Origin of the sequence: Pseudomonas sp. FeN3W (genome assembly GCA_030263805.2) — a bacterium.
Taxonomy (GTDB): Bacteria; Pseudomonadota; Gammaproteobacteria; order Pseudomonadales; family Pseudomonadaceae; genus Stutzerimonas; species Stutzerimonas stutzeri_G.
This window is the reverse complement of sequence record CP136010.1, coordinates 3,152,521-3,383,206: the sequence shown is the minus strand read 5'-3', so window position 1 is coordinate 3,383,206 and position 230,686 is coordinate 3,152,521. Positions and strand designations below refer to the sequence as shown.

Genomic DNA, 230,686 nt, shown 5'->3' with positions numbered 1-230,686 from the left:
CGCTGCACAAGGCCAAGGCGAACGGCAAGAACCAGGTGCAGATATTTACCGAAGCCCTGCATGCCGAAGCCAACTACAAGCTGTTCGTCGAGAACAACCTGCGCCGTGCGCTGCTGCAGAACGAGTTGGAGGTGTTCTACCAGCCCAAGCTATGCCTGCATACCGGCCGGCTGCAGGGGCTGGAAGCGCTGCTGCGCTGGAACCATCCGGAAAAGGGCATGATCCGCCCGGATCAGTTCATCAGCGTCGCGGAAGAAACCGGGCTGATCATCCCGATCGGCAAGTGGGTCGCGCGGGAAGCTTGCCGGATGGGCGTCACCCTTTCCGCGCTAGGCCTTGGCACGCCCCAGATCGCAATCAACCTTTCACCCAAGCAATTCTCGGATCCGGATCTGCTTGGCACGATCGCCGCAATTCTGCTCGAAGAGCAACTTCCCGCCGCGCAGCTGGAGCTGGAGCTGACAGAAAGCCTCCTGCTCGAAGCCACCGAGGAAACCCGACAGCAGCTGATCGGCCTCAAGGCGCTCGGCCTGACGCTGGCCATGGACGACTTCGGCACTGGGTATTCCTCACTGAGCTACCTGAAGAAATTCCCCATCGACGTGATCAAGATCGATCGCAGCTTTATCAAGGACATCCCGGGCAACCAGGACGACGTGGAGATCACCTCGGCAGTGATCGCCATGGCCCGCAAGCTGCACCTGAAGGTCGTCGCTGAAGGAATCGAAACACCGGAGCAGCTGAAATTCCTGCGTCGTCATCGCTGTGATATCGGTCAGGGCTACCTGTTCGACAAGCCGATCCCCGGCAACATCCTGACCGAGGCTCTGCGCCGCTATCCCCAATGGTGCTAAGCGCCAGTCGTTTGCGCAGGACTCTGCGACGCGTGGTAGCCGTGGCGCTTTCACTGACTCCCGGGCTTTTGTAGCCTAGCTCGTCAGCCACCTTCCCCGCTCGAGGCTCGCATGTCGCTACGCTCGCAGATTCTGATCAACAAACAGGCACTGCCCACCGCCGAGCAGGCCTTGCCCGGCCGCTCGACACCCATACCGGTCCCCCCCGCCCACTACGTCAATGGCAACCCGCTGCAGCCGCCCTTTCCAGCAGGGCTTTGCCAGGCGGTGTTTGGCATGGGCTGCTTCTGGGGAGCGGAACGCCGGTTTTGGGAGCAGCCGGGAGTCTGGACGACGGCTGTCGGCTATGCCGGAGGCCTGACCCCGAACCCGACGTACGATGAAGTCTGTTCCGGGCTTACCGGGCATACGGAGGCGGTACTGGTGGTCTTCGATCCTCAGCAGATCGACTACGGCACGCTGTTACGCGTTTTCTGGGAGGCTCACAACCCGACTCAGGGAATGCGGCAGGGTAACGATGTCGGCAGCCAGTATCGTTCGGCGATCTACTGCATGGATGCACAGCAGCGCAGCGAGGCGGAGACGAGTCGTGAACGTTTCCAGCAGCAACTGAGCGCAGCGGGCTTTCCGGCCATCACCACCGAGATCGACGACGCGCCGCCCTTCTTCTACGCAGAGGCCTACCACCAGCAGTATCTGGCAAAGAATCCTGGGGGATATTGCGGGTTGGGCGGCACTGGTGTGTGCCTGCCGAGTTGATGCCGGGACATCGGCCTAAGCCTAAGCGGTCGCAAGGCCGCTTGAATGGCTGACTACTGGCATAAGAACTAAGCAGAAAAGAAAAACCCCGCCGAAGCGGGGCTCTGCAGACTGAATCCTGACATCCATGATCGCGCGCCATCCTGGCGCCGCTCCCTGTGTGATCCGTTTTATTGATTTGCGCTTTCCATGCGCCACGTCCTTAAGCAGTAGATTACCGTCAGACCTTGTGAGCCTGTAGTAGCCATTGTGCATCACGCCTTGTAAGCCTTTTCCTACATCGCGTCATCCTTGATGCAATGCTGTAAGTCCAGGCTTACATGGTGCGGTTTTTATGACCTGAAGGGCGGCTTAATCGTTCCGCGTCATGGCCAAATAATTTCATATTGCCTTTAGATTAAGCCGCGGCTTCTCAGAATTGAGCAGCGTCGAGCAGGTACAGCGACTCGCTTCCGGCCTTGACCGAAGCGCTCAGCGAATGAATTCGCGGCAACAGGCGAGCAAAGTAGAAACGCGCGGTTCCCAGCTTGCTCTGGTAGAAGTCGCCTTCATCCTGTTTGGCGAATGCCGCTACCGCCATGCGTGCCCACATGTACGCATAAGCGGTGTAGCCGAACACGTGCAGGTACTCCACCGAGGCGGCGCCGATTTCGTTCGGATTCACCTTGGCCTGATCGATTACCCAGGCGGTCAGCTCATCCAGATTGTCCATGGCAGCCTTGAGGGGCTCGGCGAACTCCGCCAGCTCCGGACCGGCATCAGCGATGAATGTACGAATTTCATCGACGAAGGCCTGATACATGGTGCCACCACTGCCGACAATCTTGCGCCCAACCAGGTCCAGCGCTTGAATGCCGTTGGTGCCCTCGTAGATCTGAGTAATGCGGCAGTCACGCACCAGCTGCTCCTGGCCCCACTCGCGGATGAAGCCATGGCCGCCGAAAATCTGCTGCCCATGTACCGTGGTTTCCAGCCCCATGTCAGTGAGGAAGGCCTTGGCTACCGGTGTCAGCAGCGCCACCTGCGCCTCGGCTCGCAGCCGCGCCTCGTCGTCGTCGCTGAACTTGGCGATATCGAGCTGCAGCGCGACATAACTGGAGAACGCGCGACCACCCTCGTTCAGCGCCTTCATGGTCAGCAGCATGCGGCGTACATCCGGATGCACGATGATCGGATCGGCTGCCTTGTCCTGCGCAATCGGTCCGGTCGGTGCGCGGCTCTGGATACGCTCGCGGGCATACTCGATGGCGCTCTGATAGGAGCGCTCGCCAGTCGACAGGCCCTGAATACCGACGCCCAGACGCTCGTAGTTCATCATGGTGAACATCGCTGCGAGGCCCTTGTTCGGCTCGCCGACCATCCAGCCGGTGGCACCGTCGAAGTTCATCACGCAGGTCGCCGAGGCCTGGATACCCATCTTGTGCTCGATGGAACCGCAGGACAGCGAGTTGCGCTCACCCAGGGTGCCGTCCTCGTTGACCATCACCTTCGGCACCAGGAACAACGAGATGCCGCGGGAGCCAGCTGGCGCATCCGGCAGCTTGGCCAGCACCAGGTGGATGATGTTCTCGGTCAGGTCATGCTCGCCACCGGTGATGAATATCTTGGTGCCGCTGATCTTGTAGGAGCCGTCTGCCTGCGGCTCGGCCTTGGTGCGGATAATGCCGAGGTCGGTACCGGCATGAGGTTCGGTCAGACACATGGAGCCGGACCAGACACCGGCATACATGTTCGGCAGGTACTTCTGCTTGAGCTCCTCACTGGCGTGGGCGTAGATCGACAGGCAGGCGCCGGACGTCAGCATCGGATAGAGGCCGAAGGCCAGGCTGGCGGAGTTCATCATCTCTTCGACTTGGGCCGAGATGACCTTGGGCATACCCATCCCGCCGAACGCAGGATCGCCACCGACACCGACCCAGCCGCCTTCGGCATATAGCTGATAAGCCTCGCGGTAGCCGGCGGGCGTAGAAACAGCCCCGGCGTCCCAGCGGCAGCCTTCTTCGTCACCGCTGCGGTTGAGCGGCGCGATGCTGTTGGCGGTGATCTTGCCAGCTTCCTCGAGAATTGCATCGGCCGTCTCGGCATCGACCACTTCGGCCAGCGCTGGCAGCGACTGCCAGAGTTTCGGCGCGTCGAAGACTTCATTCAGGACAAAACGCATGTCGCGCAGCGGCGCTTGGTAGTCAGCCATGGCAAGGTTCCTCGCAAGACACTGGGTTGCGACCACTATGGGCCGTTTGCAGCGAGTCTAACCGAATAACCAGGACAGGATTAAGCGTCTTTTTATGACCAGATAGTTTTGACCAGTCACTATCAATACCGATGCAACCCTAACGCGAATGCTCGGCCATGCGCACCGCGCCGCGGCCACCGCCATGCACTCGCAAACAGTTTCTTCCTGCTTTTTTTGCACTGTACAGCGCTTGGTCGGCGGCCTTGATCACCTCTTCCGGACTGCGCTGCTCGCCTTGTCGCTCCGCCACTCCGATGCTGATGGTCACCGAGACCTGGTTCGCCGACGCCGCTCCCCGGGCCATACGGCCGCGACGATCATCCTTCGGCCGATTGTGTGCGTCACGCAGCTGCAGGGCATAAGCCTCCACCGACTGGCGTACCGCCTCGAGGTGCGGCAGGCACTCCTCGATACTGTGCCCGGGAAATACCAGAGTGAATTCCTCACCGCCATAACGATAGGCGCGCCCACCGCCGCCGATCTTGCGCAGCCGGCTGGCAACCATCTTCAGCACCTGATCACCGACGTCGTGACCATAGGTATCGTTGAAGCGCTTGAAGTGGTCCACATCAGCCATCGCCAGCACGTACTGCCGCCCCAGGCGCTGCAGTCGCTCATTCAGAGCGCGACGCCCAGGCAAGCCGGTCAGCTCGTCACGAAAGGCCATGAGATAAGCCTCATGAGCGATTGCCGTCACCAGCATCAGCAGCACATGGCTGCTCAGAATGTTGAGGGCGGCATAGCGGCTGAACGTCTGCGGCAGCATCAGCAGAATGCCGAGCAGCGCGATGATCTGCGCCGCATGGGAAGGTCGCGGCTGGCGAAGGTACTGGACGATCAGCAATACCAGCGCCACGAGGAACACCGGATACGCCAGCTGGATGAGCGGTAGCCAGTCGGCCTTGAGCGCGGGCCAGCGAATCACCACCAGCCAGGCATGTAACGCTTCCGGAAACCGCTTTGCCAGCGCCACGGCGACGACACCGACGGCAAACAGCACGGCGGCACGGGCCAGACCGTCCTGCGCCAGGTGACTGCGCTCTCGCCACACGCCATACAGGCCGTAAAGCAGCGGCAGCAGCAAGCTGCAGAGATGAAAGGTCAGTGCAGCATCGTCCAGCAGAGTGCCATGCGCCCGGTAGTGATCGGCGTGGATATCGAGGAGGAAATAGGCAAGATAGACGCAGAGCAGCAGAAACAGCTCGCGGATGCGGCCGTACATCATGCAAAGCGCACCGCCGAGCAACAGCAGTACGGTCGGCAGGACGTTATAGAGCGACGTGAAGAACTCGCTCAGCGAAACCTGACGCGCGATGACCTCTCCGCCGAGCAACAGGGCCAATGGCGCGAGAAAATGGCTGAGGCGAGGCGGGACGGCACGCGACACGGCAACTCCGGCATGCTGCCGAGAAAAGCTAGCATTTTGCCTTCTTGCTACCCGTTGTGCAGCCGAAATACCGGCGAAGATGCGGCAAAAGCAGTACAACGTCTGGATCGGGCACAAAAAAGCCGCTGCAAAGCAGCGGCTTTCCTTTACAACCTCAACCCGTCAGTAACCGAGAGCGAAGTCTTCCTCAGCCATCTGCATCAGGTTGTCGGCACCGGACAGCATGGCGTCAACATGCATGCGGGTACGCGGCAGGATGCGCTGGAAGTAGAATCGCGCGGTCTGCAGCTTGGCCTTGTAGAACGCCTCCTCGGAGGTGCCCTCAGCCAGCTTCTCGGCAGCAACCCGAGCCATGTCAGCCCAGAAATAGGCGAGACAGGCGTAGCCGGAATACATGCAGTAGTCGACCGACGCCGCACCGACCATTTCACGATCCTTCATGGCGGCCATGCCGATCTTCATGGTCAGCTCGCCCCACTCCTTGTTCAGCTGATTCAGGGGGGTAACGAACTCCTTGATGGCTTCGTTGCCTTCCTGGTTCTGGCAGAACTTGTGCACGATCTTGGTGAAGGACTTCAGCGCCTCGCCCTGGGTCATCAGCACCTTGCGGCCCAACAGATCCAGCGCCTGGATACCGGTGGTGCCCTCGTACAGCATGGAGATACGCGCGTCACGCACGTTCTGCTCCATGCCCCACTCGGCGATGAAGCCGTGACCACCGTAGATCTGCACGCCGTGGTTGGCAGCTTCGAAGCCTACTTCGGTCATGAACGCCTTGGCGATCGGCGTGAGGAAGGCCAGCAGCGTGTCGGCCTGCTTCTTCTGCTCTTCATCCTGGCTGTTCTTGACGATGTCGACCTGCTTGGCGGTGAAGTAGACCATCGCGCGGTTGCCCTCGGCGAAGGCCTTCATGGTCAACAGCATGCGACGCACGTCCGGATGCACGATGATCGGGTCGGCTGGCTTTTCCGGCGCCTTGGGGCCGCTCAGCGCACGCATCTGCAGGCGCTCACGAGCGTACTTGATGCCGCCCTGGAAACCGATCTCGGCATGTGCCAGCCCCTGCAGCGCGGTACCCAGACGTGCGGTGTTCATAAAGGTGAACATCGCGTTCAGGCCCTTGTTCGGCGGACCGATCAGAAAGCCGGTGGCGCCGTCGAAGTTCATGACGCAGGTCGCGTTGCCGTGGATGCCCATCTTGTGTTCAAGCGATCCGCAGTTCACACCGTTGCGCTCGCCCTTCTCGCCTTCGGCGTTGGGCAGGAACTTGGGCACGATGAACAGGGAGATGCCCTTGGTGCCAGCCGGAGCATCGGGCAGGCGAGCCAGAACGATATGGACGATGTTCTCGGCCATGTCGTGTTCACCGGAGGAGATGAAGATCTTGGTCCCGTTCAGCTTGTAGCTGCCGTCGGCCTGGGGCTCCGCCTTGGTGCGCAACATGCCCAGATCGGTACCGCAGTGCGGTTCGGTCAGGCACATGGTGCCGGTCCACTGGCCGGACACAAGCTTGCTCAGATAGGTGTGCTTCTGATCGTCGGTACCGTGGGTAGCGATGGTGTTCATGCAGCCATGAGACAGGCCGGGGTACATGCCCCAGGACCAGTTGGCCTGACCGATCATTTCGCTGATAGCCAGACCGAGGGACTCGGGCAGACCCTGACCGCCGTGGTCGACGTCATGGGCCAGGCTCGGCCAGCCGCCTGCCACATACTGCTCATAAGCTTCCTTGAAACCGGTCGGCGTCTTCACGCCCGACTCGCTCCAGGTGCAGCCTTCGATGTCACCGACGCGATTCAGCGGAGCAAGTACCTGCTCACAGAACTTCGCGCCCTCATCGAGAATCGCGTTGACCATGTCCGGGGTGGCGTCTTCACATCCCGGAAGGCTCTGATAGTGCGCTTCGTAGCCGAGCAGCTCGTCACGTACGAAACGGATATCGCGCAAGGGGGCCTTGTAGTCGGGCATAGCGTAAACCTCAGCGGTGAGTTCTTGTAACAAGCTGACCGGGCGACCCAGCCATCTGAATTCGATTTCGACCGTCGGACTACCAGCCCGAAGGGTCAAACAGGCGTTTGAAACATACGTTTCGACCTGAGCGATGTCAAGCGCGGAACAGGGCACCACTTATCGGCTGAATCAGCCAAATTCAGGTCGAGCGAAAGCCACGCCTGGCGAAATTCGGGAATAGGAAATCTGATGTTGCAAAGACGCAGCAAGCCCGGCGCCTGCCGAGCTGACTGGCGGGAACGAAGATGCAGGAAGGAGAAAAGCGAAGCTGGCCGAGCGCATGAATGACGACTCGAATCAGCAAGGAGAATCGATGAGCGCCGGAGTACGCGATCAGGCCTGGGTATCGATCAGCGTGCCGAGAACTTCGTCAGCGCTTTGGATCATACGGGCGCCTGCCTTGGCACTGTGTTCACCGACCTTCAACTGGATCAGTTGCTCGGTGATTTCGGTGACCGCCTGGGAGTTGCCCAGCACTGGCGCGTTGGCGGAGGCGATGGACGAAGCGGCCTGCTCGACGCGCTGCTGACCGCCCTGGTAGGCACTGAGACCCGCGCCCAGAAGGTTATTGGTGATTTGCATGGTGACTCCACGCGCTATCAGGTTGCCAGCATTCAAGCAGATGCCGACACGTACCGCAAGGCGCGAGTCGCCGCAATGCGCGTCCGCTCACACCGGCTGCAACGCGGGCAACGTCAGGTAGCGCGCGACCTGACGCGCCGTTGGCGCAGCGAGGCGAGGCACCTGGCCAAGGCAGGGTGCCGGTAGCAGCTCAGCGAGCGTGGCGAGGTTGTCATCCAGCCGCGACGTGGCAGGGTCGATGATATTCGCCACCCAGCCAGCCAGCGCCAGCCCGTCGCGGGCGATCGCTTCGGCACTGAGCAGCGCATGGTTGATACAACCCAAGCGCACCCCTACTACGAGAATGACCGGTAAACCCAGCGCCGCGGGCAATGCCGACAGATGCTCACGCGCATTCAGCGGGACTCGCCAGCCTCCCGCGCCCTCGACCAGAGTGACGCCGGCCTGCCGGGCCATTACCGGTTGCACGGCCTCGATCAGACGAGCGGCGGTCAGTTCGACACCCGCTTCGCGGGCAGCTATGTGCGGGGCAATGGCCGGCTCGAACGCGAACGGGTTGACCGTCGCATAGTCCAGCGCAAGGCTGCACTCGGCCAGCAGGGCCAGCGCGTCGCTGTTACGTAAACCCTGCTCGGTCCTTTCGCAGCCTGAGGCGACCGGCTTCACCGCCGCGGTGGACAACCCCGCCAGGCGCGCTGCATGCAGCAGGCCCGCGGCGATAGTGGTCTTGCCAACATCGGTATCGGTGCCGGCAATGAAGAAAGCGCGATGCATCATGGCTCCTTGTGCAGAATGCCGTAGATCACCTGGTAGGTCGCCGGAAGCCCCTCGGGACGGCGGAACCCTTCGTAGGCCTCGACCAGCGCGCGGATGCGTGCACGCCCGGTCAGTCCATCCGGGCGACCCGGGTTCAGGTTGTGCGCACCCAGCGCCTTGAGCTCATGGGTCAGCTGGCGCAGATCGGGGAAATGCAGCACTTCCGGGCGCACTTCGAGACTCGCCAATCCCAGACCGCAGCCCCTACACAGCGTCTGGTAGGCCTCCCGCGAGCGGAAGCGGTTGACGTGAGCGAAGCCGTCCACCGCCTGCCAGCTGTCCCGCAGCTCCTGCAGGGTACCGCTGCACAGACTGGTGAAGGCAAAGATGCCGCCCGGACGCAGCACCCGCCGCACTTCGCTCAGCACGCTGGCGAAATCCTCGCACCACTGCAGTGCCAGACTCGAATAGATCAGGTCGACAGTGCCATCACGCAGCGGCAGCCGCTCGGCGTCACCGGTGACGAAATGCCGTGCGCCGCCCTGCGGCCGTGCATGACGCAGCATGCCCTCGGCGATATCCAGTGCCAGGCCATCGGCCTCCGGAAAGGCCGCAGCCAGGACGCGGGAGAAGTAGCCGGTGCCGCTGCCAAGATCGAGCCAGCGGCCGGGTTGCCGAGTGGAGGGCAGTCGGGCCAGCAATTGATTGCCGACCTGTCGCTGCAGTGCGGCGACGCTGTCGTAACTGCCCGCAGCACGGGAAAACGATGCCGCGACCTGGCGCTTATCAGGCAACTGCGCCGGCGGACGCTCGCTGAGCGATGCTTCAGTCATCCTCGCCATCACCCATAAACGCCAGCATTGCCGTCGCCACGTCGTCGGCACGCTCCAGCGGCAGGCCGTGGCTGGCATTGGCCAGCACATCGACTTCCACATCCGGCAGACAGGCCAGCAGCGCATCTGCCGCTGACTCCGGCACCAGCGCATCACCATCGGCGAACAGATGCAGCTGTGGCCCCACATAACCTTGCAGCGCCTCGCGACCGTCCAGCTCGGCGAGCAGACGCAGCCCGGCGGCAGCCACTGACGAAGGCTGCTCGAGCAGGCTCACCTGCAGTTGCCGCGCCAGCGTGCGCGGATCGTAGGCACTGCGGCTACACAGCAGGCTGAAGCGCTTGAGCGTGTCATCCGGCCCGAGGCGGAAGGCCTCCTCGAAGGCATCGAACACTTCGGCAGGCATCGCCGTCGGCCAGTCGTCACGGCTGCGGAAGCAGGGGTTACTGCAGATAGTGATCAGTCCCGGACAGTTGTCGCCGCGCCGCGCGGCCAGTTGCGTCGCCAGCATGCCGCCAAGCGACCAACCGGCGAGCCAGCTGTCGACGGGCAGCCGCGCATCCAGCTCATCGAGCCAGGCCTCGGGGTGATCCAGCGTCGGCAGTGGGGCAATGTCGACCTGCAGCCGTGGCTCGCGGTCGCGCAATAGCTCGGTCAGGGGTTCAAGGGCGGCCGAGCTGAACGCCCAGCCCGGCAGAAGAATCAGTCGATCACGCATCCTCGTTCTCCTTGGGCAACAGGGCCCAGCACTCGACCAGCGCTTCCAGCAGGCGGTCCAGCTGTGCCTCACTGTGGCTCGCCGTGAAGGTGATCCGCAGCCGTGCGCTGCCAGCCGGAACGGTTGGCGGGCGAATCGAGCCGACCAGGATGCCGCGCTCGCGCAGCAATGCCGACAGCCTCAACGCCCGTTCGCTGCTGCCGACCAGCACCGGCTGGATCGGCGTCGGGCTGTCCATTAGGGTCAGGCCGATCTGTGCCGCACCTTCGCGGAAACGTGCAACCAGCCGGCACAGATGCTCGCGGCGCCAGCCCTCGCTACGTAAAAGCTCCAGGCTTTTCAGTGTGGCACAGGCCACCGCAGGCGGCTGGCTGGTGGTGTAGATGTACGGTCGCGCGAACTGGATCAGCGTTTCGATCAGCTCCTCGCTACCGGCTACAAAGGCGCCCGCGGTGCCAAACGCCTTGCCCAGCGTACCGACCAGCACCGGCACGTCATCGATGCCGAGGCCAAAGTGCTCGACGATGCCGCCGCCGGTTGCGCCCAGCGGACCGAAGCCATGGGCATCGTCGACCATCACCCAGGCGCCGTGCTGCTTCGCCGAGGCACAGATCGCGGGGAGGTCGGCAAGATCGCCGTCCATGCTGAACACACCATCGGTCACCACCAGGGTATTGCCGCTGGCCTTGTCCAGGCGTTTGCCGAGGCTTTCGGCGTCGTTGTGCAGGTAACGCGAGAAACGCGCGCCGGAGAGCAAACCGGCATCGAGCAGGGAGGCGTGATTGAGCCGATCCTCCAGCACCGTATCGCCCTGCCCGACCAGCGCGGTGACCGCGGCCAGATTCGCCATATAACCGGTGGAAAACAGCAGCGCCCGTGGTCGTCCGGTAAATGCCGCCAGCGCTTCTTCGAGCTGATGATGCGGCGTGCTGTGGCCGATCACCAGATGCGAGGCGCCGCCGCCCACACCCCACTTTGCGGCGCCCTGCTGCATGGCTGCGATCACCTCGGGATGGCTGGCCAGTCCCAGGTAGTCGTTGGAGCAGAACGCCAGCAGCCGCTGCCCATCGACCATCACTTCCGGCTGCTGCGGCGTTTCCAGCAACGGGCGTTGACGATAGAGATGGGCCGCGCGGCGCTCGGCAAGACGGGCGGAGAGATCGAAAGTCATGGACTCGGATACCGGCGAATGGTGGATAACCGCAAGCGGGTTTATCCACCTTACGAAGAGTCGCGTTAAGTGTCGGGGGAATCGGGGCGCAGTTGGCGTCTCCGTCCACCGAAACGAATCATCAGGCTGAAGCGGCGTTGTAGAACAACTTGCTGTCGCGCTGTTCGATCAGCGCCTGCTCGATGGCCGCCTGGTGTACTTCGTCGGCATGCTCGTGGCGCTCTTCCGGCTTGATGCCCAGACGCGCGAACAGCTGCATGTCCTTGTCCGCCTGCGGATTGGCGGTGGTCAGCAGCTTCTCGCCGTAGAAGATCGAGTTGGCACCAGCGAAGAAGGCCAAGGCCTGCATCTGCTCGTTCATCTGCTCGCGTCCGGCGGACAGCCGCACATGGGATTTCGGCATCATGATCCGCGCCACGGCTAGCATGCGGATGAAGTCGAACGGATCGACGTCCTGTTCCTCGGCCAGCGGCGTGCCCTTGACCTTGACCAGCATGTTGATCGGCACAGATTCCGGGTGCTCAGGCAGGTTGGCCAGCTGGATCAGCAGGCCGGCGCGATCGTCCAGCGACTCGCCCATGCCGAGGATGCCGCCGGAACAGATCTTCATCCCCGCCTCGCGCACGTAGCTCAGCGTTTCCAGACGCTCGCCATAGGTGCGGGTGGTAATGATGTTGCCGTAGTACTCCGGCGAGGTGTCGAGGTTGTGGTTGTAGTAGTCCAGCCCCGCCGCCGCCAGCGCCTTGGTCTGCTCCTGATCGAGCTTGCCGAGGGTCATGCAGGTTTCCAGGCCCAGCGCCTTCACACCCTCGACCATCTTCAGCACGTAGGGCATGTCCTTGGCCGACGGATGCTTCCAGGCGGCACCCATGCAGAAACGTGTCGAGCCGATGGCCTTGGCTTCGGCCGCCGCCTCCAGCACCTTCTGCACTTCCATCAGCTTCTCTTTATCGAGGCCGGTGTTGTAGTGCCCGGATTGCGGACAGTACTTGCAGTCTTCCGGGCAGGCGCCGGTCTTGATCGACAGCAGCGTGGAGACCTGCACGCGGTTGGCATCGAAGTGCTGGCGGTGCACGGTCTGCGCCTGGAACAGCAGATCATTGAAGGGTTGCTCGAAGAGCGCCTTGACCTCGGCGAGGGTCCAATCGTGGCGGGTAACGGAAGCGGAGGTGGCGCTCATGGGCATTCCTTGTAATTAATAGCGGCTCGGCGGCCTGGCACGGATGCGGAATGGTTAGCCAAGCTCGATACGCTGTCAACCAGGAAAGGAATCATGGTTTACAACTGGTCAATTAATATACAGCACTGCCTGCTGTGCGATGAACCTTGCGACGGTCACCCACTGTGCGGCCCTTGCGAAGCCGAACTGCCCTGGCTCGATGGCCGGTGTGCAACCTGTGCCGTGCCAATGCCGACACGCGGGCTGGTCTGCGGCGAATGCCAGAAAAGGCCGCCAAGCTATGACCACGTCGAGGTGCCCTGGCGCTTCGCCTTTCCCGTGGATGCACTGATCACCCGCTTCAAGCACCAGGCGCGCTGGCCATTCGGCCGCCTGCTTGGCGAGCGCCTGGCGCTGCATCTGCAGCACGCCTTCACCGAGGGACTGCCGCAGCCTGATCTTCTGGTCCCGGTACCGCTGGCACGTCGACGCCTGCGCCAGCGCGGCTTCAATCAGGCGCAGATGCTCGCGCGGTGGCTGGGCGGAGCGCTGAAACTGCCGGTCGACGAGCATCTGCTGGAACGCGTCGTCGATACGCCACCGCAGCAGCAACTGGACGCCGCCACGCGACGACGCAATCTGCGCCAGGCGTTTTGCCTGGCGCCGGGTACCGACATCAAGGGCCGCCATCTGGCGCTGATCGACGACGTGCTGACCACCGGTGCGACCGCCGAGGCGCTGGCGCGACTGCTCAAGCGTGCGGGTGCGGTGCGAGTGGACGTCTACTGCCTGGCACGCACGCCCAAGCCAGGCGACTGATAGCGGCGGACGCGCGGTTGTTTAAAAGCCCCGGTGCAATACACTGATCGGTCTATTCTGCGGAGCCGGTCATGTCTCATCCCTTCGATACACTCACGCCGGACCTGGTCCTCGACGCTGTGGAAAGCATCGGTTATCTCAGCGATGCCCGCGTGCTGGCGCTCAACAGCTACGAGAACCGCGTCTATCAGGTGGGCATCGAAGATGAAACACCACTGATCGCCAAGTTCTACCGTCCCGGTCGCTGGAGCAACGAGGCGATTCTCGAGGAGCACCAGTTCAGCCTGGAACTGGTCGAGCACGAGGTGCCGGTGGTGGCGCCGCTGGAACGCAACGGCACGACGCTATTCGAGCACGCCGGCTTCCGCTTTGCGCTATTTCCACGTAGAGGAGGCCGCGCGCCGGAGCCGGGCAATCTCGACCAGCTCTATCGTCTCGGCCAGCTGCTGGGGCGGATGCATGCGATAGGTGCAAACCGGCCGTTCGAGCATCGCGAAACGCTGGGCGTACAGAATTTCGGCCACGATTCGCTGAATAGCTTGCTGGAAGGCGGCTTCGTGCCCAAAAGCCTGCTGCCTGCCTACGAGTCGGTGGCACGCGATCTGCTCAAACGGGTCGAAGACGTCTTCGCCAGCACCAACTTCACCCCGATCCGCCTGCATGGCGATTGCCACCCGGGCAACATCCTCGCCCGCGACGATGCCTTTCATCTGGTCGATCTCGATGATTGCCGCATGGGCCCATCGGTGCAGGACCTGTGGATGATGCTCGCCGGCGAGCGCCATGAACGTCTTGGTCAGCTGGCCGAACTGGTGGACGGCTACAACGAATTCCATGATTTCGCCCCCCGCGAGCTGCCGCTGATCGAGGCGCTGCGCGCCCTGCGGCTGATGCACTACAGCGCCTGGCTGGCTCGCCGCTGGGATGACCCGGCCTTTCCGATGAGCTTTCCTTGGTTTGGCAGCGAACGGTACTGGGGCGACCAGGTGCTGATCCTGCGCGAACAGATATCGGCGCTGCAGGAAGAGCCGCTCAGGTTGTTCTGAGGCATGGTGTGGCTGCGGACCCGTGACGGTGGATGTGAAAAGCGAAATCCACCCTACGAATCCCGGCGTCTGCGTAGGGTGGATCGCGCTCTATCGATCCACCGGGTGGCGGTCCACCGGGTGGCGATCCCGCGGCTCAAGCCTCTTCGATCAACCAGTCCAGGCGCCAGCTGCCCTGGCTCTGCGCCAGCTGCTCGGACAGCCATGGCAACAGCTCGCGCAGCTCTTCCTCCAGCCCCCACGGCGGGTTCACGATGGCCAAGCCCGAACCGCTCAGGCGGCTGGCGTCGTCGGCGGGGTGGACGAACAGCTCGGCACGCAGCAACTTGGGCGCCCCGCTGCGCGCCAGGTCCTGATAGAAGCGCTTGAGCTGGCGCTCGTCCTTGATCGGATACCAGATCACACCGATGGTCTGGCGCATACGGCCGAGCGCTTCCTTCAGCGCCGTCACACAACGGCTCAGTTCGTCGGCCTGTTCGAACGGTGGATCGATCAACAACACCACACGCTTTTCCTGCGTCGGCATCAAGGCCCGCGGTACATGCCAGCCCTCTCCTCGGTGCACGGCCACGCGGCGGTCGCCGGCCATGTTGTCCTTGAGCAGCGCGCCGTCCTCGGGATGCTTTTCGTTGAGCTGCAGGCGATCCTGCTCGCGGGTCAGTTGCCGCGCCAGCTCCGGCGAACCGGGGTAATAGCGCAGCGTGCCGTCCGGGTTGAGCTGGCGGATCACGCCGAGGTAGTCATCGAGCAGCGCCGGGTGCGCCTCGGCCTGCCAGATGCGGGCGATGCCTTGCAGCCACTCGCCGGTGCGGCTGGCCTGGTCGCCGGCCAGGTCGTAGAGGCCGACGCCGGCATGGCTGTCGAGGTAGGCGAAGGGCGCCTCCTTGCGCGACAGCAGGGCGAAGATCCGGCTCAACACCAGGTGTTTGAGCACATCGGCGTGGTTGCCGGCATGGAAGGCGTGGCGGTAGTTCATCTGATCCTCCTCGAGAGCCGCGCAGTTTACCCGTCCGCCTTGCGCCGCGCAGGTCCGGCATGACCAGCGTCGTTTTCCCCGGCCACCGACTAGGGCTACAGTGCCCACCCACGACGACTGAACGGAGCTGACCTCATGGACCTACGCGATCTCTTCGGCATCGAGCACCCGATCATCCAGGCGCCCATGGCCGGTGCACAGAATCACCTGCTGGCCGCGGCGGTCTGCGAGGCCGGCGGGCTGGGTTCGATCCCGGCCGGCATGCTCAATGCCGAGGCGCTGGACGCCGAACTGACCGCCATCGAGGCGCTGACCGACCGGCCCTACAACGTTAACTTCTTCTGCCACCAGACGCCGGCTGCCGACCCGACGGCCTTCGACGCCTGGCACCGGATGCTCGCACCCATGTTCGCCGAATTCGCCATCAACCCGGCGAGCATTCCCACCGGCGCCACCCGCCAGCCGTTCGATGCGGCAATGGCCGCGGTGCTGGAGCGGCACAAGCCGGCGCTGATCAGCTTCCACTTCGGCCTGCCGGCGCCCGATCTGCTGCAACGCGCCCGCGCCACCGGGGCGAAGATCGCCTCCAGCGCGACTACGGTCGCCGAAGGCCTCTGGCTGCAGCAGCACGACGTCGACCTGGTGATTGCCCAGGGCCTGGAAGCCGGCGGCCACCGTGGCATCTTTCTCAGCGAGGACCTGACCACCCAACTCGGCACCTTTGCCCTGCTGCCGCAACTGGTCGCCGCGCTAAACGTGCCGGTGGTCGCCGCGGGCGGCATCGCCGATGCCGGGGGCGTGGCTGCAGCGCAGACGCTCGGTGCGGCTGGTGTGCAACTGGGCACGGCCTACCTGCTGTGCCCGGAGAGCCGCACCAATGCGCTGCATCGCGCCGCGCTGAAGAGCCCGTACGCAGCGCATACGGCGCTGACCACCCTGTTCAGCGGGCGCCCGGCGCGCGGCATCGTCAACCGCATCATGCGCGAGCTGGGTCCGCTGCCCGAAGGCGTGCCGCCCTTCCCGCTGGCCGGCAACGCCATCGGCGCGCTGCGCGCCCAGACCGAGAAGCAGGGCCTGGATCACTGTACGCCGCTGTGGGCCGGGCAAAATGTCAGCGGCTGCCGGGAGATCCCGGCCGGCCAGCTGACTCGTGAACTTGCCGGCGGCTGGCGGGCCTGAGTCATTACGCAGTCCGTCGCGGCGAGCCCTGAGCCGCCGTGACGGCGCGTAGAATCGACCGCACGTCACACGGAATCCCGCCATGAGTCCACTGACCAATACGCTCGTCTTCCTCGCCACCCTGGCCGGCATGGAAGTCTTCGCCTGGTGGGCACACAAGTACGTGATGCACGGCTGGGGCTGGGGCTGGCACAAGTCGCACCACGAGCCGCGCAACGGCTGGTTCGAGAAGAACGACCTCTATGCGGTGGTGTTCGCTGGCGTGGCGATCGGGCTGATCGCCCTCGGCACGGCCGGTTATCACCCGCTGGAATGGATCGGCGCCGGGATGACGGCCTACGGCTTTCTCTATTTCGTCGCTCATGACGGGCTGGTCCATCACCGCTGGCCGCTGCGCTATGTGCCGCGCAACGGCTATCTCAAGCGGCTGTATCAGGCGCACCGTCTGCACCATGCGGTCGAAGGCAAGGAGCGCTGCGTATCCTTCGGCTTTCTCTACGCGCCGCCGCTGGCGGTGCTCAAGCGCCAGCTGCGCGAGCTGCACGACGGGCCGTTGCGCAAGCACCAGGGTGCATCTAGCGAGGACGTCTCCAGAGACCGTCAGGACGCGGCCTGACCTGCATCCGCCGCGAGGCCAGCGCCAGCACACCACCCCCCAGTAGGAACTGCAGCTTCTGCCCTTTGCTGGTCGACACCCGCGCATCCCACGCCGCCGCGCCGCGCGCTTTCACCTCGACGCCGATCTGCCGGTAGACGCCATGAGCCGTGGCAATCGACCAGGCCGAGCGCAGCGGCAGATCGCGCAGGCCCTGCGACGCCGAGCGATAGTAGGGTTCGGCCAGATCCACCAGTCGCGCTGCCAGCGTGGCCAATGCCGCACGATGCTCAGGTAGCGCGATCTCATCTTCAGGGATGCCCACTTCGGCCAGCCACTCGGCCGGCAGGTAGACACGGCCGATCTGCGCATCCTCGACGATATCACGGGCAATGTTGGTGAGCTGAAAGGCCAAGCCCAGATCACAGGCGCGATCCAGCGTCGGCTCCGCTGCGGCGCCCATCACCCGCGCCATCATCAGGCCGACCACGCCGGCAACGCGATAGCAATACAGCAGGGTGTCGTCGAGGGTCTGGTAGCGGTAGCCCTGCACATCCATGCGAAAGCCGGCCAGATGTTCCAGCGGATGGGCCTTGGGAATCCGATGACGCTGGATCACCTGCTGGAAGGCGGCGAACGCCGGATAGGCCATCGGCTCGCCGGCATAGGCGCGTTCGGTCAGGTCAACCAGCTCGGCCAGCCGCGCCTCACCGCTGTTGCGATCGCCGGCGAGCTGACCATGCCCCAGCGTCTGCCCGTCGATCACGTCATCACAGTGACGGCACCAGGCGTAGAGCATCACGGCGCTCTGGCGGGTGCGCTCGTCGAACAGCTTTGCCGCCGCCGCGAAGCTCTTGGAGCCGACGTTGATCGCCTGGGTCGAGTGATCGACGACCTTGTCGTTCATCCGGCCTGCTCCTTCAATAGAAAGTCCTCCAGCATCAGCCCGGCAGTGGCCTTGGCCGAACCGACGACCCCCGGCACGCCGGCACCGGGGTGAGTGCCGGCGCCGACGATATAGAGGTTGGGAATCACATCGTCGCGGTTGTGCGGGCGGAACCAGGCGCTCTGGGTAAGGATCGGCTCCAGCGAAAACGCTGAGCCCAGATGAGCGTTGAGCTCGTCGCGGAAATCGTGCGGCGTGAAGATGCGGTGCGTGACCAGATCGCCGCGCAGACCGGGAATGTAGTGCCGCTCGAGGTACTCGAAAATGCGGTCGCGGTATTTCGGCCCCTCCACCGCCCAATCGATATCTGCCGTGCCCAGGTGTGGCACCGGCGCCAGCACGTAGTGGCTGGCACAGCCTTCCGGCGCCAGCGAGGGATCGGTTACGCAGGGCGCATGCAAGTAGAGGGAGAAATCATCGGCCAGGGTCTCACGCTTGAAAATCTCGTCGATCAGCTCGCGGTAGCGCGGCCCGAAGCACACCGTGTGATGCTGCAGGTGCTCGTGGCGGCGCTTGAGGCCGAAATGGATGACGAACAGCGACATCGAGAAACGCTTGCCGGATAGCCGTTTGGCCTCGTCGCGACCACGCTGTTCGTGGCCGAGCAGCTGCTTGTAGGTGTTGACCACATCGGCGTTGGAAGCCACTGCATCGGTATCGAAGCGCCGACCGTCACCCGTGATCACCGCCTTCGCCCGCCCTTCGGCCAACTCGATGCACGCGACCTCGGCGTTCAGCTCCAGTTTGCCGCCTAGATCCTCGAACAGCCGGACCATGCCCTGCACCAGCGCCCCGGTGCCGCCGCGCGGAAACCAGACGCCGCCCTGACGCTCCAGCGCGTGGATCAGCGCATAGATGGACGAGGTTTCGAAGGGGTTGCCGCCGACCAACAGGGAGTGAAAGGAAAGCGCCTGCCGCAGCCGGTCGTTCTCCACGAACTTGGCCACCATGCTGTACACGTTGCGCCAGGCCTGCAGCTTGGCGAGCTGCGGGGCGACACCGATCATGCTGCGAAACGACAGGAAGGGCACAGTGCCGAGCTTGACGTAGCCCTCCTCGTACACCGCCCGCGAATAGGCGAGAAAGCGCTGATAACCGGCGACGTCACGGGGGTTGAGCGCATGGATCTGCCGATCCAGCTGGGCCTGGTCGTTGACGTAGTCGAAGCTGTAGCCGTCCTCCCAGCACAGCCGGTAGAAGGGGCTGACCGGCAGCAGCTCGACGTAGTCGGCCATGCGCTTGCCGGCGCCGCTGAAGAGTTCTTCCAGCGCTGGCGGATCGGTGATCACCGTCGGGCCGGCATCAAAGGTGAAGCCCTGGTCGTGATAGACGTAGGCGCGGCCACCCGGCTTGTCGCGCTTCTCCAACAGGGTGGTCTGGATGCCGGCACGCTGCAGACGGATGGCCAGCGCCAGCCCGCCGAAGCCGGCGCCGATTACCACCGCTCGTTTAGCTTGGTTCATCGGTAATCCTTGCGATGCAGATCATGGGCGGCGAGCGCGCGCAGCGCTTCGCCGAGCGGAACAGGAGGCTTGCCCGAGACGATGCGCAAGCGGTCGCGGGTGGTCAGCTTGGCCGCATAGAAACGCTGGATCAGCAGTTCGCGCAGGCGATAGAAACGTTGCATCACCGCCCAGCGGCGATCGGCGGGACCAGCCATGAACAGCATGCGATTGAGCAGTCGGAAGAAGCCGCGCTGACGCCACTGCGCCAACGAGTAATCGCGGATCGCCTCGAACAGGCTGGCGGCATCCCAGCGATCAAGCGCGATCAGGTGATCGGCCAGACGCACCGCGTCGGGCAGCGAGTAGCCGGTGGTGGGATGGAACAACGCTGCGGACAGCCCGGTCTGCGGCACGCCCCGCGCCTCGTCCCAGAACGCCGGCAGATCACCGGAAAGCACGATGGGCAGCACGCCCTGCTCCTCGCGCAGCATTTCGACGATGGTCCAGCCGCGCGCACTGGCGTAGCTGCCGATGTTCTCACGCAGCGTATCCGGGGCCACGGTAGCGCCGTCGGCGTAGTAGGTGTCTTCGATCAGTAGGGTGTCCGCACTCAGCGGCAGCACGTAGACGAAGCGATAGCCGTCGTGCTGGGCAACACTGGCGTCCATGATGATCGGCTCCTGCAAGCCGTGCGGCTGTTGCAGGCGCAGTTCCTGGCCGAGAAACTTCTGAAATCCGAGGGCCAGCTGATCGGTCCGGCGCACGCCGCGTCCATCGATCACGGCGCCGGCCTGCAGGATGTCCCCCGAGCCCAGACGCACCCTTTGTGACTCCACGCTGGCGACGGTCGTGCGCAAACGCACGCCATCGCTCAGTTCTGGCATCAGGTACTGGTGAAAGCGCTCCGAGAAGATGCTCGCGTAACCGCTGCCCAGCCGGCGCTGCAGGTCGGGAAAGATCACTTCATAGCCGGGCCAGCGCTTGCCCACCATAGGCTCCAGCCAACGGTGCTGAGCCGGCGTCAGATCGTGCTGGTGAAAGGACCAGGTGTGATTGCCGCCCAGGGTGTCGCCCTGCTCGACGAGCAGCAGGCGCAGATCGGGCCGCTGCTGACGCAGGCGCAGGGCCAGGAGCCCGTTGGCCAGCCCGCCGCCAACCAGGATCAGGTCCGCATCAAGCGCCACTCGCCACCTCCGGTCGTAGTCCATCTGTCCCGAGCGCCGCCTCGATCAGCTCGGCGGCACGCACCGCACCGCCAGCCTCACGCACTTCCGCCCCGAGCCGCACCGCCCGCTGGCGAAACTCGCCTTCGTTCAACAGCCGCTGCAATGCGTGGCCGATCCGCGCCGGGCTCGCCAGTTGCGACTGCAAGCGCAGGCCGACGCCGGCATGTTCGATACGCGCTGCGACACCCGGCTGATCGAAGGCAATCGGCAGCGCCAGCATCGGCACACCGGCCTCCAGGGCATCGAGCACGGTATTCAGCCCGGCATGGGTGATGACCGCCGCAGCCCTGGCCAATGCTGCCCGCTGCGGTGCGAAGTCGGTGACCCAATGCGCGCCCTCATCCTGCAGCCGCGCCGCTTGCGCGGCATTCAACCCGCCGCAATGGGCGATCAACAGCTGTACGCCGAGCGGCTTGCAGGCGCGGGCGATATTGCGCAGCAAGGTATAGCGATGTCCCTGCAGGGTGCCCAGCGAGGCGAAGACGAACGGCCGCGTCGGATCGATTGGCAGGTTCAGCTCGGCTTCGTTTTCCAGCGGACGCCGCAACGGCCCGACAGCATGAAAATTCGCCGGGAGCTGGCGGCGCGGAAAGTCGAAGCCGGGCACCGTCTGGCTGATCTGCAGCAGCGGCGACAGGCATTCGCTCAGGGTTGAGCGCGGCGTCAGGCCGAACGCCTGGCAATAGTGCTGAATCACATTGGCATGGGGCCGCATCAGGCGGTCGTAGACACGGCTACTGTGCAGGTTGAGCTGCTCGCCCCAGTCGGTCGTCCGGTAGCGCCAGGGCATCACCGGCAAGGGCACCAGCGGCTCGCGGTTGAACGGCAAGGCACAGGCGATGGATACGAACGGCAGATCGAGATGTTCGGCCACCAGTGCCCCCGCCGGCTCCATCTGGTCGGCCAGCACGGCGTCGACCTTCAGCGAACGCAGCACGCCCGGCGCCTCGCGACAGAACAATGCGGTACTCGTCGCCATGTCGGCAATGACCCGGCGGATGCCGAACGGCCCCGGTTGCGCGGCGCGGCGGACCACCGCAGCCAGGCTGCCCGGCGGATGAGACTCGGCGCCGATGGTGGCAAATCCCGCCGAAGGCAACGTCAATAGCTCGCCGACATCGGCCTGCTGAACGAAAGTCACTCGGTGGCCTCGCTGCGTCAGCGCCCAGGCGACTGCTTCGAACGCGCGCAGGTGGCTGAGAAAGGGCGGCGCGATTGCCGCGAAATGAGTCATCTGGCGGCTCCGCCCGGCATCAGGCAGTGGGCACTTGCAGCAGCCGCGCCTGCCGCAGCTCGGCCAGGCCGGCCGAACCTGTACAGAAGCAGGCGATCCGCAGTTGCTCGATCAGCACGTCGAAGTGCTTGACCACCGCCTCACTGCTCAGCATCGCGGCTTGCAGCACGCCCGCTGCCTGCCCGACCAGATCGGCGCCCAGGCAGATCGCCTTGGCGGCCTCCACGCCGTCGCGAATGCCTCCGGAGGCGATCAGCGGCGTATCCGGGCAGGCCTTGCGCACGGCCTGCAGCGCCTGCGCCGTGGGGATGCCCCAATCGGCGAAGACCTGGGCGATCGCACGCTGGCTGACATCGCTGGCGCGCTCGGCTTCCACCGCGGCCCAGCTGGTCCCGCCGGAACCGGCGACATCGATGGCGGCAACACCGGCGTCGACCAGCTGCCGTGCCACCGTTGCGGATATGCCGGCACCGACTTCCTTGATTACCACAGGCGCGGCCAGGCGGCTGGCAAGCGCTTCGATCGCCCGCAGCACGCCTCGCCAATCACGGTCGCCACCCGGCTGCACCGCTTCCTGCAGCGGGTTCAGGTGCACGATCAGCGCATCGCCATCGATCATCTCGACCGCCCGCCGCGCCTCGTCCACACCGTAGCCGCGTACCAGCTGCGCGGCACCGAAATTGGCCAGCAGGAGGATGTCCGGCGCGAGCTGGCGCAGCTGCACGGTCAGGCCCTGATCTCCCGCGGTTTCAAGCGCAACCCGCTGCGAACCCACCGCCATGGCGATACCCAAATGTTGCGCAGCTTCCGCCAGGTGCGCATTGATCGCAGCAGAACGTGCGGCGCCGCCTGTCATCGAGCTGATCAGCAGCGGCGCCCGCAGCTGGCGCCCGAACAGCGCGCTATGCAGGTCGATCTCATCAAGGTGCAACTCGGGCAGGGCGCAGTGCTCAAAGCGAAATGCGCCGAAACCGGTACCCGTCGCACCGGCTGCCCGCGTCGGGTCCAGGACGATATCCAGATGATCGTTTTTGCGGCTGACCAACGATTGTTTGCTCATGGAAATCGGCTCCCGGGAAGACTTGTTTGGACGTGACGCCCTGAAAAAAGTGCTATGCGATGGCAACGAGTTGTACAGGTTTTTGTCATAACGTCCAATCGTTGTACAACATTGCACAACCCTGGTGCTCGAACTGGGGCGCCAGCGAGGGCACCGCCATGCAAACGCAGAATTCCACCCTCCCGCTTCCGCAATGCGACAGCCTGCTGCGCCTGCGGCGACAGGTCGACGAGCGCCTGGCCATGCGCCTGCCGCGACCCGAGTCGGAGCTGGACAAGGTCACGCTGGCGTTACGTGAAGGCACCCTCGCTCCCGGCAAACGAATCAGGCCCCTGTTGTTGCTGCTGGCGCTGGGAGATCTCGGCGTCGACCCCGATATCGGCCTGGACCCGGCCTGTGCGCTGGAGATGATCCACGCCGCCTCGCTGTTTCTCGACGACATGCCATGCATGGACAACGCCAGCCTGCGGCGCGGCCAGCCGACCATTCATCTGCGTTTCGGCGAGGATGTCGCCGTCCTCGCCTCAGTGGCCCTGCTCAGCCATGCCTATGGCATAACCGCCACCGCGCCCAGACTCACGCCCAGGCAGCGCAACGACGCGGTGGCCACACTGGCGCGAGCGGTCGGTGCGCAGGGCCTGGTGCGTGGGCAATTTCGCGACCTGCATGGCGCACAGGAAGCACAGCAGCTCGATGCGGTGATTGCCACCAATCAGCTGAAAACCGGCTCACTGTTCACCGCCGCATTGGAAGTTGCGGCCCTGCTCGCCGGGGGCTGAGCGGACGCGGACACGCTATCTGCAAGGCTTTGCCAACGAACTGGGCCTGGCGTTTCAGCTGCTCGACGATATCGCCGATGGCCTGACGCCCGAACAGACCGGCAAGGACTGCCAGCAGGACCGGGCCAAGGCGACCGTGGTCTCGCTGCTTGGCCAGCAGGCGGCAGAGCAGCAGCTGGCAACCCATCGAGATGCCGCCCTCACCCATCTTGATGCCGCCGGCCTGGGCGATGGCGAACTGGCCGCGCTCATGCGCCAGCTGTTCGGCTGAATGAAGCGACCCCGTGTTGACGCTTCATCAGTGCAATGGATGAAGCTAGGCAATGGAAAACCGCGGTCCTTAGACTCGGGCCGATAAAAATGGAGGTTGACCATGACCGAGACCCTGCTCTGCCCGCGTAACCTGGCATTCGAACTCTACGAAGTGCTGGACGCCGAGGCCCTGACCCGCCGCGAGCACTTTGCCGATCACAGCCGCGAGACCTTCGACGCCGCCATCGGAACCGCGCGCACCATCGCCGAAAAATACTTCGCACCACACAACCGCAAGTCCGACGAGCACGAGCCGCAGTACGTCAACGGCGAAGCGGTGCTGATTCCCGAGGTCAAGCCGGCGGTCGACGCCTTTATCGAGGCGGGCTTTCACAACGCGCAGCGCAGCTTCGACGACGGCGGCATGCAGCTGCCCAATCTGCTGTCGCGGGCCTGCTTCGCGCATTTCCAGTCGGCCAACATCGCCACCAGTTCCTACCCGATGCTGAGCATGGGCGCCTCGCACCTGATCGAGGCCTTCGGCTCCGACGAGCAGAAGCAGCGCTTCCTGCAGCCGATGCTCGAGGGCCGCTTCTTCGGCACCATGGCGCTCACCGAGCCGCATGCCGGCTCGTCGCTGTCGGACATCCGCACCCGCGCCGAACCGGCCGGTGACGGCAGCTATCGCCTCAAGGGCAACAAGATCTTCATTTCCGGCGGCGACCACCCGCTGTCGGAAAACATCGTGCACATGGTGCTGGCCAAGCTGCCGGACGCGCCGCCCGGGGTGAAGGGTATCAGCCTGTTCATCGTGCCGAAGTTCCTGGTCAACGACGACGGCTCGCTGGGCGAGCGCAACGACGTGCTGCTGGCCGGCTTGTTCCACAAGATGGGTTGGCGCGGCACCACCAGCACGGCGCTGAACTTTGGTGATAATGCGGGGGGCGACAACGGCGGGTGCGTCGGCTATCTGGTCGGCGAGCCGCACAAGGGCCTGGCCTACATGTTCCAGATGATGAACGAGGCGCGCATCGGCGTCGGCATGGGCGCGATCATGCTCGGCTACGCCGGCTACCTCTACTCGCTGAACTACGCCCGCGAGCGTCCGCAGGGCCGCCTGCCGGACGGCAAGGACCCGGCCTCGACCCAGGTGCCGATCATCGAGCACACCGACGTCAAGCGCATGCTGCTGATGCAGAAGGCCTATGTCGAAGGCGCCTTCGATCTCGGCCTGTACTCGGCACGTCTGGTGGACGACGAACACACTGCCGAGAGCGACGAGGAGCGGCGCAACGCCAGCGAGCTGCTCGACCTGCTGACGCCGATCGTCAAATCCTGGCCGTCGGAGTACTGCCTGAAGGCCAACGAACTGGCCATCCAGATTCTCGGCGGGCATGGCTACACCCGCGAATACCCGGTGGAACAGTACTACCGCGACAACCGCCTCAATCCGATCCACGAAGGCACCCACGGCATCCAGTCGCTGGACCTGCTCGGCCGCAAGCTGATGCAGAACAAGGGTGCCGGCCTGCGCCAGCTGCTCGGGTTGATCCAGGCCAGCTGCGCACGCGCAGCCGAGTACGACTCGCTGACCGCACTGCGCCAGCCGCTGGAGCAGCACATCGCCAGGCTGACTAGCGTGACCCAGGCGCTGCTCGGCGATCTGGCAGCCGGCAAGGTCAACCAGGCGTTGGCCAACTCGGCGCTGTACCTGAAGGTCTTCGGGCATGCGGTGGTCGGCTGGCGCTGGCTGGAACAGGCACTGCGCGCCGAACGCGGGCTGGCCGAAGGCAATCCGGCGGATGCGGACTTCTACCGTGGCAAGCTGCAGGCCGCGCGCTACTTTCTGACCTGGGAAGTGCCGGCTTGCGCGCACGAGCTGGCCATCCTCGACGCACGCGACGACACCTGCCTGACGATGCAGGACGCCTGGTTCTAGAGCGTGCCGCACATGCTGTAACAGCGCCCCGCTCCTGCGGGGCGTTTTTTTGACAGGCTGTCAAATCATCAGGTTAGAATCGCTGGCATATCCCGTGCATGGGCACGCGGCAGCTTTCTCTAGCGGAGACTTCATTTGGACGTCGGCAACATCAACCACCTGTTCTTTATCGGTGCCTTGTTGGTGGCGGCGAGCATCCTGATGAGTTCACTTTCGGCGCGTCTCGGCGTGCCGATCCTGGTGATTTTCCTCGGCGTCGGCATGCTTGCCGGGGTCGATGGCGTAGGCGGTATCGTCTTCGAGGACTATCAGCTGGCCTTCGTCATCAGCAACCTGGCGCTGGCGGTGATTCTCCTCGACGGAGGCATGCGTACCCGTACCGCAACCTTCCGCGTGGCCCTGAAACCGGCGTTCTCGCTGGCGACCCTGGGCGTGGCGATCACCTCCGGCTTTACCGGGCTGGCCGCTGCCTGGCTATTCGATTTGCCGCTGCTGCAGGGCCTGCTGATCGGCGCGATCGTCGGCTCCACCGATGCCGCCGTGGTGTTCAACCTGCTCAACGGCAAGGGCCTGAACGAGCGGGTCGGTTCGACGCTGGAAATCGAGTCGGGCAGCAACGACCCGATGGCGATGTTCCTTACCGTCGCGCTGATCGACATGCTGCTCGCCGGGCAGACCACCTTCGGCTGGGACTTCCTGCTGACCCTGCTGCAGCAGTTCGGTATAGGCACCGTGCTCGGTCTGGCTGGCGGCTGGCTGCTGCTGCAGCTGATCAACCGGCTGTCGGTGGCCGACGGGCTCTACCCGCTGCTGGCAGTGGCCGGCGGCCTGATGATCTTCGCCCTGTCCGGCGCCATCGGCGGCAGCGGCATCCTCGCCATCTACGTCTGCGGTCTGCTGCTGGGCAACCGGCCGATTCGCAACCGCCACGGCATCCTGCACATGTTCGACGGCCTGGCCTGGCTCAGCCAGATCGGCATGTTTCTCGTGCTCGGCCTGCTGCTCACCCCCAGCGAACTGCTGCCCATCGCCCTGCCGGCACTGGCGCTGTCGCTGTGGATGATCCTGTTCGCCCGCCCGCTGGCGGTGTTCGTCAGCCTGTTGCCGTTCCGCAGCTTCCACCTGCGCGAGCGCCTGTTCATCTCCTGGATCGGCCTGCGTGGCGCGGTGCCGGTGATCCTCGCGGTGTTCCCGCTGATGGCCGGGCTGGAAAACGCCCAGCTGTTCTTCAATGTGGCGTTCTTCATCGTCCTGGTGTCGCTGCTGCTGCAGGGTTCGACGCTGGCCTGGGCGGCGAAGAAGGCCAAGGTCGAGGTACCGCCGTCGCCCATGCCGGTCTCGCGTACCGGCCTGCAGGTGCACACCACCAGCCAGTGGGAAATGTTCGTCTACCGCCTGAGCGCCAGCAAATGGTGCGTCGGCGCCGCCCTGCGCGAACTGAAGATGCCACCCGGCACGCGCATCGCCGCGCTGTTCCGCGGCAAGAACCTGCTGCATCCATCCGGTAGCACGCGACTGCAGGTGGACGATATCCTCTGCGTGATCGGGCATGACGAAGACCTGCCAGCCCTCGGCAAGCTGTTCAGCCAGGCACCCAAGCGCGGCCAGGACCTGCGTTTCTTCGGCGACTTCATCCTCGAGGCCGACGCCCAGCTCAGCGCCATCACCGCGCTCTACGGCCTCAAGCTCGGCGATGTGGACGGCAACCAGACCATCGGCAACTTCATGGCCGAGCAGGTCAATGGCAATCCGGTGGTGGGCGACCAGATCGAATGGAACGGGCTGACCTGGACCGTGGCAGCAATGGAAGCCGGCGAAGTGCGCAAGGTCGGCCTGAAGTTTCCGGAAGGTGACAAGCCAGGCCCACAGCTGATGTTCTAAAGCCACCATGGCCGGCGGATGACGCGGCCTCACCGCTCATCACTCGACCGGTTGCGCGGTACTCGCGCTGGGCAGGCGCAGCCCGTAGACTTTCGCACTTTCTGGTCATCCGCTGCGTCACTGCCCCCATGTCCCTTCTGCGCGCCCTGTTGCTCTCGACGTTCTGCCTGTTTGTCGCCCCCCTGCATGCCCAATCGCTGGACAGTCTGACGGGCACCCCTCCCGCCAGCGAAGGCGAGACGAAATCCGCACAGCCCTCGCTGGATGAGCAGACCCAGCGCATGAGCGAGCAGACCGCGACCAGCGAAACCCGCCTGGCCGAGCTGAAGGCGCAGCTGGCGCAGGCGCCGAAGGAAATCACCGAGGCTCAGCGCGAGCTGGCGAAACTCAAGGCCAGCCCGGACGAAGACCCCGCCAAGCGCTATGCCAGCCAGTCGGTGGAGGCACTCGAGCAACGCCTGAGCGCGCGGGTCGAGGAGCTGTCCGAATGGCAGAAGCAGTTCAGTGCCGCCAACAGCATGATCATCAGCGCGCAGACCCGTCCCGAGCGCGCCCAGGCGCAGATCGGCACGGCACAGACGCGCATCCAGGAAATCAACAACCTGCTCAAGGGCGGACGCGAATCCGGCAAGCCGCTCAGCGAAGAACGTCGCGCGCTGCTGGAAGCGGAGATCGCCTCGCTCAGCGCGCAGATCGAACTGCGACGCCAGGAACTGGCCGGCAACAGCCTGCTGCAGGACCTGGGCAAGGCCCGCCGCGACCTGCTGGCCGAGCGCATCGCCCGTGCCGAGCAGGACACCCAGGCCCTGCAAGGGCTGATCAACGAGAAGCGCCGTGCCGAATCGGAGCAGACCGTCGCCGAGTTCTCCGCGCGGGTGCAGCAGGCCGGCTCGGACAAGCTGCTCGCCGCCGAAAGCGCCGAGAACCTCAAGCTGTCCGACTACCTGTTGCGGGCCACCGAGCGCCTCAACCGCCTCAACCAGCAGAACCTGCAGACCCGCCAGCAGCTCGATACCCTCAACCAAACCGACCAGGCGCTGGAAGAACAGATCGCCGTGCTCGAAGGCAGCCTGCTGCTGTCGCGCATCCTCTACCAGCAGAAACAGGCGCTGCCGAGCCTGCAGCTGGACAAGGACCTCGCCGACGAAATCGCCGATATCCGTCTCTATCAGTTCGAGCTCAACCAGCGCCGTGAAGCCGCGGGCAATGCCGCCGCCTATGTCGACCAGTTGCTGGCCGAGCAGAAAGAGGAGGAAGTGACCCCCGAACTGCGCCGCACCCTGCTCGACCTGGCCACCACCCGCAGCGAGCTGCTCGACCGACTCAACCGTGAGCTGGACTCACTGCTCAACGCCTCGATCACCCTGCAGCTCAACCAGAAGCAGCTGCAGGACACCGCCAGCGCGCTTAGCAATACCCTCGACGAGCAGATGTTCTGGATTCCCAGCAACAAGCCGCTGGACTTCGACTGGCTGCAGGGTTCGGTTCGCCGACTCAAGGCGCAGCTCGCGGCGATGCCCTGGCTATCCGCGGTGCAAGAGCTGGGTGCCGGGCTGAAGGAACGCCCGCTGTTCTTCCTGCCGCTGCTGCTGCTGATCGCCGCGCTGCTCTGGTGGCGCAAGAAGATCGACGCCAAGCTCAGCTCGCTGAGCGAGGAAATCGGCCATTTCCGCAACGACAGCCAGCTGCACACCCCGCTGGCGCTGCTGCTCAACCTGCTGCTGGCGCTGCCCGGCGCGCTATTCCTGACCCTTTGCGGCTACCTGCTGCAGATGGACGCGCGCGGGCAGAACTACGTCCTCGGCGCCGCCCTGTACGAAATGGCCCAGGCCTGGCTGGTGTTCTACAGCGCCTACCGCATGCTCTCGCCAGGGCGCGTGGCCGAGCTGCACTTCGGCTGGTCGCGGCCGCAGGTGGCCTTCCTGCGTGACGAGATTCGCCGGCTGGGGCTGATCGTCATGGCCCTGGTTGCCGTGGTCAGCGTCGCCGAACATCAGCCGGCGCGGCTGGCCGACGACGTGCTCGGCATTCTCGTCGTGCTGACCTGCTTTGCCCTGATGAGCTGGCGCCTCAACCGCCTGCTGCTCAAGGGCCCGTCGAGCCAGAACGCCCCGCCGCTGCGCCTGATGATCGGCCTGCTGTTCAGCGTGCTGCCGATCGCGCTGATCGTCGCGGTGGGCTTTGGCTACTACTACACGGCGCTGAAGCTGACCGACCGCCTGATCGACACGCTCTACCTGCTGATGATCTGGATCGTCGTCGAAGCGGCGCTGGTCCGCGGCCTCACCGTCGCGGCGCGGCGGCTGGCCTACAAGCGCGCCCTGGCCAAGCGCCAGGCGCAGGGCGACGATGGCAGCGACACGGTGGAAACCCAGGGCGAACCGGGGCTGGACATCGAACAGGTCAACCAGCAGTCGCTGCGCCTGACCCGCCTGACCATGTTCGGCGTGTTCCTCGTGGCGCTGTACTGGGTCTGGTCCGACCTGATCTCGGTGGTGTCCTACCTGGACAACATCACCCTGTACGAATACACCACCGGCAGCGGCGATGCCCTGACCACCGCGGCGATCAGCCTGAACAACCTGCTCGGCGCACTGCTGATCGTCGCCATCACGGTGGCCCTGGCGCGCAACCTGCCCGGCCTGCTGGAAGTCATGGTGCTGTCCAAGCTGCGTCTGGCGCAGGGCAGCGCCTACGCCACCACCACGCTGCTGTCCTATGCGCTGGCCGGCTTCGGCATCGTCACCACGCTGTCCACCCTCGGCGTCAGCTGGGACAAGCTGCAGTGGCTGGTAGCCGCGCTATCGGTGGGCCTGGGTTTCGGCTTGCAGGAGATCTTCGCCAACTTCATCTCCGGCCTGATCATCCTCTTCGAACGCCCGGTACGAATCGGCGACGTGGTGACCATCGGCAACCTGTCGGGCACGGTCAGCCGGATTCGCATCCGTGCCACCACCATCACCGACTTCGACCGCAAAGACATCATCGTCCCGAACAAGACCTTCATCACCGGTCAGCTGATCAACTGGTCGCTGAGCGACACCGTGACCCGCGTGACGGTCAAGGTCGGCGTGGCCTACGGCTCCGACCTGGATCAGGTGAAGGCGCTGCTCTACAAGGCCGCTCAAGCCAACCCGCGCGTACTCAAGGACCCGGAGCCGCAGGTGTTCTTCCTCAACTTCGGCGAGAGCACGCTGGACCACGAGCTGCGCATCCATGTACGCGATCTGGGCGACCGCAACCCGGCCACCGACGAGATCAACCGCTTCATCGACAGCGAGTTCACCAAGGCCGGCATCAACATCGCCTTCCGCCAGGTCGACGTGTTCCTGAAAAACTTCGCCGGTCAGCAGCTGCAGCTCAGTGCCACACCGAAGCCTGCCGGCGATGAGCAGAAGCCGACGACCGACGATCGCGGCTGAGGAACGTCCGGGCACCGCGCACTCTCCAACGTCCAGAACGCCCGGCTGCGGCCGGGCACTCCTCGTCCGCCTGCCGCCGCCGGAGACATCTTGAAAAGCCTGACCCAACTGACCTTCGACAATCGCTTCGCCCGTCTCGGCGATACCTTTTCCACCCAGGTATCGCCGCAGCCGCTGGAAGCGCCGCGCCTGGTGGTGGCAAGCGAGGCGGCGATGGCCCTGCTGGATCTCGACCCGACCGAAGCCGAGCAGCCGCTGTTCGCCGAACTGTTCTCCGGGCACAAGATCTGGTCCACCGCCGAGCCGCGCGCGATGGTCTATTCCGGCCACCAGTTCGGCAGTTATAACCCGCAGCTCGGCGACGGCCGAGGCCTGCTGCTCGGCGAGGTGGTGAACGAGGCCGGCGAGTACTGGGACCTGCACCTCAAGGGCGCCGGCAAGACGCCCTATTCGCGTATGGGCGATGGTCGCGCGGTGCTGCGCTCGTCGATCCGCGAATTCCTCGCCAGCGAGCACCTGCACGCCCTCGGCATCCCCAGTTCCCGCGCGCTGTGCGTCACCGGTTCGGACACCCTGGTCTACCGCGAACGCCCCGAGCGTGGCGCCATGCTGCTGCGCCTGGCGCCGAGCCACGTGCGTTTCGGCCACTTCGAGTTCTTCTACTACACCCGCCAGCACAGCGAACTGAAGCAGCTGTTCGAGCATGTCGCCGAGGCGCACTTCCCCGAACTGCTGGAACATCCCGAACCGTTCCACATGTTCTTCCGCACGGTGCTCGAACGCACCGCCGCGCTGATTGCCCGCTGGCAGGCCTACGGCTTCTGCCACGGGGTGATGAATACCGACAACATGTCGATCCTCGGCATCACCTTCGACTTCGGCCCCTACGCCTTCCTCGATGACTTCGATGCTCGCTTCATCTGCAACCACTCCGACGATACCGGCCGCTACTCCTTCGAGAATCAGGTGCCCATCGCCCACTGGAACCTGGCTGCGCTGGCCCAGGCGCTGACGCCCTTCGTCGAGGTCAAGGTGCTGCGCGAAACCATGGAGCTGTTCCTGCCGCTGTACGAGGCCGAATGGCTCGATCTGATGCGCCGCCGGCTGGGTTTCAGCCAGGCCGAGGATGGCGACGCCGAGCTGATCCGCCGCCTGCTGCAGTTGATGCAGGGCAGCGCGGTGGACTACACGCGCTTCTTCCGCGAACTCGGCGAGCGCCCGGCCGAACAGGCCGTGCAGCGGCTGCGCGAGGACTTCGTCGATCTGCAGGGCTTCGATGCCTGGGCGGCGGATTACTGTGCACGCACGGCCCTGGAGGGCGGCGATCCCGCCGCGCGGCAGGCGCGGATGCAGGCGGTCAATCCGAAGTACATCCTGCGCAACTACCTGGCACAGCAGGCCATCGAGGCGGCGGAAAAAGGCGATTACGCGCCGGTGCGCGAACTGCACGCCGTGCTCAGTCGACCGTTCGACGAGCAGCCCGGCATGCAGCGTTACGCCGAGCGCCCACCGGAATGGGGCAAGCATCTGGAAATTAGTTGTTCGTCCTGAGTGTGGTCCGCTGACCGGGCCAGCCGACAAGCTTCGGCTATTCGCCCAGAGGCAGCAGGACGCGGAACTGCGAGCCCTGCCCTTCCTCGCTCTGCACCTGGATGCGGCCGTTGTGGGCGCGGACGATCTGGTCGGCGATGAACAGGCCCAGACCCAGGCCAGCGCTGCCCTCGCTGCCCTCGGCGCGCTCGAACTGGCAGAAGATCCGCTCCAGGCTCTTTGGGCTGATGCCGATGCCGTGGTCGCGCACCTCGATGCAGGCGCCTTCTGTGCATGAGGTGACGCTGACCTGCACCGGCTTGCCGGCGCCGTAGCGCATGGCGTTGGTCAGCAGGTTGGCCAGCACCTGTTCGATGCGGAAGGCATCCCAGACGCCGGCGATCGGCTCGTTGCGCTCCAGCCGCAGCTCGCAACCGCAGGCTTCCATCTGCGCCGAGAAGTTCTCCACCACATTGCCGACCAGCTGGCTGAGGTCGGTGCGGCTCGGGCGAATCGATAGCTTGCCGGTACGAATGCGCGAAACGTCGAGCATGTCGTCGATCAGGCGGATCAGGCTCTGGATCTGCCGCTCGTCCTTGTCGACCATGTTGCGCAGCCGCTCTTCGCTAAAAGCAGTGAAGTTGTTGCGGCTGAGCTGCAGCTTGCGCAGCTGCACCTCGAGAATCAGGGTGTTGAGCGGCGTTTTCAGCTCGTGAGAGACGATCGACATGAAGTCATCGCGCATGCGCACGGCGCCCTCCAGCTCGGCCTGGGTGCTGCGCAGTTCGTCGAGCAGCACTTCCTGCTCACGACGGCTCCGTTCCAGGGCCTCCAGCTGGCGCGCCAGGCGCTTGCGCCCGCGATAAAGATCGACGAACACACTGACCTTGCTGCGCACCGCATGAGCATCGAGCGGCTTCTGCATGAAGTCCACCGCACCGCTCTCGTAACCCTTGAAGGCATAGTTGAGCTCACGGCCGGCGGCGCTGACGAAGACGATGGGGATCTGCTTGGTGCGTTCGGTGCCGCGCATCAGCTCGGCCAGCTGGAAGCCATCCATGCCCGGCATCTGCACGTCGAGGATTGCCAGCGCGAACTCGTGCCGCAGCAACAGCTCCAGCGCCTGCTCGGCCGATTCGGCCTGATGAACCCGTATGCCGGGCGCCTGCAACAGCGCATCCAGGGCCAGCAGGTTCTCCGGCAGGTCATCGACGATCAGTAGATTTACCTCGTCGGTACGGTCGGGCATGGTCACTCCAGTTCTCGCAACAATCGGTGAATGTCGCGTAGGGGCAAGATGTAATCCGGCGCGAAGCGCCGCAGGGCGGCGCGAGGCATGGTTGGTACGGCCGCTTCGACGGGGTCCTGAATCACGGTCAACCCGCCGCCGCGGTGGATCGCCTCAAGGCCGGCGGCGCCATCCTCGTTGGCGCCGGTCAGCAGAACACCAGCGACCTGCGCGCCCCATGTATCGGCTGCCGACTCGAATAGCACGTCGATCGATGGACGGGAAAAATGCACCGCATCGTCCTGGCTCAGCGACAGGCTGCCGTCATTCTCGACCAACAAGTGATAACCGGGTGCGGCAAAGTACAGCATTCCGGAGTGCAGCTGGTCCTTGTCGTCCGCTTCCTTGGCCCTCAGCCGGGTTCTGCGCCCGAATATCTCGGCCAGATGGGTGGGCCCGCTGGCCGGTATGTGCTGGACCACTAGAATCGGTGGACGGTAACCGCTCGGCAGGCCTTCGAGCACCGTGCCGAGGGCCTCCAGCCCACCGGCGGACGCACCGATCACCACCGCCTCGATGGGCGGCTGGCGTCTCGCCTGAAGAAGCGCCTGCTCGGAGCTGCTCATAGCTTGCGGAAGATCCTTTCCGATTTATCGAACGGCTCGTAGTAATTGGCGTAGCCGGAAAACTCGACGGTTTCCTTGCTGCCGAGGCCGAGAAAGCCCCGATGGCAAAGCGATTCATGAAACAACCCGAAGGCACGATCCTGCAGCGGCTTGTTGAAATAGATCAGCACGTTGCGGCAGGAGATCAAATGCGTTTCGGAAAATACGCTATCGGTTGCCAGGCTATGGTCGGCAAACGTAACCGTTTCTTTCAACGATTTGTCCATGATCGCCGAGTCGTACGCGGCAGTGTAATAGTCGGAAAAACTGCGCGTGCCGCCGGCCTGCTGGTAGTTCGCCGTGTACTGGCGCAGGTGGTCGATGGCGAAGATGCCCTGGCGCGCCTGCTCCAGCGAACGCGGGTTGATGTCGGTGGCGTAGATGATCGAGCGCTCGAGCAGCCCCTCTTCCTTGAGCAGGATGGCCATCGAGTAGACCTCTTCGCCGGTGCTGCAGCCGGCGATCCAGATCTTCAGCGACGGATAGGTGCGCAGCACCGGCACCACCTGTTCCCGCAGCGCGCGGAAATAGCCGGGATCGCGGAACATCTCGCTGACCGGGATGGTGAGGTACTGCAGCAGGTCCATGAAGGCCTGCGGGTCATAGAGGATCTTGCGCTGCAAGGCCGAGATGCTCTCGCACTGCAACTGCTTCAACGCCAGCAATACCCGGCGCTTGAGCGAAGCGCCGGAGTAGTCACGGAAGTCATAGCTGTACTTGAGGTAGATCGCCTCGATCAGCAGCTTGAGTTCGATCTCGACGTTACGGTCGCCCATTTCACAGCAGCTCCACTTTCGGCAGCCAGACGCGGATCAGCGAAAACAGCCGGTCGAGGTCGATGGGTTTGGCCAGGTAATCATTGGCGCCCGAACGCAGGCAGCGGTCCTGATCATCCTTCATCGCCTTGGCGGTCACCGCGATGATCGGCAGCTTGGCGAAGCGGGCATCCTTGCGGATTTCCTGCATGGCGGTGAAGCCATCCATCTCCGGCATCATGATGTCCATCAGCACCAGGTCGATGCCGGCATCGTGCTGCAGCTTGTCGATGGCCTCCAGGCCGTTGCGGGCGATCTCCACCAGCGCGCCCTTCTGCTCCAGCGCGCTGGTCAGGGCGAAGACGTTGCGCACGTCGTCGTCCACCACCAGGATCTTGCGGCCCTCGAAGGCCTTCTCGCGGCTGCGCGCGCTTTTCAGCATCTTCTGCCGCTCCGGCGGCATGTCCGACTCGACCTTGTGCAGGAACAGCGTTACCTCGTCGAGCAGACGCTCCGGCGAGCGCGCTCCCTTGATGATGATCGAACGCGAGTACTTGAGCAGCGCCGCCTCCTCGTCGCGGGTCAGGTTGCGCCCGGTGTAGACGATCACCGGCGGGAAGGAGCAGATGTCCTCCTTGGCCATGCGTTCGAGCAGTTCACTGCCGTCCATGTCCGGCAGCTTGAGGTCGATGATCATGCAGTCGAACACCGTGTCGCGCAGCAGCTCCAGGGCCTGAGCACCGAACTCAACGGCGGTGATCTCGATGTCCACGTCCTCGATCAGCCGCGACATGCTCTCGCGTTGCAGGGCGTCGTCCTCGACCAGCAGGATGCGTTTGACCTTCTGCGCCAGCTTGGCCTCCAGCCGGCTGAAGACGTCCTTGAGTTCTTCGCGGGTGGTCGGCTTCATCGCGTAGCCCACCGCGCCCATCTGCAGGGCCGCTTCCTTGCGATCCTCCACCGATACCACATGCACCGGGATATGCCGGGTCGCGGGGTTTTCCTTGAGCCGTTCGAGCACTGTCAGACCGGAGTGATCCGGCAGACGCATGTCGAGCAGGATCGCGTCCGGCTTATACTGCAGTGCGGTATCGAAACCATCGTCGGCGTTCTGCGCCAGCAGGCAGCTGTACTGCAGCTCATGCGCGAGATCGTGGAGGATGCGCGCGAACTGCGGCTCGTCCTCGATCACCAGCACGCAGCGCTCCTTGAACGGGAACCGGTCGCGGTCATCGGCCAGGCGCGCCTGCGGTACCGCGGCGGCACGATTGAGCAGCTCACGCTCGTCGGGACGCGCCGGTGCTGTGCTCGGTGCTGGCGCGAGTTTGCTGCTCGGCTCCGGCTGGCGGCTCGGTTGCGCCACTTCCGGCTCGGTGACGAGCGCTTCGCTGTAGTTCTGCGGCACGACCAGGGTAAAGGTGCTGCCGGCGCCCGGCTGGCTCTGCACTTCGATTTCTCCGCCGAGCAGATTGGCCAGCTCGCGGGAGATCGACAGCCCCAGGCCGGTGCCACCGTAACGGCGGTTGGTGGTGCCGTCGGCCTGGCGGAATGCCTCGAAGATTGCCGCCTGCTGCTCCTGGGCGATGCCGATGCCGGTGTCGCGCACGGCGAAGGCCAGCAGGTCGTCGTCGCGCGGTTCGACGCGCAGCGTCACCGAGCCTTTCTCGGTGAACTTGAAGGCATTGGCCAGCAGGTTCTTGATGATCTGCTCCAGGCGCTGGCGATCGCTGAACAGGCTGGCCGGCAGGTCATCGGCAAGCTCCACGCTGAACTGCAGGGATTTCTCCATGGCCAGCGGCAGGAACAGATTCTTCATGCCGTCGACCAGGCGGGTGAGGATGGTCAGCTCTGGATGCACCTCGAGCTTGCCGGCTTCCACCTTGGAGATGTCGAGGATGTCGTTGATCAGGGTGAGCAGATCGTTGCCAGCCGAATAGATGGAGCGGGCGAACTGCACCTGATCGTCGCTGAGGTTGCCCTCGGGGTTGTCGGCCAGCAGCTTGGCCAGGATCAGCGAGCTGTTCAGTGGCGTGCGCAGCTCGTGGGACATGTTGGCAAGGAATTCGGACTTGTAGCGACTGGCGCGCTGCAACTCGTCAGCGCGCTGTTCGAGCATCAGCTGTACCTCGTTCAGGCGCTGATTCTTCTCGTCCATCTGGTCGCGCTGGCGGGCCAGCTCTTCAGTCTGCTCGGCCAGCTGTTCATTGGTTTGTTCCAGTTCGGCCTGTTGTTCTTCCATGTGCGCTTGGGATTCACGCAGGGCGTTGGATTGTTCTTCCAGTTCCTCGTTGGCGGCACGTAGCTCTTCCTGCTGCACCTGCAGCTCCTCGTTGAGCTGCTGGGTTTCGGCGAGCACCTTCTGCAGGCGCTGACGATAGCGCGCTGCCTCGATGGCCGAACCGATGCTGGGAACGATGCGCCGCAGCAGCTCGCTGTCCTGCTCGCGCAGCGGCCGCAGGAAGCCCAGCTCGATCACGCCGTTGAGCATGCCGCTGTCTTCCACCGGCACGATAAGCACCGAGCGCGGCGCCGTGTTGCCCAGCCCGGAGGTCACCTTGAGGTAGTCCGCGGGCAGGTCTTCGAGCGCCATTACCCGCCGCTCCAGCGCGGCCTGGCCGACCAGACCGTTGCCGATGTCCAGCGTGCGCGCACTCTGCAGATGATCGGGGTCGTAGGCATATTCGGCGACGCGCTGCAGCTTGCCATCCTGCACCACGTAGAGCGCGCCGACCGCCGCATCGATGTAGCGCGAAAGAAAATTCAGCACACCCTGGCCGAGCGCCGGCAGGGCCAGCTCGCCGATGATGGAGTCGCTGAGCTGGGTCTGCCCGGTGCGGTACCAGGCCTGCTGCTCAAGCGCCTCGGCATGCGCCTGCTGGCGCTGCAGCGACTGCGAGTAGCTCTCCGACAGCGAGGTCAGGTCACGACGACCGAGATAAACGAGCATGCCGCTAAAGATCAGGCTGAACAGCAGGAAGCCGCCGATCAGCGCGGTGGTGATCACTTCCGAAACGTCGGTGCGCTCGCTGCGCAGCTGACGCTCGCGGGCAATGAAGTCGTTGAGCAGGCGGCGCTGATCCTCCTTCAGCTCGAGCCCACGCTTGCTCTGCACCTCCTCAATAATCGACAGCCCCTGGCCGCGCTGGCCGATCAGATCCTCGGCAAAGACCAGCCATTGGCTGTGCAGCATGGCGATACGCTCGATGCGTTCGAGCTGCTCGGCGTCCTCGGCAGAGTAGTCGCGCATCAGTTCCAGCTGCTCTTCGAACAGCGGCAACTCGCGCTTGTAGGGATCGAGAAAGCGCGTCTCGCCGGCGATCAGGTAGCCGCGCATCGAGGACTCGATGTCGTTGAGCATCTTCTGTGCCTCGTGGGCGTAGGCCACGCCCTGAACCGAACGCTCGACCCATTGGCTCACGCTCAGCAGGTAATACACGATGGCGCTGAAGAAGAAGGCGCTGAGAAAGCCGAACCCCAGTGGCACGGCCACGTTGCGGTTGAGTATTCGCCTGAAATTGCTCTGATCGATGAAGGACTCGCTCATTGGTTTCCTTTCCGTATACCTGGCGCGGGCGGCTGAGCGCTGGCGTCACCCACGGGTGATCGCGCTCGGTTAGCGGCGTTTTCTTGAGTGTTTCGCGCGTGATTGGTTCCGTAGTGCAGGAAGCGCGACTCTACACGGCCAGGGGAAGGAGTTCAAAAGCAGCCCGGTCGAGCCGGGCCGCTGACCATCAACGGCGAGCGATGATCCAGACCGCGTGGATGATGCCGGGGATATAGCCGAGCAAGGTGAGCAGGATGTTGAGCCAGAACGCGCCGGCGAACCCTACCTGGAGGAACACGCCAAGCGGTGGCAGCAGTATCGCGATAATGATGCGGATGAGGTCCATCATGGTCTCCGTCAGGTAAGTGTGGCCATATGCGGCTTACCTGAATCGACCGGAACAGCGCAGAGGGGTTCCTTCCACGCTGCTGGCGGAGCGCCGCTGCCGAAGGGCAGCGGGCTGAAGTCCGAGGGCGACCGGATAAGCCGCCGAGGGCATCGGTTAGATGCACGGAGGGGGAAGACGCAGCCCGTCTTTCACGTGGGCATCGTTGCGTCATGCCGCTTCGCCTTTTGAGCCAAGGGGCGGCGCCAAGCGTATCGCTTAGCCTGCTAACAATCTCAGACGAAAGGCGTAGACGCCATTGGCCATTGGTCGATAGCCGCGCATTTCGCTCGAGCTCATCCGAACTCCCCCATGCCCGCACGGGTCGTCTAAGCAGACCGCGGGCCGCCGAGCGCGACCGCCAACTGCAACGATCAGAGGACTTCTCATGCCAGAACCAATCGCGGTGATCTGCGGCGCAACCGCTGGCGTCGGCCGCGCGACCGCCGAGGCCTTTGCCACGGCCGGCTACCGGGTCGCGCTGATCGCCCGAGGCGAACAGGGCCTGCGCGACACCCGCGATCAACTCGAAGCACTGGGCGCGACGGTGCTGGCGATCTCCGCCGATGTCGCCGATGCCAAGGCGCTGGATGCCGCGGCCAGCCGCATCGAGTCGGAGCTGGGGCCGATCGATGTCTGGGTCAACGCGGCGATGGCGACAGTGTTCGGCCCCTTCGCGTCCCTGACCGCCGAGGAAATCCGCCGCGTCACCGAGGTGACCTACCTCGGCAGCGTGCACGGCACGCTGGCTGCGCTGCGCCACATGCGCCCACGCAACAGCGGCACCATCGTCCAGGTCGGCTCGGCACTGGCCTACCGCGCCATCCCCTTGCAGTCGGCCTATTGCGGCGCCAAGTTCGCCATTCGCGGCTTTATCGATTCGCTGCGTTGTGAGCTGATCCACGACAACAGCGCCATTCGCCTGAGCATGGTTCAGCTGCCGGCGCACAACACGCCGCAGTTCGATTGGGCACGCAACAAGATCGGCTGGCGCGCGCAGCCGGTGCCGCCGATCCACACACCGGAAGTCGCGGCGCGGGCCATCCTTCGTGCGGCCCGTGACGCACCCCGGGAGCTGTGGGTCGGCACGGCCAGCCTGAAGGCGATCATCGGCACGCTGTTCATGCCCGGTTTGCTCGATCGCATGCTCGCGCGGCAGGCCTGGGACGGACAGCTGGTGCCCGAACGCGTGGCGGAAAACCGCCCGGACAACCTCTTCGAGCCAGTCGAAGGCCTGCACTCGACCGACGGCCGCTTCGGCGATCAGGCGCAGTCACATGCGCTGACCATCAGCGCGGCGAATGTAGGCAAGCTGGCCCTGGGCGCCGGCGCCCTGCTGGCACTGGGTGCGGGTTGGGCATTGGGTCGAGGTCGAGGCCGACGCTAGCGCTCAGGCGGCCGCGGCGAACGCTTGCGACGAATGTTGAGCCAGGACAGCACGGCCAGCGCCAGCATCGCACCGGTCATGTTGTAGTTGCCGATGGCGGCATAGCCGACGGCCGCCAGCGAACAGGCGGCGAAGCCGATCCAGCGCACGGCGCCCATCATCTTCTCCACGGTCTTGCTGCGCGGTGCGGGCATCAGCGCAGCCCATCCTGCCGGCTTCTCGATACGGGCGCGGAGCGCTTGTCGGGGCAAGGAATCATTGGCATATCTCCTCTTTCTGCAGGCGACGGACAACCATCCCTCTGCACCTGTGAGGTGTTAACACCGAGCAGAGTTCAGCGATTGCGCCGCACCGCGACACACTCGCGCAGCAATCGGCGCGCGAGCAGCCGTCGTCTACGCTGAAATGACCGGCAGTATCCTGCACTGCCCGAGGAGAGCGCCATGCTCCGCTCCATGCGCCTGCTGCGCTGGTCGCTGGCCTTGCTGCTGTTGCTGGCTGGCCCCGCACTGGCTGCGGCGCCGGTCACGCTGCTGCGGGTCGACGGCGCAATCGGCCCGGCCAGCGCCGACTACCTGCTGCGCGGCCTCGAACATGCCCGCGACGAGGGGGCACAACTGGTAGTGCTGGAATTGGACACCCCCCGGCGGGCTGGACACGTCGATGCGCGCGATCATCAAGGCGATCCTCGCCAGCCCGATCCCAGTCGCCACCTACGTCACCCCCAGTGGCGCCCGGGCCGCCAGCGCCGGCACCTACATGCTCTACGCCAGCCATGTCGCGGCGATGGCGCCGGGCACCAACCTTGGCGCGGCGACGCCGGTGCAGATCGGTGGCATGCCCGGCGCACCGCCCGAGCAGCCGCAAGGCAAGCAGGACGAGCCATCCAAGCCCCCCGGCGACGCCATGAGCCGCAAACAGGTCAACGACGCCGCCGCCTATATCCGCGGCCTGGCCCAGTTGCGCGGACGCAATGCCGAGTGGGCCGAGCAGGCCGTGCGCGAGGCGGTCAGCCTGTCGGCGAGCGAAGCGCTGGAACAGAAGGTGATCGACTACCTGGCGCGCGATGTTGCCGACCTGCTGCGCCAGCTCGACGGCAAAACCCTCGCCACCGTCGAGGGTGACGCCACGCTGAGCACCGCCGACGCCCCGCTCATCGAGCACGCACCCGACTGGCGGGTGCGCCTGCTGGCGGTGATCACCAACCCGAGCGTCGCGTTGATCCTGATGATGATCGGCATCTACGGGCTGATCCTCGAATTCTCCAACCCCGGCGGCGTGCTCGGCGGCATCTGTCTGATCCTGGCGCTGTATTCGCTGCAGCTGCTGCCGGTGAACTACGCCGGCGTGGCGCTGATCCTGCTCGGCATCGCTTTCATGGTCGCCGAAGCGTTCCTGCCGAGCTTCGGCGTGCTCGGCATCGGCGGCGTGGCCGCGTTCGTCGCTGGCGCGGTGATCCTCATCGATACCGAGGTGCCGGGTTTCGGCATTCCGCTGAGCCTGATCGTGCCGCTGGGCATGGTCAGCGCACTGCTGGTGTTCGGCATCGTCGCCATGGCGCTGAAGGCGCGACGGCAGCGCCTGGTCGGCGGCGACAGCGAGCTGATCGGCAGCCTCGCGCAGATCACCTCGGTCTCGGTACAGGATTCCCACAGTGGCTGGCTGCACCTGCAGGGCGAGAACTGGCAGGTGCACAGCGCCTCGCCGCTGCAGGCCGGCCAGCAGGTACGGGTAATCGCCCGGCACGGGCTGCAACTGGAGGTCACCGCACAGCCATCCACCCATCGAGAGGAGCTGAACCATGGGCTATGAAATGAGTTTTCTGGTGTTGCTGGTGCTGCTGTTCGGTCTGCTGGCGTCGACCTTTCGCATCCTGCGCGAATACGAGCGCGGCGTGGTGTTCATGCTCGGCCGCTTCTGGAAGGTCAAGGGGCCGGGCTTGATCCTGGTGATTCCTGGCATTCAGCAGATGGTACGGGTCGATCTGCGCACGCTGGTGCTCGACGTGCCGACCCAGGACGTGATCTCCCGCGATAACGTCTCGGTGAAGGTCAACGCGGTGGTGTATTACCGCGTGCTGGATGCGCAAAAGGCGATCATCCAGGTCGAGGACTACCACTCGGCGACCAGCCAGCTGGCGCAAACCACCCTGCGTGCGGTGCTCGGCAAGCACGAACTGGACGACATGCTGGCCGAGCGCGAGCGGCTCAACAGCGATATCCAGCAGGTACTGGATGCGCAGACCGACGCCTGGGGGATCAAGGTGGCCAACGTCGAGATCAAGCACGTCGACCTTGATGAATCGATGATCCGCGCCATCGCCCGGCAGGCCGAGGCGGAACGCGAGCGGCGGGCGAAGGTCATTCATGCGGAGGGCGAACTGCAGGCGTCGGAGAAACTCATGCAGGCCGCCGAGATGCTTGGCCGGCAATCGGGCGCCATGCAGCTGCGCTACATGCAGACACTGAGCAACATCGCCGGTGACAAGAGCTCTACCATCGTCTTCCCGCTGCCCATCGAGCTGCAGCAGGGGATCAAGAACCTCGACAGGAAACCCTGAGTGCACATATTCCCCACGTTTCACCGACCACTGCGGTTGCTGTTGATCGCCCTGCTTGCCTCGGCGCTGGGCGCCTGCACGGCATTTTCACCGCGCGACCCGCTCAACGTTCAGGTCGCCGGCATCCAGCCGCTGCAAGGCGAAGGCCTGGAGGTGCGCTTCCTGGTCAAGCTGCGCCTGCAGAACCCCAACGATGGCGCCATCGACTACAACGGCGTCGCGCTGGACCTGGAGGTCAACGGTCGCCGGCTGGCCAGTGGCGTCAGCGACCAGCGCGGCACGGTGCCGCGTTTCGGCGAGAGCGTGCTCAGCGTGCCGGTGACCATTTCCGCCTTCTCGGCCGCGCGCCAGGCACTGGGACTGGCGGAACACATCGGGCTCGACGAAGTGCCCTACGTGTTGCGTGGCAAGCTTGCCGGCGGCCTGTTCGGCACCCAGCGCTTCGTCGAGAAGGGCACATTCGACTTGTCGCCGGTAACAGGTTCTCCCTACCAGCGCCGCTGAGTCATACGATCACCACCAAAAACCATAAGGATTCCCTAGGCGCTGCACGAGCGGCGCCTGTGCTTTCTCGACGCGCTGAAAATCTCCTCCTATCGCCTCTAATTCTGCTTATAGCCTGAAATAGCGGTGTGTGCATGCGGGACCCCTTCGACTTTCAGCGACATTGACAACGACGTGCTCATCGTCATAATCCCTGCAGTCATATGACAACTGACGTCATTAGACTTGCCGATCAGGCATAGACCACCGCCCCCACGGTGGCCACACCGGGGCGGCCCATCAAGCAAGGGAGCACAACAATAATGACCCCACGCACAACCTCGTCCGTCGCACTGTTCGCGGGCGGCTGCATGACCCTCGCATCGCTCGGCTTCACTGCCGGCGCCCAAGCCGAAGGCTTTGTCGAAGATGCGAACTTTTCGTTGAACCTGCGCAACTTCTACATCAACCGCAATTTCGTCGACTCCGACTACCCACAGAGCAAGGGCGAAGAGTGGACGCAGAGCTTCATCCTCAATTTCCAATCCGGCTACACGCCCGGCCCGGTGGGCTTCGGCGTCGACGCGCTGGGCCTGCTGGCGGTCAAGCTGGATGGCGGTGGCGGTACCTATGGCACTGGCCTGCTGCCGGTGCATGGCGCACCCGGCGATCGGCATCCGCCGGATGACTTCGCGCGCCTGGCAGTCGCGGCGAAGGCCAAGTTCTCCGAAACCGAGGTGCGCGTCGGTGAATGGATGGTGGTACTGCCGATCCTGCGTTCGGACGACGGTCGCTCGCTGCCGCAGACCTTCTAGGGCGGCATGATCACCTCCAAGGAAATCAAGGGTCTGTCGCTCTACGGCGGGCAGATGCGGCAGAACAGCCCGCGCGACGACGGCAGCATGGACGACATGTTCTACGGCGGCGCGAGTTCCGACCGCTTCAACTTCGTCGGTGGCGAATACGAGTTGGGCGCGAAGACCAAGGTCGGCGCCTGGCATGCGCGTCTGGAAGATATCTACCAGCAGAACTACTTCCAGCTGCTGCACACCCAGCCGCTCGGCGAAGGCGTGGCGCTGACCGCCAACCTCGGCTACTTCACCGGCAAGGAAGAAGGCAGCGCGCTGGCCGGCGATCTGGACAACAAGACCTACTCCGGCCTGTTCGGCCTGCAGGTCGGTGGCAACACCTTCTATGTCGGTCTACAGAAGGTCAGCGGCGACAACGGCTGGATGCGCGTCAACGGCACCAGCGGCGGTACTCTCGCCAACGACTCGTTCAACTCCGCCTACGACAACGCCAACGAGCGTTCCTGGCAGCTGCGCCACGACTACAACTTCGCCGGCATGGGCGTTCCGGGCCTGACCATCATGAACCGCTACATCAGCGGCGATCAGATCGAAGCCGGTGGCGTGGACGATGGCAAGGAATGGGGCCGCGAGTCCGAGCTGGCCTACACGGTGCAGAGCGGGCTGTTCAAGAGCCTCAACATCAAGTGGCGCAACTCCAGCATCCGTCGCGACTACAGCTCCACCGAGTTCGACGAGAACCGCCTGATCTTCAACTACCCGTTGTCTCTGCTGTAAGCGGTAGCGCTGTACGCAACCCTCCTCGCTCCGGTTGCGGTAACTCTTTGGCCCGTCAGTTGACGGGCCTTTTTTCGTCTGCCTTCAGCGGCGCGCGACACGCAGGCGGCAGCGGCGCTCCAGTCGCTCGCCCGGCTGCAGATACAAAACGCCATGCCTGGCCGGGTCCGGCGCATTCAGCGCGTTGTTGCGGTGGGACACCGGCTCCACGGCGAAGAAGCCCTGCACGGCCGGCGGCGTATAGACCACCAGATGCGTCATCGACGGGTCCGCCTCAAGCTCAAGCCGCACGCCTGCCGTCGGCCACTGCAAGGTTGCCGTGGTATCCCAACCGGCGAAGCAGTGATCCAGCTCGGGCTCGCCCAGCTCCCGCGGCTGGCGAAAGTCCCAGCGTGACGGTATGTCCACCGCCTCGCTCGGCAACTGCTGATCGTCACTCAGCCAGACCTGCTCGGCAGCGAAACGCAGCGTCACGCCTGCATGGCGCGGGAAGTACGGGTGCCAGCCGAGCCCGGCCGGCATCACCCGCTCGCTGCGGTTGATCAGCGCCAGCCGCAGCCAGGCGCCCTGCTCGTCGAGCCCGAGCTCATGCTCCAGCTCGAAGGAGAACGGCCAGTCCTGCCGGGCATCGCCTTCGGCCCGATGCAGCAGTGTCAGCAGTAGTCGGTCGACCTCCTGCGCAGCCAGTGTCCACGACCGCTTCCAGCCCACGCCGTGAATCGGCAAGGCATGTTCCGCGGAATTCAGCCGCAAGCGGTGCGACTCGCCGTCCGCCTGGAACATGCCGCCGCCAACCCGGTTGGAGTACGGCGCCAGCACGAAACAACTGGTACGACGCACCTGCTCGCTGCCATCCCAGGGACGTAGCAGGTCGAAATCATCCAGGGCGAAGCGGGTAATTGTGCCGCCCAGCGCCGGGCAGACCGAGAGCCGGAAACCGGCGTGGGCGAGGTGCACTTCATCGAGGGAAGCCATGCGCGCTCCTGATGGTGGCCGCTCGGCGATGGAGCGACGTTGCTTGCGAATGAGGCTGCGATTTCTCGCGTAGACAAAACGCCGCCACCCAGCGGTCGACTGCCGTAGTCAGACCGGCGTCAGCAGCCGTCCCTCGCGAAGAAAGCTGTCGAGATTGTCCAGCAGCAGATCCTCCATGGCGCCGCGGGTTTCATGGGTGGCGCTGCCAATGTGCGGCAGCAGCACGACATTGGGCAGCTCGCAGAGAGCCGCCGGCACCCTCGGTTCGTCGGCGAAGACGTCCAGTCCGGCACCGCCTAGCCGGCCCTCCCGCAGTGCCGCGACCAGTGCCGGCTCGTCCACCACCGAACCGCGCGCGACGTTGATCAGGATGCCTTTGCGACCCAGCGCGTCGAGCACTGCGCGGTCGATGAGGTTCTGCGTCTGCGGCCCGCCGGGACAGCTGAGCACGAGAAAGTCCGCCCAGCGCGCGAGTTCCAGCAGGTTTGCTTCGTACTCGTACGGGCTGCCGGCCACCGGCCGACGATTGTGATAACGCACCGCCATGTCGAAGCCCGTCGAGCGCTTGGCCACCACCTCGCCGATGCGGCCTAGCCCGACGATGCCCAGCCGCTTGCCGCTGACGCGACGGCCGAGTTGGAGGTTAGCCTCGGCCCAGCGCCCCTCGCGGACGAAGCGGTCGCCCAGGGCAAGCTGTCGCGCGCTGTCGATGATCAGGCCGAAGGCCAGATCCGCCACGCACTCGTTGAGCACATCCGGCGTATTGCTCACCGGAATGCCGCGCGCCCTGGCGGCTTCTACGGCGATGGCGTCATGGCCGACGCCAAAACTGCAGATTGCCTTCAACCGGGGCAGCCGTTCGATCAACGAGGCCGGGCAGCCGAAGCGCGCAGAGGTAAGCATGATCTCGATGCGCCCGGCATGCTCGGCGAGCAGCGCTTCGGCGTCGCCCTGCCAGTAGGCCAGCACCTCATGCCCGTTCAGGCGTTGCTGGACTCGCTCGGACAAGGGGCCCATCTGGAGAATGCAGCTCATCGATTTTCCTCTGCGTTGGCGGGCCGCGGCCCATGGGTTGTTTACAGCACGGTCTGCACCACCCCGCATGCCGCCAGCAGCGGTACCGCTGGCAGTACCCAGCGCGAACGCCAGGCCAGCAGCAGCACCAGCAGCAAGCCGGAGAGCATGACCAGGCACAGCCAGATGACCGTGCCAATCTCGCCGCCCTGGCTGTTGACGCCGAGCCACAGCGCGAAGCCAAAGCAGCCAACGGCCAGCGAACGGATGATCGCCGGGCCCGGCAGGCGCGTATCGGCGCGCAGCAGCGCACCACGGTGGCGGTTCATGGTCAGGCAGAGCAGCGTCATGCCCAGGTAGGCCAGCGCGAATGCCAATAGCAGCATGGTCAAGCCTCCTGCACACGGGTTGAGCGACCGCGCACCGCAGCGGCAGCCGGCGTTGCGTTCAGGCGCCAGGCGCAGGCCGCACAGACTAGCCCCGCGACGATCATGAACAGATCGACCGATGCCAGGGCCCAGTCGCCACGTCCGAGGCTGGCTATCAGGTGGCCATCGGTGGTCAGCGCGTTGATGATCGGCAAGCCGAGCGCGAGCACGGCGCCGAGCAGCAGCTGCTCGTGCAGCAGGCGGCGGCTCTGATGGCGGCGCAGAACGGCCCAGAGCACCGCTAGCAACCAGGCACCGACGAACACCCAGCCTTCGGCCACGGCGCGTTCGGCGAATGTTGCCGGAATCAGACGATTGCCCCACAGCAGCGCCAGGCTGGCCAGCGGCAGGCCGGCGAACACCGAGACGTTCAGCGCGCGCACCCAGATCACGCTGCGGTCGCCGCGCTGTTCGCGCTTGGCCAGCCAGACCTGCAGCCCGCCAACCAGCATGGCGCAACCGGCAAGGCCCATCAGCAAATAGAGCAGGCGCACCAGCGTGCCGCCGAACTGCGCCATGTGCAGCCCCGCCAGCCAGAGGTAGGCGCGGTAGCCGGTGGATGCGTCCTGGCGATTGAGCAGCTCGCCGGTGCCAGCGTCATAGCTGAGGGTGTCCTGCGGCGAGCCGATCCGCGAACGGTCCCGGCGACGAACATCCACCACCGCCGACGCATCATCGGGATGATGCACGCTGACCCAGCCCGCCTCGCCACCGCCCCACTGCCGCTGCGACTCGACAATCAGCGCATCGAGGGACACCGGAGCCGGTGGCGGCTGGCCCACTTCTTCGCGCTCGAAGCTGCCCATCACCTCGCCGAAGTACTGCATGACGTTGCCGGAATAGCTCACCTGCGCGGCGGCCGGCATGTAGGACGCGACGAAGATCGCCACGCCGGTGTAGGCCAGCACCAGATGAAACGGAAAGCCGACCACGCCGAACAGGTTGTGCGCATCGAGCCAGGCACGCTGGCCGTTGGCCTTGGGCCGCAGGGTGAAGAAATCCTTGAAGATGCGCCGGTGGATGATCACCCCCGACACCAGCGCGACGAGCATGAACATGCCGGCCAGGCCGACGATGTACATGCCGATGTCACCGGCGTGCAGGTTGTAGTGCAACTTGAAGAAGAACTCGCCACCCAGCGTTTCCGGCATTGGCTCGGCCTGCGCGCTACGCGGGTCGAAGGCGATGTTGTGGATCGTCTTGGTGGCGTCTACTTCCCAACCGAGTCGCCAGTAAGGCTCGCGCTCGGTCGGGCCGTGCATCCAGAAGGCATGCAACTCGTCGCTGACGTTCTGCTGCAACCAGCCACGCACATCGTCCGCACCGAGGCTGGATACCACGCCGTCATGCAGCGCCGGGCGCATCCAGCGGGTGAGTTCCTTGTCGAAGCAGGCGACGGTGCCGGCAAAGATGATCACGAACAGCAGCCAGCTCGGCAGCAGGCCGCCCCAGGTGTGCAAACCGGCCATGCTTTGGCGCAGTTTCATGGACGAACCCTCCAGTCGCCGGAAAAGAACGCGGCCAGACACAGCACCGCGGTCACACCGACGATCAACAGCCATACCCGCGTGGCACTGCGGGCGGCGAACACGTAGATCACCACGGCGGTCCACACGGCGAAGCTCGCCAGGCTGGAAAACACTACACGATCAGGCCGCGCCAGCGGCAGGTAGACCGCCAGAAAGGCGGTCACCGCGTAGGCGACCGCATAGCCGCCGACCAGCGCCGCAAGCACACGCGACGCGATGTTCCAGCGATTGATGGATGCGTTGCGACTCACCTCGAATCCTCCCTTGCAGGCCGGCAAGTGGCGCGTGGCCCAGCGACGTTCAAAAGCTGTAGCTCGCGGTTGCCACCACGGTGCGGCGGTTGCCGGTGAAGCAGTCGCCACGCGACAGGCAGGTGGTGTAGTAGGTCTCGTCTTCCAGGTTGGTGGCGTTAAGGGTGAACGCCCAGTCCTGATAGGCGTAGCCGAGCATGGCGTCGAACAGCGTCGTCGACGGCGTCTTCAGGCTGTCGGTGCCATCCCAGCTGGCACCGACGTAGCGCACACCGGCCCCGGCGCTGAAGCCGGAAATGCCGGCGATGCTGAAGCGGTGCTGCGACCACAGCGAGGCCATGTGCTCGGGCACGCTGGCGATGCGCTTGCCTTGTTCACCCTCCTCACCCTCGACTATTTCGCTGTCAAGGTAGGTATAGGTGGCGATCAGGTTCCATTCGGGCGTGACTTCCACCAGCCCTTCGAGCTCGACACCTCTCACCTGGGTTTCACCCGCCTGACGATCGCCGCGCGGCGTCACACCGAAAATCTGGCGATTCTGCTCACGCAAGTCGAACACCGCTGCAGTCAGCAGCGTATTGCTGCCGGGAGGCTGATACTTGACACCGAGCTCCCACTGCTCGCCTTCGAGAGGTTTGTATGATTGCTGGGTATCGGCATTCAAGCCGATGATCGGTGAGAACGACTCACTGTAGCTGATATAGGGTGCCACGCCATTATCGAACAAATAGGTCAGGCCTACCCGCCCGGTAACGGCATCATCCTTCTGCCTGTCTCCATCCTCGACGCGGGTATCGGCCCAGTCCTTGCGCAGGCCGAGTGTCATCAGCCATTTCTGGTAGCGAATCTGATCTTGGACATATAGTCCTTTTTGCGATGTACGCTGCTGCGGAACATCCGTGAGACTGACCACGGAGGGGTCGAAGCTACCATAGACTGGAGCATAGACATCCAATGGAGTGGCCACGTCGAATGCGCTTTTTTCGTCAGTCACGGAGTGTTGGTAGTCGACGCCCACGAGCATCGTATGCTGCAGTTCGCCAGTGTTGAAGCGCGACTCGGCCTGATGGTCGGCAGTCCAGATGGTGACTTCCGGCTTGCTGACCGAATACACACGGTTGATCGTACGGTCGTCTGGATTCAACCCGAACGGATAACCGTACATCGTCTGGTAACTCACCTTGCTTTTCTGCCAGCGCAGGTTCTGCCGCAGCGTCCAAGTATCGTCCAACTGCCACGACATCTGCGAGGTCAGCGCCTTCTGCTCGGTGTCGTACTCATCGAAACCGGGTTCGCTGACAAAGCGATCAGTGTCGATTTTCCCGTAAGGTGCGCTGAGCACAGTACCGCGATGTGGCAGGAAGGAGCTGGTAGTGCCGCTGTCGTCCTTCTGCACATTGGCCATCAGCGTCCATTCGAACTGTTCGTTGGGGCGCCAGGTCAGCGACGGCATGAAGACCAGTCGGTTGTCCTTGGTGTGGTCGACCTGGGTCTGGCTGTCACGCTGGATCGCCACCACGCGATAGAGCAGCGTGCCGTCGTCATCCAGCGGGCCGGTGCTGTCGAAGGCGATCTGCTTGCGGTCGAAGCTGCCGTATTGCAGCTGCAGTTCACTCCGCTGCTCGGCCTGCGGACGCTTGCTCACCAGATTGAGCAAACCACCTACCGGACTTTGCCCATAGAGCATCGAGGACGGCCCCTTCAGCACCTCGATACGTTCGAGGGTAAAGGGATCAGTACGGGTGTTGTTGTAATAGCCGACACCCTTCTGCAAGCCGTCGAGAAAGATTCCTGGCGAAGTGCCGCGCACCAAGGCCGAATCGCCCCGACTATCAATCCCGTACGCCTCGCCACGCATGCCGGCGACATAGCGCAGCGAGTCCTGGATGGTCAGCGAGCCCTGGTCCCGGATGCGATCTGCAGTGATCACGCTGATCGACTGTGGGGTCTCGATGATCGGTGTATCGGTCTTGGTGGCACCGACGCTGCGCTTGGCGACATAGCCTTCGACCGGGCCATTGCCCCGCTCGACTTCACGTGGCGCGGTGATCTGTTGTGCCTCAAGCTCGACCGCTTCCTCAGCGTCGACAGCAAAGCAGGCGACCAGCACTGGCAGGCCCAACACCAGCGGGCGCAGCGAAAACGGGGGCGAAGCGACAACGCGGCTCATGAGTTGTACCTTGTATTTTTATGAGAACGCGCATGATATTGATAAATGTTCAAATTTAGAAGAAGTGCATTGCGTATTTGCGGCGCTTGCCGGAAGAGGCGCTCTTCGCTGCGCGATCAGCGCAGCGGGAACGTTCCCCTCAGGTGATGGGCGCAGGATTGAACAAGACGATGTCGTTGTGCAGCCGGTGGCGCTCGGCCCAGGTCTGCTTCAGTCCGCTGGCGACATCCAGGTAGTAGTGGAACAGCTCCCAGCCGAGCTCCTCGATGCTCGCGCGGCCACTGGCGATGCGTCCGGCGTCGATGTCGATCAGGTCCGGCCAGCGCTCGGCCAGTTCGCTGCGCGTCGCCACCTTGACCACCGGCGCCATGGCCAGGCCGTACGGCGTGCCACGACCGGTGGTGAACACGTGCAGGTTCATCCCGGCGGCCAGCTGCAGCGTGCCGCAGACGAAGTCCGAGGCCGGCGTGGCGCAGAAGATCAGGCCCTTGCGTTCGACCCGCTCACCCGGCCCGACCACGCCGTTGATCGCGCCGCTGCCGGATTTGACGATGGAGCCGAGGGATTTCTCGACGATGTTCGACAACCCGCCCTTCTTGTTGCCCGGTGTGGTATTGGCGCTGCGGTCGGCGGCGCCACGTTCCAGGTAGCGGTCGTACCAGTCCATCTCGGCGATCAGCGCGTCGGCGACTTCCGGGGTTTCTGCCCGCGCGGTGAGCATGTACACCGCATCACGTACCTCGGTGTTCTCCGAGAACATCACCGTGGCACCGGCGCGCACCAGCAGGTCCGCGGCATAACCCAGCGCCGGGTTGGCGGTGATGCCGGAGAAGGCGTCGCTGCCGCCGCATTGCATGCCCAGCACCAGCTCGGAAGCCGGCACGGTTTCGCGACGGCGCTGGTCGAGCTTCTTCAGCCGCGTTTCGGCCAGCGCCATGATCTGCTCGATCATCTCGCCGAAGCCGCTGTTCGACTCCTGCAGGCGGTACAGCCAGGGGTCGCGCAGGTCCACCGAGGGATCGCCTTCGTGCATCACCTGCTCGGCCTGCAGCTTCTCGCAGCCGAGACTGATGACCAGCGCTTCGCCGCCCAGGTTGGGATTGCGCGCCAGGTTGCGCACGGTGCGGATGGGGATGTAGGCGTCGCGGGCGTTGATCGCCACGCCGCAGCCGTAGCTGTGGGTCAGCGCGACCACGTCGTCGACGTTGGGGTACTTGGGCAGCAGCTCGTCGCGGATGCGCGTGACCGCATGTTCCAGCACGCCGGTGACGCACTGCACCGTGGTGCTGATGCCGAGGATGTTGCGCGTGCCGACGGTGCCATCGGCATTGCGATAGCCCTCGAAGGTGTAGCCCTCCAGCGGCGCGAGCCGGTCCGGCACCGCCGTGGCACGCGGCAGGCTGTCCAGCGGCGGCGCACTGGGCATCCGCAACTGGGTTTCCTTGACCCAGCTGCCACGACGCAGGGGTTCGAGGGCATAACCGATGATCTGTCCGTAGCGGCGCACCGGCTCGCCTTCGGCAATGTCCACGAGCGCGACCTTGTGGCTCTGCGGCACGGCCTCGACGGTAACCAGCCCGTCCTCGAAGCGTGCGCCGACCGGCACACCGCCGTCATTGACCACCACGGCGACGTTGTCCGCCTCGTTCAGGCGGATGCAGCGCGGAGAATCCTGGTGGGGAATCAGTTGCACGGTTTCGCTCATGTCTGCTCCGGTTAGGGTCCGGTTGTTGTTCTGTTTCGTTTCTTTCCTGTCGCCCTGCCGCGCGCCCCGGCTTTCAGCGTGGGGCGCTGGTGGGCTGAAGCCCACCCTACAACCGTGCCCATCCTACGACGCGACAGACGGCTCAGCGCACCATGCAGGGCTTCTTGTTGTTGAAGGTCCAGTTGGGGATCAGGTACTGCATGGCGATGGCGTCGTCGCGGGCACCCAGGCCTTTTTCCTTGTACATCGCATGCGCCTTGCGCAAGGCATCCCAGTCCAGTTCGACGCCCAGCCCAGGCTTCTGCGGCACCGCCACCTTGCCGCCGACGATCTGCAGCGGCTCGCGGGTCAGGTGCTGGCCGTCCTGCCAGATCCAGTGGGTGTCGATGGCGGTGACGCGGCCCGGGGCGGCGGCGGCGACGTGGGTGAACATCGCCAGGGAGATGTCGAAGTGGTTGTTCGAGTGCGACCCCCAGGTCAGCCCGAAGTCGGCGCACATCTGCGCCACGCGCACGGAGCCGGCCATGGTCCAGAAATGCGGGTCGGCCAGCGGGATGTCCACCGAGTTCAGCTGCACCGCATGGCTCATCTGCCGCCAGTCGGTGGCGATCATGTTGGTCGCGGTGGGCAGGCCGGTGGCGCGGCGGAACTCAGCCATCACCTCGCGACCGGAGTAGCCGTTCTCGGCACCGCAGGGGTCTTCGGCATAGGCCAGCACGCCGTGCAGGTCGCGACACAGGCCGATGGCCTCATCCAGCGACCAGGCGCCGTTGGGGTCCAGCGTCACGCGGGCCTCGGGGAAGCGCTGCGCCAGGGTGCGGATCGCCTCGACTTCCTCTTCGCCGCGCAGCACGCCGCCCTTGAGCTTGAAGTCCTTGAAGCCGTAGCGCGCGTAGGCCGCCTCGGCCTGGCGGACGATGCTCTGAGGTGTCATCGCCTCCTCGTTGCGCAGGCGGAACCAGGCGTCGGCGGCGCTGGACTCGTCACGGTAGCCGAGGTCAGTCCTGTTGCGGTCGCCGATGAAGAACAGGTAGCCGAGCATCTCCACTTCGTCGCGCTGCTGACCATCGCCGAGCAGTGCGGCGACCGGCACATCCAGATACTGGCCGAGCAGATCGAGCAGCGCCGACTCCAGAGCGGTGACGGCGTGAATGGCGATGCGCAGGTCGAAGGTCTGCAGGCCGCGGCCGCCGGAGTCGCGGTCGGCGAAGGCGCGGCGCGCACGGTTGAGCAGGGCGTTGTACTGGCCGATCGGTTCGCCGACCAGCAGGGCGCGGGCGTCTTCCAGAGTCTGGCGGATGGCTTCGCCGCCCGGCACTTCGCCGACGCCGACGCGCCCGGCGCTGTCCTTGAGGATAAGGATGTTGCGGGTGAACCAGGGCCCATGGGCGCCGCTGAGGTTCATCAGCATGCTGTCCTGCCCGGCGACGGGCACGACGGTGAGTTCGGTGATGCGGGGCGTGCCCGGCATGGCGGTGGTCATGGGTGTCCCTCTGTTGTTCTTGTGGGGATACGGCGCCCACCGGGGCGCCGTTGCACAGTTTCGCAGCGCGGCCTTGCGACCGGCTTTCACCTCAGCCGATGTAAGTGGTCTTCACCGTGGTGTAGAACTCCTGGGCGTAGCGGCCCTGTTCGCGCGGGCCGTAGGACGAGCCTTTGCGGCCGCCGAACGGCACGTGGTAATCCACCCCGGCGGTGGGCAGGTTGATCATCACCATGCCGGCCTGGGCGTGGCGCTTGAAGTGGTTGGCGTACTTCAACGAGGTGGTGCAGATGCCGGCGGACAGGCCGAACTCGGTGTCATTGGCCATCGCCAGCGCCTCGTCGTAGTCCTTGACCTTCACCACATTGGCCACCGGGCCGAAGATTTCCTCGCGGCTGATGCGCATGCTCGGGTCGCTGTCGACGAACAGCGTCGGCGCCAGGAAATAGCCATCGGTGCCGCAGGTCACCTGCTCACCGCCACAGGCCAGGCGCGCGCCCTCCTGCTTGCCGATCTCGATGTAGCGCAGGTCCTGCTCCAGCTGGGCCTGGGACACCACCGGGCCGACATCCACGCCCTGCTCCAGCGCCGGGCCGACCTTGATCTTGCTGATGCGCTCGACCATCGCCTCGACGAAACGGTCGTAGATGCCTTCGGTGACGATGATGCGGCTCGAGGCCGTGCAACGCTGGCCGGTGGAGTAGAAGGCGCTCTGGGTGCACAGCTCGACGGCGACGTCGAGGTCGGCATCGTCCAGCACGATCTGCGGGTTCTTGCCGCCCATCTCCAGCTGCACCTTGGCGCCGCGTGCCACGCAGGCCTGGGCGATGCCACGACCGACGCCCACCGAGCCGGTGAAGCTCACGGCATCGACGTCCTTGGCATTGACGATGACCTCACCCACTTCACGGCCCTTGCCCATCACCAGGTTGAACACGCCCGCCGGGAAACCCGCGCGCGAGATGATCTCGGCGATGGCCCAGGCGCAGCCCGGCACCAGGTCGGCCGGTTTGATCACCACGCAGTTGCCGAAGGCCAGCGCCGGGGCGATCTTCCAGGCGGGAATGGCGATGGGGAAGTTCCAGGGGGTGATCAGGCCGATCACGCCGAGCGGTTCGCGGGTGACCTCGACGCCGACCCCGGGGCGCACCGACTGCAGCGTCTCGCCAGCCTGGCGCAGGCATTCGCCGGCGAAGAACTTGAAGATGTTGCCGGCACGGGCGACTTCGCCGATCGCTTCCGGCAGCGTCTTGCCCTCCTCACGGGCCAGCAGCCTGCCGAGCTTCTCGCGGCGGGCGAGGATTTCCAGGCCGACCTTTTCCAGCGCATCGGCGCGCGCCTGGATGCCGAAGCTGGCCCAGGCCGGGAAGGCGCGACGGGCGGCGGCGATGGCCTGCTCGACTTGGGCGGTGTCGGCCTGAGCGTATTCGCCGATCACGTCAGAGAGGTCGGACGGATTGGTGTTGGCCTGGTAACGATCCGAGCCGACCCACTGGCCGTCGATGTAGTTGTCGTAGCGTTGTACGTCAGCCATGCAAAGTGTCCTCTGATGATGCCCGGCGCGGCCCTTCGGCAGGACGGCGCCGGGGCGATTTCGGAAAGGCTTACTGGGCGCCCTGCTTCTCGATCAGCACCGCCAGGCGCTCGTACTCGTCGGGCTTCAGCTCGGTCAGCGGCGCGCGCACCGGGCCGGCGTCGTAGCCGGAAATACGCGCACCGGCCTTGACGATGCTGACCGCGTAGCCCTTGCAGCGATTGCGGATGTCCAGATACGGCAGGAAGAAATCATCGATCAGCCTGCCGACGGTTTCATGATCCTCGCGGGCAATGGCCTTGTAGAAATCCATCGCAGTCTTCGGAATGAAGTTGAACACCGCCGAGGAATACACCGGCACGCCCAGCGCCTTGTAGGCGGCGGCATAGACTTCCGCGGTCGGCAGACCACCGAGGTAGCTGAAGCGATCGCCGAGGCGGCGGCGGATCGACACCATCAGTTCGATGTCGCCCAGGCCATCCTTGTAGCCGATCAGGTTCGGGCAGCGCTCGGCCAGCTGCTCCAGGTGCGTCGCGGTCAGGCGGCAGACGTTACGGTTGTAGACCACCACGCCGATGTTCACCGACTTGCAGACCTGCTCGACATGCAGGGCGACGCCTTCCTGGCTGGCCTCGGTGAGGTAGTGCGGCAGCAGCAGCAGCCCCTTGGCCCCCAGGCGCTCGGCTTCCTGCGCCATCTGGATGGCCAGACGGGTCGGTCCCCCGACGCCGGCGAGGATCGGCACCGTACCGGCACAGGTATCGACGGCGGTCTTGATGATCTCGCTGTACTCGCGCGGCTCCAGCGAGAAGAACTCACCGGTGCCGCCGGCAGCGAACAGCGCCGAGGCTCCGTAGGGGCCGAGCCATTCCAGACGCTTGACGTAGCTGGCGCGATTGAAGTCGCCCTGCGCGTCGAAGTCGGTAACCGGGAATGACAGCAGGCCGGAAGAGAGGATGGCCTTCAATTCTTGTGGGTTCATTATTCGAGCATCCTGAATGCAGATTGAGGAGGTACAAGGGCATCAGCCTTGAGATACGTTATCGTACAACTAAAAATAGTCCAACCGTTTTTTCTGCGCATTTTCTTCAGCGCTGAAAGCTGAATGAAAGCTTTCTGCCTTTCACTCGCCCGCCCAGGTCAAACCCCAAGAGAGCATCAGCTTAAACAGCATAAGCAGCGGCAGACGACCCAGCTGAATGCACCGATGATTTCGTTTGACAGCTGACGTAGCGAACTGTAAAAAACCCTCCATAGTCATACGATGACCTATGACCACAATAACAATAGCGAGGCCCTGGACATGTTCCGCAATTGCCCGACCCCTGCGCAGCTGCAGGCTGCCGATAACGCCATCCGCCGCGCTGCCTCAGCAAACGTACGTACAGCGCCCGCCCCGGTCGCCTGCCTCACCTGCAGCGGAGACCGCACACAATGAATCGGCCCTCCAGTACGACACCCCGCGTACAGAGCATGCAGGTCATCCCGGTGGCCGGCTACGACAGCATGCTGCTCAACCTCTGCGGCGCTCACGCCCCCTATTTCACCCGCAACCTGATCCTGCTCACCGACAATGCCGGCCACACCGGCATCGGCGAAGTACCCGGTGGCGAGGGTATTCGTCAGGCATTGGAGCGTAGCTGCCCGCTGGTGATCGGTCAGCCGATCGGCGCCTACAACCGGGTGCTCAACCACCTGCGCGCGATGCTCGCCGGCAATGGCCGCGACACCCGCCACGAGGTGACCTCCGCAGCCGAGGCGGCGGTACTCAAGCAGCCCCACGAAATCAACCTGCGCCTGGACAACGTGATCACCGCGGTCGAGGCCGCGCTGCTCGACCTGCTCGGCCAGCACCTCGACGTGCCGCTCGCCGAACTGCTCGGCAGCGGCCAGCAGCGCGACGCAGTGCCGATGCTCGCTTACCTCTTCTATATAGGTGATCGCAGCCGCACCGACCTGCCCTACCTGGCCAGCACCGGCGAGGACTGGTACCAGCTGCGCCATCAGCCGGCGCTGACACCGGATGCCATCGCCCGCCTGGCCGAAAGTGCCGCCGCGCGTTACGGCTTCGCCGACTTCAAGCTCAAGGGCGGCGTGATGCGTGGCGAGGAGGAGATGCAGGCGATCGCCGCGATCAAGACGCGCTTCCCCGACGCCCGCGTGACGCTGGACCCCAACGGCGCCTGGTCGCTGGACGAGGCCATCGCCCTGTGCAAGGGCCAGGGCCACCTGCTGGCCTACGCCGAGGACCCCTGCGGCCCGGAAAACGGCTATTCCGGCCGCGAGATCATGGCCGAGTTCAAGCGCGCCACCGGCATTGCCACCGCCACCAACATGGTCGCCACCGACTGGCGGCAGATGGGCCACTCGCTGCGCCTGGAGGCGGTCGACATCCCGTTGGCCGACCCGCATTTCTGGACCATGCAGGGCTCGGTGCGCCTGGCGCAGATGTGCGAGCAGTTCGGCCTGACCTGGGGCTCGCACTCGAACAACCACTTCGACGTGTCGCTGGCCATGTTCACCCATGCCGCGGCCGCCGCGCCGGGGCGCATCACCGCCATCGACACCCACTGGATCTGGCAGGAGGGCCAGGAGCGCCTGACCCGCGAGCCGCTGCAGATCGTCGACGGCCAGGTCCGCGTGCCCGAGCGTCCGGGCCTTGGCATCGAGCCGGACATGGACCGGATCATGGCCGCCCATGAGTTGTACAGGAAGGTCGCCAGCGGCGCCCGCGACGACGCCATGGCCATGCAGTACCTGATTCCGGGCTGGCAATACCACCCCAAGCGGCCGAGCTTCGGCCGCGCACCCGCCTGACCCCATAGCCCCCATCCACTGGAGATCGAACAATGAAAAAAGCGATATGCGCCTCCCTGGTATCCGCCGTCATGGCTTTCAGCAGCAGCGCCTTCTCTGCCGATGAGGTGAAATGGCCGACCCGTCCGGTACAGGTGGTGGTGATCGCCAACCCCGGCGGCGACACCGATTTCAACGCCCGCACCATGGCCAAGTACTTCAACCAGATCACCGGCAAGAGCATGGTGGTGACCAACGTCGCCGGCGGCGGCGGCACCCTGGCCGCCGAGCAGGTCAAGGGCGCGGCGGCGGATGGCAACACCATCCTCTTCACCCACCCCGGCCAGCTGATCGTCAACGAGGTCGCCGGTCTCACCGAGGACAGCTACGAGACCTTCGACGTGTCCTGCATCGCTGGTGTCGACAAGAGCACCGTGTTCGTCGCCTCCAAGCAGTCCGGCGTGACCAGCATGCAGGACCTGATCGCCAAGTCGAAGGCCGAACCGGGCAGCATTACCTACGGCACCGAGATGGGCAGCTTCTCCCACGTGCAGGGGCTGATGCTGGAGAAGCTGACCGATACCAAGCTGAAGATGGTCGACGGCGGCACGGTGTCCGACCGCGTGGTGGGCATGCTCGGCGGTCGTCTCGATCTCGGCGCGATCACCTACGGCTCGGTGCAGGACTACGTCAACGGCGGGCAGATGGTCGCGCTTGGCCAGCCCAACGAGGAGCGCAACCCGCTGCTCGGCGAGGTGCCGACGCTCAAGGAGCAGGGTCTCGACATCACCATGGACAAGCCCTACGTGGTCGCCTTCCCGAAGGGCACCGACCCGGCCATCGTGAAGAAGATGGCCGACGTGATGAAGCAGATCACCGAGATTCCCGAGTACGCCGAGGAACTGAAGAAGTTCAAGCAGCCGGTGGCCTACCACGGCACCGAAGAGGCCAAGGCGATCCTGGCCAAGACCCGCGAGGACTTCATGCAGTTCAAGGACGAGCTGCGTCAGGCCAAGAACTGATCACTGACGTGTCGCCAGCCGGCCACGCCGGCTGGCTGTCTCTCCTCGCGCACGGAGGTTCGCCATGACCACTGCGAACAAGAAAGAACTGAGCATCGGCGTGGCCATGCTCGGCGCCAGCATCGCCTATCTGGTGATGGCCTACCGCGTACCCGGCCACGATGGCATCGATGCCGCCACCGTCCCCACCCTGCTGGCCATCCTGCTCTGCCTGCTCGGGGCGCTGCAGACGCTCAGCGCCTTCGGCAACCGCGCGCGACCCGCGGCCGAGAGCGACGCCGACGCCACGGAGCAGACCCGTACCAGCGTCGTCGAGCCGCTGACCGTGCTCAAGACCCTCGGCCTGATCCTGCTCTACGTGGTGCTGCTGGGGCCGGTGGGCTTTCCGATCATGACCACGCTGTACCTCTACCTGCAGTTCATCGTGCTGACGCCGGTGGACCACAAGGTCCGTCATCTGCCCTACGCGGCCATCGCGGTGATCACGTCCATCGTCATCTATCTGCTGTTCCGCGAGGCCTTCGACCTGTTGCTGCCCGCCGGCCTGCTGAATTTCCTCTGAGGAATCGACCATGCTCGAATTACTGCAGCAAGGCTTCGGTGCCGTCTTCTCGCTCAACATCCTACTGCTCATGCTCGGCGGCGTCGCGGTCGGCATCGTCTTCGGCGCCGTGCCCGGGCTGTCGGCGACCATGGCGGTCGCCCTGTGCCTGCCGCTGACCTTTACCATGGGTCCGCAGGCCGGCCTGTCGTTGCTCGTCGCCCTGTTCATCGGCGCCACCTCCGGTGGCCTGATCTCGGCGATCCTGCTGAAGATTCCCGGCACACCATCGTCCATCGCCACAGTGTTCGACGGCGGCCCGCTGATGGAGCAGGGCCTGGGCGTGAAGGCGCTCGGCGTCGGCATCGTGTTCTCCTTTCTCGGCACCATCTTCAGCATCATCGCGCTGATGTTCATCGCCCCGCAGCTGGCCAAGGTGGCGCTGAGCTTCGGCCCGCACGAATACTTCGCCATCGCGGTGTTCTCGCTGACGCTGATCGCCACCCTTTCCGCCGGCTCGATGGTCAAGGGGCTGTTCGCCGGCACGCTGGGCATCGCCGTATCCACCGTCGGTATCGCCCCGGTCGAGGCCGTGCGCCGCTTCACCTTCGGCGTCAGCGAGCTGAACGGCGGCTTCTCCATGCTCACGGTGATGATCGGCATGTTCGCCGTCGCCGAGGTCATCAAGCTCGCCGAAACCGGCCGGCATGCCGTGCGCAACAAGGCCGGTTCGGTGAGCATGAAGCAGATCAAGGGCTTCGGCTTCTCGCTCAGGGAGTTCCGCCAGGAGCTGCCCAACGCCAGCCGTTCCGGTCTGATCGGCCTGGCGGTGGGCATCCTCCCGGGGATCGGTGCCGGCACCTCCAACCTGCTCTCCTACATCGTCGCCAAGAAGCGCGCCAAGCAGCCGGAAACCTACGGCAAGGGCAACATCGGCGGCGTGGTCGCCAGCGAGACGGCGAACAACGCCGGCATCGGCGGCGCCATGATGCCGCTGATGACCCTGGGCATCCCCGGCGACACCACCACGGCGATCCTGCTTGGCGGCTTCCTGATCCACGGCATCCAGCCCGGGCCGCTGCTGTTCGTCAGCCAGGGGCCGCTGGTCTACACCATCTTCGCCGCGCTGCTGGTGGCCTCGGTGATGATGCTGTTCATGGAGTTCTACGGCCTGCGCCTGTTCATCAAGCTGCTCGACGTGCCCAAGCACATCCTCCTGCCGATCATCCTGGTGCTCTGTGTGGTCGGTGCGTTCGGCCTCTCCAGCCGGCTGTTCGATGTCTGGTCGATCCTGCTGTTCGGCCTGCTCGGCTATGGCTTCGTCAAGGCGGGCATGCCGGTCGCGCCCTTCATCATCGGCTTCATTCTCGGGCCGATGGCCGAGACCAACCTGCGCCGTGGCCTGATGCTCTCGGACGGCAACTTCGCCTCCTTCTTCACCAACCCCATCGCCGCGACCTTCCTCGGCCTGGCCCTGGCCTTCGTGCTCTGGCAGCTGTACAGCGCGCTGCGGCCACGGGGCGGCGTGCTCGGTCAGGCGCTACGTACCTGAACCAGCGCCCCTCTGCGCCAGCAGCGGGGCTGCCGTCACGGCTTGGTACCGAACGCATCGCTTGCCAGCGTCCAGCCCGCCACCTGCTCGCTGAGGCTCAGTCCCAGCCCGGGCCGGGTCGGCACCTGCATGCAGCCATCACGGATCTCGAGTCGCTCCTGGAACAGCGGCTCGAGCCATTCGAAATGCTCGACCCAGGTGGCATGTTCGTAGGCCGCAGCGAGGTGGATATGCAACTCCATGACGAAATGCGGCGCCATGACGATTCCGCGCCGCCGCGCCGCCTCGGCCACCTGCAGGAACGGCGTGAAACCACCGATGCGCGGCGCGTCATGCATGATCACATCCACCGCCCCGCGCTCGACGAAGGCGCAGGCTTCGGCCGCACTGCCGAGCATCTCGCCAGTGCCAACCGGGGTGATCAGCTGTGCCGCCAGGGCAGCGTGGCCTTCCAGGTCGTGGGCGTCCAGCGGCTCCTCGATCCAGGTCAGGTCGAACTCCTCCAGCGCCCTGCCCATGCGCGCCGCGGTGGTGCGGTCCCACTGCTGGTTGACGTCCACCATCAGCGCCACCTCGTCGCCGAAGTGCCTGCGCAGCGCCGCGACCCGCCGCAGGTCGGCGTGCCGGTCGGGCTGGCCAACCTTCAGCTTGATCCCGCCGATACCGCGCGCGCGGGACGCCTCGGCCTTTTCGATGACCTCCTCGATGGGCGCCTGCAGGTAGCCGCCGGATGTGTTGTAGCAAGGCACCGCATCGCGATGGGCACCAAGCAGCTTGGCCAGCGGCAGGCCGGCGCGGCGCGCCTTGAGGTCCCACTGCGCGGTGTCGAAGGCGGCGATGCTCTGCACCGCCAGGCCGCTGCGCCCGATCGAGGCGCTGGCCCAGCTCAGCCGGCTCCACAGGCGGGCGATGTCGTTGGGGTCTTCGCCCAGCAGCAGCGGCGCCAGCTCCCGCGCATGGGCATATTGCGCCGGTCCGCCGGTGCGCAGGCTGTAGCTGAAGCCGATGCCGTGATGCCCCTGCTGCGACTGCAGCTCGACGAACAGCAGGCTGACCGACGCCAGGAGCAGCTGTCGCCCGGTAAGAACCTTGGCGTCGCTGACCGGCCGCTGCAGCGGCAGCTCCACCGCACGCAGGCCGATCCAGGTGATGCGGTCCGCTTCGTACAGGTCGCTCATTCGTGCCGCCGCCTCGCCAGTCAGGGGATGCGCTGGATAATCCGCCGGCTGATTGATACGGTCCAATTCATTAACGCTTTTGATTGATACCAGGAACGGATCAATGTTCGAACTCGCCCAACTGCGATGCTTTACCACCTTGGCCAGCGAACTGAATTTCCGTCGCGCGGCCGAGCGCCTGAACATGACCCAGCCGCCGCTGAGCCGGCAGATCCAGTTGCTGGAACACCAGCTCGGCGTCGCGCTGTTCACCCGCAGCACGCGTTCTGTGGCGCTCACCGCCGCCGGTCGCGCCTTCTTCGTCGAGGCCCAGGCCCTGCTCGACCAGGCCCACCGCGCCGCACAGGGTGCCCGGCTGGCTGCACTGGGCGAGAGCGGCTCGCTGACCATCAGCTTCGTTGCCAGCGCGGTCTACGACTTCCTGCCGCGCGCCATCACCCAAGTGCGCCGGGAACGGCCAGGGGTGGCCATCAACCTGCTGGAGACCACCACCTTCGAACAACTGCAGGCTCTGCGCGCGCGTCGGGTCGACCTGGCGGTGGTGCGCGAGCCGTTGCAGCAGCCGGGACTGGTCAGTGAATGCCTGCTGCGCGAGCCCTTCGTGCTGGCCACGCCGGCCGATCATCCGCTGGCGCAGCATCCGGCGCCGACCCTGGAAATGCTCCACGGCGAGCCGTTCATCCTCTATGCCCATGGCGCCTGGCAGCCGTTCAACGAGCTGCACACCGGGCTGTTCCGCGCCAGCGGTATCCAGCCCGAATTCGTCCAGTCGCTGGGCTCGACGCTGACCATCCTCTCGCTGGTCAACGCTGGCCTCGGCATGGCGCTGGTGCCACGCGGGGCCAGTGCGATCCGCTTCCAACAGGTGCGCTTTCGCGAGCTGCCACTGCCAGCGGGCATCTGTGCCGAGCTGCACCTGGCCTGGCGCGACGACAACGACAACCCGGCGCTGGAGGCGGCGCGCAATGCCGTGCGTCAGGCGGCCCGCGATATCGCCCTGGACCTGCCGCCAATCCAAGGCCTACACCATGGGACGGACTGCTGACGGCCACGAGTGACATTCAAATGGTGGACCAGAGCTGGCGCTATTCAGGCCTGTGGCGAATGCACTGCTCGACGCTAAGTCTAGGACCAAGCTTGCAGGCGGAGCCTTCGCAGCGCGCCCTAAGCGAGCAGTCTCTCGCTGCTTGTTGCGTCCACTGCTGCATCCAGCTCAGCCCCAGCCAAATGCGTTGCATAGTGCTCCATCAGCTCCGACTCCCAAGAAGCGACCTCGTCCAATATGCCGGCCGCCTCATCTTTCGTCAGTGCAAAATGCTCATGCTGGCTAAGCAGGTTGGCTCGACTTAGGAGAGTACCGTTGATACCAACTTCCATCGCCAGCCCCTGCGCAGGCCCCTCTCCCAGCACGGGAAGAACGTCATACATGGGCGAGAGGCGCCAAGCGCCTTCCTGCCAGATCACTGCGTGATTGCGAGGATGATCGTCACTGTTGCCGACCAGAGCGTTGTAGGCCATTCGCCTGTAGAGCGCCTGCCTATCAGAATCTGGCGCGCCTCTGCGGTACAGCTCATCGGCGAGCGCCGCGTAGATCCATCCGTTGCTGCGCTGCACATGCCATTCGGCATCGAGAAGAGTTAAGCCACTCATCATCGGAATGCGGCGAAACCTTGCATCATTCGCTGACCATTCTCGGTCGAATCGCTCCACTAGCAACGTGTTGCCTTTTTCACTTTGATGGAGTGCCGTCCGGGCAACATTCATCCCCTTGGTAGCCGCAAAAGTCATGCAGGCATACTCAAATTTCGGCAGGTCGTAGTGATCAAATTTGTCGCGTGGCTTGGCAAGAATCAGCTTGTGATCAAAGCGGTACGTGCGCTTGGGCCTGGCACCACCAACAGCTGAGCGCTGGTCCCGTATTCTTAATGCCTCCAGCTGCTCAGCGCTCAGCTGGCTGTCATAGATCGCAGCGCAAATATCTATGAAATGATCGAGCCCTTTGGCTTCAAGCATTTTCACAGGCCTTTCGCCTATTCCCGGCCTCGGTGTGCGATCTTCGCCAGCCATGATGTTTCCGGCGCGATCTTCGTTAGGAGATAACAGCAGGAGCTGGATCGGAGTGAGCTCGCCCTTTCGGGTGCGGCGCAACAGGCGTTCTCCCCAGCCATCTGGCATCGCATCATCAATGAAGCCGGGAACGCCGCCATTCTTATGTACCTGAATGGGTCGAGTGGAAAGCGGATACCGTATCGGATCAGGCACCCAACGCTTGGCTTCCACGATCTCCGGCGCATAGACGAAGGTTCCCGTGCCACCAGCAAGGGTCAGCCTGCCCAGCGTCACAGTCTCACCCGTTTCCGGACATTCCATGTAGATGTAAGCGCGCGACATTAGAAGTCCTCCGCGTTGCTGCGCGGCAGCCTGACGCGCTTGGTCGCATTGGTTTCCAAAGCGTCGAGATCAAGCGCTGGGTCATCGATCAGCGCCTGGAAAACCCGGTCAGAAATCCCAACGGTGAACAACGCGAGCATGAAGTCGTGCAGCGAAACACCTTCAGCCTTGCCCCCCTCAATGTGACGAACAGCTCGGAGAGAAATCCCAGCCCGCTCTGCAAGGTCAGCCTGGCGCAGCACCATGCGCAGACGCGCCTCCTTCACCAGAAGGCCTATACGGTAAAGCAGAGAGGCACTTTGAACAGGGAAAAAGCTTTTCATAAGGTTATACCAAGCGACATCCTATGAAGGATAAGATACTACTAATCGCACACTAAACAACCCTTAAAGAATAATAAGCAGTCATTTCATAACATCTTAAATACGATAAGCTGTCATGAAAAGATATCTTATTACGGCGAAAACCCCAGCACGACAGATCATTCTTGGATTCCGGGCGTTAGATCTGTCCAGTTCGGCACCATTCCAGCCAGATAAGCCTTCTGCCGCGACCGGCAGCTTCTAGCCGTCGGCAGCCCATCACACTGCAAAATCAGAATCGGACATAGCCACCCATAGCATCGGTGATGACTGGCGAGGCGCAGCGTCGACAGGCCGAAGCCTTCATTGCCGCGCAATCGACTGCTCGCGCGAATCTGTACCGCCCGATCCGACGCCAACTGCGCTGTTCCGTCGCGGTAACACCCCCTAATCTGGCTGGCTGGACGTTGAATGACATCGATCCAGCGCTGCCACCTGGAGGATTCGTGCATGACTGACGCAGAAAGCGAGCTGCATCATTTCGACCGGCGCATGGTCTGGGCCGGCTTTCGCCAGCTCGCGCCGATTTCCATCTTCGTCACCCTGTTCGGCGCCGCCTTCGGCCTCGCCGCGGTGCAGACCGGCCTGGACGATTCGGTGATCCTGACGATGAGCGCGCTGGTGTTCGCCGGCGCCTCGCAGTTCGCTGCGCTGGAGCTGTGGGGCACGCAGGTGCCGCTGCTCACCCTGATGATCACGGTGTTTGCCATCAACGCCCGCCACCTGCTGATGGGCGCCACACTCTATCCCTGGTTGCGCCAGCTGCCGCCGGGCAGGCGCTACGGGGTGATGCTGATCGCCTCGGACGCCAACTGGGCGATGGCCATGCAGGCCTTCAACCGCAACCGCCCAGGCTTCGGCCTGCTGCTCGGTGGCGGCCTGGCGCTCTGGTCGTTCTGGGTGGTCGGCAGTTGGCTGGGCATCCATTTCGGCAGTGCGGTTAGCAACCCGAAGCGCCTGGGGCTGGACATGGTGATGGGCTGCTTTCTGCTGGCCATGGTGGTGGGCGGTGAAAAGAACCTGCGCATGCTGGTGATCTGGAGCGTTGCCGCCGGCGCCTCGCTGCTCGCCTTCCGTTACCTGCCGGAGAACAGCCACGTGGTGGTGGGCGCCCTCGCCGGTGGCGCGACCGGACTGCTGTGGAAGGAGAAAGCACGTGAATCTTGATGCGACGGGCGCCGGCGCGCTGATCGTGGTGCTGGTCATGGCCCTAGTGACTCTGGCGACACGCTGGGGCGGCGTGTTCGTCATGGCCTTCGTGCCCATCAGCGACCGAGTCCGCCAGTTCATCACCGCCATGTCCGGCTCGGTACTCGTGGCAATAGTCGCGCCGATGGCCTTGCAGGGTGATGCTGGCGCCCGATTAGCGCTGCTAGCCACGGCAGTGACCATGCTGGTGCTGAAAAAGCCGCTGCCAGCGATTGCCGCCGGTATCGCGGTCGCCGCGCTGGTCAGGCAGATCTGAGCGACAGCGCTTCGGCATCGATTGGCCGCGCAATGGCCTCGTTGCGATACCGCGCCTTCGAATAGTCATCATACAACCAGTGAAGCCATTGGGGTACGGCGCCCCGTCTTCATCCGTTCGCACGCTGCCCTTCATGGAGCCCTCTGTCACAGCACTTTAGCTTGGCCCACTCAGCGATAGCGCCGTTGACAGGCGACGTGACTCATTAAATACGACTTTAAGCGTGTTGACATTCATGTCAGCAGATGCTGATATTCGCTGCATGTCATATGACAACAGATGACTTCAAAACAATAATGACAGGCACTCCGATGACCACCACCCAAAATCCCCCGTTCGGCCGCCTTCTGCTCACCGGTGCGGCAGGCGGCCTCGGCAAGGAACTGCGTGAACGTCTGCAGCCCTATGCCCGCATCATCCGACTATCCGATATCGCACCCATGGCTCCGGCAGCCGGCGAGCACGAGGAAATCGTGCCTTGCGACCTCGCCGACAAGGCGGCGGTGCATGCCCTGTGCGAAGGCGTAGATGCCATCGCTCACTTCGGCGGCGTCTCCGTCGAGCGGCCGTTCGAGGAAATCCTCGACGCCAATATCCGCGGCACCTTTCACATCTATGAAGCGGCCCGCCTGCACGGCATCAAGCGTGTGGTCTTCGCCAGCTCCAACCATGTGATCGGCTTCTACCCACAGACCGAAACCCTGGACGCCCACATACCACGGCGCCCGGACGGCTACTACGGCCTGTCCAAGTCCTACGGCGAGGACATGGCGAATTTCTATTACGACCGCTACGGCATCGAGACCGTCAGCATCCGCATTGGCTCCTCGTTTCCCGAGCCGGCCAACCGCCGGATGATGAGCACCTGGCTCAGCTTCCGCGACCTCTCCGAGCTGATGCGCTGCGCGCTGTTCACGCCAGAGGTCGGCCATACCGTGGTCTACGGCATGTCCGCCAACCGTGACGTGTGGTGGGACAACCATCTGGCGGCGCACCTGGGCTTCCATGCGCAGGACAGCTCCGAAGCGTTCCGCGACAAGGTCGAGCAGCAACCGCCGTACAGCGACGACGACCCGGCCGGCATCTACCAGGGCGGCGCCTTCGTCGCGGCCGGCCCCTTCGACTGATCAATCACCTTCGCCCGCGTACAACGACAAAGAGAAACGCAATGGCCAGTGAAGCTGAACTCATCGCCGACCTGCGCTGCGCCACCGGCGAAAGCCCGGTCTGGGTCGCCGCCGAACAGGCGCTGTACTGGGTCGACATCCCCAACCGCGAACTGCTGCGCTGGAGCGCTGCCGACGGCCAGGTTTCCCACTGGCAGGGCGAGCAGATGCTGGCCTGCATCGCGTGCCACGGCGATGGCTGGGTGGCTGGCATGGAGAGCGGCTTCTTCGCGCTGCAGACGCGTCCGGACGGCCGACTCGACAGCCGCGCGCTGGCGACCATCGAGCACCAGTTGGCCGAGATGCGCATGAACGATGGCCGCTGCGATCGCCAGGGACGTTTCTGGGCCGGCAGCATGGCGCTGGACATGGCCGCCGGACATCCGGTCGGCGCGCTCTACCGGCTCGATGACCAGGCCGCGCGCGGGCCGCTGGTGCCGCAGCTGGACGGCTTCATCGTGCCCAACGGCCTGGCCTTCAGCCCGGATGGACGCACCATGTACCTCTCCGATTCGCACCCCAGCGTGCAGAAGATCTGGGCCTTCGATTACGACACGGACAGCGGCATGCCGACCGGCCGACGCCTGTTCGTCGACATGCTCGACCACCCCGGCCGGCCCGACGGCGCCGCGGTGGATGCCGACGGTTGCTATTGGATCTGCGGCAACGATGCCGGGCTGATCCACCGTTTCACCCCCGATGGCCGCCTGGACCGCTCGCTCGCGGTACCGGTGAAGAAACCGACCATGTGCGCCTTCGGCGGCTCGCGTCTGGACACCCTGTTCGTCACCTCGATCCGCCCCGGCGGCGATCTCGGCGACCAGCCGCTGGCCGGGGGCGTCTTCGCCCTGAACCCGGGCGTTACCGGACTGGAGGAACCCACTTTCAACTGACTCACCAGGGAAGGGCCGCCGCTTGCCCGACCTCGCTTCTCGCAACGCTGCACACCAACAAAAACAAGATGGAGAGTGTCATGAACCTCAAACGCAAGTTGCTCGTTACCGCCCTACCCTTCGCCTTCTGTGTCAGCGGGCTGGCACATGCCATGACGCTGAAGATCGCCGAGATCCACCCGGCCGGCTACCCCACGGTGATCGCGCAGGAGAACATGGGCAAGAAGATCGCCGAAGCCACCGAGGGCGAGCTGGATTACCGCATGTTCTCCGGTGGCGTCCTCGGCTCAGAAAAGGAAGTGGTCGAGCAGGTGCAGCTCGGTGCCGTGCAAATGACCCGCGTCAGCCTCGGCACCCTCGGACCGGTGGTCCCGGACGTCAACGTGTTCAACATGCCGTTCGTGTTCCGCGACCATGAACACATGCGCAAGGTCATCGATGGCGAGATCGGCCAGGAGATCCTCGACAAGATCACCAATTCCGAATTCAACATGGTCGGCCTGGCCTGGATGGATGGCGGCGTGCGCAACCTCTACACCAAGGAGCCGGTGCGCAGCCTGGAAGACCTCAAGGGCATGAAGATCCGCGTGATCGGCAACCCGATGTTCATCGAAACCTTCAACGCCCTGGGCGCCAGCGGTATCGCCATGGACACCGGCGAGATCTTCAGTGCGCTGCAGAGCGGCGTGATCGACGGTGCCGAGAACAACCCGCCGACCATGCTCGAGCACAACCACTTCCGCAACGCCAAGTACTACAGCCTGACCGGCCACCTGATCCTGCCCGAGCCGATCGTGATCTCCAAGACCACCTGGAACAAGCTCAGCGCCGAGCAGCAGGAGCTGGTGAAGAAGTTCGCCAAGGAAGCGCAGTTCGAAGAGCGCAAGCTGTGGGACGAGAAGTCCGCCGCCAGCGAAGCCAAGCTCAAGGAAGCCGGGGTCGAGTTCATCGAAGTCGACAAGAAGCCCTTCTTCGACGCCACCGCGCCGATCCGCGAGAAGTACGGCGCGCCCTACGCCGAGCTGATCAAGCGCATCGAAGCCGTTCAGTAATCCTCGTGCAAGCGCATCGCGGCGGCCCGCACCGCCGCGATGCAACCGGTGGAATCTCATGAAAAACCTGGTTCTGGGCGTCAATGACGTCATCTATCGCGCCTGCGTCATCGTCGCCGCCCTGGCGATCGTGGTCATGGCGACGATCATCCCCTGGGGCGTGTTCAGCCGTTACGCACTGGGCCAGGGCCTCGGCTGGCCCGAGCCCATCGCCATCCTGCTGATGGTGCTGTTCACCTTCGTCGGCGCCGCCGCCAGCTACCGCGCGGGCGCGCATATGGCCGTGCAGGTGCTCAGTGATCGCCTGCCGCCGCTGGCCCAGCCCTTCGTCGTTCTGTTCGTGCGCCTGGCCATGGCGGCCATCAGCCTGTTCATGCTGATCTGGGGCTACAAGCTGTGCGTTGCCACCTGGAACCAGTACCTCAGCACCCTTCCCTGGATGCGCGTCGGCGTCAGCTATGCGCCGATTCCATTGGGCGGGCTGATCACCCTGCTGTTCGTCATCGAGCAACTGCTGTACGGCGACCAGAGCAAACGCCGGGTCGTCGACTACGAAGCCCGCGAAGAGTCCAAGGAGTCCGTGTAATGGATGCCGTCGTCCTGCTGGGCAGCTTCATCGTCCTTATCCTGCTACGCGTCCCGGTAGCCTACGCCCTCGGCCTGGCCACCCTGGTCGGCGCCTGGTACATCGACATCCCGCTGCATGCCGTGATGATCCAGATCGCCGGCGGCGTGAACAAATTCTCCCTGCTGGCCATCCCGTTCTTCGTCCTGGCCGGCGCGATCATGGCCGAGGGCGGCATGGCCCGCCGACTGGTGGCCTTCGCCGGGGTCCTGGTGGGTTTCGTCCGTGGCGGGCTGTCGCTGGTCAACATCACCGCCTCGACTTTCTTCGGTGCGATTTCCGGCTCCTCGCTGGCTGATACCGCCTCGGTGGGCTCGGTGCTGATTCCGGAAATGGAAAAGAAGGGCTATCCGCGCGAGTTCTCCACCGCGGTGACCGTCAGCGGCTCGGTGCAGGCGCTGCTCACCCCGCCCAGCCACAACTCGGTGATCTACTCGCTGGCGGCCGGCGGCACCGTGTCGATCTCCGCGCTGTTCGTCGCCGGCATCGGCCCTGGCCTGCTGCTCAGCACCGCCATGGCCACGCTCTGCCTGCTGTTCGCGCGCAAGCGCAACTACCCCAAGGGCGAAGTGGTGCCGCTGCGCCAGGCACTGAAGATCTGCGTCGAGGCGCTGTGGGGCCTGATGACCATGGTGATCATCCTGGGCGGCATTCTCTCCGGCGTGTTCACCGCCACCGAGTCGGCCGCCGTGGCCGTGGTCTGGGCCTTCTTCGTCACCATGTTCATCTACCGCGACTACCAGTGGCGTGAGCTGCCGAAGATGCTGCACCGCACGGTGCGCACGCTTTCCATCGTGATGATCCTGATCGCCTTCGCCGCCAGCTTCGGCTACATCATGACGTTGATGCAGATACCGGCGAAGATCACCACCGCGTTCCTGACCCTGTCGGACAATCGCTATGTGATTCTCCTGTGCGTCAACGCGATGCTGCTGGTGCTGGGCACGCTGATGGACATGGCGCCGCTGATCCTGATCCTCACGCCGATCCTGCTGCCGGTGGTGACCTCGTTCGGCGTCGACCCGGTGCACTTCGGCATGATCATGCTGGTCAATCTGGGGATCGGGCTGATTACCCCGCCGGTCGGTGCGGTACTCTTCGTCGGTGCCGCCATCGGCAAGGTCAGCATCGAGAACACCGTGAAGGCGCTGCTGCCGTTCTACGCTGCGCTGTTCGCCGTGCTGATGGCGGTGACCTATATCCCGATGATTTCGCTGTGGCTGCCGAGCGTAGTGCTCTGACGGCACGCAGATGGGAACGAGGACGCCGCCCACCCGGGCGGCGTTTTACTTTGCTCGCCGACGAGCATTAGCAGATCACCGATCTTGAACTGGCCGCCGCCAACCCAAGGTCACCCTGCAACCGAACGCTTCGAACTCTGCACAGGCACTAGAAGGACTGGCTTTCCCATGCAAACTGCAGCGCCCTTTCCCCGCCATATCGCCGTACTGGTCCTGGCCACCCTGGCCTGTTCGTTCGCCGCCAACCACATCGCCGCGCGCATCGCCTTCGATCACGGCACCGGCCTGTTGCTGGCCATGCTCTGCCGCGCCGGGGTGACCCTGCTGGCGCTGGCGGCGCTGGTGTTCTGGCGGCGTGAATCGCTGCGCCTGAGCCCCGCCACCTGGCGCTGGCAGCTTCTGCTCGGCCTGCTGATCTCGGTGCAGAGCTTCTGCATCTATTCGGCGGTGGCGCGCATTCCGGTGGCGCTGGCGCTGCTGGTGGTGAACCTCTCGCCGATCCTGCTGGCGCTGCTCACCTGGATCCTCGGCGGCCCAAGGCCGACCCGCCAGGCACTGGCGATCATGGGCCTGATCCTGTTCGGCCTGGTGCTGGTGCTGGATGTGCCGGGGCGCCTGCTCAGCAGCGCGACAGCGGATGAACAATGGACCGCGGGGATCCTGTTCAGCCTGACCGCTGCCGCGGTGTTCGCGGTGGCGCTGTGGGTGACCGAGCACAAGCTGTCGAGCATGGCCGGCTCGGTGCGCAGCATGCTGACGCTGATCGTGGTATTCACCGCCTCCGCCTTGCTCGGCGCCAGCGACCTGATTCCCGGTGGTCTCGGCCTGCCCGACGCCACCGCCGGCTGGATCGCCCTGGGTTGCCTGGTGCTGCTCTATGGCGCGGCCTTTTCGACCCTGTTCATCTGTATGCCGCGGCTGAACATCGCACGCAATGCGCCGGTGATGAACATGGAGCCGGTGGCTGGCATGCTGCTGGGCTGGCTGATCCTCGGGCAGGTGCTCGGGGCCATGCAGGTGGTCGGCGGTCTGATCGTGGTCGGCGGTATTGTGCTGCTGGCCTACCGCCGCTAGGCCTTGCCGAAGGCGCGCGGCGCTCAGCCGACCTTGCTCGCCTCCGCCTCTTCATGGGCCTGACGCAACCGCTCGCGGCTGTTGGTCAGATGCAGCCGCATGGCGGCGCGGGCAGATTCCGGATCCTGACGCTCGATGGCCTCGTAGATCTGCTCGTGCTCGCGACCCAGGCGGGCCTGGTAGTGCTGCTGGTCGTCATGGGCCAGGCGCGCGGAATTGACCCGGCTGCGCGGAATCAGCGTGGTGCCCAGATGACTCATGATGTCGGTGAAGTAGCGGTTGCCGGTGGCTTCGGCGATCTGCAGATGGAACTGGAAATCCGATGACACCGCATCGCTGGAGTGCGCCGCGCTCTGGTTGAGCTGATCGAGAAAGGCGCGCATGGCCGCCAGCTGCTCGGGTGTACGGCGCTGCGCGGCGAGTCCGGCCGACTCCACTTCGAGGCTGATGCGCAATTCCAGAATCGCCAGCAGGTCGCGCAGGGTGCCGATGGTCGCCGGGTCGATGCGCAGCCCCGTGGTGCTCGGCGTATCCAGCACGAAGGTGCCGATGCCGTGCCGCGTTTCCACCAGCCCCGAGGCCTGCAGGCGCGAGATCGCCTCGCGCACCACGGTGCGACTCACACCCTGCGCCTGCATGATGGCGGACTCGGTCGGCAGCTTGTCGCCGCGCTTGAGCATGCCGTCGCGGATCTGCTGCGACAGTTCGGCGACCAGCTCCTGAGCAAGGCTGCGGTGTTTGCGACGGGCGCGTGGCTGAGCGCTCTGGTTATCCATGGGCGGCGATCTCTGAAAACGGAAGCGACGTTCATCATAGCCCAGCAGTTGTACGATAACTATTGATCCATGGCATCCGTGTGGAAATAAGCCCCGCTCGCGATGCTGGATGCCCTAGAACGGCGCGCTACGGCAATGCCCGGCACGACAGCGGTTGGCCTCGTGACTGGGGTCTTCCTGCATGAGCTTGCGGGTGACGCCGTTGGTCCAGCCGAAGCCGTCCTGCAGCGGATATTCGCCACCACCGGCGTGCTCGGTACAGGGGCGCAGCACGTATTTCTCCACCAGCTTGTTCTCACGCTCGAACAGGTGGCTGACGATGGTCAGCCAGCGCTCCTCGATATCCAGCGCCAGCGCCTCATGGCCGTAGTGCTGCAGGCCGCGAATGCCGATCCACTGCAGCGGCGCCCAGCCGTTGGGCCGATCCCATTGCTCGCCGCTGCCGCTGATCTCGGTGGTGGCCAGCCCTCCCGGTGCCAGCAGGCGGGCACGCACGGTATCCGCGACCGCTGCCGCCTGCTCGGCACTGGCCATATGCACGAACAGCGGCGCCAGGGTCGCGGCGGTGAGGTTGTCGCGCTGCCGGCCGCGCCGCCAGTCATAGTCGAAGTAGGCGCCGGCGCGCGGATTCCACAGGTAGTGGTCGATCGCCGCCAGGCGAATTTCGGCGCGCCGGGCAAAATTCTCGGCACAGGCCTGCTGGCCCTTCACCGCCGACAGCTCGGCGATCTGCCGCTCTAGCTTGTAGAGCAGCGCGTTGAGGTCGATGGGCAGGATGCTGGTGGTGCGAATGGTCGCCAGCCGATGGGCATCGTCCAGCCAGCGCGAGCTGAAGTCCCAGCCGGACTCGGCACCGGCGCGCAGATCGCGGTAGACCTCGTGCCGCGGTCGGCAGCTGGCGCGGGCGGTCTCGACGTCTTCGCGATAGGACTCCTCGCGCGGTGTATCGCGCTTGTCCCAGTAGCGGTTGAGCACCACGCCGTCGGCCAGGCAGACGCAGCGCCGGTGCCGCTCACCGGGGCGCAGCGCATCGGCGCCCTCCATCCAGAAGGCATATTCCTTGTGCAGCTGCGGCAGATAATCGCTGGCACGGTGCACGCCGGTTTCCTCGAACAGCTCGGTCATCAGGGCGAACACCGGCGGCTGCGAGCGGCCCAGATAATAGGTGCGGTTGCCGTTGGGCACGTGGCCATAGGTGTCGATCAGGTAGGCGAAGTTGTCCGCCATCGAGCGCAACAGGTCACAGTGCCCGCTCTCGTCCAGGCCGAGCATGGTGAAGTAGGAATCCCAGTAGTACAGCTCGGTGAAGCGCCCACCCGGTACCACATACGGGTGCGGCAGCGGCAGCAGCGAGGAATGCTCGGGATGGTCCTGCGGCTGCCGGGTAAGCACCGGCCAGAGCCGGTCGATGTGTTCGGCCAGGCTGTCGTCGGGATTGGCGACGAACTCCCTGGCCGGCATCTCGTAAAGGCTGAAGTGCTCGTGGACGAAGGCGCCGAGATCGAAGCCCGGCTCGTTGCAGCGGGCTCGGTAGGCCTCGAGGATGGCTTCGGGATCGCGTCGCGGCGCGCAGTCGACGAAGGTCTTGCTGTCGGCAAACACCCGCTGCATCTGCACGGCGACGAACAGCTCCTGATAGCGATCGGCGGGGCTGAGGGTATCGGCCAGCGAGATGGTGCTGACGTCATGGCTGAACGGCTGGTATGACTGGCTACTGGTCATTGTTCGCTGTAATTCCATAGCAGACCGCCATCGACCACCAGGGTAGTCCCGGTGATGTACTCGGCATCCGGCGAGGCCAGAAAGGCGACGACCCCGGCCACGTCGTGCGGCCTGCCCAAGCGCCCGGCGGGGATGTTCTGTAGCAGGCTGGCGAGTTTCTCCGGCTGGTTCATCAGCTCGCGGTTGATCGGCGTTTCCACGGCGCCGGGTGCCACGTTGTTCACGGTGATGCCCAGCGGCGCGAGTTCGATGGCGATGTTGCGCATGAGCATCTTCAGCCCGCCCTTGCTCGCACAGTAGGCGGTGAAGTTGGGGTGCGGCAATTCCTCGTGCACCGAACTGTTGTTGATGATGCGCCCGCCACGGCCTTGCTCGCGCAGATAGCGGGCAAAGGCCTGGGCGAGGAAGAACGGCCCGCGCAGGTTGACGTCGAGTACCCGATCGTAGTCGTCTTCCTCGGCGTCGAGAAATGCAGCATGCGTCTGCACCCCGGCGTTGTTCACCAGGATATCCAGGCGGCCCATGCGCTCGACGCTCCCGTGCACCAGCCAGCGGCACTGTTCGACCTGGCTGACGTCCGCGGCGATGAAGCAGACCCGCCGTCCGACGGCGCGTACCTGTTCCAGGCTCGCACGGGCCTCGTCATCTTCCTCGCGACCGTTGATGACCACGTCAGCCCCCTCCTCGGCCAGGCGCAGGGCGATGCCGAGGCCGATGCCGTGGGTACTGCCGGTGACCAGAGCCACCTGATTCTGCAAGCGCATTGCGACCTCCGTAGGCACGTCGCCTGAACGCGACGCCGTTTCGATTGGCGATGCAGATGAGACGGAACGAGCCTTCGCGCGTTCCCTCATCCGCCAGATCGGCGCAGCTGGTCGCGTCGTGGCTTTACGTTAGCCGCCTAATCTTTCTCTCCTCCGGACAAAGGCGCAAAATGGCCGGCTCTCCGCTGCTCGTCGAAGGACGTCATGGCTACCGCCAATCTGCGCAAGGGTTATCTGCTGGGGCTGGCCACGTTCAGCATCTGGGGTATGTTCCCGCTCTACTTCAAGGCACTCGAGCAATACGGTGCACTGGAGATCGTCACCCAGCGGGTGATCTGGTCGGCGGTGTTCGGCTCGCTGGTGCTGCTGGTCTGGCGCCACCCCGGCTGGTGGCGCGAACTGCTGGCGCACCCGCGGCGGCTTGGCGTGCTCGGCATCTCCAGCGTGCTGATCGCCGCCAACTGGCTGATCTACGTCTGGGCGGTGAACCACGATCGGATGGTCGAAGCCAGCCTGGGCTACTACATCAACCCGCTGGTCAACGTGCTGCTCGGCATGATCGTGCTGCGCGAGCGGCTGCGCCCGCTGCAGTGGCTGGCCGTGGCCATGGCCACCGTCGGCGTCAGCCTGCAGTTGCTTATGCTCGGCGAATTTCCGTGGATTTCCCTTGTGCTGGCGCTGAGCTTCGGCAGCTACGGCCTGCTACGCAAGCTGGCACCGGTGGCCGCGTTGCCCGGGCTGGTGGTGGAAACCTGGATGTTGTTGCCGGTAGCGCTGGTCTGGCTGTTCTGGTTCAGCAGCGGCACGAGTACGGAGCCTGCGTTCTGGACCAGCACCGACGCGCTCTGGCTGATGGCCGCAGGCCCGGTGACGCTGATCCCGCTGCTCGGCTTCAACGCCGCCGCGCGCCACTTGCCGTATTCGACCCTGGGCTTTTTGCAGTATCTGACGCCGACGCTGCTGCTGATCCTCGCCGTGCAGCTGTTCGGCGAGCCGTTCCCGGTCGACCGACAATTGGCCTTCTTCTGCATCTGGGCCGGGCTTGCGGTGTACAGCCTGGACGCCTGGCGCATCATGCGCAAAAGCGCCGGCTGAAATACGCCGGCCCGTCTAGGGCTTTTCGGCCGGCTGCAGCTTGAGTTCGACCATCAGGTCGTCGGCCAGGGTTTCCAGGCGCTGCTGCAGCATTTCCAGCGACAGCTCGCTCGGCACCGCCAGGCGCACTTCGGCACGGAACAGCAGCTCGCTGCTCATTGGTGCCGGCAGCACTTCGGTATCCAGGCTTTCCAGATTCACCCCATGCTCGGCGAGCAGACGGGTGATGTCGCGGACGATGCCTGGGCGATCGTTGCCGACCAGCTCCAGCTGGATTTCCTGCCAGCTCGCCGCTGGCTCCGTGCCGCTGTGCGCCAGCAGGACGCGAATGCCCTGCGTCTCAAGCCCCTGCAACGCGGCGGTCAGCTCGGCATGCGCCTGCTGCGGCACGGCCACCCGCAGGATGCCGGCGAACTGCCCGGCCATGCGCGACATGCGGCTCTCCAGCCAGTTGCCGCCATGATCGGCGATGCACTTGGCCAGTCGTTCGACCAGACCGGGCTGATCTTCGGCAATGACGGTGAGAACGAGGTGATCCATGGACGGCTCCTGTGCTGGGAATGCGCTCACGCGGTGGCGACGGCCCATTAGGTATAGCAGGCAGCCGCCGCCACGACAGTCTGCGGCGCCCTCGCCCGGCATCGCAAGGCCGAAACCATCGGCGCTTTCGGCGGACTGATTTTCCCCGGCGCTTCATGTAGTATCCGGCGACTCGGACTACAAGAAACGAAACTGTCCGTCGAATTAGAAGAACCAAGTGAGGCGAGTAATGACTGAGCGCGTTCAAGTCGGTGGCCTGCAGGTCGCCAAAGTCCTGTACGACTTCGTGAACAACGAAGCGATTCCCGGTACTGGCGTCGATGCCGCCGCCTTCTGGGCCGGCGCCGACAGCGTCATCCACGACCTGGCGCCGAAGAACCGCGCGCTGCTGTCCAAGCGTGACGAGCTGCAGGCGCAGATCGACGCCTGGCACCAGGCCCGCGCCGGTCAGGCCCACGACGCCGTGGCGTACAAGAGCTTCCTCCAGGAAATCGGCTACCTGCTGCCGGAAGCCGAAGACTTCCAGGCCACCACCGAGAACGTCGACGAAGAAATCGCCCGCATGGCCGGCCCGCAGCTGGTGGTGCCGATCATGAACGCGCGCTTCGCCCTGAACGCCGCCAACGCCCGCTGGGGCTCGCTGTACGACGCCCTGTACGGCACCGACGCGATCTCCGAAGACGACGGCGCCAGCAAGGGCCCGGGCTACAACGAGATCCGCGGCAACAAGGTCATCGCCTACGCACGCAACTTCCTCGATGAAGCCGCACCGCTGGAAACCGGCTCCCACGTCGATTCCACCGGCTACCGAATCGAAGGCGGCAAGCTGGTCGTCTCGCTGAAGGACGGCAGCACCACCAGCCTGAAGAACCCGGCCCAGCTGCAAGGCTTCCAGGGCGAAGCCAGCGCACCGATCGCCGTACTGCTGAAGAACAACGGCATTCACTTCGAGATCCAGATCGACCCGGCCAGTCCGATCGGCCAGACCGACGCGGCCGGCGTGAAAGACATCCTGATGGAATCGGCGCTGACCACCATCATGGACTGCGAAGACTCCATCGCCGCCGTCGACGCCGACGACAAGACCATCGTCTACCGCAACTGGCTCGGCCTGATGAAGGGCGACTTGGTCGAGGAGCTGGAAAAGGGCGGCAAGCGCATCACCCGCGCGATGAATCCGGACCGCGTCTACACCAAGGCCGACGGCAACGGCGAGCTGACCCTGCATGGCCGCTCCCTGCTGTTCATCCGTAACGTCGGTCACCTGATGACCAACGACGCCATCCTCGACAAGGAAGGCAACGAAGTGCCAGAAGGCATCATGGACGGCCTGTTCACCAGCCTGATCGCGGTGCACAACCTCAAAGGCAACACCAGCCGCAAGAACACCCGCACCGGCTCGATGTACATCGTCAAGCCGAAGATGCACGGCCCGGAAGAAGTGGCCTTCGCCACCGAACTGTTCGGCCGCGTCGAGGACGTCCTCGGCCTGCCGCGCAACACCCTCAAGGTCGGCATCATGGACGAGGAGCGTCGTACCACGATCAACCTCAAGGCCTGCATCAAGGAAGCGCGCGAGCGCGTGGTGTTCATCAACACCGGCTTCCTCGACCGCACCGGCGACGAAATCCACACCTCCATAGAAGCCGGCCCGATGGTGCGCAAGGCGGCCATGAAAGCCGAGAAGTGGATCAGCGCCTACGAGAACAACAACGTCGACGTCGGTCTGGCCTGCGGCCTGCAGGGCAAGGCGCAGATCGGCAAGGGCATGTGGGCCATGCCTGACCTGATGGCCGCGATGCTCGAGCAGAAGGTCGGCCACCCCATGGCCGGTGCCAATACCGCTTGGGTACCGTCGCCGACCGCTGCCACCCTGCACGCCATGCACTACCACAAGATCGACGTGCAGGCGCGTCAGGTCGAACTGGCCAAGCGCGAGAAGGCGTCCATCGACGACATCCTCACCATCCCGCTGGCACCGAACACCGACTGGAGCGAGGAAGAGAAGCGCAACGAGCTGGACAACAACTCGCAGGGCATCCTCGGCTACATGGTTCGCTGGGTCGAGCAGGGCGTCGGCTGCTCCAAGGTCCCGGACATCAACGACATCGCGCTGATGGAAGACCGCGCCACTCTGCGCATCTCCAGCCAGCACGTGGCCAACTGGATGCGCCACGGCGTGGTGACCAAGGATCAGGTGGTCGAGAGCCTCAAGCGCATGGCCCCGGTGGTCGACCGTCAGAACCAGGGTGACCCGCTGTACCGCCCGATGGCGCCGGACTTCGACAACAGCGTGGCCTTCCAGGCTGCCCTGGAGCTGGTCCTCGAAGGCACCAAGCAGCCCAACGGCTACACCGAGCCAGTACTGCATCGCCGCCGTCGCGAGTTCAAGGCCAAGAACGGCCTGTAACTGGCGTCCAAGCTGCACAGGAACCGCCCTACGGGGCGGTTTTTTTATGCCCGGAATCCGCCCAGCGGTCCTCAAGTTCACCCTGTTACAACCGATAACGTGACCCGAATACGGTTTTCGGTCACAATTGCTCAAGAAACTGGCATTTGGCCATCAACGTGCTCGCCGTAGTACCCGTAGCCCTGCACTGGAGTTCGATGCATGCTGAAGAACCTCTCGCTGACCGCCAAGCTGTCTCTGGTACCCGCCGTCGCCCTGGTCGGACTCGTGCTGTACGTGGTCTATACATCGCTGCAGCTGTCGACGACCGACTCGCGGCTGGTCCTGCTGGAGACCCGCAGCTATCCGACTCTGGAAAAGGCCGACGCGGTGATCTTCCAGTTCTCCCGCGTGCCGGCGTTGCTGAACAACGCCGTGGCGGCGGGCGAGCCAGGCATCCTCGACGAAGCGCGCGACGTGCTGCAACAGATCGACACCCAGCAGCAGGCCCTGGCCAGCCTGCTGAGCGAGCAAGGCCAGCAGCATCAGGCCCTGAGCGACTGGCGCAAGGCGGTGCGCGACTACGCCGACAATGCGCTCGCTGCCTCGACCAAGCTGATCGACGGCAGCGCCTCGTTCGACGACCTGCGCCCCAGCCTGGATCGCATGGCCAGCGATCTGGCGCAGGCGCAGAAACTCGGCAGCGATTTCCGTGCGCAGGCTTATGCCGATTTCCAGCAGACCCTGGTGCAGACCCGCGAAGCCAATGCGGCGACCACCCGTCTGGGCATCATTCTCAGTCTGGTTCTGGTGGTGCTGGTCGGCCTCGGCGCCTGGCTGGTGATTCGCAGCGTAATGGTCAACATTCGCGGCGTGATCACCTCGCTGCAGTCGATCGCCCGCGGCGACGGCGATCTGACCCAGCGCGTCAATGTCGAGTCCAACGACGAGATCGGCGCGATGATCGAGCTGTTCAACAGCTTCCTCGACAAGCTGCAGCGCACCATCCGCCAGATCATCGAGGCCGCCAACCCACTGGGTCAGGTCTCCAAGGAGCTGTACAAGCTCACCCAGGGCTCGGAAGAAAACGCCAAGTCGCAGCAGCACCACACCGATTCGATCACCCGCGACATCCTCACCATGACCGGCAGCATTCAGGAAGTCGCGCAGCGCTCGCAGCAGGCATCCGACGAGGCCAATTCCGCGGCGTTGCAGGCGGCCACGGCCCGCGAGCACGTCGGCAGCCTGTCGACCGGCATCAGCGACCTGGGCGACAGCGTGATGGGCGCGGTCAAGGCCATGGAACAGCTGGAGGAAGAGACCCAGGAAGTCGGCTCGGTGCTGACCGTCATCCGCAGCATCGCCGAACAGACCAACCTGTTGGCCTTGAACGCCGCCATCGAGGCCGCCCGCGCCGGCGAGCAGGGCCGCGGCTTCGCCGTGGTCGCCGACGAAGTGCGCAATCTGGCGCAGAAGACCGCCGCCTCCACCGCGGAGATCCAACAGATCATCCAGCGCCTGCAGAACAGCGCCAACACCGTGCTCAACGTGATGACCAGCAACGGCGAGAAATCCCGCGCCAGCATCGAGCGTTCCATCGAAGCCACGCAGCTGCTGGAAGCCATCGCCGGCACGGTCAACCAGATCGACGAACTCAACGCCGGCATCGCCCAGTTCACACAGGAACAGATCGGCCTGTCGAGTTCCATCAGACAAGAAACCCAAGTGTTGCAGCAGGACGCACAAGCAACCGCAAACGGCGCCGAAGCCACCGCCCGCCTTGGCGAACAACTGGTGAGTACCGGAGACCACCTGCGCGCGGCTACGAGCCAATTCCGTGTTTAACGATTTTTTGGAGCATCCAATGACTGCACTTCGTGTCGCCGGTCTGGCAGCTGTCTGCCTGGCCGCCATCCCTGCCTTTGCCCTGGAACAGGGTGAACATCGCTTCAACGGTTTCGGTACCGTCGGTTTCACCCATCTCGGCGGCGAAGATGACGGTCGCAGCTATGGCGTCCAGGGTCAGACCAACGATTCCTGGCGCGGCGATCAGCTGTCCAAGTTCGGTGCTCAGCTGAGCTACGGCATCACCGATACCCTGGGCGTGACCGTGCAGGCCACGGCCAAGGCGCAGCAGGATGAGTGGAAAGCCAACCTGGAATGGGCCTACCTGTCGCTGCAGGCCAACGACCGCCTGATGCTCCGCGCCGGCCGTCTGCGCAGCCCGGTCTACATGTATTCCGAAAGCCTCGACGTCGGCTACAGCTACCCCTGGCTGCGCCTGCCCGACGAGGTCTACAGCCAGGTTCAGGTGACCAACTATGAAGGCGTCGATGCGGTCTACACCGTGCCGCTGTCGTACGGTTCGGTCACCTTCCAGCTCGCCGGCGGCCAGGCGAAAAACCGTGACTACTACGCCTACGACGAGCAGTTCGATATCGACTACGGCAAGCTGTTCGGCGCCAGCGTCAGCCTGGCCAGCAACGACTTCGGCACGCTGCGCATCGGCTATGTCGAGGCGGATATCAAGACCGACATCACCGGAACCGTTGACGCGACCGCCCTTGGCTTTGGCGCCAGCGAACCGCTGTCGCTGCTGAATCTGGACAAAGAGAAAGGCAAGTTCACCTCGATCGGCTACCAGTACGACAACGGCACCTGGATCAGCAGCAACGAGTGGACCTCGCGCATGATCGAGAACGATGACATGGAGTCCGTCGACTCGTTCTACCTGATGGGCGGCCGTCGTTTCGGTGACTTCCTGCCCCACGTCACCTACGCACAGCTGGATGACAACGGCGGTCGCCAGAGCTCCTGGACCCTGGGTCTCAACTACCAGGCCGCGCCGACCGTAGTGATCAAGGGAGAATACAAGCGCGTCGACACCAAGAATGGCTACGACGGCGTATTCACCCGTGGCGCACAAGAGGTGTTCGATAACGCTGTTGGCATCGCCCCGGCCCGCAACTACGACGGCGATATCATCTCCGTCGGCGTCGATTTCGTATTCTGAGGAGCGTCCCGATGAAAGCATCCATTCGCATCCTCGGCGCTGCCGCGCTGTTCGGCCTGGCTTCCCTGGCTCAGGCCGAGGTCGCCGTGATCGTCAATCCCGGCGCAGCCAAGGCACCGTCGCAGTCCGACGTCGCCAACATCTTCCTGGGCAAGGACAAGTCCATGAAGGGCGTCGATCAGGCAGGCTGGAACCCGGCCAAGGAAGCCTTCTACGCCGGCGTGACCAGCAAGAACGAGTCGCAGCTCAAGTCCTACTGGTCGGGGCTGATCTTCACCGGCAAAGGCCAACCGCTGCCCAGCGTCGCTGACGATGCCGCGGTAGTGGCCAAGGTCGCCGCCGAAGCCGATGCCATCGGCTATGTCGACAGCGCGGCCGTCAATGGCTCGGTCAAGGTGCTGTTCACCCTGCCCTGAGCGAAATGACGAAGCAAAGGAGCCGGCCCCAAGTGGCCGGCTTTTTCATGCCGTAAATTCACCGCAACAGCACGAAACATGAGGCTGACCCTGGTCAGCTTCCCTGCCCCTTGAGCTGACTAGACTTACGTCCAATTGGGTCCGACCGACCTGCAGCCCACCATTACCAAAAAATGGAAGCCAACCATGAGCACACCCGACGCCTTCTCCCAGGCAGGGAAGACGGCTGTACTGCAGAACATTCACGGCACCATGGAGTTTCTGCGCAAGTACGCCCCGTTCAACCAGATGGAGCCGGCCCACCTGGCCTACCTGGTGGAGAATTGTGCGCTGCGCTTCTATGCCGAAGGCGATTGCATCATTTCCCCCGAGGACGGGGTGGTGCAGCACTTCTATATCGTCAAGCAGGGCCGCGTGCATGGTCAGCGCCCGCATACTGCCAAGCGCGGCACCGACACCACCTTCGAAGTCATCGTCGGCGAATGCTTCCCGATGGCCGCGCTCATGGGTGAACGGGCGACCCGCACCGCACATCTGGCCGCCGAAGACACCTTCTGCTTCCTGCTCGGCAAGCCCGCCTTCGTCCAGCTGGTTTCCAAGTCTCCGGTATTCCGCGATTTCGCCATGCGTGGCGTCAGCAGCCTGCTCGACCTGGTCAACCAGCAGGCGCAAATGCGCGCAGTAGAAAACCTCGGCGAGCAGTATTCGCTCGAGACCAGCATCGGCGAGCTGGCGCTTCACCATCCGGTGTCCTGCCTGCCGTCCAAGCCGATCAACGAGGCGGTGGCGATGATGCAGGAGAACAATGTCGGCAGCATCGTCATCGTCGATGAAGCGCTGCACCCGCAGGGCATCTTCACCCTGCGCGATCTGCGCCGGGTGATCGGTACCGGTACCACCGACCTGAGTCAGCCGATCTCGCAGTTCATGACGCACGATCCGTTCTACCTGCCACCGGACGCCACCGCCTTCGATGCAGCGATCGCCATGACCGAGCGGCACATCGCCCACGTCTGCGTGGTGGAGAACGGCCTGCTGCGTGGGGTGATTTCCGAGCGCGACCTGTTTTCCCTGCAGCGTGTGGATCTGGTGCACCTGGCGCAGACCATACGGCACGCCGATCGCATCGATGCGCTGGTGGTCATCCGTGATCGCATCAAGCAGCTGGTCGACAACATGCTGGCCCATGGCGCCTCGTCGACCCAGATCACCCACATCGTCACGCTGCTCAACGATCACACCGTGTGCCGGGTGATCGAGCTGGCCATCCAGCACATCGGCGACCCGGGCGTGCCCTTCACCTGGCTGTGTTTCGGCAGCGAGGGCCGCCAGGAACAGACCCTGCATACCGACCAGGACAACGGCATCCTCTTCGAAGCCGTCGATGCTGCAGAGGCCGCGCACATCCGTGGACGTCTGCTGCCACTGGCCGAGCGCATCAACCGTGACCTCGACACCTGCGGCTTCACGCTGTGCAAAGGCAACATCATGGCCAGCAACCCGCAGTTATGCCTGTCGCGCCAGGAATGGAGCCGCCGCTTCAGCTCGTTCGTGCGTGAGGCAACCCCGGAAAACCTGCTCGGCAGCACCATCTATTTCGATCTGCGCAGCATCTGGGGCCCTTCGGAAGGCTGCGAGCAGCTGCGCCGGGACCTGCTCGAGGAGATCAACGACAACCGCCTGTTCCAGCGCATGATGGCCGAGAACGCCTTGCGTCATCGGCCGCCGGTGGGCCGCTTCCGTGATTTCGTGGTGGCGCGCAAGGGCGAAGGCAAGGACACGCTGGACCTCAAGGTGCAGGGCCTGACGCCCTTCGTAGACGGCGCCCGCCTGCTGGCGCTGAGCAACGACATCGGCACCTGCAACACCCTTGAGCGACTACGCAAGCTGGTGGAGAAAGGCATCATCGAAGAGAAGGATGGCGCGGCCTATGAAGAGGCCTACCACTTCATCCAGCAGACACGCATGCAGCACCACCAACAGCAGGCACGCGATGGGCTGCCCTATTCCAACCGCCTGGATCCGGATACTCTCAACGTACTGGACCGCCGAATCCTGCGCGAGTCCTTCCGCCAGGCCCAGCGGTTACAGGCCAGTCTCGCGGTGCGCTATCAACTATGAGCATGTTCTGGTTCAACCCCCGCGGTCCGAAACTGCCGCCCGAGCAGCAGCAACGTGTTGCCGAGCTGGCGCGCCCGCTGCCGCCACAGGCGGTTCCGCTGCGCCAGCAACGTCTGGTGGTGCTGGACCTGGAAACCACCGGGCTGCACCTCAAACGCGATCTGGTCATCGCCATCGGCGCGGTGGTCATCGAAGATGGCGCCATCGACTACTCCCAGCAGTTCGAATGCACCCTCTGCCGACAGGTCAAGGTCACCGAAAGCGTACTGATCCACGGGATCGCCCCGAGCGAACTGGCCAACGGCTTGCCACCGGCCGAAGCGCTGCTCAGCTTCATGGAGTTCGCTGCGAACAGCGTCATCCTCGCCTTTCACGCGCCCTTCGATCAGCGCATGCTCGGTCGCGCGCTGAAGAACGAACTGGGTTACTCGCTGGAGCACACCTTCCTCGATGTGGCTGACCTGGCGCCCATGCTGTTCCCCGAAGCGATGATCCACCGAGGCGGCCTGGATCACTGGCTCGACTACTTCAACATCCATATCCCGCAGCGCCACAATGCCTCCGCCGATGCCATGGCCACCGCAGAAATCGCCCTGATCCTGATGAATCGCGCACAGCGTGCAGGTCTGACCAGCTTCGACGAGCTGGCTCAGCGACTGCGCTGCTGGCAACGCGCGCGCAAGGCGGCCTTCAACTCGATCTGAACGGGCTGAATGCAGATTCACTGCATTGTTGAACGCCGAAGACTGCCGGCCGACAGAACGGAGCATTGTCTTACCGGATTGGTTGTCAGACGCCTGTTGCCGGCAACTCGGCCCCATTGCGGAACCGATCAATCCTCTCTTCGCGGCGCGCATCAGATGCTGCTGATGCGCGGTACCCGCAGATGGTGGGCGGTATCGTTAACGCCCGCCCTCGCAAATGGCCTGATAGAGCGGTGAATCGGCTTCCAGCTCGGTCAGCGTTTCGATCTTCGCCTGGCCGGCTTCATTCAGTCTGAACATCGCCCTTTCGGTGCAGATCAACTGATAGCTGGCGCTCTTCACGGTCGACGTCAGGTGTTGCTTCTCGAAACGGTACAGCACGAAGCGGCCGAGACGGCCCTGTTCGGTGTCCTGCACCTGAGCGTTGGCGCCGTCCAGTACCGTATAGGCCAGCGGCATCGGATAGATCATCGTCCAGGGGCGCCAGAGCATTTCGCCCTCTTCGCTCATGACCACCAGCGATCCTTCCGGCAGACGCGCTTGCTTGGTTTCGAACCAGGTGTACTCGTAATGGATGGTGTAACTCAGCATTCCCAGACCGGCGCAGACGGGAATGATCCATTTCGGCAGTCGCTTACGCGTCAGTGAGCGCAGCAACAGGCCGATACCGGCTCCTGCCACACCAGCGACGATTGCCGCGATTAGATGCCAGAACATATACAACTCCCCCTAAAAAAATCGGGCTTCCATATGGAAGCCCGACTTCTACCTCAACCTCGTGTCAGAGCAGGTCTGACGTCCGGCTGCATTATCAGTTAGTGATCAAGTGCAACGCCAGCACCTTTCGGGGTACGAACGCTCTCGACCAGATCCTGAATCTCCTGCGGCGGAGCCTCGGTAGCCATCGAAACGACGTAGGCAACAGCGAAGTTCAGAATCGCACCCACGGCACCGAAGGCCTGCGGGGAGATGCCCATCCACCACTGATCAGGCGTGTTCGGGATGCTTGCGGTGCCAGGGATGAAGAACCAGCCCAGGTACAGGAAGATGTACACGGCAGTACTCACCACGCCGACCAGCATACCGGCGACAGCACCCTTGCTGTTCACACGCTTGGAGAAGATACCCATCATCAGCGCCGGGAACAGGCTCGCTGCCGCAAGACCGAACGCCAGGGCCACCACCTGAGCAGCGAAGCCCGGTGGATTCAGACCCAGCCACGTTGCCAGCAGAATCGCTGCCGTCATGGACAGACGGGCGGCCAGCATTTCGTTCTTCTCGCTGATCTTCGGATTGATGAGAGTCTTGATCAGGTCATGACTGATGGCAGACGAGATCGCCAGCAACAGACCCGCAGCAGTCGAGAGCGCAGCAGCAATAGCACCCGCAGCGATCAGACCGATGACCCAGCTCGGCAGATTGGCGATTTCCGGATTGGCCAGAACGATGATGTCATTGTTCACGGTCAGCTCGTTGCCATTCCAGCCACGCTCAGTAGCGGTCGGAGTGAAGGCGGCGTTGGCGTCGTTGTACATCTGTACACGGCCGTCGGCGTTCTTGTCTTCCCACTTGATCAGACCGGTCTGTTCCCAGGTCTGCACCCATTCCGGACGATCTTCATAGCGGATCGCTTCAGCCTGCGGGCCTTCCGGATAGATGGTGTTAACCAGGTTCAGACGTGCCATGGAGGCAACGGCCGGAGCGGTGAGGTACAGCAGGGCGATGAAGACCAGGGTCCAGCCAGCGGACCAGCGGGCATCAGCGACCTTCGGTACGGTGAAGAAGCGAATGATTACGTGCGGCAGACCAGCGGTACCGATCATCAGCGACAGGGTGAACAGGAACATGTTCAGCTTGTTGTCGACGTCAGCAGTGTAGGCAGCGAAGCCAAGGTCAGTAACGACCTGATCCAGTTTGTCCAGCAGCGGCACACCGGACTCGACGTGGGTGCCGAACATGCCGAGCATCGGGATCGGGTTGCCAGTCAGCTGCATGGCGATGAACACGGCCGGAATGGTGTAGGCAATGATCAGAACCACGTACTGCGCCACCTGGGTGTAGGTGATGCCCTTCATGCCGCCGAATACCGCGTAGGCGAACACGATGGCCGCAGCGATCCAGATACCAGCGGAGTTGCTCACTTCCAGGAAGCGGGAGAATGCCACGCCAGCACCGGCCATCTGACCGATTACGTAGGTGACGGAGATGAGAATGAGGCAGACGACAGCTACCAGGCGAGCGCCACGGCTGTAGAAACGGTCACCGATGAAGTCCGGCACGGTGAACTTGCCGAACTTGCGCAGGTAGGGCGCCAGCAGCATTGCCAGCAGCACGTAGCCACCGGTCCAGCCCATCAGGTAGACCGAAGTGGCGTAACCGCCAGAGGCGATCAGACCGGCCATGGAAATGAAGGAAGCTGCAGACATCCAGTCTGCCGCCGTTGCCATGCCGTTGGTTACCGGGTGAACACCCCCACCAGCGACATAGAACTCTTTAGTTGACCCGGCGCGAGCCCAGACCGCGATCCCGATATAAAGCAGGAACGAGGCGCCCACGAACATCATGTTGATCCAATATTGGCTCATTGTGGTTACTCCTCAACCCCGAATTCCTTGTCCAGTTTGTTCAGCCGCCACGCGTAGTGGAAGATGATCAAAATGAACGTGATGATGGAACCCTGTTGAGCGAACCAGAAGCCTAGATCCGTACCCCCGACTGGGATTCCGGAGAGCAGAGGACGCAAGAGGATTGCAAAACCATAAGAGACCAGAGCCCAAACCACCAAGCTCCATGTAATGAGGCGAACATTCGCCTTCCAGTACGCAGCAGCATTTTCTTTATCGTTGTCGGCCATTGACGTTCTCCGCCTTATTTTTATTGCGTGTAAAGGGAACCCACATCCTGAATTTAACAGGGGTGGGTTAATGAATGAAAGCCCCGACTTTAGTCTGACAAACAACCAAGAGAAGACCAGTTCACGCGCTGGAAGCCGCCTGGAAAGAGGGTCTCGGGTGGCCAAGAGCCATTGTGCAAGCCGCTCGCCGTAACCTTCGCGGCAGACGGTTTGGACACCGACCGGTGCGGCGAGCTGACACGGAGACTCGAAGCGGGTACGAGCATCTCGCTGGCGCACTCGCGAGACCGACCGGTCACGTGGCTCATATGGATCAGATGAATAAATAACGAACAATCAAAAAGTACGAATTCAAAAAAATACAGGCGCAGACCTATATAAGCAATATAACCCGTTAATTTATGCTTAATTTATAAACCAGCAATGGCGATAATTAGACTACCGCTTATATATTGCCTTCAGGTTGCAAAGCTTCTTCTGCAAACTCAGTCTGTCTGGCAGGGCTCGGAATAGGCGGGCGCACCTTCCGGCCGTCATCGTTCAATTCAAAGGGTGAAGGCGGTCATACCTCTTGGGGGCACTGCCAGCCCAGCAACGACCCAACAGTCCCAGAGCGGGCCATGAGACGCCCACACGGTAGCTCATGCAGCAATGCGATGAGGTGCGTCGCAGGAGCTCCAGGATCAGGCCAGACGCAATGCCGTCCGGCCCTGATGAGCGCTGGATAGCGATACCGTGCTAGCAGGTCGGGCGACCCGCCGTGTACTTCTCGGTTGGATAGATCGCCGCGTTGAGATCACGAATCGTCTCGGCGCCGATCAACAACGGGTAACTGAAGTGCCTGCGGTCAGTGAGGTTGACCTCGACGTCACGCTGGCGATCGCCAATGCACAGCTGCATGCCGATCACCGGCCGCTCAGCCCGCGGCGGCTCACTGTCGGGATCGACATTGCCGGCCTCTTCGGCACGCGTCTTGATTCGACTGATGCCGAGCAGGCGCTGCTCATAGAGGGTGTCATCCGCACCATCGACGGCCAGGCGGAAACGCACCCAGTCCTCGCCGTCTCGCTTGAACTGCTCGATATCACGCGCTGACAAGGATGCGGTCATGGCACCGGTATCCATCTTGGCGGGCAAAGTCTTGCCGATTTCCGCGACCTTGATGTGTTCGTAACGTCCATAGAGGGTGGGCTCGGCAGCGACAGCGGGTAGCGCCAACAGCCCGGCAAGGAAAAGAACGCGAGACAAAACAACCTCCTGGGAGTGGGTAATGGACAATTTTCGATCAGAAGGACGATGTGGGGTTCCGCCTGCCGGTCTTGCAAAACGTTTCACCGTGCAGGCGTACAGCCACCACAGCGCCCACCAACCGGCGCGTGCAGCGTCAGCCTGATAGACTGCAGGCCGTTCCCCGTCCGAAGACCCTGCCCGTGTCCAGTACCTTCTCTTCCCTGCCCCTTTCCGCCGCCATGCTGGCCAACCTCGACGCCCTCGGCTACACAGCGATGACGCCGATCCAGGCGCAGAGCCTGCCGGTCATGCTCAAGGGCCACGACCTGATCGCTCAGGCCAAGACCGGCAGCGGGAAGACCGCCGCATTCGGCATCGCCCTGCTCGACCCGCTCAATCCGCGTTATTTCGGCTGCCAGGCACTGGTCCTGTGCCCGACGCGCGAGCTGGCCGACCAGGTCGCCAAGGAGCTGCGGCGGCTAGCGCGCGCGGCGGACAACATCAAGATCCTCACGCTGTGCGGCGGCGTATCCATCGGTCCGCAGATCGCTTCGCTGGAGCATGGCGCGCACGTCATCGTCGGCACGCCGGGCCGGGTGCAGGAACACCTGAGAAAAGGCACGCTGAAACTCGACGGACTGAACACCCTGGTGCTCGATGAAGCCGATCGCATGCTGGACATGGGCTTCTACGACGCCATCGCCGACATCATCGACCAGACACCGGCCAAGCGGCAGACCCTGCTGTTCTCGGCCACCTACCCCGCCAGCATCAAGCAGCTGTCCGCAAGTTTCATGCGCGACCCGCAGCAGGTACGTGCCGAGGCCCTGCATGACGATGCGCAGATCGAACAGCGCTTCTACGAAATCGCCTCCGAGCAGCGCATGGACGCGGTCGTGCGTCTGCTCGCCAGCTTCCGGCCGGAAAGCTGCGTGGCCTTCTGCTTTACCAAGCAGCAGTGCCAGGAGCTGGTCGATCGCCTGAACGCTGCCGGCATCTCGGCCATGGCGCTCAATGGCGATCTGGAGCAGCGTGATCGCGACCAGGTGCTGGCGATGTTCGCCAACCGCAGCCTTTCGGTGCTGGTGGCCACCGATGTCGCCGCGCGCGGGCTGGATATCGATGCGCTGGACATGGTGATCAATGTCGAGCTAGCCCGCGACCCGGAGATACACGTGCACCGGGTGGGCCGGACCGGCCGCGCCGGCAACCAGGGCCTGGCCATGAGCCTGGTCGCCCCGGCGGAGGCCCATCGCGCGCAGGCCATCGAAAAGCTGCAGCAGGCACCGCTCAACTGGCAGCAACTAGACAGCCTGAAGGCCAAGACCGGCGCGCCGCTGCAACCACCGATGGCTACCCTGTGCATCGCCGCCGGGCGCAAGGACAAGCTGCGTCCGGGCGATATCCTCGGCGCGCTGACCGGCGATGCCGGCATCCCCGGGACCCAGGTCGGCAAGATCGCCATCTTCGATTTCCAGGCGTTCGTCGCCGTCGAGCGCGGCGTTGCCAAGCAGGCGCTCAAACGTCTGAACGAAGGTAAGATCAAGGGCCGCTCGCTGAAGGTCCGCGTCCTCTGAGAACGCCAGCCTGCTGCTGAACGCGCGTATCCGGGCCGGTCTTCTGCGGCCCGGATGATTGAACGCACGAGCCGCCCGTGACAGTGTTCGCGGCAGCTTCGTCCAATCTGGCCTCCCCCAACGGAATGCTCCATGCCGCAACCCTCGCTCAGCCAGTTCTTACGCCGCCTGTGGGCGCTGGAGAAGTTCGGCTACAGCCTGCGCGTACTGATCGCCATGGCCGGCAGCATGGGCCTGAGCTGGTACCTCGGGCAGCCGACGCTGATCATTCCGCTGTTCCTCGGCATCATCGCCAGCGCCCTGGCGGAAACCGACGACAGCTGGCTGGGCCGTCTCAATGCGCTGCTGGTGACGCTGCTGTGCTTCAGCATCGCCGCCGTCGCCGTCGAACTGCTGTTCCCCTACCCCTGGCTGTTCGTTGCCGGCCTGGCGCTTTCCACCTTCGCGCTGGTCATGCTCGGTGCGCTCGGTGAGCGCTACGGGGCCATTGCCCAGGCCACCCTGATACTCGCGATCTACAGCATGATCGCGGCCGACCAGCGTGACGGTGCACTGCAGCATCTGTGGCGCGACCCCATGCTGCTGGTGGCGGGTGCGGCCTGGTATGGCCTGCTGTCGGTGTGCTGGAACGCGTTGTTCGCCCATCAGCCGGTACAGCAGAGTCTGGCGCGGCTGTATCGCGAGCTGGGCCTGTATTTTCGCTACAAGGCGGCACTGTTCGAGCCGGTGCGTCAGCTGGACGTGGAACAGCGTCGCCTGGAGCTGGCGCAGCAGAACGGCCGAGTCGTCAGCGCGCTCAACGCAGCCAAGGAAACGCTGCTGAATCGCCTGGGCAACGGCCGCGGCGGCGGCAAGATCAACCACTACCTCAAGCTGTATTTCCTCGCCCAGGATCTGCACGAGCGGGTCAGCTCGTCGCATTATCCCTACCAGGCGCTGGCCGAGGCCTTCTTCCACAGTGATGTGCTGTTTCGCTGCCAGCGCCTGCTGCGGCTGCAGGCCAGTGCCTGCGCCGAACTCGGCGAGGCCATCCAGATGCGCCAGGTGTTTCGTTACAGCGAAGCCAACGGCCAGGCGCTGGAAGACCTGCAGGCCTCGCTGGAGCACCTGCGCGAGCAGAACAATCCGGCCTGGCGCGGCCTGCTGCGCTCGTTGCGCGCGCTGTCAGGCAACCTTTCCACGCTACAGCGCCAGCTCGCCAGCGCCAGCGACCCCGGCACCCTGGAAGGCGAACAGGACAGCAGCCTGCTGGATCGCCAACCGCAGTCCCTGCGCGAGGCATTCAATCGCATTCGCCTGCAGCTGACGCCCACTTCGCTGCTGTTCCGCCACGCCCTGCGCATGACCATCGCCCTGGTCTGCGGCTACGCGGTGCTGCATGCCATCCATCCCGAACAGGGCTACTGGGTGCTGCTGACCACGGTCTTCGTCTGCCAGCCGAATTACGGCGCCACGCGGATCAAGCTGGTGCAACGCATCAGCGGCACCTTGCTCGGCCTCGTCGCCGGCTGGGCACTGTTCGATCTGTTCCCCAGCCAGCCGATCCAGGCGTTGTTCGCAGTCGTCGCCGGCGTGGTGTTCTTCGCCACCCGCAGCACGCGCTACACCCTGGCCACGGCGGCGATCACGCTGATGGTGCTGTTCTGCTTCAACCAGGTCGGCGATGGCTACGGACTGATCTGGCCGCGGCTGTTCGATACCCTGCTCGGCAGCCTGATCGCTGCCGCCGCGGTGTTCCTCATCCTGCCGGATTGGCAGGGTCGGCGCCTCAATCAGGTGGTCGCCAACACCCTCAGCTGCAACAGCGACTACTTGCGCCAGATCATGCGTCAGTACGACAGCGGCAAACGCGACGACCTCGCCTATCGCCTGGCCCGACGCAACGCGCACAACGCCGATGCGGCGCTGTCCACCACGCTGTCGAACATGCTGCTGGAACCCGGACACTTCCGAAAGGATGCCGAAACCGGCTTTCGCTTCCTGATCCTCTCGCACACCTTGCTCAACTACCTGTCCGGTCTTGGCGCCCATCGCGAGAGCCTGCCGGATGACGCCAGCGATGCCCTGCTGGAGCGCGCCGCGCAGCAACTGGCGACCAGCCTCGACGACCTGGCCAGCGCGCTGGCGCAGAACAAGCCCGTCGCCATCTATAGCGAAGATGAAGAAACGCTGGCGCAACAGCTGGAGCAGACCCCGGACGAGATGGATGATGCCCATCGCCTGGTGCAGACCCAGCTCGGGCTGATCTGCCGGCAGCTGGCGCCACTACGCAGCATGGCCGCGCACCTGATCAAGCAACGACCGGCAGGCCAGGGACAGGATTCGCGCTAGTGGCCTGGGCGCCGCAGTTGACCAACTGAACCTACCAAACAGGCCACTAGGGCAACGCCGTGGGAACCGGCATGCCGTGACGCGCGAAGATCGTCGCGTAGCTGCCATCCTCGACCATCGCGGCAATCTCCCGATTGAAGGTGGCGACGATATCGGCCAGCCGAGGATGGTTGCTGCGCACCACCAGCGACAGCTCCACACGCCGGAACTCGCCCGGCACGAAGCGGAGCGCATCCCGCTCATGCCCCAGCTCGCGCTCGAGGTGGAACAGCGCAGTGCGCTCGTCCTCCAGCGTCAGGTCGACACGCCCGGCAATCACCATCTTTGCCGCCTGGACGAAGTTGGCGGCATAGCCCTTCTGCAGCCGCGTGTCCTCGTTCAGCTCATCGCTGTACATGTAGCCCCGGCTCAGCGCGATGGGATGGCCAACCAAGCTGTCGAGCCCGTCGTAGCGGAAATTGCTCTCGCGACGCTGGACCCAGCGCATCCGGTTGCTCAGAAACGGGCGTGAGCTGAGCGTGTAGTCGACGCGCCTGACCGTCGGCCAGCCGTTGATCATGTCGTAGCTGCCGTTGCGCAGCCCCAGCAACGCGCGCTCCCAGGGCACCTCGATGTATTCCACCTGGTAACCCCCACGGCCGAGCGCGGTGCGGATGAGTTCGACCGACAACCCTTCACCGGGCAGGCTGCGGTCGGTGTAAGGCGGCCAGACATTGCCCGCCAGACGAAGCACTTCGGCCGGCAGCGAAGCGCTTGCCAGCAGCAGCATCAAACCGATGAACCGTCGTGTGCCCGTCAAAATCTCTCGCTCTTCTGGCGAAACGCTATCAACTCATCAAAGCACAATGCGCGCCAGTTGACGCCAGCGCCTCGTCGGATGCCGGGCTGCATCGAAACCGCAGCAGGAGTACCATCGCGCGTTTTCCGACGAGGTAACGCAGTGGTGCAGACTGACGTGGTGGTAATCGGCGCCGGTGCGGCCGGACTTATGTGCGCCTTCACCGCCGCTGCACGGGGTCGCCAGGTCTTGCTGCTGGACCACGCCAACAAGGCTGGCAAGAAGATCCTCATGTCCGGCGGCGGACGCTGCAATTTCACCAATCTGTACACCGAGCCATCGAATTTCCTCTCCAGCAACTCGCACTTCTGCAAGTCGGCGCTGGCGCGTTACACCCAGTGGGATTTCATCGAGATGGTCAGCCGTCACGGCGTGCCCTATCACGAGAAGAAGCTCGGCCAGCTGTTCTGCGACAACAAGTCCAGCGACATCCTCGAGATGCTGCTGGACGAATGCGCACAGGCAGGCGTGGATCTGCGTCTGGATACCGCGGTCGAGTCGATCGACAAGCATGCTGAGGGCTATCTGCTGCACACCGGCGCCGGCCCGGTACGCTGCCAATCGCTGGTGATCGCCACCGGCGGCCTGTCGATTCCGACCCTCGGTGCCAGCGGCTTCGGCTACCAGATCGCGCGCCAGTTCGGCCACAACGTGCTGCCGACGCGAGCAGGCCTGGTGCCCTTCACCATCACCGAGCCGCAGCTCAAGACGATCTGCACCGAGCTGTCCGGCACCTCGGTGGAGGATTGCCTGGTCAGCTGCAACGGCCAGAGCTTTCGCGAAAACATCCTGTTCACCCATCGCGGACTCTCCGGCCCGGCGATCCTGCAGATCTCGTCCTACTGGCAGCCGGGGGAGGTGGTGCATATCAACCTGCTGCCACAGCTCGACCTCGACGAGTGGCTGGCGACGCAGAAGCAGGAACGCCCCAATGCCGAGTTGAAGACGCTGCTCGGCGAGGTCTTCACACGCAAGATGGCCGGGCTGCTCTGCGAGCACTGGTTCGTATCCAAACCGCTGAAACAATACGTACCCAGCGAGCTGGAAGCGATTGCCGAGAAGCTCGCGGACTGGCAGCTGGTACCTGCCGGCACCGAAGGTTATCGCACGGCAGAAGTGACGCTGGGCGGGGTAGATACGCGGGAAGTGTCGTCCAAGACCATGGAATCGCAGAAGTCAGCGGGGCTCTACTTCATCGGCGAGGTGCTGGACGTTACCGGTCACCTGGGCGGTTTCAATTTCCAGTGGGCCTGGGCATCGGCCTACGCCGCAGGCCAGTTCGTCTAGCCTGCGCGACGCCGAATCGAGCGCTTATTCGTTGGTCCGGTTGGACGGCGGCGAGATTTCCCGTGGCCCGGCGGGATCGGTCGCGGTGTTCTGGTATTCCTGCTGGTTGCGCGTGTTGTTGTCCAGCGCCGATCTTTCATCATCCGGCGAGCAACCGGCCAGAGCCAGCGCGGTCAGCGCACCAGCGAATGCAAATTTCCACGTCATCGCTTTCTCCTGCTGAAGGCACCCCGCGGCAAGCGCAAGGTGCCCGGATCAGGTGGTGCCGAACTTACTGCGAAGTACCAGTGCCGGTGCCAGTGCTCGGTGCGGTGCCGGAGCCGGACTCGGTGCCCAGGCCGCTGCCGTTGTCGGCTGGCGGAGTCGCCATGCCACCGGAGGTGCCGGTGCCAGTTCCAGTGCTCGGCGCAGTGCCGGTACCAGTGCCGGTGTCTGCAGGCGGCGTGGTGGTGTTGGTGGAAGGCGCGGCAGGCTGCTCGGTAGTCGCCGGCGGCGGGGTCGGCTCGCGCTCGCGATCTTCATCCGGGCCGCAACCGACCAACAGAAGCCCGAGAACCGGGGGCAGCAGATAGGTAAGACGCATGGTTAACCTCCTTCAGAGTGGTCCGGCAATGGCCGGCGAGTGCTTGAATCAGCAGATTCACAGAAGGTTGACCCTCGTTTGCCGCAAGAGTGCCCTGTCCAGCCCGGCGGAGCCCAACGCCGAGCAGTCGCCTCGACGAGCGTCGTGCTCGTGATGCGACCGCCGGCTACACCGGGCGCAGCCGCCAGAGGCCGTCGATGCAGTGCTCGCCGTCGAACAGTGCCTGTAGCTCCATAGCCGGCAGCGGCCGACTGAACCAGTAGCCCTGCACCAGCTGACATCCCTCGCTCACCAGGAACGCCACCTGCTCGGGACGTTCCACACCTTCGGCGACGACAGCCAGTCCCAGGCTTTGGCCCAGGCCGATGACGGCACGACTGATCGCCACCGAGTCGGCGTCGTCCGGGGCAGCCGCGATGAAGCTGCGATCGACCTTGAGCACATGCAGCGGATAACGCTTGAGATAGCCGAGCGAACAGTAGCCGGTGCCGAAGTCGTCCAGCGCCAGGCGAACACCCAGCGCGGCAATCTCTTGCAGCGCGCCCATCATCAACTCACTGTCCTGCATCAGCAGCGTCTCGGTGATCTCCAGCAACAAACTCGCGGGCGGCAGGCCGGTTTCACGCAGCACACGGGCCAGCAGTGCGGTGAAGCCGGGCTGCTGCAGCTGACGAATCGACAGGTTGACCGCACAGTACAGCTGCGTCTGCCCTGCCTGCTGCCAGCGGCGCACCTGGCAACACGCCTCGCGCAGCACCCACTCGCCGACTCGGACGATTTCGCGCGACTCTTCCAGCACCGGAATGAACTCGTTGGGCGCCACCGGCTGGTCGTTGAAGCGCCAGCGCAGCAGCGCTTCTACACCGACCAGGTAGGGTTGATCGCCCGCCACACGGCAGATCGGCTGATAGTGCAAAGTGAATTCGCGGCGCGTCAGTGCCTGCGCCAGTGCGCTCTCGAGCTCCAGCTGGCGCGCCGCCTTGGAATGCAGTCCATCGCAGAACAGCGCGAACTGATCCTTGCCGGCGCTCTTGGCCCGGTACAGCGCCAGATCAGCCGCTTGCAGCGCGTTCAACGCCTGCCCGTCACGCTGCAAGGGCGCGATACCGATGCTGGCGCTGACCGACAGCGTACGCTCGCCGAGCTGCAACGGCTGACGCAGCGCGACCAGCATCCGTTGCGCCACACGCTCGGCATCGGCCTCGCAGGCCAGATCGCCGAGCAGCGCGACGAATTCGTCGCCACCGAAGCGCGCCAGGTGATCACCGGGGCGCAGGCAGCGCAACAAGCGCTGCGCCACCTCGACCAGCACCTGGTCACCGGCGCCATGCCCGAGGCTGTCGTTGATCAGCTTGAAGCGGTCAAGGTCCACGAACAGCAGTGCGGCAGCGCGGCCATGGGGACGCTGTTGCACCTCCTTGAGCAATTCCTCGAGATGCAGGCGGTTGGCCAGACCGGTCAGCGCATCGTGGCGAGCCGCATGGCGCAGACACTCCTCGGCCGCCTTACGCGCGCTGATGTCGGTCTGCGAACCGGCCATGCGCAAGGTCCCCAGCTCGCAGCGTTCGGCCACACCGCGCACCAGCACCCAGAGGTATTCACCGTGCTCGGTACGAACGCGGTACTCGTGGACCAGCGAAGAGCTGCGCCCGTTCAGGTGATCGGCGATGGCCTCGCGCAGCCCGGGCAGATCATCCGGATGCACCCGCTCGAACCAGCTGCGGCTGCAGTAGCTGGGCTGCGATGGCATCGCCAGCATGGCGGTCCAGCGTTCGGAGAGGTGCAGCTGGTCGTGCTCGACGTCCCACTCCCAGATGCCGTCCTCGGAGCCACGCAACGCGCGCGTCAGCCGCGCTTCGCTATCCTCCAGCGCATGCCGCTGCGCCGCGCTGTAGGTGTCGATGGCCAGAATCATGTCGAAGAAGACGATCTTCAGCAGGCTGTCGTAAACCGCATGCTGCTCGTCGTCACCAACCAGGGCGCGCAGCATTTCCGACAGATAGAGCCGGTAAGCCCCGAGATACCACTCCAGATCGACACCGACGCGCTGATGCACCAGCCCGACGAGCAGACGATCATGTACATAGTCGCGCTCATACGGCCCGCTCCAGAGGCGCCGATAATATTCCTGCTGGCGCTGTTTGAGGCGTTTCAGACCGGCGCGATCACTGCGCATCGCCGAGGGCTGACCGAAGTCGGCAAGGTGTTCGTAGAGTTTTTCGATGAAGACCCGATGCGCCGGCTCGAGCTCAGCCGCCGCTCGGTTCAGGCGCAGCGCGTCAGCGGCCTGCCATTGCAGGAAACGCTTGCGCGTAAGAATCTGGTCGAGGCCCAGCCCGACTCGTTGCAACAGCGTCCTCAGCTCGTCTTTCATCCCTGCCCCACTGCGATCAGCCGCCCGGCGTTACCTCCTCGCCGTGGCGTATCTGCCAGTCAGGGGTTTCATTCAGGGGCGGCGCCGGTTGATGCTATAAAGCCATCAAGGTTCGCAGCGACGCTTCGTCGCATCATTGATGCAAGTCAGCAAAGCGATGGGTCTGCCTACAACGATGGGCTGGGCAGACCGAGGCATGACGCCCCGGTGGCCCATCCGGCTACTCAGGCCGCCATCTTGGCGGTCAGCTCCTTCTTGAGGCGGGCGCGCAGTTGACTCATCTGCTCACCCATTTCCTCGAGACGCTTGGTATCGAAAAGTTCGCGTGCCTGCGGGAACATTTCCGATTCCTCTTCCTCGAGGTGGTGCTCAAGCAGCTCCTTGCACACCTTGGCACGACCGGAAAATTCGAGACTGCCAGGATCGGTCGCCTTCAGGTCCGGCAGTACCAGCGTATCCACCGCACGGTGTTCTTCCTTGGCCTCGTGGTACATCTTCTTCTCTTCCTTACCGCCGGCTTCCTTGTACGCGGGATAGAGAATCTGCTCTTCCAACTGGGTATGGATGGTCACTTCCATTTCCAGCTTGCTCAGCAGTTCGGTGCGCGTCTTCACGGCGCGCTCGGTGGAATCGGTCAGGCGCGTCAGCAGGTCCTTCACGCGCTCATGATCCTCAATCAACAGGTCGATGGCGTTCATGTGATTCCTCTTCGGCTTCTCGGCAAACGAACCGGGCTCTGCGGCCCGGTCTCGAAAATATGGCTGCGGTCATCCCGCAGCCGGGCGGCTTAGGCGTACTCGTAGGTAGGCAGTGCGGTACGGCTCTGGCTCTGCAGGTGTGCGATGGAAGGCGACATCCCCGCCTCCAGCGCGAGGTCCCGGCGTACCGAGCTGACGACCCACTCCAGTTGCATCCGGGTCTGGGTCTGACCCTTGGAAAGCGCTCGCTTGACCAGAACACGGTCGTCGTTACGCAGGGTCAGCAGCAGCCCGCCATCCGGGCGGGGCTCGGTGAGCACTTCGAACTCAGGGAATGCGGCAGTGAGGAATTGTTGTGCAGCGGTCATTGTTCTGTACTCCAATAAGTTCCAGCGAACCTAACGGAGCAGCGTTCATGCCAACTTGTAAATTAATTTTTATCTAATAAAAACAATGACTTATAAAAATACACCTAGGTATTAAGCCGTGCAAAACGCAATACGAAGTGTGACGCAGGTTGCATTCTGCGGTCTGCGCTGACCGTTCAGACCTTACGCCAGACACTCGCGAGCCAGGGTTGTTCCTCCCGTGGCAACCCGGCGGGGCGGTAATAGTGCTCCAGTTCGACGAACCCGGCTGCCAGCACGCGCTCGCGCCAGGTCGGCCAGGCATACCAGACGCCATAGCGATCTCCGCTCCAGCCCTCCTGGTCCTGACCGCGCGGATTGGAGCAGAACAACACGCCACCTGGCTTCAAGCTGTCGCGCAGCTCCCTGAGGACCCTCGGCAGTTCGACGCTCGGCACATGAAACAGCACCGCATTGGCAAAGAGGCCATCGAACGCTTCGCCCGGAAGCTCCAGTTGCAGCAGATCCTGATGCCAGACTTCACAACCACTGTCGGCGCGCGCCATCTCAACGAACGCCTCGGTTCCATCCAGACCGATCGCCACATGCCCACGGGCTTTCAGGGCCTTCAGATCACGACCTGGGCCGCAGCCGAGGTCGAGAATGCGCAGCGGCGGTTCTGCCTGAATGTGACGCAGAAGGGCATCAATGTTCTGGCTGACGTCGTGGTCGAGCGTGCCCGCGCGGAAAGCCTCTGCATTGAGGCGGTAGTAATCGAGGGTGCGCTGCGCGGCGGTCTCGGTATCGTTCATGGGTTGCTCCAGCAAGAGAAAGGCGCAACCCTAGCGCGGCCTCGAGCCGTGAGCCAGTGCTACGGCCGGCCAGCGCCCTAGGCGCCCCCAGCTAGGCGCCCCCGGCTAGGCGCCCCCAGCTAAGGTAGGCATTGAGCATTGCGCCTGGAACGGCGAGGATGGCGCTCACTAACGTGCGCCAGCGCACGGTAGCCGGCGGAAAGCGACGACCGTCCGGCTGCAGGACTGAAACTTGCAGCGCGTAGCCTGTCGAAATCCTGTCCGGCTTCACAACGGCTGGAATGCAGCGAAACGCAACATCGAGACTCCCATGAATCACGCACTGCCGAAAATCGTTCTGCTCGTCGAAGACGAGCCGCATATCCTCAGCCTGCTCTCGGACTATCTGGCCAGCGAGGGCTATCAGGTACTGGAAGCGGACAGCGCGCCCAAGGCATTCGAAATCCTGGCGAGCAAACCGCAGCTGGATCTGCTGGTGACCGACTTCCGCCTGCCCGGCAACGTGTCCGGGGTGATGATTGCCGAACCGGCGCTCAAGCTGCGTCCGGAGCTCAAGGTGATCTTCATCAGCGGCTACCCCATCGAGATCTACGAATCCGGCAGCCCCATCGCCCGCTCCGCACCGGTGCTGGCCAAACCGTTCGCGCTGGATACCCTGCGCTGCCAGATCCAGGAATTGCTCGCCAGCTGAGCAGATGCCGCCGCGCAGAAACGAAAAAGCCCGCATAAGCGGGCTTTTTCACGTCCGAGCGATCAGTTGATCTTCGGGTCCAGTTCGCCGCTGGCGTAGCGCTGGAACATGCCTTCCAGGGAGATCGGCTTGATCTTGCTGGCGTTGCCGGCGGTACCGAAGGCCTCGTAGCGAGCGATACAGATGTCGCGCATGGCCGAGACGGTCTTGGCGAAGTACTTGCGCGGGTCGAACTCGCTGGGGTTCTTCGCCATGAACTCGCGGATCGCACCGGTGGACGCCAGGCGCAGGTCGGTGTCGATGTTGACCTTGCGCACGCCGTACTTGATGCCCTCGACGATTTCCTCGACCGGCACGCCGTAGGTTTCCTTGATGTCGCCGCCGAATTCGTTGATCACTTTCAGCCACTCCTGCGGCACCGAGGAGGAGCCGTGCATCACCAGATGGGTATCCGGGATGCGCGCATGGATCTCCTTGATGCGCTGGATCGACAGGGTGTCGCCGGTCGGCGGCTTGGTGAACTTGTAGGCGCCGTGGCTGGTGCCGATGGCGATGGCCAGGGCGTCGACCCTGGTCTTGGCGACGAAGTCGGCGGCTTCTTCCGGGTCGGTCAGCAGCTGGCTGTGGTCGAGCACGCCCTCGGCGCCGACGCCGTCTTCCTCGCCGGCCATGCCGGTCTCCAGGCTGCCCAGGCAGCCCAGCTCGCCTTCCACGGAGACACCGCAGGCATGGGCGAAGGCCACGGTCTGCTGGGTCACGCGGACGTTGTAATCGTAGTCGGCGGGGGTCTTGCCGTCTTCCTTCAGCGAGCCGTCCATCATCACCGAGGAGAAGCCCAGTTGGATCGAACGCTGGCAGACGTCGGGGCTGGTGCCGTGGTCCTGGTGCATGCACACCGGGATATGCGGAAACTCTTCGATCGCCGCCAGGATCAGATGACGCAGGAACGGCGCACCGGCGTATTTGCGCGCACCGGCGGAAGCCTGGACGATCACCGGGGAATCGGTCTTGTCGGCCGCTTCCATGATGGCGCGCATCTGCTCGAGGTTGTTGACGTTGAAGGCCGGCACGCCGTAGCCGAACTCGGCGGCGTGGTCGAGCATCTGGCGCATGCTGATGAGTGCCATGTTTTCCTTTCTCCCGGACTGGGTCGTTAATCGTGTAAAGCCTGCCGCAGTGGCCGGCGCTGTTCAAGCGCCGCACGCTGGGCGCGGCATTGTAGTGGCGGGGGCGGCAAATGCCAGCGTCCCGCCAGCTTTCAGTCGAAAACCTCGCATCGGCGAGGCCCGTATGAATCGTTAGCCGCTAGATGCTGATGACTGACGCACTGCAGCCGTGGGCCAGCACCTTGTCATCGGCGACGCGGTACACCAGCGCCTCGTTACCCTTGTCGTGGAAAGCGAGTACGCCATCGCTATAGAAACTGCCACGGGTGGCAGGTTCCTTTCGCAGGGTATGAATGCGTTCGTCATTGCCTACTTTCAGGTCGATCGCCGAATGTTGATCATCGGCGTATCGCCAGGCGATGTTCTGCTGACTCTGGCACTTCCAGCGCACGAACGGCGCATCCGGGCCGGATTGCCAGTGGCCACAGCCGGCGAGCAGCAACGCCGCGATCAGCATGGACAAGCCTTTGTTCATTCCTTCTCCTTGGCAGATGGTGATCAGGGGCAATCCTGCAGGCCGCCTTGCGTGGTGATGGTCGGGTCGCCCGTGGCCTGCATTTCGACGCGCTGGTCATGCTCGGCAGTCGGGCCGAGGACAGGTGGAGGGTCGAGTACCTGGCAGGCGCTATCCGGTGAATTCCCGGCGCAACCGGCCAATCCCAGGCAGCAAACAGCAACAACGGCATATCGCATGGTGCATCCCCTTTCCTTGTTCCAGATAGAACAAAGACCACGGCGAGCCGCCGGGGTTGCTCCATACGCTGCCGGCCTGACATGTCCTGGGCCGGCAGTCGAACGGCGCGAGGCGTTCACCTCGCCCGCGAAGTTCAGTTGGCGCGCTGTTCCAGCACTTCGACCGCCGGCAGCACCTTGCCCTCGACGAACTCGAGGAAAGCGCCACCGCCGGTGGAGATATAGGAGATCTGCTCGGCCACACCATATTTGTCGATGGCCGCCAGGGTATCGCCACCGCCGGCGATGGAGAATGCCGGGCTCTGCGCGATGGCCTGGGCCAGCACCTGGGTGCCGTTGCCGAACTGGTCGAACTCGAACACGCCGACCGGGCCGTTCCAGAGGATGGTCTGAGAGGCCTTGAGCATCTCGCCGAACATCGCGGCGGTCTTCGGCCCGATGTCGAGGATCATGTCGTCGTCGGCGACGTCGCCGATGGCCTTGACCGTGGCCTCGGCGCTCTCGGCGAACTCCTTGGCGACCACCACATCCACCGGCAGCGGCACGGCGACCTTGGCGGCGATGGCCTTGGCGGTGTCGAGCAGATCGGCCTCGTGCAGCGACTTGCCGACCTTGTAGCCGGCCGCGGCGAGGAAGGTGTTGGCGATGCCGCCGCCGACGATCAACTGGTCGCAGATGTCGGCCAGCGAGGTCAGCACGTCGAGTTTGGTCGACACTTTGGAGCCGGCGACGATGGCGACCATCGGCCGCGCCGGCTTGTCCAGCGCCTTGCCCAGCGCTTCCAGCTCGGCGGCCAGCAGCGGACCGGCGCAGGCGACCTTGGCGAACTTGGCCACGCCATGAGTCGAACCCTGGGCGCGGTGGGCGGTGCCGAAGGCGTCCATGACGAAGACGTCGCACAGCGCGGCGTATTTCTGCGCCAGCTCGTCGGTGTTCTTCTTCTCGCCCTTGTTGAAACGCACGTTCTCCAGCAGCACCAGTTCACCCGGCTGCACCTCGACACCTCCGAGGTAGTCCTTGACCAGCGGCACTTCGCGACCGAGAGCCTTGGATAGGTAGTCGGCGACCGGCTTGAGGCTGTCTTCCTCGCTGTAGACGCCCTCCTCCGGACGACCCAGGTGTGAGCAGACCAGCACCGCGGCGCCCTTCTCCAGCGCCAGCTTGATGGTCGGCAACGAGGCCAGGATGCGTGCATCGCTCTTCACCGCGCCATCCTTCACCGGCACGTTGAGGTCCTCGCGGATCAGCACGCGCTTACCCTGGAGGTCGAGATCGGTCATCTTCAAAACGGTCATGTTGGTCTTCCTTAAGGTCGAGAAGCAGCGATGTTCCAGGCGCGGGTGCTAGTTGCGATTGGCCACGCGCAGATAGTGGTCGGTGACGTCGAGCATGCGATTGGCAAAACCCCATTCGTTGTCGAACCAGGCCAACAGGTTCAACAGGCGCGGCCCTGACGCGCGCGTCAGGCTGCCGTCGACGATCGCCGAGTGCGGATCGTGGTTGAAATCGCAGCTGGCGTGGGGCAGCTCGGTGTACGCCAGCAAGCCCTGCAACGGCCCGCCTTCGGCGGCCTCGCGCAGCACCCGGTTGATCGTATGCGCATCGGTATCGCAAGCGGTCTGCAGCGTGATGTCCAGACAGGACACGTTCACCGTGGGCACCCGCACCGCTTTGGCCTGAATCCGCCCCGAGAGTTCCGGGAGCAGGCGTTCGATACCGCGCGCCAGACCGGTGGACACCGGAATCACCGATTGAAAGGCTGAGCGCGTGCGACGCAGATCCTCATGGTGGTAGGCGTCGATCACCGGCTGGTCGTTCATCGCCGAATGGATCGTGGTGATCGAGGCATATTCGATGCCCACCGCGTCGTTGAGCAGCTTGAGCAACGGCACGCCGCAGTTGGTGGTGCAGGAGGCATTGGACACCAGTCGCTCTGAGCCCGTCAGTTGCTGCTGATTGATGCCCATGACCACCGTGGCATCGACATCCGCCGCGCTGGCCATCGGCTGGGAAAACAGCACCCGCGGTACCCCGGCGGCGAGAAAGCGTTCGCCGTCGGCACGGCTGGTGTAGGCGCCCGAGCACTCCAGCACCAGATCGACATCCAGCGCCCGCCAGTCGATGGCCTCGGGCGTCGACTCGCGCAACACCTTCACGCAGTGTCCGTTGAGGTGCAGGCAATCGCCGTCCACGCTGACCTCGCCAGGGAAACGGCCATGGGTGGAGTCGAAGCGGGTGAGGTATTCAAGGCTGGCCATGTCGGCCAGATCGTTGAGGGCAACGAACTGAAAATCGAAGGCGGCGCCACGCTCATAGAAGGCACGCAGCACGCAACGGCCGATGCGGCCGTAGCCGTTGAGGGCGACGCGATAGGGGCGGTCAGGCATTCGCCAGCTCCAAGCGACAAGCTTCAAGCTGCAAGCCAATCCGCACCGCTTTTACTTGCGGCTTGAGGCTTGCAGCTTGTCGCTCGGTTCAGTCTTCCAGCAGCTCTTCGGCGACGGCGAGGATGTTGTCGACGGTGAAGCCGAATTCCTCGAACAGCTGGTTGGCCGGCGCCGACTCACCATAGGTGGTCATGCCGATGATGCGACCGTCGAGGCCGACGTACTTGTACCAGTAGTCCGCATGCGCCGCCTCGATGGCGATGCGCGCACCGACTTCCACCGGCAGCACCTGTTGCTTGTAGGCGGCATCCTGGGCATCGAACACGCTGGTGCACGGCATCGAAACGACGCGCACCTTGCGCCCCTGCTCGGCCAGCTTGTCGGCGGCCTGCACCGCCAGGCTGACTTCCGAACCGGTGGCGATCAGGATCAGTTCCGGCTCGCCGGCGCAGTTCTTCAGGATGTAACCGCCGCGGGCGATGGCTGCTTCGGTTTCGTTATCACGCACATGGAACGGCAGGTTCTGCCGCGAGAAGATCAGCGCGCTCGGGCCGTCCTTGCGCTCGACCGCGTGCTTCCAGGCCACCGCGGACTCGACGGTATCGGCCGGGCGCCAGGTGTCCAGGTTCGGCGTGGTGCGCAGGCTGGTCAACTGCTCGATCGGCTGGTGGGTCGGACCGTCTTCGCCGAGGCCGATGGAGTCGTGGGTGAACACGTAGAGCACGCGCTGCTTCATCAGCGCGGACATGCGCACGGCGTTGCGCGCGTATTCCATGAACATCAGGAAGGTCGCGCCGTAGGGAATCAGGCCGCCGTGCAGGGCGACGCCGTTCATGATCGCGGCCATGCCGAACTCGCGCACACCGTAGTACATGTAGTTGCCCGAGGCGTCTTCCTGCACCACCGGCTTGCAGCCCTTCCACAGGGTCAGGTTGGAGCCGGCCAGGTCCGCCGAGCCGCCGAGCAGTTCCGGCAGCAGCGGGCCGAAGGCGTTCAGGCAATTCTGGCTGGCCTTGCGGCTGGCGATGGTCTCGCCCTTGGTCGCGACTTCACGGATGAACTCGCTGGCCTTCTCGGCGAAGTCGGCCGGCAGCTCGCCCGCCATGCGCCGCTTGAACTCGGCGGCCAGCGCCGGGAATTCGCTCTCGTAGGCGGCGAAACGCTTGTTCCATTCGTTCTCGGCGTCGGCACCCTTCTGCTTGGCGTCCCACTCGGCGTAGATCTCGGCGGGGATTTCGAACGGCGGGTGATTCCAGCCCAGCGCCTCGCGGGTCAGGGCGATCTCCGCATCGCCGAGGGCGGCGCCGTGGGATTCTTCCTTGCCCTGCTTGTTCGGCGAGCCGAAGCCGATGATGGTCTTGCAGCAGATCAGCGTCGGGCGGTCACTCTTGCGCGCGGTTTCCAGGGCCATCTGGATCTCGTCGGCGTCATGGCCGTCGACATTGCGGATCACCTGCCAACCATAGGCCTCGAAGCGCCGCGGGGTGTCATCGGTGAACCAGCCGTGCACTTCGCCGTCGATGGAGATGCCATTGTCGTCGTAGAAGGCGATCAGCTTGTTCAGGCCCAGGGTGCCGGCCAGCGAGCAGACCTCGTGGCTGATGCCCTCCATCATGCAGCCGTCGCCAAGGAACACGTAGGTGTTGTGGTCGACGATGTTGTGGCCGGGGCGGTTGAACTGCGCCGCCATGACCTTCTCGGCCACGGCGAAACCGACGGCGTTGGCCAGACCCTGACCGAGCGGACCGGTGGTGGTCTCGACGCCGGCGGTGTAGCCGAACTCCGGATGGCCCGGGGTCTTGCTGTGCAGCTGGCGGAAGTTCTTCAGGTCATCGATGGACAGGTCGTAGCCGGTCAGGTGCAGCAGCGAGTAGATCAGCATCGAGCCATGGCCGTTGGACAGCACGAAGCGGTCGCGGTCGGCCCACTGCGGGTTGGTCGGGCTGTGCTTCAGATGATCGCGCCAGAGCACTTCGGCGATGTCCGCCATGCCCATGGGGGCACCCGGGTGGCCGCTGTTGGCTTTCTGCACAGCATCCATGCTGAGGGCGCGGATGGCATTGGCTCGCTCACGACGGCTGGGCATCGCTGAATCTCCTGCGGGGTGTACGTAGAAAAAGGCGGCCATTTTCCCCTACCGAGGGTGGCCGGGGCAATGACTGAATGGCCGCCCCACACGCTCAATCCAACAGCTCGACACCCTGACTGGTCACGTCCGGCAGGTGTTCGAGCAGGTAATCGCTCATGCGCATCAGGGTCGCCGACTCATCGCCGCCACCGGGCCAGACCAGGTAATAGCTGTCGCCGGACTTCACCGCCTGATGGAACGGCAGCACCAGACTGCCGCGCTGCAGCTCGGCGCCAACCAGCGCCAGGTCGCCGATCGATACGCCATGCCCCTGCGCCGCTGCGGAGATGCCCAACTCGAGGGTGTCGAACAGCTTGCCCTGCTGCCAGGCGATCTGATCCGCGCGCCCGGTACGCTGCAGCCAGCGCCGCCAGTCGCGGCAGTCCCGCGAGGGATGGATCAGCTCGGCCTCGCCCAGCCGCTGCGTGGTCCAGGCCGTAGTGCCAAGCAGTTCGGGGGCACAGACCGGCACCAGCCACTCGTCGAACAGCTTCACCCGTCGCCAATCAGCGGGGAAACCGCCGTTACCGAGCAAAATTGCGCAGTCGAACGGCTCGCTACTGAAATCCACCGCGTCCAGATCCATCCAGGCGCTGGTCAGCTGCACACGGTTCTGCGGATTGGCCATATGAAAGCCTTCCAGCGTGCCCAGCAACCAGCGCATGGTCAGGGTCGACGGCGCCTTCAGGCGCAACGCACCGCGCTGACGGGTCACCGCGACGCAGGCGTTTTCGATGGTACGAAAACCGATCTTCAGCTCCTGCGCCAGCAGTCGTCCGGCATCGGTCAGCGTCAGACGCGAGCCGTGCCGCTCGAACAGCTGGCAGCCCAGATGTTCCTCCAGCGTCTTCACGTGCCGGCTGACCGCACTCTGCGTGATGAACAGGCTCTGCGCGGCCTGGGTGAACGAGCCGAAACGCGCCGCCACCTCGAAGGCGCGCAAGGCATAGAGCGGTGGCATGCGTGGCGCTGCGACAACCGGATCCGGCATGACTAAAACTCATCCTTAGGGGTTGTTTTTTCCATTTTCCAATTTTTTCCAGCATCCCAATACTGCGCCAGCAATGGGTTACGGGCCAGGTTCTGCATTCCCTCAACGCGCACGCACACCAATAAAAACTCAGGAAAGGATGCCATGCAGAACAAATACTACGAGACGCTCCTGGCCAATGCGGTAGAGAAAAGCGCGCTGCAGCATGAGCAGATCGGCCAGATCATCAATTTCAGGCTGTTCGGCAACAAGAAAGGCTTCATGACCCTCGAAAGCCTGCCCATTGGCGACATCCCGCCAACGCCGCTGAGCCGCGAGCACCTCTGCAAACCCGACGACAGCAGCGAGCGTCTTCTGCTGCAGGCCACCGCCCTGCTCGGCGAACCGATCGGCTATCTGCAGGAGTCCGAGGGCTGCATCGTCAACAACTTCTTCCCGCAGCAGGCGCATTCCCGCGGCGCGACGTCGGACAGTTTCGACACCGAACTGGACCTGCACACGGAAAACGCTTTCCACGCCGTACTGCCCGACTATCTGGTGCTGCTCTGCCTGCGCCAGGACCCGGACGCCGAGGCGGTCACCTATATCGCCTCGATCGAGCGCATTCTCGAGCGACTTACCTTCGAAGAGCAGGCGTTCTTCCTCACCGAGCCGTACAACTTCCTGTCCGATTACGGCCCCACCGAAAAGAACCAGCGCATCGACATCAATCGCCACCAGACCATCCTCTATGGCGACCCGAATGCGCCGTTCTTCCGCTTCGACCCGCACTTCATGCTGGCCTTCAGCAGCCGCGCCCAGCAACTGATGGACAAGCTGCGCACCATCGCCTGGGAGGTGGTCGAGCCGGTGCGGCTGAATCGTGGCGACATGCTGATCATCGACAATCGCCGCACCGCTCACGCGCGCAGCCCCTTCAGTGCACGCTTCGACGGCAGCGACCGCTGGATCCAGCGCGCCTTCGCCATCACCAATCCGAACTTCTATGCCGAGCGCCTGGGCAAACGCAGCCGGGTGTTCGGCCTGGTGACCGAACTATGAACGCTACCTATCTCGCCTTCGCCGCGGCAGTCGCCCTGCTGATCGCCTCCCCCGGACCGGTGGTCGCACTGGTGGTATCCGATGCGCGCCGGCGCTGGCCGCTGTGGACGATTCTCGGCGGTGCGCTGTCTGCGCAGATCCTGATGATCGCCGCGCTGGTGATGATCTACCTGGCGCTGGACCTCGACCCGCTGGTGCTCGAAGCCGGGCAGATCCTTGGCGGCCTGTACCTGATCTGGCTGGGTTGCGACAGCCTCTGTGGCGGACGTAGCGAGGCCGCCACACCCAAGCGCAGCGAGGCGCATTATTTCTGGCGGGCGATGGCCGTGGGCCTGTCCAACCCGAAGGACATCCTGTTCTTTCTCGCCTTCCTCCCCGGCTTCATCCTGCCCGCGCAACCGTTCGCGCCACAGGCGACGGTGCTCATCGTGATCTGGGCGGTGATCGATCTGAGCATCCTGCTCGCTTACAGCCTGCTCTCGCGCCGTCTGGCCGACGAAGGGCCGATCCAGCGCCTGCTGGATATCCTGCCGAACTACTTCCTCATCGGCCTCGGCCTGGTGTCCTGCACCCTTGGATTGTCCCGCCTGCTGCAGTAACCCTGCACCCACAAGGGCAATATCAAAACTTTTTGATATTGCCCTTGCTGTACGAAAAGTGACCGACTAGACTGCGCGGCTTATGAGCCTGCGCATGCCACAGATCCGTTTCGACGCCAGTGATTCGCTCGCCGCCCTGTGCAAGGCCGGCGGCGATGCATTGCGTCTGAATGTACTGCGGGCGCTGGCCAACGATTCGTTCGGCGTACTGGAGCTGGCGCAGATCTTCGCCATCGGCCAGTCGGGCATGAGCCACCACCTCAAGGTGCTGACCCAGGCCGGGCTGCTGGCGACCCGCCGCGAAGGCAACGCGGTGTTCTACCGGCGCAGCCTGCCGCAGGTCGACAGCCCCGGCGGCAAGCTGCACGCAGCGCTGCTCGAGGAAGCCGATCGGTTGCAGCTGCCGCGCGAGATCGAAGCCCGCATCACCGCCGTGCATGCCCAGCGCAGCGCCGCCAGCGAGGACTTCTTCGCGCGCATGGCTGACAGCTTCCAGGCCCGCCAGGACCTGATCGCCGGCCTGCCGCAATATCGCGACAATGTGGTGGCCTTGCTCGATGTGCTGAACTTCGATGCCAGCGCCACCGCACTGGAAGTCGGCCCTGGTGATGGCAGCTTCCTGCCGGAGCTGGCGCGGCGCTTCGCACACGTAGTGGCGCTGGACAACAGCCCAGCCATGCTCGACCTGGCGCGTGCGCGCTGTCAGGAAGCGGGGCTGACAAACGTCGAGCTGAAGCTCGCCGACGCACTGCACGACGACTGCCCGCCGGCCGACTGTGTGGTGCTGAACATGGTGCTGCATCACCTGGCGGCGCCCGGCGAGGCGATCAAACAACTGGCACGGCTGGTGAACGCGGGCGGCAGTCTGCTGGTCACGGAGCTGTGCAGCCACAACCAGAGTTGGGCCAGGGAGGCCTGCGGCGATCTCTGGCTGGGCTTCGAACAGGACGATCTGGCCCGTTGGGCCGATGCCGCGGGGCTCACGCCCGGCGAGAGCCTCTACATTGGCTTGAAGAACGGTTTTCAGATCCAGGCCCGGTACTTTTCCCGGTCCGCCCCTGACGACCGACTCACCCACCGGTAATAGGAAACCGATAGATGAGCGAATACTCGATTTTTACCTCCGAGTCCGTGTCCGAAGGGCATCCGGACAAGATCGCCGACCAGATCTCCGATGCGGTGCTCGACGCCATCATCGCCGAGGACAAGCATGCCCGCGTGGCCTGCGAAACCATGGTCAAGACCGGTGTGGCGATCGTTGCCGGTGAAGTCACCACTTCGGCCTGGGTCGATCTGGAACAACTGGTGCGCGACGTCATCGTCGACATCGGCTACAACAGCTCGGAAGTCGGTTTCGACGGCGCCACCTGCGGCATCATCAACATCATCGGCAAGCAGTCGGTGGACATCGCCCAGGGCGTCGACCGCACCAAGCCGGAAGACCAGGGTGCCGGTGATCAGGGCCTGATGTTCGGCTACGCCAGCAACGAAACCGACGTGCTGATGCCGGCGCCGATCCGCTTCTCCCACGCCCTGGTCGAACGCCAGGCCGAAGCACGGAAGAACGGCCTGCTGCCATGGCTGCGCCCGGACGCCAAGAGCCAGGTCACCTGCCGCTACGAGAACGGCAAGGTCGCCGGCATCGACGCCATCGTGCTGTCCACCCAGCACAACCCGGAAGTCAAGCAGAGCGACCTGCGCGAAGCGGTGATGGAGCTGATCATCAAGCACAGCCTGCCGGCCGAGCTGCTGCACAAGGACACCCAATACCACATCAACCCGACCGGCCAGTTCGTCATCGGCGGCCCGGTGGGTGACTGCGGCCTGACCGGGCGCAAGATCATCGTCGACACCTACGGCGGCATGGCCCGCCACGGCGGTGGCGCGTTCTCCGGCAAGGACCCGTCCAAGGTCGACCGCAGCGCCGCCTATGCCGGCCGCTACGTGGCGAAGAACATCGTCGCCGCCGGCCTCGCCGATCGCTGCGAGATTCAGGTGTCCTACGCCATCGGCGTGGCCCAGCCGACCTCCATCTCGCTGAACACCTTCGGCACCGGCAAGCTCAGCGACGACAAGATCATCGCCCTGGTCCGCGAGCATTTCGATCTGCGTCCTTACGCGATCACCCGCATGCTCGACCTGCTGCACCCGATGTACAAGGCCACCGCGGCCTACGGCCACTTCGGTCGCAACCCGTACGAGATGACGGTGGGTGCCGACACCTTCACCGCCTTCACCTGGGAAAAGACCGACAAGGCCGACGCCTTGCGTGCCGCTGCCGGGCTGTAAGCGCGACCACCTGACAAGAAGCCCCGCCGGCGCAAGCCGCGCGGGGCTTTTTTGCTTTCAAGGGTGAACCGCAGCAGACACCATTCACTACCAGCACTGCGTCACGAAACCTGTTTCCAAAGACCCTTTGCGCAGCAAGGGCAAAAAGCTATCATCGCCGCCCTTTTCGAATGGACTCGATCGGTCACTTATCGTGATCGGCACTACACAGGAGCTTATCCATGCGTATTTCCCACATCCTCGGCTGTGCCGCCCTGCTTCTCGCCAGCTCGCTGCACGCCGCCGCCACTGACGTTCAAGTCAAGTGCGAAGAACAACTGGCCGCTCAAAAAGGCAATCTGGAAGCCGGCAAACTGCTCGGCCAGATGCTAGGCAACGAGAAGCTCAACAAGGCCTTGAATCAAGTCGAAGGCGGCTGCGCCCAGCTCAACACCGAAGGCTTGGCAGCCAATGCCGATGGTGACGACACTGCCGCAGTGAACGAGAAGCTCCAGGCAGTCAGCCAGGCGAAGGATGCGGTTCTCGGCCTGGGCAAAATGTTCGGCAAATAAGCCTCAACGCCGTGATGAGAACGCCCGCATCTGCGGGCGTTTTCATTTGCGGCTAGTTCTTCAACCGATACCCGGTCTTGAATATCCACCACACCGCCAGCAGGCATGCGGCGAGAAAACCGAGGATCATCGCCAGGCTGATGCCGACGTCGATGTCCGAGACGCCGTAGAAGCTCCAACGGAAGCCGCTGATCAGGTACACCACCGGGTTGAACAAGGTGACTTTCTGCCAGAGCGGCGGCAGCATCTCGACGGAATAGAAGCTGCCGCCGAGAAAGGCCAGCGGCGTGACGATCAGCGCCGGAACGATCTGCAGCTTCTCCCAGCCATCGGCCCAGATGCCGATGATGAAGCCGAACAGGCAGAAGGTGACGGCCGTCAGCACCAGGAACAGCGCCATCGTCAGCGGATGCTGGATCTCGTAATCGACGAACAGCCGGGCGGTGAGCAGGATGACCACGCCGAGCACCAGCGACTTGGTAGCCGCCGCGCCGACATAGCCGATGACGATCTCGACATAGGACACCGGCGCCGACAACACCTCGTAGATCGTCCCCGAGTAGCGCGGCATGTAGATGCCGAACGAGGCATTGGAAATGCTCTCGGTGAGCAGCGCCATCATGATCAGCCCGGGGATGATGAACGCCCCGTAGGGGATGCCGTGCATCGCCTCCATGCGCGCGCCGATGGCCGAGCCGAATACCACGAAGTACAGCGACGTCGAGATCACCGGCGTGGCGATGCTCTGCAGCAGGGTGCGCCAGGTGCGCGCCAGTTCGAACAGGTAGATCGCGCGGATCGCGTAGAAATTCATGCGGGCTTTTCCTCAGCGACCGTGAACGAGGTTGACGAAGATTTCTTCCAGCGAGCTCTGGCTCGACTGCAGATCCTTGAAGTCGATACCGTGGGCGGTCAGGCGCCGAAGCAGCTCGGCGATGCCGGTGTCCTCATGCTGGGCGTCAAAGGTGAACACCAGCTGATTGCCGGCATCGATGAGCTCCAGGGGATAGCTGGCCAGTTCCACCGGAATCTCGGCCAGCGGCCGCTGCAGTTGCAGCGTCAGCTGTTTCTTGCCGAGCTTGTGCATCAGCACGGCCTTGTCCTCGACGAGAATGATCTCGCCCTTGCTGATCACCCCGATGCGGTCGGCCATTTCCTCGGCCTCCTCGATGTAGTGGGTGGTGAGGATGATGGTCACGCCGCGGTCACGCAGACCGCGAACCATTTCCCACATGTCGCGGCGCAGCTCTACGTCGACGCCGGCGGTTGGCTCGTCGAGAAACAGGATCGACGGCTCGTGTGACAGCGCCTTGGCGATCATCACGCGGCGCTTCATGCCGCCGGAAAGCTCGAGGATGCGGGCATCGCGCTTGTCCCACAGCGACAGGTCGCGCAGCAGCCGTTCCAGATAGGCGTCGTCAGGCGCCTTGCCGAACAACCCGCGGGAAAAACGCACCGTCGCCCAGACGCTCTCGAAGCCCTCGTTGTACAGCTCCTGCGGCACCAGGCCGATCTTCGCGCGCGCGGCGCGGTAGTCGCGGATGATGTCGTGGCCATCCACTCGCACATGCCCGCTGCCGGGATTGACGATGCCGCAGATGATGCTGATTAGCGTGGTCTTGCCGGCGCCGTTGGGGCCGAGCAGGGCGAAGATCTCGCCCTTGCGGATCTCCAGGTCGATCCGCTTCAGCGCTGGATGACCGGATGCGTAGGTCTTGGTGAGCTGCTCGATGGCGATCACTGGCTGCACGGGCTCGTCTCTTCGAGGAATCAGGGGCGCAATTGTAGAGATAAAAACGCAACGCAGGGCGCCCGCCGTCTCCCAGTCACAGCTTGCAGTGACCGTGATCATGGCGGCGTCGCGGCGCTGAATACACGCTTGGAAGCGCTGGCACACGGGACGCCAGCAAGGAGGCTTTCTCGAGATGAGACAGATAAAACTCACTTACTTCGCGCTGTTCGTCGGACTGACGCTGCTCTGGCTGCTGGTGGACGACTTCATCATGGCGCGCTATCAGTTCTGGCCGTTACGCAAGGTGATGGTGCACTTCAGCGGCGTGTTCGGCATCGTCGCGATGAGCGTGGCGATGGTGCTGGCGGTGCGACCGCGGCGCTTCGAGCGCCTCTTCGACGGCCTGGACAAGACCTATCGCCTGCACAAATGGCTGGGCATCAGCGCCCTGGTGATCGCCATCTTCCACTGGGGCTGGGGGCAGATTCCGAAATGGCTGGTCGGCTTCGGCTGGCTGGCAAAGCCGGCCCGGCGCGCCGGCGAGGGCCAGTTGCATGAAGGCATCTTCGCCCTGCTGCAGCGCTTTCGCGGCCTCGCCGAGACGATCGGCGAATGGGCCTTCTATGCCGCGGCAATTCTGGTCGTGCTGGCGCTGGTCAAGCGCTTCCCCTACCGCTGGTTCTTCAAGACGCACCGCTGGCTGGCGCTGGTCTATCTGGCACTGGTGGCGCACTCGGTGGTGCTGACCCCACCCGACTACTGGGCCTCGCCGCTGGGCCTGGTCCTCGCCGTGCTGATGGTTTCGGGCTCCATAGCGGCCTGCATCTCGCTGCTGCGCCGCATCGGCCGCAAGCATCAGGTAGTCGGTCGCATCGAGAGCCTGACCTATCACCGTGACAATCGCGTACTGCGCGTCGATATCAAGCTCGACGGCCCCTGGCCGGGGCACAAGGCCGGGCAATTCGCCTTCGTCACCTTCGACGACAGGGAAGGGCCGCACCCCTTCAGCCTCTCCTCGGCCTGGTGCAACGACGGCAAGCTGGCCTTCTCCATCAAGGGCCTCGGTGACTACACCCGTACCCTGCCGGACACCCTGAAGGTGGGCGATGCAGTGAAGGTCGAAGGCCCCTATGGCTGCTTCGATTTCCACAGCCGCAAGCCACGGCAGATCTGGATCGCTGGCGGTATCGGCATCGCGCCCTTCATCGGCCGGCTGCAGGCGCTCGCCGCGAGTGGCAGGGGCGACAACGTCGATCTGTTCTACTGCACCAGCGCGCCGGACCAGCGTTTCCTCGAGCGTATCCGCGAACTGGCCGAACGCGCCCGGGTGCGCCTGCACGTGCTGGTCGCCAGCGAGGGCGGGCGGCTGACGCCCGAACGTCTTCGCCAGCTGGCGCCGCAATGGCACGACAGCGATGTCTGGTTCTGCGGCCCGGCGGGCTTCGGTCAGGATCTGCGCAAGGACCTGCAGCGCCACGGTCTGCCACCGCGGGATTTCCACCAGGAATTGTTCAATATGCGCTGACGCACGGTCGCGCCGCGTCGAGCCGGCGACAATGAGCGGCCTCCAACGACCGGAGGCCCGCCCAACTCATCAGAGCAAGGATGCTCGCCATGCAACGCCTGATCGCACTGTCGCTGTGCCTTTTTTCGCCCCTTTGCTTCGCCGTCTGTCCGGCCTGGAACGCTGTGCGAGCGCAACAGGAAATCACCAGCCTCCAACGGCAACTGCAGCACTGGGACGAGGCCTATCACCGCCGCGGCCTGTCGCTGGTGGATGACGAAATCTACGACCAGAGCCGTGCGCGCCTGCACGACTGGCAGCGCTGTTTCCCAGGCACCGTCGCGGCGCGGGACCCGCTGGCCGGCGCCGGCGGTCCGGTACGGCATCCGGTGATGCAGACCGGGCTGACCAAGCTCGCCGATGAACAGGCGGTCGCCGCCTGGATCGAGCGCCGCGAGGACCTGTGGATTCAGCCGAAAGTGGACGGCGTGGCGGTCAGCCTGGTCTATCGCGACGGTCTGCTGCAGCAAGCCGTCAGCCGCGGCGACGGTCACAGCGGGCAGGACTGGACCGCCCACGTCCGGCAGCTGCCTGCGGTGCCGTCGCGACTTGCAGAGCCAGGCGAGGTGATACTGCAGGGCGAACTCTACTGGCGTCTGGAGCAGCACGTGCAGGCCACGCATGGCAGCGCAGGCGCGCGCAGCCGTGTCGCCGGCGCCATGGCCAGCAACCGGCTGGATACCGATACGGCGGCGCAGATCGGCCTGTTCGTCTGGGACTGGCCGAACGGGCCGGAGCAGATAGACCTCCGCCTGCAGCGGCTGGCCGCCATGGGGTTCATCGACAGTCAACGGTTCAGCCTGCCGCTACCGGATCTCGCGCAAGCGCGGCATTGGCGCGAACAGTGGTACCGGCAACCGCTGCCATTCGCCACCGACGGCGTGGTATTGCGGCAAGGCACGCGCCCACCAGCCGAGCGCTGGCAGGCCGAGCCACACTGGGCGGCGGCCTGGAAGCATCCGTTGCGCAAGGCAGTGAGCGAGGTGCGCGCCGTGGAGTTTCGCATCGGCCGCACCGGGCGCATCACGCCGATGCTGCAGCTGGTGCCGGTACAGCTCGACGATCGCCGAATCCGTACGCTCAGCCTCGGCTCGCTGGAGCGCTGGCGCGCACTGGATGTGCGCCCCGGCGACCAGATCGCGGTTGCGCTCGCCGGGCATAGCATCCCGCAACTGGATTCGGTGGTCTGGCGCAGCGCCGAACGCGCAGCGGTGGTGGCACCGGACCCGTCGCAGTATCACGCGCACAGCTGCTGGCGGCCGACACCGGGCTGCGAGCAGCAATTCATCGCCCGCCTGGTCTGGCTGAGCGGCAAGCCGGGGCTCGGCCTTCCCGGCGTAGGCCAAGGCAACTGGCAGACCCTGCTGGACGCCGGACTGCTGCCCGATCTGCTCGCCTGGCTGGAGCTGGACGCGGAGACGTTGCAACAGGTCCCAGGCATCGGCAAGGCGCGCGCCAGCAAGCTGGTCGCGAGCTTCGCTCTCGCCCGACAGAAGCCGGCGAGCCAATGGCTCAAGGCGCTCGGCATGCCGGTCAATCTGCCGCTCGCCGTGCAGTCCGACTGGAACGCACTGGCGGCACGCAGCGTGGCGCAATGGCAGGCGGAACCGGGCGTGGGAAAGGCACGCGCAGAACAGCTGTATGCCTTCTTTCATGCGCCAGAGCTGCAGCTGCTGCGTCACAGGCTGCGCGCTGTCGGTGTTTCGGGGTTCTGAAGGGACTTTCCCCGAATTTCGCGGTCGATAGGAGCTGGATAACAATTATGGAGGCGAGGCATGTCTTTGCGACATTGGCCGATTGCCCTGCTGATCGGCGCTACCGCCATCAGCCCGCTGGCTACCGCGGCCCCCAACGCTGACCGCCAGTGCCACGAACAGCGCCAGGCCTTGCGCGAGCAACTGCAACAGGCGCGCCTGCAGGGCGACAAACTGCGCCAGACGCAACTCAACAGTGAACTGCAGAGCCTGACCGAGCAGTGCCAGGGCGTGGTTGCCCTGCATCCGCATCAGGTCGAATACGATCACACCAATCGCCAGGTTGAACGGCGCGAGACGCTGCTACGCGAGGCCTTGAGCACCGGCGATACCCAGCTGATCGAGCTGCGCCGCAATCAGCTGGCCAAGTCCCGGGAAAAGCTCGAATCGCTGCGCCGTTGACCCCACATCAGTAGGCGCGGAACTCCTTGTGGCAGGCTTCACAGGCATCCTCGACCCGCTGGAACGCCGGCGCCACGCTTTGTGCGGTAACCGGGGCGGCCGTCGTCACACTCGCCAGTGCGGCCGTAGTCGCTTCCAGTTCGCGGGCCATCTCGTTGAATCGCTCCTGACGCTGCCAGACGTCGTCACGCGCGTCGCTCTGCTCTTCCTTCACCTCGGGATAATGCTGCCAAGGCTGCCGCGAGAGCTCGTCCAGCTTGACCGCACCGGAGCGAAAGGCGTCGCCATCGAAGGGAATGCGCCCGCGCAGCATGCCGCCGAGGTCTTCCTTGGTATCGAGCATCGCCTGATAGATCGCCTTGCGCTTGCCCAACGGGGAATTGGGGTCGACCCGGTCGCAGCCCGTCAGCGCCAGGACAGCAATCAGGGGCAGGCTCAGCAGACTCAGCTTCATGGTTCAACCACTCGTCGATGCAAAGCGCGGGATTATCCCCGCCCATGCGCGGTTGAACAAATCAGTCGGGTTTCGACTTCGTCAGCAAAGATTGCTCGGCAAGCTTATTGCGACCAGCTGCCGCCAGCGCTTTCGCAATCGATCTTGGCCTGCGCCCGATCGCTGGCGTGATAGTGATAGGTGACGATCGTCGCATCGCCGCCCACCTGGCTGGGCAGGGTACCGTTCTCCGCTTGGGAGCCGGTGGCACGCTCGTTGGCCAGCGTCTCCGCCGTCATCGGTGCGGTGCAGACACCGAAGTGGCCGTCGGGACAGCTGTCGCGAAGCTCGCGGTGGGAATTTCTCACGGCTTCATTGTCCTGGCAGACCCAGTCGATGGCATCGTCCTTGTCCACGCCGTGGAATTCGAAACACTGCTCGGTCACTACTGGCGCAGGAACCGCGCCGGAGGTTTCGCTGTGCACATAACAGGATTTGGCAGCGGCAGGCAGGCTGAAAGCGCCGACAAGCAACACGGGCGCAAAGCGAAGCATGGGGTTCATGGCGGTCTCCTGAAACGGTTTCGCCCGGCAAGGGTCACCGAACCTGTGATTTTCGACCCCCTTGCGCGCACGGTAGTTCGCGCCGCGCGGGGTTGGGATTGCCGCGCGGCACAGCTATAATCGCCGGGCTTTTCCCCGGTCGACTCCGCTTCGACCGTGCCCGCCACCCGTCCGAGGGGCGCTGCAGCAGGATGAAACCTGTCAGGCTCGGATGGGGCGTTTCCAGAACGCATCAACGGCGCCCATTCGCATCTTACGAATGGAGAACTCTTCGATGAGTGCTGTCATGACGCCTGCCGGTTTCACCGACTTCAAGGTCGCCGATATTTCCCTGGCCGCCTGGGGCCGCCGCGAAATCATCATCGCCGAATCCGAAATGCCCGCGCTGATGGGCCTGCGCAAGAAATACGCCGCCGAGCAGCCGCTCAAGGGCGCGAAGATCCTCGGCTGCATCCACATGACCATCCAGACCGCCGTGCTGATCGAGACGCTGATCGCCCTCGGCGCCGAAGTACGCTGGTCCTCCTGCAACATCTTCTCCACCCAGGATCAGGCCGCTGCCGCCATCGCCGCGGCCGGCATCCCGGTATTCGCCTGGAAGGGCGAAACCGAAGAGGAATACGAGTGGTGCATCGAGCAGACCATCCTCAAGGACGGCCAGCCGTGGGACGCCAACATGGTGCTGGACGACGGCGGTGACCTGACCCAGATTCTGCACGACAAGTACCCGCAGGCACTCGAGCGCGTCCACGGCGTGACCGAGGAAACCACCACCGGCGTGCACCGTCTGCTCGACATGCTCAAGGGCGGCACGCTGAAGATCCCGGCAATCAACGTCAACGACTCGGTCACCAAGAGCAAGAACGACAACAAGTACGGCTGCCGCCACAGCCTCAACGACGCTATCAAGCGCGCCACCGACCATCTGCTGTCGGGCAAGCAGGCGCTGGTGGTCGGCTACGGCGACGTCGGCAAGGGCTCGGCGCAGTCGCTGCGCCAGGAAGGCATGATCGTCAAGGTCTCGGAAGTCGACCCGATCTGCGCCATGCAGGCCTGCATGGACGGCTTCGAGCTGGTCTCGCCGTACAAGAACGGTCTCAACGACGGCACCGAAGCCAGCGTCGACGCGGCACTGCTGGGCAAGATCGACCTGATCGTCACCACCACCGGTAACGTCAACGTGTGCGACGCCGGCATGCTCAAGGCGCTGAAGAAGCGCGCCGTGGTGTGCAACATCGGCCACTTCGACAACGAGATCGACACCGCCTTCATGCGCCAGAACTGGGGCTGGGAAGAGGTCAAGCCGCAGGTGCACAAGATCCACCGCACCGGCAAGAGCGTCGACCCGACCAACGACGATTACCTGATCCTGCTGGCCGAGGGCCGCCTGGTGAACCTGGGCAACGCCACCGGTCATCCGAGCCGGATCATGGACGGCTCCTTCGCCAACCAGGTACTGGCGCAGATCCACCTCTACAACGAGAAGTTCGCCGACCTGCCGGTTGCCGAGAAGAGCCAGAACGTCACCGTCATGGTGCTGCCGAAGAAGCTCGACGAGGAAGTGGCGCTGGAAATGGTCAAGGGCTTCGGTGGCGTGGTCACCCAGCTGACCACCAAGCAGGCGGAATACATCGGCGTGACCGTCGAAGGTCCGTTCAAGCCGGACAGCTACCGCTACTAAGCAGGTCATGCTGCTGGCGACGAACTGCGCCCTGCATTCGTCGCCAGCAGCCTGCAGCCCAAGGAATAACCGAATGACCGCTTCGAACCGCCCATCCATCAGCTTCGAGTTCTTCCCCACCAAGACCGAAGCCGGGCACGAAAAACTGCTGAACGTGGCCCGCCAGCTGGCCGGCTACCAACCCGATTTCTTCTCCTGCACCTACGGTGCCGGTGGCTCGACCCGCGATCGCACGCTCAACACCGTGCTGCAGCTCGACGGCGAGGTGAAGGTGCCGACCGCTCCGCACCTGTCCTGCGTCGGCGACACCAAGGCCGAATTGCGCGAACTGCTGAACCTCTACAAGGAGGCTGGCATCCAGCGCATCGTCGCCCTGCGCGGCGACCTGCCGTCCGGCATGGGCATGGCCAGCGGCGAGCTACGCTACGCCAACGAGCTGGTGGAATTCATCCGTAGCGAGACCGGCGATCACTTCCATATCGAGATTGCCGCCTACCCGGAAATGCATCCGCAGGCACGCAACTTCGAAGACGACCTGGCCAACTTCGTGCGTAAGGCCAAGGCCGGCGCCGACAGTGCCATCACCCAGTACTTCTTCAATGCCGACTGCTACTTCTACTTCGTCGAGCGCGTGCGCGAACTCGGCGTGGAAACCCCGGTGGTGCCTGGCATCATGCCGATCACCAACTACAGCAAGCTGGCACGCTTCTCCGATGCCTGCGGCGCCGAGATTCCGCGCTGGGTGCGCAAACAGCTCGAAAGCTACGGCGACGACATGCAGAGCATCCAGGCCTTCGGCGAGCATGTCATCACCGAGATGTGTCAGAAGCTGCTGGCCGGCGGTGCGCCAGGCCTACACTTCTACACGCTGAACCAGGCCGAACCGAGCCTGGCGATCTGGAACAACCTCGGGCTGTCACGCTGAGCACCAGCCGGCTCCGTAGAAATACGGAGCTGGCTAATGAACCCGTGACCTGCGACACTGTCAGAGCAATGCGGCGTTAACAGGCTCTGTTATACTCCGCGCTTCCGCCAGGCTTACGCCCGGATGCCGCACATATGACCCGCGGCAGGACCGGACGGGATCGCACGCCAGTCGCGATTCGAGCCAGGCATGATCATCCCAGGGCCTCGCCCCTAACAAGACAGGATTACTCATGTCCTTTGCTTCCCTCGGTCTCTCCGAGGCTTTGGCCGGTGCCGTCGAGGCCGCCGGTTACACCCAGCCTACTCCCGTGCAACAGCGGGCCATTCCCGCCGTGTTGCAAGGCCGCGACCTGATGGTCGCCGCCCAGACCGGAACCGGTAAGACAGGCGGTTTCGCCCTGCCGGTACTCGAACTGCTGTTCCCGGGTGGTCACCCGGATCGTGAACACCGCTACGGCCCGAAACAGCCGCGCGTGCTGGTGCTGACACCGACCCGCGAGCTCGCCGCCCAGGTTCACGACAGTTTCAAGATCTACGCTCGCGATCTGCCGCTGAAAAGCGCGGTGATCTTCGGCGGCGTCGGCATGAATCCGCAGATCCAGGCCGTGGCCAAGGGCCTCGACGTGCTGGTCGCCTGCCCAGGTCGCTTGCTCGACCTGGCCAACCAGAAAGCCATCGATCTGTCGCACGTGGAAATCCTCGTCCTCGACGAAGCCGACCGCATGCTCGACATGGGCTTCATCCATGACGTCAAGAAGGTCCTGGCCAAGCTGCCGGCCAAACGCCAGAACCTGCCGTTCTCGGCGACCTTCTCCAAGGACATCACCGACCTCGCCGCCAAGCTGCTGCACAACCCGGAGCGCATCGAGGTCACCCCGCCGAACACCACCGTCGAGCGCATCGAGCAGCGCGTGTTCCGCGTCGCCGCCAGCCACAAGCGCGCCCTGCTCGCCCACCTGATCACCCAGGGCGCCTGGGAGCAGGTGCTGGTCTTCACCCGTACCAAGCACGGCGCCAACCGCCTGGCCGAGTATCTGGAGAAGCATGGCCTGCCGGCTGCCGCGATCCATGGCAACAAGAGCCAGAACGCCCGCACCAAGGCTCTGGCCGACTTCAAGGCCAACCAGGTGCGCATCCTGGTGGCCACCGATATCGCCGCCCGTGGCCTGGACATCGACCAGCTGCCGCATGTGGTCAACTTCGAGCTGCCCAATGTCGAGGAAGACTACGTGCACCGCATCGGCCGTACTGGCCGTGCCGGGCGCAGTGGTGAAGCCATTTCGCTGGTCGCGCCGGACGAGGAAAAGCTGCTCAAGGGCATCGAGCGCATGACCAAGCAGCGCATTCCCGAAGGCGACCTGATGGGCTTCGATGCCAGCGCCATCGAGGCGGAGAAACCGGAAGTGCGTGAACCGCGCCAGCCGCGGCCGCAACGTGGCGAACGCAAGGCACGCGGCGAACGCGACAAGCCGGCAGAGAAAAACGCCGAGCAGAAGGAACGCAATCGCCGCGGCCAAAGCAAGGCGCGCAAGCCTGCTCGCGATGGCGCCGCCAGCGAAGCGCAAGCCGTTGCTCGCCCGCCACAGCTGCCACCAAACCGTGCCCCGGACGAGTTTCTCGATGACGAAGTGGACAACTTCGGCAATCGTGTCGACTACGTCAGCCCCTACCAGAACAAGCAGAACCGCGGTCGCCGTCCCGGCTCCCCGGCTCAGCCTGGTAGTGCGCCTCGTGCCGCCGGTGCCGCACGTTCTGGTGCTGCGGGCGCCCCCGCCGGCAAGGGCAAGCGCTCAGGTGCAGGCCAAGGTCAGGCGGCGCGCAACGGTCAGCCGCGCAACGGCCAGCCACGGCGCAAGAACGAGGGTCGACGGATCGAAGAGCCGGCTGTCGCGCGTCAGGAAGCCGCCAAGCCGCGTGAAAAGCAGCCAGTGATCATCCACAAGGAATCGAAGATCGATCGCCTGCCCAGCCTGGATCAGCTCGAGCAGCTGCCAACCCGTCCACGGGGTGAGAAACCGGCCCTGCTGACACGCAACCGCGAAGTCTGAGCCACAAACGAAAACGCCGCCCGATGGGCGTAATGCTGTTCACTTAAGCGGGGCAGCCTTACGATCCACCGGATATCGGGTTTTGGAAATCTTCACCGTCCTTGGCCTTTTTGGCCTTGGACGGTGATCCAGAAACATCCCCCCGACACCTCCTCTTAACTCAGCCAACCTTCTACCTGTTGCCGATACCGGATTGGCCGCTGCCATGACGATCAGTTGCACCGCAATGTACTGGCAGGCGGGCTTGAAGCGTATATCCGATGGTGTTCGGCCAAAGGTGACTGCGGCTTGGCTGGCCTCCCGACGGATGATGTTATAAGCGAGCAGGAGCCCCCACACCTCCTGATAAATCAGCTCGACCTTCTTGCTCCGTAGCGTCACCGCGTTTTGTTGCATTGAGCTTTTGATGTCCCTGAAGCCCAACTCAATCTCCCAACGCTCCAGATACAACTCGGCGACAGCTTTTGTGCTGTACCCCTTGGCCGGCAGAGAAGTGAGCAACGATCTGACGCGCCCTCGGCTTTCATAGCTGACCTCACGCACCTCCCAGTGTGTAGGCAGCTCGGGATTACGTTTGCGTGCCTGGGCGAGACCTTCATCCGAACACGGCGATCATGTTCGCCATAACGCTCGACTTCCTCCATCACCAGCCCCTTGCGCGCTGGCGTCAGCCAGTGCCGATTGCTTCCTCCACCCACCACGCCCAACAGCAGATCAGCACCCCAGAAGCCCTTGTCGAACAATGTGATCGAATTGTCCGGGATCTGACTCAGGAAGGTTTCGGCCAGGCGCATTTCGCTGTCCCGGTAGGGACTAAGCTGAGCATCGAGGATCACGTGGGAGCGCACATTCATCAGGGCAACAAGCCGTAGCATTGGGAAAGGCGTCTGGCGGTCGTTGCCCGTATTGCCAGAACCGAAATGTTCTCTCAGCTCAGGTGAGTCAGGGGTTCGCAGAAATGCGCCATCTACTGCGAATACTTGCAAGCCGTGCCAAGCATCGCCTTCGTATCGCTCGCAGCCCCATTGTTTACCTGTCTGACGGAACAAGGACTCGACCGGGTCGGCACCCAGCCTTTTACGCGCTTCAGTCACACCGCTGCGCGCCAGTAATTGATCAGATGCCAGGCCTTGAGCGCAAATATTCAGGCGCCTGGCTACTTCATGTACGGGCTCATCGCGGAACAGCGCCATGCCCAGCACCAACCAAAGCACCTGGTCACTCGGTAGGCGTCGCCGTCTTATGGTGGCCTGAGCAGAGAGGTTGAGCGCACTGGCAACCCATTCGACAGGGATGTTCTGAGTGAAGGTGCTGAGGTCGGAGAAGTTGAAGAGGTCGCTAAGGTCGAACAGTTGCTGCTGAATGGGCATAAAAAATCCGATACCAGGAGACTGATATCGGATTTTCTGGAAAGCCCGGCTTGGACTCAAATGCTTAAGTGAACAGCATTACGCCCGATGGGCGGCGTTTTCGTATCTGCGTGTTATCGGTGCTGGTGTACCGTAACCGGCCACCGCATCGCCTCAACCTTCTGCTGGCTGCGCCTGCGCCGCCTCCTGCCAGCCGCCGCCCAGCGCCTTGAACAGATTGACCTCGCTGGTCATCTGCGCCAGGCGATCGGTGATCAGCTGCTGCTGCACGCTGAACAGCTGGCGCTGCGCATCGAGCACGGTCAGGTAGCTGTCGATGCCCGTGCGATAGCGGCGCTCGGCGAGGTTGTAGTAGTCCTCGCTGGTCTGCAGCAGATCACGCTGTGCCTGCACCTGCCGCGTGTAGGTGGCCTGAGCCGCCAGCCCGTCGGCCACTTCGCGGAAGGCGGTCTGGATCGCCTTCTCGTATTGCGCGACCTGGATGTTCTTGCTGATCTGGGCGTAGTCCAGATTCGCCCGCAGCTGGCCGGCATTGAAGATCGGCACGCTGATGCTCGGCGAGAAGCTCCAGTAACCGGAGCCGCCATCGAATAGCCCGGACAGCTCGCTGCTCGCCGAACCCGCAGCGCCGGTCAGGCTGATGCGTGGAAAGAACGCCGCCCGCGCCGCGCCGATGCTGGCGTTGATCGCGCGCAGCTGATACTCGGCCTGAAGAATATCCGGGCGTTGCTGAAGCAGATCGGAGGGCAACCCGACCGGCAACGTTGCCAGCTGGGTACGTTCGAGACCGTCGCCTGATGGCAGCTCGGCCGGCAGGCTCTGCCCCAGCAACAGCGTCAGCGCGTTGCGGTCCTGCGCTACCAGGCGGGTGTACTGCTCGATGTTCACCCGCGCACTATCGACGGCGCTGCGCGCCTGACGCAGCTCCAGCGCCGAAGCGACCCCGACGTCGAAACTGCGCTGGGTCAGACCAAAGCTCTCTTCATAGGTCTTGAGCGTATCGCGAGTGACCTGCAGCAAAGCCTGATCGGCCTGCAACGTCAGCCAGGCATTGGCGACACTGGCGATCAGACTGATCTGGGTGCTGCGCTGTGCGGCCTCGCTGGCGAAGAACTCTTCCAGCGCCTGGTCGCGCAGACTGCGCAGACGACCGAACAGGTCCAGCTCCCAGGACACGCCGAAGGTGGCGCTGTACTGGCTGCTGATGGCCGGCTCGCCACTCATGTTCAAATCGCCAGGAGTGCGGCTGCGCGTCCCCACACCGTCGGCGCTCACCGCCGGCAGCAGATCGGCACGCTGGATGCGGTACAGCGCGCGATAGGCGTCGACATTCAGCGCCGCCACGCGCAGGTCGCGGTTGTTCTCCAGCGCTACCTCGATCAGTTGCTGCAGCGCCGGGTCGCTAAAGAATTCGCGCCAGCCCAGTTCGCGCTGCGCCTGCGCCGCGCCCGCGGCATAGGCCGGCCCTTCGGGCCAGGCCTCGGCGGCCGGACTCTGCGGCCGCTGGTAGTCGGGTATCAGCGAGCAGCCGCTCAGGGCCGCCAGCAATGCCAGGCTCAATAAGGACTTGTTCACTGGGCATTCCCCTTCGTTTCTTCACCTACTTCGGTTTTGCGACTGGAAATCGACGTCACCAGCACGAAGAACAGCGGCACCCAGAAGATCACCAGCACGGTGGCGGTGACCATCCCGCCGATCACGCCGGTACCGATGGCGTGCGAACTGCCTGCGCCGGCGCCGCTGGCCATGGCCAGCGGCACCACGCCGAGAGTGAAGGCCAGCGAGGTCATGATGATAGGACGCAGGCGCATGCGGCAAGCCTGCACCGTCGCCTCGAACAGACCCATGCCGTCGCGGTACAGATCCTTGGCGAACTCGACGATCAGAATGGCATTCTTCGCCGTCAGACCGATGGTGGTCAGCAGGCCGACCTGGAAGAACACGTCGTTGGTCAGGCCACGGCCGGTGGTCGCCAGTACGGCGCCGATGACGCCCAGCGGCACCACCAGCATCACCGCGAAGGGAATCGACCAGCTCTCGTACAGCGCCGCCAGGCAGAGGAACACCACCAGCAGCGAGAGCGCGTAGAGCGCCGGCGCCTGGCCGCCGGAGAGGATCTCCTCGAAGGAAAGCCCGGTCCACGACACGCCGATCCCGGGCGGCAGCTGCTGCGCCAGGCGCTCGACCTCGGCCATGGCATCGCCGGTGCTGTAGCCGGCCGCCGGCTCGCCGAGAATCTCCATCCCCGGCACGCCGTTGTAACGCGCGAGCTTCGGCGAGCCATAGACCCATTCACCGCTGCCGAAGGCGCTGAACGGCACCATTTCGCCCTGAGCGTTGCGCACGAACCACTTGTCCAGGTCCTCGGGCGTCATGCGCGCGGGCGCGTCGCCCTGCATGTACACCTTCTTCACCCGGCCACGGTCGATGAAGTCGTTGACGTAGCTGGAGCCCCAGCCGATCGCCAGCGCGTTGTTGATCTCGCCCAGCGAAACACCCAGCGCACGGGCCTTCTCGTCGTCGATCAGCAACTGGTACTGCGGTTCGTCGTTCAGCCCGTTGGGTCGCACGGCCTGCAGCAGCGGACTCTGCGCCGCCAGCCCGAGGAACTGGTTACGTGCCTGCATCAGGGTTTCGTGGCCGAGGCCCGCCTGGTCCTGCAGGTAGAAGTTGAAGCCGGTGGCGTTGCCCAGCTCCATGACCGCCGGTGGCGCGAAGGCGAACACCTGCGCGTCGCGGAACTGGAAGAAGCGCTCCTGCGCACGTTGCGCCAGATCGAAGACGCTGGTGCCGGCCGCGGTACGCTCGTCCCATGGCTTGAGCCCGATGAAGGCCATGGCCGAGTTCTGTCCACGCCCGGCGAAGTTGAAGCCAGTCACGGTGAACACCGAATTGACCACGTCGCTTTCCTCGTCCAGCAGGTACTTACGCATGGCGTCCACGGTCTGCTGGGTTCGCTCGGCGGTGGAACCAGCCGGCGTCTGTATCTGGGCGAACAGCACACCCTGGTCCTCGTCCGGCAGGAAAGCGCCGGGCAGGCGGGTGAACAGCAACGCCATGGCCGCGACGATCACCAAGTAGATCAACAGGAACGGCAGCTTGCGCTTGAGCACCCCGGCCACACCCTGCTCGTAGCGATGCACGCCGCGGTCGAAGGTGCGGTTGAACCAGCCGAAGAAACCGCGCTTCTGCTGATGCTCGCCATCGCTGGCCTTGAGCATGGTGGCGCACAACGCCGGGGTAAAGATCAGCGCCACCAGTACCGACAGCCCCATCGCCGAGGCGATGGTGATGGAGAACTGGCGATAGATGATACCGGTCGAACCGCCGAAGAACGCCATCGGCACGAACACCGCCGAGAGCACCAGGCCGATGCCCACCAGCGCACCTTGGATCTGCCCCATGGACTTGCGTGTGGCCTCCACCGGCGACAGCCCTTCCTCGGCCATCACCCGCTCGACGTTCTCCACCACCACGATGGCATCGTCCACCAGTAGGCCGATGGCCAGGACCATGGCGAACATGGTCAGCGTATTGATGCTGAAGCCGAACGCGGCCAGCAGGCCGAAGGTGCCCAGCAGTACCACGGGAACCGCCAGCGTCGGGATCAGGGTCGCGCGGAAGTTCTGCAGGAACAGGTACATCACCAGGAACACCAGCACGATGGCCTCGAACAGCGTGTGCACCACGTTGTTGATCGAGGTCGCCACCACCGGCGAGGTGTCGTAGGGATATACCACTTCCACGCCCGGCGGGAAGAACGGCTGCAGCTCGGCCAGCGTCTGGCGTATTGCCTTGGCGGTGTCCAGCGCATTGGCGCCGGTGGCCAGCTTGATACCGATGCCGGCGGCGGGATTGCCGTTGTACTGAGCGGTGATGGCCGTGCGCTCGGCGCCGAGCTCGACCCGGCCGACGTCCTTCAGGCGCACCTGGGAGCCGTCGCTGTTGACCTTGAGCAGGATTTCACGGAACTGCTCGGGCGTCTGCAGACGGGTCTTGCCGATAATGGTCGCGCTCAGCTGCTGTCCCGGAACCGACGGCAGCGCACCGAACTGCCCCGAGGAAATCTGCACGTTCTGCTCGCGAATGGCATTGCTCACGTCCATTGGGGTCAGCTGGAAATTGTTCAGCTTGCCCGGGTCCAGCCAGATGCGCATCGCATATTGCGAACCGAAGACCTGGAAGTCACCGACGCCGCTGGTGCGCGACAACGGGTCCTGGATGTTGGAGACGATGTAGTCGGCCAGGTCGCTCTGGGTCATGCTGCCATCACTGGAAACCACCCCAACCACCATCAGGAAGTTTCGCACCGACTTGGTCACGCGGATGCCCTGCTGCTGGACCTCCTGCGGCAGCAGCGGCGTGGCCAGCTGCAGCTTGTTCTGCACCTGCACCTGGGCGATGTCCGGATTGACCCCCTGGTTGAAGGTCACGGTGATTTCCATGCTGCCGTCGGAGTTGCTCGCCGAGCTGATGTAGCGCAGCCCGTCGATGCCGTTGAGCTGCTGCTCGATGACCTGCACCACGGTGTCTTGCACCGTCTGCGCCGAGGCGCCCGGGTAGGTGACCTGAATGCCGATCGCCGGTGGCGCGATGCTGGGGTACTGGTTGACCGGCAGATTGAGGATGGAAAGGCCGCCAGCCAGCATGATCACCAGGGCAATCACCCAGGCGAAGATCGGCCGGTCGATAAAGAATCTGGACATGAACTAGGAACCCCTCAGCCTTCTTGGCCTTGGGGCCCGGCAGGCACCCCAATATTGTCGACATTGGTCGCCGGAACGGCATCGACCTCGACGCCCGGCTGGATGAACTGCAGCCCCTCGGTGATCACCCGATCGCCCGGTTGCAGCCCCTCACCCACCAGCCAGCGATTGCCGATCGTGCGCTCGGTCTTGATCGTGCGCAGTTCGACCTTGTTCTCGGCATTGACCACCATTGCCGTGGGCTCGCCCTTGGAATTGCGGGTCACGCCCTGCTGCGGCACCAGGATCGCCTCGCTCTTCAGGCCCGCCACCAGTTGCGCATGCACGAACATGCCGGGCAGCAGTACCTTGTCGGGGTTGGGCAGCACCGCCCGCAGGGTCACCGAACCGGTGCCGGAATCTACCGTGACCTCGCTGAATTCAAGCTTGCCTTCATGGGGGTAGGCGCTGCCGTCTTCCAGCGTCAGGGTCACCTTGGCGGCATTCTCGCCGGCCTTCTGCAGGCGGCCCTCTTCCAGGTCGCGACGCAAGGCGAGCAGATCACGGGCCGGCTGGGTCACGTCGACGTAGATCGGGTCAAGCTGCTGAATGGTCGCCAGCTCCTGCGCCTGGCCATTGCTGACCAGCGCCCCCTCTGTGACGGCGGAACGGCCGATGCGGCCGGAAATGGGTGCCAGCACCTTGGTGTAGCGCACATCGATCCGCGCGCGCTCCAGCTCCGCTTCGGCCTGCAGGCTGGCGGCCCGCGCCTCGTCATAGGCCTGCTTGCTGACGGCCTGATCCTTGACCAAGTCGGCGTAGCGGTCGGCCAGCGACTTGCTGGAAGCGACGCTCGCCTGAGCACTCTTCAGCGTGGCCTCGTACACCGACGGATCGATCTGATAGAGCTGTTGCCCGGCCTTGACGTCGCTGCCTTCGGTGAACAGGCGCTTCTGGATGATGCCGTTGACCTGCGGGCGCACCTCGGCGATGCGGTAGGCGCGGGTACGCCCCGGCAGCTCGGTGGTCAGCGATAAGGGTTCAGCCTGCAGGGTGACGATGCCGACCCGTGGAGCCTCCTGGGGGGGTGGAGCATCCTGTTCCTCGCAGCCTGCGAGGAACACAGCCACGGCGAGAATGGAGATCAGGGCAGCATTGGCTGACTTGATTGGCATGGTTAGACCTCTTGAAAACCTGGCAGGCGGGAATGGGCAACAGCGCGCCGCAGACGCGAAGAGCGGAAAGGACCGAAATATACTTACATCCATGACTGTCTGTAAACCTGAAAAGACTCGTCGGGCCTGCTGCAAATGTTGCAAAAGGTGCGTCATAGACCCATTCGACACGCAAGAAGCGCCGATACATATCTTGGCAAACGCAGAACGCCGGCAAGATGCCGGCGTTCGGGTTCCACGGGTGCGCTTACTTGCGCACACCTTCGACCGAGATGATCAGATCGACCGTTTGCGACGCTGGCCCAAGGTCCATCTTGATGTCGAAGTCCTTGAGCGTCAGTGTGGTACTGCCCTCGAAACCGGCACGGTAGCCACCCCAGGGATCATCGCCCTCGCCGATGAACTTGGCGGCGATCACCACCGGCTTGGTCACGCCGTTGAGCGTCAGGTTGCCGGTGATGTCAGCGGTGCCGTCGCCGGTGGACTTCACCGAAGTCGACTCGAAGGTCGCTGTCGGGTGCTTGTCAACGTTGAGGAAATCGTCGCTGCGCAGGTGCTTGTCGCGCTCGGCGTGGTTGGTGTCGACGCTGGCGGTCTTCAGCGTGACGTTGACCTTGCTCGCCTCCGGCTTGTCCGCATCGAAACTGAAGCTGCCATCGAAATCCTTGAACGTGCCCCACAGCCAGCTGTAGCCGAGGTGGCTGATCTTGAAGTTGACGAAGGCGTGCTGGCCCTGCTTGTCGATGGCGTAGTCGGCAGCGAATGCCTGGCCGCCGACCAGTGCGGAACCGAGGACCAGTGCGGCGAGGGTTTTCTTGAGCATCGATGGATTCTCCTATCGGGGGTGATTAACCGGCAGCACGACCGAGCATGCGCTTGAGTGTCGCGTCACGGTCGATGAAGTGGTGCTTGAGCGCGGCCAGGGCGTGTACCACGGCGAAGATCACCAGCGCCCAGGCAGCGTATTCGTGAACCAACCCGGCACTGTCGGCCTGATCGGGAATGGAAGTGATCAGCGCCGGCACCTCGAACAGGCCGAACACGCTGATCGGCCGGCCATCGGCGGTGGAGATCAGGTAACCCGAGATCATCACCAGGAACAGGCCGAGGTACAGCAGGCTGTGACCGAGCCTGGCCGCAATCCGGGTCAGCCGCCCCTGGCTCGCCAGCGGCGCCGGCGCAGGGCTGACGAAACGCCAGAGCACCCGCAGCAGCATGACCATAAACAGCACGATGCCAATGCTCTTGTGCAGATCCGGCGCGGTGCGATACCAGCTGCTGTAGTAATTCAGCCCAACCATCCAGAAGCCCAGGCCGAACAGGCCGAATACGACGATGGCCACCAACCAGTGCAAGGCAATGCTGGTCAGCCCATAGTTCGTTGAGGTGTTACGCCAGTGCATCGAATCTTCCTTCAAATTCAGGCCTAGAAGCCTAGCCGGTTACCTATCGGAATAGAGCGCATTTTTTCGCTTTGAAACATCGAGTAAATCGATTACCGATCGCATCAAGTCATGCCCAAGCGCTTCTGCTAGGCTTCGCGACTCATTGCGGAGGAGTAACGATGAGCCTGAACGACAGCTGGATGCAACGCGACCTTGCCGTACTCTGGCATCCCTGCACCCAGATGAAAGATCACGAACAGCTGCCGCTGATTCCCATTCGTCGCGGCGAAGGCGTTTGGTTGGAGGATTTCGACGGCAAGCGCTACCTGGATGCGGTCAGCTCCTGGTGGGTCAACGTGTTCGGCCATGCCAACCCGCGCATCAATCAGCGCATCAAGGATCAGGTCGACCAGCTCGAGCACGTGATGCTGGCCGGCTTCAGCCATCAGCCGGTGGTGGAGCTGTCGGAGCGGCTCGTCGCACTGGCGCCGGCCGGGCTGGACCGGGTCTTCTATACCGACAACGGCTCGACCGGTATCGAAGTGGCGCTGAAGATGAGCTTCCACTACTGGCGCAACAGCGGACGCGGGCAGAAGCAGCGCTTCGTCACCCTGACCAACAGCTATCACGGCGAAACCGTTGCCGCCATGTCGGTGGGCGACGTCGCCCTCTTCACCGACACCTACAAGCCGCTGCTACTGGATACCTTCAAGGTGCCGAGCCCGGACTGCTACCTGCGTCCCGAGGGCGTAAGCTGGGAAGAGCATTCGCGGCAGATGTTCGCGCACATGGAACAGACCCTGGCCGAACACCACCAGGACATCGCCGCGGTCATCGTCGAACCGCTGATCCAGGGCGCCGGCGGCATGCGCATGTACCACCCGGTATATCTGAAGCTGCTGCGCGAGGCCTGCGACCGCTACCAAGTCCACCTGATCCACGACGAGATCGCGGTCGGCTTCGGCCGCACCGGCAGCATGTTCGCCTGCGAGCAGGCTGACATCACGCCAGACTTCCTTTGCCTGTCCAAAGCCTTGACCGGCGGCTATCTGCCGATGGCCGCAGTGCTCACCACCGACCGGATGTACCGGGCGTTCTACGACGACTATTCGACGCTGCGCGCCTTCCTCCATTCGCACACCTACACCGGCAACCCGCTGGCCTGCGCCGCGGCACTGGCGACGCTGGATATCTTCGCCGAGGACAATGTCATCGAAGCGAACAAGGCGCTGGCCGCGCGCATGGCGAGCGCCACCGCGCACCTGGTCGAGCATCCGCACGTGGCCGAGGTCCGCCAGACCGGCATGGCGCTGGCCATCGAGATGGTTCAGGACAAGGCCAGCCGCACGGCCTATCCCTGGCAAGAGCGCCGCGGCCTGAAGGTCTACCAGCATGCGCTGGAGCGCGGCGCACTGTTGCGCCCGCTCGGTAGCGTGGTGTATTTCCTGCCGCCCTATTGCATCACCGAGGAACAGATCGACTTTCTCGCGACAGTCGCCACCGAGGGGATCGACATCGCCACCCGAGATGCATCCAGGGCCTCGGTAGCGACTGGCCTCTATCCGGGCTTCAGAGACCCGGGCTGATGAGAAGCATCGGCAGCCTGCGAGCCAGGTTGCCGATGCTTTAGACTTGCCGTCTCCAACTCGCCGCCTGCAGCTGCCTCCATGCGCCTATCCCGTTTCTTCATCGACGCCCTCCTTTCCCTTGGCCGGCATCCACTGCCTGAAGCATCGGCCCACTACATCAGCCGAGTGCTGCGGCTTTCGGCCGGCAGCGCGGTTCAACTGTTCGATGGTAGCGGCAGTGAATTTCGCGGCGAACTGCTGGAAGTCGGCAAGAAATCCGTCATCGTCGAGCTGCACGAGCGCGTGACGGGAATGCCGGAGTCGCCACTACGGATTCACCTCGGGCAGGGCCTTTCCCGCGGCGAGCGGATGGATTGGGCCATTCAGAAGGCCACCGAGCTGGGCGTAACGCAGATCACCCCCATCGTCAGCGAGCGGTGCGAAGTGCGCCTGAGCGATGAGCGTGCCGACAAACGTCTGGCGCATTGGCGGCAGATCGCGATCAGCGCCTGCGAGCAATGCGGCCGGTCGGTGCTGCCGGTCATCCATTCGCCAGTGAGCCTGCGTGACTGGTTGCCTGTCGAGGCAGACCTGAAGCTCGTGCTGCATCCAGTGGCCGAGCCGCTGACGAGCCATGCCAGGCCCCAGACATTGGCTTTTCTGATCGGGCCGGAAGGTGGTTTGAGCGAGAGCGAAGTCGAACAGGCGGCCAACCAGGGGTTTCAGCCTGCTCGACTCGGCCCGCGAGTGCTGCGCACCGAGACCGCTCCGGTGGTAGCGTTGAGCGTGGCACAGCAGCTTTGGGGCGATTTCTGACGACGGGCCGGCTGGCGGCCTCGATCAGATCAGGCCAGCATCAGCGAGCTTCTGCTCCAGACCGATCAGATCGGGGATTCGCGGCTGTACGTCACCAAGGTTGACCGCATCCAGTTCAAGCGGGGCCAGCGCCACATCCGCGCGCGCAAGGCTGGCGTCGACCTTGATCGAGTGCGGGATGCCCTGCACCAGCAACGCGATGAACTTGACATGGTCGCGCCCACCAACCGCGTTGAGCACGGCAACCCGCGCCGAACTGCCCACCGGTTGCGCCTGACCACTGGACGCGGCCTCGAACGACAGCAATGGCAGGTTCAGGTCACGCCACTGCACCTGCCCGAGAAACCATGCGGGCATGCCCTGCACCGCTTGCGGAGCGCGATAGGGAATCAGCTCAGCGACGGCCACGTTGGGCATCAACAACACCCGATCGGCAAGCGGCATCAGCAGCCCGGTGAGGCTTTCCGCCTCCTGAGAAACGACCATTTGACTCATGAGTTATCCCGTTGAAAAGACGTGGCGGGCGTACCGACCTGGCTCACCAGATGATTGACCAAGGCTTGCGCCAGCTCGCGAGGGTCACCGCTGTAGGAGCTGTAGCCGCCTTCGCGAAGGTTGTCAGGCATGCTGGAGCAGGCACAGGAGTCGGCTCGCTGCGTCCAGACCCTGCCACCCTGACGCAGCACGTATGCAGCAGCCGCACTGCCGTCGCTGCCCATGCCACTGAAGGCGATGACACCGCAACGCTGGCCGAACTGCTGGGCCAGGTTCAGCATCATCTGGTCGATCGACGGGCTATACGGCTCAGGCCAGCAACGGCCATTCAGCCGGGTGCTGCCATCGGACTCGAACCCTAGCTCCTCGCCGATCGGCGCAATGATCACTTCGCCGCAACGCACCGGCTGGCCAGGGCACACTTGCTGAACCTGCCACTGGCTATGACGGCCCACGGCCTGCGACAGCGCAGACTCGAAGCTGGCTTCGATATGCTGGGCATAGATGAAACCGACGGGCAGGCCGCCAGGCAGCGCGTCCAGGAAGGCCTTCACGGCTTCCGGCCCGCCGAGCGAAGCCGCCAGCAGCCATACCTGGCTTGCCGGCTCACCGGCATGCAGTGCGCTATCGGCCAGCAGCGACGGCAGCGTCAGGCGCTCGGGGCGTTTTCCTTCGCCCTGCAGCACGTCCAGGCGCGGCCCTACCGCCCGGGATGGGTCACCGACCAGGCGTTTCAGCTTGCTGAACAGGCTGCGCTCCCAGCGCGGGTAGAACTCCGAATGCCGCTCCGGCGCATGCCCCTCACCGAACAGCACCCGCGTGGTGTCGCGTTCGAGCAACGCATCCACCAACGGCGAGTCCTCGGTCTGCGCCAGGTCGACCAGCCAGAGATCGGCTTCGGTGCTATCCAGGTCCGCCGGTTCGAGGCGCGCCGGGTCATTGTTCAAGACCACTTGATAGCCACTGCCGGTCAAAGCCTGCTGCAGCACGTGACGCTGCAGCGAGGTATCGGCGAGTACCGCAATGCGTGCACAGAGAACGTCAGACATCGGCGTGGACCAAGCGCTGAATGGCCTCGAGCAACACCGACTCCTGATAAGGCTTGCCGAGGTACTCGTTGACGCCGATGGTCAGCGCGCGATCACGGTGCTTCTCGCCGGTACGCGAGGTGATCATGATGATCGGCAGATCCTTCAAACGCTCGTCGTGGCGAACCAGCGTGGCCACCTCGAAGCCGTCCATGCGCGGCATCTCGATATCCAGCAGCATGATGTCCGGCTTGCGCTCCTGCAGCTGAGTGATGGCATCCACCCCGTCCTTGGCGGTCAGCACGTTCATGCCATTGCGCTCCAGCAGACGGCTGGTGACCTTGCGCACGGTGACCGAATCATCGACCACCATGACCAGCGTCGGTCGTTCGCTTTCGACCTCGACCGGCTCCTGCACCTGATCGATCAGGCGCGGCTGTTGCAGTTGAGTGAGCTGGTGCGCATGGAGCACGCGGATGGTCGCCAGCAGGTCCAGAATCACCACGACCCGGCCATCGCCGAGGATGGTCGCGCCGGAAATGCCATGTACGCCGGCAAACTGCAGCCCGAGGCTCTTCACCACGATTTCACGAGAACCGGCGAGGCTGTCGACCTGTACCGCAACGCTGTGTTCTTTCGAGCGCACCAGAATCACCGGCAGCGGCAGGCTCTGCCCCACCAGCTTGGGCTTCTGGCCGTTGTTCAAGAGATCGCCGAGGTAACGCAGCTCGTAAGCCTGACCGGCATATTCGAAGCGCGGCGCATCCGGCTGGTAATAGGCCTCCAGCTCGTACGGCGAGACCCGCACGATACCTTCGATGGTATTCAGCGGAATCGCATACAGATCCTCGCCGGAGTACACCATCAGCGCGCGGTTCACCGACACCGTGAACGGCAGGCGAATCAGGAAACGCGTGCCCTGTCCGAGCGTCGACTCGATACTCATCGATCCGCCGAGCTGCTTCACTTCCGAGTGCACCACGTCCATGCCGACGCCGCGTCCGGAGATCTGCGTGACGCGCTCCGCGGTGGAGAAGCCGGCTTCGAGGATGAACTGCAGGATTTCATGCTCAGACAGGTCGCTATCGGCGGACATCAGTCCGCGCTCGATCGCCTTGCGCCGCACCGCATCCAGATTGATGCCACCGCCGTCGTCCGCCAGCGTCAGCACGATATCGCCGCCCTCACGGGCCAGATCCAGACGAATCACGCCCTGTTCGGGCTTGCCGGCTGCGCGACGACGCTCGACCGGCTCGATACCGTGATCGACGGCGTTGCGCAGCATGTGCTCCAGCGGCGCGACGATTCGTTCGAGCACGCTGCGGTCCATCTCGCCGGTGGCGTTACCGACCATGAACTCGACCTGCTTGCCCAGTTCGCCGGCGACCTGCCGAACGATCCGCCGCAGGCGCGGAACCAGGCGTTCGAACGGCACCATGCGGGTACGCATGAGGCCTTCCTGGAGCTCGGTATTGACCCGTGCCTGCTGCAACAGCAGCGTTTCGGCGTCGCGATTACGCGCCGCCAGGGTTTCCTTCAGATCGAGCAAGTCGGATGCCGACTCGAATAGCGCACGCGAAAGCTGCTGCAACTGCGAATGGCGGTCCATTTCCAACGGATCGAAATCGTCATAGCCGGCGCGCTCGGCTTCAGCCTGGTAGCGACTGAGAATCTGTGCCTGGGTTTCGGTATCCAATCGGCGCAGCTGGTCGCGTACCCGTTCGATAGTCGCTTCCATCTCGCCAAGGGTGAAGCCGACGTCGCTGACCTGCTGCTCGACCCGGCCGCGGAAGATCGATGTTTCACCCGCCAGGTTGACCAAGCCCTCCAGCAGTTCTGCGGGGACCTTGACCAACTCCTGCGGCGCCCGCCGCGCGGCAGCCTCCTGAGCGGCCAGCTGTGCGCGTCGAATGAATGGCAGCACCTTCGCCGGGCTAGCGCTCGGCTTCGGCAAGGTACTGGCTGCGACGATCGGTTGCTCCAGAGCCACTGGCTCGCGCGGCAACTGTGGCTCAAGTTCCAGCGGCTCCGGCTGCAAAGCCTCGCCGCCCTCGCTCGCCAGGTTCGCCCGAAGTTGCTCGACATCCTTCAGCAACGCGTCGTAGCCGTGCTGCACATCGAGAAACAGGCTATCCGCCCAGGGGGCGCCCTGCTGTTGTGCCTCGCTCAGCCGCTGTTCCAGATCATGGGCCATGTTGCCCAGTGCGGTCTGCCCAGCCAGCCGCGCACCGCCTTTCAGCGTGTGCAGCACGCGGAGCATGTCAGCCAACGGGGCGGCATCCTCGCGGCCGGCATCCCAACGGCCGAGCGCCGACTCCATTTCCTCCAGCAGGTCGTCGGCCTCCTCGACAAAGATGTCGAGAATTTCGGCTTCGGCAGACTGCTGCGCATCCTCCTGAGCGGCCTTCAGCGATACGCTGCTGGGAATGCTCAGTTGCTCATCGGGGTTGTTGCGAAAGTGGCGGATCGTCTCGATCAGCGCATCGCCCGCCGGCACCGGCCGATGGCCCCGCACCGCCTCGAGCATTTCCGCCAGGCGATCCTGACAGGCCTGCAGTAGGCCGAACAATTCCGGGCTGGCCCGGTAGCTACCGGCACACAGACCTTCGTAAAGAAATTCGAGTTCGTGCGAGAGATCACCGATTTCGCGGATATCGGCCATCCGGGCCCCGCCCTTGAGGGTATGCAGATCGCGCTGCAATGCCTCGAGTTCGAAGCTGTTGTCGACATCCGCCATCCAGCGTTGCAAACCACCCGCAGCGCTCTCGATGAGGTCGAACCCCTCTTCGAGGAAGATCTCCACCAATTCGGGATCGCGCTCGACCGGGTCGTGCTCCTCGGCGGGCGGCACCGCTTCGAATGCTACCGGCGCCTCATCCACGTCGGGAAGGCTGAGTTCGATCTCATCCAGCTCTTCGCTGAATGAGGCCTCTGATGCGGAGCTATCGTCCGCTGCGATCTCATCCTCGCCCCCATTCGCCTCGGCCGGATCCTCATCGACTTCGGGCAGCGGCAAATCAAACGCATCGGCGTCCAGCGGCTCGTCCAGCGACAGAGCAGGATCGCTCTCCGGTCGGCTCAGGTTGGGATCCGTATCCGCCTCAACAGCTGGCAGGGCTGCGTCAGTCGAGTCAACGCTGTCGAATGCCGATGGCAGAGCGCCCTGACGGAAGGCTTTCATCGCTTCGATCAGCGCATCAGCACTGCTCATCGGCATCTCGCGCTGCAACTGCTCGAGTTGCAATGCCAGATGATCGTGGCTGCGCTGCAAAAGCGCTGCAAGCGGGGCGGAATGGACGTAGCGACCGTCGGAAAGCCCCTCGTAAAGCGATTCCAGCTCATGGGCCAGGTCGCCGATCGGCCGGATCGCTGCCATCCGAGCACCGCCCTTGAGGGTATGAAGGTCGCGCAGCAGAGCCGAGAGCGCCATCTGGTTGGCCGGATCAGCGAGCCAACGATCCAGCGCATGGCCGGCGCTTTCCATCAGGTCGACGGCTTCATCGAGAAAAATCTCAACCATTTCATGATCGAGATCGTCCTGCACCTCGTCTTGCAGGACCTCTTCTTCGGGCCAGGCTTCGGCTTCGGCTTCGGCTTCGGCTTCGGCTTCGGCTTCGGCTTCGGCTTCGGCTTCGGCGGGCAATTCTGTCAGCGAAATCTCGCCAGGAGCCCCAATCGGCTCGAGATCGCCTGGTTGCTCCAGAGCCAGTGGGTCAATGGCTTCGGCGAGCAATGCTTCGAGGCGCGCCACCAACTCCGACTGCTCACTCACCTGCAGTGCGGCCGCCACCTGATCCATCATGCCGACCAGCGCCTCATGGCCCTGCTCGACGTCGTCGAAGAAGCGCTCGCTGACTGCCAGCCGCCCCTCCTCAACCACCGCGTACAAACGCAGCAGCACTTGGCACAACGCGTCCATCTGCGGCAGGTCGGCCATCTTCGCGCCCTGTCCGAGCGTGGTCAGCTCCTGCAGCAGAGCGGAGAGTTCCTGACGCTCGGCAGGATGCTCGCGCCAGCTGCGCAGCAAATCTTCGGCATCCAGCAGAATGTCCATGCCTTCAGAGAGGAACAGTGCGATCACACTAGGATCGCGGGCCTCACCGGCATCGTTATGCTGGCGGGCGCCCGCTTCGACCAGTCTGGCCTGATGCAGGGCGTGCACCTTGGCCAGGAATTCCGGGGCGCCGTCTATCGGCGCCAGCGGTTCGTGATCGAGATTGGCCAGCCCCTGGCGCAACAGTAGCTCGGCCTCATGTAGCAGCTCGGCTTCGGCCAGATCCATCTGGATCAGGTTGGTCTTGAACTCCTTGACCATCTTCTCCAGAGGCGTGGCGATCTCCGCCACCGGCAGGATGCCAGCCATATGCGCACTACCCTTGAGCGTGTGCAAGGCACGTTGCAGCGCATCGGTCACCGGCTGCGGCAGGCGCTGGGCGCAATCGGCGAGAAAACTGACCAGCGTGGTCAGATGCGATTCGGCCTCGTTGCGAAAAATTTCCAGCAGCTGGGGGTCCAGCGCATCGTCATCGTCTTGCGCCGCCACGGACGAGGCTGGCTCGTCCGCAATCGCAGCTGGCGTCTCAGCAGGCTGCGAAAGCACCACGGACTGCCCCTTGGCCAGGGCATGCGCGGCTGCTGCAAGGTGATCGACGTCGTCACGCTGGCGCTGGGCCTTGGCCGCGAATTCATCGACGAGGGCCGGCATCAGCACAACGACATCGCTCACGACCTGCCTCACCGAGTCGCTCGGCTGGATGCTGCGATCGAGAACCCGATTGAGCAGGTTTTCGATGGACCAGGCCAACTCGCCGATGACCAGTGCACGCACCATCCGCCCACTGCCCTTGAGCGTGTGGAATGCACGTCGCACTTCACCCAGGGCATCCTTGTCGTCACTGTCGGCAAGCCAGAGTGGCAATTGCTCGCCAATCGCCTCCAGAACTTCTGCGGCTTCCTCGATGAAGACTTCCAGCAGATCCTCGTCGACCGGCTCTTCGTCGGCAGGAGGCGGCAGGAGGCTAGGCGGTACATCCTGAGCAGGCGGGTTGATGGCTGCGACCGGAGCCGCCATGACCTCCTCGAGGCTGAGTACTGGCTCGACCTCGACCTGCAAGGCTTCAGGCTCGGAATAATCTGGCAGGCTCACTTCCGGAAGATCGAGTTCGGCGACCTGCGCATCGCTCCATTCGCTCAAGTCCAACTCAGGTGAGTCTGGGAGCGGTTCAGACGCCGGCATTTCTTCTGGCAGGTTGAAAACGATTTCTTCATCGCCGGACAGTTCTTCCAGCGTCCACTCGTTTCCGCTTTCCTCGGTCTCGGACGCGCTTTCCGGATCATGGCTCTCGAGCTGCGCTGGCGCCTCGCTCAAGGGCTCAAGCTCGGTTGGAACTGGAGCCGGAAACGCTTGCTGGCCGGCCGCCATGGAGTCGAATGCATCCAGACTTGCCTCCGGCTCCTCGGGCAGCACTTCGATTTCGTCCAGCGGATCGGCGAACTCGTTCTCGGCCGCCGCAGCCCTCACCGGCGCGTTTGCATGTCCCAGCGAATAGCCGAGGTTCTGCAGGCTTTCTTCAGCCACATCTAGAATCAGATCGCCCTGGGTACCGCAATCCTCGGACAGTCGCTCGAGGTAATACTCGACGCTGGTAATCGCGTCAGCCAGGGTGTCCAGGCTCTGCCAGTCCGGCACGGCCTGGCGCGCCAGGAGCTGATCCTGGATATAACCATTGCAGGCTTGCAGCAGGGCCGCAGCACGCTCCAGGGGAATCATCGCCAGACCGCCGCGAACCTGAGTGAGCAGGTCCGGCACCCGGGCCAGATGCTCGTGGTTCCATTGCGAGGCAATGAATTCGATGATCGCGTCCTTGGCCTGCTCCAGCCCGTTACGCGCTTCGCGAATGACCAACTGATGAATCTGCGCAACATCGGTGGTCGGCAGGTGGCTCGCTTCGCTGCGCTCCTCCGCGGGGCCGCCGACCATGCCGGCCAGCGTAGCTTCGACATAGAGCAACGCCCCGGCGATATCCATCAGCACGGCGTCGTCGGGCGCCTGTTGCCCCTGCGCTACCGACTGGACGAGGACGATCTGATCGAGAATGATCTTGCGCGGCTGGGCGAAACCGAGCACTGCCAAGGTATCGGCGATCTGCTTGAGCGGGACCTCGAGACTGGCCAGTTCGGCAATGACCTTGCGATCGCTGCGCACGAACAGGTCCAGGCTGTCCTTCACCCGCACCAGCTCTTCACAAAGGGCAGCGACCACCGAGCGCATCGCGCCCCGGTCGGGTCCCGCCAGCTGAGCACGCTCCTGATCGACGATGGCGCTGTCCGGCAGTGCTTCGTCGAGGCGGTAAAGCTGCTTGAGCGCCTGGATGCGGGGCGTCTGCCCTGGCGCCTTGGCGACGTAGAAGAGCAGGTTCTTGATCAGCTCATCGGGCGCAGCCTGATTGAGGCCATCAGCGCCTTCCTCGACCAATCGCTTGAGCTGCTTGTCGACCTGTCGCAACAAGGTGCGGACCGAGGTACCGTTGCTCACGCCGCCACTGGCGAGACCTTCGACCATGCCCGAGGCGATCTGCCATAGCGCTGCCAGGGGCGCATCCTTGCAGAGCATTTCCAGGCGAGCGAATACTCGGGCCATGTAGCCGAGATTGGTCGGCAGGTCCTGATTGCGAATCACCCCAACCAGCGCAACCTGCAGCATCTGGCGCAGCTTGCGCAGCAGGGTCGGCAGCTCGTCCGTACGCAGACGCTCGACCGACTCCTGGGAAAGCGCCGGCGTGCGCCCGGACAGGTCGGGTGAAAACAGGCTGGTTTCGGAAAGCAGCTTTTCCCCGCGAGCGGCGCGCAGATCGTTAAGTAGGGGCAGCACCACCATCGGCAGGTCGCGGCGCGCACTCTGAATGCGATCCAGATAAGCGGGCAGCTGCAGGATGGCCTGCATCATTACCTCGAGCGCTTCACCCTGATTGGCCACCCGCTCGTCGAGCAGGGCCCGCGCCAGCTGTTCCATTTCCTCGGCGAGCAATGCTGCGCCGAAGAACTCCACCATCTGCAGAGTGCCGTGGACCTGATGCACATAGGTCAGGCAAAAGCGCATCCGGGTCGAGTCCTGTGGGTTCTCGACGAACGCCTCCAGAGCCTGACGCGCTTGCTTAAGCGTCTCGGCAATCTCGCCTTTCACCCACTCCAGGGCGACATAATCGTGCCGATCACCCATAGCGACTCCGCTCATAAACTTTTCCGGGTAAAAGCCAGAACCTGATCGTTGGCCACCGGAAGCAATTCCGGATGCTGCCAACCGACCACTTCACCTACACCGATCACCAACAACCCTCCCGGAGCCAGGCAATTCGCCAGACGATTGAGGATTTCTCGGCGACGCCAGCGGCGGAAATAGATCAGCAGGTTCTGACAGAAAATAACGTCCATGCTGGAAACGGGCGAGTTCGCCAACTCCAGCACATTGAGCCTCGCAAAGCACACACGTGCTGCCAGGCCGGAAATCACTTGAAAACGATCATTGGGCAACGGCAGAAAATACCGCTCACGCAGCCCCGGCTCGACCTGTTCCAGCTTGCGTGCGCTGTAGACCGCAGTTCGAGACTTGGCCAGCGCGCTCAGGCTGATATCCGTACCGGTGACCCCGAAGCTACCGTCAGCTTCGCGTCCCGTCAGCACCTCGGCGGTAGCCATAGCCAGCGAATACGTCTCTTCACCACTTGCGCAACCCACGCTCCACAGCGCCAGGGGGTGCTTGAGCGATTCCTGCTCCAGACGCTGGCGCAGATAGGTTTCGAGCAGATCAAAAGAAGCGGGATGACGGAAGAAACGCGTTTCCTGAACGGTCAGCCTGTCCATGAGGGTCGACCACTCGACAGCCCCACGGGGGCCGGAGGTGACTTGCCGATAGTAGCTGGCATAGTCGGCAACACCGACCTCGCGCATGCGAGCGCTCAGATTGGTCTGCAGGAAGCTGCGCCTGCGTTCGCTGACGACCATCCCGGAGCGCTCTTCGAGGAGCGTCTGCCAGTCATGGAATTCCGCCGGCGACATATCGGCCAAGGGCTCCAATGCCCAGTCAAACCTCGGCTGCATGCCCTGCCCCTCGCTCATGATCATCGGCGGCAGCCATCAGATGACTGCCGCACTGCTCAAGTCAGGCCTGATCCGGAGCATCCGGCAGGGTAAAGCCGGAAACGGAATGGCGCATCTCGTTGGCCATCTTGGCCAAATTACCGATGCTCTTGGCCGTAGCGGTGGTACCCGACGAGGTCTGCGAGGTGATCTCCTGGATCACGTTCATGGTGTTGGAGATGTGGCCAGCCGAAGAAGCCTGCTGGCGTGCCGCGTTGGAGATGTTCTGGATCAGCGCCGCAAGCGTCTTCGATACCTTCTCGATCTCTTCCAGTGCCACACCGGCGTCCTGCGCCAGGCGCGCACCGCGCACCACCTCGGAGGTGGTCTGCTCCATCGAGATAACCGCCTCGTTGGTGTCGGTCTGAATGGTCTTTACCAGCGCCTCGATCTGCTTGGTCGCCGCGGAAGAGCGTTCTGCCAGACGCTGTACTTCGTCCGCTACCACGGCGAAGCCGCGGCCTGCGTCACCCGCCATGGATGCCTGGATCGCCGCGTTGAGTGCAAGGATGTTGGTCTGGTCGGCAATGTCGTTAATCAGGCTGACGATGTCACCAATCTCCTGGGACGACTCACCGAGCCGCTTGATCCGCTTGGACGTGTCCTGAATCTGCTCACGAATGTTGTCCATGCCGGTGATGGTGTTGTGCACCACCTCGTTGCCCTTGTTGGCAATGGCTACCGAACGTTCCGCTACCGCCGAGGATTCCGCGGCGTTGGCCGATACCTGGTCAATGGAAACCGCCATTTCGTTGATTGCAGCAGAAGCACCGGCAATTTCCTGAGCCTGGTGTTCGGAGGCCTCGGCGAGGTGCATCGCAGTCGCCTGGGTTTCCTGGGCAGCACCCGATACCTGGACAGCGGTCTGGTTGATGGTGGCTACCAGTTCGCGCAGCTGGTCGATGGAGTAGTTGATCGAGTCAGCGATCGCACCGGTGAAGTCTTCGGTAACGGTCGCGGCTACCGTCAGGTCACCGTCTGCGAGGTCACCGATCTCGTCAAGCAGTCGCAGAATCGCCGCCTGGTTACGCTCGTTCTTCTCGGCGGTTTCGCTCAGACGACGACGTGCTTCCTGAACCATTACCAGACCGACCAAGATGATCGATGCCAGCGCGATAGCGCCCAGCACATAACCAAGGACGGTGTTGAGATATCGGGCATCGGCGCGATCCTGCAAGCCTTGCGACAGTGCGGAGGTCTTGTCGAGCAGAGTTTGCGAAACCTCGAAGATGCTGTTCGCGGACTCGCGCACCTGGAACAGTTCAGGCGACGTTTCGAGAATTTCGTCCACCGATCCGGATACGAACTGGAAGAGTTCGGCGATCTCCGAGAGACGATCCAGAGCCTCTTCATCGGCCACCGCAGTGATGCCCATGGCGACATTGCCTTCGATCATCGCGTTCAGGACTCGACCGAACAGACTGGCGTCACGACCGAACATATCCGCAGCCTGTACCGAATCCTGGTCACCGGACAGCACCTTGTTCACCGAGCCGAGGATACGTTCGGCCAGCAGCGACTGGCGCTGAGCAACCGAAACCTGGGCTGCCGGAGCACCACTTTCCAGCAGGATGTCGACGACTTCCTCGTACTCGACCTGGAGCTGAGGAATGGTTTCGGCGAGGGTGCTGGCTACCTGGTGGAGCGACAGAACTGTCTGCTCACTGGCAAGAATGGCGTCGGTGTCGCGACGCAACGTGTTCCAGTCCTGCTCCACCGCGTTGACTTCATCGCGCAGCGATTCGGGAACCGCCGGCAGACCGATGCTCTCGTTACCCTGCGAGAGGTAGGCCCAGCGCTGGTTGAACTCGTTCCGTGCCTGCTTCAGAGACGCGAACGCCTCCTGCGTGCCGGTCGCCGCTTCCACGGCATCTTTGGCGATCTGCTGGGACAGTACGCGCAGCTCTCCTGCGTGAGCGATGTATTCGTTATCGTGATCGGCCTGCGTGTTGACGTACGCGAAGTTCGCGAACAGCAGCACGATCGAAACGATCAGCACGATAAACAAACCGGTGGTCAGCGTATTGCTGCGCACCCCGCTCAACAAAGCATTAGCATTCATTTTGATCATTATCCGGCCCCCGCCTGGACCCCCGTCGTTTCCATCCAAGAACCAAAAGGCCGACCTTGGTCGACCCACCTACAACTAAAACGCGACGTCTAGAAACGCCTGATGCGTAGCCAATGCATGCGGGCTGAAGACCAGCCAGGGCTGCTCGCGCTGGAACACACCATGAATGAATGGTTGAATCGATGCTTCGATCGGAGGCAACTCCTCCGAGAAGGTTTCCACCGCGAAGTGCTGCATGCCGAAGACCTCATCGACGGTCAGTCCGGCGAACACTTCCTGATGATCCACCACCAGCACCCTGCGCTGTTTGCGCAGTGCCGAAAGCTCAAGCCCGAAATACCCACAAAGGTCCATCACAGGCAGCAGTCTGCCGCGCACGTTCGCCACGCCCTTTACCCAACTCTTTACGCCGGGAAGCAACGTGTAGCGGGGCTCATGCAGGATTTCGCCAACCTCCCCCATTGGAGCGACGAACAAGCGCCCCCCCATCCGAAAGCCGATCCCTCCCCAGGTCTGTACGGCTTCTTGCTGAGAAGGCAGGCCCGCCGCGTACGCGCGGCAACGTTTATCTAGCTCCAGCAACTGCTGAAACGGCGTTTGCATGTCAGGCATGCTGGCCACGTCCCTTTGTCCGAGTGTTGGCTACCGCGGCGTCAGCCCGCCAGAACGGCATTCAGGGTCTTCAGCAATGTCGCTTCATCCACCGGCTTGGTCAGGTAATCCTTGGCGCCCTGGCGTTTGCCCCAGACCTTATCGGTTTCCTGATCCTTGGTGGTGACGATGATCACCGGAATGTGACTGGTTTCAGAATCTTTGGTCAGCTGGCGCGTCGCCTGAAAACCATTCAGCCCAGGCATGACGATATCCATCAGCACGGCATCCGGCTTTTCCTGGCGCGCCAGCGCGACGCCGTCAGCACCATTTTCTGCTTTAAGCACCACATGGCCATTCTTCTCCAGCATGGCGGTGAGCTTGTACATTTCGGTCGGCGAATCATCAACAATCAGAACGCGAGCCATGATTTCTCCATAGGAAGGCTTCAGCGGCAAACAATGCCGAACTTCAGGATGCTTGCTCCACCGGTGCAAAATCAGGCACATGAGCCTTGATCGCACCGAGCAGCTCTTCTTTGCTGAACGGCTTGGTGAGGTATTGATCGGAACCGACAATACGCCCTTTGGCCTTGTCGAACAGGCCATCTTTGGAAGACAGCATGATCACCGGCGTCGACTTGAAGGAACTGTTGTTCTTGATCAACGCGCAGGTCTGATAACCGTCCAGCCTGGGCATCATAATATCGACGAAGATGATGCGGGGATGAGTATCCGCAATCTTGGCGAGCGCATCGAAACCGTCCACAGCGGTGATGACATCGCAACCTACTTTCTTCAGCAGGGTTTCAGCAGTGCGACGAATCGTTTTCGAATCGTCGATCACCATGACCTTCAAGCCCTCGGAGTGCTGTTCCATTTCGCCCTACCATCGCCTCGGTGAGTCGTAGTTTATCGTTATGTCAGTGCGCCGGAGGCCCTGCCACCGATGGGCTGCACCCAATCGCCGGACCTTTTTAGCACACTCCTCATGCACACGCTATCAACCGGAAAAGCATCCGGATTTTCCTTGACCCAGTGCACAACCACGGCCAATCTGCAGCGACATTTTGAGCCACTGGCGGTGCTTCGCCGCCCATTGCCGGAGATCACCCATGACCGTTCGCGTCGGGATCATCATGGACCCTATCGCGCAGATCGCCTTCAAGAAGGACAGTTCGCTGGCCATGCTGCTGGCTGCCCAGGCACGAGACTGGACACTGTTCTATATGGAGCAGCGCGATCTTTATCAGCTCGGCAACCAGGCCCGGGCGCGCATGTCTCCGCTGCGGGTATTCAATGACTCGCAGCATTGGTTCGAGAAGGATGGGGAGATCGATGCGGCTCTAGCTGACCTGGACGTGATCCTCATGCGCAAGGATCCGCCCTTCAACAGCGAGTACGTCTACGCAACCTATCTGCTGGAACTGGCGGAAAAGGCCGGAACGTTGGTGGTCAATCGACCGCAGAGCCTGCGCGACTGCAACGAGAAGTTCTTCGCCACCCAGTTTCCGCAATGCACACCGCCGACACTGGTCAGTCGGCGCTCGGACATTCTCCGCGAGTTCGCCCGCGAGCACCGTGACATCATTCTCAAACCCCTCGACGAGATGGGTGGCGCGTCGATCTTTCGTCATCGGGAGGGCGACCCGAACCTGTCGGTCATCCTCGAGGTTCTAACCGAGCATGGCAGCCGTCAGATCATGGCGCAGCGATATATTCCCGCGATCAAGGACGGCGACAAGCGCATCCTGATGATCGATGGCGAGCCGATCCCCTATTGCCTGGCGCGCATCCCCGCCGCTGGCGAGACGCGCGGCAATCTGGCCGCGGGCGGTCGCGGCGTGGCACAGCCGCTGTCGGATCGCGACCGCGAGATTGCGGCGATCGTCGGCCCGGAACTGCGCAAGCGTGGCCTGCTGTTCGTCGGGCTGGATGTGATCGGCGACTACCTCACCGAAATCAACATCACCAGCCCGACCTGCATCCGCGAAATCGACAATGCCTTCGATACCCGCATCGGCGAACAGCTCATGGACGCGATCGCGGCGAAGCTGCAAGGTTGAACCAGCTAACAGCTTTGAGCTTGGAGCTTGCGACTCCGAGCTCAAAGCCGGCAGACTGCGCGGCACTTCGAGCCGACCCGACCTGCGATGAACGCCGCTATCCGCCATCCCGTGCCTGAAACCACCCGAGTCCGCCCGGCGGACAGGCTCGGCTTCACGCTTTTTCTGGCTACCGCATTGCATCTGGCGTTGATTCTCGGGCTTGGCTTTACCCTCTCCGAACCGAAGCAGATCAGCAAGACGCTGGAAATCACCCTGTCCACCTTCAAAAGCGAAGAGAAGCCCAAGGAAGCCGACTTCCTCGCTCAGGACAATCAGCAGGGCAGCGGCACGCTGGAGCACAAGGCCTCGCCGAAAACCACCGAGCAAGCGCAGTTCCAGGATACCGAGGTACGCAAGGTCACCCCGCCGGCAGCACCGCCTCGCAGTACCCAGCCGGAACCGGCGAAGACCGTCGTCACCACTCGCAGCCCCCAGCGCGAAAAGGCCGACGTCAAACAACAGACCCCACCGCAGCCTGAACCGCAATCCGCCCCGTCATTCGACAGCTCACAACTGAGCGCGGAGATCGCCAGCCTCGAAGCCGAACTGGCGCAGGACGTCGAACGCTACGCCAAGCGTCCTAGGGTCAGCCGGCAGAACAGCGCCGCCACCATGCGCGACATCAGTGCCTGGTACCGCGACGAATGGCGCAAGAAGGTCGAGCGCATCGGCAACCTCAACTATCCTGACGAGGCCCGCCGCCAGCAGATCTACGGCAGCCTGCGCATGCTGGTGACCATCAACCGCGACGGCACCATCCAGGAGCTGCGCGTGATCGAGTCATCCGGCAAGCCCGTGCTGGACGATGCCGCACTGCGTATCGTGCGCCTGGCAGCACCTTTTGCGCCTTTCACCGGAGAACTGGCGCAGAAGTTCGACCAGGTGGAGATCATCCGTACTTGGCGTTTCGAGCGCGGCGACAGGCTTTCGAGCCGCTGAATCGACAGCCGGACGAACCGTCGCACCTGTAGCCGGAACGCGGTGCAACGCTTAAGCTAGCGCGCATGAAAAGCACCGCGCCCAGCTACCTCAAGCATCACTTCCTGATCGCCATGCCGCAGATGGCCGATCCGAACTTTGCCCAGACGCTGATCTACCTGATCGAACACGGCGCAGAAGGCGCCATGGGCCTGATCGTCAATCGCCCGAGCGGGCTGAGCCTGGCTGATGTGCTGGAGCAGCTGCGCCCGGACGAGCCGGTTCCCCCGCTCTGCCAGAGCCTGCCGATATTCTCCGGCGGCCCGGTACAGACCGATCGCGGCTTCGTTCTGCATTCGCCCGACCAGCAATTCCAGGCCACCCTGTCCCTCGGCCCGCTGGGCATGTCCACATCGCAGGACATCCTGTTCGCCATCGCGGACGGCCAGGGCCCTGCCCGGCACTTCGTGGCCCTCGGTTACGCCGGCTGGGAAGCGGGACAGCTGGAAGCCGAACTGGCCGACAATGCCTGGCTCAGCTGCCCTGCCGATACCGAGATCCTGTTCGACCTACCTTATGACCAACGCCTGAACGCTGCCGCGGCATCACTCGGCGTCGACTTGCGCCTGCTCAGCACCCAGGTCGGCCACGCATGAGTGCGCCGCGCCTGCTGCTCGGCTTCGACTACGGCACCAAGCAGATCGGCGTCGCCGTCGGCCAGGTCATTACCGGGCAAGCGCGTGAACTCTGCGTACTCAAGGCGCAGAACGGCGTGCCAGACTGGCAACAGATCGAGGCGCTGATGCGCGAATGGCAGCCCGACGCGCTGGTCGTCGGCCTGCCGCTGAACATGGACGGCACGCCCAGCGACATGAGTGCACGGGCAGAAAGGTTCGCCCGCCGACTCAACGGTCGCTTCAACCTGCCGGTACACACTCACGACGAACGCCTGACCACGTTCGAAGCCAAAGGCGAGCGTCTGCGCCAGGGGCAGCACGGCGGCTATCGAGATCGCCCGGTGGATGCCCTGGCCGCAGCCCTATTACTGGAAGGCTGGCTGAGCGATCACCCTGCCGCCTGATCCGGACCTGTAAGGAGCCCCCCATGATCCTGCCCAATCCCGAACAGCTGCTGCCCGAGATGGTCGCCGCGCTGGAGCAACATCTGATTGACCGCAACATCCAGGAGCCGCGCTTCATCGGTATCCGTACCGGCGGCGTCTGGGTGGCCCAGGCGCTGCTCGCAGCCCGCGGGCAGAACGAACCACTCGGTATTCTCGACGTGTCCTTCTATCGCGACGATTTCACCCAGAAGGGCCTGCACCCGCAGGTGCAGCCGTCGGAGCTGCCTTTCGAGATCGAAGGCCAGCATCTGGTGCTGATCGATGACGTACTGATGAGCGGCCGCACCATTCGCGCCGCGCTCAATGAACTGTTCGACTACGGTCGACCGGCCAGCGTAACGCTGGTCTGCCTGCTCGACCTGAACGCGCGTGAGCTGCCGATTCGCCCTGACGTGGTCGGCGCTACCCTGTCGCTGGCACCCGAGCAGCGCATCAAGCTGATCGGACCGGAGCCATTGGCCCTCGAGCAACAGATGGAAACCAGCGGCTCCTGAGCGAGCCGGCAACTCCGCCCTACAGCCCCGCCAACCGAGACCCTGCGATGACGCCCACCGACGCCAAGCGCCCGCTACAGTTGAACGACCAAGGCCAGCTGCGCCATTTTCTCTCCCTCGACGGTCTGCCCCGTGAGTTGCTCACCGAGATCCTGGACACCGCCGATTCATTCCTCGAGGTCGGCGCCCGGGCGGTGAAGAAGGTTCCGCTGCTGCGCGGCAAAACCGTCTGCAACGTGTTCTTCGAGAACTCCACGCGCACCCGCACGACCTTCGAACTGGCAGCGCAGCGGCTGTCGGCAGACGTCATCACGCTGAACGTCTCGACCTCCTCCACCAGCAAGGGTGAGACCCTGACCGACACGCTGCGCAACCTGGAAGCCATGGCCGCGGACATGTTCGTGGTGCGCCACGCCGACTCCGGCGCCGCCCACTTCATCGCCGAGCACGTCAGCCCGGAGGTCGCGGTGATCAACGGCGGCGATGGGCGCCACGCGCACCCGACCCAGGGCATGCTCGACATGCTCACCATCCGCCGCCACAAAGGCAGCTTCGAAAACCTCTCGGTCGCCATCGTCGGCGACATTCTGCATTCGCGGGTGGCGCGCTCGAACATGCTGGCCCTGAAGACACTGGGCTGCCCGGACATCCGCGTCATCGCGCCGAAGACCCTGCTGCCCGAGGGCATCGAGCAATACGGTGTGCACGTGTTCAACGACATGAACGAGGGACTGCGCGATGTCGACGTGGTGATCATGCTACGCCTGCAGCGCGAGCGCATGCAGGGCGGCCTGCTGCCCAGCGAAGGGGAGTTCTACAAACTCTACGGCCTGAACACCCAGCGTCTCGCACTGGCCAAGCCCGACGCCATCGTCATGCACCCGGGCCCGATCAACCGCGGCGTGGAGATCGAGTCGGCGGTAGCCGACGGCCCGCAATCGGTGATCCTCAATCAGGTCACCTATGGCATCGCCATTCGCATGGCCGTGCTGTCCATGGCGATGAGCGGCCAGGCGGCGCAGCGCCAGATCGATTCTGAATCCGTATCCGAGGAGCAGCAGTGATGGTGGCAACCCGAATCCTCGGCGCACACGTGATCGACCCCGTCAGCGGGCGCAACGAAATCGCCGATATCTACCTGCAGCACAACAAGATCGCCGCCATCGGCCAGGCGCCAGCCGGCTTCGAAGCACAACAGACAATCGACGCACAGGGTCTGACCGCCGCACCCGGCCTGGTCGATCTTGCGGTAGCCCTGCGCGAGCCCGGGTACAGCCGCAAAGGCAGCATTGCCAGCGAAACCCTGGCGGCAGCGGCCGGCGGCATCACCAGCCTGTGCTGCCCGCCGCAAACGCGACCGGTGCTGGATACCGCGGCAGTCACCGAACTGATCCTCGATCGCGCCCGTGAGTCGGGCCATGCCAAGGTGTTCCCCATCGGCGCGCTGACGCGCAACCTGGCCGGTGAGCAGCTTTCCGAGTTGGTCGCGCTGCGTGAAGCCGGCTGCGTCGCGTTCGGCAACGGCCTTACCGAATTTGCCAGCAATCGCAACCTGCGCCGTGCGCTGGAGTACGCGGCCACCTTCGATCTGACGGTGATTTTCCACTCCCAGGACCGCGACTTGGCCGAAGGCGGGCTTGCTCACGAAGGCGCCGCCGCCAGTTTCCTCGGTCTGTCGGGGATTCCGGAGACCGCGGAGACCGTAGCACTGGCACGCAATCTACTGCTGGTCGAGCGCTCCGGCGTGCGCGCGCATTTCGCCCAGCTGACCAGCGCCCGTGGCGCGGAGATGATCGCCCAGGCACAGGCTCGCGGCCTGCCGGTGACGGCCGACGTGGCGATGTATCAGCTGATCCTCACCGATGAAGCGCTGCACGGTTTCTCCAGCCTGTATCACGTGCAGCCACCATTGCGCAGCGCAGCGGATCGCGATGGCCTGCGTGAGGCAGTCAAGGCCGGCGTCATCTCGGCGATTTCCAGCCATCACCAGCCACACGAGGCCGATGCCAAACTGGCCCCGTTCGGCGAAACCGAACCGGGCATCAGCAGTGCCGAAATCCTGCTGCCACTGGCGCTGACATTGGTGGACGACGGCTTGCTCGACCTGCCGACCCTGCTGGCGCGCCTGACCAGCGGTCCCGCTGCAGCACTACGCCTGCCGACCAGCGCCCTGCAAGCTGGCCAGCCGGCGGACCTGGTGCTGTTCGATCGACACAGCTCGACGCTGGTCGGCGAGCGCTGGTATTCCAAAGGCCGCAACTGCCCGTTCATGGGCCACTGCCTGCCGGGCGCGGTGCGTTACACCATCGTCGACGGCCACATCAGCTTCGAAGGCTGACGCGAAAGATCTGCGCAGGCTGGACATCAACCCGTCCATGCCTGCCAGATTTCTAAAGTGTTTCCTGCCCTACCCGTTCAGCTCCGCGCCAGATTGCGCTCGGATATCTGCGAGTTCAGCGTCCAGAAGTCGTAAAGCACACCGATAAAGAACAAGCCACCGGTGAACAGGTAAAGGATTCCTGTGATCCACTTACCCTGATACATGCGGTGCACGCCGAATACACCGAGGAAGGTCAGCAGTATCCAGCCGACCGTGTAATCGATGGGCCCCGGCTGGAAGCGCATGTCCGCTTCACGATCCATCGATGGAATCAGAAACAGGTCGATGATCCAGCCGACGAAGAACAGGCCGAGGGTGAAGAACCAGATGGTGCCAGTGATGGGTTTGCCGTAGTAGAAGCGGTGGGAGCCTAGAAAACCGAATATCCACAGGAGATAGCCGATCAGCGTGCTATGGGTGTTCTGCTGCATCCGAACCTCGATGTGCGATTGATGAGTGACGTCCAGCTTATCCGATAATGCGCCTGAACTGCCCCGCCAGACGGGCCTTGCCGCCATACGCAACCGTGATACTGTATATGCAAACAGTATCACGGCCACCATGATGCAATTGATCGACAAACTCAGCGTGCTCGCCGACGCGGCCAAATATGACGTTTCCTGCGCCAGCAGCGGCGCGCCGAAGCGCAGCTCGAAGGGCAAGATCGGACTCGGCGCCACCAATGGCATGGGCATCTGCCACAGCTTCACGCCGGATGGGCGCTGTGTCGCGCTGCTAAAGATCCTGCTGACCAACTTCTGCCTGTACGACTGCCAGTACTGCGTCAATCGCCGCTCCAGCGATGTACCGCGGGCGCGCTTCACGCCGGAAGAAGTGGTCAGCCTGACGCTCGACTTCTACCGCCGCAACTGCATCAGCGGCCTGTTTCTCAGCTCCGGCATCATTCGCTCGGCGGACTACACCATGGAACAGCTGGTGCGGGTCGCCAGGCTGCTGCGTGAGGAGCATGAGTTTCGCGGCTACATCCACCTCAAGACCATTCCCGATGCCGACCCACTGCTGATCGCCGAAGCCGGCCGCTACGCCGACCGGCTCAGCGTGAACATCGAACTACCGACCGAAACCAGCCTGATCCGCCTGGCTCCGGAAAAGCAGGTGGTGACCATCAAGCAGGCCATGCACACCATTCACCAGGGCGAAACCGAGGCCAGCGTGGAGAAACGGGCACCGCGCTTCGCACCCGCCGGGCAGAGCACGCAGATGATCGTCGGCGCCGACAACACCGACGACAGCACCATCCTGCAGACGGCCCAGTCGTTGTACGGCAGCTACCGGCTGCGCCGGGTCTACTATTCGGCATTCAGCCCGATTCCGCACAGCCCCAACACCGTGCCGTTCGCGGCGCCACCGCTGATGCGCGAGCATCGCCTGTATCAGGCCGACTTCCTCATGCGCGGCTACGGCTTCAAGGCCGGCGAACTGCTCAGCGGGCCAGGCAACCTCGCACTGGATATCGACCCGAAGCTCGCTTGGGCGCTGGCGCACCGCGAACAGTTTCCGGTGGACCTCAACCGCGCCGAGCCAACGATGATCGCCCGCATCCCCGGCATCGGCATGCTCAGCGCAAAACGCCTGGTGGATCTGCGCCGGCAGAAGCGCATTCGCTTCGAGGATCTGACCCGTCTGCGCTGCTCGCTCGAGAAAGCCAAACCCTTCGTCATCACACAGGACTACCGACCAAGCCTGGCAGGACAGGAGTCGGCCATGCTGCGCCAGCACCTGCGCGACACACCCGCGCAACTGGCGCTCTGGTAATGCTCACGGTGCGCTTCGATGGAAGCTTCCAGGCGTGGCGAAGTCGCGCCCGCGCGCTGCTGCAGAGCCGCGTCGCACCACATGAAGTGAACTGGGCAAGCGACGACGAAGCGACAGGGCTGTTCGACGATCCCTCGCCTGCACTTTCAGCGGAAAGCGGACCGCGCATTCGCGTCCCCCGACAGCTGCTGGACGAACTCGAAATGGCCGCGCGCTATCGCACCGAGCAGCGCTGGAGCCTGCTGTATCGCGTGCTCTGGCGGGTCTCCCAGGGCGACTCGAGTGCGCGAATGGTCGGCGACATCGATGGCAGCGAGCTGCATGGGCGAATCAAGGCAGTCCGTCGCGAGGCCCACCACCTGCATGCCTTTCTTCGCTTCAGCCCACTGCAGGCCAATGACGGGCCGCAACACGTCGCCTGGTTCGAACCTGCGCATGACGTACTGCCCTGGGCGGCAGGGCATTTCACTGAACGGATGGGTGGCAACAGCTGGCTGATTGCGACGCCGGAAGAAGGGGTTTGCTGGGATGGCCGGGAGATGTACTACACCCGCCCCTGTCCACCACAGTGGCGACAGCTGGCGCAGAACGCAGCGGACCCCGGCGGCGAGCTATGGAAGGCGTATTACGAGAGCACGTTCAACCCGGCCCGACTGAACCGCGGCGTACTGGAGAGCAACCTGCCTGTGCGTTTCTGGAAGAACCTTCCTGAAGGCATGTTGATCCCGCAACTCATGAGCCGCGCGCGTGCCGGCGCGCAGCGTGACGGCCAGGCCGAGCGCGTCGCCGCGAGAAGCGGAAAGCGCATCGGCCGGGATGCAAAACAGCCCGACTAGCGGAAGCTGCGGCCTGGATCGTCTTCACTGACCTCAAGGCTCAGACCCTGCGACACGCTGGTCAGATGCTCGCCATCGGTTTCCGATCCCAGCTTGATCAGCAGACGCAGGTCGTTGGCCGAGTCGGCGTGCAACAACGCATCTTCGTAGGTGATTTCGCCCTGCACGTAGAGGTTGTACAGCGCCTGATCGAAAGTCTGCATGCCCAGTTCGGTGGAGCGCTTCATCAGCGACTTGAGCTCATGCACCTCGCCCTTGCGGATCAGGTCGGCCGCCAGCGGCGTATTGATCAGCACCTCGATCACCGCCCGCCGCCCCTTGCCGTCGGGCGTCGGCACCAGTTGCTGGGCGACGATGGCCTTGAGGTTGAGCGACAGATCCATCCACACCTGGTTGTGACGATCAGGCGGGAAGAAGTTGATGATGCGGTCCAGCGCCTGGTTGGCGTTGTTGGCGTGCAATGTCGCCAGGCACAGGTGGCCGGTTTCGGCGAAGGCCACGGCGTAGTCCATGGTTTCACGGGTACGGATCTCGCCGATGAGGATCACGTCCGGGGCCTGGCGCAGGGTGTTCTTCAGGGCCACCTCGAACGAGCTGGTATCGATACCGACCTCGCGCTGGGTGACGATGCAGTTCTGATGCTGGTGGATGAATTCGATCGGGTCTTCGATGGAGATGATGTGCCCGCTGGAGTTCTTGTTGCGGTAGCCAATCATCGAAGCCAATGAAGTCGACTTGCCGGTACCGGTGGCGCCGACGAACAGCACCAGCCCGCGCTTGGTCATCGACAGCTTCTTGAGGACATCCGGCAGCTTGAGTTCTTCGATGGTCGGAATGTTGGTTTCGATACGCCGCAGCACCATGCCGGCGAGATTGCGCTGGTAGAACGCACTGACCCGGAAACGGCCGATACCGCGGGCGCTGATGGCGAAGTTGCACTCGTGGTTCTCGGTGAACTCGCGGCGCTGTTGCTCGTTCATCACACCGTGCACGGTCTCGCGGGTCATTTCCGGCGACATCGCCGTCTTGCTGACCGGCATGATCTTGCCGTTGACCTTCATCGAAGGCGGCACGCCTGCGGTGATGAACAGATCGGAGCCGCCCTTTTCCACCATCAGGCGCAGAAGTTTCTCGAATTCCATCGTCGTACTCGCAATCGTGGCAAGCGCCGCATCGGGCGGCGCCCGGTAGTTGTCAGGCGTTTAGAAGTTCTCTGGCTGCTTGGCCTTTTCCTTGGCGCTGTCTCGCGAGATCAGCCCTTTGGCGAGCAGTCCCTTGAGGCACGAGTCGAGGGTCTGCATGCCCAGCGAGCCGCCGGTCTGGATCGAGGAATACATCTGCGCCACCTTGTCCTCGCGAATCAGGTTACGGATCGCCGGCGTGCCGATCATGATCTCGTGGGCCGCCACACGACCGCCGCCGACCTTCTTCAGCAGGGTCTGCGAGATCACCGCCTGCAGCGATTCGGAGAGCATCGAGCGGACCATGGACTTTTCTTCGGCCGGGAACACGTCGACCACACGGTCGATGGTCTTGGCGGCGGAGGTGGTGTGCAGGGTGCCGAACACCAGGTGACCGGTTTCCGCAGCGGTCAGCGCCAGGCGGATGGTTTCCAGGTCGCGCATTTCGCCGACGAGAATGATGTCCGGGTCTTCACGCAGGGCCGAACGCAACGCCTCGGAGAAGCCCAGAGTGTCACGATGGACCTCGCGCTGGTTGACCAGGCACTTCTTCGATTCGTGAACGAATTCGATAGGGTCTTCGATGGTGAGGATGTGGTGGTACTTGGTGTTGTTCAGGTAATCGAGCATCGCCGCCAGGGTGGTCGACTTGCCCGAGCCGGTCGGCCCGGTGACCAGCACCAGCCCGCGCGGCACATCGGTGATCTTGCGGAACACCTCGCCCATCCCCAGGTCTTCCATGGTCAGCACCTTGGACGGAATGGTCCGGAACACCGCGCCGGAACCGCGATTCTGGTTGAACGCGTTGACGCGAAAACGCGCCACGCCCGGCACTTCGAACGAGAAGTCGGTTTCCAGGAATTCCTCGAAATCCTTGCGCTGCTTGTCGTTCATGATGTCGTAGATCAGCGCATGCACCTGCTTGTGGTCCATGGCCGGCAGGTTGATTCGCCGCACGTCGCCATCGACGCGGATCATCGGCGGCAGGCCGGCGGAAAGGTGCAAATCCGACGCACCCTGCTTGGCGCTGAAGGCCAGCAGTTCTGTGATATCCATGGGACTCCCCAATTACAAGCAAGCAGGTAGAATGCCGCGCAGACCCAAGGCGGCGGCGCAAGTAATGTCCACGATAGAGAAGAATATTGCAAAGGTCGCAGCGCGCATCCGTGAGGCGGCGCAAGCTGTGGGACGCGACCCTGCATCGGTCGGCCTGCTGGCGGTGAGCAAGACCCAGCCAGCCGCCGCCATTCGCGAGGCCGCCGAAGCCGGCGTGCGCGATTTCGGCGAGAACTATCTGCAGGAAGCGCTGGACAAGCAAGCCGAACTGAGCGAGCTGCCGCTGGTCTGGCACTTCATCGGCCCCATCCAGTCGAACAAGACCAAATCCATCGCCGAACACTTCGACTGGGTGCACTCGGTGGATCGCCTGAAGATCGCCCAGCGCCTGTCCGATCAACGTCCAGCCGAACTGCCGCCACTGAATATATGCCTGCAGGTGAATGTCAGCGGCGAGGCGAGCAAATCCGGCTGCGCGCCAGAAGAACTGCTACAGCTGGCGCAGGCCGTCGCCGCGATGCCGCGTCTGCGCCTGCGTGGACTGATGTGCATTCCCGCACCAAGCGAAGACCCCGCAGAGCAGCGCGCCGCCTTTGCCCGCCTGCGCGCATTGCGCGATGAAGATGAACTGCCACTGACACTGGATACGCTGTCCATGGGCATGAGCCAGGACCTCGAAGCGGCCATTGCCGAAGGCGCGACCTGGGTCCGCATCGGCACCGCACTGTTCGGCGCCCGCGACTACGGGCGCCCTCAATAAAGGAATCGCTATGACCTCACCCCGCATCGCCTTTATCGGCGCCGGCAACATGGCTGCCAGTCTGATCGGCGGACTGCGCGCCCAGGGCGTCGCAGCGGACGCCATTCGCGCCAGCGATCCAGGCGCCGAACAGCGCGCGAAAATCAGCGCCGAGCATGGCATCCAGACGTTCGCGCAGAACGCCGATGCATTGGCCGGCGCCGATGTGGTGGTGCTGTCGGTCAAGCCCCAGGTGATGCAGGCGGTCTGTCAGGATCTGACTCCTCATCTGGCCCACGGCCCCCTGATCGTCTCGATCGCCGCCGGCATCAGCTGCGACAGCCTGCAGCGCTGGCTGGGCCCGCGCCCTCAGGCGATCGTGCGTTGCATGCCCAACACGCCGGCCTTGCTACGCCAAGGCGTCAGCGGCCTGTTCGCCAATGCCCAGGTCAGCGACATGCAGAAACAGCAGGCCGAACAGCTGCTATCGGCCGTCGGTATCGCGCCGTGGCTCGAAGAAGAGCGCCTGATCGATGCGGTAACCGCCGTTTCCGGTAGCGGTCCGGCCTATTTCTTCCTGCTGATCGAGGCGATGACGGTGGCCGGTGAGCAGCTCGGCCTGCCCCGCGAGACCGCCGCGCAACTGACCATGCAGACCGCGCTGGGCGCAGCTCGCATGGCGTGTGAAAGCGATGTCGATGCCGCCGAACTGCGGCGTCGCGTCACCTCGCCGAACGGAACCACCGAAGCGGCGATCAAAGCCTTCCAGGCGGGCGGCTTCGAGCAACTGGTGCAGCAGGCGCTGAACGCCGCCGCACAACGCTCGGCCGAACTGGCCGAACAACTGGGTCAATAGGGTCTGTTGACGTTTCGTTCGCGGCCGCGCCGGCGCCTGTTCTTGCACGAGGCAAGGCATGAGGAGAGAAGTTTGGTCGTTCCAAATGAGCGACGAATAACGCCGCACCGCGCAAAAACAGGCCCGGCCCTTCGGGTTGCGCGGCAAATGGCGCCATGCGGCGTTGCGGGACTTGGCAAGGGAACACCATTACCTGCGTCCCACGCCTTGCCCGGCGCCATTTGCCGAGGCAACGCGGCTCGCGACGCAACATCAACAGCCCCTAAGGAGCATTCATGTCCCAACTTTCGCAAGCCCTGATTCTGATCATCCAGACGCTGGGCAGCCTCTATCTGCTGATCGTGCTGCTGCGCTTCATCCTGCAGCTGGTACGCGCCGACTTCTACAATCCGCTGAGCCAATTCATCGTCAAGGCCACCCATCCGCTGCTGCGGCCGATGCGCCGCATAATTCCGAGCATGGGCACGCTGGACCTGTCCTCGCTGGTCCTCGCGATCATCGTGCAAATGGTGCTGATGGCGCTGATCCTGCTGATCGCCTACGGCACCACCGGCAATCCGTTGCTGTTGCTGGTCTGGGCGCTGATCGGCATCACCGGGCTGTTCCTCAACATCTTCTTCTGGGCGCTGATCATCAGCGTCATCCTGTCCTGGGTCGCGCCGGGCAGCCACAACCCGGGCGCGCAGCTGGTCAGCCAACTCTGCGAGCCGGTCCTGGCACCGTTCCGCCGCCTGCTGCCGAACCTCGGCGGGCTGGATATCTCACCGATCTTTGCCTTCCTGGCGATCAAACTGCTGGACATGCTGGTGGTCAACAACCTGGCCACCATGACCCACATGCCGAACATCCTGCGCATGCTCATCTGAGACGCTGTTCATGCTTTGCTGCCAAAGCGGCACCGAGGAGCCAAAAGCGCCTCGGAATGCCGCAAGGCAGCACGTAGACTTCAATTTCTCGGCTTTTTCCATCCTGCCTCGTACTTCGCTGCGGGGTGTGAACGAGGACATCGACTCGAACCCGAGCCGCCCATGACCATCCATGCCGCCAGCAAGGCCGTTCGGTCACGCCAGGCTTCGATTGAATTGACCTTGCACCGGCGGGTCCGATAATTCGCCGAATCACACCTCCGGGAGCTGGATGAGCATGGAACGTCTCGACCGACAAGTGGACGCCTACGTCACCTGGAAGCGTGACCTCATTCGTGAGATCACCCGCTACCGCAGCTGGCTGGCGCATAACCGGCTTTCCAGCGAGGGCGTCGAGGCGCGCCTGGAGCGAGCGCTGCGGGTGTTGCGCACCGATCACATCACCCTGGCTTTCGTCGGCGAGTATTCGCGCGGCAAGACCGAGCTGATCAACAGCCTGTTCTTCTCCAACTACGGCCAGCGCATCCTGCCTTCACGGGCTGGCCGCACCACCATGTGCCCCACCGAACTGCTGTTCGATCCGCGTTCGGAACGCTCCTACATCCGCCTGCTGCCCATCGAGTCGCGCCTGGAAGACACCAGCATCACGCAGCTCAAGCGCACACCGCGACTCTGGCTCAATCTCCCACTCGACCCGCACGACCCGCAGAGCATGGCCGAAGCCTTCGCCCAGGTCGCGTTGACCAAGGCCATGCCGGTGGAACAGGCGATTGAGCTGGGCTTCGACCCGGCCGGCCTGGAAAACAGCAGCAGTGGCGATACCGTACTGGTCCCGGCCTGGCGTCACGCCGTGGTCAACTTCGACCACCCGCTGCTACGCCAGGGCTTGCGCATTCTCGATACACCCGGCCTGAACGCGCTGGGCAGCGAGCCGGAACTGACCCTGTCGATGCTGCCCAATGCCCAGGCGATCGTGTTCCTGCTCTCCGCCGACACCGGCGTCACCGCCAGCGACATGCAGATCTGGCAGCAGCACATCCGCCAGCTCGACGAAGACACGCAGAACAGCCTGTTCGCCGTCCTGAACAAGATCGACGTGCTCTGGGACGACGTCGCCGGCGAGACCTTCGTGCAGAAGGCCATCGAGGATATCCGTGACACCACCGCGCAGCAGCTGGGCATCGATTGCGCCGACGTCCTGCCGCTGTCGGCCAAACAGGCGCTGATGGCGAAGATTCGCGGTGACCAGGCGCTGCTCGAACGCAGCCAGCTGGCACGGCTGGAAGAGTTGCTCAGCCAGCGCATCCTCACGCAGAAGGAACGCCTGCTCGAGGACCAGGTGGTGCAGCAGGTGCTGGCGCTGCTGCAGAACAGTCAGCATGCCCTCAAGCTGCGCCTGGAAAAGGTCATCGAACAGCGCGATGTGCTGGCCAGCCATCAGGAAGGCAGCGGGCAGATGCTGCTCGAACTCACCGCCCGCACCCGCCACGATCACAACCGCCACCACAAGCGCCTGCTCGACCTGAAGACCAATCAGCGCCTGCTGCAACGCCAGGGCGAGCTGCTGCGCACGGCGATACGAGCCGAACGCCTCGAGGAACACCTGACCCGCTTGCGGCGCAGCCTGACCGGCAGCCTCACCACCCTGGGCATCAATCTGGCGATCCTGCACTTCTTCCGTTCGGTGGAGCAGGACCTGGGCATCCTCGAGCAGGAGGCGGAACGGGCCAACAAGATGGTTTCGGCGATCTACCGGCGGCACAGCGAAGAAAACCCGCTACAGGGCATCGACCCGCCGTTGTTCCAGTTGCTGCCTTATCAGCGCGAGCTGCGCAGCCTGCAAGGCAAGGCCGATCAGTTCCGCCTGCAGTTGAAGACCCTGCTCACCGAGCAGCGAACACTCACCAGACGCTTCTTCTCTACCCTGGTGCAGGAAGTCATCGGCATGCACCAGCGACTGCGCCAGGAGGCCGAACAATGGGCTGGCGATGCGCTGACGCCACTGCTGCAGTTTTCCCTGGAGCACAAGCAACAGCTGGAAACCCACATCCTGCAACTGAAGAGCCTGGCCAGGGAGAGCCAGCAGAACAGCCAGCGCGGGCAATTGCTGACGCGCTACAGCGGCGAACTGGAGCTGCAGCTGGCACAGGCCGCGGAAATGCTCCGTGCGCTGCGCCGACCGGCACCGCTGCGGCGGCAGGGCAAGGTGGTCAGCCTGGCCAGCGCGCAGATCAGCTAAAGCTGTCGCCATTTCGTCGCAGCCCACGAGGAAATGGCGAGAGCCCACTCGCCGTTGCATTTCAGGATGAATTGCAACGCGCATACCTTTAGACTTTGCCGCCTTCTTCAAGCAAGAGCCAGGGTCGATGCCCACTGCAATTCCCGCCGATTCCGTTGGCCTGGTGAGCCCGCAGGTCACGCATTTTGCCGAACCACTGACACTCGCCTGCGGCCGCACGCTGGCCGACTACCAGCTGATCTATGAAACCTACGGCGAGCTGAACGCTGCGCGCAGCAATGCCGTGCTCATCTGCCACGCGCTGTCCGGCCATCACCATGCTGCCGGCTACCACAGCGCGGACGACCGCAAGCCCGGCTGGTGGGACTCGTGCATCGGTCCGGGCAAGGCCATCGACACCGAGCGCTTCTTCGTCGTCAGCCTGAACAATCTGGGCGGCTGCAACGGTTCGACCGGCCCCAGCAGTACCAATCCCGCCAGCGGCAAGCCCTACGGTGCGGATTTTCCGGTGGTCACGGTGGAGGACTGGGTGCATAGCCAGGCGCTGCTTGCCGACCGTCTCGGCATCACTCAGTGGGCCGCTGTAGTCGGCGGCAGCCTGGGCGGCATGCAGGCCTTGCAGTGGACCATCAGCTACCCCGAGCGGGTGCGCCACTGCCTGGCCATCGCCTCGGCGCCCAAGCTGTCGGCGCAGAACATCGCCTTCAACGAGGTCGCACGCCAGGCCATCCTCTCCGACCCCGAGTTCCACGGTGGCCACTTCCAGGAGATGGGCGTGATCCCCAAGCGCGGGCTGATGCTGGCGCGCATGGTCGGCCACATCACCTACCTGTCCGATGACGCCATGGGCACCAAATTCGGCCGCGGACTGAAGAGCGAGAAGCTGAACTACGACTTCAACAGCGTGGAATTCCAGGTCGAAAGCTACCTGCGTTATCAGGGCGAGGAGTTTTCCGGGCGTTTCGACGCCAACACCTACCTGCTGATGACCAAGGCGCTGGACTACTTCGACCCGGCCGCAGCCAATGATGACGACCTGGCCAAGACCTTCGAAGTCGCCCAAGCACGCTTCTGCGTGATGTCCTTCACCACCGACTGGCGCTTCTCGCCGGAACGCTCGCGGGAAATCGTCGACGCCCTGCTCGCCGCGCGCAAGGACGTCTGCTATCTGGAGATCGAGGCACCGCAGGGCCACGATGCCTTCCTGATCCCCAACCCCCGCTACCTGCAAGCCTTCCGCGGTTACATGAACCGCATAGCCGTATAAGGAACGAAGATGCGCGCCGATCTGGACATCATCCAAGACTGGATTCCGGCCGGCAGCCGAGTTCTCGACCTCGGCTGCGGCAATGGCGAGCTGCTGGCCTGGCTGCGTGACCACAAGCAGGTCAGCGGCTACGGCCTGGAAATCGACCCGGACAACATCGCCGCCTGCATCGACAAGGGCGTCAACGTCATCGAGCAGAACCTCGACCTGGGCCTGGGCAACTTCGCCAGCGACAGCTTCGACATGGTGGTGATGACCCAGGCGCTGCAGGCCGTGCATTACCCCGACCAGCTGTTGAAGGAAATGCTGCGCGTCGGCCGCCAGTGCATCATCACCTTCCCCAACTTCGGCCATTGGCGTTGTCGCTGGTACCTTGCGAGCAAAGGCCGCATGCCGGTGTCGGAGTTCCTCCCCTACACTTGGTACAACACGCCGAACATTCACTTCTGCACGTTCGAAGATTTCGAGCGGTTGTGCCAGGAAAGCGGTGCCAGGGTACTCGAACGCCTGGCCGTCGACCGCGATCACAGGCATGACTGGGCCAGTCGACTATGGCCGAATCTGCTGGGTGAGATCGGCATCTACCGCGTCACCGGGCCGTCCCGCTGAGCGGTTCAACGCTGGAGGTAAGCATATGAAACGCGTCCTGATCGGCCTTTTGGCTGCACTCCTCACATTGCCGGCGCTGGCCGAACGCAAGCACAGCGTCGGCGAATACGACGTCCACTACAGCGCCTTCAATTCGGGCTTCCTGCAACCGGATATTGCCGCTGCCGCCGGACTCACGCGCAGCAAGACCCAGGGCGTGGTCAACGTCTCGGTGATCAAGGATGGCAAGCCGGTCGCGGCGCAGGTCAGCGGTGTGGTGAAGAACCTGCTCGGACAGGACCGCGCGCTGGGCTTCAAGCAGCTCAAGGAAGGCGACGAGGCGATCTATTACCTCGCGCAGTTCCCCTTCGACTCGCAGGAAACCCTGCGTTTCGCCCTCACCGTACAGCCGACCGGCGCCGAGTCGTTCAGCTTCGAGTTCAACCAGGAATTCTTCCCCGACCGATGATGCCTTTTTCCGAACTGGTACTAGCCAGCCATAACGCCGGCAAACTGAAGGAGCTCCAGGCCATGCTCGGCGACGCGGTACGCGTGCGCTCAGTGGCCGAGTTCAGCACCGTCGAGCCGGAGGAAACCGGTCTTTCCTTCGTCGAGAACGCCATTCTCAAGGCGCGCAACGCCGCGCGGATATCCGGTCTGCCCGCGCTCGCCGATGACTCCGGTCTGGCGGTCGACGCCCTTGGCGGCGCACCGGGCATCTACTCGGCGCGCTATGCCGACGGTCAGGGCGATGCCGCCAACAACGCCAAGCTGCTGCAGGTGCTGCGCGAGGTTCCGGATGCCGAGCGCGGCGCGCAGTTCGTCTGCGCCCTGGCACTGGTGCGGCATGCCGACGATCCGTTGCCAATCATCTGCGAAGGCCTCTGGCATGGCCGCATCCTGCATGCGCCGCGCGGCGAGCACGGCTTCGGCTACGACCCGCTGTTCTGGGTGCCGGAGTGCGATTGCTCCAGCGCCGAGATGCCGGCTGCGCAGAAGAATCAGCTCAGTCACCGCGCACGCGCCATGGCCCTGCTCAAGCAGCGGCTGGGGATATGAAAGAAGCTGCAAGCCACAAGCTGCAAGCGACAAGCAAAGGCGGCTCCGAAAATGTGCAGCTTGAAGCTTGCCGCTTGGAGCTGCCACCACTGGCGGCGTATGTCCATATCCCCTGGTGCGTGCGCAAATGTCCGTACTGTGACTTCAACTCCCACGCGGCCGGTCCCGAGCTGCCAGAAGACGCCTATGTCGCCGCGCTGCTGGCCGATCTTCGCGCGGATCTCGAGCACGTCCAGGGCCGCCGGCTGAGCTCGATCTTCTTCGGTGGTGGTACGCCAAGCCTGTTTTCCGCCAAGGCACTGGCGGCGATCGTCGACGGACTGGAGCGGCTGGTCGGCTTTGCCGAGGACATCGAGATCACCCTGGAGGCCAATCCGGGGACGTTCGAGCAGGCCAAATTCCGCGACTACCGCCAGCTCGGCATCAACCGGCTGTCCATCGGCGTGCAGAGTTTCCAGGCCGACAAGCTCAAGGCGCTGGGGCGCATCCACGATGGCGACGAAGCGATTCGCGCCGCCGATATGGCCCGCGCCGCCGGCTTCGATAACTTCAATCTCGACCTCATGCACGGCCTGCCGGATCAGAGCCTGGAGGATGCACTGAGCGACCTGCGCATTGCCATCGCCCAGCAACCGACGCACCTGTCCTGGTACCAGTTGACGCTTGAGCCGAACACCCTGTTCTGGAGCCAGCCGCCGCAGCTGCCCGAAGACGACATCCTCTGGGACATCCAGGAAGCCGGCCAGGCGCTGCTCGCCGAGCACGGTTATCGCCAGTACGAGACCTCGGCCTACGCCCAGCCCGGGCGGCAGGCTCGGCATAACCTGAACTACTGGAGCTTCGGCGATTTCCTCGGCATCGGTGCCGGCGCCCATGCCAAGCTCAGCCACGCCGACGGACGCATCCTGCGCAGCTGGAAGACCCGCCTGCCGAAGGACTACCTCGATCCGGGCAAGGCGTTCCGCGCAGGCGAAAAGTTGCTGGCAGCGGATGAATTGCCCTTCGAATTCCTGATGAATGTGCTGCGCCTCACCGACGGCGTACCGGCCATGCTGTTCACTCAGCGCACCGGACTGGCGCTGGATGTGCTCGCCAAGCCGCGGCGCGACACCGAAGCGCGCGGCCTGCTCTCGGCTGACCCGGCGCGCCTGGTGGCGACGCCGAAGGGCCAGCTGTTTCTCAACGACCTGCTACAGAGCTTCCTGCCTTAAGGACACCGCATGGATTTGCTACTCGACCTGATCGTCACGCTGTCGCGTTGGAGCCGCAGCCACCTGTCCGATATCTCCCTGGCGCTGATGGCCACGCTCTTCGTCCTGTTCGGCCCGGCAATCAATACCTGGGTAAAGGGCGCAGTCAGCAGCCTGAACTTCTTTTTCCGCACACTGATCTTCGTACTGGTCTGCGCGGTGGGCTATGGCCTGGCGATCGTCTTCCTCACACCGTGGATGACCCAGGGGCTGGCCCATCTGAACAATTACAGCCTGGCACCGGTACTGCTGCTGATCTTCTTCCTCATCGGCGTGATCGCCGACCGTAACTAGTGGCCTGTTTGGTAAGTTCAGTTGGTCAATGTCGACACCCATGGCCCCGATACCATGTTGCTGCTCCTTGCCATAGCCCGGCGATGACTCGTCGCCGCGCCTTGTCTCGGGCCATGCTCATCCGAACTTACCTCAACCAACTCGCCGCACAGGCCACTAACGCTACTCAGCCTTCGCGAAGAAAGCGATCGAGATCGACGGGCTCGCCCGGGCGATAGCACAGCTGCCGGCGCAGATCCTCGAACAGCGGGTCGTAGATGCCGTGCAGGCCGAAGAGGCTATCGGCATCCACCGGCACACCGTGGCGCCGCAGGCACTGACGGACGCGCTGCAGGAAGTTGCAGGCAACGTCGCGGTGCATTCGAAACTGCTCGTCCACCTGCAGCGCCCCAGCCTCGAAGCGCAGATGAAAACACGCCCACTGCGGCGCCTCCGGCGTGCCCTCGACACGGTAGTCGAGCTGCAGGTGATACCCCGGCTTTCCGGAAGCGGAAAGGCTGTGGTACTCCAATTGGCCCGGTCTGAACACGCGACTCCCCCCTCTGCAAATGGCGCAGCTGCCCGCCCGGCTGCCGGGCGCCTTTGCAACGCTATGCAGGCGATCATCCCACTGCCGCGTCAGCCCGCTCTTGAGCGAAGTCATTACTCGTGCTCGGCCGCCTCCCGCCAAACAGGAAGCCGTGCACGCTCGCATCGTCGCGCGCGTGCCAGCCGCACACGGTGGCAATTCTGAAGGCATGAAAAAGGGCACCAGCGGCGCCCTTTCGTGCATCTTCTGCTCTTCGTCAGTTGCCGCGACGCAGCGCCTGCGGCGAGAAATCACGCGGGCCGAGGTTGACGTTGAAGTCGTACATCGGCTCGTTGTTGTCCAGGCCATCGACGAAGTAGTTGCCGTCCTTGAGGTGGTAGAGCGTTTCCAGCGTGCTGTTGAACATCGGCACGTCGTAATAGCTGATCGGATGGCTTTCCTGCAGACCGATCAGCTCGCCCTTCTCGTCGTACAGGTCGACGGCAAGAATCGCCCAGCTGTCCTCGTCGATATAGAAGCGACGCTTGTCGTAGAGGTGGCTGAAGCCCTTGCGCAAGGTCGCCTCGACCACCCACACGCGATGCAGCTCGTAGCGCAGCAATTCCGGGTTCAGGGTGCGTGGCTGGACGATGCTGTCGTACGGAAGGCCCTTCTGATGCACGGCATAACTGTTGTAGGGCATCAGCATTTCGCGCTTGCCGAGCAGTTCCCACTCGTAGCGATCCGGCGCGCCATTGAACGAGTCGACCACATCGGCCGTGGCCAGGCCGCTGGTGTCGGGCTGCAAGGAATCATAGGCCAGCGACGGCAGACGGCGTACGCGGCGATCGTCCGGGCTGTAGCGCCACGCCTTGCGAGTGGTCAGCACCTGGTCGAGCGGGTCCTGCACCACCAGCGCCGTACCGGACAGTTTGGCCGGGGCGGTGACGCGATACTTGTAGTACAGCACGGTGTTGTCTAGGTCCGCGTGAGTCATGCCTTCGCGGTTATAGACGTAATAGACGTGCCGATCGCGCTTGATGTAGTTGGCCCGGCCACCGATCACCACCGCCTGGTTGTTGATCATGTGGCTCTGGTCACCCTTGTAATGCAGGATGTGGTTCCAGATCACCTCGATGCCGCTCTGCGGGATCGGGAAGGGAATGCCCGCGGCTGCGCCCTGAATACCGTTGCCGTTGGCGATCAGCTCGGCGCTGACGGCGTTGTAGCGGGTGGCGTCATAGATCCGCTGCGGCACCGAGGCACTGCGGCGAGTCGGGAATACGCGCAGGTGGTAGTCGGGGTAACGCTCCAGCAGCGCCTTCATACCGTCGGAAAGCTGGCCGCTGTACTCGTTGATATTGGTGCGATCGACGCGATAAAGCACTGAATCGCTCGCATAAGGGTCGGGATGGTGCATCCCGGGCTCGTAACCGGCGGGTGCTGCGACCCCACCGGTCCAGGGCGGGATCGTCCCGGCGGGATTGCCGCCGCGCTCCGCACCCAGCGGAGTGAGGTCCTGTCCCAACCGCGCGGCCTGGGTGCTGTCTACCTTCGCCTGTGCCGGTAACACGGCACAGGCCGCCAACAACAGAATTCCGATCTTTCCGTACATCGTCTACTCCCCCAATTTGCGCACGATGCTGGGCACCGCGTGGCGAGCCCGGCTATCGGCATTGCATTGTTATATGGTGTGGGCAGGCATGCCGTCCTGGCAGGCACTCTTCCCTGGCCGCTGCTGCGGCTCTCGATCTGGATGTGACAAGCCACCTGACCGCCCGGCGCCACTGACAGGGCAACCGGATCGCGGGTGTTTCGCTCGCGCTGACCGCATTCAGTCGACGCGCTGGAATTTCAGGTCCCAGACACCGTGACCAAGCCGTTCACCACGGCGCTCGAACTTGGTTATCGGTCGCTCCGCAGGCCGTGGCACGCAATGTCCACCCTCGGCCAGATTGCGGAAGCCCGGGGCGACATTCATCACCTCGAGCATGTATTCGGCATAGGGCTCCCAGTCGGTGGCCATATGCAGTACGCCGCCGATCTTCAGCTTGCTGCGCACCAGCTCGGCGAAAGCAGGCTGCACGATACGTCGCTTGTGATGACGGCTCTTGTGCCAGGGGTCCGGAAAGAACAGCAACACGCGGTCCAGACTGGCATCGGCGACGCAATCGCGCAGCACCTCCAAGGCGTCGCAACTGTAGACCCTGACGTTGTTCAATTTCTGTGACACAAGTCCGCTCAGCAACGCGCCGACGCCAGGTTTATGTACTTCCACGCCGATGAAGTCCTGATCCGGCGCCGCGGCGGCCATTTCCAACGTGGAATGACCCATGCCGAAACCGATCTCGAAGGTGCGCGGCGCGCTGCGGCCGAACACCTCGTCGAAGTCGCGCAAGCCGTCCTCGAGGGCCAGGCCGAACTTCGGCCAGCCTTGCTCCAGCCCACGCTGCTGGCCTTCGGTCATGCGCCCGGCACGCATCACGAAACTCTTGATGGTGCGGCGGTGCTCGGTTTGCTGCGCTTCGGCCGCGGGGTTCTGCTCTGTCATGGTCTACCTGCGAGAAATAAAAAAGCCGGCCCCGACGCAAGGTCGGGGCCGGCCACGAATCGGTTCAGCGAATCAGCCCGTCCAGCGGCGACGAGGCGCTGGCGTAGAGCTTCTTCGGCATGCGCCCGGCAAGATAGGCCAGGCGGCCGGCCTCGATGGCGTACTTCATGGCCTCGGCCATCAACACGGGATTCTGCGCATGGGCGATGGCGCTGTTCATCAGCACCGCCTCACAGCCCAGCTCCATGGCGATAGTGGCGTCCGAGGCGGTTCCGACACCGGCATCCACCAGCACGGGCACAGTGGCTTCCTCGAGGATGATGCGCAGGTTGTACGGGTTGCAGATGCCCAGACCGGTGCCGATCAGGCCGGCCAGCGGCATCACCGCGATACAGCCCATCTCGGCCAGCTGACGGGCGATGATCGGGTCGTCGCTGGTGTAGACCATCACGTCGAAGCCGTCCTTGATCAGCACGTCGGCAGCCTTGAGGGTCTCGATGACGTTGGGGAACAGGGTCTTCTGGTCGGCCAGCACTTCCAGCTTGACCAGCTTGTGGCCATCGAGCAGCTCGCGCGCCAGGCGGCAGGTACGCACCGCATCCTCAGCGGTGAAGCAGCCGGCGGTGTTCGGCAGGATGGTGTAGCGCTCGGGACTGATCACGTCGAGCAGGTTCGGCTCGCCGGGGTTCTGGCCGATGTTGGTGCGGCGCACCGCGACGGTGACGATCTCGGCACCCGAGGCCTCGATGGCCGCACGCGTTTCCTCGAGATCCTTGTACTTGCCGGTGCCGACCAGCAGGCGCGATTGATAGGTGCGACCGGCCAGGGTGAAGGGCTTGTCGTTCGGAACTGGGCGCATGGGAATTCCTCGTTCGGACGTGTTGCAGCGGACTGGGCGCCGCAGAGCGGCGTGATTCGGATGAGCGCGAGCGGCTAACCGCCACCGATGGCGTGCACTACCTCGACGTGATCGCCTTCGCGGAGTTCGGTAGTCGCGTGCGCGCTGCGCGGCACGATATCGCGGTTGAGCTCAACGGCCAGACGGCGTCCGGTCAGGTCCAGACGCACCAGCAGGTCGGCCACCGACTCGCCGGCTGGCAGCTCATAGGGTTCGCCATTCAACTGAATCTGCATGCTGTTCGCCGCCATTGCGAAAAGGGGACGGCATTCTAGCCCGAATCACCCACGCCACCAACGCGAAGCCCGCGGCCGTTCGTCTCGCTCAGCCGCGTAGGCGCCAGCCGGCCAGTGCCAGGCAGAGCCAGCCCACGAGAAAGGAAGTCCCTCCTAGCGGCGTGATAATGCCCAGTTTGCCAATTCCGCTGAGGGTAAGCAGGTAAAGACTGCCGGAAAACAGCAGGATACCGACGACGAACAGAGCGCCTGCCGCAGTCAGCAGGCGGCTGGGTCGATGCAGCGAAAGCAGCGCGACGCCAAGCAGCGCCAGCGCATGAAGCATCTGATACTGCACGCCGGTCTGAAACACCGCGAGATAGGCAGTGCTCAACTGGCTCTTGAGGGCATGGGAAGCGAAGGCGCCAAGCGCAACGCCGGTAAAGCCGAACAATGCGGCAAGGACGATATAAGCACGAATCATTGCCATTTCCGGTCGATGGCCTGAGCGGCCGCTATAATGCCCGCTCTTTTCGCCCACGACCAAGTGCCATGTTGCGAAACCTCCTGCTGCGCCTTTCCAAACTGCTGCTCTGGCTGATCGGCCTCTCGGTGCTGCTGGTACTGTTGTTTCGCTGGGTGCCACCACCGTTCACCGCTTTGATGATCGAGCGCAAGATCGAGTCCTGGCGCACAGGCGAAACTATCAACCTGACCCGTGATTGGCGGCCTTGGCGCGAGCTGCCGGACGATCTGAAAATGGCGGTGATCGCCGCCGAAGATCAGAAGTTCGCCGACCACTGGGGCTTCGACATCGCTGCAATCCGCGCCGCCCTCAGCCACAATGAGCGCGGCGGTTCACTGCGCGGTGCCAGCACATTGAGTCAGCAGGTGGCGAAGAACCTTTTTCTCTGGTCCGGCCGCAGCTGGCCGCGCAAGGGCCTGGAAGCCTGGTTCACCGCGCTGATCGAACTGCTGTGGCCCAAGCAGCGCATCCTCGAGGTCTATCTCAATAGCGTCGAGTGGGCCGATGGCATCTTCGGTGCGCAAGCGGCGGCTCAGCATCACTTCGGCACCGCTGCACCGTACCTGTCGACCCGCCAGGCCAGCCTCCTCGCCGCGGTGCTGCCCAACCCACGAGAGTGGAGCGCTGGCAGGCCGAGCAGCCATGTGAACAATCGCGCCGCCTGGATTCGGCAGCAGATGCGCCAGCTGGGTGGCAGCCACTACCTGCAGCGGATCAAACCGGACCACCCGGAATGGTGGCCGGGCTGGCTCTGAGCCAGCATTACAGAACAGCCGGCGCAGCAGGATGCAGCACCTCCGGTGCGAGATGACGTACCTCCCGCTCAGCCAGTGCGATGGGGTTTGACTATGCAGTATCTGGATCGAGCCTGAGAGCAACCATGAACACCTACCTCGTCCGGCTGAGTCTGGGCTACTTCTGCCTGGCCATGCTGTGGATTCTCCTGGGCGACACGCTGGTCGGCTACCTGGCCACAGGCGATAGCCAGACCTGGCAAACGGGCAAGGGCGCCCTGTTCGTGGGATTCACCACCGCGCTGATATTCCTGCTCGGCCGCCAGCACTTTCGCCGCTTCGACGAACAGCAGCGCGCCCAACACCTCCAGGAAAGCAGCCTGAAGCAGGCCGCCGCAGTCTTTGACAGCACCCAGGAAGGCGTCCTGGTCACCGATCCGAGCCAGCACATCGTGCACGTCAATCCGGCCTTCAGCCGCATCACCGGCTACAGCACCGAAGAGGTTCTCGGGCAGACGCCCAAGCTGTTCGCCTCCGGCAAGCACGACGCAGCCTTCTACAGCCAGATGTGGCTGGCGCTGAAAGAGCATGGCGAATGGAGCGGCGAAATCTGGAATCGCCGCAAGAACGGCGAGGTGTATCCGCAATGGCAGAACCTGCGCTGCATCCACGACAACCAGGGTCAGCTCAGCCATTACGTGGCGGTGTTTTCCGATCTCTCGGCACTGAAGCGCTCACGCGAAGAGCTCGACCAGCTCGCCCATTACGATCCGCTGCTCAAGCTGCCGAATCGGCTGCTGTTCACCGAGCGTGCCAAGCAGAATCTCGAACGCGCCAGGGCGAACAGACGCAGCGGTGCGTTACTGCTGATCGACCTCGATCACTTCAAGGACATCAACGAAAGCCTTGGCCACAGCCTGGGCGACGCGCTGCTGCAGGCGGTCAGCATGCGGCTGGGCGAACACCTGGAAGAAGGCATGACCCTAGGCCGACTCGGCGGCGACGAGTTCGCCCTGCTTTGTGAAGGCTACGGCGCAGAGAAGGCCACCTCGCTGGCGTTGCGTATTCTCGACCGACTGAACGAGCCCTTTCATATCGCGGATCAGGAGCTGTTCAGCAGCGCCAGCATCGGCATCGTGTTGTATCCCTATCCGACCGACGTGCAGAACGTCGAGCATCTGATGCGCAACGCCGACTCGGCACTGTTCAAGGCCAAGAGCAGCGGCCGCTCAACCTACGCATTCTATTCCGAAGAACTGACCAGCCAGGCCCGTCAGCGCGTCGAACTGGTCACGACGCTGCGCCAGGCCCTCGAGCAAGAACAGTTGCGCCTGCACTTTCAGCCGATCTACGACCTGCGCGAGGGTACGATCACCGGTTTCGAAGCACTGGTACGCTGGCTGCACCCGGAGAAAGGCCTGATCGCGCCGGGCATCTTCATTCCCATAGCCGAGGAAACCGGGCTGATCAGCGCCATCGATCACTGGGTGCTGGAGCAGGCCTGCAACCAGGCCCGCGAGTGGCTGGGGCAGGGCCGTCTGCTTGGCTTCATCGCGGTGAACATTTCCAGTCGCCTGTTCGGCAACGGCGAGCTCGACCTGCAGGTCGCCACCATTCTTGCCCGCAGCGGGCTGGAGGCGCGTCATCTGGAACTGGAGATCACCGAAAGCGCGGTGATGCATGACCCGGACGCCGCCCTGGAGTTGCTGCAGCGCCTGCGGGCGCTCGGCGTTCAGCTGGCAATCGACGATTTCGGCACCGGCTACTCGTCGCTGCAACGACTCAAGCGCATGAACGTGCACAAGCTGAAAATCGACCAGGGCTTCGTCCGCGGCCTGCCGGACGACCGCGAGGACGCCGCCATCACCCGCTCGGTCATCGGTCTGGCACACAACCTGGGCCTCAAAGTCGTGGCTGAAGGCATCGAGACTGCAGACCAGGCGGCGTTTCTGCTGGCGCAGAACTGCGACTATGGCCAAGGCTACGGATTTGCACGACCGCAACCGGCCAGCGATATCGATTGGCGCCCTACCGACCTCCACTACGGGCAGGGTTGCCGCTCGTCAGGCGTATGATTACCCATGCATATCAATAGGCCATCACGGCAGGTAAGCTGACACATCGGTCAATCACGGACCAACATGGAAGCCAGGGTGATGGACTTTTTCGGCCGCTCCCTGATCCGCACAGCCGAGCGTCCAATCGGTCAACTACCGCGTACCGCAGCGAAGACGATGAGCGAGCCAGCGATAGACCATAATCAGCCTCACGGCGTACGACAGCTATTCAGCCGAAAGAACAGCATCGCCTGGGCGATGCTGGTGTTCACCCTGCTGGTGCAACTGGTGGTCTGGCAAAGCCTGCGCACCAACGAGGATCGCGCGGCCCAGCAGCAGTTTCAGCTGCTTGGCGAGAAGGTCACCGAAGCGATCCGCAAGCGACTGCGTGATCACGAACAGATTCTTCTCGGCGGCGCAGGTCTGTTCGATGCGGCGAAGAACGTCAGCCGCGAGCAGTGGCGCACGTACGTCAACCGCTTGCTGCTACCTGACCGTTATCCCGGCATCCAGGGCGTAGGTTTCAGCCAGGCGATCCCGCATGCCGAGCATGATGCTTATGTCACCAGCATCCGCGCCCAAGGCTTCCCAGAATTCGACATCCATCCACCGGGGGAGCGCGAGCTCTACACCTCGATCACTTTCCTGGAGCCGTTCCTGGGCCGCAATCTGGCCGCCTTCGGATATGACATGTATTCCGAACCCATTCGTCGACAGGCGATGCTACGGGCGGCCCGGCTCGGCGAAAGCAGCATGACCGGGAAAGTGACGCTAGTGCAGGAAACCCACGGCAAGGTACAGGCCGGCGTATTGCTCTATGTCCCCGTGTACCGGCATGGGATGCCCATGGTCACTCCAGAGCAGCGCATGCAGGCGCTGCTCGGCTTCGTCTACAGCCCTTATCGCGTCGATGATCTAATGCGAGGCATCCTGCTTGCGGCCGATCTGCCGCTGGCGCTGCACATCTACTCCAGCGCCGGTGAAGAAACCGAGCATCTGATCTACGCCTCGAGCGAAGCCCCCGGGCCGGGCAGTGAGCGTTTCAGCCAGCTACAGAAGCTGGACCTGTACGGTCAGACCTGGACGCTGCGCATGGATAGTCGACCCGAGTTCGACAATCGGTTCCACTCCAATGAGGCGCTGGTATTCGGCCTGGGACTTGGCCTGAGCCTACTGGTGTTTCTACTCACTTCATCGCTGGCACTGCGCCATAGCCGCGCTCAGGCGCTGGCGAACGAGATGACCCGGCACATTCGCCAGAGCAGGCACGATCTGCGCTTGAGCGAGGAGCGTCTGTCGCTGGCACTGAAAGGCAGCAACGACGGTCTGTGGGATCTCGACCTGGAAGCCGGCAGCATGTTCGCCTCGCCTCGCGCCTGGGAAATGCTCGGTTATCGCCCCAACGAGCTGACCTGCGACCTCAAGCTGTGGGAGCGCGTGACGGTTGCCGAAGACCTCGCGCAGCAGAAAGCGCGCCTGGCGCAAGCCATGCTCTCCAATGTCGATCACTTCACCACCGAGTTACGCCTGCAACACAAGCATGGTCATGTCGTCCCAGTGCTTCTACGCGGCTACATACAGCGTGACCCGCAAGGCATGGCCCAGCGCATCAGCGGCACGCTGATGGATCTGACCGAACGCAAACGCGTCGAGCAGATGAAGAACGACTTCGTTTCAACCGTCAGCCACGAACTGCGCACGCCACTGACATCCATCAGCGGTGCGCTTGGGCTGATCGTCGGCGGCGCGCTCGGATCCGCGCCTCCAACCATGCAGCAGATGCTCGAGATCGCCTACCGCAACAGCCTACGCCTAGGGCATCTGATCAACGACCTGCTGGACATGGAAAAGATGGCCGCCGGCAAGATGTCGTTCGAACTGCGCGAACATTCGCTTGGCGACCTGCTCGAGGAGTCGCTGGCGAGCAACCAGGCGCTCTGCGAGCAGCATGGCGTGCACTGTACGCTCGAGCATCCGAACGATGTGCTGGTCTGGGTGGACGGCCTGCGCCTGCAGCAGGTGCTGGGCAACTTCCTCTCCAACGCCGTCAAGTTCACCCCCGAGGGCGGGCAGATTCGGCTGCACAGCTCGCTGCGCGGAGCCAAGGTCCGCATCAGCGTCACCGACCAGGGCCCCGGCATTCCCGAGGCGTTTCGCTCCCGCGTGTTCGAGAAGTTCGCCCAGGCCGACGCCTCGGACAGCCGGCAGAAGTCCGGCACCGGGCTCGGACTGGCGATCACCAAAGAGCTGATCGAACGCATGGGCGGTACGGTCGGCTTCGATTGCGCGCCGGATCAGGGCACCACATTCTGGTGTGAGCTGCCGATCCAGACCCCACCCGCCGAATCGGACAGCCGCGACGGCCAACCGCGAATCCTGGTCGTTGAAGACGAGCCTGACACTGGCCGTCTGCTGCATATGATGCTGCGCGAAGGCGGCTACGGCGTGGAGCGCGTGCAAAGCCTGCATCAGGCCCGTGAAAAGCTCGCCACCGGCCAGTACGAAGCCATGACACTGGATCTACACCTGCCCGACGGCAGCGGCATGCAGCTGATCGACGAATTGCGCGATCAACCGGCGATGCAGGATCTGCCCATCGTCGTCATCTCCGCCGCGCACCAGTTCGAGCAGGACCAGTTTCCCGCAGGGATCGTCTGGCTGCACAAACCGATCACCAATACGCAGCTGCTGGTCGCGGTCGAGCAGGCGCGAGAGAACATCCGCCAGGCCGGAAGCAGGCCGCGGTAGACGGGCAGCATCCGCGGGAAAGGCAGGCAAAAAAAATCGCGGGAGCCAATGGCATCCCGCGATTCGTTTTCAGCTGACGTGCATCAGGCCTGAATCGAGCCCTTGAGCTTGTTCATCGCATTCTTTTCCAGCTGACGAATGCGCTCGGCCGACACGTTGTACTTGGCCGCCAGGTCATGCAGGGTCGCCTTGTCCTCGTTCAGCCAGCGCTGCTGGAGGATGTCCCGGCTGCGCTCGTCGAGCCCCTCGAGCGCCGCATGCAGGCTGGAGGTGGAGCTGTCGCTCCAATCGGCATCTTCCAGCTGGCGGGCCGGATCGTAGCGATGATCTTCCAGGTAGTGCGCCGGCGACTGGTAGGCGCTGTCGTCGTCGGCATCGGCCGCCGGGTCGAAGGCCATGTCATGGCCGGTCAGGCGACTTTCCATCTCACGCACTTCGTGCGGCTCGACGCCCAGACTGTCGGCCACGGCGGTGACTTCATCGTTGTTCAACCAGGCCAGACGCTTTTTCTGGCTGCGCAGGTTGAAGAACAGCTTGCGCTGCGCCTTGGTGGTCGCGACCTTGACGATGCGCCAATTGCGCAGGATGAACTCGTGAATTTCGGCGCGAATCCAGTGTACGGCGAAGGACACCAGCCGCACGCCCATCTCGGGGTTGAAACGCTTGACCGCCTTCATCAGGCCGACGTTACCTTCCTGGATCAGGTCGGCCTGAGCCAGACCGTAGCCGGAATAGCTGCGGGCGATGTGAACGACGAAACGCAGGTGCGCCAGCACCATCTGCCGGGCCGCTTCGAGATCCTGATGATAGAAGAGGCGCCCGGCCAGCTCGCGCTCCTGCTCGACGGTGAGCAGCGGGAGGCTGTTCACGGTCTGCACGTAGGCCTCGAGATTCGCTCCCGGGACTAGCGCTTGAACAGGTTGCAGAGTAGTTGTCATGCAGTACCTCCAATGACGAAGCTGCAGCAGTTTAGCATTGCCGGATGAGACTGCAAGCCTGTGGAAAAGTTCCCTGACACAACTATCAAGTCATTGTTTTTAAATGGAATTTTATCTCGGAGCGAGCTCGCTCAGATGCCTTGCGACCGCCAGCCAGGCACCGATGTAGCCGAGCAGCACCGCACCGATCACCAGCGATAACGCATCGCCGGCCGGAACGCCCCCCAGGCCGAAATCACTGCCGTAGAGGCCGGCCAGATTCACCACGGCCTCGTTCAGCCAGCCCAATCCGTAGACCAGCAGCAGCCAGGCAATCAGGCCGGCGCCCAGGCCGTAGATGGCGCCCATGTAGAGAAATGGCCGGCGCACGTAACCATCGGTGCCGCCCACCAGCTTGACCACCTCGATCTCGGTGCGGCGGTTCTCGATGTGCAGGCGAATGGTGTTGCCGATCACCAGCAGCAACGTCGCCACCAGCAGCAGGGTCAGGCCAAAGACGAAGCGGTCGCCGAGCTTGAGGATGGCGGTCAGCCGCTCGACCCAGAGCAGATCCAGCTGCGCCAGCTGCACGCCCGGCAACTCGGCCAGCTGCTGACGCAGCGCTTCGAGCTTGTCCTTGTCCACCTCTTCGGGTGTCACGATGATCACGCCGGGCAGCGGATTCTCCGGCAACTCCTTGAGTGCTTCGCCAAGCCCGGACAGTTGCTGGAACTCATCCAGCGCCTGCTCGCGGCCGACCCAGTCCGCCGCTGCCACGTCGGGCATGGTGGCAACCTCGTCACGCAGGCGCTCGCCAGCGTCGCTATCTACCTCAAGCTGCATGAACAGCGAGATCTGCGCGGCGCGCTGCCAGGAGCCACCGAGCCGCTCGACATTATCCAGCAGCAGCGCCAGGCCCATGGGCAGGCTCAACGCCACAGCCATCACCAGGCAGGTGAAGAAGCTGCCGATCGGCTGCTTGATCAGACGCCCGACGCTGTCCACCAGGCTGGCGCGGTGACTTTCCAGCCAGGCGTGGAACAGCGTCTTGAAGTCCGGCTCGTCGCCGCGCGGCTGCTCCGGCTTCTTCACCGAACCACCGACGCGCTCGGCCGTGCTCGGATTGGTCTTGGGATTGCGTTCGCTGCTCATCGGCTGGCCTCCCCGTCGCCGATCAGGCGACCACGTTGCAGGGTCAGCATGCGATGACGCATCCGCGCGATCAGCGCCAAATCGTGGCTGGCGATCAGCACGGTGGTGCCCAGGCGATTGATGTCTTCGAACACGCCCATGATCTCCGCAGCGAGTCGTGGGTCGAGGTTACCGGTAGGTTCATCGGCGAGCAGCAGGGCCGGCCGATGCACCACGGCGCGGGCGATGCCGACGCGCTGCTGCTGACCGGTGGACAGGTCCGCCGGATACTGCAGCGCCTTGTCCTTGAGGCTGACGCGCTCCAGCGCGGTCATTACCCGCTGGCCGATCTCGCGCTTGTTCAGCCCGAGAATCTGCAACGGCAGGGCGACGTTGTCGAACACCGTGCGATCGAACAGCAGCTGGTGATTCTGGAACACCACCCCGATCTGTCGGCGCAGGAAGGGAATCTGCGCGTTGGTGATGCGCGACAGGTCCTGTCCGGCCAGCAACAGCTTGCCGCTGGTGGGGCGCTCCATGGCCAGCAACAGGCGCAGCAGCGTGCTCTTGCCGGCGCCGGAATGGCCGGTGACGAAGAGGAACTCGCCACGGCGCACCTGAAAGGAAAGCTCATGCAACCCGATGTGGCCGTTGGGATAGCGTTTGCCGACCTGTTCGAAACGAATCATGCGCCGTCCCGCTGGGCAAAAAGCGCCTTGACGAAGGCATCGGCCTCGAACGTGCGCAGATCGTCGATGCCTTCGCCGACACCGATATAGCGGATCGGCGTGCCGAACTGCTTGGCCAGGGCGAAGATCACGCCACCCTTGGCGGTGCCGTCGAGCTTGGTCAGCACCAGCCCGGTCAGCTCGACCGCCTGGTTGAACTGCTTGGTCTGGTTGATGGCGTTCTGGCCGGTGCCGGCGTCGAGTACCAGCAGGACTTCGTGGGGAGCCGACTCGTCGAGCTTGCCCATGACCCGACGGACTTTCTTCAGTTCCTCCATCAGGTTGTCCTTGGTATGCAGACGGCCCGCGGTGTCAGCGATCAGCACGTCGATGCCGCGCGCCTTGGCCGCCTGCACCGCATCGAAGATCACCGAGGCGGAATCGGCACCGGTGTGCTGGGCGATCACCGGAATGCTGTTGCGCTCGCCCCACACCTGCAACTGCTCCACCGCCGCGGCGCGGAAGGTGTCGCCGGCCGCGAGCATGACCTTCTTGCCTTCGAGCTGCAGCTTCTTGGCCAGCTTGCCGATGGTGGTGGTCTTGCCGACACCGTTCACGCCGACCACGAGGATCACATACGGGCACTTGCCACTGTCGACCACGAGCGGCTGCTCGACTGGCTTGAGCAGCCCAGAGAGTTCTTCCTGCAGCGCGGTGTAGAGCGCGCCGCTGTCGGCCAGCTCCTTGCGCGACACGCGGCGGGTGAGGTTCTGCATGATCGCCGTGGTCGCCTCGACACCGACGTCGGCGGTGAGCAGACGGGTTTCCAGTTCGTCGAGCAGGTCATCGTCGATGGCTTTCTTGCCGAGGAACAGGCTGGCCATGCCTTCGCCGATGCTCGAGCTGGTCTTGGACAGCCCTTGCTTGAGGCGGGCGAAGAAGCCGAGTTTGGCCGGAGCTTCGGCGGGCACTGCCGCGGCGACCGGCACCGGCACGATTTCTGGCTCTGGCTCTGGCTCTGGCTCTGGCTCTGGGAGTATTTCGGCTTCGACGGGCGGTTCGGGCAATAACTCGGCGGTGGTGATTGCCGGTTGCTCGCTCTCGGCCTCAGGCTGCTCGGCGTGCGCCAGGCGGTCTTCCTGCGCTTCGGCAGCAGGTTGCTCGGCCGCCGGCTGCTGCGGTTTCTTGCGCAGCCAGCCGAACAGGCCTTTCTTTTCGCCGGGCTCGGCCGGTGTCTTCTTGTCGTCGTTGGAACCAAACATGGAGAAGGTATTCTCAAGGATGCGATACGCCGGCAGCCACGCTGCCGGCCAAACGGGCTCTATCCTAGCACCTCGCAAAGCGGGTGCGCTAAGCACGGGTTCCGGCATCAGGGCCGGTCTGGCTGCGGATACCCCGGCTTTGCCTGACCCGCGCAGGCCATTACCATGGCTGCCGTGTCGCCGCCCTGCCATCTGCCGTGGCGGGCACCAACCTGGACGAGTCCCGACTATGCCTCTGATGTTACGCCGCGCCGCCGCCCTGCTGCTCGGAGCCTTCTATCTGCCCCTGCTGGCAGCAGCAGACAGCCAGCCCACCCACGAGTTCTTCCTCGACAACGGCCTGAAGGTGATCGTGCGCGAGGATCATCGTGCGCCGGTGGTGGTATCCCAGCTCTGGTACAAGGTTGGTTCCAGCTACGAGACGGCTGGCCAGACCGGCCTCTCCCACGCGCTCGAACACATGATGTTCAAGGGCAGCCGCAAGCTCGATGCCGGCGAAGCCTCGCGCATCCTGCGTGAGCTGGGCGCCGAGGAAAACGCCTTCACCAGCGACGACTACACCGCCTATTACCAGGTCCTGGCGCGTGACCGCCTGGCCGTCGCGTTCGAGCTCGAAGCCGATCGCCTGGCCAGCCTCAAGCTGCCGCCAGACGAGTTCGCCCGCGAGATCGAGGTGATCAAGGAAGAACGCCGCCTGCGCACCGACGACAAGCCCAGCTCGCTGGCCTACGAGCGCTTCAAGACCATCGCCTATCCCGCCAGCGGCTACCGCAACCCGACCATCGGCTGGATGGCCGACCTCAACCGCATGCAGGCCGACGAGCTGCGCGCCTGGTACGAGCAGTGGTACGCACCGAACAACGCCACCCTGGTGGTGGTCGGCGACGTGACCGCCGATGAGGTCCGCGGACTGGCCGAGCGCTTCTTCGGCGCCATCGAGAAACGCGAAGTGCCGGCAGCCAAGCGGCCACTGGAACTGGCCGAACCGGGCGAGCGACGCCTCCAGCTGCACGTGAAGACGCAGCTGCCGACGCTGCTCATGGCCTTCAATGCGCCGAGCCTGGCGACCGAGGAGAACGCTCGCCAGGTGCATGCCCTGCGGTTGATCTCCGCCCTGCTCGACGGCGGCTACAGCGCGCGCCTGCCGGAGCGCCTGGAGCGCGGTGAGGAACTGGTGACCAGCGCCTCGGCCTGGTACGACGCCTATGCCCGTGGCGACAGCCTGTTCGTCTTGAGCGCCGCGCCGAACATGCAGAAGGGCCGCACGCTGGAAGAAGTCGAAGCCGGCCTGTGGCAGGAGCTCGATGCGCTCAAGCAGACGCCCCCCTCTGCGGACGAACTCGAGCGCGTGCGTGCCCAGGTCATCGCCGGCCTGGTCTACGAGCGCGACTCCATCACCCAGCAGGCCACCACCATCGGCAAGCTGGAAACCGTCGGCCTGTCCTGGCGCCTGATGGACGAGGAGCTGAGCGCGCTGGAAGCGGTCACGCCCGAGGACATCCAGCAGGCCGCCCGCACCTACTTCACCCGCTCCCGCCTGAGCGTCGCCCATGTTCTGCCCGAGGAAGCCCGTGATGAGTGAATCCAAAGCCCTGCGCCGTGGCCTGTTCGGCCTGCTGCTGGCGGCCGGCCTCGGCCTCGCGGGCTGCGATGACGGTTCCAGCGCCCTGCCGCAGCCCGGCCAGCCGGTCGAGCAGGACGTGGCCCGCGAAGCCAGCCAGCCCGCCGTGACGACCGAGAACGAGAAACCCCGCCTGGAGTCGCTCGCCGAGCTGGGCGATCAACCACTGGCCCGGCGCAAACTGGACATCCAGAGCTGGCAGACCGCCGAAGGCGCCAAGGTACTGTTCGTCGAAGCCCGTGAGCTGCCGATGTTCGACCTGCGCCTGACCTTCTCCGCCGGCAGCAGCCAGGACGGCGACGTACCCGGCCTGGCACTGCTGACCAACGCCATGCTCAACGAGGGCGTGGCGGGCAAGGACGTCGGCGCCATCGCCCGTGGCTTCGAAGGCCTCGGTGCGGACTTCGGCAACGGTTCCTACCGCGACATGGCCGTGGCCAGCCTGCGCAGCCTCAGTGCGCCGGACAAGCGCGAGCCGGCCCTGGCGCTGTTCAATCAGGTCATCGGCCAGCCGAGCTTCCCTGAGGACTCGCTGCAACGGATCAAGAACCAGCTGCTGGCCGGCTTCGAATTCCAGAAGCAGAACCCCGGCAAGCTGGCCAGCCTGGAGCTGTTCCAGCAGCTGTATGGCGATCACCCCTACGCCCACCCCAGCGAAGGTACCCCCCAGTCGGTACCGGCGATCAGCGTCGAGCAGCTGCGCGACTTCCACGCCCGCGCCTATGCGGCAGGCAATGCGGTGATCGCACTGGTCGGCGATCTCTCCCGCGAAGAGGCCGAAGCCCTGGCCGCCGACGTCTCCGTCGCCCTGCCGCAAGGCCCGGCGCTGCCAACGACGCCGACGCCCGAGGCTCCGGTCGCCGGCAAGCACCATATCGACTTCCCCTCCAACCAGAGCCATCTGATGCTGGCCCAACTCGGCATCCCGCGTGGCCATCCGGACTATGCGGCGCTCTATCTGGGCAACCAGATCCTCGGCGGTGGCGGCTTCGGCACGCGACTGATGGAAGAGGTGCGCGAAAAGCGCGGCCTGACCTACGGCATCTATTCCGGCTTCAGCCCAATGCGCGCCGAAGGACCGTTCATGATCAGCATGCAGACCCGCGCCGAACTCACCGACGGCGCGCTGGAACTGGTGCAGCAGCTGGTCCGCGACTACCTCGCCGAGGGTCCGACCGAGGCCGAGCTGGAGCGCAGCAAGCGCGAGATCGCCGGCAGCTTCCCGCTGTCTACCGCAAGCAATGCCGACATCGTCGGTCAGCTGGGTAGCATCGGCTTCTACGACCTGCCGCTGACCTACCTGGAGGATTTCATGGGCGAGGTGCAGGCACTGACAGTCGAACAGGTCAAAGCCGCGATGAACAAGCATCTGCAGGACGATGCCTTCGTCATCGTCACCGCCGGCCCCAGCGTCGAGCAGCAACCGCTGCCGCCGCCCACCGATAAACCAGTCGAACAGCCCAGCGGCGTTCCGGAGCACTGATGGCCAACCCACCCATTCGCCCCAGCGCCCACGGCGGCCAGGGCCAGTTGCGCATCATCGGCGGCGAATGGCGCTCGCGCCGCTTCAGCTTCCCCGATGCCGAAGGCCTGCGCCCCACGCCGGACCGGGTGCGCGAAACCCTGTTCAACTGGCTGGCACCCTACCTGTCCGGCGCGCGGGTGCTCGACCCATTCACCGGCAGTGGCGCGATCTATCTCGAAGCGCTGTCGCGGGGCGCCAGCATGGCCCTGGCGCTGGACGTGAACGCCAACGCCATCGCCAGCCTGCGCAAGCACCTGGACACGCTCAACTGCGGCCACGGCCAACTGCTGCAGAGCGATGCCCTGCGCTATCTGGACACCCAGACGCCGACCGCCTTCGACCTGGTATTCCTCGACCCGCCGTTCAACAAGAACCTGTTGCAACCAGCCTGCGAGCTGCTGGAGAACAAGGGTTGGCTGGCCGAACACGCCTGGGTCTACACCGAAAGCGAGGCACTGCCGTCCAGCCTCGGCCTGCCGGGGAACTGGCGACTGCATCGGGAGAAGCAGGCCGGCAAGGTGCACTACGCGCTCTGGGAGCGCCACGCACCCGCCGCTTGAAGCCGTCGACGTCAGTAGAAGTCAACGGTCTGACCGTGGCGATCGAAGGCCAGGAAGCGGCCGACGTTGCCGGTCTCGATGGCGCTGACCATCATCTTCAGTGGCTGCTCGGCCTCGTCGGCGTTCGGCGTGATGCCGGCCTGGCCGGGCAGCGCCGCGGCGAACAGCAGATCCCAGGCCACGCCGGTGCGCTCGGATTCTTCACGCAGCGCGGCGAAGTCGCTCAGTTCCTCGGGCAGCTTGTCGACGCAGAGCACCGGTTTCAGCGAACCGCCGGCGTTTTCCTCGAAACGCTGGCGCTCGGCCTCGGTGGCGTCCTCGGGCAGTTCGGCGCTGACGAAGACGAACAGCAGGCGCTGGGGCTCGCGTTCCTGGCGTGCGGCGCCGAGCAGTTGATCGAAGGGGGTAGGCGTCATGGGCAGGGTTCCGGATAAGACTATCGCGTCACTCTCCCCCCCTTGGGCGGCGCTGACCATATCCCCAAAGGCATAAGTCGCCGGGCGGCCAGCATCATTCAAAGACTGCATCGTGCTTTTCTTCCCGCCGCCGAGGCTCTAACGTCGAAGCAAACCGAGAAACCCGAGCGACCGTGTCCGAAACCTTCCAACCCGCCTGGTGGCTTCCCGGGCCGCATCTGCAGACCCTGTGGAACCCATTCTTTCGCAAGGCGCCGCGCCTCGAGCGCCGGCGTGAGCGACTGTGGCTGGCCGATGGCGATTTCATCGACCTGGACTGGCACGGCCCGCATGAGGCCACGGCGCCGCTGGTCCTGGTGCTGCACGGACTGACTGGCTCGTCGAATTCACTTTACGTGCTCGGCCTGCAGCAACAGCTGAACGCACAGGGCTGGGCCAGCGTCGCGATCAACTGGCGCGGCTGCTCGGGCGAACCCAACCTGCTGCCACGCGCCTATCATTCCGGCGCCAGCGACGATCTCGCCGAAGTGATTGGGCATCTGCAGGCCAGCCGGCCCATGGCGCCGCTGTATGCGGTGGGTTACTCGCTGGGCGGCAACGTGCTGCTCAAGTACCTCGGCGAAACGGCAGCCAGTTGCCCGCTGCGCAAGGCGGTGGCGGTGTCCGTGCCATTCCGCCTGGACCAGTGCGCCGATCGCATCGGCCTCGGCTTCTCCCGCGTCTACCAGGCGCATTTCATGAAGGCGATGGTCGCCTACGTGAGGGACAAACAGCAGCGCTTCCAGCGCGAGGGGCTGCTGAACCACCTCGGCGCCTTGCAGAGCCTCGGCCCGCTGCACGGCATGCGCACCTTCTGGGATTTCGACGGTCGCTTCACCGCGCCACTGCATGGCTACAGCGACGCCCAGGACTATTACCGCCGTGCCTCCAGCCGCTACTACCTGCCGACGATCACGACCCCAACCCTGCTGATCCAGGCCGAGGACGATCCCTTCGTGTTCCGCCACAGCGTGCCGGAAGCGGCCGAGCTGTCAGCGACCACCACCCTCGAGCTGCATGCCGATGGCGGCCACGTCGGCTTTATCGAAGGCACGCCGCGCAGGCCGCGCTACTACCTGGAGCGGCGAATACCGCAGTGGCTGGCGCAAACACCGTGAGCTCTCGCCTGCTCTAGACGCCGGGCGCGTCCGGCAGGGGGTCCAGCTCGACGAAGTATTGCTGCTGCAGCGCCGCCACGGCTTCGCGGGCACCCGGCGCAACGAAGCCGCTTTCCAGTGCCAGCACCTGATAGATGCCCCGGCGCAGCTGCAGTTGATCTAGGTTTTCGGTTCCTGCGCCAACCGTGCCGAGGAAACGCACCCAGGAGGTGAGCACGATCCAGGCATTCAACGCCAAGGCCTCGGCCTGAAGCGGATCCATCAGCAGAATGCCGGCATCGACGAAACCCTGATAGATCGCCCGGGCATGCCGCAGGCAACGACCGGCGAAGGCCTGGTAGCGCTGGGCGAGCTGCGGATTGGCATCCAGCAGACCTTCCAGATCACGGTGCAGAAAGCGGTAATCCCACATCGCGCCCAGCAGCGCCTCAAGGTAAAGCGCCTTGTCCTGTACCTGCATTTCCCGCTCCGGCGGCAGGCGCAGGAACTGATCGACACACGATTCATACTGCCCGAAGAGCTCCGCGACGATCGCCTGCTTGTTGGGGAAGTGGTAGTACAGATTGCCCGGCGAAATGCCCAGATGGGCGGCGATGTGGTTGGTCGTGACGTTGCGCTCGCCCTGGGCGTTGAACAGCGCCAGGCTGGTTTCGAGGATACGGTCGCGGGTCTTTGCTCGGGGGGCCATGGGTGATTGGGTCTCGGCGCTGAAGCGAAGGGGCAACGGTACACGCCGGCAGGCGGGCAGGCACGTTTCATTGACAGATTAGAGCAATTACTCTAAAAACTCTCCAGCACATCGCATCAGGAGCCCGTATGTCAGTCGAAATCCCGCAAGCGCTGATCGCCCTGGAGGTCCTGTTCGCCCGCCAGCGCTCGGCTTTCACCGCCACACCGATGCCTTCGAAAGGGGATCGCCTGCGTTGGCTGGACGCCCTGCGCGATGTGCTGGTCAGTCATCAACCGGCGCTGATCGCGGCGATCGCCGCGGATTTCGGGCATCGTTCGGCCGACGAGACCCTGCTGGCGGAAATCATGCCCAGCCTGCACGGTATCCGGTACGCCAGCCGTCATTTGCGGCGCTGGATGAAACCCTCGCGCCGGCATGTCGGCCTGGCCTTCCAACCGGCCAGCGCACGGGTGATCTACCAGCCGCTGGGCGTGGTCGGCATCATCGTGCCGTGGAACTACCCACTCTATCTGGCCATCGGGCCGCTGATCGGCGCGCTCGCCGCCGGCAATCGCGTGATGCTGAAGATGAGCGAATCCACGCCTGCCACCGGTCAGCTACTCAAGCAGCTGCTGGCGCAGATATTCCCTGAAGATCAGGTAGCGGTGGTGCTCGGCGATGTTGAGGTCGGTCAGGCTTTCGCCCGGCTGCCGTTCGATCACCTGCTGTTCACCGGCTCGACGCTTATTGGCCGCGAAGTGATGCGCGCCGCGGCGGAGAACCTGACGCCGGTGACGCTGGAACTCGGCGGCAAGTCGCCGGCGATCGTTTCGGCCAGCGTCCCCCTGGGCGATGCCGCCGAGCGCATCGCCTTCGGCAAGTGCATGAACGCCGGGCAGACCTGCGTCGCGCCGGACTATGTGCTGGTGCCGCGCGAGCGTGTCGAGGACTTCGTCGGTGCCTACCGTGAGGCGGTACAGCGTCTGTATCCGAGCCTTGCGGACAACCCTGATTACACCTCGATCATCAATGCGCGTCAGCTGGCACGACTGCAGGACTACCTCGACGACGCGCGGACCAAGGACGCACATGTCGTGCCGCTGTTTGCCGAAGCGCAGCAGCGGCGTATGCCGCACTGCCTGCTGCTGAACACGACCGACGACATGCGCGTGATGCAGGAAGAAATCTTCGGCCCGCTGTTGCCGGTCGTGCCCTACGCCGATCTGGACGAAGCGCTGGCCTACATCAACGCGCGCCCACGGCCGCTGGCGCTGTACTACTTCGGCTACGACCGCGGCGAGCAGCAGCGCGTGCTGCAAACCACCCACTCCGGTGGCGTGTGCCTGAACGACAGCCTGTTGCACGTCGCCCAGGACGACCTCCCCTTCGGCGGCATCGGCCCCTCCGGCATGGGGCACTACCACGGCCACGAGGGCTTCCTCACCTTCAGCAAGGCCAAGGGTGTATTCATCAAGCAGCGCCTCAATGCCGCCCGGCTGATCTACCCGCCCTACGGTAAGTGGTGGCAGAAGCTGATCTATACGCTGTTTATCCGCTGATGCGTGGCTGAGTCGATGCACGAGCCTTCCCTCAATCGCCGCGGCCTGCTCAAGGTCGGACTGCTCGGCGGCGCCCTCCTGGCCGGTGGCGGGCTGCTCAGCCGGAGCCTCAGCACCGCGGCAGACGGTCCGGCGAGCGGCTTCTTCGTGCTGCGTGACAGCGATCTGCCAATGCTGCGCCGAGTAACGCCGTTGCTGCTGGAAGGCTCGGCGGCACCCAGCGACATGCCGCAGGCCGTGCAGACCACCCTCGTCAGCCTGGACCGAGGCCTGCACCACCTGTCGCCCGCATTGTTGAGCCAAGTACGCCAGCTGTTCGACGTACTCAGCCTGCCACTGACCCGCGGGCCGTTGACCGGCATCTGGAGCGGCTGGGCTGCAGCCTCCGACGATCAATTACGAGCGTTCCTGCAGCGCTGGCAGAACAGTTCGCTCGCCCTGCTGCGCCAGGGCCACGCCTCGTTGCTGCAGATGATCCTCATGGCCTGGTACGCCAGCCCCGCCGCCTGGGCGCACTGCGGCTATCCCGGACCGCCGACGGTCTGACTGAAAGGAGGCATCCGTGCCGGTTCCCGATCTGTTTGCTGCGGGCCTCGCCCGCGGCTGGACCACATACGACGGCTCGCGACTGGAACGCGATCTGACCCTGGAAGCCGACATTGCCATCGTCGGCAGCGGCGCAGGTGGCGCCACCAGTGCGGAAGTGCTGAGCGCCGCGGGCTACAAGGTGCTGCTCATCGAAGAAGGCCCGTTGCGTACCAGCAGCGACTTCGACATGCAGGAAGCCCGCGCCTACCGCTCGCTCTATCAGGAAGCCATCGGCCGCACCAGCAAGGATGGCGCCATCACCATCCTGCAGGGTCGTGCGGTCGGCGGCACCACGCTGGTGAACTGGACCTCGAGCTTTCGCACACCACCGCAGACGCTGCAGCACTGGGCCAGCGAGCACGGCGTCAGCGGACTTTCGGTCGAGGCACTGCAACTCTGGTTCGAACGCATGGAGCAGCGCCTCGGCGTCTCGCCCTGGGCCGTGCCGCCGAATGCCAACAACGCGGTACTGCAGCGCGGCTGTGAAAGCCTCGGTCAGCACTGGGCAGTGATCCCGCGCAACGTGCGTGGCTGCTGGAACCTCGGCTACTGCGGCATGGGCTGCCCAACCAACGCCAAGCAATCGATGCTGGTCACCAGCATTCCGGCGCTGCTGGACAAGGGTGGCGAACTGCTCTATCTCGCCCGCGCCGAACGCCTGCTGATGCACGGCGAGCGGGTCGTCGGTCTGGACTGTCTGGGCATGGACGAACGCTGCGTGGAGTCGAACGGGCGCCGCATCCGCGTCGTCGCCAGGCACTACATTCTCGCCGGCGGCGGCATCAACACGCCGGCATTGCTGTTGCGCTCGCAGGCACCCGACCCGCACCAGCGCGTCGGCAAACGCACCTTCCTGCACCTGACCAACTTCTCCGCAGCGCAATTCGGCGAGCGCATCGACGCCTTCAACGGCGCGCCACAGTCGATCTATTCCGACCACTTCCAGTGGCGCGACGGGGCCGCCGGGCCGGCAGGCTACAAGCTCGAAGTACCGCCCATTCACCCGGCCCTCGCCGCCACGCTGCTTGGCGGCTTCGGCACGGAGAATGCGCAGCGTATGGCCGAGTTGCCGCATACCCACGCGATGATCGCCCTGCAGCGCGACGGCTTTCATCCGGACAGCGCCGAGGGCACGGTCGAGCTGCGCAGCGACGGCAGCCCGGTGCTCGACTACCGCATGACCGACTATGCCTGGAACGGTATCCGCCGCGCCTTCCACAGCATGGCCGAGATCCAGTTCGCCGCTGGTGCGCGCGCCGTGCTGCCGCTGCATGCCGATGCCCGCTATGTGCGCACACCCCGCGCCGCCCGCGAGCTGATCGAGGGTCTGGACCTCGCGCTGTACCGCACCCGTCTTGGCAGCGCCCACGTCATGGGCGGTTGTGCCATGGGCGATGACCCACGCCGGGCCGTGACGGACAGCCTGGGACAGCACCATCAGCTGGCCAACCTGTCGATACATGACGGCTCGCTGTTCCCCACCAGCATCGGCGCCAATCCCCAGCTGTCGATCTACGCGCTGTGCGGCAAGCTCGCCGCGGATCTTGCTGATCGCCTGCAGAAGACCTGAGATTGACTGTCATTCACGACAGATCGCGGCATGGCATTCAGGCTTTACGCTGTCGACACCGAGCCGCTACCATCCACACCCCCACGCATGCGTCAGGACGCCGCGATGAATCGAGTGTTGTATCCGGGAACCTTCGATCCCATCACCATGGGCCACGCCGATCTGGTGGAACGCGCTTCGCGCCTGTTCGACGAGGTCATCATCGCCGTGGCGGCCAACCCCAAGAAGAACCCGCTGTTCCCGCTCGAGCAACGTGTGGCGCTGGCTCGCGAAGTCACCAAGCACCTGCCGAACGTGAAGGTCATGGGTTTTTCCACGCTGCTGGCGCACTTCGTCAAGGAGCAGCAGGCCAACATCCTGCTGCGCGGGCTGCGTGCAGTGTCGGACTTCGAATACGAGTTCCAGCTGGCCAACATGAACCGCCAGCTGGCGCCCGACGTGGAAAGCCTGTTCCTCACGCCGTCGGAAAAGTACTCCTATATTTCCTCGACGCTGGTGCGGGAAATCGCCTCGCTCAAGGGTGACGTATCCAAGTTCGTTCACCCGGCGGTGATGAGCGCGTTGCACGAGCGCTTCGGCCAGAACTGACGAAGCCCGCCGGGCCGCGCCGAGTGCACGCAGGCCGGCGATGCGGCACAATTGCCCGGTCGTAATATTGCTGTGCCGTGGTTCGAGCCACGGCAGGAGTTCGCTGGATGTCCCTGAAAATCACCGATGACTGCATCAACTGCGATGTGTGCGAGCCGGAGTGCCCGAACAGCGCCATTTCCCAAGGCGAGGAAATCTACGTCATCGACCCCAACCTCTGCACCGAATGCGTCGGCCACTACGACGAGCCACAGTGCCAGCAGGTCTGCCCGGTGGACTGCATTCCGCTCGACGAGAACAACGTCGAGAGCAAGGACGAACTGATGCAGAAGTACCTGATCATCACCGGCAAGGCGTGATGCTCTCGCGGCGACCGACCCGAAGGACCAGCCTGCTCAGGGGCCTCCAGGGTTGTCTCGCCGCCCTCCTGCTGCTGGCCTGCGCGGCCCAGGGCAACCCTCTCGCAAACGGCGCCGTCGCCACGGCCCATCCGCTGGCCAGTGAAGTCGGCCGGCGCATTCTCGAAGCTGGCGGCAACGCCTTCGATGCCACCGTTGCGGTCAGCGCTGCCCTGGCCGTGGTCGAGCCATACGGCTCCGGGCTCGGTGGTGGCGGCTTCTTTCTGCTGCGCGAAGCCGGCGAATCGCCCCGCCACAGCTTCCTCGACGCCCGCGAGCGCGCACCCGCAACAGCCACGCGGGACCTGTACCTGCGCGAGGGCAAGATCCAGCGCGAACTCTCGCTGAACGGGCCGCTGGCGGCAGCGATCCCCGGCACACCGGCGGCGTTGGTCGAACTCGCCGGGAAGCGCGGTCGCCTGCCACTGCAAGTCACTTTGGCACCGGCCATCGCCCTGGCCCACGACGGCTTTACGGTGGATGCCGTCTATCGCCAGCGCGCCGGCTGGCGCCTCGCGGCGTTGCGTGACGATGCCGAAAGCGCGCGACTGTTTCTCCACGACGGGGACCTGCCAGCCGAAGGCCATCTGCTGCGTCAGCCTGAGCTGGCGCAAACCCTGGAGCGCCTGGCCAGTCACGGCCACGACGGCTTCTACCGCGGCGAGCTCGCGGAAAAGCTGGTGCAAGGCGTGCGCGCCGCCGGCGGCATCTGGACAGTGCAGGATCTGGCCGACTACCACACCGTCGAGCGCGAGCCGCTGCGCTTCGCCCTTGCCGATGGCCGCGAGCTGATCGGCGCACCGCCGCCCTCGGCCGGCGGCATGATCCTCGCGCAGAGCCTGGGCATTCTCGAACGCCTGTCCTGGCGCAACGCCGAACCGCTGCAACGCAGCCATCTGGTGATCGAGGCGCTGCGCCGCGCCTATCGCGACCGCGGGCTGCTGGGCGATCCGGATTTCGTCGAATCGCCGCTGCCGCATCTACTGTCGGACCAGTACCTCGACCAGCTCGCCAGCGCCATCGATCCCAACCAGGCCACGCCCAGCAGCGCACTGCCGCCAGCGCCGCGCTGGCACGAGGGCGAACACACCACCCACTTCGCGGTGATCGATGCCGAAGGCAATGCCGTGGCGGCCACGCTGTCGCTGAACATGATGTTCGGCGCCGCCTTCACCGTGCCCGGCACCGGCGTGCTGCTCAATGACGAGATGGACGATTTCGCCGCCGACATCGACGGCAGCAATGCCTATGGCCTGAAAGGCAGCAGCGCCAACGCCATCTCCGGCGGCAAGCGGCCGCTGTCGAGCATGAGTCCGACCTTCATCGAAAGCGCCGAGGAGTTCGCCGCCTTCGGCACGCCCGGCGGCAGTCGCATCCCCAGCATGGTGCTGCTCTCGGCACTGTCTTATCTGGATGGCGAACCGGTGCAGGCCTGGCCGGCAGTGCCGCGCTACCACCATCAGTACCTGCCGGATGTGCTGCAGTACGAAGCCGATGCCTTCAGCCCGGCGCAGCTGGACGCGCTACGTGCCCGCGGCCACCAGCCCAGGCTGATCGAGCGCGACTACGGCAACCAGCAGGTGCTCTACTGGCACAAGCCAAGCGGCACGGTCGAGGCGGCGAGCGACCCACGCGGCATCGGCCAGGCACTGATGGTGCCGGCACGCCGCGAGCCGGTTACAGCTGCAGAATGACCGGGCCTTCGTCCTCCGCCAGCTGACGCAGCTGCCGCGTCAGCTCATGGCCTTCACCGAGCAGCAAGGCGTTGCGCAGGCTCTGGATGATGCGGCTGGCGTAGCCGAGGTCGTTCATCAGCGAACTGCTCTGCAAACCGTCCAGCTTCTGGTTGCGGATCGACTCGAACAGACGGCGACGGAACTCCGCATCGAACTTCGCAGCGCGCTCGTCCAGCCAGTTCAAGCGCTCGCGCCATAGCTCATCCGGCAGTTCCGAGTGATTGAGCGCACGGATCTCGCGCAACGACACCAACAGATGCCGACGCAACTCGACATAGGCCTGGCGCGCCGCGGAATCATCGGTGCGCAGGTAATGCCCGAGGTTCTTCTGCAGGTGCTTGGCGTCCTTGACCGCATCCACCAGCTGCAGCGCCGCGACCTGGCAACTCAGCCAGAACGCCTGGTGGCTTTCGTCCAGCGGCAGTTCCAGGCGCCCCATGAAGGTCAGCAGATCCGAATACACGCCCTTGATGTGCCGCTGATAGAGCCGCTCGGCATCCAGGGCCTGGGCGTCAGGTTTCGCGTTTATCAGCGCGTCGTCGATCCGCCCTTGCTGGCGCAGCTGGTCCACCGGCAGATAGGTGGCGTGGCAGATCACCTCCAGGCTCAGGCGCGCCAGGTGCTGCAGCTCCTGGGCCACGGCGCTGGCCGCGGCATCCGCCGAATCCAGCGCGCGGTCGTTGAGGTAACGCGCGCGGGTCGGCTCCTCCAGTCGCGCGGGTGCCAGTTCGGTGATCAGCACCGCCGGCTCGACTCGCTCCGGCAACACACGCAACAGCAGGTTCGCCAGCTGCGCCTGCCACGGCCAGAACAGCAGCACACCCATGCCGTTGAACAGCGTATGGAACAGCGCCAGCTGAATCAGGCGGTTTTCAGCCAGGCCCAGCGGCGCGACCAGCCACTGCACCAGCCAGGTCAACGGCAGCAGCAGCGCGATGGCCAGCACGGCGGTGGTCACATTGAACAGTACATGGGCCAACGCCAGGCGCTGACCGCTGCGGTTGCCGCCGAGCGAGCCGACGAAAGCGGTGGTGACACTCGTGCCGACATTGGCGCCGATCGCCGTCGCCAGCGCCTGGCCGAGATCCAGCTGGCCGGTAGCCAAAGCGGTCAGCGTCAGCATCAGCGTGGCATGGCTTGACTGCAGCACCACCGTGGCAAACAGCCCGATGGCGACGAACATCAGCTGCCCGGCCAGACCGCCGGCGTGGTACTGCGACAGGTCCATGCCACCGAAGCTGGAGAAACCGGTCTTGATCTGATCGATGCCGAGAAAGATGAAAGCGATGCCGAGTACGATGCGCCCGGCCGCCTTGCCCTTGTCGCCGGTGAAGCTGGCCAGCACCCCGAAAACCAGCAGCGGCAAGGCCAGCGGACTCAGGCTGACGTTCTGCCCGGCCAGTGCCAACAGCCAGATACCGGTGGTGGAGCCGAGATTGGCGCCGAACAGAATGGCGATGCCGCCGGCAAGCTTGATCAGGCCGGTGCTGATGAAGGCGATGGTGAGCAACGAGACCAGCGTGCTGGACTGCAGCAGCATGGTGCCGCTCATGCCGAACATCAGGCCCTTGAGCGGTGTCGCCGTACTGCGCGTCAGCAGCTGCTCGAGCTTGCTGCCGGCCAGCTGGCGCAGCCCTTCCTCGAGGCATTGCATGCCGAACAGGAACAGGGCGAGTCCCGCGCACAGCTCGAGCCAGCCGTCGCTGGCCCAGAACGACCAGGACAACATCAGCAGGCCCACGATGGGCAGAAATGTCTTGAAGAAACGGCTGTTCAAGGAGGGGGCTTCGCGGCGCGGGGTGGGAGGCGAAGCCTACTGCAGCGATACCGCGACCGGAAGGCTCAGGCCCTGCCAGTCGCGGTGCGTGATGACGCCGATCAACGCTGGGCGTTGTAACCGCTGGTGGTGCAACCCAGGCAACGCACGAACGCCGCTTTGCCCGGCTCGACCACCAGTGCCTTGCCAGCCTCGCCGACGTTGCCGCCCAAGGCGGTGAACGGCAGGCTGACAACGAACACACCGGCGCCGATGGCAGTCGCGGCGATCAGCAGCGGACGGGCGATGATCAGGTCGCCGACCATGGAGAAAGCCTTGGGCGCTTCGACGGAGTACATCGGATCACCACTGGTGTTCTGCGGGACCGACTCCGCATGTGCCGGCAGCGCCAGCAGGCCAGTGGTCAGTGCCAAGACAGCAGCGGTAGAGCGGAACAGATTCATGGTGTGGTCCTTCAGATGTGCGAAACGCGGCAATTTTTAGTTGTGGCGGCCACTATAGCAGTGGCCGGGGCACGCTGAGCGTGAACGCCGTCAATGCATGCGCAGTTACGCCAGCCGCTCAGCGCTGGCAGCGAGCGCAATACACGCTGGCACGCTGACCGAGGCGAATCTCGCGCAAAGTGCCACCGCAGTTCTTGCAGAATTCGCCGGCCCGTCCGTAGACGAACAGCTCCTGCTGAAAATAGCCGGGTTTGCCATCGCCGCCGACGAAATCGCGCAACGTCGTACCGCCACGCTCGATGGCCATCGCCAGTATTCGCCGGATTTCCTCACCCAGTTTCAGGTAACGCGCTCGCGAGATGCTTCCGGCCGGCCGCCGCGGATCGATCCCGGCGGCGAACAGTGCCTCGCTCGCATAGATGTTGCCGACGCCCACCACCACCGCGTTATCCATGATGAACGGCTTGACCGCCATGCTGCGCCCACGGGACAGCCGATACAGCCGGTCGCCGTCGAAATCCTCGCCCAGCGGCTCGGGCCCGAGACTGGCGAGCAACACATGGGCGAGCGGCTCATCGCTCCAGAGCATCGCGCCGAAGCGCCGCGGATCGGTGTAGCGCAGCGCCTGGCCGGACGCCAGCAGGATATCGACGTGCTCGTGCTTGGCCGCCGGCAAGACCGCGTCCACCAGCCGCAGGCTGCCGGACATGCCCAGATGAACGATCAGCGTGCCGCTCTCGGCCTTGATCAGCAGGTACTTGGCGCGGCGTTCGACGGCTTGGATGCGTTGGCCGGACAGACGCACATCGAGGTCTTCCGGGATCGGCCAGCGCAACCGCCGGTCACGCACCAGCACGCGGCTGACACGCTGACCGACAAGGTACGGCTCGATGCCACGGCGGGTAGTTTCGACTTCGGGAAGTTCGGGCATGGCGGGACGTTGGCTACGGCGAAGGGATGCCGACCTTAGCAGGCCGACGCCGGGGCGTCAGCCCACGCCCAACTCGCGGATGCTTTCCTTGAGGCAGACGAAATCGTATTCCGACAGCCCGACGTATTCGAGCACCAACTGCGACACGCTGTCCCACTCGTGATCGTCCGGCTGCGCACCCAGCACCCGATGGCAGGCGCAGATATGCTCGGCCATCTTGAGGATCGCCAGCAGCGTCTTGATCGTCGCGTCGCGCCCCGAGTCGTCGGCGAACAGCGACAGCGCGTTATGGTGACTGGCGATGGCATCGCACAGATGCAGCGGCAAGTTCCACGACTTGGCGGTGAAGTAGCCGACCACCGCATGGTTGGTGCTGAGCACGCGATTCTCGATATCGACGATGCGCTGGCCGTCCCCGGTGCTGGCGTAGGCCTCTTCCAGCACGCTCATGTAACCGGGGAAGCGCTTGAGCATCAGCGGGATGCCGCAGTTGTGGAACAGCCCGAGGGTGTAGGCCTCGTCCGGTGACTGATAGCCGATGCGCTTGGCCAGGGTCAGGCAGGCCATGGCCACGTCCTGGGCGCTGTCCCAGAAGCGATTGAGCGTGACGATGGTCTCGTCGCTCATCTCGCCCTTGATCGACTGCGCATTGATCAGGTTGATCACCGAATTGCAGCCCAGCAGGTTCACCGCCTGCTGGATGGAGGCGATGCGATTGGCGAGACCGAAATGCGGCGAATTGACCAGCTTGAGCAGCGCCCCCGAAAGCCCCGGGTCCTGGCTGATCAACCGGGCGATGGCTTTCAGATCGGGCACCGGCATGACCTGTTCCATCTGCAGGTCGACCATGATCTGCGGTTGCGGCGGCACGCTGATGCCTTGCAGCACCCGGCGGATCTGTTCGGCGGAGAGTTCAACGGCCATGAGGAAAGCTCGACGAGAGGGCAAAGTGCCATAAGCACGAAAAGGCGAACTTTGGCTGAGATGCAGGTCCCATTTCAAGTGACTCGCATTCGGCGAGCGTTACCGACAGACAGACGGAGACATGCCCATGACCCAATCCCTCAACGGCAAGCGCGTGGCAATCCTGGTGACAGACGGCTTCGAGCAGATCGAGCTGACCGGTCCCCAGGAGGCGCTGGAGAAGGCCGGTGCGACAGCCCAGATCGTCTCCGCCAAGAATGGCGAAGTGACCGGCTGGAACCACACCACCCCGGCCAGCAAGTTTCACGTGGACAAGACCTTCGACGACCTCGATATGAATGACTATGACGCCGTGCTGCTGCCCGGCGGCGTGGTCAACGCCGACACCATCCGCACCGACGAAACCGCGCAGAAGCTGGTGCGCGACGCCGCCGCGGCGAACAAGCCGATCGCGGTGATCTGTCACGGCGGCTGGCTGTTGATCTCGGCGGACCTGGTCAAGGGCAAGCGCATGACCAGCTGGCCGTCGCTTACCGACGACCTGAAGAATGCCGGTGCCGAGTGGGTCGACGAGCAGGTGGTGGTCGATGGCCACCTCATCAGCAGCCGCAAGCCCGATGACATCCCGGCATTCAGCCAGGCGCTGATCGACGCCCTGTCCGCCTGAACGGGGCGCCGCGAGGATTTTCCGGCAGCGCCGGCGCGCGTGGCCTGCCGCTCGTTTAGAATGCCCGTCTTTTTCCCGGAGCCCCGCCGATGTCCCTGCCCAGCCTGCGCCTCAAAGCCAACGCCGATCGCCGCTTGCGCGCCGGCCATCTGTGGGTCTACAGCAACGAGGTGGACACCGCGGCCACGCCGCTGGCGGGTTTCGCTGCCGGCGACCAGGCCGTGCTCGAAGCCGCCGGCGGCAAGCCGCTGGGCATCGTCGGGGTATCGCCGAACAACCTGATCTGCGCACGCCTGCTGTCGCGCGATCTCAAGCACAGCCTGGACAAGTCGCTGCTGGTGCATCGCATCCAGGTCGCGCTGTCGTTGCGTGATCGGCTGTTCGAGCAGCCGTGCTATCGCCTGATCTACGGCGATTCCGATCTTCTGCCGGGCCTGGTGGTGGATCGTTTCCACGACCATCTTGTCGTGCAGCTGGCGTCGGCCACCATGGAGCGCAACAAGGATGCCGTACTCGAAGCCCTGGTGCAGGTGCTCAAGCCCCGCGGCGTGCTGTGGAAGAACGACTCCAGCGCCCGCGACGCCGAAGGCCTGGAGCGCTACGTCGATACCGCGTTCGGCGTGGTGCCGGAATGGGTCGCGCTGGAAGAGAACGGCGTGAAATTCGAGGCGCCGGTGCTGCAGGGCCAGAAGACCGGCTGGTTCTACGATCACCGCATGAACCGCGCACGCCTGGCACCCTACGTGAAGGGCAAGCGCGTGCTCGACCTGTTCAGCTACATCGGCGGCTGGGGCGTACAGGCGGCGGCCTTTGGCGCCAGCGAAGTGTTCTGTGTCGACGCCTCTGCGTTTGCCTTGGACGGCGTCGAGCGCAATGCCGCGCTCAATGGCGTGGCCGAGAAGATGACCTGCGTCGAGGGCGATGCCTTCGAAGCCATGAAGGAACTGAAGAACGCCGAGGAGCGCTTCGACGTGGTCATCACCGACCCGCCAGCGTTCATCAAGCGCAAGAAGGACATCAAGAACGGTGAGGCCGCCTACCGGCGCCTCAACGAAGCCGCGATGCGCCTGCTGAACAAGGACGGCATCCTGGTCAGTGCCAGCTGCTCGATGCACCTGGAAGAAGACCACCTGCAGAACATCCTGCTCGGCAGCGCGCGCCATCTGGACCGCAATATCCAGCTGCTCGAACGCGGCGCCCAGGGCCCGGATCATCCGGTGCACCCGGCGATCCCGGAAACCCGCTACATCAAGAGCCTGACCTGCCGCATCCTGCCCAACAGCTGAGGGCGGCACACTCGCCTACCGTATCGTCATGAAACCCTCGCCCGGCATTGCCGGCGCGGGTTTCATCGTGCCGTGCCACTCGATGCCCTTGCGCGGATCGCTCCACAGCAGGCTGGTGCACGCTCGTCATCCATCAGGTGAGAACGGAACCAGGCCGTCGTCGGTCCGCGATAAGCGTCACCATCGCCCACCGGCTCGAAGTGGCTGACGTAGCACCGCTCAACATCAAAAACACCGGCCCGCACTGATGGCACTGCGACGACGGGGCGTGGCCAAGACCGACGGCGCGAGGGTCGGCGCGGTGACCTTCACGCGATCATCCTGCCCGGCCATGATCGAGCCACCAGCCAAGTGAACCGGCAGCCATTACCCGGACAGAGGCGGCCGATGCGCAGGCCTCACGCCCGCTCCAGCCGCTCCGGCCCGCTGGCATGCGGAATAGCGCAGGACCGGCAATCGTCCCGCCTGGCCCGAGCACCGTAAGGTGCGTAGAATCGGCGATATCTCGCCATTCACCACCTGGCGAACCTGAGCCCAGGCCTTACGAGCGTCTACCCGCCTCGACCGGCCCCTTCCGAACGCGCGGTCATCCTCCGTTGCATCCGGCACAGGCGTTGCTCACCATACGCATACCTCCGATTACCTGATTAGCCGCAGGAACCGTCATGCCTGATTACCGCTCGAAAACCTCCACGCACGGCCGCAACATGGCCGGCGCCCGCGCGCTGTGGCGCGCCACCGGCATGAAGGATGAAGACTTCAAGAAGCCGATCATCGCCATCGCCAACTCCTTCACCCAGTTCGTGCCCGGTCACGTACACCTGAAAGACATGGGCCAGCTGGTCGCTCGCGAGATCGAAAAAGCCGGCGGCGTGGCCAAGGAATTCAACACCATCGCCGTGGACGACGGCATCGCCATGGGCCACGACGGCATGCTCTATTCGCTGCCATCGCGCGAGATCATCGCCGATTCGGTGGAGTACATGGTCAATGCGCACTGCGCCGACGCCATCGTCTGCATCTCCAACTGCGACAAGATCACCCCCGGCATGCTGATGGCCGCGCTGCGCCTGAACATCCCGGTGGTGTTCGTCTCCGGCGGCCCGATGGAAGCCGGCAAGACCAAGCTGGCCAGCCATGGTCTGGACCTGGTCGACGCCATGGTGGTGGCAGCCGACGACTCCTGCTCCGACGAGAAGGTCGCCGAATACGAGCGCAGCGCTTGCCCGACCTGCGGCAGCTGCTCGGGCATGTTCACCGCCAACTCGATGAACTGCCTGACCGAAGCCCTCGGCCTGTCCCTGCCCGGCAACGGCAGCACGCTGGCCACCCACGCCGACCGCGAACAGCTGTTCCTGCGCGCCGGACGTATCGCCGTCGAGCTGTGCAAACGCTACTACCAGGACGGCGACGACTCCGTACTGCCGCGCAACGTGGCCAGCCGCAAGGCCTTCGAGAATGCCATGACCCTGGACATCGCCATGGGCGGCTCGACCAACACCATCCTGCATCTCCTGGCCGCCGCCCAGGAAGCCGAGGTCGACTTCGACCTGCGCGACATCGACGCGCTGTCGCGCAAGGTGCCGCAGCTGTGCAAGGTCGCGCCGAACATCCAGAAGTACCACATGGAAGACGTGCACCGCGCTGGCGGCATCTTCTCCATCCTCGGCGAGCTGGCCCGTGGTGGCCTGCTGCACACCGATGTCTCCACCGTGCACAGCCCGAGCATGGCCGCCGCCATCGCCGAGTGGGACATCACCCAGACCCAGGACGAAGCGGTTCACCACTTCTTCAAGGCTGGCCCGGCCGGCATTCCGACCCAGACCGCCTTCAGCCAGGCGACCCGCTGGGACACCCTCGATCTGGATCGCGCCGAAGGTTGCATCCGCAGCGTCGAGCACGCCTATTCGCAAGAGGGCGGCCTCGCCGTGCTCTACGGCAATATCGCCCTCGATGGCTGCGTGGTGAAGACTGCCGGCGTGGACGAATCCATCCACGTGTTCGAAGGCACGGCGAAGATCTTCGAAAGCCAGGACAGCGCCGTGAAGGGCATCCTCAATGACGAAGTGAAGGCCGGCGACATCGTCATCATCCGCTACGAAGGCCCGAAGGGCGGCCCGGGCATGCAGGAAATGCTCTATCCGACCTCGTACCTGAAGTCCAAAGGGCTGGGCAAGGATTGCGCCCTGCTCACCGACGGCCGCTTCTCCGGCGGCACCTCGGGCCTGTCCATCGGCCATGCCTCGCCGGAAGCGGCCGCGGGCGGCGCCATCGGCCTGGTGCAGGATGGCGACAAGGTGCTGATCGACATCCCCAACCGCAGCATCCAGCTGCAGGTCAGCGATGAAGAGCTGTCCCACCGCCGCATCGAGCAGGACAAGAAAGGCTGGAAGCCCGCCGCACCGCGCGCGCGTAAGGTGACCACGGCGCTCAAGGCTTACGCCCTGCTCGCCACCAGCGCCGACAAGGGCGCGGTGCGCAACAAGGCGATGCTGGAAGGCTGATCGCTAGCCACGGCCGCGACCAATAAGCCCGACCTCGCGTCGGGCTTTTTCATGCGCGCTATTCGGTAATCGCCGGCTCCAGCCGTATGCCGTCGATCTCCAGTGCATTGAAGCGCGGTGCAACGACCCGCCAGGCATCGCGCTCGATCCGCTCCCGCAGCGTCTCGCCGTCGAGGGTCTGCTCGTCGGTGGTACGCAGATGCCCGATCCAGCGCCAGTTGCCGTCCGGCCCGCGCCCCAGCACCGTCACGATCCGCGGTCGCGCACCGCGCAACAGCAGCACCTCGGGCTGGCTGTCGTCATCCAGGTCGACGGCGAACAGCGTGCAGTCCCTGTCACAGCCCTGGGTCGCGATGGCTCGTGCCAACGACCCGCCGGCATCCTCGAGCGGCTCGCCGATCCAGGGCACCGCTGCGGTATTGGCCATGTCATGCGCGTGTCGCCAGTTCCAGTAGCTGTCGGCGCTGTCCAGTCGCTGCAGGTCCGCCTGCAGCTGCTCACGTCGTGCTTCTTCGACGCCGGGCTCGGCCAGGCGCTGGCGCAGCTTCTCGAGATGCTCACGGCCGGGCCGCCCCAGCTGAAAGCGCAATGCGCCGAGATCGGTGCGTTCCGCCGGTACCCGCTCGTCGAGCAGGCGCTGGTACTGGTTGGCTGCGCTGAGCTGCAACGGGCTCAACGGCGGCAGATGCATGAGCAGCAACAGCACCACCGAAACCAGCGCCAGCAGCGGGTTGCTCCGGCGCAATCCCACCAACCAGCCATCGCGCCGTTGCAGCACCGCCGCCATCAGCGCCAACGCGTGCAGCATGGCTACCAGCGTCGCGCCAACCGCCACCACCCGATCAGGCGTGAGCCCGTACTGACCGATCCGCAACCAGAGCGCGTAAACCGCAAGACCTGCCAGCAGCGGCAGGCACAGGGAGCTGGCGTCGACCAGCACGCGCAGCGCACGCGGGTAATGCACCGCTTGCCGGCCATCCTGAACGACGCCGTTGAGCAGCGCGATATGGGCGAACACCATGGCCAGCAGGATCGGCGTCGCATGGCGTGTCTGCCACAGCGGCTGCAGGCCGGTGAACGGCAGGCAGACCACGAACAGCAGCAGGATCAGCACCGTCAGCGGCAGCAGGAAGCGACACATGGCCTGCAGCACGTTGCGCAGCGCATCGACCACCTGGCCGCGCTCCAACCCGATCCACAGCCCGATGGCGACAACCGTCGCACTGGCAATCCAGATAAAACTGGAGGACTCGAACAGCGTTGCGAACATGCGGATCCCGACCAGCTTGAACAGGCCGGCCCAGAGCCAGATCAGCAGCCAGAACGCAACCAGCATCAGCAATGCCATGAACAGCAACAGCCCATTGTTGATGGCATGCCGGTATAGCGCGGCGTAATCGACACACCAACGATGATCGGCGTCCCGCGCCTGGATGAAGGGTGTCAGCACATAAGCCAGAATCAGGTTGCTCCAGAGCAGCAGGGTGCCGATGGATTCACCCAGGTAATACCAGCGCGGCTGGTCGAACTGCAGTGCGAGACCACCAGCCAGCACCGCCGGCAACACGGCAGCGGCAAGGACCAGACGCCAGCGCCCGGCCTCGCGCAGATCGCCCCAGAGCAGCTGCAACTGCCAGCCGCCGATCACCGTGAACGCCAGCAGCGCCGAACACAGGACTCGCCAGCCGGCCGCGTGCGGCCACGCCTCGCTGGCCGCCCAGAGCGCCAACCCCTGCAGCAATCCGACCGCCAGGTAGACCTTCAGCGGGCGAGCGTCGCCTGTCTGCTCCATGCACATTCCTTTTGCCAGTATTCGTGCCGTCCGATCACGGCGGGTTGCAGTGTGCTACCCGTCCGGACGGGCCGCAACGCAAGTGCGACAGCGCGTGATCAGGTCGCCAATGCCTTGGGCTCGAGTAGCCCACAGACATGTTCGGCAATCGCCAGGCAGGCGGTCAGGCCCGGCGATTCGATACCGGACAGGTTCACCAGCCCGGCGATGCCGTGCTGCGCCGGGCCGTCGATGCGAAAGTCCGCGGCCGCCTCGCCGGGCCCGCTGATCTTCGGGCGGATACCGCTATACGCCGGTTGCAGGGCATCGTCCGGCAGCGCGGGCCAATAACGGCGGATCGCCGCGTAGAAGCCCTCGGCCCGCTCCGGCTCGATGCGGTAGTCCAGATCCTCGACCCACTGCACATCCGGGCCGAAACGGGCCTGGCCGGCCAGGTCCAGCGTCAGGTGCACGCCGAGGCCGCCAGGCTCGGGCAGCGGATAGACCAGATGGCGGAACGGTGTGCGCCCGGTCAGGCTGAAGTAGCTGCCCTTGGCGAAGTACTGCCGCGGCCGCGCCACCGGGTCCAACCCAGCAGTGTGTGCGGCGAGAATGGGCGCGCCATGCCCGGCGCAATTCACCACGGTGCGGGCCAGCAGCTGCAGCGGATCGGCACCGCCCACTTCGACCTGCAAACCTGCGCTGCCGACCACGATACCTGTCACCGGCGCGTTCAGCGCCAGCGCCGCGCCGTGGCGCTCGGCATCGCCCAGCAGCGCCAGCATCAGCGCGTGGCTGTCGATGATGCCGGTACTCGGCGAGAGCAGCCCGGCCACCGCCTGCAGCTCCGGCTCAAGCGCCAGCACCTCGTGCCCATCGAGGGAATGCAGATCATCGACCCCATTGGCCCGCGCGTGCCGCTGCAACTGCTCCAGCGCGGCAAGCTGGGCCTCGTCGGTGGCGACGATCAGCTTGCCGCAACGTCGATGGGCCACGCCGTGGCTGTCGCAGTAATCGTACAGCTGGCGGCGCCCGGCCACGCACAGCCGGCCCTTGAGCGAGCCCTGCGGGTAGTAGATGCCGGCGTGGATGACTTCGCTGTTGCGCGCGCTGGTGGCGGTGCCAAAGGCCGCCTCGGCTTCCAGTATCAGCACCTCACGCCCGGCCAGCGCCAGCGCACGTGCCACCGCCAGCCCGACCACCCCGGCGCCCACCACCACGCAATCCACCCGATCCATGCCAGACTCCTCGACCCGAACGTCCCAAGCCTGCCGCAACCACAGCGGTCGGCCAAGGGTCGGATGACCTGACGAAGAAGTTAAAGGGAACACCGGCATGCGCATCGGCCTGATCTCCGACACCCACGGCCTGCTCCGCCCCGAGGCGCTAGCGGCACTGCAGGGCTGCGCGCAGATCATTCACGCCGGCGATATCGGTAAGCCGCAGGTGCTCGACGGGCTGCGCACCATCGCGCCGCTAGAGGCGATTCGCGGCAATATCGATACGGCTGACTGGGCGCTGGAGCTGCCCGAACACCTCGATCTGCGCATCGGCGGCCTCACCCTGCACGTGCTGCACGACCTCAAGCAGCTGGACATCGACCCGCTCGCCGCCGGTATCGACGTGGTGATCGCCGGCCACTCGCACAAACCGAAGGTCGAGCGGCGCGACGGCGTGCTCTACGTGAACCCGGGCAGCGCCGGTCCACGACGCTTCAGCCTGCCGATCTGCCTGGCGCTGCTGGAGCTGAACGACGGCCAGGCGCAGGTGGAGCTGATCAGCCTCAGCTGACGCCCATGTAGCGATCGGCGCGGTGATTGATCGCCAGCACCAGATTCAGCGCCACGGCGCCGAGCACCGACAGCAGCACCTTGTCCACCGGTACGACGAACACCGCGGCCATGACGATCAGCGCGTCGATGCCCATCTGGAAGGTACCGGCGCGCAGACCGAAACGCTCCTGCAGGAACAGCGCGAGGATGTTCACCCCGCCAAGACTGGCGCGATGGCGGAACAGGATCAGCAGGCCGATACCGATGGCGAAACCACCGAACACCGCGGCGTAGACCACGTTCAGCTCGGCGAAGCGCACCCACTGCGGGGTCAACTCGGCGAACAGCGAGACCAGCCCCACCGCGCAGACGGTGCGCAGGGTGAACTGCCAGCCCATGCGCCAGATCGCCAGTGCGTAGAACGGCAGGTTGAGCAGGAAGAACACCGGGCCGAACGACCAGTCCGCCAGGTACTTGAGCAGAAAGGCCAGCCCAACGGTGCCGCCGGTCAGCAGCCCGGCGTGGCTGTAGAAGGCGATGCCAAGGGCGACCAGGGCGGTGCCGGTGAGCAGCGCCAGAGCGTCCTCCCACAGCGGGTGGCGGACGAAGATCGCGGCAACGCGCTCGGCTTCCGGGGCGTCGGATTTGTCAGGTTGCATGAGATTTCTCGTTACGACAGCGACGGGCCAGCATAGAAGCTGCGGCCCGCGAAAGATTTGGCGCCGATCAAGCGAAGAGGGTGCCGGTCAGCTCTGTTTTTGCCAGGTTTCGAAACGGTAGGCTGGTGCCTCGCCCTCAGCCGGATGTGGCTGGCTTTCGACGCACTGCCACTCAGCCTCGTCGAAAGCCGGAAAGAACGCATCGCCTTCGGGAGCGGCATCGATACGCGTGAGGTACAGCCGCTGCGCCTGCCCCAGCGCCTGGGCGTACAGCTGCGCACCGCCGATCAGCATCAGCTCGTCGACGCCCTGCTCACGCGCCCACTGCTCGGCACGCACCAGCGCGGCATCCAGGTCGGTGAAGGTTTCCGCGCCGTCGAGCTGCAGGTCCGCCTGGCGACTGACCACAAGGTTGAGCCGCCCCGGCAGCGGACGGCCGAGCGAATCCCAGGTCTTGCGGCCCATGATGATCGGTTTGCCGAGGGTCATGGCCTTGAAATGCTTGAGATCGGCGGGCAGGTGCCAGGGCATGATGTTGTCACGCCCGATCACGTGCCGCTCAGCGAGAGCAGCGATCATGGCGAGGGGAAGGCGGGTCTGATTCATGGCGGCGAGAATATCAGAGGGCCGTGTCTTCCTGCAGCGCTGTTGGCCACATTGAGTCGAACAGAAATCGCAGCGCCAGCCGTTCGTCGGCTTCATCGCTTTGCAATACAAGGGGCAACGCAGCGTCAACGTCCGGTCATGCAACTGGCTCAGGCTGTAACATCCAAACCGAGGAGATGCCGAAATGGCCCGTAAGACCACCGCTTCCCTTCGCCGCTGGCTGACCGCCTGCACCCTGCTGCTTCCACTGGCCGGCTTCGCTGCGGCGGAAGAACATGCCGCGAAACACCAGGCTGCGCGGGGCGAGCCGACGCCGCTGGTGATTGCCCATCGCGGCGCCAGCGGCTATGTACCGGAGCACACCCTGGCCGCCTATGCCCTGGCGGTGTTCCAGGGCGCCGACTACATCGAGCCGGACCTGGTGATGACCCGCGACGGCCATATCGTCGCCCGCCACGACAACGAGCTGGGCCTGACCACCGACGTCTCGCAGCGCCCCGAGTTTGCCGATCGCAAGCGCACCCAGCAGGTCGATGGCGTCACCCTCACCGGCTGGTTCAGCGAAGATTTCACCCTCGCCGAACTGAAGACCCTGCGCGCCATCGAGCGCATCCCGGATATCCGCCCGGGCAACGCGCGCCTCGACGGCAGCCTGGAAATCCCGACCCTGCAGGAGATCATCGACCTGGTGAAAACCCTGCAACTGAGCCAGGGCCGGCGCATCGGCCTGTACCCGGAAACCAAGCATCCGACGCACTTCCAGCAGCTCGGCCTGGCGATGGAAAAGCCGCTGGTGCGCATCCTCACCCGCAACGGCTACGTCGGGCGCCAGGCGCCGGTGTATATCCAGTCGTTCGAGGTGGACAACCTCAAGACCCTCAGCCGCCTGACGCAGTTGCGCCTGGTGCAGCTGTTCAGCTCGGGTCAGCCGTATGACCAGCAGGTGCGCGGCAGCAAGCTGACCTACGCGCAGATGGCGACGCCCGCCGGGCTCAAGGCCATCGCCCGCTACGCCGCCGGCGTCGGTCCGGAGAAGAGCTACATCATCCCGCGTGATACCAATGGCAACCTCGGCACGCCGACCGGTTTCGTCGCGGCCGCCCACGCCGCCGGGCTCAAGGTCCATCCGTATACCTTCCGCGCGGAAAACGCTTTCCTCCCGGCCAGCCTGCGCAGCAGCGACCAGCGCCACGAGCGCGGCGACAGCGAAGCGGAGATCCGTGCCTTCCTCGACGCCGGTATCGATGGGCTGTTCATCGACCAGCCGGACATCGCCGTGCGCCTGCGCAACGCCGACTGACGGCCCCAGCGGGGAGCCGCAACGGCTCCCCGTTTTCCCGTTCCCCCACGGCAGCGGTTATCCTCAAGGCACGACCCGCCAGCGAGATGCCGTGTGATAGCCCGCCCCGCCCCCGATCTGGATACGCTCGACCGTCTCTGGCTGACCGAGGCCGTGCGCCTGCGCGAAGAACATGCCGGGCCGCTGGAGGATGACGAAGCCAACCGCCAGGCCCGTGCCCGGGGCGGAGATCTCTCCGCGCTGATCGAGCGCCGTGCACTCTGGCTGGCGCGCCGTGACGGGCTCATCGAGGCGCTCCGGCACTGGCGTCAGGGCGCCCGCCTGGGTGGCTTCGTGCTGGCGCTGCTCGCGGTCTTCACCGGCGCCGGCCTGGCCTTCGCCGCACTCGGCGACGGGCAGCGACCGGTCAACGTGTTCTGGGCGCTCGGCAGCCTGCTCGGAGTCAACCTGCTGACCCTGCTCGGCTGGCTGCTCGGCCTGCTCTTCGCTGGCGACAGCGGCGGTGCGCTGGGGCGGCTGTGGCTCTGGCTGAGCGAAAAGCTCGCCCGCGACGCCCGCGCCGCGCAACTGGCACCCGCGCTACTGACCGTATTGCACCAGCGCCGGCTCGGTCGCTGGCTGCTGGGTATCGGCGTGCATTCCCTCTGGCTGCTGGCGATGGCCAGCGCCCTGCTCAGCCTCCTCGCACTGCTGGCGACCCGCCGCTACGGCTTCGTCTGGGAAACCACCATCCTCGGCGAGAGCGCCTTCGTCGACCTGACCCAGGCCCTCGGCGTACTGCCGGCGCTGCTCGGCTTCAGCGTGCCGGATGTCGAGCAGATCCGCGCCAGCGGCGCGCTCGGCGGCGATCTGGAAGGCACCCGGCAACGCTGGGCCGGCTGGCTGGTCGGCGTGCTGCTGATCTACGGACTGCTGCCACGGCTGCTGCTGGCGGGGTTCAGCCTGTGGCGCTGGCACCGCGGGCGCGACGCGTTGAAGCTCGACCTGAACCTGCCGGCCTATCGCCTGCTGCGCGAACGCCTGCAGCCACCCAGCGAGCGCCTCGGCATCACTGATGCAGCGCCCGCCCAGCTGCACGCTCCCAGCGCCGGCGCTCAGCTCGATGGCAGCGCCGGCGCCGTGCTGGTGGCCATCGAACTGGATGGCAGTCGCCCATGGCCGCCGGCTCTGGCCAAGGGCATCGCCGATGCCGGCATCCTCGATGATCGCGAAGGGCGCCGACGGCTGCTCGACCAGCTCACCCGCTTTCCCCCGGCACGCCTGGCCATCGCCTGCGATCCCCGACGCTCGCCGGATCGCGGCACCCTGGCGCTGATCGGCGAATTGTCGCGCTGCGCCGCGGCGACACGGGTCTGGCTGCTGCAGGCACCACCCGGCGAGGCACTGGACAGCGCGCGTCTGGATGACTGGCACCAGGCGCTGGACAGCCTGGGCCTGCCCCATTCCAACACGACGCCGCTGGGCTGGCTGGAGAGCGGACATGACTGAAGCCCTGAATCTCGCCGTGGTCGGCCATACCAATGTCGGCAAAACCTCGCTGCTGCGCACCCTGACCCGTGATGCAGGTTTCGGCGAGGTCTCCCACCGTCCCAGTACCACGCGCCATGTCGAAGGCGCGCGGCTGTCGGTGGACGGCGAAGCGCTGCTGGAACTCTACGACACCCCCGGCCTGGAAGATGCCATCGCCCTGCTCGACTACCTCGAGCGTGTCGAACGCCCCGGCGAACGCCTCGACGGCCCGGCGCGCACCGCACGCTTTCTCGACGGCAGCGAGGCGCGCCAGCGCTTCGAGCAGGAAGCCAAGGTGCTGCGCCAGCTGCTCGCCAGCGATGCCGGGCTCTACGTGATCGATGCCCGTGAGCCGGTGCTGGCCAAGTACAAGGACGAGCTGGCGGTACTCGCCGGCTGCGGCAAGCCGCTGCTGCCAGTGCTCAACTTCGTCGCCCAACCCGGCCATCGCGAAGAGGAATGGCGCCAGGCGCTGGCCCGCCTCGGCCTGCATGCACTGGTGCGCTTCGACAGCGTGGCGCCGCCCGTGGATGGTGAGCGCCGGCTGTACGAAAGTCTGGCGCTGTTGCTGGAACAGGCGCGGCCCAAGCTGCAGCGACTGATCGAGGACCACGAAGCGCAGGCCGCGGCGCGCCTGGACAGCGGCCAGCGACTGATCGCCGAGCTGCTGGTAGACGTCGCCGCCTGCCGACGCAGCGTGGCCGCACAGCCGGAGCTGGAGCGCGGCGCCATTCGTGAATTGCACGACGCCGTGCGCGGCCGCGAACAGCGCTGCGTCAAGGCCCTGCTGCGCCTGTACGCCTTCCGCAAGGAGCAGGCGGCGGCCAGCGATCTGCCGCTGCTCGATGGGCGCTGGGGCGACGACCTGTTCAACCCCGAGACCCTCAAGCAGCTGGGGGTGAAGATCGGCGGCGGCATGGCCGCAGGTGCCGCGGCCGGTGCCGGGGTCGACCTGATGGTCGGTGGCATCACCCTCGGCGCCGCGGCGCTGCTCGGCGCCATCGCCGGCGGCGGCGCGCAGACTGCGCGGCACTATGGCAACCGCCTGCTCGGCAAGCTCAAGGGTCAGCGTGAGCTGAGCGTCGACGACGCCGTGCTGCGCCTGCTCGCCCTGCGCCAACGCCAACTGCTGGCCGTGCTTGCGACTCGCGGGCACGCCGCCACCGAGGCGATCCGCCTGGCCACGCCACAGGACCAGGGCTGGCGCGAGGGCAAGCTGCCCGAAGCCCTGCAACGCTGTCGTGCCCATCCCGAGTGGTCCTCGCTCAACCCCGGCGCCCGTCTGCAGGACGGCGAGCGTCAGGCGGCGCTGGATGAGCTGCAGGCCGAACTGCGGCAGAGCTGACCGGCCTGCAGGCCCCGCCGTGCCTACGCGCTAGGCACGGGCCGGCGTACCATCGCCCACCGCGGTCGGGGCCGGCTGGCGGCCGATGCGCAAGGTGCACAGCGTTGCCAGCATGATCAGCAACCCACCCGCCCAGCCCATCGGCCCCAGCCGCTCACCCAACCAGAGACCGGCGATGATCGCGCCGAACAACGGTTCGGAGCCCATCAGCAGCGACACCCGCGTCGCGCTGCTGCGCCCCAGCGCGCGGTTCTGCGCAAACATGGCGAACAGCGTGGCGAACAGCACCAGATACAGCGTGCCGAACCAGAAGCCCGGCTCCACCGGCAGCGCCGGCAGTCCGCCCGGCAGCGACACGGCGAGCAGGACGCAGCCCGCCGCGACGACTCCACTCTGTACCGCAGTCAGCGCCAGTGCCGGGATTTCCCGGCCGGCCGTCAATCGCCGGGTCAGGCAGACCAGCACCGCGCGCAGCAACGCGGCGGCCAGCATCAGCGCATCGCCGAGATTGAGCGACAACTGCGGCCCGCCGGTCAGCAGCCAGACGCCCGCCAGCGACAGCGCGCAGGCGAGAAACAGCGCATTGTGCGGCCGCTGGCGCAGCAGCAGCCATTCCATGAACGGTGTGATCACCACGCACAGGCTGATCAGAAACGCCGCATTGCTGGCGCTGGTCAGCATCACGCCCCAGGTCTCGCAGAGAAAGATCGCCAGCATCACCAACCCCAGCGGTAGACCGGGGCGCAACGCACGACGACCGGCGCCGCGCAGTTGCGGCAGCAGCAGAACGAAGGTCAGGCCGAAGCGGATAGCCAGAAAGCCCAGCACCGGATAGAACAGCAGCGCCTGCTTGGCCACCGCATAGCTGCTGCCCCAGATCAGCGCCACCGTCAGCAGCATGCCATCGGCCAGCCACAGCCCCTGTCTCAACGTACCTTTCATCCTCGAGTCCCCGCACCGACGATCAGGCGCTGATTGTCGGGCCTGTCGCTGCGGTCGATAATCCAGCGAAACAGCACAGGACCTGTTCCGCATGGGAACGAATGACAGCGCAACCCTGCTGCCCTACATGGCCGTGTTCGTGCGGGTGGTCGAGGCCGGCAGCTTCTCCGGCGCCGCGCGCCTGCTGGGCAGCACGCCGTCGGCGGTGAGCCGCCAGGTGGCGCGGCTGGAGCAGGCCCTGGCGCTGCGCCTGCTCGAGCGCACGACGCGGCAGTTGCGGCTGAACGAGGCCGGGGCGGAGTTCTATCAGCATTGCCGGGATATGCTCGATGCGGCCGATGCCGCCGTCGCCATCGGCGAACGGCTGATGCGCAGCCCGCGCGGGTTGGTGCGCCTGAGCGTGCCCAAGGCCTATGGCAAGTTCGTCGTCGGTCCGCTGATGCCGGCCTTTCTGCAGCGCTACCCCGAGGTCGATGTACAGCTACGGATCAGCGACCAGAGCCCGGACCTGATCGAGGAGGGGTTCGACCTGCTGGTGCAGGTCACCGACAACCCACCCGAAGGCCTGGCCGGCAAACCGCTCGGGCCGGTGCGCCAGCTGCTCTGCGCCAGCCCCGACTACCTGCAGCGCCACGGCGCGCCGCAGCATCCGCAGGACCTGCTGCGCCATAGCTGCCTGTATCTGGGGGAAACGGCGGGAGACAATCGCTGGCATCTGCGCCGCGGCGAGCTGCAGGAGACGGTGACAGTGCGCGGCCGCTACATCAGCAACCACAGCGAGGCCCGGCTACTGGTGGCGCTGGCGGGTCTGGGCATTACCTGCCTGCCGCATTTCACCGCCGCTCAGGCGCTGGCCGACGGGCAGTTGCGCGAGGTGCTGCCGCAGTGGCGCTACACCGGCTCCTACCAGGGCGCGGCCTGGCTGCTGTGGCGACAGAATCATCATCTGCCGCCGAAGATACGGGCGCTGATCGATTATCTGAGCGAGGCGCTGATCCCCACCTGAGCAGCATCCACGCAGGCGAAGCGGACGCCTGTAGATGGTCATCGAGCCGCAGATCAGTATCGGCGCCACCTCGTGCCCGGCGTTTCAATCACAGGGCGGACATCCAGCCCGCCCCGCGACCAAACGTGGATCAGCGCTCCTTCGAGCCTTCCACTTCCTCAGCCATGCGTGCCAGGCCGAGGTGACGCACATCGGTGCCGCGCACCAGGTAGATCACCAGTTCGGCGATGTTGCGTGCGTGATCGCCGATGCGTTCCAGCGAGCGCAGCGCCCAGATCACGCTGAGTACGCGGGAGATCGAGCGCGGGTCTTCCATCATGTAGGTGACCAGTTCGCGCAGCGCGGTCTTGTACTCGCGGTCGACGGTCTTATCGTACTGCGCCACCGACAGCGCGAGGTCGGCATCGAAACGGGCGAAGGCGTCGAGCGCTTCCTGCACCATCTTGCGTACCTGGTCGCCGATGTGGCGCACCTCGACATAGCCCTTGGGCGATTCGCCTTCCTCGCACAGCTGGATGGCGCGGCGGGCGATCTTGGTCGCTTCATCGCCGATGCGCTCCAGATCGATCACCGACTTGGAGATGCTGATGATCAGGCGCAGGTCGGAGGCGGCCGGCTGACGGCGGGCAAGGATGCGTACGCACTCCTCGTCGATGTTGCGCTCCATCTGGTTGATCTGGTCATCGACGTCGCGCACCTGCTGGGCGAGGCCCGAATCGGCCTGGATCAGCGCGGTCACCGCGTCGTTGACCTGCTTCTCCACCAGCCCGCCCATGGCCAGCAGGTGGCTGCGCACCTCCTCGAGCTCGGCGTTGAACTGCTGGGAAATGTGTTGGGTGTGGCTGTCTTTGCTGATCATCATCAAGCCCTTGGGAAACTGTGGTTCTCTAGCCGGACGAGCCGGCCCTTGGCAAAGCGTGCTGCGCTAGGAGGCGGCGCGCAGACAGTACAAACGAGTACGGCAAGCGCCGCCGACAACGCGCAGCGCGGTTAGCCATGGCCGGCTAGCCGTAGCGCCCGGTGATGTAGTCCTCGGTCTGCTTCTTCGCCGGGTTGGTGAACAGCGTATCGGTATCGCCGTACTCGATCAGCTTGCCCATGTACATGAACGCGGTGTAGTCGGAGACCCGCGCGGCCTGCTGCATGTTGTGGGTGACGATGACGATGGTGTATTTGGCCTTGAGCTCGTAGATCAGCTCCTCGACCTTCAGCGAGGAGATCGGGTCGAGCGCCGAGCTCGGCTCGTCGAGCAGCAGCACTTCCGGCTGCACGGCGATGGTGCGGGCGATGACCAGGCGCTGCTGCTGGCCGCCGGAGAGGCCGAGCGCCGACTCGTGCAGGCGATCCTTCACCTCATCCCACAGCGCCGCGCCCTTGAGTGCCCACTCAACGGTTTCGTCGAGCACACGCTTCTGCTTGATGCCCTGGATGCGCAGGCCGTAGACCACGTTCTCGTAGATGCTCTTGGGGAACGGGTTGGGCTTCTGGAACACCATGCCGACGCGACGACGCAGGTCGGCCACGTCCTCGCCCTTGCGGTAGATGTTGGTGCCATCGAGGTTGATCGCGCCTTCGATGCGGCAGCCGTCGACCAGGTCGTTCATGCGGTTGAAGCAGCGCAGAAGGGTCGACTTGCCGCAGCCGGACGGGCCGATGAAGGCAGTCACACGCTGCTTGGGGATGTTCATCGCGACGTTGAACAGCGCCTGCTTCTGCCCGTAGTACAGGCTCAGATCGGGCACTTCGATGGCGACCTGCTCGTTGGCCAGGTTCAGGCTGCGCTTGTCGCGGCCGAGGGCCGAGATGTCGATTGAATGGGTAGTCGTTTGCATGTGCTCACTCCGTTCGCAGCTGCAAGCTGCAAGCTACAAGCTGCAAGCCAAGCCGGGGCGCTTCCTCTTGAAGCTTGCGGCTTGAAGCTTGCAGCTTCGATCAATGGTCCAGCGCCTTGTACTTCTCGCGCAGGTGGTTGCGAATGTAGATCGCGGTGAAGTTGAGCGCGGCGATCACCAGCACCAGCAGCAGCGCAGTCGCATACACCAACGGTCGTGCCGCCTCGACGTTGGGGCTCTGGAAGCCGACGTCGTAGATGTGGAAGCCCAGGTGCATGATCTTCTGGTCCAGATGCAAGTAGGGGTAGTTGCCATTGAGCGGCAGGTTCGGTGCCAGCTTGACCACACCGACCAGCATCAGCGGCGCCACTTCACCGGCGGCGCGAGCCACGGCGAGGATCAGGCCGGTCATCATCGCCGGACTGGCCATCGGCAGCACCACCTTCCACAGCGTCTCGGACTTGGTCGCGCCGAGCGCCAGTGAGCCTTCGCGGATCATCCGCGGAATGCGCGCCAGCCCTTCCTCGGTGGCGACGATCACCACCGGCAGGGTGAGGATCGCCAGGGTCAGCGAGGCCCACATCAGGCCCGGCGTGCCGAACACCGGGGCCGGCGCCGCTTCCGGGTAGAACAACCGATCCAGCGAGCCGCCCAGGACATAGACGAAGAAGCCCAGGCCGAACACGCCATAGACGATCGACGGCACCCCGGCCAGGTTGTTCACCGCGATGCGGATGATGCGGGTGAGCAGGCCCTGCTTGGCGTATTCGCGCAGGTAGACCGCGGCGATCACGCCGAACGGGGTGACGATCACCGCCATGATCAGGGTCATCAACACAGTGCCGAAGATCGCCGGGAACACGCCGCCTTCGGTGTTCGCTTCACGCGGCTCGTCGCTGACGAATTCCCACAGCTTGGCGAAGTAGAACATCAGTTTCTGCGGCGTCGACATGGCATTGGGCTGGAACGCCCGCACGACCTTGCCCAGGGTGATTTCCTGCTCGCGGCCATCGGCGGTGCGCACGGTGATGCTGTCGCGGTTGAACTGCTGCTGCAGGGCGACCAGTTTTTCTTCCAGCACCCGGTACTCGGCATTCCACTGCGCGCGCTCGGCATCCAGCTCGGCCTGGGCCGCCGCGTCCAGACGATCGTTCAGCTCCAGCTGGCGGGTCTTCAGGCGCAGACGCTCGAGGCCGTGGTTGATGCGACCGATCTCCACCGTCTCGATGCGCGAGATCTGCGTGTGCATCTCGTCGACGCGGTCGATGCGTGCCTGCAGTTCGCTCCAGGCGCCTTCACCCTCGGCGACCAGCTGGCCGGCTTCCTTCACGTTGAGCAGGTAGCCATAGAAATTGCCCCACTCACGACGCTCCAGCACCATCAGCTCGGCAGGCCTGCGCTGGTTGCTCAGCCACTCACCGACCACCCAGGAGAAATCCGCCCCATAGACCTCGCGGTTGCCGACCTTGAGCAGCTCGCGGGTCATGAACTCGCCGCCCTCGACGTTCACCGGCAAGCCGCTGGCCGCCAGGCGCGCGCGCGGCACCTCTTCGGCCTGCACCACCTCGCCGGCCAGCACGCGCATCTCGGCGCCCGGCATGCTGTAGTCGGCGACGATCACATCGGCCGGCCAGAAGTGCGCCAGACCGCGCACGGCGATGATCGCCAGCAGCCCCAGGGTCATGATCACGGCGATGGACACCGCACCGGCGTTCATCCAGATCCAGGGTGTGCCGCTCTTGACCCAGGTGTTCAACGAATCCTTTTTCACGGATCGATACCTTCTGCGAAATCTGGTTTACAGGCTGGCGTACTTGCCACGCAGACGCTGACGAATCAGCTCGGCGAGGGTGTTCATCACGAAGGTGAACATCAGCAGTACCAGCGCGGCGAGGAAGAGCACGCGGTAATGGGTGCCGCCAACCTCGGATTCGGGCATTTCCACGGCGACGTTGGCGGCCAGGGTGCGCATGCCTTCGAAGATGTTGGCTTCCATGATCGGCGTGTTGCCGGTGGCCATCAGCACGATCATGGTCTCGCCCACCGCGCGGCCCATGCCGATCATCAGCGCCGAGAAGATGCCGGGGCTGGCGGTCAGCAGCACGACGCGGGTCAGGGTCTGCCAGGGCGTGGCACCGAGCGCCAGCGAGCCCAGGGTGAGGCTCTTGGGCACGCTGAACACGGCGTCTTCGGCGATCGAGTAGATGGTCGGAATCACCGCGAAGCCCATCGCCAGGCCGATCACCAGGGCGTTGCGCTGGTCGAACGGAATGCCCATCTCGTTGGACAGCCACAGGCGCATGTCACCGCCGAAGAACCAGTTTTCCAGATGGCCGCTGATTTCCAGCGAGCCAAAACCGATCAGCAGGATCACCGGGATCAGCAGCACGGCTTCCCAGCCATCCGGCACTGCGAGACGCACGGCCTGCGGCAGGCGGCTCCAGGTCCAGGCGGCGAACAGAATCCCGACCGGCATCAGCAACAACAGGCTGAAGATGCCCGGCAGGTGGTTCTCCAGGAACGGCGCGAGGAACAGGCCGGCGAAGAAGCCGAGGATCACCGTCGGCAACGCCTCCATCAGCTCGATGACCGGCTTGACCTTGCTGCGCAGCCTCGGCGCCATGAAGTAGGCGGTGTAGAACGCTGCACAAATCGCCAGCGGAGCCGCCAGCAGCATCGCGTAGAAGGCGGCCTTGAGCGTGCCGAAGGCCAGCGGCGCGAGGCTCAGCTTGGGTTCGAAGTCACCATTGGCGGAAGTCGACTGCCAGACGTAGTCAGGCTCCGGATAGCTCTCGTACCAGACCTTGCCCCACAGCGCGCTCCAGGAGATTTCCGGGTGCGGGTTGTCGATCACGAAGCGCTGCAGGCCCTGTTCCGACTCCACCAGCAGACGGGTGGCACGCGGCGACATGGCCGCCAGAGCGGCACCCTCGGCAACCTGCTCCTTGAGCAAGGTGCGATGCGCGGTGCTGTGGAAGATGCCGATGCTGCCGCTGGCATCCAGTGCCAGGAAGCCCTTGCGACGCTCTTCCGGCAGGATCTGGCGGATCGGCTCGCTGCCCAGCTTGAAGTTGCGAACGTTCTCCAGCTCGGCCTGGCCGTCGGCGGCGCGGACCATGAACCACTGGCCGATGCCACCTTTGGAGTCGCCGATCATCAGCGAGATGCCGCCCAGCAACGGGCTGACCGTGGTGATCTCGCTGCCGTCACCGACCAGCTTGTAGCGACCGTTGAGCTGCTTGCGGCGCAGATCGAAGACATCCGCGCTGGCCTTGCCGCTGATCGCGTAGAGCCACATGTGGCGCGGGTCGAGCAGCAGCTTACGAATCGGCTCGGCCAGTTGCGGCAGGTTCAGGCGCTCCTGCTCCAGCGTCACTTCGCCGGTCATCAGGTTCTCGCTGGTGGCGATGCGCTGGGCATGCAATGCCGTGCCCGTGGCGCCGGCAACCAGCAGCGTCTTGCCATTGAGGCTGACGGCAGCCTGTTCGATCGGCCGACCCTCGGGATCGAGCTGCAGCGGTTCTTCACCGAAGGGGTAGGCGAGTTCCGGGGTGATGGTTTTCTTATTGTTCGGGTAAGTGACCTTGTAGTTGTGCTCGAACACCAGCGCCTGGCCGTTATCCAGACCCAGCACCAGCCGGCGTGTGCTTGGTGTGTCCTTACCCACCGAGACGACGCGGCTGCCAGCCGGCAGCGGCAAGGCCTTGCTCGACAGCAACGCACCGTCGCTGAGGCCGAAGAAGCGAACCTGACCGTCGGAACCCAGGCGCATCGCAACCTGGTTCTGCTCTTCCACCGCCAGCAGCAACGGCTCGCCGGCATCGGCCAGCCAGGCCGGCTGCTGCGCCGCGCGGCTTTCCAGCTCGGCGCCCTGGAACATCGGCAGTACAACCTGCGCCAGGTAGAAGAAGATCAGGGTGATAGCGACCAGCACCGCCAGACCGCCGATGGACACGTACCAGCGCGCTAGGTGATCTTTCAGCGCGCGGACGCGGCGCTTGCGTTGCAGCGCCGGCGTGTTGAAGTCCAGCCGTTGCACATCGGAATTCGCGGTCATGTTTTCCATGTCGTTCATGCCAGGGCTCCTGGGCCTGAGCGGCCCTTCGGGGCGCCTAATCTAATAAAGCTGTGTGACAGAAAAATTACAGCCAGGTGACGCGCCGAAGCCCGCCAGCGCGTCTCGCGTGGCGGGCATCTGCGCATGGCCGGCGCGCTATGTCGCCGGCCGTCACGCGGGTCTTACAGACCCAGCTCCTGCATGGTCTTGTCGACCACCTTCTTCGGCAGCGGGATGTAGCCATCCTTGACCACCACTTCCTGGCCCTGCTTGGAGAGCACCAGCTTGAGGAACTCGGCATCGATCGGGCTCAGCGGCTTGTTCGGCGCCTTGTTGACGTAGACGTAGAAGAAGCGCGCCAGCGGGAACTTGCCAGCCAGTGCGTTCTCTTCGTTGGCCTCGAAAGCCTCGCCACCCTTGGACAGCGGCACGGCACGGACGCTGGAGGTCTTGTAGCCGATGCCCGAGTAACCGATGGCATTCAGGGTGCTGGAGATCGACTGCACTACGGAAGCCGAACCCGGCTGTTCGTTGACGTTAGACTTGAAGTCACCCTTGCACAGGGCTTCTTCCTTGAAGTACCCGTAGGTGCCGGATACCGAGTTACGACCGAACAGCTGGATCGGCTTGGCCGCCCACTCGCCGGTCATGCCCAGGTCGCCCCAGGTCTTGATGTCCTTCTCGCCACCGCACAGGCGGGTGCTGGAGAAGATCGCGTCGACCTGCTCGATGTCCAGCGACTTGATCGGATTGTCCTTGTGCACGAATACCGCCAGGGCGTCGATGGCCACCGGAACGGCAGTCGGCTTGTAGCCGTACTTCTCTTCGAAGGCCTGGATCTCGTTGTCCTTCATCGGGCGGCTCATCGGGCCCATGTTGGAGGTGCCTTCGGTCAGAGCGGGCGGCGCGGTGGAGGAGCCGGCAGCCTGGATCTGAATGTTGACGTTCGGATAGCTGCGCTTGAACTCTTCGGCCCACAGGGTCATCAGGTTGGCCAGAGAGTCGGAACCAACGCTGGACAGGTTGCCGGAAACACCGGAGGTCTTCTGGTAGCTCGGCAGCGCCGGGTCCACAGCAGCGACCGCGCTCGCGGCGCCAACGCCAGCGGCTACAAAGGTCAGGGCCGCCATCAAACGATTCAGTTTCATACCTTGCTCCTAGCAGGTGTGTGCTCGAGTGTGTTGGAACGGGGGCCAGTATCTGCAGGCCGTATGAACACTCTATGAAGCAAGTGTGACAATCTGATTACCAAGCGCACCGTTGACCTGGTTCGGTCGCTGTAGCGCAACACAGCCGCTATACTCGGCGCCGTCGCCCGTGCCAGAGCGGGCATTTCGCGCCAGAACAACAACGCGCCGCGAGTCCGACCGAATGAAAGAATACGAACAGGAAGATCCAATCCCCCAGGGCGACCTGGCCCTGCAGCTCACCGCATTGCCGCGGGAAACCAATGGTTTCGGCGATATCTACGGCGGTTGGCTGGTGTCGCAGATGGATCTGGCCGGCACCGCGATGGCCAGCCGCGTGGCCGCTGGTCGTGTCGCCACGGTCTCCATCGATCGTATGGCGTTCATGGTCCCGGTAGCGGTGGGCGCGCAGCTGTCCTTCTATACCCAGACGCTGGAAGTCGGGCGCAGCTCGATTCGCATGCTGGTGGAAGTCTGGAGCGACGACCCGCTGTCCAGCGAGTGGCGCAAGGTCACCGAAGCGGTGTTCGTCTTCGTCGCCATCGACGGCAGCGGCCGCACCCGCTCGGTGCCACCGCGCCGCTAAGCCACCGATTAATGTGGCTGTAGCGCGGGCCGCAGTTGCCCGGCCGCGACGGCGAAGCGATTCTTGCCACCACTCTTGGCCTGATACAGAGCCGTGTCGGCGCAGTGATAGAGCTGTTCGGCCTGCTGGCCGTCCTGCAACGTGGCGATGCCGATGCTGACCCCCACCCGCGCCGCCGGATCATGCGGATGCCTGATATCCAGCGCGGCCAGCGCGGTGATCAGCTGACGGGCGATGCGCTGTGCCGCGGCGTTGTCGCAGTTGTACAGCAGCAGCGCGAACTCCTCGCCGCCAACCCGTGCCGCCTCGTCCAGCGGTCGCCGCGCATAGCCGGCGAGCAGTTCGCCGAAGGTGCGGATCAGCGCATCGCCGGCCGGATGGCCGAAGGTGTCGTTATAGGCCTTGAAATCATCCAGATCGAGCAGCAGCAGGCTCAGCGGGCGCCGGTCTCGACGAGCCTGGGCGATCCGCTGCGGTAGCGCGCGATCATGGCTGCGCCGGTTGGCCAGACCGCTGAGCGCATCGTGCTCGGCGACCCAGCCCAGCAGCTGACGGGTGAGGAACTGGTCGCGCTGCGAGTACTCGTGAACATAGCGGCTGATCGCGCCGATGATCAGCAACAGCAGGTAGTAGCTGACGGCGATCCAGTGTTCCGGCATCTGCTCGGCCGAGAGGATCAGGCTGGCCATGAACACGTCGGCCAGCACGATCAGCACCGCGCACAGCAGCGCCCACCAGAAGGTCACGCCGAGAAAGAAGAACGACGCGACGATCAGTAGCCCGGCGCCGTAACGGAAGTTCAGCTCCGTATCGAGCGTTTCGAAGCGGATGTCGATCAGCGCGGCGAGCATGCCGACCATCACCAGCAGCACCGGAAAGATGCGATTGGCCTGCGCGCGAAACCTGCGGCTGTAGAAGGACAGCACCAGCACGACGATGCCCGGCAGAATCTGCAGGAGCCGCAGCAGCGTCAACGTCGTCAGCCAACCGGTATCTTCGAGATCGAACAACCGGTGTTCGCAATACAGATAACCGCTGACCGCGAAGATCAGCAGCAGGGCAGCGAGGCGCTGCGATAGGCGAGCATGACGATCCAGATAACGCCGAAACTCCCGTTCCAGCTCCGGCGCAAAGCGCAGCAGACGGAATCCGCCATGCAGCTGCCGGCCATAAGGCGTATCGCGAAAGTCCTCGGTAGAGGCCTGGGTGGGTATGTGACGCATCGGAAGCTCGTAGGTTCGAGGCGCAATGATATCACCAAGCCACCACACAGCAGGCAATCGCCCGACCGACGTCGCACCGCTCTTCTCCGGGCCGGCTCAAAAGATGAGGGTTGCACTGGAGGAAGGCAGCATCGAAGATCGCGCTACATGCACTGCTGGATGTATCCGTGACTGCCCTGCTGCTCGCCCTCTGGCCCCTGTTCGCCCTTATCGTCGCCGGTTATTTCCTGCGCCTGCGTGCCTTTCCCAGTGCCGAGTTCTGGCCCGGTGCCGAACGCATCAACTACTTCATCCTCTTCCCCGCCCTGCTGTTCAGCAGCCTGGCGACCGCGCCGCTGGATAACCCGGCGTTGCCGCGCCTGGCGGCCGCGGTGATGCTCGGCCTGGGTCTGGCCTGGATTGGGCTGCTGATCGCCAAGCGCTTGCGCGGCTGGTCTGCCGGCCGCTTCGGTGCCATCACCCAAGGCGTGCTGCGCTTCAACACGTACCTCGGCCTGGCCGCGGTGGGCAGCCTGTTCGGCAAGGAAGGTCTGGCGCTGGCCGCGCTGATGCTGGCACTGATGGTGCCGACGGTGAACGTCATGTCGGTGTGGGCGCTGACCGCCGAGCGCGGCGTCAGCGTACGCGGCCTGCTGCTGCCCATCGCGAAGAACCCGTTGATTCTCGCCTGTGTCGCCGGTGCGCTGGTCAATCTGTCGGGCCTGGGCCTGCCCGGCGGCACCGACCGCCTGCTGAGCCTGCTGGCCGCCGCCAGCCTGCCGCTGGGTCTGCTCTGCGTCGGCGCGGCGCTCAAGCCGCAGGAGCTGGGCGGAGAAATCCCGGCGCTGGGCTGGAACAGCGCGGTGCGCCTGCTGGCCGTGCCGCTGCTGGCCTACGGTGTGGCGATGGTGCTCGGCCTGCCCGATATGGAAACCACCATCCTGGTGCTGTTCTTCGCCCTGCCCACCGCGCCCACCGCTTACGTGCTCACCCGCCAGCTCGGCGGCGACAGTCATCTGATGGCCGGCATCATCACCTTGCAGACCCTGCTCGCGGCCGCCAGCCTGCCGCTGGTGCTGACCCTGCTCAACGGCTGATCAGCGCGCGACCTGCCCACGCAGCAGACGCAGCAGCATCAGCGCCATGCCGACACCCAGCGCGCCAAGCACCAGCAGCGGGCCGAGATAACCGAGGGCGTCCTGCAGCCAACCGAGCAGCAGGTGCAGCCATTCGGTGTGCAACGAGGCCTCGACTGCCACGTAACCGCCCTGCTCCCAGATCTGGTAGGCGGCGTGCAGCGGGATCAGCGTCAGCGGCAGCAGGATCAGGCACAGCCAGTAGCCGCTGCGCCGGTACGCACCCAGCAGGCCCCATGGCAGGTAGGCGGCCCGAATGAGCTGGAAGAAGCAGACGATGTAATAGACCACCAGCAGCAGGACAAAACCGCTGGCCACGGAGGGCGCGAGCCAGAGCTCACGCAGCGCCGCGGTGCTGATGATCAGGCTGAGCGCGCCCCATAGCAGTAGAAAGAAAGTTCTCATCGCAAGTCCCGGTGTCGGCTTTTGGCGAAAGCGCATCGGAACAGAATTCCGAGCGCCATACGCACAACCGCTTCACGAAACAGGTGGCGATGCGCCGCGAACGTGCCGGCTTCGAGCAGCAGTGCACGCTCAGAACAGGCTGAGCTGATCGCCTCCAGCCTCAGCCGACTTGGCGCTGGGTAACGCCTCGGCGCCTCCGCTGCTGTCCTCATGCAGCGCCAGCCGTTCGGCCAAACCTGCAGCGCGCTCGGCACGGGTGATGACCGCCTCGGCCAGCCGCGCCGGCAGCGCCCAGATCTCAACCTTGCGCTTGGCGCGGGTGATGCCGGTGTAGAACAGCGAGCGTGTCAGCAGCGGGCTGGGCTGCTCGGGCAGCGCCAGCAGCACTTCGGCAAATTCCGAGCCCTGGCTCTTGTGCACGGTCATGGCGAAGGCGCTGTCATGACTCGGCAACCGTGCCGGGGCGAAGCCGCGATAACCCTCGTCGCCCTCGAAGAACACCCGCAACCCCTGCTCGGTTTTCAGACACAGGCCGATATCGCCGTTGAACAGGCCGAGAGCGTAGTCGTTCTGCCGGACCATCACCGCGCGCCCGGGATACCAGCGTTCGCGCGCCGGCACGCCGAGTCGGCGTTTGAAACGGGCCTCCAGCGCCTCGTTGATGCCGGTGACGCCAAAGGCGCCCTCGCGCTGGGCGGTCAGCGCACGGAAGCCGTTGAAGGCTTCGAACGCGGCGGATGGATCGGCCTGCCGTGCGGCCTGCAGATAGGGCGAATAGCCCTGCTCCAGTCGCTCGATCAGCGTCGCGGGGCTGGGCGTGTCATTCCAGGCCAGGTCCGCGCGCCCTTCCTGCAGCCGCGCGACCGTGCCCTTGGCATCGCCGCCATTGATTCGCCGCGCCAGCTCGCCGATGCCGCTGTCGCCGGCGAAGCGATGGCTGTGGGTGAGCAGCACCACCGCATCGCCGAGCCGCGAGCGCGGCGTTTCGATGGGGACGTTCTGGCCGGTAATGCGTTGCAGATCGGACGCGGCCTGACTATCGAAGCCGCGGCCTTCACAGAGCTCGGCGAACACCGCACCGGCTTCCACGGCAGCCAGCTGGTCCTTGTCGCCGAGCAGGATCAGCCTTGCCTTGGGTGGCAGCGCGGTGACCAGTTTGGCCATCAGCGCCAGGTCGACCATCGACGCCTCGTCCACCACCAGCACATCCAGCGCCAGCGGGTTGGCTGCGTCGTGGCGCACCTGCGGGCTGTCGCCGCGGCTGCCGAGCAGACGGTGCAGGGTGCGCGCCTCGTCTGGCAGGGCTTGCTTGACGGCATCGCTGACCGGCAGCTCGGCCTTGGCGTTGCGGATCGCTTCGGCCATGCGTGCCGCGGCCTTGCCGGTGGGTGCGGCGAGGCCGATGGCCAGGCGTTCGCCGCCCGGCTGCTCCAGCAGCGCGGCCAGCAGGCGGACGACGGTGGTGGTCTTGCCGGTGCCGGGACCGCCGGAGATCACCGCCAGGCGCCGGCGCACCGCCTGCGCCGCAGCCAACCGCTGCCAATCCGGGCTTTGCTGATTGAAGGCGAACAGCCGCGCCAGGCTGTCGCTCAGCCGAGTTTCATCGACATCCGGTGCGTCCGCCGCGCGAGTCAGCAGCTGTTCGGCCAGCTGCTCTTCGTAGGCCTGGTAACGGGCCAGATAGAGCCGGTTGCCGACCAGGGTCAGCGGCGCGTAGTCGTCTGGCGCAGCGACCAGCGAAGAGGCTTCGAGCTGAGCGCGCCAGACGGGCAGCGCCGGCATGCTGAGATCGACCTCGGGCCAGGGCCGCCTGCCAGCCAGGCGCTCCAGCGGCAGGCAGACGTCACCCGACGCCAGCGCCTCGCAGCACAGCGCGGCGGCGAGCAGCACCGCTTCGGGAGCCTGCGGTTCCAGGCGTTGCAGGCTGGCGACGAAGGCGCGCTCCAGCGGGCCGAGGGGTAGATCGGCAAGGGTCATATGTCGCTCCGGATAGGCAGGAAGGCGCTGCCACGCCCACATTCCCGGTCAAGGCCGCCAAAGCGCACCATCAGCGCCCCTCCTCGAACAGTCGATCCAGCGCATCGAGCAGCGCATCGTCCGGCCGCGCAAAATAGACGCCGGCTTCGGGCATACCGCGCAGAAACAGGTAGAAGGCGCCGCCCAGCTGCTCGTCGCGGAAATCCGCCAGGCGCTGACGCAGAAAGCGGCGCAGCGCCACCAGATAGATCAGGTATTGCAGGTAGTAGTGCTCGCCGGCAAGCGCCTGCAGCAGTCGTTCGCCGCCGTAGTAGCTGGCGTCCGGGCCGAGCCAGTTGGACTTGTAGTCGGCGATGTACCAGCGGCCATCGTGCTCGAAGGTCAGGTCGATAAAGCCCTTGAGAAAGCCCTTGAGGCTGTCGAATTCCAGCCGCGCCGCCGCATCGCGCAACGGTTCGGCGAGACCGTTGGCCGGGTCGGTCAGCAAGCTGCGCAGCCGCGCCACATCCAGATCCCGCACCGGAAAGGTGAAGCCCAGTTCCGGCAGGCGTCTGGCCGACTGCAAGGCGGCGAGGGTCAGGCCGGCCCCGTCCATATCGGTTTCCAGCACCTTTTGCAGCTGGTCGGTGGCGATGTCCTTCCACTCCAGCGGCAGGCCGTAGGCCTGCAATGCCGGATCGACCAGTTCTGCCAGCTCGCCCTTGCCGCGTGCCCAGTCTTCGAGAATGGCATGCAGGCAAGTACCGGCCCTTGCGCCACGGGGAAAGGCGAAGAAGCCGCTGCCCGGCTCGCCGGCATCGGGCATCGACAGGGCGTCGCGGTCCGGCGCCTCCATGTGCATACCGGCGGCAAGCCCGGAAAAGCTGCCGATGCGCCAGGCGCTGTGCAGGCTGCGATTGAGCTGCGACAGCTGCTCAGGCGCCGCCGCCCGGCCCGGCCCTTGGGCACTGGCTTCACGCGACTGCAGCGGCAGGCAGGCCATATGGCCGTCGCTCCCTTCCACCAGACGTTCGATGGCCAGGCGCAGGCTGCCGCCGTCGAGGTCGGCCAGATGCCGGCCCAGCTCGCTCAGCGGTTGCTCGCCGGGGAGATCGCGGCCGTGCAGCAGCCAAGCCAGGGCGCAGCTGTGCAGGCCCTCGTCGGGCAGGCTGCCATCCTTCTTCGCCTTGGGCAGGCTCACCGGCCCCCAGTGCAGCCAGAGTCGATCACGCGCGCGGGTCAGGGCGACGTAGGCCAGCCGTAGCTGTTCGGCGAACACCTCCTGACGGGCGCGTTCGAGGTTGTCCCCCAGCGCATCGCTGCCGAGATCCAGCAACGGTTGGCCGTTCGCATCGTGGCAGCGGGCACTGTCGCGATTGTTGCCGAGCAGCTTGCCGTCCCAGAGGAAGGGACAGAACACCAGCGGGTATTCCAGCCCCTTGCTGGTGTGGATGGTGACGATCTGTACCCGCTCGGCATCGCTTTCCAGACGCAGCAGGGCTTCCTCGCCGGCGCCTTCGCTGCCGCGCTGGGTGTTGAACCAGGCCAGCAGCGGCTCCAGCCCCGGGCGCAGCAGGCTTTCGGCCTGCAACAGTTCGCCCAGGTGCAAGAGGTTGGTCAGCCGGCGCTCGCCATCGACCCGCGCCAGCAGCCGTTCGGCCACCGCCTGCTCATCGAGCCAGGCACGAAACACGCGCATGAAGCCCTGCTGCTGCCAGAGCTGGTGATAGCGCTCGGCGGCTTCGCGCTCGGCGTCCCACTGCTGCTGGTCGTCCTGGCAGCGGGCGAGATCGGCGGCACTGCGGCCCAGCAGACGCGTGGCCAGTGCGTAGCGCAGCAGCCCTTCGCGACCGGGTTCGGCATAGGCGGCGAGCACCGCGGCCAGCTCACCCGCCTCCTCGCTGCGCCAGACGCTGTCGCGGCCACGGCGGACACTGGGCACACCGCGCGCCGCCAGCTCCTCGGCGATCATCCCGGCCTGACGGTGAT

Annotated in this window: 198 protein-coding genes, 5 pseudogenes and 1 riboswitch (2 of these 204 running past the window's edge); of the genes and pseudogenes, 95 read left to right on the top strand and 108 right to left on the bottom strand. The window is 64.3% G+C overall.

The features are described from left to right. A protein-coding gene (locus P5704_015970) for an EAL domain-containing protein (protein ID WOF77545.1) crosses the window boundary here: on the top strand, positions 1 to 854 show its 3' portion. 1,819 nt of this gene lie to the left of the window's left edge; the window shows 854 of its 2,673 coding nt (coding positions 1,820–2,673); the start codon falls outside the window, past its left edge; the stop codon is at positions 852 to 854. A 111-nt stretch (positions 855 to 965) separates the two neighbouring features. After that, positions 966 to 1,613 carry a peptide-methionine (S)-S-oxide reductase MsrA gene (msrA, locus tag P5704_015965; protein ID WOF77544.1) on the top strand — a complete coding sequence of 216 codons (648 nt, stop codon included), beginning with the start codon at positions 966 to 968 and terminating at the stop codon, positions 1,611 to 1,613. Positions 1,614 to 2,025: 412 nt separating this feature from the next. Here msrA and P5704_015960 read toward each other — a convergent pair whose 3' ends face one another. The 9 genes from P5704_015960 to bioB form a co-directional block, all read right to left on the bottom strand. Next, positions 2,026 to 3,804, bottom strand: a complete 1,779-nt coding sequence (locus P5704_015960) for an acyl-CoA dehydrogenase C-terminal domain-containing protein (GenBank protein ID WOF77543.1) — start codon at positions 3,802 to 3,804, stop codon at positions 2,026 to 2,028. Between the two features lie 139 nt (positions 3,805 to 3,943). Next, complete coding sequence (locus P5704_015955) at positions 3,944 to 5,233, bottom strand: GGDEF domain-containing protein (protein ID WOF77542.1); 1,290 nt, start codon at positions 5,231 to 5,233, stop codon at positions 3,944 to 3,946. Between the two features lie 162 nt (positions 5,234 to 5,395). After that, entirely contained in the window at positions 5,396 to 7,201 is a 1,806-nt protein-coding gene (locus P5704_015950; GenBank protein ID WOF77541.1) for a phenylacyl-CoA dehydrogenase, read from the bottom strand. A 375-nt stretch (positions 7,202 to 7,576) separates the two neighbouring features. Then, positions 7,577 to 7,825 (bottom strand): hypothetical protein, encoded by a 249-nt coding sequence (locus tag P5704_015945; protein WOF77540.1) that lies wholly within the window; start codon positions 7,823 to 7,825, stop codon positions 7,577 to 7,579. A gap of 87 nt (positions 7,826 to 7,912) precedes the next feature. Beyond that, positions 7,913 to 8,599: a dethiobiotin synthase gene (gene bioD / locus P5704_015940; protein ID WOF77539.1), complete on the bottom strand. Its 687-nt coding sequence runs from the start codon at positions 8,597 to 8,599 to the stop codon at positions 7,913 to 7,915. Further along, positions 8,599 to 9,414, bottom strand: a complete 816-nt coding sequence (bioC, locus tag P5704_015935; GenBank protein ID WOF77538.1) for a malonyl-ACP O-methyltransferase BioC — start codon at positions 9,412 to 9,414, stop codon at positions 8,599 to 8,601. Before bioC ends, bioD begins: the two co-directional genes overlap by 1 nt. Beyond that, positions 9,407 to 10,132 carry an alpha/beta fold hydrolase gene (locus P5704_015930; GenBank protein WOF77537.1) on the bottom strand — a complete coding sequence of 242 codons (726 nt, stop codon included), beginning with the start codon at positions 10,130 to 10,132 and terminating at the stop codon, positions 9,407 to 9,409. Before P5704_015930 ends, bioC begins: the two co-directional genes overlap by 8 nt. Continuing rightward, the gene (bioF, locus tag P5704_015925; protein ID WOF77536.1) at positions 10,125 to 11,303 is read right to left on the bottom strand and encodes an 8-amino-7-oxononanoate synthase; all 1,179 of its coding nucleotides are present in this window, start codon (positions 11,301 to 11,303) and stop codon (positions 10,125 to 10,127) included. Before bioF ends, P5704_015930 begins: the two co-directional genes overlap by 8 nt. 121 nt (positions 11,304 to 11,424) lie before the next feature. After that, entirely contained in the window at positions 11,425 to 12,483 is a 1,059-nt protein-coding gene (gene bioB, locus P5704_015920; protein WOF77535.1) for a biotin synthase BioB, read from the bottom strand. Positions 12,484 to 12,576: 93 nt separating this feature from the next. Here bioB and P5704_015915 point away from each other — a divergent pair, with 93 nt between their 5' ends. After that, entirely contained in the window at positions 12,577 to 13,281 is a 705-nt protein-coding gene (locus P5704_015915; protein WOF77534.1) for a ComF family protein, read from the top strand. Positions 13,282 to 13,352: 71 nt separating this feature from the next. Next, positions 13,353 to 14,327 (top strand): serine/threonine protein kinase, encoded by a 975-nt coding sequence (locus P5704_015910; protein WOF77533.1) that lies wholly within the window; start codon positions 13,353 to 13,355, stop codon positions 14,325 to 14,327. A gap of 136 nt (positions 14,328 to 14,463) precedes the next feature. Here the strand turns inward: P5704_015910 and P5704_015905 are convergent, their stop codons facing one another. Next, positions 14,464 to 15,303 (bottom strand): 23S rRNA (adenine(2030)-N(6))-methyltransferase RlmJ, encoded by an 840-nt coding sequence (locus P5704_015905; protein WOF77532.1) that lies wholly within the window; start codon positions 15,301 to 15,303, stop codon positions 14,464 to 14,466. A 135-nt stretch (positions 15,304 to 15,438) separates the two neighbouring features. Here P5704_015905 and P5704_015900 point away from each other — a divergent pair, with 135 nt between their 5' ends. Continuing rightward, positions 15,439 to 16,482, top strand: a complete 1,044-nt coding sequence (locus tag P5704_015900; GenBank protein WOF77531.1) for a nitronate monooxygenase — start codon at positions 15,439 to 15,441, stop codon at positions 16,480 to 16,482. Between the two features lie 82 nt (positions 16,483 to 16,564). Continuing rightward, complete coding sequence (locus tag P5704_015895) at positions 16,565 to 17,098, top strand: sterol desaturase family protein (GenBank protein WOF77530.1); 534 nt, start codon at positions 16,565 to 16,567, stop codon at positions 17,096 to 17,098. Here the strand turns inward: P5704_015895 and P5704_015890 are convergent. The 5 genes from P5704_015890 to fni are packed head-to-tail and all read right to left on the bottom strand — an operon-like array spanning position 17,058 to position 22,988. Beyond that, a complete protein-coding gene (locus tag P5704_015890; protein WOF77529.1) occupies positions 17,058 to 17,984 on the bottom strand; it encodes a phytoene/squalene synthase family protein in 927 nt (308 codons plus the stop codon). The two genes, P5704_015895 and P5704_015890, sit on opposite strands and share 41 nt — an antisense overlap. Continuing rightward, positions 17,981 to 19,486 (bottom strand): phytoene desaturase, encoded by a 1,506-nt coding sequence (locus P5704_015885; protein WOF77528.1) that lies wholly within the window; start codon positions 19,484 to 19,486, stop codon positions 17,981 to 17,983. Before P5704_015885 ends, P5704_015890 begins: the two co-directional genes overlap by 4 nt. Then, positions 19,483 to 20,652 (bottom strand): lycopene beta-cyclase CrtY, encoded by a 1,170-nt coding sequence (gene crtY, locus P5704_015880; protein ID WOF77527.1) that lies wholly within the window; start codon positions 20,650 to 20,652, stop codon positions 19,483 to 19,485. Before crtY ends, P5704_015885 begins: the two co-directional genes overlap by 4 nt. Next, positions 20,642 to 21,928, bottom strand: a complete 1,287-nt coding sequence (locus tag P5704_015875; GenBank protein WOF77526.1) for a glycosyltransferase — start codon at positions 21,926 to 21,928, stop codon at positions 20,642 to 20,644. The genes crtY and P5704_015875 overlap by 11 nt, the downstream gene beginning before the upstream one ends. 19 nt (positions 21,929 to 21,947) lie before the next feature. Then, on the bottom strand, positions 21,948 to 22,988 hold the full coding sequence (gene fni / locus P5704_015870; GenBank protein ID WOF77525.1) for a type 2 isopentenyl-diphosphate Delta-isomerase: 1,041 nt from the start codon (positions 22,986 to 22,988) through the stop codon (positions 21,948 to 21,950). A gap of 158 nt (positions 22,989 to 23,146) precedes the next feature. Between fni and P5704_015865 the strand changes: the two are divergent. From P5704_015865 to P5704_015845, 5 genes and pseudogenes are all read left to right on the top strand, one after another. Then, positions 23,147 to 24,038 (top strand): annotated as a pseudogene (locus P5704_015865) (polyprenyl synthetase family protein). 102 nt (positions 24,039 to 24,140) lie between these two features. After that, on the top strand, positions 24,141 to 25,958 hold the full coding sequence (locus tag P5704_015860; GenBank protein ID WOF77524.1) for an acyl-CoA dehydrogenase: 1,818 nt from the start codon (positions 24,141 to 24,143) through the stop codon (positions 25,956 to 25,958). A 135-nt stretch (positions 25,959 to 26,093) separates the two neighbouring features. Then, on the top strand, positions 26,094 to 27,839 hold the full coding sequence (locus P5704_015855; GenBank protein WOF77523.1) for a potassium/proton antiporter: 1,746 nt from the start codon (positions 26,094 to 26,096) through the stop codon (positions 27,837 to 27,839). 128 nt (positions 27,840 to 27,967) lie between these two features. Next, positions 27,968 to 31,261 (top strand): mechanosensitive channel MscK, encoded by a 3,294-nt coding sequence (gene mscK, locus P5704_015850; protein ID WOF77522.1) that lies wholly within the window; start codon positions 27,968 to 27,970, stop codon positions 31,259 to 31,261. Positions 31,262 to 31,351: 90 nt separating this feature from the next. Further along, positions 31,352 to 32,812, top strand: a complete 1,461-nt coding sequence (locus P5704_015845) for a YdiU family protein (protein ID WOF77521.1) — start codon at positions 31,352 to 31,354, stop codon at positions 32,810 to 32,812. Between the two features lie 37 nt (positions 32,813 to 32,849). Here P5704_015845 and P5704_015840 read toward each other — a convergent pair whose 3' ends face one another. The 5 genes from P5704_015840 to P5704_015820 form a co-directional block, all read right to left on the bottom strand. Continuing rightward, positions 32,850 to 34,040, bottom strand: a complete 1,191-nt coding sequence (locus P5704_015840; protein WOF77520.1) for a hybrid sensor histidine kinase/response regulator — start codon at positions 34,038 to 34,040, stop codon at positions 32,850 to 32,852. Between the two features lie 2 nt (positions 34,041 to 34,042). Beyond that, on the bottom strand, positions 34,043 to 34,645 hold the full coding sequence (locus P5704_015835; GenBank protein WOF77519.1) for a chemotaxis protein CheB: 603 nt from the start codon (positions 34,643 to 34,645) through the stop codon (positions 34,043 to 34,045). Next, a complete protein-coding gene (locus P5704_015830) occupies positions 34,642 to 35,460 on the bottom strand; it encodes a protein-glutamate O-methyltransferase CheR (protein ID WOF77518.1) in 819 nt (272 codons plus the stop codon). Before P5704_015830 ends, P5704_015835 begins: the two co-directional genes overlap by 4 nt. A 1-nt stretch (position 35,461) precedes the next feature. After that, on the bottom strand, positions 35,462 to 38,983 hold the full coding sequence (locus P5704_015825) for a response regulator (GenBank protein ID WOF77517.1): 3,522 nt from the start codon (positions 38,981 to 38,983) through the stop codon (positions 35,462 to 35,464). Between the two features lie 187 nt (positions 38,984 to 39,170). Next, entirely contained in the window at positions 39,171 to 39,329 is a 159-nt protein-coding gene (locus P5704_015820; GenBank protein ID WOF81253.1) for a YqaE/Pmp3 family membrane protein, read from the bottom strand. A 427-nt stretch (positions 39,330 to 39,756) separates the two neighbouring features. Here P5704_015820 and P5704_015815 point away from each other — a divergent pair, with 427 nt between their 5' ends. Continuing rightward, on the top strand, positions 39,757 to 40,755 hold the full coding sequence (locus P5704_015815) for an SDR family oxidoreductase (protein ID WOF77516.1): 999 nt from the start codon (positions 39,757 to 39,759) through the stop codon (positions 40,753 to 40,755). Here P5704_015815 and P5704_015810 read toward each other — a convergent pair. After that, the gene (locus tag P5704_015810; protein ID WOF77515.1) at positions 40,752 to 40,949 is read right to left on the bottom strand and encodes a hypothetical protein; all 198 of its coding nucleotides are present in this window, start codon (positions 40,947 to 40,949) and stop codon (positions 40,752 to 40,754) included. The genes P5704_015815 and P5704_015810 overlap by 4 nt on opposite strands. A gap of 249 nt (positions 40,950 to 41,198) precedes the next feature. On the opposite strand from P5704_015810, the pseudogene P5704_015805 reads away from it, so the two are divergent. The 4 genes and pseudogenes from P5704_015805 to P5704_015790 all read left to right on the top strand — a co-directional run bounded on the left by P5704_015805 (position 41,199) and on the right by P5704_015790 (position 45,384). Further along, positions 41,199 to 42,567, top strand: a pseudogene (locus tag P5704_015805) (nodulation protein NfeD). Beyond that, the gene (locus P5704_015800) at positions 42,557 to 43,315 is read left to right on the top strand and encodes a slipin family protein (GenBank protein ID WOF77514.1); all 759 of its coding nucleotides are present in this window, start codon (positions 42,557 to 42,559) and stop codon (positions 43,313 to 43,315) included. Before P5704_015805 ends, P5704_015800 begins: the two are co-directional and overlap by 11 nt. Next, a complete protein-coding gene (locus P5704_015795; GenBank protein WOF77513.1) occupies positions 43,316 to 43,819 on the top strand; it encodes an LEA type 2 family protein in 504 nt (167 codons plus the stop codon). 302 nt (positions 43,820 to 44,121) lie between these two features. Continuing rightward, positions 44,122 to 45,384, top strand: a pseudogene (locus P5704_015790) (OprD family porin). Positions 45,385 to 45,468: 84 nt separating this feature from the next. Here the strand turns inward: P5704_015790 and P5704_015785 are convergent. From P5704_015785 to kdgD, 10 genes are all read right to left on the bottom strand, one after another. After that, complete coding sequence (locus P5704_015785) at positions 45,469 to 46,359, bottom strand: aldose 1-epimerase (protein ID WOF77512.1); 891 nt, start codon at positions 46,357 to 46,359, stop codon at positions 45,469 to 45,471. 108 nt (positions 46,360 to 46,467) lie between these two features. Continuing rightward, positions 46,468 to 47,394: a 2-hydroxyacid dehydrogenase gene (locus P5704_015780; GenBank protein WOF77511.1), complete on the bottom strand. Its 927-nt coding sequence runs from the start codon at positions 47,392 to 47,394 to the stop codon at positions 46,468 to 46,470. A 41-nt stretch (positions 47,395 to 47,435) separates the two neighbouring features. Further along, on the bottom strand, positions 47,436 to 47,759 hold the full coding sequence (locus P5704_015775; protein WOF77510.1) for a DUF3325 family protein: 324 nt from the start codon (positions 47,757 to 47,759) through the stop codon (positions 47,436 to 47,438). 2 nt (positions 47,760 to 47,761) lie between these two features. Further along, a complete protein-coding gene (locus tag P5704_015770) occupies positions 47,762 to 49,288 on the bottom strand; it encodes a PepSY-associated TM helix domain-containing protein (GenBank protein WOF77509.1) in 1,527 nt (508 codons plus the stop codon). Next, the gene (locus tag P5704_015765) at positions 49,285 to 49,581 is read right to left on the bottom strand and encodes a DUF3649 domain-containing protein (GenBank protein WOF77508.1); all 297 of its coding nucleotides are present in this window, start codon (positions 49,579 to 49,581) and stop codon (positions 49,285 to 49,287) included. Before P5704_015765 ends, P5704_015770 begins: the two co-directional genes overlap by 4 nt. Before the next feature lie 49 nt (positions 49,582 to 49,630). After that, the gene (locus tag P5704_015760; GenBank protein WOF77507.1) at positions 49,631 to 51,751 is read right to left on the bottom strand and encodes a TonB-dependent siderophore receptor; all 2,121 of its coding nucleotides are present in this window, start codon (positions 51,749 to 51,751) and stop codon (positions 49,631 to 49,633) included. A gap of 139 nt (positions 51,752 to 51,890) precedes the next feature. Then, positions 51,891 to 53,444: a galactarate dehydratase gene (gene garD / locus P5704_015755; protein ID WOF81252.1), complete on the bottom strand. Its 1,554-nt coding sequence runs from the start codon at positions 53,442 to 53,444 to the stop codon at positions 51,891 to 51,893. 154 nt (positions 53,445 to 53,598) lie between these two features. Beyond that, entirely contained in the window at positions 53,599 to 54,939 is a 1,341-nt protein-coding gene (gudD, locus tag P5704_015750; GenBank protein ID WOF77506.1) for a glucarate dehydratase, read from the bottom strand. Positions 54,940 to 55,030: 91 nt separating this feature from the next. Further along, entirely contained in the window at positions 55,031 to 56,473 is a 1,443-nt protein-coding gene (locus tag P5704_015745; protein WOF77505.1) for an aldehyde dehydrogenase family protein, read from the bottom strand. Between the two features lie 70 nt (positions 56,474 to 56,543). Further along, positions 56,544 to 57,455 carry a 5-dehydro-4-deoxyglucarate dehydratase gene (gene kdgD / locus P5704_015740; GenBank protein WOF77504.1) on the bottom strand — a complete coding sequence of 304 codons (912 nt, stop codon included), beginning with the start codon at positions 57,453 to 57,455 and terminating at the stop codon, positions 56,544 to 56,546. A gap of 452 nt (positions 57,456 to 57,907) precedes the next feature. On the opposite strand from kdgD, the gene P5704_015735 reads away from it, so the two are divergent. The 4 genes from P5704_015735 (at position 57,908) to P5704_015720 (ending at position 62,384) form a co-directional block, all read left to right on the top strand. Next, the gene (locus P5704_015735) at positions 57,908 to 59,290 is read left to right on the top strand and encodes an enolase C-terminal domain-like protein (GenBank protein ID WOF77503.1); all 1,383 of its coding nucleotides are present in this window, start codon (positions 57,908 to 57,910) and stop codon (positions 59,288 to 59,290) included. A gap of 32 nt (positions 59,291 to 59,322) precedes the next feature. After that, positions 59,323 to 60,291 carry a tripartite tricarboxylate transporter substrate binding protein gene (locus P5704_015730; protein WOF77502.1) on the top strand — a complete coding sequence of 323 codons (969 nt, stop codon included), beginning with the start codon at positions 59,323 to 59,325 and terminating at the stop codon, positions 60,289 to 60,291. A 64-nt stretch (positions 60,292 to 60,355) separates the two neighbouring features. Next, positions 60,356 to 60,853, top strand: coding sequence for a tripartite tricarboxylate transporter TctB family protein (locus tag P5704_015725; protein ID WOF77501.1), 498 nt, complete (start codon positions 60,356 to 60,358; stop codon positions 60,851 to 60,853). A gap of 10 nt (positions 60,854 to 60,863) precedes the next feature. After that, positions 60,864 to 62,384: a tripartite tricarboxylate transporter permease gene (locus P5704_015720; GenBank protein ID WOF77500.1), complete on the top strand. Its 1,521-nt coding sequence runs from the start codon at positions 60,864 to 60,866 to the stop codon at positions 62,382 to 62,384. A 35-nt stretch (positions 62,385 to 62,419) separates the two neighbouring features. Here the strand turns inward: P5704_015720 and P5704_015715 are convergent, their stop codons facing one another. Beyond that, positions 62,420 to 63,562, bottom strand: coding sequence for a mandelate racemase/muconate lactonizing enzyme family protein (locus P5704_015715; protein WOF77499.1), 1,143 nt, complete (start codon positions 63,560 to 63,562; stop codon positions 62,420 to 62,422). 103 nt (positions 63,563 to 63,665) lie between these two features. On the opposite strand from P5704_015715, the gene P5704_015710 reads away from it, so the two are divergent. Beyond that, complete coding sequence (locus tag P5704_015710) at positions 63,666 to 64,607, top strand: LysR family transcriptional regulator (GenBank protein ID WOF77498.1); 942 nt, start codon at positions 63,666 to 63,668, stop codon at positions 64,605 to 64,607. A gap of 119 nt (positions 64,608 to 64,726) precedes the next feature. Here the strand turns inward: P5704_015710 and P5704_015705 are convergent, their stop codons facing one another. Then, on the bottom strand, positions 64,727 to 65,953 hold the full coding sequence (locus P5704_015705) for a type II toxin-antitoxin system HipA family toxin (protein WOF77497.1): 1,227 nt from the start codon (positions 65,951 to 65,953) through the stop codon (positions 64,727 to 64,729). Further along, positions 65,953 to 66,276: a helix-turn-helix domain-containing protein gene (locus P5704_015700; GenBank protein WOF77496.1), complete on the bottom strand. Its 324-nt coding sequence runs from the start codon at positions 66,274 to 66,276 to the stop codon at positions 65,953 to 65,955. The genes P5704_015705 and P5704_015700 overlap by 1 nt, the downstream gene beginning before the upstream one ends. Before the next feature lie 489 nt (positions 66,277 to 66,765). Here P5704_015700 and P5704_015695 point away from each other — a divergent pair, with 489 nt between their 5' ends. The 8 genes from P5704_015695 (at position 66,766) to P5704_015660 (ending at position 73,831) form a co-directional block, all read left to right on the top strand. Then, positions 66,766 to 67,482: an AzlC family ABC transporter permease gene (locus P5704_015695; GenBank protein WOF77495.1), complete on the top strand. Its 717-nt coding sequence runs from the start codon at positions 66,766 to 66,768 to the stop codon at positions 67,480 to 67,482. Beyond that, on the top strand, positions 67,472 to 67,780 hold the full coding sequence (locus P5704_015690) for an AzlD domain-containing protein (protein WOF77494.1): 309 nt from the start codon (positions 67,472 to 67,474) through the stop codon (positions 67,778 to 67,780). The genes P5704_015695 and P5704_015690 overlap by 11 nt, the downstream gene beginning before the upstream one ends. A gap of 311 nt (positions 67,781 to 68,091) precedes the next feature. Continuing rightward, positions 68,092 to 68,907 (top strand): NAD(P)-dependent oxidoreductase, encoded by an 816-nt coding sequence (locus P5704_015685; protein WOF77493.1) that lies wholly within the window; start codon positions 68,092 to 68,094, stop codon positions 68,905 to 68,907. Between the two features lie 41 nt (positions 68,908 to 68,948). Further along, complete coding sequence (locus P5704_015680) at positions 68,949 to 69,839, top strand: SMP-30/gluconolactonase/LRE family protein (protein WOF77492.1); 891 nt, start codon at positions 68,949 to 68,951, stop codon at positions 69,837 to 69,839. An 80-nt stretch (positions 69,840 to 69,919) separates the two neighbouring features. Further along, a complete protein-coding gene (locus P5704_015675) occupies positions 69,920 to 70,891 on the top strand; it encodes a TRAP transporter substrate-binding protein (protein ID WOF77491.1) in 972 nt (323 codons plus the stop codon). Between the two features lie 58 nt (positions 70,892 to 70,949). Next, entirely contained in the window at positions 70,950 to 71,477 is a 528-nt protein-coding gene (locus tag P5704_015670) for a TRAP transporter small permease (GenBank protein ID WOF77490.1), read from the top strand. Then, a complete protein-coding gene (locus tag P5704_015665; protein ID WOF77489.1) occupies positions 71,477 to 72,757 on the top strand; it encodes a TRAP transporter large permease in 1,281 nt (426 codons plus the stop codon). The genes P5704_015670 and P5704_015665 overlap by 1 nt, the downstream gene beginning before the upstream one ends. Before the next feature lie 168 nt (positions 72,758 to 72,925). Beyond that, positions 72,926 to 73,831: a DMT family transporter gene (locus tag P5704_015660; protein WOF77488.1), complete on the top strand. Its 906-nt coding sequence runs from the start codon at positions 72,926 to 72,928 to the stop codon at positions 73,829 to 73,831. Between the two features lie 23 nt (positions 73,832 to 73,854). Here the strand turns inward: P5704_015660 and P5704_015655 are convergent, their stop codons facing one another. The 3 genes from P5704_015655 to P5704_015645 all read right to left on the bottom strand — a co-directional run bounded on the left by P5704_015655 (position 73,855) and on the right by P5704_015645 (position 77,093). After that, the gene (locus P5704_015655; protein WOF77487.1) at positions 73,855 to 74,607 is read right to left on the bottom strand and encodes a FadR/GntR family transcriptional regulator; all 753 of its coding nucleotides are present in this window, start codon (positions 74,605 to 74,607) and stop codon (positions 73,855 to 73,857) included. A gap of 114 nt (positions 74,608 to 74,721) precedes the next feature. Then, positions 74,722 to 76,329 carry an alpha,alpha-trehalase TreF gene (gene treF, locus P5704_015650; protein WOF77486.1) on the bottom strand — a complete coding sequence of 536 codons (1,608 nt, stop codon included), beginning with the start codon at positions 76,327 to 76,329 and terminating at the stop codon, positions 74,722 to 74,724. Then, the gene (locus P5704_015645; GenBank protein ID WOF77485.1) at positions 76,326 to 77,093 is read right to left on the bottom strand and encodes a glucose 1-dehydrogenase; all 768 of its coding nucleotides are present in this window, start codon (positions 77,091 to 77,093) and stop codon (positions 76,326 to 76,328) included. Before P5704_015645 ends, treF begins: the two co-directional genes overlap by 4 nt. Positions 77,094 to 77,297: 204 nt before the next feature. Here P5704_015645 and rarD point away from each other — a divergent pair, with 204 nt between their 5' ends. Beyond that, positions 77,298 to 78,188, top strand: coding sequence for an EamA family transporter RarD (gene rarD / locus P5704_015640; protein ID WOF77484.1), 891 nt, complete (start codon positions 77,298 to 77,300; stop codon positions 78,186 to 78,188). A 15-nt stretch (positions 78,189 to 78,203) separates the two neighbouring features. On the opposite strand, the gene P5704_015635 is transcribed toward rarD, so the two are convergent. After that, positions 78,204 to 78,728: an ACT domain-containing protein gene (locus P5704_015635; protein WOF77483.1), complete on the bottom strand. Its 525-nt coding sequence runs from the start codon at positions 78,726 to 78,728 to the stop codon at positions 78,204 to 78,206. A gap of 229 nt (positions 78,729 to 78,957) precedes the next feature. Between P5704_015635 and P5704_015630 the strand changes: the two genes are divergently transcribed. From P5704_015630 to P5704_015605, 6 genes are all read left to right on the top strand, one after another. Further along, positions 78,958 to 81,138: a malate synthase G gene (locus tag P5704_015630; protein WOF77482.1), complete on the top strand. Its 2,181-nt coding sequence runs from the start codon at positions 78,958 to 78,960 to the stop codon at positions 81,136 to 81,138. A gap of 201 nt (positions 81,139 to 81,339) precedes the next feature. Further along, the gene (locus P5704_015625; protein ID WOF77481.1) at positions 81,340 to 82,962 is read left to right on the top strand and encodes a HAMP domain-containing methyl-accepting chemotaxis protein; all 1,623 of its coding nucleotides are present in this window, start codon (positions 81,340 to 81,342) and stop codon (positions 82,960 to 82,962) included. A 19-nt stretch (positions 82,963 to 82,981) separates the two neighbouring features. Continuing rightward, positions 82,982 to 84,130 (top strand): hypothetical protein, encoded by a 1,149-nt coding sequence (locus P5704_015620; GenBank protein ID WOF77480.1) that lies wholly within the window; start codon positions 82,982 to 82,984, stop codon positions 84,128 to 84,130. 11 nt (positions 84,131 to 84,141) lie between these two features. Continuing rightward, a complete protein-coding gene (locus tag P5704_015615) occupies positions 84,142 to 84,546 on the top strand; it encodes a phosphate ABC transporter substrate-binding protein (GenBank protein WOF77479.1) in 405 nt (134 codons plus the stop codon). Positions 84,547 to 84,732: 186 nt separating this feature from the next. Beyond that, a complete protein-coding gene (locus P5704_015610; GenBank protein ID WOF77478.1) occupies positions 84,733 to 86,667 on the top strand; it encodes a putative nucleotidyltransferase substrate binding domain-containing protein in 1,935 nt (644 codons plus the stop codon). Beyond that, a complete protein-coding gene (locus P5704_015605; protein WOF77477.1) occupies positions 86,664 to 87,371 on the top strand; it encodes a 3'-5' exonuclease in 708 nt (235 codons plus the stop codon). The genes P5704_015610 and P5704_015605 overlap by 4 nt, the downstream gene beginning before the upstream one ends. Before the next feature lie 198 nt (positions 87,372 to 87,569). Here the strand turns inward: P5704_015605 and P5704_015600 are convergent, their stop codons facing one another. From P5704_015600 to P5704_015585, 4 genes are all read right to left on the bottom strand, one after another. After that, the gene (locus tag P5704_015600) at positions 87,570 to 88,088 is read right to left on the bottom strand and encodes a hypothetical protein (GenBank protein WOF77476.1); all 519 of its coding nucleotides are present in this window, start codon (positions 88,086 to 88,088) and stop codon (positions 87,570 to 87,572) included. Positions 88,089 to 88,186: 98 nt separating this feature from the next. Then, positions 88,187 to 89,956: a sodium:solute symporter family protein gene (locus P5704_015595; GenBank protein ID WOF77475.1), complete on the bottom strand. Its 1,770-nt coding sequence runs from the start codon at positions 89,954 to 89,956 to the stop codon at positions 88,187 to 88,189. A gap of 5 nt (positions 89,957 to 89,961) precedes the next feature. Beyond that, the gene (locus P5704_015590; GenBank protein WOF77474.1) at positions 89,962 to 90,225 is read right to left on the bottom strand and encodes a DUF4212 domain-containing protein; all 264 of its coding nucleotides are present in this window, start codon (positions 90,223 to 90,225) and stop codon (positions 89,962 to 89,964) included. 738 nt (positions 90,226 to 90,963) lie between these two features. Further along, positions 90,964 to 91,473, bottom strand: a complete 510-nt coding sequence (locus P5704_015585; protein WOF77473.1) for an ATP-dependent zinc protease — start codon at positions 91,471 to 91,473, stop codon at positions 90,964 to 90,966. A gap of 221 nt (positions 91,474 to 91,694) precedes the next feature. On the opposite strand from P5704_015585, the gene dbpA reads away from it, so the two are divergent. Together dbpA and yccS are read left to right on the top strand one after the other, a co-directional pair. Beyond that, complete coding sequence (gene dbpA, locus P5704_015580) at positions 91,695 to 93,032, top strand: ATP-dependent RNA helicase DbpA (GenBank protein WOF81251.1); 1,338 nt, start codon at positions 91,695 to 91,697, stop codon at positions 93,030 to 93,032. 132 nt (positions 93,033 to 93,164) lie between these two features. Continuing rightward, positions 93,165 to 95,363 carry a YccS family putative transporter gene (gene yccS / locus P5704_015575; protein ID WOF77472.1) on the top strand — a complete coding sequence of 733 codons (2,199 nt, stop codon included), beginning with the start codon at positions 93,165 to 93,167 and terminating at the stop codon, positions 95,361 to 95,363. A gap of 46 nt (positions 95,364 to 95,409) precedes the next feature. Here the strand turns inward: yccS and P5704_015570 are convergent, their stop codons facing one another. Beyond that, on the bottom strand, positions 95,410 to 96,162 hold the full coding sequence (locus P5704_015570) for a transporter substrate-binding domain-containing protein (GenBank protein ID WOF77471.1): 753 nt from the start codon (positions 96,160 to 96,162) through the stop codon (positions 95,410 to 95,412). 141 nt (positions 96,163 to 96,303) lie between these two features. On the opposite strand from P5704_015570, the gene P5704_015565 reads away from it, so the two are divergent. After that, complete coding sequence (locus P5704_015565) at positions 96,304 to 97,488, top strand: NAD(P)/FAD-dependent oxidoreductase (protein ID WOF77470.1); 1,185 nt, start codon at positions 96,304 to 96,306, stop codon at positions 97,486 to 97,488. A gap of 24 nt (positions 97,489 to 97,512) precedes the next feature. Here P5704_015565 and P5704_015560 read toward each other — a convergent pair whose 3' ends face one another. The 6 genes from P5704_015560 to P5704_015535 form a co-directional block, all read right to left on the bottom strand. Beyond that, positions 97,513 to 97,695, bottom strand: coding sequence for a hypothetical protein (locus P5704_015560; protein ID WOF77469.1), 183 nt, complete (start codon positions 97,693 to 97,695; stop codon positions 97,513 to 97,515). Between the two features lie 64 nt (positions 97,696 to 97,759). Continuing rightward, complete coding sequence (locus P5704_015555; GenBank protein WOF77468.1) at positions 97,760 to 98,071, bottom strand: hypothetical protein; 312 nt, start codon at positions 98,069 to 98,071, stop codon at positions 97,760 to 97,762. Positions 98,072 to 98,237: 166 nt separating this feature from the next. Continuing rightward, the gene (locus tag P5704_015550; GenBank protein WOF77467.1) at positions 98,238 to 100,445 is read right to left on the bottom strand and encodes an EAL domain-containing protein; all 2,208 of its coding nucleotides are present in this window, start codon (positions 100,443 to 100,445) and stop codon (positions 98,238 to 98,240) included. 224 nt (positions 100,446 to 100,669) lie between these two features. Continuing rightward, entirely contained in the window at positions 100,670 to 101,143 is a 474-nt protein-coding gene (locus P5704_015545) for a hemerythrin domain-containing protein (GenBank protein ID WOF77466.1), read from the bottom strand. A gap of 89 nt (positions 101,144 to 101,232) precedes the next feature. Further along, positions 101,233 to 101,511 carry a DUF3509 domain-containing protein gene (locus P5704_015540; protein ID WOF77465.1) on the bottom strand — a complete coding sequence of 93 codons (279 nt, stop codon included), beginning with the start codon at positions 101,509 to 101,511 and terminating at the stop codon, positions 101,233 to 101,235. Between the two features lie 176 nt (positions 101,512 to 101,687). Then, positions 101,688 to 102,302, bottom strand: coding sequence for a class I SAM-dependent methyltransferase (locus P5704_015535; protein WOF77464.1), 615 nt, complete (start codon positions 102,300 to 102,302; stop codon positions 101,688 to 101,690). Between the two features lie 310 nt (positions 102,303 to 102,612). Between P5704_015535 and P5704_015530 the strand changes: the two genes are divergently transcribed. Further along, positions 102,613 to 102,993: a response regulator gene (locus P5704_015530; GenBank protein WOF77463.1), complete on the top strand. Its 381-nt coding sequence runs from the start codon at positions 102,613 to 102,615 to the stop codon at positions 102,991 to 102,993. Between the two features lie 62 nt (positions 102,994 to 103,055). On the opposite strand, the gene fba is transcribed toward P5704_015530, so the two are convergent. The 7 genes from fba to P5704_015495 all read right to left on the bottom strand — a co-directional run bounded on the left by fba (position 103,056) and on the right by P5704_015495 (position 110,358). Next, entirely contained in the window at positions 103,056 to 104,120 is a 1,065-nt protein-coding gene (gene fba / locus P5704_015525) for a class II fructose-bisphosphate aldolase (protein WOF77462.1), read from the bottom strand. A 178-nt stretch (positions 104,121 to 104,298) separates the two neighbouring features. After that, entirely contained in the window at positions 104,299 to 104,634 is a 336-nt protein-coding gene (locus tag P5704_015520; protein WOF77461.1) for an MliC family protein, read from the bottom strand. 23 nt (positions 104,635 to 104,657) lie between these two features. Continuing rightward, positions 104,658 to 104,852, bottom strand: a complete 195-nt coding sequence (locus P5704_015515) for a hypothetical protein (protein WOF77460.1) — start codon at positions 104,850 to 104,852, stop codon at positions 104,658 to 104,660. A 134-nt stretch (positions 104,853 to 104,986) separates the two neighbouring features. Next, entirely contained in the window at positions 104,987 to 106,147 is a 1,161-nt protein-coding gene (locus tag P5704_015510; GenBank protein ID WOF77459.1) for a phosphoglycerate kinase, read from the bottom strand. A 48-nt stretch (positions 106,148 to 106,195) separates the two neighbouring features. After that, positions 106,196 to 107,239: an erythrose-4-phosphate dehydrogenase gene (epd, locus tag P5704_015505; protein ID WOF77458.1), complete on the bottom strand. Its 1,044-nt coding sequence runs from the start codon at positions 107,237 to 107,239 to the stop codon at positions 106,196 to 106,198. Positions 107,240 to 107,327: 88 nt separating this feature from the next. Beyond that, entirely contained in the window at positions 107,328 to 109,325 is a 1,998-nt protein-coding gene (gene tkt, locus P5704_015500; GenBank protein ID WOF77457.1) for a transketolase, read from the bottom strand. A gap of 94 nt (positions 109,326 to 109,419) precedes the next feature. Beyond that, positions 109,420 to 110,358: a LysR substrate-binding domain-containing protein gene (locus P5704_015495; GenBank protein WOF77456.1), complete on the bottom strand. Its 939-nt coding sequence runs from the start codon at positions 110,356 to 110,358 to the stop codon at positions 109,420 to 109,422. A gap of 144 nt (positions 110,359 to 110,502) precedes the next feature. Here P5704_015495 and P5704_015490 point away from each other — a divergent pair, with 144 nt between their 5' ends. The 5 genes from P5704_015490 (at position 110,503) to P5704_015470 (ending at position 114,838) form a co-directional block, all read left to right on the top strand. After that, positions 110,503 to 111,399 (top strand): TauD/TfdA family dioxygenase, encoded by an 897-nt coding sequence (locus P5704_015490; protein ID WOF77455.1) that lies wholly within the window; start codon positions 110,503 to 110,505, stop codon positions 111,397 to 111,399. Next, positions 111,396 to 111,998: a LysE family translocator gene (locus tag P5704_015485; GenBank protein WOF77454.1), complete on the top strand. Its 603-nt coding sequence runs from the start codon at positions 111,396 to 111,398 to the stop codon at positions 111,996 to 111,998. Before P5704_015490 ends, P5704_015485 begins: the two co-directional genes overlap by 4 nt. Positions 111,999 to 112,080: 82 nt before the next feature. Further along, entirely contained in the window at positions 112,081 to 113,082 is a 1,002-nt protein-coding gene (locus tag P5704_015480) for a metalloregulator ArsR/SmtB family transcription factor (GenBank protein ID WOF77453.1), read from the top strand. A gap of 14 nt (positions 113,083 to 113,096) precedes the next feature. After that, positions 113,097 to 114,287, top strand: coding sequence for a methionine adenosyltransferase (gene metK / locus P5704_015475; GenBank protein ID WOF77452.1), 1,191 nt, complete (start codon positions 113,097 to 113,099; stop codon positions 114,285 to 114,287). Between the two features lie 221 nt (positions 114,288 to 114,508). Continuing rightward, complete coding sequence (locus P5704_015470) at positions 114,509 to 114,838, top strand: hypothetical protein (GenBank protein ID WOF77451.1); 330 nt, start codon at positions 114,509 to 114,511, stop codon at positions 114,836 to 114,838. Positions 114,839 to 114,890: 52 nt separating this feature from the next. Here P5704_015470 and P5704_015465 read toward each other — a convergent pair whose 3' ends face one another. Both P5704_015465 and P5704_015460 read right to left on the bottom strand, forming a co-directional pair. Then, entirely contained in the window at positions 114,891 to 115,652 is a 762-nt protein-coding gene (locus tag P5704_015465; GenBank protein WOF77450.1) for an ABC transporter permease, read from the bottom strand. Positions 115,653 to 115,664: 12 nt separating this feature from the next. Next, positions 115,665 to 116,588: an ABC transporter ATP-binding protein gene (locus tag P5704_015460; GenBank protein WOF77449.1), complete on the bottom strand. Its 924-nt coding sequence runs from the start codon at positions 116,586 to 116,588 to the stop codon at positions 115,665 to 115,667. Positions 116,589 to 116,763: 175 nt separating this feature from the next. Between P5704_015460 and P5704_015455 the strand changes: the two genes are divergently transcribed. From P5704_015455 to P5704_015445, 3 genes are all read left to right on the top strand, one after another. After that, complete coding sequence (locus P5704_015455; GenBank protein ID WOF77448.1) at positions 116,764 to 118,095, top strand: ferric reductase-like transmembrane domain-containing protein; 1,332 nt, start codon at positions 116,764 to 116,766, stop codon at positions 118,093 to 118,095. An 89-nt stretch (positions 118,096 to 118,184) separates the two neighbouring features. Further along, positions 118,185 to 119,849, top strand: a complete 1,665-nt coding sequence (gene ligB / locus P5704_015450) for an NAD-dependent DNA ligase LigB (GenBank protein WOF77447.1) — start codon at positions 118,185 to 118,187, stop codon at positions 119,847 to 119,849. A gap of 60 nt (positions 119,850 to 119,909) precedes the next feature. Beyond that, positions 119,910 to 120,290: a DUF1090 domain-containing protein gene (locus tag P5704_015445; protein ID WOF77446.1), complete on the top strand. Its 381-nt coding sequence runs from the start codon at positions 119,910 to 119,912 to the stop codon at positions 120,288 to 120,290. A 7-nt stretch (positions 120,291 to 120,297) separates the two neighbouring features. Here the strand turns inward: P5704_015445 and P5704_015440 are convergent, their stop codons facing one another. Both P5704_015440 and P5704_015435 read right to left on the bottom strand, forming a co-directional pair. After that, positions 120,298 to 120,744, bottom strand: coding sequence for a cytochrome c (locus P5704_015440; GenBank protein ID WOF77445.1), 447 nt, complete (start codon positions 120,742 to 120,744; stop codon positions 120,298 to 120,300). 104 nt (positions 120,745 to 120,848) lie between these two features. After that, on the bottom strand, positions 120,849 to 121,286 hold the full coding sequence (locus tag P5704_015435) for a hypothetical protein (GenBank protein ID WOF77444.1): 438 nt from the start codon (positions 121,284 to 121,286) through the stop codon (positions 120,849 to 120,851). Between the two features lie 167 nt (positions 121,287 to 121,453). After that, positions 121,454 to 121,537, top strand: a riboswitch (S-adenosyl-L-homocysteine riboswitch). 23 nt (positions 121,538 to 121,560) lie between these two features. Here P5704_015435 and ahcY point away from each other — a divergent pair. The 3 genes from ahcY (at position 121,561) to P5704_015420 (ending at position 125,942) form a co-directional block, all read left to right on the top strand. After that, positions 121,561 to 122,967, top strand: coding sequence for an adenosylhomocysteinase (gene ahcY / locus P5704_015430; GenBank protein ID WOF77443.1), 1,407 nt, complete (start codon positions 121,561 to 121,563; stop codon positions 122,965 to 122,967). Between the two features lie 73 nt (positions 122,968 to 123,040). Next, a complete protein-coding gene (gene metF, locus P5704_015425; GenBank protein WOF77442.1) occupies positions 123,041 to 123,892 on the top strand; it encodes a methylenetetrahydrofolate reductase [NAD(P)H] in 852 nt (283 codons plus the stop codon). Positions 123,893 to 124,124: 232 nt separating this feature from the next. Beyond that, on the top strand, positions 124,125 to 125,942 hold the full coding sequence (locus P5704_015420) for a DEAD/DEAH box helicase (protein ID WOF77441.1): 1,818 nt from the start codon (positions 124,125 to 124,127) through the stop codon (positions 125,940 to 125,942). A 39-nt stretch (positions 125,943 to 125,981) separates the two neighbouring features. Here the strand turns inward: P5704_015420 and P5704_015415 are convergent. From P5704_015415 to P5704_015390, 6 genes and pseudogenes are all read right to left on the bottom strand, one after another. Next, positions 125,982 to 127,306, bottom strand: a pseudogene (locus tag P5704_015415) (IS4 family transposase). 159 nt (positions 127,307 to 127,465) lie between these two features. Further along, positions 127,466 to 128,887, bottom strand: coding sequence for an AdeC/AdeK/OprM family multidrug efflux complex outer membrane factor (gene adeC, locus P5704_015410; GenBank protein WOF77440.1), 1,422 nt, complete (start codon positions 128,885 to 128,887; stop codon positions 127,466 to 127,468). Beyond that, complete coding sequence (locus P5704_015405) at positions 128,884 to 132,018, bottom strand: efflux RND transporter permease subunit (GenBank protein WOF77439.1); 3,135 nt, start codon at positions 132,016 to 132,018, stop codon at positions 128,884 to 128,886. Before P5704_015405 ends, adeC begins: the two co-directional genes overlap by 4 nt. A 14-nt stretch (positions 132,019 to 132,032) precedes the next feature. Next, a complete protein-coding gene (locus P5704_015400) occupies positions 132,033 to 133,172 on the bottom strand; it encodes an efflux RND transporter periplasmic adaptor subunit (protein WOF77438.1) in 1,140 nt (379 codons plus the stop codon). Between the two features lie 247 nt (positions 133,173 to 133,419). After that, the gene (locus tag P5704_015395; GenBank protein ID WOF77437.1) at positions 133,420 to 133,995 is read right to left on the bottom strand and encodes a YceI family protein; all 576 of its coding nucleotides are present in this window, start codon (positions 133,993 to 133,995) and stop codon (positions 133,420 to 133,422) included. Between the two features lie 25 nt (positions 133,996 to 134,020). Continuing rightward, on the bottom strand, positions 134,021 to 134,575 hold the full coding sequence (locus P5704_015390; GenBank protein ID WOF77436.1) for a cytochrome b: 555 nt from the start codon (positions 134,573 to 134,575) through the stop codon (positions 134,021 to 134,023). 161 nt (positions 134,576 to 134,736) lie between these two features. Here P5704_015390 and P5704_015385 point away from each other — a divergent pair, with 161 nt between their 5' ends. Together P5704_015385 and P5704_015380 are read left to right on the top strand one after the other, a co-directional pair. Beyond that, positions 134,737 to 136,143, top strand: coding sequence for an adenosylmethionine--8-amino-7-oxononanoate transaminase (locus P5704_015385; protein ID WOF77435.1), 1,407 nt, complete (start codon positions 134,737 to 134,739; stop codon positions 136,141 to 136,143). A gap of 81 nt (positions 136,144 to 136,224) precedes the next feature. Next, on the top strand, positions 136,225 to 136,941 hold the full coding sequence (locus P5704_015380) for a 16S rRNA (uracil(1498)-N(3))-methyltransferase (GenBank protein ID WOF77434.1): 717 nt from the start codon (positions 136,225 to 136,227) through the stop codon (positions 136,939 to 136,941). A gap of 24 nt (positions 136,942 to 136,965) precedes the next feature. Here P5704_015380 and P5704_015375 read toward each other — a convergent pair whose 3' ends face one another. From P5704_015375 to pilG, 8 genes are all read right to left on the bottom strand, one after another. Then, a complete protein-coding gene (locus P5704_015375; protein ID WOF77433.1) occupies positions 136,966 to 137,436 on the bottom strand; it encodes a chemotaxis protein CheW in 471 nt (156 codons plus the stop codon). After that, entirely contained in the window at positions 137,433 to 138,485 is a 1,053-nt protein-coding gene (locus tag P5704_015370) for a chemotaxis protein CheB (GenBank protein ID WOF77432.1), read from the bottom strand. The genes P5704_015375 and P5704_015370 overlap by 4 nt, the downstream gene beginning before the upstream one ends. Continuing rightward, entirely contained in the window at positions 138,478 to 145,683 is a 7,206-nt protein-coding gene (locus P5704_015365) for an Hpt domain-containing protein (protein WOF81250.1), read from the bottom strand. Before P5704_015365 ends, P5704_015370 begins: the two co-directional genes overlap by 8 nt. Before the next feature lie 11 nt (positions 145,684 to 145,694). After that, entirely contained in the window at positions 145,695 to 146,561 is an 867-nt protein-coding gene (locus P5704_015360) for a CheR family methyltransferase (GenBank protein ID WOF77431.1), read from the bottom strand. 61 nt (positions 146,562 to 146,622) lie between these two features. Continuing rightward, positions 146,623 to 148,671, bottom strand: coding sequence for a methyl-accepting chemotaxis protein (locus P5704_015355; protein WOF77430.1), 2,049 nt, complete (start codon positions 148,669 to 148,671; stop codon positions 146,623 to 146,625). 75 nt (positions 148,672 to 148,746) lie between these two features. Further along, a complete protein-coding gene (locus tag P5704_015350) occupies positions 148,747 to 149,283 on the bottom strand; it encodes a chemotaxis protein CheW (GenBank protein WOF77429.1) in 537 nt (178 codons plus the stop codon). A 41-nt stretch (positions 149,284 to 149,324) separates the two neighbouring features. Next, positions 149,325 to 149,690, bottom strand: a complete 366-nt coding sequence (gene pilH, locus P5704_015345) for a twitching motility response regulator PilH (GenBank protein ID WOF81249.1) — start codon at positions 149,688 to 149,690, stop codon at positions 149,325 to 149,327. Between the two features lie 43 nt (positions 149,691 to 149,733). Further along, positions 149,734 to 150,141 carry a twitching motility response regulator PilG gene (pilG, locus tag P5704_015340; GenBank protein ID WOF77428.1) on the bottom strand — a complete coding sequence of 136 codons (408 nt, stop codon included), beginning with the start codon at positions 150,139 to 150,141 and terminating at the stop codon, positions 149,734 to 149,736. A 235-nt stretch (positions 150,142 to 150,376) separates the two neighbouring features. Here pilG and gshB point away from each other — a divergent pair, with 235 nt between their 5' ends. From gshB to P5704_015305, 7 genes are all read left to right on the top strand, one after another. Beyond that, positions 150,377 to 151,327, top strand: a complete 951-nt coding sequence (gene gshB, locus P5704_015335; protein ID WOF77427.1) for a glutathione synthase — start codon at positions 150,377 to 150,379, stop codon at positions 151,325 to 151,327. A gap of 87 nt (positions 151,328 to 151,414) precedes the next feature. Then, positions 151,415 to 152,308 carry an energy transducer TonB gene (locus tag P5704_015330; protein ID WOF77426.1) on the top strand — a complete coding sequence of 298 codons (894 nt, stop codon included), beginning with the start codon at positions 151,415 to 151,417 and terminating at the stop codon, positions 152,306 to 152,308. Positions 152,309 to 152,373: 65 nt separating this feature from the next. Next, positions 152,374 to 152,943, top strand: a complete 570-nt coding sequence (locus P5704_015325) for a YqgE/AlgH family protein (GenBank protein ID WOF77425.1) — start codon at positions 152,374 to 152,376, stop codon at positions 152,941 to 152,943. Then, positions 152,940 to 153,368 (top strand): Holliday junction resolvase RuvX, encoded by a 429-nt coding sequence (ruvX, locus tag P5704_015320; GenBank protein WOF77424.1) that lies wholly within the window; start codon positions 152,940 to 152,942, stop codon positions 153,366 to 153,368. Before P5704_015325 ends, ruvX begins: the two co-directional genes overlap by 4 nt. A gap of 23 nt (positions 153,369 to 153,391) precedes the next feature. Next, positions 153,392 to 153,904, top strand: a complete 513-nt coding sequence (gene pyrR / locus P5704_015315; protein WOF77423.1) for a bifunctional pyr operon transcriptional regulator/uracil phosphoribosyltransferase PyrR — start codon at positions 153,392 to 153,394, stop codon at positions 153,902 to 153,904. A 47-nt stretch (positions 153,905 to 153,951) separates the two neighbouring features. Further along, complete coding sequence (locus P5704_015310) at positions 153,952 to 154,968, top strand: aspartate carbamoyltransferase catalytic subunit (GenBank protein ID WOF77422.1); 1,017 nt, start codon at positions 153,952 to 153,954, stop codon at positions 154,966 to 154,968. A gap of 2 nt (positions 154,969 to 154,970) precedes the next feature. Further along, positions 154,971 to 156,242, top strand: coding sequence for a dihydroorotase (locus P5704_015305; protein WOF81248.1), 1,272 nt, complete (start codon positions 154,971 to 154,973; stop codon positions 156,240 to 156,242). Between the two features lie 77 nt (positions 156,243 to 156,319). Here P5704_015305 and P5704_015300 read toward each other — a convergent pair whose 3' ends face one another. Then, a complete protein-coding gene (locus P5704_015300; GenBank protein WOF77421.1) occupies positions 156,320 to 156,715 on the bottom strand; it encodes a TM2 domain-containing protein in 396 nt (131 codons plus the stop codon). A 133-nt stretch (positions 156,716 to 156,848) separates the two neighbouring features. On the opposite strand from P5704_015300, the gene P5704_015295 reads away from it, so the two are divergent. Together P5704_015295 and P5704_015290 are read left to right on the top strand one after the other, a co-directional pair. After that, positions 156,849 to 158,060 carry a putative DNA modification/repair radical SAM protein gene (locus P5704_015295; GenBank protein WOF81247.1) on the top strand — a complete coding sequence of 404 codons (1,212 nt, stop codon included), beginning with the start codon at positions 156,849 to 156,851 and terminating at the stop codon, positions 158,058 to 158,060. Continuing rightward, positions 158,060 to 158,896: a TIGR03915 family putative DNA repair protein gene (locus P5704_015290; protein WOF77420.1), complete on the top strand. Its 837-nt coding sequence runs from the start codon at positions 158,060 to 158,062 to the stop codon at positions 158,894 to 158,896. Before P5704_015295 ends, P5704_015290 begins: the two co-directional genes overlap by 1 nt. Here P5704_015290 and P5704_015285 read toward each other — a convergent pair. Both P5704_015285 and pilT read right to left on the bottom strand, forming a co-directional pair. After that, positions 158,893 to 160,038 carry a PilT/PilU family type 4a pilus ATPase gene (locus P5704_015285; GenBank protein WOF77419.1) on the bottom strand — a complete coding sequence of 382 codons (1,146 nt, stop codon included), beginning with the start codon at positions 160,036 to 160,038 and terminating at the stop codon, positions 158,893 to 158,895. The two genes, P5704_015290 and P5704_015285, sit on opposite strands and share 4 nt — an antisense overlap. Positions 160,039 to 160,098: 60 nt before the next feature. Further along, positions 160,099 to 161,133, bottom strand: a complete 1,035-nt coding sequence (gene pilT, locus P5704_015280) for a type IV pilus twitching motility protein PilT (protein ID WOF77418.1) — start codon at positions 161,131 to 161,133, stop codon at positions 160,099 to 160,101. Between the two features lie 64 nt (positions 161,134 to 161,197). Here pilT and P5704_015275 point away from each other — a divergent pair, with 64 nt between their 5' ends. From P5704_015275 to P5704_015230, 10 genes are all read left to right on the top strand, one after another. Continuing rightward, positions 161,198 to 161,893 (top strand): YggS family pyridoxal phosphate-dependent enzyme, encoded by a 696-nt coding sequence (locus P5704_015275; GenBank protein WOF77417.1) that lies wholly within the window; start codon positions 161,198 to 161,200, stop codon positions 161,891 to 161,893. A 10-nt stretch (positions 161,894 to 161,903) separates the two neighbouring features. Further along, positions 161,904 to 162,728, top strand: a complete 825-nt coding sequence (gene proC, locus P5704_015270) for a pyrroline-5-carboxylate reductase (protein ID WOF77416.1) — start codon at positions 161,904 to 161,906, stop codon at positions 162,726 to 162,728. A 275-nt stretch (positions 162,729 to 163,003) separates the two neighbouring features. Further along, the gene (locus P5704_015265; GenBank protein WOF77415.1) at positions 163,004 to 163,594 is read left to right on the top strand and encodes a YggT family protein; all 591 of its coding nucleotides are present in this window, start codon (positions 163,004 to 163,006) and stop codon (positions 163,592 to 163,594) included. 271 nt (positions 163,595 to 163,865) lie between these two features. Then, positions 163,866 to 165,833 carry a dynamin-like GTPase family protein gene (locus P5704_015260; protein ID WOF77414.1) on the top strand — a complete coding sequence of 656 codons (1,968 nt, stop codon included), beginning with the start codon at positions 163,866 to 163,868 and terminating at the stop codon, positions 165,831 to 165,833. 127 nt (positions 165,834 to 165,960) lie between these two features. Further along, the gene (locus P5704_015255) at positions 165,961 to 167,100 is read left to right on the top strand and encodes a homoserine O-acetyltransferase (protein WOF77413.1); all 1,140 of its coding nucleotides are present in this window, start codon (positions 165,961 to 165,963) and stop codon (positions 167,098 to 167,100) included. A gap of 9 nt (positions 167,101 to 167,109) precedes the next feature. Then, positions 167,110 to 167,709: a methionine biosynthesis protein MetW gene (gene metW, locus P5704_015250; GenBank protein WOF77412.1), complete on the top strand. Its 600-nt coding sequence runs from the start codon at positions 167,110 to 167,112 to the stop codon at positions 167,707 to 167,709. A gap of 25 nt (positions 167,710 to 167,734) precedes the next feature. Further along, positions 167,735 to 168,157, top strand: coding sequence for a DUF4426 domain-containing protein (locus P5704_015245; GenBank protein WOF77411.1), 423 nt, complete (start codon positions 167,735 to 167,737; stop codon positions 168,155 to 168,157). Next, positions 168,154 to 168,747, top strand: a complete 594-nt coding sequence (gene rdgB / locus P5704_015240; GenBank protein WOF77410.1) for an RdgB/HAM1 family non-canonical purine NTP pyrophosphatase — start codon at positions 168,154 to 168,156, stop codon at positions 168,745 to 168,747. Before P5704_015245 ends, rdgB begins: the two co-directional genes overlap by 4 nt. Then, positions 168,744 to 169,958: a radical SAM family heme chaperone HemW gene (gene hemW / locus P5704_015235; protein WOF77409.1), complete on the top strand. Its 1,215-nt coding sequence runs from the start codon at positions 168,744 to 168,746 to the stop codon at positions 169,956 to 169,958. Before rdgB ends, hemW begins: the two co-directional genes overlap by 4 nt. 9 nt (positions 169,959 to 169,967) lie before the next feature. Beyond that, the gene (locus P5704_015230) at positions 169,968 to 170,291 is read left to right on the top strand and encodes a DUF3392 domain-containing protein (GenBank protein ID WOF77408.1); all 324 of its coding nucleotides are present in this window, start codon (positions 169,968 to 169,970) and stop codon (positions 170,289 to 170,291) included. Positions 170,292 to 170,457: 166 nt separating this feature from the next. On the opposite strand, the gene P5704_015225 is transcribed toward P5704_015230, so the two are convergent. The 6 genes from P5704_015225 to P5704_015200 all read right to left on the bottom strand — a co-directional run bounded on the left by P5704_015225 (position 170,458) and on the right by P5704_015200 (position 174,947). Next, complete coding sequence (locus tag P5704_015225) at positions 170,458 to 170,934, bottom strand: DUF5064 family protein (protein ID WOF77407.1); 477 nt, start codon at positions 170,932 to 170,934, stop codon at positions 170,458 to 170,460. Between the two features lie 142 nt (positions 170,935 to 171,076). After that, positions 171,077 to 172,414 carry a DUF1329 domain-containing protein gene (locus P5704_015220; GenBank protein WOF77406.1) on the bottom strand — a complete coding sequence of 446 codons (1,338 nt, stop codon included), beginning with the start codon at positions 172,412 to 172,414 and terminating at the stop codon, positions 171,077 to 171,079. A 219-nt stretch (positions 172,415 to 172,633) separates the two neighbouring features. Further along, complete coding sequence (gene trmB / locus P5704_015215) at positions 172,634 to 173,350, bottom strand: tRNA (guanosine(46)-N7)-methyltransferase TrmB (protein ID WOF77405.1); 717 nt, start codon at positions 173,348 to 173,350, stop codon at positions 172,634 to 172,636. Positions 173,351 to 173,414: 64 nt separating this feature from the next. Further along, positions 173,415 to 174,209 carry a thiazole synthase gene (locus P5704_015210; protein ID WOF77404.1) on the bottom strand — a complete coding sequence of 265 codons (795 nt, stop codon included), beginning with the start codon at positions 174,207 to 174,209 and terminating at the stop codon, positions 173,415 to 173,417. Positions 174,210 to 174,283: 74 nt separating this feature from the next. Beyond that, entirely contained in the window at positions 174,284 to 174,484 is a 201-nt protein-coding gene (gene thiS / locus P5704_015205; GenBank protein ID WOF77403.1) for a sulfur carrier protein ThiS, read from the bottom strand. A gap of 88 nt (positions 174,485 to 174,572) precedes the next feature. Then, complete coding sequence (locus tag P5704_015200) at positions 174,573 to 174,947, bottom strand: DUF423 domain-containing protein (GenBank protein ID WOF77402.1); 375 nt, start codon at positions 174,945 to 174,947, stop codon at positions 174,573 to 174,575. A gap of 68 nt (positions 174,948 to 175,015) precedes the next feature. Here P5704_015200 and mtgA point away from each other — a divergent pair, with 68 nt between their 5' ends. The 3 genes from mtgA to P5704_015185 all read left to right on the top strand — a co-directional run bounded on the left by mtgA (position 175,016) and on the right by P5704_015185 (position 180,528). Further along, positions 175,016 to 175,744 (top strand): monofunctional biosynthetic peptidoglycan transglycosylase, encoded by a 729-nt coding sequence (gene mtgA, locus P5704_015195; protein WOF77401.1) that lies wholly within the window; start codon positions 175,016 to 175,018, stop codon positions 175,742 to 175,744. A 125-nt stretch (positions 175,745 to 175,869) separates the two neighbouring features. Beyond that, positions 175,870 to 177,798, top strand: coding sequence for an EAL domain-containing protein (locus P5704_015190; GenBank protein ID WOF77400.1), 1,929 nt, complete (start codon positions 175,870 to 175,872; stop codon positions 177,796 to 177,798). Positions 177,799 to 177,957: 159 nt separating this feature from the next. After that, entirely contained in the window at positions 177,958 to 180,528 is a 2,571-nt protein-coding gene (locus P5704_015185; GenBank protein WOF81246.1) for a CHASE domain-containing protein, read from the top strand. A gap of 83 nt (positions 180,529 to 180,611) precedes the next feature. Here P5704_015185 and rpoH read toward each other — a convergent pair whose 3' ends face one another. The 4 genes from rpoH to ftsY all read right to left on the bottom strand — a co-directional run bounded on the left by rpoH (position 180,612) and on the right by ftsY (position 184,506). Continuing rightward, positions 180,612 to 181,466, bottom strand: a complete 855-nt coding sequence (rpoH, locus tag P5704_015180; GenBank protein WOF77399.1) for an RNA polymerase sigma factor RpoH — start codon at positions 181,464 to 181,466, stop codon at positions 180,612 to 180,614. A 111-nt stretch (positions 181,467 to 181,577) separates the two neighbouring features. Beyond that, complete coding sequence (gene ftsX, locus P5704_015175; protein ID WOF77398.1) at positions 181,578 to 182,597, bottom strand: permease-like cell division protein FtsX; 1,020 nt, start codon at positions 182,595 to 182,597, stop codon at positions 181,578 to 181,580. Continuing rightward, entirely contained in the window at positions 182,594 to 183,265 is a 672-nt protein-coding gene (gene ftsE, locus P5704_015170; GenBank protein ID WOF77397.1) for a cell division ATP-binding protein FtsE, read from the bottom strand. The genes ftsX and ftsE overlap by 4 nt, the downstream gene beginning before the upstream one ends. After that, positions 183,262 to 184,506, bottom strand: coding sequence for a signal recognition particle-docking protein FtsY (gene ftsY, locus P5704_015165; GenBank protein WOF77396.1), 1,245 nt, complete (start codon positions 184,504 to 184,506; stop codon positions 183,262 to 183,264). The genes ftsE and ftsY overlap by 4 nt, the downstream gene beginning before the upstream one ends. 229 nt (positions 184,507 to 184,735) lie before the next feature. Here ftsY and P5704_015160 point away from each other — a divergent pair, with 229 nt between their 5' ends. The 3 genes from P5704_015160 to rsmD are packed head-to-tail and all read left to right on the top strand — an operon-like array spanning position 184,736 to position 188,212. Further along, positions 184,736 to 186,088 carry a pitrilysin family protein gene (locus P5704_015160; protein WOF77395.1) on the top strand — a complete coding sequence of 451 codons (1,353 nt, stop codon included), beginning with the start codon at positions 184,736 to 184,738 and terminating at the stop codon, positions 186,086 to 186,088. Then, positions 186,081 to 187,610 carry a pitrilysin family protein gene (locus P5704_015155; GenBank protein ID WOF77394.1) on the top strand — a complete coding sequence of 510 codons (1,530 nt, stop codon included), beginning with the start codon at positions 186,081 to 186,083 and terminating at the stop codon, positions 187,608 to 187,610. The genes P5704_015160 and P5704_015155 overlap by 8 nt, the downstream gene beginning before the upstream one ends. Further along, positions 187,610 to 188,212, top strand: coding sequence for a 16S rRNA (guanine(966)-N(2))-methyltransferase RsmD (rsmD, locus tag P5704_015150; protein ID WOF77393.1), 603 nt, complete (start codon positions 187,610 to 187,612; stop codon positions 188,210 to 188,212). Before P5704_015155 ends, rsmD begins: the two co-directional genes overlap by 1 nt. 11 nt (positions 188,213 to 188,223) lie before the next feature. On the opposite strand, the gene P5704_015145 is transcribed toward rsmD, so the two are convergent. Beyond that, a complete protein-coding gene (locus P5704_015145; protein WOF77392.1) occupies positions 188,224 to 188,628 on the bottom strand; it encodes a ribonucleotide reductase subunit alpha in 405 nt (134 codons plus the stop codon). Positions 188,629 to 188,801: 173 nt separating this feature from the next. Between P5704_015145 and P5704_015140 the strand changes: the two genes are divergently transcribed. Next, a complete protein-coding gene (locus tag P5704_015140) occupies positions 188,802 to 189,785 on the top strand; it encodes a hydrolase (protein WOF77391.1) in 984 nt (327 codons plus the stop codon). 13 nt (positions 189,786 to 189,798) lie between these two features. On the opposite strand, the gene P5704_015135 is transcribed toward P5704_015140, so the two are convergent. Further along, positions 189,799 to 190,473, bottom strand: coding sequence for a TetR/AcrR family transcriptional regulator (locus tag P5704_015135; protein ID WOF77390.1), 675 nt, complete (start codon positions 190,471 to 190,473; stop codon positions 189,799 to 189,801). 128 nt (positions 190,474 to 190,601) lie between these two features. Between P5704_015135 and P5704_015130 the strand changes: the two genes are divergently transcribed. The 6 genes from P5704_015130 (at position 190,602) to ggt (ending at position 196,852) form a co-directional block, all read left to right on the top strand. Continuing rightward, positions 190,602 to 192,014 carry a coniferyl aldehyde dehydrogenase gene (locus tag P5704_015130; protein WOF77389.1) on the top strand — a complete coding sequence of 471 codons (1,413 nt, stop codon included), beginning with the start codon at positions 190,602 to 190,604 and terminating at the stop codon, positions 192,012 to 192,014. 15 nt (positions 192,015 to 192,029) lie between these two features. Further along, positions 192,030 to 192,560, top strand: coding sequence for a twin-arginine translocation pathway signal protein (locus tag P5704_015125; protein WOF77388.1), 531 nt, complete (start codon positions 192,030 to 192,032; stop codon positions 192,558 to 192,560). Positions 192,561 to 192,576: 16 nt separating this feature from the next. Beyond that, entirely contained in the window at positions 192,577 to 194,172 is a 1,596-nt protein-coding gene (locus P5704_015120) for a GMC family oxidoreductase (protein ID WOF77387.1), read from the top strand. Between the two features lie 105 nt (positions 194,173 to 194,277). Continuing rightward, positions 194,278 to 194,760 carry a pantetheine-phosphate adenylyltransferase gene (coaD, locus tag P5704_015115; GenBank protein WOF77386.1) on the top strand — a complete coding sequence of 161 codons (483 nt, stop codon included), beginning with the start codon at positions 194,278 to 194,280 and terminating at the stop codon, positions 194,758 to 194,760. Between the two features lie 107 nt (positions 194,761 to 194,867). Continuing rightward, the gene (locus P5704_015110) at positions 194,868 to 195,119 is read left to right on the top strand and encodes a YfhL family 4Fe-4S dicluster ferredoxin (GenBank protein ID WOF77385.1); all 252 of its coding nucleotides are present in this window, start codon (positions 194,868 to 194,870) and stop codon (positions 195,117 to 195,119) included. Beyond that, positions 195,119 to 196,852 carry a gamma-glutamyltransferase gene (gene ggt / locus P5704_015105; protein WOF77384.1) on the top strand — a complete coding sequence of 578 codons (1,734 nt, stop codon included), beginning with the start codon at positions 195,119 to 195,121 and terminating at the stop codon, positions 196,850 to 196,852. Before P5704_015110 ends, ggt begins: the two co-directional genes overlap by 1 nt. On the opposite strand, the gene P5704_015100 is transcribed toward ggt, so the two are convergent. From P5704_015100 to P5704_015085, 4 genes are all read right to left on the bottom strand, one after another. After that, complete coding sequence (locus P5704_015100) at positions 196,836 to 198,671, bottom strand: Na/Pi symporter (protein WOF77383.1); 1,836 nt, start codon at positions 198,669 to 198,671, stop codon at positions 196,836 to 196,838. The two genes, ggt and P5704_015100, sit on opposite strands and share 17 nt — an antisense overlap. Positions 198,672 to 198,772: 101 nt before the next feature. Further along, positions 198,773 to 199,114: a multidrug transporter gene (locus P5704_015095; GenBank protein ID WOF77382.1), complete on the bottom strand. Its 342-nt coding sequence runs from the start codon at positions 199,112 to 199,114 to the stop codon at positions 198,773 to 198,775. Positions 199,115 to 199,232: 118 nt separating this feature from the next. After that, a complete protein-coding gene (mutM, locus tag P5704_015090) occupies positions 199,233 to 200,045 on the bottom strand; it encodes a bifunctional DNA-formamidopyrimidine glycosylase/DNA-(apurinic or apyrimidinic site) lyase (GenBank protein ID WOF77381.1) in 813 nt (270 codons plus the stop codon). A gap of 57 nt (positions 200,046 to 200,102) precedes the next feature. Beyond that, positions 200,103 to 200,915: an HDOD domain-containing protein gene (locus P5704_015085; GenBank protein ID WOF81245.1), complete on the bottom strand. Its 813-nt coding sequence runs from the start codon at positions 200,913 to 200,915 to the stop codon at positions 200,103 to 200,105. A gap of 181 nt (positions 200,916 to 201,096) precedes the next feature. Between P5704_015085 and P5704_015080 the strand changes: the two genes are divergently transcribed. Beyond that, a complete protein-coding gene (locus P5704_015080; protein WOF77380.1) occupies positions 201,097 to 201,636 on the top strand; it encodes a type 1 glutamine amidotransferase domain-containing protein in 540 nt (179 codons plus the stop codon). Between the two features lie 89 nt (positions 201,637 to 201,725). Continuing rightward, a complete protein-coding gene (locus P5704_015075) occupies positions 201,726 to 202,922 on the top strand; it encodes a class I SAM-dependent rRNA methyltransferase (GenBank protein ID WOF77379.1) in 1,197 nt (398 codons plus the stop codon). Between the two features lie 15 nt (positions 202,923 to 202,937). Here the strand turns inward: P5704_015075 and P5704_015070 are convergent. Beyond that, a pseudogene (locus tag P5704_015070) lies at positions 202,938 to 203,267 on the bottom strand (hypothetical protein). Between the two features lie 320 nt (positions 203,268 to 203,587). Between P5704_015070 and ilvD the strand changes: the two are divergent. Further along, complete coding sequence (gene ilvD / locus P5704_015065) at positions 203,588 to 205,426, top strand: dihydroxy-acid dehydratase (GenBank protein WOF77378.1); 1,839 nt, start codon at positions 203,588 to 203,590, stop codon at positions 205,424 to 205,426. A 58-nt stretch (positions 205,427 to 205,484) separates the two neighbouring features. Here ilvD and P5704_015060 read toward each other — a convergent pair whose 3' ends face one another. Beyond that, entirely contained in the window at positions 205,485 to 207,218 is a 1,734-nt protein-coding gene (locus tag P5704_015060; GenBank protein WOF77377.1) for a DUF4153 domain-containing protein, read from the bottom strand. Between the two features lie 98 nt (positions 207,219 to 207,316). Next, positions 207,317 to 208,435: an NAD(P)/FAD-dependent oxidoreductase gene (locus P5704_015055; protein ID WOF77376.1), complete on the bottom strand. Its 1,119-nt coding sequence runs from the start codon at positions 208,433 to 208,435 to the stop codon at positions 207,317 to 207,319. Positions 208,436 to 208,532: 97 nt separating this feature from the next. On the opposite strand from P5704_015055, the gene P5704_015050 reads away from it, so the two are divergent. Further along, positions 208,533 to 208,988, top strand: a complete 456-nt coding sequence (locus tag P5704_015050; protein ID WOF77375.1) for a metallophosphoesterase family protein — start codon at positions 208,533 to 208,535, stop codon at positions 208,986 to 208,988. Here P5704_015050 and P5704_015045 read toward each other — a convergent pair. Together P5704_015045 and P5704_015040 are read right to left on the bottom strand one after the other, a co-directional pair. Continuing rightward, complete coding sequence (locus tag P5704_015045; GenBank protein ID WOF77374.1) at positions 208,981 to 209,628, bottom strand: YitT family protein; 648 nt, start codon at positions 209,626 to 209,628, stop codon at positions 208,981 to 208,983. The genes P5704_015050 and P5704_015045 overlap by 8 nt on opposite strands. 87 nt (positions 209,629 to 209,715) lie before the next feature. Next, complete coding sequence (locus P5704_015040; GenBank protein WOF77373.1) at positions 209,716 to 210,234, bottom strand: dihydrofolate reductase; 519 nt, start codon at positions 210,232 to 210,234, stop codon at positions 209,716 to 209,718. A gap of 184 nt (positions 210,235 to 210,418) precedes the next feature. Between P5704_015040 and P5704_015035 the strand changes: the two genes are divergently transcribed. From P5704_015035 to P5704_015025, 3 genes are all read left to right on the top strand, one after another. Further along, entirely contained in the window at positions 210,419 to 211,534 is a 1,116-nt protein-coding gene (locus P5704_015035; protein WOF77372.1) for a glycerophosphodiester phosphodiesterase, read from the top strand. A gap of 93 nt (positions 211,535 to 211,627) precedes the next feature. Continuing rightward, positions 211,628 to 213,022: a DUF2868 domain-containing protein gene (locus P5704_015030; protein ID WOF77371.1), complete on the top strand. Its 1,395-nt coding sequence runs from the start codon at positions 211,628 to 211,630 to the stop codon at positions 213,020 to 213,022. Further along, positions 213,015 to 214,388 carry a DUF3482 domain-containing protein gene (locus tag P5704_015025; GenBank protein WOF77370.1) on the top strand — a complete coding sequence of 458 codons (1,374 nt, stop codon included), beginning with the start codon at positions 213,015 to 213,017 and terminating at the stop codon, positions 214,386 to 214,388. Before P5704_015030 ends, P5704_015025 begins: the two co-directional genes overlap by 8 nt. Before the next feature lie 30 nt (positions 214,389 to 214,418). On the opposite strand, the gene P5704_015020 is transcribed toward P5704_015025, so the two are convergent. Further along, complete coding sequence (locus P5704_015020; protein WOF77369.1) at positions 214,419 to 215,330, bottom strand: DMT family transporter; 912 nt, start codon at positions 215,328 to 215,330, stop codon at positions 214,419 to 214,421. 91 nt (positions 215,331 to 215,421) lie between these two features. Here P5704_015020 and P5704_015015 point away from each other — a divergent pair, with 91 nt between their 5' ends. After that, positions 215,422 to 216,336: a LysR family transcriptional regulator gene (locus P5704_015015; GenBank protein ID WOF77368.1), complete on the top strand. Its 915-nt coding sequence runs from the start codon at positions 215,422 to 215,424 to the stop codon at positions 216,334 to 216,336. Positions 216,337 to 216,466: 130 nt separating this feature from the next. On the opposite strand, the gene phoU is transcribed toward P5704_015015, so the two are convergent. From phoU to P5704_014990, 5 genes are all read right to left on the bottom strand, one after another. Next, positions 216,467 to 217,195: a phosphate signaling complex protein PhoU gene (gene phoU / locus P5704_015010; GenBank protein ID WOF81244.1), complete on the bottom strand. Its 729-nt coding sequence runs from the start codon at positions 217,193 to 217,195 to the stop codon at positions 216,467 to 216,469. 145 nt (positions 217,196 to 217,340) lie between these two features. Then, positions 217,341 to 218,168, bottom strand: a complete 828-nt coding sequence (pstB, locus tag P5704_015005; GenBank protein WOF77367.1) for a phosphate ABC transporter ATP-binding protein PstB — start codon at positions 218,166 to 218,168, stop codon at positions 217,341 to 217,343. Positions 218,169 to 218,268: 100 nt separating this feature from the next. Beyond that, the gene (gene pstA / locus P5704_015000; protein WOF81243.1) at positions 218,269 to 219,885 is read right to left on the bottom strand and encodes a phosphate ABC transporter permease PstA; all 1,617 of its coding nucleotides are present in this window, start codon (positions 219,883 to 219,885) and stop codon (positions 218,269 to 218,271) included. Between the two features lie 81 nt (positions 219,886 to 219,966). Then, complete coding sequence (locus P5704_014995) at positions 219,967 to 222,243, bottom strand: ABC transporter permease subunit (protein WOF77366.1); 2,277 nt, start codon at positions 222,241 to 222,243, stop codon at positions 219,967 to 219,969. Between the two features lie 164 nt (positions 222,244 to 222,407). Beyond that, positions 222,408 to 223,373 carry a phosphate ABC transporter substrate-binding protein PstS family protein gene (locus tag P5704_014990; protein ID WOF77365.1) on the bottom strand — a complete coding sequence of 322 codons (966 nt, stop codon included), beginning with the start codon at positions 223,371 to 223,373 and terminating at the stop codon, positions 222,408 to 222,410. A 223-nt stretch (positions 223,374 to 223,596) separates the two neighbouring features. Between P5704_014990 and P5704_014985 the strand changes: the two genes are divergently transcribed. After that, positions 223,597 to 223,998 (top strand): acyl-CoA thioesterase, encoded by a 402-nt coding sequence (locus P5704_014985; protein ID WOF77364.1) that lies wholly within the window; start codon positions 223,597 to 223,599, stop codon positions 223,996 to 223,998. Between the two features lie 8 nt (positions 223,999 to 224,006). On the opposite strand, the gene P5704_014980 is transcribed toward P5704_014985, so the two are convergent. Next, complete coding sequence (locus P5704_014980) at positions 224,007 to 225,221, bottom strand: GGDEF domain-containing protein (protein WOF77363.1); 1,215 nt, start codon at positions 225,219 to 225,221, stop codon at positions 224,007 to 224,009. A 137-nt stretch (positions 225,222 to 225,358) separates the two neighbouring features. Here P5704_014980 and P5704_014975 point away from each other — a divergent pair, with 137 nt between their 5' ends. After that, complete coding sequence (locus P5704_014975; protein WOF81242.1) at positions 225,359 to 226,297, top strand: AEC family transporter; 939 nt, start codon at positions 225,359 to 225,361, stop codon at positions 226,295 to 226,297. On the opposite strand, the gene P5704_014970 is transcribed toward P5704_014975, so the two are convergent. The 3 genes from P5704_014970 to recB all read right to left on the bottom strand — a co-directional run. Next, positions 226,298 to 226,741 (bottom strand): hypothetical protein, encoded by a 444-nt coding sequence (locus P5704_014970; GenBank protein WOF77362.1) that lies wholly within the window; start codon positions 226,739 to 226,741, stop codon positions 226,298 to 226,300. It lies immediately after the preceding gene. A gap of 129 nt (positions 226,742 to 226,870) precedes the next feature. Then, a complete protein-coding gene (recD, locus tag P5704_014965) occupies positions 226,871 to 228,718 on the bottom strand; it encodes an exodeoxyribonuclease V subunit alpha (protein WOF77361.1) in 1,848 nt (615 codons plus the stop codon). A gap of 70 nt (positions 228,719 to 228,788) precedes the next feature. After that, a protein-coding gene (recB, locus tag P5704_014960) for an exodeoxyribonuclease V subunit beta (GenBank protein ID WOF77360.1) crosses the window boundary here: on the bottom strand, positions 228,789 to 230,686 show its 3' portion. The gene runs 1,651 nt beyond the window's last position; only the last 1,898 of its 3,549 coding nucleotides appear in the window; its start codon lies off the right edge, out of view; the stop codon is at positions 228,789 to 228,791.

What these genes read in the sequence shown, in the direction of transcription:
- P5704_015480 (WOF77453.1), top strand. Translation starts at nt 112,081, where the DNA reads ATGAGCCTGCGCATGCCACAGATCCGTTTCGACGCCAGTGATTCGCTC.
- P5704_014980 (WOF77363.1), bottom strand. Translation starts at nt 225,221, where the DNA reads ATGCGTCACATACCCACCCAGGCCTCTACCGAGGACTTTCGCGATACG.
- pyrR (WOF77423.1), top strand. Translation starts at nt 153,392, where the DNA reads ATGATCCTGCCCAATCCCGAACAGCTGCTGCCCGAGATGGTCGCCGCG.
- P5704_015395 (WOF77437.1), bottom strand. Translation starts at nt 133,995, where the DNA reads ATGCTCAAGAAAACCCTCGCCGCACTGGTCCTCGGTTCCGCACTGGTC.
- P5704_015495 (WOF77456.1), bottom strand. Translation starts at nt 110,358, where the DNA reads ATGCCGGATCCGGTTGTCGCAGCGCCACGCATGCCACCGCTCTATGCC.
- bioD (WOF77539.1), bottom strand. Translation starts at nt 8,599, where the DNA reads ATGCATCGCGCTTTCTTCATTGCCGGCACCGATACCGATGTTGGCAAG.
- P5704_015125 (WOF77388.1), top strand. Translation starts at nt 192,030, where the DNA reads ATGCACGAGCCTTCCCTCAATCGCCGCGGCCTGCTCAAGGTCGGACTG.
- treF (WOF77486.1), bottom strand. Translation starts at nt 76,329, where the DNA reads ATGACCAGTAGCCAGTCATACCAGCCGTTCAGCCATGACGTCAGCACC.
- P5704_015045 (WOF77374.1), bottom strand. Translation starts at nt 209,628, where the DNA reads ATGCAACCTGACAAATCCGACGCCCCGGAAGCCGAGCGCGTTGCCGCG.
- P5704_015285 (WOF77419.1), bottom strand. Translation starts at nt 160,038, where the DNA reads ATGGAATTCGAGAAACTTCTGCGCCTGATGGTGGAAAAGGGCGGCTCC.
- msrA (WOF77544.1), top strand. Translation starts at nt 966, where the DNA reads ATGTCGCTACGCTCGCAGATTCTGATCAACAAACAGGCACTGCCCACC.
- gudD (WOF77506.1), bottom strand. Translation starts at nt 54,939, where the DNA reads ATGACCACCGCCATGCCGGGCACGCCCCGCATCACCGAACTCACCGTC.
- P5704_015820 (WOF81253.1), bottom strand. Translation starts at nt 39,329, where the DNA reads ATGGACCTCATCCGCATCATTATCGCGATACTGCTGCCACCGCTTGGC.
- P5704_015635 (WOF77483.1), bottom strand. Translation starts at nt 78,728, where the DNA reads ATGGATCACCTCGTTCTCACCGTCATTGCCGAAGATCAGCCCGGTCTG.
- mutM (WOF77381.1), bottom strand. Translation starts at nt 200,045, where the DNA reads ATGCCCGAACTTCCCGAAGTCGAAACTACCCGCCGTGGCATCGAGCCG.
- P5704_015910 (WOF77533.1), top strand. Translation starts at nt 13,353, where the DNA reads ATGTCTCATCCCTTCGATACACTCACGCCGGACCTGGTCCTCGACGCT.
- mtgA (WOF77401.1), top strand. Translation starts at nt 175,016, where the DNA reads ATGTTGCGAAACCTCCTGCTGCGCCTTTCCAAACTGCTGCTCTGGCTG.
- P5704_015630 (WOF77482.1), top strand. Translation starts at nt 78,958, where the DNA reads ATGACTGAGCGCGTTCAAGTCGGTGGCCTGCAGGTCGCCAAAGTCCTG.
- ligB (WOF77447.1), top strand. Translation starts at nt 118,185, where the DNA reads ATGCAACGCCTGATCGCACTGTCGCTGTGCCTTTTTTCGCCCCTTTGC.
- fba (WOF77462.1), bottom strand. Translation starts at nt 104,120, where the DNA reads ATGGCACTCATCAGCATGCGCCAGATGCTCGACCACGCCGCCGAGTTC.
- P5704_015550 (WOF77467.1), bottom strand. Translation starts at nt 100,445, where the DNA reads ATGAAAGACGAGCTGAGGACGCTGTTGCAACGAGTCGGGCTGGGCCTC.
- recD (WOF77361.1), bottom strand. Translation starts at nt 228,718, where the DNA reads ATGACCCTTGCCGATCTACCCCTCGGCCCGCTGGAGCGCGCCTTCGTC.
- pstA (WOF81243.1), bottom strand. Translation starts at nt 219,885, where the DNA reads ATGAACGCCGGTGCGGTGTCCATCGCCGTGATCATGACCCTGGGGCTG.
- P5704_015200 (WOF77402.1), bottom strand. Translation starts at nt 174,947, where the DNA reads ATGATTCGTGCTTATATCGTCCTTGCCGCATTGTTCGGCTTTACCGGC.
- P5704_015605 (WOF77477.1), top strand. Translation starts at nt 86,664, where the DNA reads ATGAGCATGTTCTGGTTCAACCCCCGCGGTCCGAAACTGCCGCCCGAG.
- metW (WOF77412.1), top strand. Translation starts at nt 167,110, where the DNA reads ATGCGCGCCGATCTGGACATCATCCAAGACTGGATTCCGGCCGGCAGC.
- P5704_015295 (WOF81247.1), top strand. Translation starts at nt 156,849, where the DNA reads ATGCAATTGATCGACAAACTCAGCGTGCTCGCCGACGCGGCCAAATAT.
- P5704_015685 (WOF77493.1), top strand. Translation starts at nt 68,092, where the DNA reads ATGACCACCACCCAAAATCCCCCGTTCGGCCGCCTTCTGCTCACCGGT.
- P5704_015625 (WOF77481.1), top strand. Translation starts at nt 81,340, where the DNA reads ATGCTGAAGAACCTCTCGCTGACCGCCAAGCTGTCTCTGGTACCCGCC.
- P5704_015775 (WOF77510.1), bottom strand. Translation starts at nt 47,759, where the DNA reads ATGCTGCTATTGGCATTCGCGCTGGCCTACCTGGGCATGACGCTGCTC.
- ftsX (WOF77398.1), bottom strand. Translation starts at nt 182,597, where the DNA reads ATGAGCAGCGAACGCAATCCCAAGACCAATCCGAGCACGGCCGAGCGC.
- P5704_015950 (WOF77541.1), bottom strand. Translation starts at nt 7,201, where the DNA reads ATGCCCGACTACAAGGCCCCCTTGCGCGATATCCGTTTCGTACGTGAC.
- P5704_015055 (WOF77376.1), bottom strand. Translation starts at nt 208,435, where the DNA reads ATGGATCGGGTGGATTGCGTGGTGGTGGGCGCCGGGGTGGTCGGGCTG.
- P5704_015695 (WOF77495.1), top strand. Translation starts at nt 66,766, where the DNA reads ATGACTGACGCAGAAAGCGAGCTGCATCATTTCGACCGGCGCATGGTC.
- P5704_015355 (WOF77430.1), bottom strand. Translation starts at nt 148,671, where the DNA reads ATGATCAAAATGAATGCTAATGCTTTGTTGAGCGGGGTGCGCAGCAAT.
- P5704_015290 (WOF77420.1), top strand. Translation starts at nt 158,060, where the DNA reads ATGCTCACGGTGCGCTTCGATGGAAGCTTCCAGGCGTGGCGAAGTCGC.
- P5704_015560 (WOF77469.1), bottom strand. Translation starts at nt 97,695, where the DNA reads ATGACGTGGAAATTTGCATTCGCTGGTGCGCTGACCGCGCTGGCTCTG.
- ruvX (WOF77424.1), top strand. Translation starts at nt 152,940, where the DNA reads ATGAGTGCGCCGCGCCTGCTGCTCGGCTTCGACTACGGCACCAAGCAG.
- P5704_015390 (WOF77436.1), bottom strand. Translation starts at nt 134,575, where the DNA reads ATGCACTGGCGTAACACCTCAACGAACTATGGGCTGACCAGCATTGCC.
- P5704_015260 (WOF77414.1), top strand. Translation starts at nt 163,866, where the DNA reads ATGAGCATGGAACGTCTCGACCGACAAGTGGACGCCTACGTCACCTGG.
- P5704_015445 (WOF77446.1), top strand. Translation starts at nt 119,910, where the DNA reads ATGTCTTTGCGACATTGGCCGATTGCCCTGCTGATCGGCGCTACCGCC.
- P5704_015705 (WOF77497.1), bottom strand. Translation starts at nt 65,953, where the DNA reads ATGTCGCGCGCTTACATCTACATGGAATGTCCGGAAACGGGTGAGACT.
- P5704_015160 (WOF77395.1), top strand. Translation starts at nt 184,736, where the DNA reads ATGCCTCTGATGTTACGCCGCGCCGCCGCCCTGCTGCTCGGAGCCTTC.
- P5704_015785 (WOF77512.1), bottom strand. Translation starts at nt 46,359, where the DNA reads ATGGCTTCCCTCGATGAAGTGCACCTCGCCCACGCCGGTTTCCGGCTC.
- P5704_015015 (WOF77368.1), top strand. Translation starts at nt 215,422, where the DNA reads ATGGGAACGAATGACAGCGCAACCCTGCTGCCCTACATGGCCGTGTTC.
- P5704_014990 (WOF77365.1), bottom strand. Translation starts at nt 223,373, where the DNA reads ATGAAACTGAATCGTTTGATGGCGGCCCTGACCTTTGTAGCCGCTGGC.
- P5704_015620 (WOF77480.1), top strand. Translation starts at nt 82,982, where the DNA reads ATGACTGCACTTCGTGTCGCCGGTCTGGCAGCTGTCTGCCTGGCCGCC.
- P5704_015035 (WOF77372.1), top strand. Translation starts at nt 210,419, where the DNA reads ATGGCCCGTAAGACCACCGCTTCCCTTCGCCGCTGGCTGACCGCCTGC.
- P5704_015700 (WOF77496.1), bottom strand. Translation starts at nt 66,276, where the DNA reads ATGAAAAGCTTTTTCCCTGTTCAAAGTGCCTCTCTGCTTTACCGTATA.
- metF (WOF77442.1), top strand. Translation starts at nt 123,041, where the DNA reads ATGACCGCTTCGAACCGCCCATCCATCAGCTTCGAGTTCTTCCCCACC.
- bioB (WOF77535.1), bottom strand. Translation starts at nt 12,483, where the DNA reads ATGAGCGCCACCTCCGCTTCCGTTACCCGCCACGATTGGACCCTCGCC.
- yccS (WOF77472.1), top strand. Translation starts at nt 93,165, where the DNA reads ATGCCGCAACCCTCGCTCAGCCAGTTCTTACGCCGCCTGTGGGCGCTG.
- P5704_015050 (WOF77375.1), top strand. Translation starts at nt 208,533, where the DNA reads ATGCGCATCGGCCTGATCTCCGACACCCACGGCCTGCTCCGCCCCGAG.
- P5704_015680 (WOF77492.1), top strand. Translation starts at nt 68,949, where the DNA reads ATGGCCAGTGAAGCTGAACTCATCGCCGACCTGCGCTGCGCCACCGGC.
- P5704_015350 (WOF77429.1), bottom strand. Translation starts at nt 149,283, where the DNA reads ATGCCTGACATGCAAACGCCGTTTCAGCAGTTGCTGGAGCTAGATAAA.
- P5704_015510 (WOF77459.1), bottom strand. Translation starts at nt 106,147, where the DNA reads ATGACCGTTTTGAAGATGACCGATCTCGACCTCCAGGGTAAGCGCGTG.
- P5704_015210 (WOF77404.1), bottom strand. Translation starts at nt 174,209, where the DNA reads ATGCGCCCAGTTCCGAACGACAAGCCCTTCACCCTGGCCGGTCGCACC.
- P5704_015915 (WOF77534.1), top strand. Translation starts at nt 12,577, where the DNA reads ATGGTTTACAACTGGTCAATTAATATACAGCACTGCCTGCTGTGCGAT.
- pstB (WOF77367.1), bottom strand. Translation starts at nt 218,168, where the DNA reads ATGCAAACGACTACCCATTCAATCGACATCTCGGCCCTCGGCCGCGAC.
- P5704_015645 (WOF77485.1), bottom strand. Translation starts at nt 77,093, where the DNA reads ATGCGCTTGCAGAATCAGGTGGCTCTGGTCACCGGCAGTACCCACGGC.
- dbpA (WOF81251.1), top strand. Translation starts at nt 91,695, where the DNA reads ATGCTGGCCAACCTCGACGCCCTCGGCTACACAGCGATGACGCCGATC.
- P5704_015760 (WOF77507.1), bottom strand. Translation starts at nt 51,751, where the DNA reads ATGAGCCGCGTTGTCGCTTCGCCCCCGTTTTCGCTGCGCCCGCTGGTG.
- P5704_015600 (WOF77476.1), bottom strand. Translation starts at nt 88,088, where the DNA reads ATGTTCTGGCATCTAATCGCGGCAATCGTCGCTGGTGTGGCAGGAGCC.
- P5704_015615 (WOF77479.1), top strand. Translation starts at nt 84,142, where the DNA reads ATGAAAGCATCCATTCGCATCCTCGGCGCTGCCGCGCTGTTCGGCCTG.
- P5704_015075 (WOF77379.1), top strand. Translation starts at nt 201,726, where the DNA reads ATGTCCCTGCCCAGCCTGCGCCTCAAAGCCAACGCCGATCGCCGCTTG.
- P5704_015815 (WOF77516.1), top strand. Translation starts at nt 39,757, where the DNA reads ATGCCAGAACCAATCGCGGTGATCTGCGGCGCAACCGCTGGCGTCGGC.
- P5704_015380 (WOF77434.1), top strand. Translation starts at nt 136,225, where the DNA reads ATGCGCCTATCCCGTTTCTTCATCGACGCCCTCCTTTCCCTTGGCCGG.
- P5704_015400 (WOF77438.1), bottom strand. Translation starts at nt 133,172, where the DNA reads ATGCCAATCAAGTCAGCCAATGCTGCCCTGATCTCCATTCTCGCCGTG.
- P5704_015800 (WOF77514.1), top strand. Translation starts at nt 42,557, where the DNA reads ATGGGCTATGAAATGAGTTTTCTGGTGTTGCTGGTGCTGCTGTTCGGT.
- P5704_015365 (WOF81250.1), bottom strand. Translation starts at nt 145,683, where the DNA reads ATGGGTGATCGGCACGATTATGTCGCCCTGGAGTGGGTGAAAGGCGAG.
- P5704_015595 (WOF77475.1), bottom strand. Translation starts at nt 89,956, where the DNA reads ATGAGCCAATATTGGATCAACATGATGTTCGTGGGCGCCTCGTTCCTG.
- ftsE (WOF77397.1), bottom strand. Translation starts at nt 183,265, where the DNA reads ATGATTCGTTTCGAACAGGTCGGCAAACGCTATCCCAACGGCCACATC.
- P5704_015325 (WOF77425.1), top strand. Translation starts at nt 152,374, where the DNA reads ATGAAAAGCACCGCGCCCAGCTACCTCAAGCATCACTTCCTGATCGCC.
- P5704_015895 (WOF77530.1), top strand. Translation starts at nt 16,565, where the DNA reads ATGAGTCCACTGACCAATACGCTCGTCTTCCTCGCCACCCTGGCCGGC.
- ilvD (WOF77378.1), top strand. Translation starts at nt 203,588, where the DNA reads ATGCCTGATTACCGCTCGAAAACCTCCACGCACGGCCGCAACATGGCC.
- P5704_015130 (WOF77389.1), top strand. Translation starts at nt 190,602, where the DNA reads ATGTCAGTCGAAATCCCGCAAGCGCTGATCGCCCTGGAGGTCCTGTTC.
- P5704_015745 (WOF77505.1), bottom strand. Translation starts at nt 56,473, where the DNA reads ATGGCTGACGTACAACGCTACGACAACTACATCGACGGCCAGTGGGTC.
- P5704_015930 (WOF77537.1), bottom strand. Translation starts at nt 10,132, where the DNA reads ATGCGTGATCGACTGATTCTTCTGCCGGGCTGGGCGTTCAGCTCGGCC.
- P5704_015405 (WOF77439.1), bottom strand. Translation starts at nt 132,018, where the DNA reads ATGTCCAGATTCTTTATCGACCGGCCGATCTTCGCCTGGGTGATTGCC.
- P5704_015715 (WOF77499.1), bottom strand. Translation starts at nt 63,562, where the DNA reads ATGAGCGACCTGTACGAAGCGGACCGCATCACCTGGATCGGCCTGCGT.
- P5704_015960 (WOF77543.1), bottom strand. Translation starts at nt 3,804, where the DNA reads ATGGCTGACTACCAAGCGCCGCTGCGCGACATGCGTTTTGTCCTGAAT.
- kdgD (WOF77504.1), bottom strand. Translation starts at nt 57,455, where the DNA reads ATGAACCCACAAGAATTGAAGGCCATCCTCTCTTCCGGCCTGCTGTCA.
- P5704_015535 (WOF77464.1), bottom strand. Translation starts at nt 102,302, where the DNA reads ATGAACGATACCGAGACCGCCGCGCAGCGCACCCTCGATTACTACCGC.
- P5704_015520 (WOF77461.1), bottom strand. Translation starts at nt 104,634, where the DNA reads ATGAACAAAGGCTTGTCCATGCTGATCGCGGCGTTGCTGCTCGCCGGC.
- P5704_015185 (WOF81246.1), top strand. Translation starts at nt 177,958, where the DNA reads ATGAGCGAGCCAGCGATAGACCATAATCAGCCTCACGGCGTACGACAG.
- P5704_015530 (WOF77463.1), top strand. Translation starts at nt 102,613, where the DNA reads ATGAATCACGCACTGCCGAAAATCGTTCTGCTCGTCGAAGACGAGCCG.
- P5704_015515 (WOF77460.1), bottom strand. Translation starts at nt 104,852, where the DNA reads ATGCGATATGCCGTTGTTGCTGTTTGCTGCCTGGGATTGGCCGGTTGC.
- P5704_015905 (WOF77532.1), bottom strand. Translation starts at nt 15,303, where the DNA reads ATGAACTACCGCCACGCCTTCCATGCCGGCAACCACGCCGATGTGCTC.
- P5704_015810 (WOF77515.1), bottom strand. Translation starts at nt 40,949, where the DNA reads ATGCCCGCACCGCGCAGCAAGACCGTGGAGAAGATGATGGGCGCCGTG.
- P5704_015900 (WOF77531.1), top strand. Translation starts at nt 15,439, where the DNA reads ATGGACCTACGCGATCTCTTCGGCATCGAGCACCCGATCATCCAGGCG.
- P5704_015665 (WOF77489.1), top strand. Translation starts at nt 71,477, where the DNA reads ATGGATGCCGTCGTCCTGCTGGGCAGCTTCATCGTCCTTATCCTGCTA.
- P5704_015885 (WOF77528.1), bottom strand. Translation starts at nt 19,486, where the DNA reads ATGAACCAAGCTAAACGAGCGGTGGTAATCGGCGCCGGCTTCGGCGGG.
- rarD (WOF77484.1), top strand. Translation starts at nt 77,298, where the DNA reads ATGGCTACCGCCAATCTGCGCAAGGGTTATCTGCTGGGGCTGGCCACG.
- rdgB (WOF77410.1), top strand. Translation starts at nt 168,154, where the DNA reads ATGATGCCTTTTTCCGAACTGGTACTAGCCAGCCATAACGCCGGCAAA.
- P5704_015780 (WOF77511.1), bottom strand. Translation starts at nt 47,394, where the DNA reads ATGAGCTGCATTCTCCAGATGGGCCCCTTGTCCGAGCGAGTCCAGCAA.
- P5704_015385 (WOF77435.1), top strand. Translation starts at nt 134,737, where the DNA reads ATGAGCCTGAACGACAGCTGGATGCAACGCGACCTTGCCGTACTCTGG.
- P5704_015545 (WOF77466.1), bottom strand. Translation starts at nt 101,143, where the DNA reads ATGAACGCCATCGACCTGTTGATTGAGGATCATGAGCGCGTGAAGGAC.
- P5704_015730 (WOF77502.1), top strand. Translation starts at nt 59,323, where the DNA reads ATGAAAAAAGCGATATGCGCCTCCCTGGTATCCGCCGTCATGGCTTTC.
- P5704_014995 (WOF77366.1), bottom strand. Translation starts at nt 222,243, where the DNA reads ATGAACGACATGGAAAACATGACCGCGAATTCCGATGTGCAACGGCTG.
- P5704_015725 (WOF77501.1), top strand. Translation starts at nt 60,356, where the DNA reads ATGACCACTGCGAACAAGAAAGAACTGAGCATCGGCGTGGCCATGCTC.
- P5704_015610 (WOF77478.1), top strand. Translation starts at nt 84,733, where the DNA reads ATGAGCACACCCGACGCCTTCTCCCAGGCAGGGAAGACGGCTGTACTG.
- ahcY (WOF77443.1), top strand. Translation starts at nt 121,561, where the DNA reads ATGAGTGCTGTCATGACGCCTGCCGGTTTCACCGACTTCAAGGTCGCC.
- ggt (WOF77384.1), top strand. Translation starts at nt 195,119, where the DNA reads ATGCTCTCGCGGCGACCGACCCGAAGGACCAGCCTGCTCAGGGGCCTC.
- P5704_015470 (WOF77451.1), top strand. Translation starts at nt 114,509, where the DNA reads ATGCGTATTTCCCACATCCTCGGCTGTGCCGCCCTGCTTCTCGCCAGC.
- P5704_015330 (WOF77426.1), top strand. Translation starts at nt 151,415, where the DNA reads ATGAACGCCGCTATCCGCCATCCCGTGCCTGAAACCACCCGAGTCCGC.
- P5704_015945 (WOF77540.1), bottom strand. Translation starts at nt 7,825, where the DNA reads ATGCAAATCACCAATAACCTTCTGGGCGCGGGTCTCAGTGCCTACCAG.
- P5704_015875 (WOF77526.1), bottom strand. Translation starts at nt 21,928, where the DNA reads ATGACTCATTTCGCGGCAATCGCGCCGCCCTTTCTCAGCCACCTGCGC.
- P5704_015655 (WOF77487.1), bottom strand. Translation starts at nt 74,607, where the DNA reads ATGGATAACCAGAGCGCTCAGCCACGCGCCCGTCGCAAACACCGCAGC.
- trmB (WOF77405.1), bottom strand. Translation starts at nt 173,350, where the DNA reads ATGACAGAGCAGAACCCCGCGGCCGAAGCGCAGCAAACCGAGCACCGC.
- P5704_015720 (WOF77500.1), top strand. Translation starts at nt 60,864, where the DNA reads ATGCTCGAATTACTGCAGCAAGGCTTCGGTGCCGTCTTCTCGCTCAAC.
- phoU (WOF81244.1), bottom strand. Translation starts at nt 217,195, where the DNA reads ATGATCAGCAAAGACAGCCACACCCAACACATTTCCCAGCAGTTCAAC.
- P5704_015040 (WOF77373.1), bottom strand. Translation starts at nt 210,234, where the DNA reads ATGAATCAGACCCGCCTTCCCCTCGCCATGATCGCTGCTCTCGCTGAG.
- proC (WOF77416.1), top strand. Translation starts at nt 161,904, where the DNA reads ATGACCTCACCCCGCATCGCCTTTATCGGCGCCGGCAACATGGCTGCC.
- P5704_015095 (WOF77382.1), bottom strand. Translation starts at nt 199,114, where the DNA reads ATGAATCTGTTCCGCTCTACCGCTGCTGTCTTGGCACTGACCACTGGC.
- P5704_015435 (WOF77444.1), bottom strand. Translation starts at nt 121,286, where the DNA reads ATGAACCCCATGCTTCGCTTTGCGCCCGTGTTGCTTGTCGGCGCTTTC.
- mscK (WOF77522.1), top strand. Translation starts at nt 27,968, where the DNA reads ATGTCCCTTCTGCGCGCCCTGTTGCTCTCGACGTTCTGCCTGTTTGTC.
- P5704_015375 (WOF77433.1), bottom strand. Translation starts at nt 137,436, where the DNA reads ATGAGTCAAATGGTCGTTTCTCAGGAGGCGGAAAGCCTCACCGGGCTG.
- P5704_015080 (WOF77380.1), top strand. Translation starts at nt 201,097, where the DNA reads ATGACCCAATCCCTCAACGGCAAGCGCGTGGCAATCCTGGTGACAGAC.
- P5704_015890 (WOF77529.1), bottom strand. Translation starts at nt 17,984, where the DNA reads ATGAACGACAAGGTCGTCGATCACTCGACCCAGGCGATCAACGTCGGC.
- P5704_015660 (WOF77488.1), top strand. Translation starts at nt 72,926, where the DNA reads ATGCAAACTGCAGCGCCCTTTCCCCGCCATATCGCCGTACTGGTCCTG.
- P5704_015300 (WOF77421.1), bottom strand. Translation starts at nt 156,715, where the DNA reads ATGCAGCAGAACACCCATAGCACGCTGATCGGCTATCTCCTGTGGATA.
- P5704_015255 (WOF77413.1), top strand. Translation starts at nt 165,961, where the DNA reads ATGCCCACTGCAATTCCCGCCGATTCCGTTGGCCTGGTGAGCCCGCAG.
- P5704_015025 (WOF77370.1), top strand. Translation starts at nt 213,015, where the DNA reads ATGACTGAAGCCCTGAATCTCGCCGTGGTCGGCCATACCAATGTCGGC.
- P5704_015465 (WOF77450.1), bottom strand. Translation starts at nt 115,652, where the DNA reads ATGAATTTCTACGCGATCCGCGCGATCTACCTGTTCGAACTGGCGCGC.
- P5704_015835 (WOF77519.1), bottom strand. Translation starts at nt 34,645, where the DNA reads ATGAGCAGCTCCGAGCAGGCGCTTCTTCAGGCGAGACGCCAGCCGCCC.
- rpoH (WOF77399.1), bottom strand. Translation starts at nt 181,466, where the DNA reads ATGACAACTACTCTGCAACCTGTTCAAGCGCTAGTCCCGGGAGCGAAT.
- P5704_015455 (WOF77448.1), top strand. Translation starts at nt 116,764, where the DNA reads ATGAGACAGATAAAACTCACTTACTTCGCGCTGTTCGTCGGACTGACG.
- P5704_015420 (WOF77441.1), top strand. Translation starts at nt 124,125, where the DNA reads ATGTCCTTTGCTTCCCTCGGTCTCTCCGAGGCTTTGGCCGGTGCCGTC.
- P5704_015710 (WOF77498.1), top strand. Translation starts at nt 63,666, where the DNA reads ATGTTCGAACTCGCCCAACTGCGATGCTTTACCACCTTGGCCAGCGAA.
- P5704_014985 (WOF77364.1), top strand. Translation starts at nt 223,597, where the DNA reads ATGAAAGAATACGAACAGGAAGATCCAATCCCCCAGGGCGACCTGGCC.
- P5704_015735 (WOF77503.1), top strand. Translation starts at nt 57,908, where the DNA reads ATGAATCGGCCCTCCAGTACGACACCCCGCGTACAGAGCATGCAGGTC.
- P5704_015670 (WOF77490.1), top strand. Translation starts at nt 70,950, where the DNA reads ATGAAAAACCTGGTTCTGGGCGTCAATGACGTCATCTATCGCGCCTGC.
- P5704_015020 (WOF77369.1), bottom strand. Translation starts at nt 215,330, where the DNA reads ATGAAAGGTACGTTGAGACAGGGGCTGTGGCTGGCCGATGGCATGCTG.
- bioF (WOF77536.1), bottom strand. Translation starts at nt 11,303, where the DNA reads ATGACTTTCGATCTCTCCGCCCGTCTTGCCGAGCGCCGCGCGGCCCAT.
- ftsY (WOF77396.1), bottom strand. Translation starts at nt 184,506, where the DNA reads ATGTTTGGTTCCAACGACGACAAGAAGACACCGGCCGAGCCCGGCGAA.
- P5704_015225 (WOF77407.1), bottom strand. Translation starts at nt 170,934, where the DNA reads ATGACTTCGCTCAAGAGCGGGCTGACGCGGCAGTGGGATGATCGCCTG.
- pilH (WOF81249.1), bottom strand. Translation starts at nt 149,690, where the DNA reads ATGGCTCGCGTTCTGATTGTTGATGATTCGCCGACCGAAATGTACAAG.
- P5704_015135 (WOF77390.1), bottom strand. Translation starts at nt 190,473, where the DNA reads ATGGCCCCCCGAGCAAAGACCCGCGACCGTATCCTCGAAACCAGCCTG.
- coaD (WOF77386.1), top strand. Translation starts at nt 194,278, where the DNA reads ATGAATCGAGTGTTGTATCCGGGAACCTTCGATCCCATCACCATGGGC.
- P5704_015230 (WOF77408.1), top strand. Translation starts at nt 169,968, where the DNA reads ATGGATTTGCTACTCGACCTGATCGTCACGCTGTCGCGTTGGAGCCGC.
- P5704_015860 (WOF77524.1), top strand. Translation starts at nt 24,141, where the DNA reads ATGACCGAGACCCTGCTCTGCCCGCGTAACCTGGCATTCGAACTCTAC.
- pilT (WOF77418.1), bottom strand. Translation starts at nt 161,133, where the DNA reads ATGGATATCACAGAACTGCTGGCCTTCAGCGCCAAGCAGGGTGCGTCG.
- P5704_014970 (WOF77362.1), bottom strand. Translation starts at nt 226,741, where the DNA reads ATGAGAACTTTCTTTCTACTGCTATGGGGCGCGCTCAGCCTGATCATC.
- P5704_015840 (WOF77520.1), bottom strand. Translation starts at nt 34,040, where the DNA reads ATGCCCGACCGTACCGACGAGGTAAATCTACTGATCGTCGATGACCTG.
- P5704_015360 (WOF77431.1), bottom strand. Translation starts at nt 146,561, where the DNA reads ATGCAGCCGAGGTTTGACTGGGCATTGGAGCCCTTGGCCGATATGTCG.
- P5704_015245 (WOF77411.1), top strand. Translation starts at nt 167,735, where the DNA reads ATGAAACGCGTCCTGATCGGCCTTTTGGCTGCACTCCTCACATTGCCG.
- rsmD (WOF77393.1), top strand. Translation starts at nt 187,610, where the DNA reads ATGGCCAACCCACCCATTCGCCCCAGCGCCCACGGCGGCCAGGGCCAG.
- P5704_015155 (WOF77394.1), top strand. Translation starts at nt 186,081, where the DNA reads ATGAGTGAATCCAAAGCCCTGCGCCGTGGCCTGTTCGGCCTGCTGCTG.
- metK (WOF77452.1), top strand. Translation starts at nt 113,097, where the DNA reads ATGAGCGAATACTCGATTTTTACCTCCGAGTCCGTGTCCGAAGGGCAT.
- fni (WOF77525.1), bottom strand. Translation starts at nt 22,988, where the DNA reads ATGAGCAAACAATCGTTGGTCAGCCGCAAAAACGATCATCTGGATATC.
- P5704_015220 (WOF77406.1), bottom strand. Translation starts at nt 172,414, where the DNA reads ATGTACGGAAAGATCGGAATTCTGTTGTTGGCGGCCTGTGCCGTGTTA.
- P5704_015440 (WOF77445.1), bottom strand. Translation starts at nt 120,744, where the DNA reads ATGAAGCTGAGTCTGCTGAGCCTGCCCCTGATTGCTGTCCTGGCGCTG.
- thiS (WOF77403.1), bottom strand. Translation starts at nt 174,484, where the DNA reads ATGCAGATTCAGTTGAATGGCGAACCCTATGAGCTGCCAGCCGGCGAG.
- P5704_015540 (WOF77465.1), bottom strand. Translation starts at nt 101,511, where the DNA reads ATGACCGCTGCACAACAATTCCTCACTGCCGCATTCCCTGAGTTCGAA.
- gshB (WOF77427.1), top strand. Translation starts at nt 150,377, where the DNA reads ATGACCGTTCGCGTCGGGATCATCATGGACCCTATCGCGCAGATCGCC.
- P5704_015825 (WOF77517.1), bottom strand. Translation starts at nt 38,983, where the DNA reads ATGAGCGAGTCCTTCATCGATCAGAGCAATTTCAGGCGAATACTCAAC.
- P5704_015770 (WOF77509.1), bottom strand. Translation starts at nt 49,288, where the DNA reads ATGAAACTGCGCCAAAGCATGGCCGGTTTGCACACCTGGGGCGGCCTG.
- P5704_015275 (WOF77417.1), top strand. Translation starts at nt 161,198, where the DNA reads ATGTCCACGATAGAGAAGAATATTGCAAAGGTCGCAGCGCGCATCCGT.
- P5704_015190 (WOF77400.1), top strand. Translation starts at nt 175,870, where the DNA reads ATGAACACCTACCTCGTCCGGCTGAGTCTGGGCTACTTCTGCCTGGCC.
- P5704_015060 (WOF77377.1), bottom strand. Translation starts at nt 207,218, where the DNA reads ATGGAGCAGACAGGCGACGCTCGCCCGCTGAAGGTCTACCTGGCGGTC.
- tkt (WOF77457.1), bottom strand. Translation starts at nt 109,325, where the DNA reads ATGCCCAGCCGTCGTGAGCGAGCCAATGCCATCCGCGCCCTCAGCATG.
- P5704_015265 (WOF77415.1), top strand. Translation starts at nt 163,004, where the DNA reads ATGTCCCAACTTTCGCAAGCCCTGATTCTGATCATCCAGACGCTGGGC.
- P5704_015590 (WOF77474.1), bottom strand. Translation starts at nt 90,225, where the DNA reads ATGGCCGACAACGATAAAGAAAATGCTGCTGCGTACTGGAAGGCGAAT.
- epd (WOF77458.1), bottom strand. Translation starts at nt 107,239, where the DNA reads ATGCCTGACCGCCCCTATCGCGTCGCCCTCAACGGCTACGGCCGCATC.
- hemW (WOF77409.1), top strand. Translation starts at nt 168,744, where the DNA reads ATGAAAGAAGCTGCAAGCCACAAGCTGCAAGCGACAAGCAAAGGCGGC.
- P5704_015110 (WOF77385.1), top strand. Translation starts at nt 194,868, where the DNA reads ATGTCCCTGAAAATCACCGATGACTGCATCAACTGCGATGTGTGCGAG.
- P5704_015370 (WOF77432.1), bottom strand. Translation starts at nt 138,485, where the DNA reads ATGTCTGACGTTCTCTGTGCACGCATTGCGGTACTCGCCGATACCTCG.
- P5704_015310 (WOF77422.1), top strand. Translation starts at nt 153,952, where the DNA reads ATGACGCCCACCGACGCCAAGCGCCCGCTACAGTTGAACGACCAAGGC.
- P5704_015485 (WOF77454.1), top strand. Translation starts at nt 111,396, where the DNA reads ATGAACGCTACCTATCTCGCCTTCGCCGCGGCAGTCGCCCTGCTGATC.
- P5704_015490 (WOF77455.1), top strand. Translation starts at nt 110,503, where the DNA reads ATGCAGAACAAATACTACGAGACGCTCCTGGCCAATGCGGTAGAGAAA.
- P5704_015145 (WOF77392.1), bottom strand. Translation starts at nt 188,628, where the DNA reads ATGACGCCTACCCCCTTCGATCAACTGCTCGGCGCCGCACGCCAGGAA.
- pilG (WOF77428.1), bottom strand. Translation starts at nt 150,141, where the DNA reads ATGGAACAGCACTCCGAGGGCTTGAAGGTCATGGTGATCGACGATTCG.
- P5704_015675 (WOF77491.1), top strand. Translation starts at nt 69,920, where the DNA reads ATGAACCTCAAACGCAAGTTGCTCGTTACCGCCCTACCCTTCGCCTTC.
- P5704_015555 (WOF77468.1), bottom strand. Translation starts at nt 98,071, where the DNA reads ATGCGTCTTACCTATCTGCTGCCCCCGGTTCTCGGGCTTCTGTTGGTC.
- P5704_015830 (WOF77518.1), bottom strand. Translation starts at nt 35,460, where the DNA reads ATGGGCGACCGTAACGTCGAGATCGAACTCAAGCTGCTGATCGAGGCG.
- bioC (WOF77538.1), bottom strand. Translation starts at nt 9,414, where the DNA reads ATGACTGAAGCATCGCTCAGCGAGCGTCCGCCGGCGCAGTTGCCTGAT.